Origin of the sequence: Prauserella muralis, from assembly GCF_003202285.1 — a bacterium.
Lineage (GTDB): Bacteria > Actinomycetota > Actinomycetes > Mycobacteriales > Pseudonocardiaceae > Prauserella_B > Prauserella_B muralis.
Genome location: NZ_MASW01000006.1, coordinates 667524 through 851361, shown reverse-complemented (window position 1 = coordinate 851361; position 183838 = coordinate 667524). Strand labels below are relative to the sequence as shown.

General features: G+C 70.6%; 168 protein-coding genes, 2 tRNA genes and 1 riboswitch (1 of these 171 running past the window's edge). Of the genes, 109 read left to right on the top strand and 61 right to left on the bottom strand.

Annotation, left to right across the window (positions count from 1 at the left end; genetic code table 11):
- The first annotated feature begins 45 nt into the window (after positions 1 to 45).
- The 9 genes from BAY60_RS29540 (at position 46) to BAY60_RS29500 (ending at position 11704) form a co-directional block, all read left to right on the top strand.
- Positions 46 to 2277: a DEAD/DEAH box helicase gene (locus tag BAY60_RS29540; protein ID WP_112284598.1), complete on the top strand. Its 2232-nt coding sequence runs from the start codon at positions 46 to 48 to the stop codon at positions 2275 to 2277.
- 57 nt (positions 2278 to 2334) lie between these two features.
- Positions 2335 to 3515, top strand: a protein-coding gene (locus tag BAY60_RS29535) for an IS3 family transposase (RefSeq protein WP_112284597.1) whose coding sequence is annotated in 2 segments (ribosomal slippage) — positions 2335 to 2619 and positions 2622 to 3515 — 1179 coding nt in all. Because the reading frame shifts where the segments join, the coding sequence is not laid out codon by codon here.
- 119 nt (positions 3516 to 3634) lie between these two features.
- Positions 3635 to 3967, top strand: coding sequence for a hypothetical protein (locus tag BAY60_RS29530; protein ID WP_146771103.1), 333 nt, complete (start codon positions 3635 to 3637; stop codon positions 3965 to 3967).
- A 222-nt stretch (positions 3968 to 4189) separates the two neighbouring features.
- Positions 4190 to 5533, top strand: coding sequence for a hypothetical protein (locus BAY60_RS29525; RefSeq protein ID WP_051172183.1), 1344 nt, complete (start codon positions 4190 to 4192; stop codon positions 5531 to 5533).
- A 76-nt stretch (positions 5534 to 5609) separates the two neighbouring features.
- Positions 5610 to 7691 (top strand): KAP family P-loop NTPase fold protein, encoded by a 2082-nt coding sequence (locus tag BAY60_RS29520; protein WP_083715517.1) that lies wholly within the window; start codon positions 5610 to 5612, stop codon positions 7689 to 7691.
- 125 nt (positions 7692 to 7816) lie between these two features.
- Positions 7817 to 8428 carry a hypothetical protein gene (locus BAY60_RS29515; RefSeq protein WP_206078057.1) on the top strand — a complete coding sequence of 204 codons (612 nt, stop codon included), beginning with the start codon at positions 7817 to 7819 and terminating at the stop codon, positions 8426 to 8428.
- On the top strand, positions 8425 to 9795 hold the full coding sequence (gene qatC / locus BAY60_RS29510) for a Qat anti-phage system QueC-like protein QatC (protein ID WP_043832456.1): 1371 nt from the start codon (positions 8425 to 8427) through the stop codon (positions 9793 to 9795). The genes BAY60_RS29515 and qatC overlap by 4 nt, the downstream gene beginning before the upstream one ends.
- Positions 9792 to 10550, top strand: coding sequence for a TatD family hydrolase (locus BAY60_RS29505; RefSeq protein ID WP_043832458.1), 759 nt, complete (start codon positions 9792 to 9794; stop codon positions 10548 to 10550). The genes qatC and BAY60_RS29505 overlap by 4 nt, the downstream gene beginning before the upstream one ends.
- A gap of 50 nt (positions 10551 to 10600) precedes the next feature.
- Positions 10601 to 11704, top strand: coding sequence for an AbiJ-related protein (locus BAY60_RS29500; RefSeq protein WP_043832460.1), 1104 nt, complete (start codon positions 10601 to 10603; stop codon positions 11702 to 11704).
- Between the two features lie 192 nt (positions 11705 to 11896).
- Here BAY60_RS29500 and BAY60_RS29495 read toward each other — a convergent pair whose 3' ends face one another.
- The 3 genes from BAY60_RS29495 to BAY60_RS29485 are packed head-to-tail and all read right to left on the bottom strand — an operon-like array spanning position 11897 to position 14015.
- Positions 11897 to 12865 (bottom strand): PDDEXK family nuclease, encoded by a 969-nt coding sequence (locus BAY60_RS29495; protein WP_146771102.1) that lies wholly within the window; start codon positions 12863 to 12865, stop codon positions 11897 to 11899.
- A gap of 35 nt (positions 12866 to 12900) precedes the next feature.
- Positions 12901 to 13713, bottom strand: a complete 813-nt coding sequence (locus BAY60_RS29490) for an MATE family efflux transporter (protein ID WP_072029907.1) — start codon at positions 13711 to 13713, stop codon at positions 12901 to 12903.
- On the bottom strand, positions 13710 to 14015 hold the full coding sequence (locus BAY60_RS29485; RefSeq protein ID WP_162473052.1) for a hypothetical protein: 306 nt from the start codon (positions 14013 to 14015) through the stop codon (positions 13710 to 13712). The genes BAY60_RS29490 and BAY60_RS29485 overlap by 4 nt, the downstream gene beginning before the upstream one ends.
- Positions 14016 to 14278: 263 nt before the next feature.
- On the opposite strand from BAY60_RS29485, the gene BAY60_RS37385 reads away from it, so the two are divergent.
- The 5 genes from BAY60_RS37385 (at position 14279) to BAY60_RS29465 (ending at position 18684) form a co-directional block, all read left to right on the top strand.
- On the top strand, positions 14279 to 14437 hold the full coding sequence (locus BAY60_RS37385) for a hypothetical protein (RefSeq protein ID WP_170160593.1): 159 nt from the start codon (positions 14279 to 14281) through the stop codon (positions 14435 to 14437).
- A 97-nt stretch (positions 14438 to 14534) separates the two neighbouring features.
- Complete coding sequence (locus BAY60_RS29480) at positions 14535 to 14882, top strand: type I restriction-modification system subunit M N-terminal domain-containing protein (protein WP_112284594.1); 348 nt, start codon at positions 14535 to 14537, stop codon at positions 14880 to 14882.
- 121 nt (positions 14883 to 15003) lie between these two features.
- Positions 15004 to 17139 carry a DEAD/DEAH box helicase gene (locus BAY60_RS29475; protein WP_245992860.1) on the top strand — a complete coding sequence of 712 codons (2136 nt, stop codon included), beginning with the start codon at positions 15004 to 15006 and terminating at the stop codon, positions 17137 to 17139.
- Positions 17136 to 18038 carry a restriction endonuclease gene (locus tag BAY60_RS29470; protein WP_112284592.1) on the top strand — a complete coding sequence of 301 codons (903 nt, stop codon included), beginning with the start codon at positions 17136 to 17138 and terminating at the stop codon, positions 18036 to 18038. Before BAY60_RS29475 ends, BAY60_RS29470 begins: the two co-directional genes overlap by 4 nt.
- Positions 18031 to 18684 carry a DUF3800 domain-containing protein gene (locus tag BAY60_RS29465; protein WP_112284591.1) on the top strand — a complete coding sequence of 218 codons (654 nt, stop codon included), beginning with the start codon at positions 18031 to 18033 and terminating at the stop codon, positions 18682 to 18684. The genes BAY60_RS29470 and BAY60_RS29465 overlap by 8 nt, the downstream gene beginning before the upstream one ends.
- A gap of 716 nt (positions 18685 to 19400) precedes the next feature.
- On the opposite strand, the gene BAY60_RS29455 is transcribed toward BAY60_RS29465, so the two are convergent.
- From BAY60_RS29455 to BAY60_RS29445, 3 genes are all read right to left on the bottom strand, one after another.
- Complete coding sequence (locus tag BAY60_RS29455; RefSeq protein WP_112284589.1) at positions 19401 to 20876, bottom strand: HNH endonuclease signature motif containing protein; 1476 nt, start codon at positions 20874 to 20876, stop codon at positions 19401 to 19403.
- 343 nt (positions 20877 to 21219) lie between these two features.
- Positions 21220 to 21708: a GNAT family N-acetyltransferase gene (locus BAY60_RS29450; RefSeq protein WP_211330492.1), complete on the bottom strand. Its 489-nt coding sequence runs from the start codon at positions 21706 to 21708 to the stop codon at positions 21220 to 21222.
- A 106-nt stretch (positions 21709 to 21814) separates the two neighbouring features.
- Positions 21815 to 22807, bottom strand: coding sequence for a PaaX family transcriptional regulator (locus BAY60_RS29445; RefSeq protein ID WP_112284588.1), 993 nt, complete (start codon positions 22805 to 22807; stop codon positions 21815 to 21817).
- 239 nt (positions 22808 to 23046) lie between these two features.
- Here BAY60_RS29445 and BAY60_RS29440 point away from each other — a divergent pair, with 239 nt between their 5' ends.
- From BAY60_RS29440 to BAY60_RS29405, 8 genes are all read left to right on the top strand, one after another.
- The gene (locus BAY60_RS29440; RefSeq protein ID WP_170160592.1) at positions 23047 to 23961 is read left to right on the top strand and encodes a transporter substrate-binding domain-containing protein; all 915 of its coding nucleotides are present in this window, start codon (positions 23047 to 23049) and stop codon (positions 23959 to 23961) included.
- Between the two features lie 27 nt (positions 23962 to 23988).
- Positions 23989 to 24909: an amino acid ABC transporter permease gene (locus BAY60_RS29435; protein WP_112284587.1), complete on the top strand. Its 921-nt coding sequence runs from the start codon at positions 23989 to 23991 to the stop codon at positions 24907 to 24909.
- Positions 24893 to 25711: an amino acid ABC transporter ATP-binding protein gene (locus BAY60_RS29430; protein WP_112284586.1), complete on the top strand. Its 819-nt coding sequence runs from the start codon at positions 24893 to 24895 to the stop codon at positions 25709 to 25711. Before BAY60_RS29435 ends, BAY60_RS29430 begins: the two co-directional genes overlap by 17 nt.
- A complete protein-coding gene (locus BAY60_RS29425; protein ID WP_112284585.1) occupies positions 25708 to 26847 on the top strand; it encodes a CapA family protein in 1140 nt (379 codons plus the stop codon). Before BAY60_RS29430 ends, BAY60_RS29425 begins: the two co-directional genes overlap by 4 nt.
- Positions 26844 to 28082, top strand: coding sequence for a CaiB/BaiF CoA transferase family protein (locus BAY60_RS29420; protein ID WP_112284584.1), 1239 nt, complete (start codon positions 26844 to 26846; stop codon positions 28080 to 28082). Before BAY60_RS29425 ends, BAY60_RS29420 begins: the two co-directional genes overlap by 4 nt.
- A gap of 62 nt (positions 28083 to 28144) precedes the next feature.
- Entirely contained in the window at positions 28145 to 29269 is a 1125-nt protein-coding gene (locus BAY60_RS29415) for a 2-hydroxyacyl-CoA dehydratase family protein (RefSeq protein ID WP_245992859.1), read from the top strand.
- Positions 29266 to 30516: a 2-hydroxyacyl-CoA dehydratase family protein gene (locus tag BAY60_RS29410; protein WP_112284583.1), complete on the top strand. Its 1251-nt coding sequence runs from the start codon at positions 29266 to 29268 to the stop codon at positions 30514 to 30516. Before BAY60_RS29415 ends, BAY60_RS29410 begins: the two co-directional genes overlap by 4 nt.
- Positions 30517 to 30526: 10 nt before the next feature.
- Complete coding sequence (locus BAY60_RS29405; protein ID WP_112284582.1) at positions 30527 to 32008, top strand: MDR family MFS transporter; 1482 nt, start codon at positions 30527 to 30529, stop codon at positions 32006 to 32008.
- A 60-nt stretch (positions 32009 to 32068) separates the two neighbouring features.
- Here the strand turns inward: BAY60_RS29405 and BAY60_RS29400 are convergent, their stop codons facing one another.
- On the bottom strand, positions 32069 to 33472 hold the full coding sequence (locus BAY60_RS29400) for a DUF6351 family protein (RefSeq protein WP_245992858.1): 1404 nt from the start codon (positions 33470 to 33472) through the stop codon (positions 32069 to 32071).
- 20 nt (positions 33473 to 33492) lie between these two features.
- On the bottom strand, positions 33493 to 34923 hold the full coding sequence (locus tag BAY60_RS29395; RefSeq protein WP_146771101.1) for an alpha/beta fold hydrolase: 1431 nt from the start codon (positions 34921 to 34923) through the stop codon (positions 33493 to 33495).
- Positions 34924 to 35108: 185 nt separating this feature from the next.
- Here BAY60_RS29395 and BAY60_RS29390 point away from each other — a divergent pair, with 185 nt between their 5' ends.
- The 15 genes from BAY60_RS29390 (at position 35109) to BAY60_RS29320 (ending at position 51934) form a co-directional block, all read left to right on the top strand.
- Positions 35109 to 36104 carry a phosphate/phosphite/phosphonate ABC transporter substrate-binding protein gene (locus tag BAY60_RS29390; RefSeq protein ID WP_112284580.1) on the top strand — a complete coding sequence of 332 codons (996 nt, stop codon included), beginning with the start codon at positions 35109 to 35111 and terminating at the stop codon, positions 36102 to 36104.
- A gap of 9 nt (positions 36105 to 36113) precedes the next feature.
- Positions 36114 to 36953, top strand: a complete 840-nt coding sequence (locus BAY60_RS29385) for an MBL fold metallo-hydrolase (RefSeq protein ID WP_112284579.1) — start codon at positions 36114 to 36116, stop codon at positions 36951 to 36953.
- Positions 36954 to 36964: 11 nt separating this feature from the next.
- Positions 36965 to 37768 (top strand): phosphonate ABC transporter ATP-binding protein, encoded by an 804-nt coding sequence (phnC, locus tag BAY60_RS29380; RefSeq protein ID WP_245992857.1) that lies wholly within the window; start codon positions 36965 to 36967, stop codon positions 37766 to 37768.
- Positions 37761 to 39428: a phosphonate ABC transporter, permease protein PhnE gene (phnE, locus tag BAY60_RS29375; RefSeq protein WP_112284578.1), complete on the top strand. Its 1668-nt coding sequence runs from the start codon at positions 37761 to 37763 to the stop codon at positions 39426 to 39428. Before phnC ends, phnE begins: the two co-directional genes overlap by 8 nt.
- 193 nt (positions 39429 to 39621) lie before the next feature.
- Positions 39622 to 40638, top strand: coding sequence for a PaaX family transcriptional regulator (locus BAY60_RS29370; RefSeq protein ID WP_112284577.1), 1017 nt, complete (start codon positions 39622 to 39624; stop codon positions 40636 to 40638).
- A gap of 144 nt (positions 40639 to 40782) precedes the next feature.
- Positions 40783 to 41922 (top strand): ABC transporter ATP-binding protein, encoded by a 1140-nt coding sequence (locus BAY60_RS29365; RefSeq protein WP_112284576.1) that lies wholly within the window; start codon positions 40783 to 40785, stop codon positions 41920 to 41922.
- Positions 41919 to 43709, top strand: a complete 1791-nt coding sequence (locus BAY60_RS29360) for an ABC transporter permease (RefSeq protein WP_112284575.1) — start codon at positions 41919 to 41921, stop codon at positions 43707 to 43709. The genes BAY60_RS29365 and BAY60_RS29360 overlap by 4 nt, the downstream gene beginning before the upstream one ends.
- 65 nt (positions 43710 to 43774) lie before the next feature.
- Complete coding sequence (locus BAY60_RS29355) at positions 43775 to 44806, top strand: ABC transporter substrate-binding protein (RefSeq protein WP_112284574.1); 1032 nt, start codon at positions 43775 to 43777, stop codon at positions 44804 to 44806.
- Between the two features lie 50 nt (positions 44807 to 44856).
- Entirely contained in the window at positions 44857 to 46092 is a 1236-nt protein-coding gene (locus tag BAY60_RS29350) for a cytochrome P450 (RefSeq protein WP_112284573.1), read from the top strand.
- Complete coding sequence (locus tag BAY60_RS29345) at positions 46089 to 47288, top strand: cytochrome P450 (RefSeq protein WP_245992856.1); 1200 nt, start codon at positions 46089 to 46091, stop codon at positions 47286 to 47288. The genes BAY60_RS29350 and BAY60_RS29345 overlap by 4 nt, the downstream gene beginning before the upstream one ends.
- A 175-nt stretch (positions 47289 to 47463) precedes the next feature.
- Complete coding sequence (locus tag BAY60_RS29340) at positions 47464 to 48099, top strand: GntR family transcriptional regulator (RefSeq protein WP_170160591.1); 636 nt, start codon at positions 47464 to 47466, stop codon at positions 48097 to 48099.
- Between the two features lie 86 nt (positions 48100 to 48185).
- Positions 48186 to 49517 (top strand): MFS transporter, encoded by a 1332-nt coding sequence (locus tag BAY60_RS29335; RefSeq protein WP_112284571.1) that lies wholly within the window; start codon positions 48186 to 48188, stop codon positions 49515 to 49517.
- A gap of 53 nt (positions 49518 to 49570) precedes the next feature.
- Positions 49571 to 50263, top strand: a complete 693-nt coding sequence (locus BAY60_RS29330) for an HAD family hydrolase (protein WP_112284570.1) — start codon at positions 49571 to 49573, stop codon at positions 50261 to 50263.
- 64 nt (positions 50264 to 50327) lie between these two features.
- Positions 50328 to 51509, top strand: coding sequence for a pyridoxal phosphate-dependent aminotransferase (locus BAY60_RS29325; protein ID WP_112284569.1), 1182 nt, complete (start codon positions 50328 to 50330; stop codon positions 51507 to 51509).
- On the top strand, positions 51506 to 51934 hold the full coding sequence (locus BAY60_RS29320; RefSeq protein ID WP_112284568.1) for a RidA family protein: 429 nt from the start codon (positions 51506 to 51508) through the stop codon (positions 51932 to 51934). Before BAY60_RS29325 ends, BAY60_RS29320 begins: the two co-directional genes overlap by 4 nt.
- A gap of 101 nt (positions 51935 to 52035) precedes the next feature.
- Here the strand turns inward: BAY60_RS29320 and BAY60_RS29315 are convergent, their stop codons facing one another.
- Together BAY60_RS29315 and BAY60_RS29310 are read right to left on the bottom strand one after the other, a co-directional pair.
- Complete coding sequence (locus tag BAY60_RS29315) at positions 52036 to 52308, bottom strand: GlsB/YeaQ/YmgE family stress response membrane protein (protein ID WP_112284567.1); 273 nt, start codon at positions 52306 to 52308, stop codon at positions 52036 to 52038.
- 37 nt (positions 52309 to 52345) lie between these two features.
- Positions 52346 to 53080 (bottom strand): TetR/AcrR family transcriptional regulator, encoded by a 735-nt coding sequence (locus tag BAY60_RS29310; RefSeq protein ID WP_245992855.1) that lies wholly within the window; start codon positions 53078 to 53080, stop codon positions 52346 to 52348.
- Between the two features lie 61 nt (positions 53081 to 53141).
- Between BAY60_RS29310 and BAY60_RS29305 the strand changes: the two genes are divergently transcribed.
- Both BAY60_RS29305 and BAY60_RS29300 read left to right on the top strand, forming a co-directional pair.
- The gene (locus tag BAY60_RS29305) at positions 53142 to 54473 is read left to right on the top strand and encodes a flavin-containing monooxygenase (RefSeq protein ID WP_112284565.1); all 1332 of its coding nucleotides are present in this window, start codon (positions 53142 to 53144) and stop codon (positions 54471 to 54473) included.
- Positions 54470 to 55630: a serine hydrolase domain-containing protein gene (locus BAY60_RS29300; protein WP_112284564.1), complete on the top strand. Its 1161-nt coding sequence runs from the start codon at positions 54470 to 54472 to the stop codon at positions 55628 to 55630. Before BAY60_RS29305 ends, BAY60_RS29300 begins: the two co-directional genes overlap by 4 nt.
- Here the strand turns inward: BAY60_RS29300 and BAY60_RS29295 are convergent.
- The 6 genes from BAY60_RS29295 to BAY60_RS29270 are packed head-to-tail and all read right to left on the bottom strand — an operon-like array spanning position 55620 to position 61671.
- A complete protein-coding gene (locus BAY60_RS29295) occupies positions 55620 to 56252 on the bottom strand; it encodes a mannitol dehydrogenase family protein (protein ID WP_170160551.1) in 633 nt (210 codons plus the stop codon). The genes BAY60_RS29300 and BAY60_RS29295 overlap by 11 nt on opposite strands.
- Positions 56225 to 57097 carry a mannitol dehydrogenase family protein gene (locus BAY60_RS38645; RefSeq protein ID WP_112284563.1) on the bottom strand — a complete coding sequence of 291 codons (873 nt, stop codon included), beginning with the start codon at positions 57095 to 57097 and terminating at the stop codon, positions 56225 to 56227. Before BAY60_RS38645 ends, BAY60_RS29295 begins: the two co-directional genes overlap by 28 nt.
- On the bottom strand, positions 57085 to 58032 hold the full coding sequence (locus BAY60_RS29285; protein WP_112284562.1) for a PfkB family carbohydrate kinase: 948 nt from the start codon (positions 58030 to 58032) through the stop codon (positions 57085 to 57087). The genes BAY60_RS38645 and BAY60_RS29285 overlap by 13 nt, the downstream gene beginning before the upstream one ends.
- Positions 58033 to 58037: 5 nt before the next feature.
- A complete protein-coding gene (manD, locus tag BAY60_RS29280; RefSeq protein WP_112284561.1) occupies positions 58038 to 59246 on the bottom strand; it encodes a D-mannonate dehydratase ManD in 1209 nt (402 codons plus the stop codon).
- Positions 59243 to 60271 (bottom strand): alcohol dehydrogenase catalytic domain-containing protein, encoded by a 1029-nt coding sequence (locus tag BAY60_RS29275; RefSeq protein ID WP_112284560.1) that lies wholly within the window; start codon positions 60269 to 60271, stop codon positions 59243 to 59245. Before BAY60_RS29275 ends, manD begins: the two co-directional genes overlap by 4 nt.
- A complete protein-coding gene (locus tag BAY60_RS29270; protein ID WP_112284559.1) occupies positions 60268 to 61671 on the bottom strand; it encodes an Nramp family divalent metal transporter in 1404 nt (467 codons plus the stop codon). The genes BAY60_RS29275 and BAY60_RS29270 overlap by 4 nt, the downstream gene beginning before the upstream one ends.
- A 78-nt stretch (positions 61672 to 61749) precedes the next feature.
- Here BAY60_RS29270 and BAY60_RS29265 point away from each other — a divergent pair, with 78 nt between their 5' ends.
- A complete protein-coding gene (locus BAY60_RS29265; RefSeq protein ID WP_112284558.1) occupies positions 61750 to 62469 on the top strand; it encodes a GntR family transcriptional regulator in 720 nt (239 codons plus the stop codon).
- A 77-nt stretch (positions 62470 to 62546) separates the two neighbouring features.
- On the opposite strand, the gene BAY60_RS29260 is transcribed toward BAY60_RS29265, so the two are convergent.
- Positions 62547 to 62993 carry an Lrp/AsnC family transcriptional regulator gene (locus tag BAY60_RS29260; RefSeq protein WP_211330491.1) on the bottom strand — a complete coding sequence of 149 codons (447 nt, stop codon included), beginning with the start codon at positions 62991 to 62993 and terminating at the stop codon, positions 62547 to 62549.
- A 135-nt stretch (positions 62994 to 63128) separates the two neighbouring features.
- On the opposite strand from BAY60_RS29260, the gene BAY60_RS29255 reads away from it, so the two are divergent.
- The 8 genes from BAY60_RS29255 (at position 63129) to galK (ending at position 70851) form a co-directional block, all read left to right on the top strand.
- On the top strand, positions 63129 to 64016 hold the full coding sequence (locus BAY60_RS29255) for a tryptophan 2,3-dioxygenase (RefSeq protein WP_245992854.1): 888 nt from the start codon (positions 63129 to 63131) through the stop codon (positions 64014 to 64016).
- Entirely contained in the window at positions 64016 to 65260 is a 1245-nt protein-coding gene (kynU, locus tag BAY60_RS29250) for a kynureninase (protein WP_112284557.1), read from the top strand. The genes BAY60_RS29255 and kynU overlap by 1 nt, the downstream gene beginning before the upstream one ends.
- Positions 65209 to 66570: an FAD-dependent oxidoreductase gene (locus BAY60_RS29245; RefSeq protein WP_342769795.1), complete on the top strand. Its 1362-nt coding sequence runs from the start codon at positions 65209 to 65211 to the stop codon at positions 66568 to 66570. Before kynU ends, BAY60_RS29245 begins: the two co-directional genes overlap by 52 nt.
- Before the next feature lie 6 nt (positions 66571 to 66576).
- Entirely contained in the window at positions 66577 to 67029 is a 453-nt protein-coding gene (locus BAY60_RS29240) for a RidA family protein (RefSeq protein WP_245992853.1), read from the top strand.
- Positions 67029 to 67751 carry an alpha/beta hydrolase gene (locus BAY60_RS29235; RefSeq protein WP_112284554.1) on the top strand — a complete coding sequence of 241 codons (723 nt, stop codon included), beginning with the start codon at positions 67029 to 67031 and terminating at the stop codon, positions 67749 to 67751. Before BAY60_RS29240 ends, BAY60_RS29235 begins: the two co-directional genes overlap by 1 nt.
- Positions 67748 to 68530: a 2-keto-4-pentenoate hydratase gene (locus BAY60_RS29230; protein WP_112284553.1), complete on the top strand. Its 783-nt coding sequence runs from the start codon at positions 67748 to 67750 to the stop codon at positions 68528 to 68530. Before BAY60_RS29235 ends, BAY60_RS29230 begins: the two co-directional genes overlap by 4 nt.
- A 372-nt stretch (positions 68531 to 68902) precedes the next feature.
- Entirely contained in the window at positions 68903 to 69718 is an 816-nt protein-coding gene (locus BAY60_RS29225; RefSeq protein ID WP_112284552.1) for a DeoR/GlpR family DNA-binding transcription regulator, read from the top strand.
- The gene (gene galK / locus BAY60_RS29220) at positions 69715 to 70851 is read left to right on the top strand and encodes a galactokinase (RefSeq protein WP_112284551.1); all 1137 of its coding nucleotides are present in this window, start codon (positions 69715 to 69717) and stop codon (positions 70849 to 70851) included. The genes BAY60_RS29225 and galK overlap by 4 nt, the downstream gene beginning before the upstream one ends.
- A 5-nt stretch (positions 70852 to 70856) precedes the next feature.
- Here galK and BAY60_RS29215 read toward each other — a convergent pair whose 3' ends face one another.
- From BAY60_RS29215 to BAY60_RS29190, 6 genes are all read right to left on the bottom strand, one after another.
- Positions 70857 to 71858 (bottom strand): ABC transporter permease, encoded by a 1002-nt coding sequence (locus BAY60_RS29215; RefSeq protein WP_112284550.1) that lies wholly within the window; start codon positions 71856 to 71858, stop codon positions 70857 to 70859.
- Complete coding sequence (locus BAY60_RS29210; RefSeq protein ID WP_112284549.1) at positions 71855 to 72850, bottom strand: ABC transporter permease; 996 nt, start codon at positions 72848 to 72850, stop codon at positions 71855 to 71857. The genes BAY60_RS29215 and BAY60_RS29210 overlap by 4 nt, the downstream gene beginning before the upstream one ends.
- Complete coding sequence (locus BAY60_RS29205; RefSeq protein WP_112284548.1) at positions 72843 to 74366, bottom strand: sugar ABC transporter ATP-binding protein; 1524 nt, start codon at positions 74364 to 74366, stop codon at positions 72843 to 72845. Before BAY60_RS29205 ends, BAY60_RS29210 begins: the two co-directional genes overlap by 8 nt.
- A gap of 15 nt (positions 74367 to 74381) precedes the next feature.
- On the bottom strand, positions 74382 to 75467 hold the full coding sequence (locus tag BAY60_RS29200) for an ABC transporter substrate-binding protein (RefSeq protein WP_112284547.1): 1086 nt from the start codon (positions 75465 to 75467) through the stop codon (positions 74382 to 74384).
- A 101-nt stretch (positions 75468 to 75568) separates the two neighbouring features.
- Positions 75569 to 78631, bottom strand: a complete 3063-nt coding sequence (locus tag BAY60_RS29195) for an MGH1-like glycoside hydrolase domain-containing protein (protein WP_112284546.1) — start codon at positions 78629 to 78631, stop codon at positions 75569 to 75571.
- Positions 78632 to 78705: 74 nt separating this feature from the next.
- Positions 78706 to 81246, bottom strand: coding sequence for a LamG-like jellyroll fold domain-containing protein (locus BAY60_RS29190; RefSeq protein WP_425466493.1), 2541 nt, complete (start codon positions 81244 to 81246; stop codon positions 78706 to 78708).
- Between the two features lie 356 nt (positions 81247 to 81602).
- On the opposite strand from BAY60_RS29190, the gene galT reads away from it, so the two are divergent.
- On the top strand, positions 81603 to 82679 hold the full coding sequence (gene galT / locus BAY60_RS29185; protein ID WP_112284544.1) for a galactose-1-phosphate uridylyltransferase: 1077 nt from the start codon (positions 81603 to 81605) through the stop codon (positions 82677 to 82679).
- On the opposite strand, the gene BAY60_RS29180 is transcribed toward galT, so the two are convergent.
- The gene (locus BAY60_RS29180) at positions 82680 to 83258 is read right to left on the bottom strand and encodes a cysteine dioxygenase family protein (protein WP_112284543.1); all 579 of its coding nucleotides are present in this window, start codon (positions 83256 to 83258) and stop codon (positions 82680 to 82682) included. It lies immediately after the preceding gene.
- A 13-nt stretch (positions 83259 to 83271) separates the two neighbouring features.
- A complete protein-coding gene (locus BAY60_RS29175) occupies positions 83272 to 83910 on the bottom strand; it encodes a dihydrofolate reductase family protein (protein WP_112284542.1) in 639 nt (212 codons plus the stop codon).
- Positions 83911 to 84146: 236 nt separating this feature from the next.
- Here BAY60_RS29175 and BAY60_RS29170 point away from each other — a divergent pair, with 236 nt between their 5' ends.
- The 3 genes from BAY60_RS29170 (at position 84147) to BAY60_RS29160 (ending at position 86558) form a co-directional block, all read left to right on the top strand.
- Positions 84147 to 84704, top strand: a complete 558-nt coding sequence (locus BAY60_RS29170) for an NUDIX hydrolase (protein WP_112284541.1) — start codon at positions 84147 to 84149, stop codon at positions 84702 to 84704.
- Between the two features lie 15 nt (positions 84705 to 84719).
- Positions 84720 to 85190 carry a GNAT family N-acetyltransferase gene (locus tag BAY60_RS29165; protein ID WP_112284689.1) on the top strand — a complete coding sequence of 157 codons (471 nt, stop codon included), beginning with the start codon at positions 84720 to 84722 and terminating at the stop codon, positions 85188 to 85190.
- Between the two features lie 105 nt (positions 85191 to 85295).
- Complete coding sequence (locus BAY60_RS29160) at positions 85296 to 86558, top strand: DUF2786 domain-containing protein (protein WP_112284540.1); 1263 nt, start codon at positions 85296 to 85298, stop codon at positions 86556 to 86558.
- A gap of 83 nt (positions 86559 to 86641) precedes the next feature.
- Here BAY60_RS29160 and BAY60_RS29155 read toward each other — a convergent pair whose 3' ends face one another.
- A complete protein-coding gene (locus BAY60_RS29155; protein ID WP_112284539.1) occupies positions 86642 to 87670 on the bottom strand; it encodes a tryptophan--tRNA ligase in 1029 nt (342 codons plus the stop codon).
- 93 nt (positions 87671 to 87763) lie between these two features.
- Here BAY60_RS29155 and BAY60_RS29150 point away from each other — a divergent pair, with 93 nt between their 5' ends.
- Positions 87764 to 89167: an aminotransferase class V-fold PLP-dependent enzyme gene (locus BAY60_RS29150; protein ID WP_112284688.1), complete on the top strand. Its 1404-nt coding sequence runs from the start codon at positions 87764 to 87766 to the stop codon at positions 89165 to 89167.
- An 18-nt stretch (positions 89168 to 89185) separates the two neighbouring features.
- Here the strand turns inward: BAY60_RS29150 and BAY60_RS29145 are convergent, their stop codons facing one another.
- From BAY60_RS29145 to BAY60_RS29135, 3 genes are all read right to left on the bottom strand, one after another.
- Positions 89186 to 89752 (bottom strand): TetR/AcrR family transcriptional regulator, encoded by a 567-nt coding sequence (locus BAY60_RS29145; protein ID WP_112284538.1) that lies wholly within the window; start codon positions 89750 to 89752, stop codon positions 89186 to 89188.
- Complete coding sequence (locus BAY60_RS29140) at positions 89725 to 90537, bottom strand: SGNH/GDSL hydrolase family protein (RefSeq protein ID WP_112284537.1); 813 nt, start codon at positions 90535 to 90537, stop codon at positions 89725 to 89727. The genes BAY60_RS29145 and BAY60_RS29140 overlap by 28 nt, the downstream gene beginning before the upstream one ends.
- Before the next feature lie 75 nt (positions 90538 to 90612).
- The gene (locus BAY60_RS29135) at positions 90613 to 92100 is read right to left on the bottom strand and encodes a helix-turn-helix domain-containing protein (protein ID WP_112284536.1); all 1488 of its coding nucleotides are present in this window, start codon (positions 92098 to 92100) and stop codon (positions 90613 to 90615) included.
- A 97-nt stretch (positions 92101 to 92197) separates the two neighbouring features.
- Between BAY60_RS29135 and adh the strand changes: the two genes are divergently transcribed.
- Together adh and BAY60_RS29125 are read left to right on the top strand one after the other, a co-directional pair.
- Positions 92198 to 93721: an aldehyde dehydrogenase gene (adh, locus tag BAY60_RS29130; protein WP_112284535.1), complete on the top strand. Its 1524-nt coding sequence runs from the start codon at positions 92198 to 92200 to the stop codon at positions 93719 to 93721.
- A gap of 11 nt (positions 93722 to 93732) precedes the next feature.
- Positions 93733 to 94077, top strand: a complete 345-nt coding sequence (locus BAY60_RS29125; RefSeq protein WP_112284687.1) for a DUF779 domain-containing protein — start codon at positions 93733 to 93735, stop codon at positions 94075 to 94077.
- 156 nt (positions 94078 to 94233) lie between these two features.
- On the opposite strand, the gene BAY60_RS29120 is transcribed toward BAY60_RS29125, so the two are convergent.
- Together BAY60_RS29120 and BAY60_RS29115 are read right to left on the bottom strand one after the other, a co-directional pair.
- Positions 94234 to 95775 (bottom strand): beta-N-acetylhexosaminidase, encoded by a 1542-nt coding sequence (locus BAY60_RS29120; protein WP_112284686.1) that lies wholly within the window; start codon positions 95773 to 95775, stop codon positions 94234 to 94236.
- A gap of 129 nt (positions 95776 to 95904) precedes the next feature.
- A complete protein-coding gene (locus BAY60_RS29115) occupies positions 95905 to 97782 on the bottom strand; it encodes a propionyl-CoA synthetase (protein ID WP_112284534.1) in 1878 nt (625 codons plus the stop codon).
- Positions 97783 to 97945: 163 nt separating this feature from the next.
- On the opposite strand from BAY60_RS29115, the gene BAY60_RS29110 reads away from it, so the two are divergent.
- On the top strand, positions 97946 to 99664 hold the full coding sequence (locus BAY60_RS29110; protein WP_112284533.1) for a serine/threonine-protein kinase: 1719 nt from the start codon (positions 97946 to 97948) through the stop codon (positions 99662 to 99664).
- A gap of 105 nt (positions 99665 to 99769) precedes the next feature.
- Here the strand turns inward: BAY60_RS29110 and BAY60_RS29105 are convergent, their stop codons facing one another.
- Complete coding sequence (locus tag BAY60_RS29105; protein ID WP_112284532.1) at positions 99770 to 101329, bottom strand: dolichyl-phosphate-mannose--protein mannosyltransferase; 1560 nt, start codon at positions 101327 to 101329, stop codon at positions 99770 to 99772.
- 74 nt (positions 101330 to 101403) lie between these two features.
- Here BAY60_RS29105 and rsmI point away from each other — a divergent pair, with 74 nt between their 5' ends.
- Complete coding sequence (gene rsmI, locus BAY60_RS29100; protein ID WP_112284531.1) at positions 101404 to 102228, top strand: 16S rRNA (cytidine(1402)-2'-O)-methyltransferase; 825 nt, start codon at positions 101404 to 101406, stop codon at positions 102226 to 102228.
- Between the two features lie 15 nt (positions 102229 to 102243).
- Here rsmI and BAY60_RS29095 read toward each other — a convergent pair whose 3' ends face one another.
- Positions 102244 to 103536, bottom strand: coding sequence for an aminodeoxychorismate synthase component I (locus BAY60_RS29095; RefSeq protein WP_112284685.1), 1293 nt, complete (start codon positions 103534 to 103536; stop codon positions 102244 to 102246).
- A gap of 34 nt (positions 103537 to 103570) precedes the next feature.
- On the opposite strand from BAY60_RS29095, the gene BAY60_RS29090 reads away from it, so the two are divergent.
- Entirely contained in the window at positions 103571 to 104587 is a 1017-nt protein-coding gene (locus tag BAY60_RS29090; RefSeq protein WP_112284530.1) for a glycoside hydrolase family 183 protein, read from the top strand.
- On the opposite strand, the gene BAY60_RS29085 is transcribed toward BAY60_RS29090, so the two are convergent.
- Positions 104562 to 105155: a GH25 family lysozyme gene (locus BAY60_RS29085; RefSeq protein WP_112284529.1), complete on the bottom strand. Its 594-nt coding sequence runs from the start codon at positions 105153 to 105155 to the stop codon at positions 104562 to 104564. The genes BAY60_RS29090 and BAY60_RS29085 overlap by 26 nt on opposite strands.
- A gap of 221 nt (positions 105156 to 105376) precedes the next feature.
- Between BAY60_RS29085 and metG the strand changes: the two genes are divergently transcribed.
- The 5 genes from metG (at position 105377) to BAY60_RS29060 (ending at position 111921) form a co-directional block, all read left to right on the top strand.
- Positions 105377 to 107170, top strand: coding sequence for a methionine--tRNA ligase (gene metG, locus BAY60_RS29080; protein ID WP_112284528.1), 1794 nt, complete (start codon positions 105377 to 105379; stop codon positions 107168 to 107170).
- Positions 107160 to 107987 carry a TatD family hydrolase gene (locus BAY60_RS29075; RefSeq protein WP_112284527.1) on the top strand — a complete coding sequence of 276 codons (828 nt, stop codon included), beginning with the start codon at positions 107160 to 107162 and terminating at the stop codon, positions 107985 to 107987. The genes metG and BAY60_RS29075 overlap by 11 nt, the downstream gene beginning before the upstream one ends.
- Before the next feature lie 321 nt (positions 107988 to 108308).
- Positions 108309 to 109697, top strand: a complete 1389-nt coding sequence (locus BAY60_RS29070; RefSeq protein ID WP_112284684.1) for a resuscitation-promoting factor — start codon at positions 108309 to 108311, stop codon at positions 109695 to 109697.
- A 33-nt stretch (positions 109698 to 109730) separates the two neighbouring features.
- Complete coding sequence (gene rsmA / locus BAY60_RS29065; RefSeq protein ID WP_112284526.1) at positions 109731 to 110579, top strand: 16S rRNA (adenine(1518)-N(6)/adenine(1519)-N(6))-dimethyltransferase RsmA; 849 nt, start codon at positions 109731 to 109733, stop codon at positions 110577 to 110579.
- A 52-nt stretch (positions 110580 to 110631) separates the two neighbouring features.
- Positions 110632 to 110725: riboswitch (SAM riboswitch) on the top strand.
- A 191-nt stretch (positions 110726 to 110916) separates the two neighbouring features.
- A complete protein-coding gene (locus tag BAY60_RS29060; RefSeq protein ID WP_112284525.1) occupies positions 110917 to 111921 on the top strand; it encodes a methionine ABC transporter ATP-binding protein in 1005 nt (334 codons plus the stop codon).
- 105 nt (positions 111922 to 112026) lie between these two features.
- On the opposite strand, the gene BAY60_RS29055 is transcribed toward BAY60_RS29060, so the two are convergent.
- Complete coding sequence (locus BAY60_RS29055; RefSeq protein ID WP_112284524.1) at positions 112027 to 113463, bottom strand: MFS transporter; 1437 nt, start codon at positions 113461 to 113463, stop codon at positions 112027 to 112029.
- A gap of 153 nt (positions 113464 to 113616) precedes the next feature.
- Here BAY60_RS29055 and BAY60_RS29050 point away from each other — a divergent pair, with 153 nt between their 5' ends.
- Genes BAY60_RS29050 through BAY60_RS29035 form a run of 4 tightly spaced genes read left to right on the top strand, consistent with a single transcriptional unit; the run spans position 113617 to position 118699 of the window.
- Complete coding sequence (locus BAY60_RS29050; RefSeq protein ID WP_211330490.1) at positions 113617 to 114168, top strand: TetR/AcrR family transcriptional regulator; 552 nt, start codon at positions 113617 to 113619, stop codon at positions 114166 to 114168.
- Between the two features lie 23 nt (positions 114169 to 114191).
- Positions 114192 to 115160, top strand: a complete 969-nt coding sequence (locus BAY60_RS29045; RefSeq protein ID WP_112284522.1) for a 4-(cytidine 5'-diphospho)-2-C-methyl-D-erythritol kinase — start codon at positions 114192 to 114194, stop codon at positions 115158 to 115160.
- 27 nt (positions 115161 to 115187) lie between these two features.
- Positions 115188 to 116987, top strand: a complete 1800-nt coding sequence (locus tag BAY60_RS29040) for an ATP-binding cassette domain-containing protein (protein WP_112284521.1) — start codon at positions 115188 to 115190, stop codon at positions 116985 to 116987.
- A gap of 32 nt (positions 116988 to 117019) precedes the next feature.
- Positions 117020 to 118699 carry a fatty acyl-AMP ligase gene (locus BAY60_RS29035; protein WP_112284520.1) on the top strand — a complete coding sequence of 560 codons (1680 nt, stop codon included), beginning with the start codon at positions 117020 to 117022 and terminating at the stop codon, positions 118697 to 118699.
- Between the two features lie 118 nt (positions 118700 to 118817).
- Here BAY60_RS29035 and BAY60_RS29030 read toward each other — a convergent pair whose 3' ends face one another.
- From BAY60_RS29030 to BAY60_RS28995, 8 genes are all read right to left on the bottom strand, one after another.
- Complete coding sequence (locus BAY60_RS29030) at positions 118818 to 119165, bottom strand: DivIVA domain-containing protein (RefSeq protein WP_112284519.1); 348 nt, start codon at positions 119163 to 119165, stop codon at positions 118818 to 118820.
- Complete coding sequence (locus BAY60_RS29025) at positions 119162 to 119506, bottom strand: DivIVA domain-containing protein (protein ID WP_112284518.1); 345 nt, start codon at positions 119504 to 119506, stop codon at positions 119162 to 119164. The genes BAY60_RS29030 and BAY60_RS29025 overlap by 4 nt, the downstream gene beginning before the upstream one ends.
- A 119-nt stretch (positions 119507 to 119625) precedes the next feature.
- Positions 119626 to 120219, bottom strand: a complete 594-nt coding sequence (gene pth, locus BAY60_RS29020; RefSeq protein ID WP_112284517.1) for an aminoacyl-tRNA hydrolase — start codon at positions 120217 to 120219, stop codon at positions 119626 to 119628.
- Positions 120220 to 120230: 11 nt separating this feature from the next.
- Positions 120231 to 120881 (bottom strand): 50S ribosomal protein L25/general stress protein Ctc, encoded by a 651-nt coding sequence (locus tag BAY60_RS29015; RefSeq protein WP_112284516.1) that lies wholly within the window; start codon positions 120879 to 120881, stop codon positions 120231 to 120233.
- A gap of 246 nt (positions 120882 to 121127) precedes the next feature.
- Positions 121128 to 122108: a ribose-phosphate diphosphokinase gene (locus tag BAY60_RS29010; protein WP_112284515.1), complete on the bottom strand. Its 981-nt coding sequence runs from the start codon at positions 122106 to 122108 to the stop codon at positions 121128 to 121130.
- Entirely contained in the window at positions 122105 to 123574 is a 1470-nt protein-coding gene (glmU, locus tag BAY60_RS29005; protein ID WP_112284514.1) for a bifunctional UDP-N-acetylglucosamine diphosphorylase/glucosamine-1-phosphate N-acetyltransferase GlmU, read from the bottom strand. The genes BAY60_RS29010 and glmU overlap by 4 nt, the downstream gene beginning before the upstream one ends.
- Before the next feature lie 99 nt (positions 123575 to 123673).
- Complete coding sequence (locus BAY60_RS29000) at positions 123674 to 125365, bottom strand: GGDEF domain-containing protein (protein ID WP_112284513.1); 1692 nt, start codon at positions 125363 to 125365, stop codon at positions 123674 to 123676.
- A 121-nt stretch (positions 125366 to 125486) separates the two neighbouring features.
- Positions 125487 to 125558 (bottom strand) — tRNA-Gln (locus tag BAY60_RS28995).
- 130 nt (positions 125559 to 125688) lie between these two features.
- Between BAY60_RS28995 and BAY60_RS28990 the strand changes: the two genes are divergently transcribed.
- The gene (locus tag BAY60_RS28990; protein WP_112284512.1) at positions 125689 to 126651 is read left to right on the top strand and encodes an acyl-CoA desaturase; all 963 of its coding nucleotides are present in this window, start codon (positions 125689 to 125691) and stop codon (positions 126649 to 126651) included.
- Positions 126652 to 126755: 104 nt separating this feature from the next.
- Entirely contained in the window at positions 126756 to 127349 is a 594-nt protein-coding gene (locus BAY60_RS28985; RefSeq protein WP_170160604.1) for a TetR/AcrR family transcriptional regulator, read from the top strand.
- A 13-nt stretch (positions 127350 to 127362) separates the two neighbouring features.
- Here BAY60_RS28985 and BAY60_RS28980 read toward each other — a convergent pair whose 3' ends face one another.
- Positions 127363 to 128514: an FAD-dependent oxidoreductase gene (locus BAY60_RS28980; RefSeq protein ID WP_112284511.1), complete on the bottom strand. Its 1152-nt coding sequence runs from the start codon at positions 128512 to 128514 to the stop codon at positions 127363 to 127365.
- 111 nt (positions 128515 to 128625) lie between these two features.
- Between BAY60_RS28980 and BAY60_RS28975 the strand changes: the two genes are divergently transcribed.
- Positions 128626 to 129258, top strand: a complete 633-nt coding sequence (locus BAY60_RS28975) for a TetR/AcrR family transcriptional regulator (protein WP_112284510.1) — start codon at positions 128626 to 128628, stop codon at positions 129256 to 129258.
- A gap of 35 nt (positions 129259 to 129293) precedes the next feature.
- Here the strand turns inward: BAY60_RS28975 and BAY60_RS28970 are convergent, their stop codons facing one another.
- The 4 genes from BAY60_RS28970 to BAY60_RS28955 form a co-directional block, all read right to left on the bottom strand.
- Positions 129294 to 130148, bottom strand: a complete 855-nt coding sequence (locus BAY60_RS28970) for a cytochrome c biogenesis CcdA family protein (protein ID WP_112284509.1) — start codon at positions 130146 to 130148, stop codon at positions 129294 to 129296.
- Between the two features lie 2 nt (positions 130149 to 130150).
- Positions 130151 to 130765 carry a protein disulfide oxidoreductase gene (locus BAY60_RS28965; protein WP_112284508.1) on the bottom strand — a complete coding sequence of 205 codons (615 nt, stop codon included), beginning with the start codon at positions 130763 to 130765 and terminating at the stop codon, positions 130151 to 130153.
- Between the two features lie 85 nt (positions 130766 to 130850).
- Positions 130851 to 131417 (bottom strand): hypothetical protein, encoded by a 567-nt coding sequence (locus BAY60_RS28960; protein ID WP_112284507.1) that lies wholly within the window; start codon positions 131415 to 131417, stop codon positions 130851 to 130853.
- A gap of 56 nt (positions 131418 to 131473) precedes the next feature.
- Positions 131474 to 132685 carry a PQQ-dependent sugar dehydrogenase gene (locus BAY60_RS28955; RefSeq protein WP_112284506.1) on the bottom strand — a complete coding sequence of 404 codons (1212 nt, stop codon included), beginning with the start codon at positions 132683 to 132685 and terminating at the stop codon, positions 131474 to 131476.
- 141 nt (positions 132686 to 132826) lie between these two features.
- Here BAY60_RS28955 and mfd point away from each other — a divergent pair, with 141 nt between their 5' ends.
- The 4 genes from mfd (at position 132827) to BAY60_RS28935 (ending at position 139167) form a co-directional block, all read left to right on the top strand.
- Complete coding sequence (gene mfd / locus BAY60_RS28950; RefSeq protein WP_112284682.1) at positions 132827 to 136390, top strand: transcription-repair coupling factor; 3564 nt, start codon at positions 132827 to 132829, stop codon at positions 136388 to 136390.
- A 72-nt stretch (positions 136391 to 136462) separates the two neighbouring features.
- On the top strand, positions 136463 to 137416 hold the full coding sequence (locus tag BAY60_RS28945) for a SurA N-terminal domain-containing protein (protein WP_112284505.1): 954 nt from the start codon (positions 136463 to 136465) through the stop codon (positions 137414 to 137416).
- On the top strand, positions 137413 to 138369 hold the full coding sequence (locus BAY60_RS28940; protein ID WP_112284504.1) for a nucleoside triphosphate pyrophosphohydrolase: 957 nt from the start codon (positions 137413 to 137415) through the stop codon (positions 138367 to 138369). Before BAY60_RS28945 ends, BAY60_RS28940 begins: the two co-directional genes overlap by 4 nt.
- 63 nt (positions 138370 to 138432) lie before the next feature.
- A complete protein-coding gene (locus BAY60_RS28935) occupies positions 138433 to 139167 on the top strand; it encodes a lysozyme family protein (RefSeq protein WP_112284681.1) in 735 nt (244 codons plus the stop codon).
- A 138-nt stretch (positions 139168 to 139305) separates the two neighbouring features.
- On the opposite strand, the gene BAY60_RS28930 is transcribed toward BAY60_RS28935, so the two are convergent.
- A complete protein-coding gene (locus BAY60_RS28930) occupies positions 139306 to 139707 on the bottom strand; it encodes a tetratricopeptide repeat protein (protein WP_112284503.1) in 402 nt (133 codons plus the stop codon).
- Between the two features lie 454 nt (positions 139708 to 140161).
- Here BAY60_RS28930 and BAY60_RS28925 point away from each other — a divergent pair, with 454 nt between their 5' ends.
- From BAY60_RS28925 to BAY60_RS28880, 10 genes are all read left to right on the top strand, one after another.
- Complete coding sequence (locus BAY60_RS28925) at positions 140162 to 140866, top strand: hypothetical protein (protein WP_245992851.1); 705 nt, start codon at positions 140162 to 140164, stop codon at positions 140864 to 140866.
- Positions 140867 to 140880: 14 nt separating this feature from the next.
- Positions 140881 to 141339 carry a VOC family protein gene (locus tag BAY60_RS28920; RefSeq protein WP_245992850.1) on the top strand — a complete coding sequence of 153 codons (459 nt, stop codon included), beginning with the start codon at positions 140881 to 140883 and terminating at the stop codon, positions 141337 to 141339.
- 98 nt (positions 141340 to 141437) lie between these two features.
- Positions 141438 to 142724 (top strand): phosphopyruvate hydratase, encoded by a 1287-nt coding sequence (gene eno, locus BAY60_RS28915; protein ID WP_112284502.1) that lies wholly within the window; start codon positions 141438 to 141440, stop codon positions 142722 to 142724.
- Between the two features lie 8 nt (positions 142725 to 142732).
- On the top strand, positions 142733 to 143257 hold the full coding sequence (locus BAY60_RS28910; protein ID WP_112284501.1) for an FtsB family cell division protein: 525 nt from the start codon (positions 142733 to 142735) through the stop codon (positions 143255 to 143257).
- Positions 143250 to 143756, top strand: a complete 507-nt coding sequence (locus BAY60_RS28905) for a DUF501 domain-containing protein (protein WP_112284679.1) — start codon at positions 143250 to 143252, stop codon at positions 143754 to 143756. The genes BAY60_RS28910 and BAY60_RS28905 overlap by 8 nt, the downstream gene beginning before the upstream one ends.
- A 127-nt stretch (positions 143757 to 143883) precedes the next feature.
- Positions 143884 to 145194, top strand: a complete 1311-nt coding sequence (locus BAY60_RS28900; protein WP_245992849.1) for a lytic murein transglycosylase — start codon at positions 143884 to 143886, stop codon at positions 145192 to 145194.
- A gap of 24 nt (positions 145195 to 145218) precedes the next feature.
- Entirely contained in the window at positions 145219 to 146172 is a 954-nt protein-coding gene (locus BAY60_RS28895) for a Ppx/GppA phosphatase family protein (RefSeq protein ID WP_112284499.1), read from the top strand.
- Positions 146173 to 146284: 112 nt separating this feature from the next.
- Positions 146285 to 147988 (top strand): S8 family serine peptidase, encoded by a 1704-nt coding sequence (locus BAY60_RS28890; protein WP_112284498.1) that lies wholly within the window; start codon positions 146285 to 146287, stop codon positions 147986 to 147988.
- Positions 147989 to 148112: 124 nt separating this feature from the next.
- A complete protein-coding gene (locus tag BAY60_RS28885) occupies positions 148113 to 148499 on the top strand; it encodes a DoxX family protein (RefSeq protein WP_112284497.1) in 387 nt (128 codons plus the stop codon).
- A 30-nt stretch (positions 148500 to 148529) separates the two neighbouring features.
- Entirely contained in the window at positions 148530 to 149426 is an 897-nt protein-coding gene (locus BAY60_RS28880) for an RNA polymerase sigma-70 factor (RefSeq protein ID WP_112284496.1), read from the top strand.
- A 7-nt stretch (positions 149427 to 149433) separates the two neighbouring features.
- Here the strand turns inward: BAY60_RS28880 and BAY60_RS28875 are convergent, their stop codons facing one another.
- Entirely contained in the window at positions 149434 to 150921 is a 1488-nt protein-coding gene (locus BAY60_RS28875; protein ID WP_112284495.1) for a S10 family peptidase, read from the bottom strand.
- A gap of 32 nt (positions 150922 to 150953) precedes the next feature.
- Between BAY60_RS28875 and BAY60_RS28870 the strand changes: the two genes are divergently transcribed.
- From BAY60_RS28870 to BAY60_RS37640, 7 genes are all read left to right on the top strand, one after another.
- Positions 150954 to 151661: a uracil-DNA glycosylase gene (locus BAY60_RS28870; protein WP_112284494.1), complete on the top strand. Its 708-nt coding sequence runs from the start codon at positions 150954 to 150956 to the stop codon at positions 151659 to 151661.
- Between the two features lie 84 nt (positions 151662 to 151745).
- Positions 151746 to 153068: an NAD(P)/FAD-dependent oxidoreductase gene (locus tag BAY60_RS28865; RefSeq protein ID WP_112284493.1), complete on the top strand. Its 1323-nt coding sequence runs from the start codon at positions 151746 to 151748 to the stop codon at positions 153066 to 153068.
- 27 nt (positions 153069 to 153095) lie between these two features.
- Positions 153096 to 153169, top strand: a tRNA-Leu gene (locus BAY60_RS28860).
- Between the two features lie 178 nt (positions 153170 to 153347).
- Positions 153348 to 153449 (top strand): hypothetical protein, encoded by a 102-nt coding sequence (locus tag BAY60_RS28855; protein ID WP_342769793.1) that lies wholly within the window; start codon positions 153348 to 153350, stop codon positions 153447 to 153449.
- Between the two features lie 88 nt (positions 153450 to 153537).
- Positions 153538 to 153864 carry a DUF6247 family protein gene (locus BAY60_RS28850; protein WP_112284491.1) on the top strand — a complete coding sequence of 109 codons (327 nt, stop codon included), beginning with the start codon at positions 153538 to 153540 and terminating at the stop codon, positions 153862 to 153864.
- Positions 153865 to 153917: 53 nt separating this feature from the next.
- Entirely contained in the window at positions 153918 to 154130 is a 213-nt protein-coding gene (locus BAY60_RS28845) for a hypothetical protein (protein WP_245992848.1), read from the top strand.
- 663 nt (positions 154131 to 154793) lie between these two features.
- Complete coding sequence (locus BAY60_RS37640) at positions 154794 to 155144, top strand: hypothetical protein (RefSeq protein ID WP_211330489.1); 351 nt, start codon at positions 154794 to 154796, stop codon at positions 155142 to 155144.
- A gap of 38 nt (positions 155145 to 155182) precedes the next feature.
- Here BAY60_RS37640 and BAY60_RS28830 read toward each other — a convergent pair whose 3' ends face one another.
- Positions 155183 to 155863: a hypothetical protein gene (locus BAY60_RS28830; protein WP_245992847.1), complete on the bottom strand. Its 681-nt coding sequence runs from the start codon at positions 155861 to 155863 to the stop codon at positions 155183 to 155185.
- A gap of 103 nt (positions 155864 to 155966) precedes the next feature.
- Positions 155967 to 156824: a helix-turn-helix domain-containing GNAT family N-acetyltransferase gene (locus BAY60_RS28825; RefSeq protein ID WP_112284490.1), complete on the bottom strand. Its 858-nt coding sequence runs from the start codon at positions 156822 to 156824 to the stop codon at positions 155967 to 155969.
- Between the two features lie 99 nt (positions 156825 to 156923).
- On the opposite strand from BAY60_RS28825, the gene BAY60_RS28820 reads away from it, so the two are divergent.
- The 5 genes from BAY60_RS28820 to BAY60_RS28805 are packed head-to-tail and all read left to right on the top strand — an operon-like array spanning position 156924 to position 162007.
- Positions 156924 to 158255, top strand: a complete 1332-nt coding sequence (locus tag BAY60_RS28820) for an FAD-dependent oxidoreductase (protein WP_112284489.1) — start codon at positions 156924 to 156926, stop codon at positions 158253 to 158255.
- Positions 158255 to 159475 carry an MFS transporter gene (locus BAY60_RS28815; RefSeq protein WP_112284488.1) on the top strand — a complete coding sequence of 407 codons (1221 nt, stop codon included), beginning with the start codon at positions 158255 to 158257 and terminating at the stop codon, positions 159473 to 159475. The genes BAY60_RS28820 and BAY60_RS28815 overlap by 1 nt, the downstream gene beginning before the upstream one ends.
- Positions 159472 to 160536: a flavin-containing monooxygenase gene (locus tag BAY60_RS28810; RefSeq protein ID WP_112284487.1), complete on the top strand. Its 1065-nt coding sequence runs from the start codon at positions 159472 to 159474 to the stop codon at positions 160534 to 160536. The genes BAY60_RS28815 and BAY60_RS28810 overlap by 4 nt, the downstream gene beginning before the upstream one ends.
- A gap of 44 nt (positions 160537 to 160580) precedes the next feature.
- A complete protein-coding gene (locus tag BAY60_RS36875; RefSeq protein ID WP_146771100.1) occupies positions 160581 to 160973 on the top strand; it encodes a hypothetical protein in 393 nt (130 codons plus the stop codon).
- Positions 160970 to 162007: a fatty acid desaturase family protein gene (locus tag BAY60_RS28805; protein ID WP_112284486.1), complete on the top strand. Its 1038-nt coding sequence runs from the start codon at positions 160970 to 160972 to the stop codon at positions 162005 to 162007. The genes BAY60_RS36875 and BAY60_RS28805 overlap by 4 nt, the downstream gene beginning before the upstream one ends.
- A 259-nt stretch (positions 162008 to 162266) precedes the next feature.
- Here the strand turns inward: BAY60_RS28805 and BAY60_RS28800 are convergent, their stop codons facing one another.
- Entirely contained in the window at positions 162267 to 162779 is a 513-nt protein-coding gene (locus BAY60_RS28800) for a DoxX family protein (protein ID WP_112284485.1), read from the bottom strand.
- A gap of 93 nt (positions 162780 to 162872) precedes the next feature.
- Here BAY60_RS28800 and BAY60_RS28795 point away from each other — a divergent pair, with 93 nt between their 5' ends.
- The 4 genes from BAY60_RS28795 (at position 162873) to BAY60_RS28780 (ending at position 165246) form a co-directional block, all read left to right on the top strand.
- Entirely contained in the window at positions 162873 to 163445 is a 573-nt protein-coding gene (locus BAY60_RS28795; RefSeq protein WP_112284484.1) for a TetR/AcrR family transcriptional regulator, read from the top strand.
- Positions 163446 to 163546: 101 nt separating this feature from the next.
- On the top strand, positions 163547 to 163957 hold the full coding sequence (locus BAY60_RS28790; protein ID WP_112284483.1) for a four-helix bundle copper-binding protein: 411 nt from the start codon (positions 163547 to 163549) through the stop codon (positions 163955 to 163957).
- 105 nt (positions 163958 to 164062) lie between these two features.
- Entirely contained in the window at positions 164063 to 164467 is a 405-nt protein-coding gene (locus BAY60_RS28785; RefSeq protein WP_112284482.1) for an arsenate reductase ArsC, read from the top strand.
- Between the two features lie 20 nt (positions 164468 to 164487).
- Positions 164488 to 165246, top strand: a complete 759-nt coding sequence (locus BAY60_RS28780) for an SDR family NAD(P)-dependent oxidoreductase (protein ID WP_112284481.1) — start codon at positions 164488 to 164490, stop codon at positions 165244 to 165246.
- A gap of 183 nt (positions 165247 to 165429) precedes the next feature.
- Here BAY60_RS28780 and BAY60_RS28775 read toward each other — a convergent pair whose 3' ends face one another.
- Both BAY60_RS28775 and BAY60_RS28770 read right to left on the bottom strand, forming a co-directional pair.
- Positions 165430 to 166380 (bottom strand): LysR family transcriptional regulator, encoded by a 951-nt coding sequence (locus tag BAY60_RS28775; protein WP_170160589.1) that lies wholly within the window; start codon positions 166378 to 166380, stop codon positions 165430 to 165432.
- A gap of 85 nt (positions 166381 to 166465) precedes the next feature.
- The gene (locus tag BAY60_RS28770) at positions 166466 to 166831 is read right to left on the bottom strand and encodes an STAS domain-containing protein (protein WP_112284479.1); all 366 of its coding nucleotides are present in this window, start codon (positions 166829 to 166831) and stop codon (positions 166466 to 166468) included.
- A 153-nt stretch (positions 166832 to 166984) separates the two neighbouring features.
- Here BAY60_RS28770 and BAY60_RS28765 point away from each other — a divergent pair, with 153 nt between their 5' ends.
- The 6 genes from BAY60_RS28765 (at position 166985) to BAY60_RS28740 (ending at position 172073) form a co-directional block, all read left to right on the top strand.
- Complete coding sequence (locus BAY60_RS28765; protein ID WP_245992844.1) at positions 166985 to 167845, top strand: STAS domain-containing protein; 861 nt, start codon at positions 166985 to 166987, stop codon at positions 167843 to 167845.
- A 5-nt stretch (positions 167846 to 167850) separates the two neighbouring features.
- Complete coding sequence (locus BAY60_RS28760) at positions 167851 to 168213, top strand: STAS domain-containing protein (protein WP_112284477.1); 363 nt, start codon at positions 167851 to 167853, stop codon at positions 168211 to 168213.
- Positions 168210 to 168632, top strand: a complete 423-nt coding sequence (locus BAY60_RS28755; RefSeq protein ID WP_112284476.1) for an anti-sigma regulatory factor — start codon at positions 168210 to 168212, stop codon at positions 168630 to 168632. The genes BAY60_RS28760 and BAY60_RS28755 overlap by 4 nt, the downstream gene beginning before the upstream one ends.
- Positions 168632 to 169630 (top strand): ATP-binding protein, encoded by a 999-nt coding sequence (locus BAY60_RS28750; RefSeq protein WP_112284475.1) that lies wholly within the window; start codon positions 168632 to 168634, stop codon positions 169628 to 169630. Before BAY60_RS28755 ends, BAY60_RS28750 begins: the two co-directional genes overlap by 1 nt.
- Positions 169627 to 171003, top strand: coding sequence for a PP2C family protein-serine/threonine phosphatase (locus tag BAY60_RS28745; protein ID WP_112284474.1), 1377 nt, complete (start codon positions 169627 to 169629; stop codon positions 171001 to 171003). Before BAY60_RS28750 ends, BAY60_RS28745 begins: the two co-directional genes overlap by 4 nt.
- Before the next feature lie 77 nt (positions 171004 to 171080).
- Positions 171081 to 172073, top strand: coding sequence for an ABC transporter substrate-binding protein (locus BAY60_RS28740; RefSeq protein ID WP_112284473.1), 993 nt, complete (start codon positions 171081 to 171083; stop codon positions 172071 to 172073).
- 6 nt (positions 172074 to 172079) lie between these two features.
- Here the strand turns inward: BAY60_RS28740 and BAY60_RS28735 are convergent, their stop codons facing one another.
- The 4 genes from BAY60_RS28735 to BAY60_RS28720 all read right to left on the bottom strand — a co-directional run bounded on the left by BAY60_RS28735 (position 172080) and on the right by BAY60_RS28720 (position 177453).
- On the bottom strand, positions 172080 to 173105 hold the full coding sequence (locus tag BAY60_RS28735; RefSeq protein ID WP_245992843.1) for a coiled-coil domain-containing protein: 1026 nt from the start codon (positions 173103 to 173105) through the stop codon (positions 172080 to 172082).
- A gap of 119 nt (positions 173106 to 173224) precedes the next feature.
- Positions 173225 to 175219, bottom strand: coding sequence for an SDR family oxidoreductase (locus tag BAY60_RS28730; RefSeq protein ID WP_112284472.1), 1995 nt, complete (start codon positions 175217 to 175219; stop codon positions 173225 to 173227).
- 78 nt (positions 175220 to 175297) lie between these two features.
- On the bottom strand, positions 175298 to 176047 hold the full coding sequence (locus BAY60_RS28725; protein ID WP_112284471.1) for a class F sortase: 750 nt from the start codon (positions 176045 to 176047) through the stop codon (positions 175298 to 175300).
- On the bottom strand, positions 176044 to 177453 hold the full coding sequence (locus BAY60_RS28720) for an MSCRAMM family protein (RefSeq protein ID WP_112284470.1): 1410 nt from the start codon (positions 177451 to 177453) through the stop codon (positions 176044 to 176046). The genes BAY60_RS28725 and BAY60_RS28720 overlap by 4 nt, the downstream gene beginning before the upstream one ends.
- 261 nt (positions 177454 to 177714) lie before the next feature.
- On the opposite strand from BAY60_RS28720, the gene BAY60_RS28715 reads away from it, so the two are divergent.
- Complete coding sequence (locus BAY60_RS28715) at positions 177715 to 178533, top strand: Bax inhibitor-1/YccA family protein (protein ID WP_112284469.1); 819 nt, start codon at positions 177715 to 177717, stop codon at positions 178531 to 178533.
- 82 nt (positions 178534 to 178615) lie between these two features.
- A complete protein-coding gene (locus BAY60_RS28710) occupies positions 178616 to 179338 on the top strand; it encodes an LppU/SCO3897 family protein (protein ID WP_211330488.1) in 723 nt (240 codons plus the stop codon).
- A gap of 145 nt (positions 179339 to 179483) precedes the next feature.
- Here BAY60_RS28710 and BAY60_RS28705 read toward each other — a convergent pair whose 3' ends face one another.
- Both BAY60_RS28705 and BAY60_RS28700 read right to left on the bottom strand, forming a co-directional pair.
- On the bottom strand, positions 179484 to 180704 hold the full coding sequence (locus BAY60_RS28705) for an acetyl-CoA C-acetyltransferase (RefSeq protein ID WP_112284468.1): 1221 nt from the start codon (positions 180702 to 180704) through the stop codon (positions 179484 to 179486).
- Between the two features lie 125 nt (positions 180705 to 180829).
- A complete protein-coding gene (locus BAY60_RS28700) occupies positions 180830 to 182686 on the bottom strand; it encodes a bifunctional metallophosphatase/5'-nucleotidase (RefSeq protein WP_425466492.1) in 1857 nt (618 codons plus the stop codon).
- Positions 182687 to 182807: 121 nt separating this feature from the next.
- Between BAY60_RS28700 and BAY60_RS28695 the strand changes: the two genes are divergently transcribed.
- Positions 182808 to 183838, top strand: partial view of a cystathionine beta-synthase gene (locus BAY60_RS28695; RefSeq protein WP_112284467.1) — the 5' portion only. Its footprint extends 340 nt past the window's final position; only the first 1031 of its 1371 coding nucleotides appear in the window; the start codon lies at positions 182808 to 182810; its stop codon lies off the right edge, out of view.

Here is a 183838-nt window from a genome sequence, read left to right as displayed (position 1 = left end):
CTAACCCTGTGGCCACCCCAAAGAGAACTGCTTGCGCGGCCAGGAATGAACCCTTTGGATCCAGCGACGCGCCGCTTGCTCTTGTCAGTACCCACCAGCGCCGGGAAAACGTTGCTCGCGCAGCTGATCATCTGCACGCACGTCGCGACACAGCCAGGTGGAGTCTGTTACGTCACCCCCTTGCGCAGTCTTGGGCGAGAGATGCGGAAGGCGCTGTCGGGGCGACTCCGAGTGCTCAACCGTGAGTTGAGTGAAGACAGCGACCTCTTCGACATACTGTCCTTCTCGCAAGACTCCACTGACGTTGAGGTCACGACACCCGAACGACTGATGCACCTGCTGCGTCACGACGCCGACGCTGTGATGCAACGCTTCTCCTTGTTCGTCATCGACGAAGCACACCTACTGGCGCAACCGGGCAGAGGATTCACCGTCGAAGGACTGCTTGCCTACCTCATGGCGGAGGCCGACAACCCGCGGATCGTGCTTCTCTCCGGTGTACTCGGGAATGCTGCCTCGCTCGCGTCCTGGCTCGACGCGGAGCGCCCGGAAGTACTGTTCACGTCCGCATGGCGGGGGCCGCGCCGTCTCCATGCCCTACTCAACACTCAGCCGGTCTGGGAAGCCGCAGTGCGGAGTCCTCGCAAGTCGGCGCAGTGGCCAACGCGAGTTACCGTGCCGCAGGTGGCACAGTTGCGACTACGTCCCGCCGAGGCGGGGCCAGTTACAAAACTGACGACGCGTCCTGAAGAGCCACTCGGAAATTTGGTCCTTAAGGAAGATTCCGGCGGCAAGCTCACCAAGGACAGCGGAGGCACGCCGGCTTACAAGATCTTCGCCGCCGCAGCGTCGATACTGACGCATGCGGGCAGTCTGTTGATGATCGTCTCGTCGCGGACTATGGCCCGTGACGCCGCCAAAGCATTGGCAGGCTACCTACCGCCACGTGAACCCACGCGCGAGCTTGTCGAGTTCCTTCGCGAGCGGCTGGGTGACCAGCATCCGCTCATTGCCTGCGCCGAGCACGGCGTCGCGTACCACCATGCCGGCCTGCCTGTAGACGTCCTTGACGCGATCGAGGAAGCAGTCCGGACTGAGATCGTGCTGGCGATCGTTTCTACAAGCACGCTGACCGACGGGGTAAACCTGCCGGTTCGAACGGTCGTGATCGCCGAAACCCGATTCGAAGGTCAGTACCCTGGAGCCCAACTCGGAGCCGCACGGCTCATGAACGCCATCGGGCGAGCTGGACGAGCCGGCCGTGAGTCCGAAGGCTGGATCGTGCTTGCGCTGCAAAAGCAGTCCGAGCTCAAGGACTTCGACGAGCTCCGCCCGAATGACGAGGCGCTCGAAGCCCGCTCCACTCTCTTGGCAGAGGAGTCGCTGACAGCTCTGGCTGACGCCGAAGAGCTCATCGCCACTACGGCTGACGCCGTCTTTCAGCTTGCGCCGGACACGGTCGTGTCTGACTTCGTGTCGTATACGTGGTTTGTCCTGACGACGCTGCAGCCATTGTGGACGCTCTTCGACGACCCCATACAGATGGACATCGTCCTCGGTAAACTACTTGCATTTCAGCAGATGGACCCGGCGCTTCGGCAACGTTGGCTGCGGCTGGCCGAGCAGGTTCGAGCCACCTATGAACGTACAAGCCCGGCACAGCGGCGGCGTTGGACAGCTGCCGGGACTTCGCTCGGTACAGCGGCACGGCTAGATGCGATTGCCGGTCAGGTAGTTGATGCCGTTGCCACGCGGGAAGGCGAGCTTCGCCAACTAGGTGCGGCTATCCCTGATGAAGCTTGGTACTGGCCGCTCAACGACACCATTCTTCTTCTAGCGGAACAACAAGTACTCGCGCGACTGCTGGCGCAACCGGAGGCCGACAACTGCTGGAAGTTCTGGTCGACGAGAGCTAAGGGAGACAAGAACCTAATCGACGTGTCCATTGTGGATGGATTGACAGGGTGGATAAACGGCCTTGACGTTCCCGCTCTTGCCGAACGGATTCTTCCCGGCCTGGCCGTCGAGTGGCAGTTGGAGCAGACTGTTGACGCCATCAGCTCAACATTTGAACATTACCTGGCTTGGACTGTCGGGGTGCTCATTGAGCAGGCCAACGCTGGCCTTGAGGAGGCTGGCCTCGTAAGCCGCCTTCGACCAGACACTGCGTGGTGTATCCGACACGGCGTCAACACGCCGCATGCCCTGGCGTTGCTCAATGAAGGAGTCCGTTCTCGTCGACTGGCACATGTCATTGGGAGCGAGGGGGGCTGCTGAAGGGATCTGTGACATCTGAGATCGCTTGCTGATGTGCAGGCGTGGAAGGATGTTGCTGTGCCCAAGCCCTATCCCCGTGAGTTCCGTGAGGACGTCGTCCGGGTTGCCCGAAACCGCGAGTCGGGTGTGACGATCGAGCAGGTCGCGAACGACTTCGGAGTCCATGCGATGACGTTGCAGAAGTGGCTGCGTCAGGCCGGCGTCGAAGGCGGCGTGAAGCCAGGCGTCACCACGGATGCAGCGCGGGAGCTGCGGGAACTCAAGCGTCGCAATCGGCTGTTGGAGCAGGAGAACGAGGTCTTACGCCGCGCGGCGGCGTATTTGTCGCAGGGCAATCTGCCGGGAAAAGGCTCTACCCGCTCGTGAAGGAGTTGGCTGCCGCCGGTGCCCGGGTCCGGGTGCCGGTGGCGGTGTCGTGTCGGGTGTTGAAACTCCACCGCCAGCACTACTACGCCTGGCTGGCCTGCCCGGTGAGCGGTGCCGAGCTGGCCGAGGCGTATCTGGCGAACGCGCTCTTCGACGCCCACCGTGACGATCCCGAGTTCGGGTATCGACTGCTGTTCGACGAGGTCACCGCAGCCGGCCACGAGGTGTCTGACCGCACGGTGTGGAAGATCTGCTCGGCCAACCAGTGGTGGTGCGTGTTCGGTAAGAAACGGCGTGGCAGAAAGGCCCGTGCCGGCGCGCCCGTGCACGAGGATCTCGTGTGTCGAGAGTTCACCGCCGATGAGCCGAACCGCCTGTGGTTGACCGACATCTCCGAACACCCGACGAGCGAGGGTAAGCTCTACATCTGCGCGGTCAAGGACGTGTGGTCCAACCGGATCGTGGGCTACTCCATCGCTGAGCGCATGACCTCCCAGCTGGCCGTTGACGCGCTCCAGTCTGCCGTCGCCCGACGGGGCGGCAACGTCGTCGGCTGCACGCTGCACTCCGACAGAGGCGGTCAGTTCCGTTCACGCAAGCTGCAACAATCGTTGTGGCGGCACCACATGCGCGGATCCATGGGCCACGTCGGCGCGGCCGGTGACAACGCCGCCATGGAGAGCTTCTTCAGCCTCCTCCAGCGCAACGTACTCGATCGCCGCCGCTGGGACACCCGGGAAGAACTCCGGATCGCGATCGTGACCTGGATCGAGCGCACCTACCACCGCCGACGCCGCCAAGCCCGACTCGGCCGTTTGACCCCCATCGAGTACGAAACCATCATGAGCCAGGTCGCCACAACCGCGGCCTAAACCGCTGTCACAGAATCATTCAGCAGCCCCAGGCGCAGCGCCAAGGTGTCGAGGTAGAAGATGTCCGGTCCTGGCTCGCAGGCATGCACATCCGAGGCTGGCGGAGCACATTTGACGCCGTGGCGCGCGAGGTGCTCGATCTCTTGCAGTTCATCCGAGCTCGCCGGAACAATGTGCTGCGATCTCTGCTGGAGACAGGACGCGCCCAGGTCACGCTTCGCAGTGAGCTTACAATTTCCCACCAGACGCCAGAGATCGTCTACATTTCGACAACGACTGACGCGCCCTCCGAACTACAGATCGTCAGCGAGTCTGGCCTAGCTGTCGCAGTTGTCGATGTCGATCTACATGCAGATGTCGACGCTGTCCTGGCAAGCGGGCTCGACATCGTCATAACCATGCAAGGCCACGACCTAAACTTTACGGCTCCTGAGATCGTCGCACCCGACTAGCGGGTGAGGAGGCCGATCGTTGACTCTCGCGTCGAACATCATCCCTGGCGGGGGACATCCGGCGTGTCACCCGCAAATTGGCTTGGGACGCTGGTCCGTTCGTGGCATCCTGACCGGCTCGCGTCTGACAGGTCCTCGGCGGGCAGGACGTGACGGGTTGGGATCAGGTTGATGCAGTCATGTCAGAGGCCGCCGGTTCGAGCGGCTGTGGCCTCAGTGCTTGTGGCCGCGCTCGGCGACCTCGCGGAACGCGACGGTGCCCCGAAGGTCGACAAGATGCCCGATCTTCGGAACTGGTGGCGCTACGGCCAAGAGTCCTTTGTCGCGTTACGACCCACTGCCTGGTACATGCCCGAGCGCGTCACCAAGGTCAACTGGTTGGACACGTTCGCTGAGATGGTCGCCGTCCGCGAAGCGATCGACGCTGACCCGATCCTGGGCACCCGCGTCGACACGATGGTCGGGGTTGAGTTCTCGCTCCAACAGCGCAGACTGGACTGGCTACTGATCGAGCACCTGCTCGAACCGATGATCGTCACCACTCGTACCTACGAGTTCGACGAGGCGGCATTCGATCTGCACTACAACCGGCTCGAAGCCGGCCTGCTGGCCGACACTGTCCGACTCGTCGAGTTCATCCCGCTCAACGGCTTTGTGTCGAGCATGGACGAAATCGCCCTGCCCGGCGGCGTGGTCCTGCGCCCGATGACTGACCGGCAGATGAGCCGGGCCATCCAGGTGCTCGCAGCGCCGGCCGAGTTCAGCGGCGGCCCCAACAGCGTGCAGGTCTCACGTTTCCACCAGTGGGCCGTGACCAGGGAACAGAGCTACCCGGTCACGTCGTACAAACAGGGGATGCCCGAACATCCGCGGCCCCCTGCCTTTCCCAGCCTGGAGGAGCCTGTTCAGAGGCTGGTCACCGCGCTGCATGTGGTGTGTGGAGGATCGGTGGTGGCCACGCGTCCGATCCTCCTGCAGCACGACGACGACTTCCCTCGGGACATCGAGGGCAGCGCTACTCTCCCCGCAGTCGGTCTCGCCGACGTCAACCGGCCGACCTTGCTCCTGACCGAGGAACACGTCGACGCTGTGCGCAGGGTGTACGAGGCGCTCGCAGCCCCAGCGGTCGCGCGGGATCGCTCGTTGCAGGTCTCCCTCCGGCGGTTCGTCTTCGCCGGCTCGAAGTCCCTGCCCGAGGATCGACTCATCGACCTCAACATCTGCTCCGAGGCACTGTTCATCAAGCGCGGCAAGATCAAAGGAGGACAGAAGGGAGCACCCGCGGCGGAGGCGGCCGGACAGCTGCTGGCCGGTGACCCGGTGCTCGGGGTCGAGCGAACGGAGATCGAGAGGTTCTTCAAGGAGGCGTACCGGTTGCGGAATGCGGAGATCCACGGTGACCACCCTGTCCAGAAGAGGATGACGCTCCTCGGCGGAGCGAAGAGCGAAGACCTCGCCCGCTTCATTGAGGACCTTGCTCGCCTGCTGGGCCGTGCGATTCAGCTCGTGCTCGCCGAGCTCACTCGGCCACAGCCAGACCGCAACATGCTGATCACGCCTCGGTAACTGACGGTAACAGTACGTGGTCTGCGGCGACACGTCTGTCAAATGACCATCGACGCTGATCGCCGATCTATCCTCGATGTTCGCCTTCGGTCAGCGGCCACCGAGGAGCGGATGCCTCAAGTTGCCGCGTCGGACGGAGCGGGCGATGTGGGCGGACAACGAAACCGAGGTTGATCTTCTCGGCTTCGACTTCCTGGTGGACACCCTGTTCGTGGCGCTCACCGAGCCGCGGCTGCTCCCACTGACGGTGGGCCTGCTCGGGGACTGGGGCTCCGGGAAGAGCAGCCTGATGCGGATCACCCGGCAGGAGCTGCTGAAGATCCGGGACGACGACGAGTCACCGTCACGGTACGTGTGCGTCGAGTTCAGCCCTTGGCAGTACGAGGACTACGACGACGTCAAGGTCGCGCTGATGACGACCGTGCTCGACGCGATCGGCGCACGAGCCGGTCGTGATCAGCAGGAACAGGTGACCAGGCTCCGCAGGTTCGCCCAGGGCCTCGGCCGATGGGGGCGCAGGGGCGGACGGGTCGCAGTGTCTACCGCCCAGGCCGCGGCACCTCTCGCGCTTCTGGCGATAGATCCGAGCATGGCTCCGCAGGTCCTGGACGTGACGAAGGCGGGGGTGAATGCGGCTGCGAGCGAGGCGAACAAGCTGCTGGAAGACCCCAAGGCCAAGCAGGCCGTCTCGGGCAACGGCACGGCTGAGGCAATCACGGACGCTGGGCGGTTCCGGGCGGAGTTCGCGAAGGTCGTCTCGACGTTGGAAGCCGTAGACGCCGTGGTGGTGTTCATCGACGACCTCGACCGGTGCCTGCCCGAGACCGTGGTGGACACCTTCGAGGCGATCCGGCTGTTCCTCAACACGCCCAAGACCGCCTACGTCCTGGCAGCCAACCAGGCGGTCGTGGAGTCCGCGATCGACTCGCGCTACCCGCAGCTGCGGCGCCCCGACGGCGCCGGGATCGGTGCCGACTACCTGGAGAAGATGCTGCAGCTCAAGGTAGCCATCCCGCCGCTGTCCGCGCCGGAGGCCGACACCTACGTCAACCTGCTGCTGGCTGAACTGCGCCTCGACGACGAGCAGTTCGCCAAGGTCCTCGCCGAGACCCGCCGTCGCCGCGAAGCGGGCAATCTGCAGGTGGCGTTCAACGTCGGTATGGCCGGAGCGGTCCTCGGCAACGTGCCGCCCGACCTGGTGCGCGACCTGAACTGGGCGGCGAGCATCGCCGAGGTACTCGGGGGCGGACTGCGCGGGAACCCGAGGCAGCTCAAGCGGTTCCTCAACAACCTGCTGCTCAAGCACCGCAGCGCGCTGCGCCGGAAGATCACCCTCGACCTGCCTGTGCTGGCCAAACTCATGGTCCTGGAGGAACAACACTTCAGCGACTTCCAGCGCCTGTTCGACTGGCAACTCACCGCGCCTGGCCCCATCTCGGAACTCGCGGCTGCGGAGTCTATCGCGCGGGGTGGATCGACCACCGCCGAACCGGACGGCGATGGGGACATATCGCGGCCAGATGAGGGCGAGACCGCCGACGAGTCTTCGGGTGCTCGCCGTTCACCCGCCTCCAAGCGGGGGCGGACGGCTGCCCAACAGCCGCAGGTAACCGAAGAGGTGCGGGCGTGGGTGGACAAACCGCACGTGCGTGCGTGGCTGCGGTTGGAGCCTCCGCTCGGCGAGGTAGACCTGGGGCCGTACTTCACCTACTCCCGTGACAAGCTCGCCTTCGGCGTCGCGGTCACGCGGCTGCCTCCGCACCTGCAGGAGCTGTTCACCAGGGCGCAGGCTGAGGTCGCTGGTGTGCGGCGGCTTGCGTGTGACGAGATCGGAAAGCTGCCTGGCGACGAGCGTGTCCAGCTCGTGGAGGCGTTGGTGGAAGTGCTGACGCGTCGACCGGGCGGCCCGGCCTTCCTCGCAGCGCTCGAACTCGCCGAACGAGCGCCCGACACCCTGTCAGCCATCTGCGACGCCTTGATGCGGATCCCACCCGAGGCCATCCCGCGGGGGCAGGCCGGGAACGCCGTCCGTCGCCTCCCTGCCGACAACCCGACGGTCTCCGCCCTGCTCGACCGGTGGGAAAACAGCGACGCCCCCGGCCTGAAGAGTGTGATCAACACCGCGCGTCAAGCTCAACGACGCAGCGGCCGGCACTGATGGGTACCTCGGCTGATCGAACCGCGGGCAGCGGCGGAGCGTGGACTCCGCTTAAACACGCGACCGCGTCCTATGTGCGCGGGCTTACCTCCGGATCTCCGAGCACCCGCACGTATGCCCAGCGGGTGCTCGCTCGCCACGTTCCCGTGTTGGGTGGAGCTGGCGGCGCTGCGGCCGGTGCCCGTGCCGGACGTAGCGGCGTCCAGCGCCTCGGCGCCTTGCTCGCTGGAGTCGGCGGAACCGGGCTTGAAAACACGCTGACCTCGCTGGGACTGGCTACTCTCGTCGGCCGGACCCGGTTCGACGTGCTCGACGAACTGATCACCTTCATCGCCGGAGACGGCGATGACCTGGACTCCCAAGCCGCCCGCGACGCCGCGTGCGACGTGCTGGACGAGGTCTTCGGCGACGCCGATACGTGGACCGAGTTGACCGACACCGCCGAGATGGCCGTCTCGCGGGAGAACCTGCCCACCCTGCTGGAAACGTTCCTCGCCCAGTACGTCTACAACAGGGTTCCCGTCATCGCCGAACGTCTCAGCCGCATCACCGACCCGCACGCCGTGCGCCAAGCCGACGAGGAAATGCGCCAAATCATCCAGGTCCTGGTCTCACTACGCATCCCCGACGACCCCTTCACGGTCGACTGGGCCGGCCCGGAGGGACGCCAGATCGCCGAGGACACCGTCCGCATGACCTACGAGGCCCTGCAGGGGCTGGACGGAGACGCACAGTGACCACCTACCTGGTGCGCACGGATCTCACCGCCCCGGTGACCGAACCCGACGACGTCCGGCTGCTGGATTGGGCTCCTGGGCGGATTGCGGCCACCATCCAAACTGGCGACGCTGGCCCCGAGTTCTTCACGGGCTGGCGACCACCGCGTGCCGCCGCCGACCTCCTGCTGCTGGGCGCGGCCGTGTACTGCGCCGACAAAACCACCCGACGACGCGGCACGCCGGACTCCTGGACCAGGGACATCACCCTCCGGCTCCCCGTCGAGGCCACCGCTGTCTGGCGAAACGCCGATTTCGACGCCGCCCTGCGGTTTCTGACCGGCGATCACTGGGAGACCCAGCCCTACAACTCCAGCCGGCATCCCCTCGCCGGTGTGGCCAGCGTCCCCCTCGCCGAGCGGCCGATCGGACTCGGCGTCGACGGCGTGTGCCTGTTCTCCGGCGGCCTCGACTCACTGTGCGGCGTCATCGATCTCCTCGAAGAGGACCCCGAACGACGGCTGTGCCTGCTGTCCCACCACGAAGGCGGACAAGCATCCACCGCGCAACAACTTCTGCTCGACGAACTCGGCGAACACTACGGCGCCGAACGCATCCGCTCCCGGCGCCTCTACCTACGTCCCGCACCCCCGAACAACCACCAGGCCCGACCTCTGCCCCGGCCACGCGAGAACACCACCCGGTCCCGATCCCTGCTCTTCCTGTCCGCTGCCTTGGCCCTCGCCGCCGCCGAAGGACCGGCCGTGCCGGTATATGTGCCCGAAAACGGCTTCATCGGGATCAACGTGCCGCTCACCCGAGCTCGTGTCGGCAGCGCGAGCACCCGCACGACACACCCACACTTCATGCACCTACTCGCCACGGCCAGCGCCGCAATCGGCGTATCGAACCGCGTGATCAACCCGTACCGCCTGCGCACCAAGGGCGAGATGCTCGCCGAATCCCGCAACGCCGCTCTCCTGCGGCGCCTAGCCCCGCTGAGCGTCTCCTGCTCCCACCCCGAGACCGCCCGCTACGTCGGCCGCAAGCAAGGCAACTGCGGATACTGCTTCCCCTGCCTGATCCGCCGCGCTTCGCTGGCACACGTCGGATGGGACGACGACGAGTACGCCTACAACGTGTTCGCCGAGGACGACTCCACGATCCTCCTCAACCGCCGCAGCCGCCGCGGAGCCGATCTGCGCGCCGTAATCGCCGGAGCGTTCGCGGATCGACCGGATCGCGACGTCCTACGCAACGGCCCGCTTCCACAAGGCGAACGCGCCGCCTTCACCGGGGTCTGGCGACGTGGACTCGCCGAGCTCCGTACCTGGCTCGCCAGCGGAGCCCGCGGCCCACTGGCCGAGCTGGTGGAGTCTCGATCGTGACCACCGCGGTGCTGACCGACACCCACTGCCATATCGACGCCTACGACAACCCGCTCGCCGTACTGGATGACGCCCGCGCCGCAGGCGTGCACGTGATCGCGGTGACCGAGGACCCCGGCAAGTACCGCCTGCTGCGCACCCGTCTCGGCCGACGCGACGGCGTCGATGTCGCACTGGGCTTCCACCCTCTTCGCGCAGGAGCAGCATCCCCTCACGATCTAGCCCGATTTCTCCGGCTCCTGCCGCAGGCCACGTGGATCGGCGAGATCGGACTCGACTTCTCTCGCGCCGGAGTCGCAACCCGCAAGCAACAGCTTCGCGTGTTCGAGGCCATCTTGGCGGACCCACAGGTGCGAACTCGACCTGTCACCGTCCACAGCCGGGGCGCCGAGCGGGAGACCATCGCCCGACTCGCGCAAGCGCACGTGCCAGCAATCCTGCACTGGTACACCGGACCACTGGCCGCCGTCGACGATGCACTCAATGCAGGGCTCTGGTTCTCGATCAACCCGGCGATGGTCCGGTCGAAGAAAGCCGTGCCGCTGCTCCAACGGCTTCCGCCGGAACGCGTACTGCTGGAAACCGACGGCCCCTTCGCCCGCTCCGGAAGCCGCCCAGCCGTTCCTTCCGATCTGCTCGGAACGCTCGATCACCTGGCACAGCTTTGGGCCATGACGACCGGTGAGGCGCGGAAGGCGGTCGCGAACAACGAACAGCGACTTCGCTGCACCGCCAGCGAGCCGCCGCCAGCCTGACTGACGACCTACTCACCGCCTGCAGCCGACGCCCAGGAGGCACCATCGCCATGACGAGCCGCATCACCGACGTCACCCGGCGACGCCTCATCGAGGGTCTCGCCACCACGGCCTGGTACGGCGTGCTCAACGAAGTCGAGTTCCTCGGGCGCCTCTACGACCTCGACACGCTGCCCACCACAGATTCCCGGTCCACGCAGTTCCCCACGGCGCGCGAGGACATCATCCAGCACTGCATCGCCAACCTGGACTGGCCCGACGACTGGATCTTTTACGACGAGCGGTTCGGCTTAGCGGACAACGACGATGCGCTCCTGCGATTCCTGGCCGAAATGCTGCACCCAGCGGTCCGGACGAACCTGACCGAAGTCGAGCAGCTACACGACTTCCTCAACCAGACACTGGTTCACGACGGCTACGAGATCGTCCAGATCGACGCCATCAGCGGTGCACCCGTCTTCGCCGGCCGCAGGATCGGCGCTGGTGTGCCCGGCTCGATGAAGAACCTGATCTTCGCCGCCGACGGTCCCAAACCGGAGATCGTGTTCACCGATGCGCTCAACAACGACGTCCTGGTGATCAAGAACGAACAGTTCTGCCTCATCTACGACCGGCCGCTGGCGGCGCATGGCCTCACCTGGGCCGACCTGACCAGCTGGTGGGCTGAGCACGAAGGGCTGACAGCGGAACCTGTACGGGAAGTCTCGCGCAGCCTGTACCGGCGGCTCGACCGCTCACTTGGCGACAACGACGCGGAGCGGCGGATCCTGCGCACGTACGCTGAGCGCTACGTCCGGCTTGGCGATGACATCCCGGCCCTGCTCCCACAGGTGTACCTCCACTACGACCCGTACACCCGAGCACACCACGTTCCAGGTGCGGCGCCCTTGCCCCGCCAGCGCATGGACTTCCTGCTGCTCCTGCCGCATCGAATCCGCATCGTGATCGAGTGCGACGGGCGGCAGCACTACGCCGACGAGGCTGGGCGCGCTGACTCCCAGCGGTACGCTGAGATGGTCGCCGAGGACCGTGAGCTACGACTGCGCGGCTACGAGGTCTACCGCTTCGGCGGCGCCGAGCTCATTGATGGCTCGGCCACGGACAAACGGCTTGCCGCGTTCTTCGACCGGCTCGCCGAGCGTTACTCCACCTGACACGTCCCTTTTGGCCGGGATGACAACCTCGCCGCACCGCCACGCGAGCCTCGGATGATGCCGTACAAGCCGTACGGCTTGTAGTCGCAATCCTTCGATCTTAGTCATCGCTCGCACAAGGTGGGGGCCCTGACTGAGTCGTGTCGTACGGGACGTGCATCCTGCCGTACGTGGGCATTCTGCTGCTGATCCTCACCTTGTCTGGAAGAGCCACCGGTCTAGCTCTTCCCGCAGCAGCTCCTTCAGGGCAGCGGGCTCGTCTGTGTGATGAGCACCGATTCGGATGGTATGCACGCCACAGCGATCCCAGTGCCTGTCACGGTCGGCGTCGTCGGCCTTCCGCGTGGTGCCGTAGTGGTGCGGTCCATCGACCTCGATCACTACAGCGCGGCCGTTGCCTAGAACGATGAAGTCCGGGGTGCGCACGCCGGCGTCGCGCAGCTTGGCCGCTGGCAGCGGCATCATGGCGATGGCTCGGTGCCGGGAGCACGCCCGTTGAAGTTCGACGAGCAACTCATAGACCACGATCTCGGCTCGACTACCGAACGTTAACCCGTCAGACACCGGGTAGCCGCCATTCGCTCGCTCCCGCCGGGCCTGGTTGCCTGGCAGCGCAACCGGTGGCTGCTCGGCTTGTGCCCGCCAATCAGCGGCCACCTCCGGCAGCGGCGGTACCGTCGGTTCAACGACGACTCCGAACACATCCTGTCGGCCGTGTTGTCGCAGCACTGGCTCCAGTTTGCTCCAGATACGGTCGACAATCTCGCTGGTGAACTCCGGAACCAACGACGGTGCCACTTCGAACACGGCCTCGTAGGTATCCGACCGCCAGTTGTCGCCGGGCGCCGGGTGGAAGTACCCGCCGTCACGACGCAGAGTCAGCTTGGCCCCCTGCACGAGGCGCTGTGCCAACTCGTCACCAGCCTCACCAAGTAGGTGATGCGTCTGCCCGAGCACCAGGTCGAGTTCCTCAACCGCGTCGTCATCAAGACTCACGCTCTTCAGCCTTTCACTCAGGCACGTCGACCGGAGACAGCAGGTCAGGATTGGCAGCCGCACCCGCAGCGCCGCAGCAGGCGTTGACGCCGCAGCGCACACGTCGGCCGCGTCGCTGTCCGCGGCAGCCGCGAGCCATTTCGGCACCGCCCTGACCTCGTTCAACGCCGCGACCGCTCACGATGTCGTAAACGTGTACGTCAGGCGGCAACAGGCTCGCCCCGCTCTGCGTCTTGCGGAACGCTGCTCAGGCGCTGATCGCCCTCGATCCGCGCCTGAAACTCGGAACGCACGGCCTTGACCAGCCGCCGCGCCTGAGTCGCACCTATGCCCAACTGAACACGAAGCGTGTCCGCCGAAATTGGCTTCTGGTGCGCGGCACGATGCGCAGCGTCTGCTTCCCGAGCCAACGACAAGAGCTTCTCCGGCGAACGCTTCTGCCGCGTCAGGCCGGGCCCATCCCGGTCAGCTACCTCGTCCTCGTTGCTATCGCTGCCAGCCGGGCTGGCTCCAGGTTTCTCCCGCACGAGTACCTCCGGCTGCTCTTCAGCAACCGCACCGCGTGTGGCCGTCGAAGCACTGCATTCACCGATTGCCTGTAGGAAGCTCGGGCCTACTTCAGCCCAGCCGATCAAGAGGAGCGGCCCGACGGCGTCGAAGGCTGCTTTTCCGTACTCACCTGCCACTACTGGGTCGGCCACGTTCAACGCCAACGTGACCACGCTCGCGAAGATCAGGAGTCGACGAGCCGGCCGCAGTACCTCCGCCGACGCGCCAGCGAGTGCCAGATGCCGGGTACCCAGCAGCAGACCAAGGATCGACAGATCGACCGCGGGTGCGACGAGCGGCGCGACCCAGACTGGGACTCCGAGCCGGAGGGCGAGGTTGAGGACGTTGCCGAAGCCGAAGAGGAAGGTGAGACCGACGACGACGCCCATGATCACGGTGACGGCCTTCACGACGGTGGCCGCGTCCGAACCTGATCGAACTGACATAGCTGCGGGCCGGGTCATCGAAGATCACCTGCTTCGACGCGCGGACGTCCATGGCTGTCTCTCGTGGGGATGCCGCGTTCACGCAGCTTGTTCAGCACGGTGGTGTGGTTGACGCCCAGGTGTTCGCCGACTCGTGCCAGGGACCAGCCGAGGTTGTAGAGGTGGATGGCGTGGTCGACCTGGTCGGGGGACAGTCCGCGGCGGCGCATCGGTACGCCGTGCCGGTGGAGGATGTTGCTGACCGTTCGTCGTTCGATGCCGAACCGGTCACCGAGTTCGTACACTGTCGCGCCGGACTGATAGCCCGCGATCAACTCCACGACTTGATCGGCACCGAGTTGTCGGGCACGCCGGGGCCGATCGCGCTCGATCGACGGCGGCTCGGGCGTATCGAGGCTGGGAAGCTTCTCACGGAGCTCTTCCAGGGCTCTGACCTGGTCTTTTATGTTCGAGTAAGGTCCCCTAACCTCCACCCTAGGGGCCTTGCGAGAACATTGGGCCGAATCAATGCCTCGAGTAGGGCCTCAAGTCCGTTACTCATAGTAGGGCCGTCTTCCCAGCGGGAGGCGGTCCTATTGCTGTCATGGGTGCGAGACGTGCCGTCCTTTATGTGATGCCGGTCACCCTGGATATGGTGCAATCGGGCAAACGGCTGCTTGAGCTGGTGGCCGGTGATCTTCTCGTCTTCGATGTAGGCGGCCTCGAAGAGGGCTTGGTTCAGCAGGCGGCGCTGAATATGTAACGACGGCCGTTCGAGTGAAGAAAGATCACAGCTTCGTCAAATCCGGACGTTCCCGGAAACATGATGTAGCCCACCAACGACGAAGCGAAAGATGCCCATGAGCACGACGCACACCCGCCTGGCCGCCTCCATCTTGGCGGTCGCCGACCTGCTGCGCGGCGACTACGAGGAGTCCGAGTACGGCAAGGTGATCCTGCCCTCCACAGTGTTGCGACGGCTGGACTGTGTCCTGGCTCCGACCAAGGCCGCCGTGCTCGCGTGTAAGGCTGAGCTGGCTGAACGAGGCATCCAGAACGAGCGGATGCTGAAGACGGTGTCGAAGGTGGACTTCTACAACACCTCGGAGCTGGACTTCGTCTTCGCGGTGCGGGACCAGGACTACGTCGGATGCAACGTCCGGTCCTACATCGGGGCGTTCTCCGAGAACGCCGGCGTTCGGGTGTAGCCACCGTGGGGATCGAGAGGAGACGGCGATGACAGGGGTCCACCCTCCACCACCGGCGAGGGCTGGGGCGCCGCAGAGGCCAACAAAACCTGCCGAGCTCGCGCGCCATCTGATCGCTCACGTGCAGGACCTGGCCGCGCGGGGAGCGCGGCTGCTGCAGGTTCCGCACGCCCTGCGGCAGAGCGCGCAGCAGCAGACCACCATGCTCTCGGACGAACAGGTTCTCGCCGAGCTGCGCAGGCGCCCGGTGGGGGATCTTCGCAGCCTCATGGAAGGGCGCGCTCGGCTCGGCAATCTCGAAAACGCCGGCTACAAGACCGTCGCCCACGTCTACCAGGCGCATCCCGCACAGTTGCTGCGCGTGGCCGGCGTCGGCAGTCACACCGCGCAGGAGGCCGTTGCCGCCGCGCACAAGCTCGCACGGCAGCTCGCTAAGGAATCCCGTGTCCGCCTCGACCCGGTCGGCAAACCCGTCGGCCACACCCAATTGCTCGCCACCCTGGCCGCTGCCCGGCACGCCGACAGCGCCGCCTCCGCGCTGCGTGGTCCGATCCAACAGATCCAAGCCCAGACCGCGCCGCTGCTCCCGGAAGTCGAACGCGCCACCAGTAAATGGCGGATGGCCTTCGCCGGGCGGCGGAAAAAGGACACCCTCGCTGCGCTCGGCAAGCTCCAGGCGATCCTCGACGACCCGAACGTTGTCGCACTGCAGAACAGCATCTACAGTGCCGAACAAGCCACCGACCCGCGCAACTACCAGCCAGAGCAGCTCTGGCACGGCTACACGGTCGATGCTGCCGCGTTCAACGCTCTGTTGTCGACGGTCGGCGGCGCCGGCCATACCGAAGACCGGGAGGCGGCCGAAGGCTTCATCGGGCCCGAACTCCGCCAGAAGATCTCGGCCGAGCCACTCGACACCAGGCTGTTGAACGCGACGCTGCGCGAGTACCAGGCATTCGGCGCCAAGTACGCTATTCATCAGCAGCGCTCGATCCTCGGCGACGAGATGGGGCTGGGCAAGACGGTCGAGGCACTCGCCGTGTTCGCGCACATGGCGACCAAAGGGCAGCACCGGTTCATGGTGATCTGCCCGGCGAGCGTTCAGATCAACTGGATGAAGGAAATCGAGCGGCACACCGATCTTGCCGCGCACCTCCTGCACGGCCGCGACCGCGAATCTGCGGGCAAAGGCTGGCTCCGTACCGGCGGTGTCGCCGTCACCACTTTCACCACGGTGGGCTCGCTCCAGTGTCTCGAGGACGCCGAGATCGCGATGCTCGTGGTCGACGAGGCCCACTACGTCAAAAATCCCGACGCGAAACGGTCCCAGGCCGTCGCCGAGGTGCTCGATCGTTCCCAGCGCGCCCTGTTTCTCACCGGCACGCCGATGGAGAACCGGGTCGAGGAGTTCCGCAACCTCGTTGCCTACCTTCAGCCGTGGCTGGCCGCGCGCATCGACCCGGCGGATGCCATCGCGGGCGCCAAGGCGTTTCGCCGTGCCGTCGCTCCAGTTTACCTGCGTCGCAACCAGGAAGACGTGCTCACCGAACTCCCCGACAAGATCGAGGTCGAGGACTGGGTCCAGCTTTCCTTGACGGACGAGGAAGCCTACCGCAAGGCGGTGAAAGCAAAGAACCTCATGTGGATGCGCCGGGCCGCGTTCGACTCACCGGACTCGGCCAAGCTGGAACGTATCCGCGAGATCGTCGACGAAGCGGTGGAGGACGGTCGCAAGGTCATCGTGTTCTCCTACTTCCTCGACGTCCTTGGCGCGATCCAGAGGACTTTGGGCGAGATCGCCATGGGCCCGTTGACCGGCTCCGTGCCGCCGGCGATGCGGCAGCAGTTCGTGGACCACTTCACCCAGCGTCAGGGCAGCGCCGTGCTGCTGTCCCAGATCGAAGCGGGCGGCGTCGGGCTGAACGTGCAGGCCGCATCGGTTGTGGTCATCGCCGAGCCGCAATGGAAGCCGAGCATCGAGGAGCAGGCCATCGCCCGGGCCTACCGGATGGGGCAGATCCATACCGTGCAGGTCCACCGTATCCTGGCCAAAGGCAGCGTCGACGAGCGAATCCGGGAGATCCAGGAGCACAAGCAGCTGCTGTTCAACGAGTTCGCGCGCAAGAGCGACGCCAAGGACGCCGACGCCCGCTCGGTTGACACCTCGGAGCACCGGCCAGCCGTCCTCGACGATGAATCCGTGCCTACCGAGCGCAGGGTCATTCTGGCCGAGCAATACCGTCTGGGGGTGCGATGACGGTGCCGCAATGGCATGAACTCATGGCTCCGATCATGCGGCAGCTCACCGACGTCCGGGCGCGGCGTTGGCGTGAGTTGCGAGATGGCTGTGTTATCGCGTTCGGCCTGACTGATGCGGATTGCAGGGAGAAGATCGCGAGTGGACAGGCCAGGCTCGACAACCGCGTGCAATGGGCGACGTCGCATATGTCCCAAGTGGGACTCATCGAAGGGCCCCGCCGCGGTTTCGCCCAGCTGACCCGCCGAGGGTACGAGGTGCTCGATGAGCGCGGGGATGAGATCACACCCGACTATCTGCTTCGGTTCGCCGAGTACCGGGACTTCAGAAGCCGGACCCGCGCCCAGAGTACCGTCCACGCCGCCTCGCCGATGGCGACAGATGCGGAGACGCCGCTGGAGAACATCGCCGACGCTGTCGCCGAGGCCACCTCAGCGTTGCATGGGGAACTGCTCAAACGGATCATCGAACAGCCACCGGAGTTCCTCGAGAAGCTTGCCTTGACGCTGCTCAACGCGATGGGTTATGGAGACGCGGCGGGCAGCGAGCATCGTGGCCGCTCCGGTGGCGGCGGCATCGACGGCGCCATCCGGCAAGACGCGCTGGGGCTTAACACCGTCTACCTCCAGGCAAAGCGGTATACCGATGTCGCTGTCGGCAGGCCCGACATGCAGAAGTTCGTCGGCGCGCTGACCGGCGTCGGCGCAGATCGCGGCGTGTTCGTGACCACCAGCCAGTTCAACCAGGAAGCACGGGCGTACGTGGAACGCATTCCCAATCGGATCGTGCTGATCGACGGTCAGCGCCTGGCGGAACTGATGGTTCAGCACGACATCGGCGTCCAGGTGAAGGACACCTTTGTCCTCAAACGCGTCGACGAGGACTTCTTCGATGAGTGAGATCTACATGTACGCCGACGAAACCGGCGACCTCGACATGAGCGGTTCTCCCGGCTCCAGCACCTACTTCGGGTTCGGAACGGCCGTCTTCACGCGAGACCACGGTCAAGAACTGTGGGAAGGTCTCCAGCTGAGGTGTCATCTCGAGCGGCGCGGTGTGAAACTCCCGAAAGGCCTCCACGCGAAGAACGACTCGCCGGCGACGCGCGGTGAGGTCTTTGAACTCATCCATCGGCAAGCGCCGCGGCTGGATACGACCTTTCTGTACAAGCGCAACGCCTACGACTCGATCAAGGAGAAGGGGTCCGCATACCTTTACAAGGTCGCGTGGTACCTGCACTTCAAGGAGATCGCTCGGCGGGTGACCAAGCCCGGTGACACGCTGTACGTCATCGCGGGTTCGTTGCAGACGCACAACAAGCGCGACGCGATTCGCCATGCGCTCGAAGACGTCTGTAACCAGGTCGCGCATCGCCGGACCATTGTTCCGTGCATTTGGGACGCCCAGACATCGTGGGGAATCCAGGTCGCCGACTACGTACTGTGGGCGGTGCAGCGCGTGCTGGAAGGGCGCAAGTGTTCCTGGTACGAACCGTGCGTCGAGCCCACACTGAAGACGAGGTTCCTACCGTGGGGGCAAGCGTGATCGAAGGCAGGAAAGAAGCCGGCTATCTCGGTCTCCCGAGAAGTGGTCCCCTGGACCTCTTGTCACCGGCTTGTACGGCCAGACTACGAACAACTGTGCGATCTGTCAAGTTGAGACGGGGAATGAGCCCGCGATGACCGCGCATCACGAGGTCCGTTTCGAGGGCGCCATCGAAGCTGTCCTGCTGGAGTCGGGCTGGCACCAGGGCTAGCGGGGCACCCAGAACGACACCTAGGAGAAACTCCGTGCCTACTACGGTACCGACACCGACGAGGCGCAACGGCTGATCGCATGGAGGGTCGCCCAGGAGCTCGACACGCGCGGTGCCCTTGATGTGCTCTGGCACGGGGGCAAAGACCGTGGTCACCTGATCAGGCTCGCCAACGTCAGCCCCGCGCACACCCTCGCCGAGGACGTGCTCGTCCAGTACCGCCAGAACCGCCTGTCGGTCACCAGGCAACTCACCTACTCCGACAGTGACCGGGGCAAGAACTTGACCTCGCGCTGTTCCTCATGGGTGCACCGGTCTTCGTGCATCCCTGGGACGTGACGACGGGGCCACCGGTGTACAGGATGCGCTGGCTACCGGCGCGCTGCTCGGCGGACTGTTCGCAGCCGGCTTCGGGACCGCCTGCGCGGTGTGGTTCGGCGTCCGGGTCTCGAACGAGCGCCTCGATCGGACGATCAACAGCGCCACAGGTCCCTGTGCAGGTCTGCTAGGGCGCGGGGAGTGGGGTGGCGTGGTGGTGTCGTCGCAGGATGGCTTCGAGGGTGCTGGCGCCCCTGCGGTGTCGGTGGTGTCGGTGATGCTGTGGTCGTCGGTCCGGTGGCCCGGGTAGCCGTATCTTCGGTTTGGGTTGTCCGGGTGTCCACAGCGGACTCTGCGGACGGTGGTGGCTCGGGGTTGGGGCCTGGGGTTCGAGGATGGTGTCGGCGGGTTTGGCGTAGGTTCTGCCGGTGGGGGTGGTGACCAGGCTCAACCGGCTGCGCGGCGTGATCTGGACGTTCCAGCCGGGGTGGTCGCGCAGGTAGTGGTGGTGTTCGCAGCGGGGTGCGAGGTTGCCGGGGCTGGTGGGTCCGCCCCGGTGGTGTTCGTGTTGGTGGTCGAGGTCGCTGCGGGTGGCGGGGCGGTGGCAGCCGGGGTGGACGCATTCGCGGTCGCGGGCGCGGATCAGCGCCGCCAGTGCCGCGTTCGGCCGCCGGTGGTGGGCGCCGACCCCGGTGACCACCCCGTGTTCGTCGGTGATGACCTTGCGCAGCACGCTGGCCGGGTTGGTCAGCATCTCCCGGGCGATCGCCGCGGGGATGGGGCCGTAGCCGTCGAGGTGGCAGCCGTGTTCGGTCATCGTCAATGCCGTGGTGACCGGCAGGTGCAGCGACACCATCGCCGCCGCCGCGGGCACCGTCGCGCCGGGGTGCTGGCCGAGCAGCAACGCCGCGGTCACGTCCGCCCGGAGTTGTTCGAGGGTGCGGGTGTCGCCGTGGTTGCGTTGCTGGCGGGCCAGGGCGTCCACCCGCGAGTAGGCGCTGGCGGCGACCTCCGCCGGGAGCCAGGCCGTCAGGGTGGACATGCCCTCCTCACCGGGGATCAGCTCCAGGTTGCGCTGCTCGCGGGCCTGCCGCGCCCGGGCCAGGACACCCTCGGGGTCGAGGGTGTCCACCAGCCGCCGCGCGGCCCGCACCACCCTGGCCGGATCGGCCAGATCGACCTTGCCGCCCCGCACCTTCGCACACAGTCGGGCATCGATCTCCGCGGCCACGGCGTCGCTGACTGGTGTGGTCACCTCCGCGATGCGCCCGGCGGTGTAGCCCTCGAACTCCCCGCCCCGCAGCAGCGCGAGGACCCCGGGCAGCCGCCGCAGACCCTGCGCCCGCGCGAGGCGCTGCTGCGCCTGCCGCCGGGAGACCCGCAACTCCAGCGCCACCTCATCGGCGACATACCGGTCCCCGCCGCGCAACGTGTCCAGCCGGGCCAGGGCTTCGGCCTCGAGCGCGTCGGCCTCCGCGCGCCGCCGCCGCGCCGCGGCCAGCACCTCCACACACTCCTCAGCAGCCGCGCGACCCGGGTTGCGGGTGAACGCGGCCAGCAGCTCACTGTCGCGCAGCCGCACCACGTCCCGCACACCGCGCGCGGCCGCCCGGGGCAGGAACAGGGTCCCCGCCTCGCTGGTGCGTCTCACGAACTCGGCCACACCACCACCCTACCGCTATTCGAACACACGTTCGATCACACGATCAGGTAGATCCACGGCGCGAACCCTCCACATCAGACCACTGGTGTCGCCACCCGCCGGTGCGCGAGGGCGATGCTGTTGTCCGGCGCCGGTCCGGACCCTGCAAGGAGCCAACAATGGCCGCCGGCGGCATCGAGGCCGTTGCCCGCCGCGTGCTCGAGGAGGTCTGCCCGCGAACGACGAAGCCGCCCTGGCCTCGCTGATCAGCGACCAGTTCGTCAGGCCACGGGCGTTGGCATGGACAACGGCCGCCACTCCCGCCTGATCAGTCCGAACACCCACGTGTCGGACACCTCGCCGTTCACGACGCATTGTTCCCGCAGAGTCCCTTCCCGCACGAATCCGATCTCTTCAGGACCCGGGCTGATGCCACGTTGCGCGTATCGGTCTCGGCCTGAACTCGATTCAGGCCCAGTGTGTCGAATGCCCACCGCAGCAAGGCGTGCGCGGCTTCTGTCGCGTAGCCATGGCCCCACATCGCCTCGTCGAGGCAGTAGCCCAAGGACGCGCTGCGGTGGTCGGGGACCCATTTGCTCAGACTGCACCAGCCGACGAACGTCCCGTCAGAAGCACGGTCGATGGCCACGCGCGCCCCGGTGCCCTCGTTCGCCATCTTCCGGCACCTGGTGATGAAGCGCTCGGCGCGGGCCCGCTCGGTCCACGGTGGCGAGTCCCAGTAGCGCATGACGAGGGTGTTGCTGTGCAACGCGAAGAGGAGGTCCGCGTCGGCGTCGGTGAAGGGTCGCAGTCGCAGGCGAGCGGTGCGTAGTCGGGGAGTGGCCAGGGTCATGCGCGCCATCGTGCCTCATCGTGGGACGCGCAGAACACCGAATACCCGAGCAGCGGCACGTGCTCCTCGCGGTACCAGCGTGCCGGTGATCGCATGGATATGCGGCTTACGACCGACTGGCCTCCTCGAGCCTGCGGGCCTCGGCGGCCTGCTCGAACGGCGTGTCCCCGTGCGGCCTGCGGTCGCCCAGTTCGGCGTAGAGCTTCGCGACGGTCGCCGAGTCGTGGTGCGTGACGAGGTCGGCGAGCTCCGGTGCGACCGTGCCGATGATCTGCCGGAACCGCTCCTCGGCCAGTGGGCCCAGCAGGTCGTAGATCCGCACGAAGACCTGCTGGGCGCGGGGCCGGTGCCAGTCCGGCGGCAGTAGCTGAGCCGGCAGGTCGGGATCGATCTCCGGAAACCGGCGCCAGTCCACCCGCAGCTCGGTCCGCATGCGCAGCGCCTGGGCCGGATCGATGAGCCCGGCATCCAGGTTGCTCAGCAGCGGCTCGTAGCGGTCGGCGAACGTCCGGTACTCCTCGTTCAGACCGGCGACGTCGAACGCCGATCGCGGGCAGCCCTGCTCACCGCCTCCGGGGACCTCGACACAACGCAACACCGTCGCGGTGTCCAGCCCGAGCTCCGCCAGCGTCTCGCGAGCCTGCTCGCCGCGGTCGTGCGGGCAGACCCAGAAGCCGTCGTACAGCGCGGCGAACCCGAGCAGCCGCAGCCGGGACCGCAGGGCGGTGCGCACGCCGCGTGCCTGTTCCGGCACGGAGAAGCCGACCACCGTCCACCAGCCGTCCCATTCCGGCGCGTTCGCCCCGAAGCTCAGCATCCGGTGGGTCCGCTCGATGACCACCTCCGACGTCCTTGGCGGGATGCCGTACGCCGTGGTGCGGCCATGACGCGAGACGACCAGCAGCCCGCGCCCGGCGAGCCGGCGCATGGCGGCTCGCGCGCCGTCGGTCGTCACGTCGAAGTCGGCGAGCAGCCGGACGAGAGCCGTCGCCGGGATGTGCTCATCGCGCCAGTACCAGAAGTCACCCAGCAACGACGTCAGCAACAGCTGTGGCTCCGGGCCGGTCTGCGACCTCGGCAGGGCCCCCGTTGTCGTCATCGCCCATCCCCACCTCGTCGGTTCCGGCGGCGTTCCCGGCAAGCGTACGACGGACGCGGCCGCTCGCCGATGCACACCGGGACGGCGGCGGCGTCCGGACCACGGGCTTGCTATAAGCGACACTTTGTGCGACGCTCGTCGTCATCATAGACAGTACAGCTTCCGTGCGGCGACGCGGGGGTTTCAGCTCACACCACGTCCACGCCTGGCACAGACCCAATGCAGGGAGAAACATCGCCATGCGCCACTCATTCGGTCCCCGATTTCTGCTTGTCCTGACAGCCACGGTCGGCCTGGCCCTCGCCGGTTGCGGCTCGACGTCCGGAGACGACGAGGGTTCCGGCAACGCACCGGCCGCTTCGGCCCCGGCGCTGCACGACGCGCTTCCCGAGTCCATCAGGGAGTCGAAGGTGCTGACCTTCGCGGGCGACTCGCATCCGCCTTACCGGACCGTCGGCCAGGACGGCAAGACGATCACCGGGATCGACAAGGACTTTCAGGAGGCGCTGGGCAAGGTGCTCGGCGTCCGAACCGAGATCGCCATCGTGGACAACCTGCCCGCCGCACTGCAGGGCATGCTCAGCAACCGGTACGACGCGTTCAACGGCCCGGTTAAGGCCACGGCCGAACGCGAGAACCAGTTCGACACGGTCACCTGGATGACCACCCGCACCTCCTACGTGCTGCCCCGGAAAGCGGCGGCCGGAGTCGAGGACGCCGGCGATCTGTGCGGTACGAAGGTGGCCGTCACGAAGGCCAGCATCAGCGCGGAGCAACTGGCCCACCTCTCCGACTACTGCGCGCAACGGGGCGAGGACAAGGTGACGCCGATCGAACTGGACGACACCAACGCGACGGTGCTCGCCGTCCAGTCCGGACGTGCGCACGCCGCGGCCACCACGCAGGCCTCCGCGATCGACATCGTGAAGCAGCAGAAGGATCTCACCTACGTGACCCAGACGGAGGAGCAGGGCGCGACCAAGGACAACCTCGCGCTGTTCGTCCCGAAGACGAGCGGACTCGGCCCGGTGATGCACAAGGCATTCCAGGAGCTGTTCGAGAACGGCGACTACGCCAGGATCATGGAGAAATGGGGTCTCACCGACGTGATGGTGGAGAAGCCCCTTCTGAACGTCGCCACCAGCGAGCGCTGAGGCGCGAGGAAACCGGCAGACAGACTCATGACAACGCTCATCGCGCCTCCGGCCGATACCGAGGATGTCGCGACCGCGCGGCGACCCGTTCGCGTGTGGCGGTGGGCGGCCGGCATCGTGCTGGCCGTGCTGACCGCGCAGATCGGGTGGTTCCTGGTCAACAACGACCGCTTCGAGTGGGACGTCGTCGCGCAGTACGTCTTCGATCCCACGGTGCTGTCCGGCCTCGGAACCACCGTGATGCTCGCCGTCGTCGCCATGATCATCGCCTGCGTGGTCGGTGGCCTGCTCGCCACCGCGCAGGTGAGCGACTTCGCGCCCCTACGCTGGGCGGCGACCGTCTACGTGGGAATCTTCCGTGGCATTCCGCCTCTGGTGCAGCTGCTGTTCTGGTTCAACCTTGCCTACCTGCTGCCCCAGATCTCCATCGGAATCCCGTTCGGACCCGAGTTCGCCTCCTGGGACTCGAACGAGGTGATCACTCCCCTCACCGCGGCCATCGTCGGCCTCTCGCTGGTGGAGTCCGCGTACATGGCCGAGATCATCAGGGCCGGCATCCTCGGCGTCGACCACGGGCAGCGGGATGCCGCGCGGGCGATGGGTTTCACCCCGACGCAGACCTTCGTCCGGGTTGTGCTCCCGCAGGCCATGCGGATGATCATCCCCCCGACCGGAAGCCAGTTCATCACCGTGCTCAAGGGGACGGCACTGGTCTCCGTGATCGCGATGGCCGACCTGCTGCACTCCGTGCAGGTCATCTACAACCGCACCTACCAGATCATCCCGCTGCTCATCGTGGCCTGCCTGTGGTACCTCGCCGTCGTCACCGTCCTCACCGCGGGTCAGCGGTGGCTCGAACGACGCTTCTCCCGCGGGCACGCGCCCGTTTCCCGGAACCGCAGGCGATCGACCATTTCGGACGGAGGGACGCATGGCAGCGACAGGTGAGGCCGCCAAGCCCATCCTGCGTGTCGCGGGAGTGCGCAAGGCGTTCGACGGCAAGACCGCGCTCGCGGACGTCAGCCTCGACGTGCACGAGGGCGAGGTCGTCGTCGTGCTGGGCCCGTCCGGGTCGGGGAAGTCGACGCTGATCCGCTGTGTGCACCAGCTCGACGCGATCGACGGCGGAGCCATCTACCTCGACGGTGAGCTGCTCGGCTACGAGCGGCGCCGAGGAGGCCTGCGGGCACTCGGCGAGCGGAGAGTCGCCGTCCAGCGGCGCCGGATGAGCATGGTCTTCCAGCAGTTCAATCTGATCCCGCACTTCACGGTGCTGCGCAACGTCACGGAGGCGCCCCGCAGGGCACACGACCGTCCCCGTGCCGACGCCGAACAGGATGCGCTCGAACTGCTGGACCGGGTCGGCCTGCGCGAGCGGGCGCACGACTATCCCCGGCAGCTCTCCGGCGGCCAGCAGCAGCGGGTGGCGATCGCCCGCGCCGTCGCCACCCGCCCCCGCATCCTGCTTTTCGACGAACCGACAAGCGCACTCGACCCCGAGCTCGTCGGTGACGTGCTCGCGGTCATGCGTGGCCTCGCGGCCGAGGGCATGACGATGATCGTGGTGACCCACGAGATGGCCTTCGCGCGAGAGGTCGCCGACCGGTGCGTGTTCATGGAAGCCGGCCGGGTCGTCGAATCCGGCCCCCCGGACGAGCTGTTCACCAACCCGAGAACCGAGCGGCTGCGCTCGTTCCTCTCCCGGCACAACGCCACGTCGCACGAATCCACTCTGGAGACGACCTCGTGATCACCATCGCCTCGGTCGGCGACCTCATCCTGGACGAGCCGGACCCCGCGTCGCTGCTGGCCCCCGCGGCACCGCTGCTGCGCGAGGCGGACGTCACGGTCGGCCACGTCGAGGTGCCGCACTCCACCGCGACCGGACAGGCAAGCACCGACGTGCCCGCGCCGCCCGCGGACCCGGCTGCGCTCACCGCGCTGCGCGAGGCCGGGTTCGACGTGGCGACTCTGGCGGGCAACCACATCTACGACGCGGGCGGGATCGGGGTCGTCGACACCGTGCGGCACGCCCGTGAGGCCGGGCTGGTTCCGGTCGGCGCGGGTGCCGACCTCGCCGAGGCGAGGGAACCCGCGATCGTCGAGCGGGGCGGTCTCCGGGTCGGGGTGCTCTCGTACAACTGTGTCGGGCCGCGCGAGTCGTGGGCGACGTCCGGCAAGCCGGGCTGCGCCTACGTGCACGTGCTCACCCACTACGAGCTCGACCACGCCAGCCCTGGCGGACCTCCGAAGGTCTACACCTTTGCCGACCCGGACAGCCTGGAGGCGATGGCCGACGACGTGCGACGGCTGCGCGCCGACGTGGACGTCGTGCTGGTGTCGCTCCACAAGGGAATCGGGCACACCCCGGCCGCTGTCGCGATGTACGAGCGGCCGGTGGCGCGCGCCGCCGTCGACGCCGGTGCGGACGCCGTGTTCAGCCACCACGCGCACATCATGCGCGGCATCGAGACCTACCGGGGCAGGCCGATCTTCCACGGCCTCGGCAACTTCGCCACGGCGACCAGGGCGCTCACGCCCGGCGACGGAACCGCGAACGCCGAACGCGACGCGTGGGCACGGCGGCGCAAGGAGCTGTTCGGCTTCGAACCCGATCCCCGGATGCCCTACTACCCGTTTCACCCGGAAAGCCGCAACACGGCGATCGCGTGGTGCCGGTTCGACGAGAGCGGCCTTCGCGAAGCCGGGTTCGTGCCCTGCCGGATCGACGATGCGGCACGGCCCGTTCCGTGCGGTGACACCGAGGACGCCCAGCGGGTGACCGACTACATCGACCACATCACCCGCACCGCCGGCCTGAACGGCCGGTTCGCCCCCGACGGCGCGCACGTGACGATCGACCTGAGCAGCGAAAGGACACCATGACCGACCAGCCTCTCGCCGGGCGCACGATCATCGACCTCACCACCGCGCTCGCGGGCCCCTACGCGACGCTGTTGCTGGCAGGGCTCGGCGCCACCGTGATCAAGGTCGAGAACCCGGCCACCGGCGGGGAGACCGCGCGCAACAACGCTCCGTACGTGGGCAAGCAGGGGCTCTCCCTGCAGCGCAGGGACCCGGACGACATGTCGGTGTCGATGCTGGTGCGGGGACGCAACAAGCTCAGCGTCACGCTGAACCTCAAGGATCCCCTTGCCCGGCCGGTCTTCGCCGACCTCGTCCGGGACGCCGATGCCGTGGTCGAGAACTACAGCCCCGGCGTCACCGAACGGCTCGGCATCGACTACGCCACGGTCAGGGAGATCAACCCGAGGATCGTGTACACCTCGATCAGCGGTTTCGGCAGCCAGGGCGGCCGGGGCTCCGGCAAGGCGATGGACTCGATCGTCCAGGCGCTGAGCGGGGTGATGATGACCGCGGGCGAGCCGGGCGACGACCCGGTCCGCTTCGGACTTCCGGTCGGTGACCTGATGGCGCCGCTGTTCGCGGTCATCGGCACCCTGTCCGCGCTCATGCAGGCCGACCACACCGGTGAGGGCCAGCATGTCGACGTCTCGATGCTCGGAGCGCTGACGTCGCTGGTGGCGTGCGAGCCGTTCGAGGCGCTGGACGCGGTGGGAATCCCGCAGCGGACGGGATCGATGGTGCCCCGGCTCGCGCCGTTCGGCATCCTGCCCGCCGCCGACGGTCACGTGGCACTCTGCGCCCCGACCGACGCTTTCGCGCACGGCACGCTGCGCGCGATCGGCCGGCCCGAGCTGATCGACGACGACCGCTTCGCCAGCCGCGACCAGCGGGTGCGCCACGCGGACGAGCTGCACGAGGTGATCCGGGCGTGGTGCGCCGGCCGTCCGGTCGCCGAGGTGGTGGAGGTGCTCACCGAGCATGGCGTGCCCGCCGCCGAGGTCCGGGAGCCCAGGGAGGCGGTGCGCGACCCGCTGGTCCGCGACCGCGAGGAGGTCGTGCCCATCGCGCATCCGCGGTACGGCACCGCCACGGAGCTGACGGCGACCGGCATGCCGATCCGCTTCTCCGCGGCCAAGGCCGGGTTCGACCGGCCGGCACCGGCGCTCGGCGAGCACAACGACCACGTGTACCGGGAGCGGCTGGGCTACAGCGAGCGGCAGATCGCCGAGCTCAGCACGCATTCCGTCATCTGAGGGCAGGTGTGGGGACCAGGCGGACCGCCTGGGGCCCACGGAGCGGGCCCGGAAGGAGAAGTATGTCGACAAGCGCGCTCGCCGAGTTGACGGCGCACGCCACCGACCGCATGGCTGAGGCCAGGCGCTGGCGTGCGGCCGGACGGCAGGTCGTGGGCTATGTCGGTGCGGACACCCCCGTCGAGCTGCTGACCGCGGCCGGGATGCTGCCGGTCCGGCTGGGCGGCGCCCCGGACGGTGACAGCCGCGAAGGCGACCGCTACCTGGGCCGGGGGCTCGACCCCGCCGCGCGTTCCCTTCTGTCGCGCCTGCTGGCCGGCGACTACGGGCACCTCGACGGGCTGGTCGTGTCGCGGGACTGCGAGGCGTCCTCCCGGTTGTTCTACGCGCTGCGCGAGCTGCGCCGGATCGAGCCGTCGGTCGGCCTGCCGCCCGTTCACCTCGTCGACGTCCTGCACCTTCCGCACCACACCACCACCCGGTACGTGCAGGCCATGCTGCGCCAGCTGCGGGGAACCCTGGAGGCGTGGGCCGGGCACGAGATCACCGACGACGAGGTCGGCGCGGCCATCGGTGCGCACGACCGCCTGCGCACCCGGCTCGCCGAGCTCGCCGAGGCACGGCGCGCACGGCCTGCCCGGCTGACCGGAACACGGATGCTGTCGGTGCTCGCCGCCACCCAGACGCTGCCCGTCGAGCGCGCGACCGAGCTGGTCGAGAAGCTGCTCGCGGAGGTGCCTTCGCTGCGCGAGGTGCACGGGAGACGCACGTTTCTCACCGGCAGCGGCCACGACACCGTCGACGTGTACTCCGCGCTGGAGGCAGCGGGCCTGCTCATCGTCGGTGAGGACCACGACTGGGGCGAGCTGCCCCAGCGGCACCGGGTGGGCGCGCCGACCGAACTCGCGCTCGCCGAGCGCTATCAGCACAACGGGCCCACCGCGCCGAGGGCATCCATCCGGGACAGGGCCGCGCACACCGCGACGGCCGCCCGTGCCTGTGCCGCCGAGGTCCTGCTGTCCTATGTGCGCGTTCACGACGATGCCCCGCCGTGGGACTTCCCCGCGCAGCGGGCGACCACGGGGCTGCCCGCGGCGCTGCTGGAGCGGCAGCCGTACGGCGCGCTCACCGAGGACGCGATGAAGACCGTCGCGATGCTGCGGGACGGCCAGGAGGTGCGAGCGTGAGCGAACGGCTGGCGTCCGCCCGCGCGGCGACCGCCCACCAGCGGGAGTGGTTCGCCGATCTGCGCGCCGGACGGTCCGATGGCGGGCACTTCGCCTTCGTCAACGCCGACGCGCCCCACGAGATCCTGCGCACGATGGGGATTCCCTACGTCGTCAACCAGTGGTGGGCATCCATCCTGACGGCGAAGGGACGCACCCAGGACTGCCTCGCGTTGCTGCGCGAGCGCGGTTACCCGGACTACATCGAGCAGTACAGCGCGATCGCGCTGGCGGCGCTGTTCGACCCGGATCCCGGCTCGGCGCCGTGGGGCGGTCTGCCGCGACCCTCGATCGTCATCGGCGAGACGTCGGGGGATGCGTCGCGCAAGATCTTCGATGTCTGGAGCGAGCAGCCGGACATCACGTTCTATCCCATGGAAAGCGCCGCGGCGAATGACGTTCCGGTGCGCTGGTGGGAGCTGATGCCACGCCGCTGGGAGGAGGCCGTCGGCACCGACCGGCTCGATCTGATGGTCGGCGAGCTGCGCGGCCTGATCCGGTTTCTCGAGCTGACCACGGGAAGGCCGTTCCGCGAGACCCGCTTCCGCGAGGTCATGGCACTGGCCAACGAGCAGCAGGAGTGGAACCGGCGCAGCCGGGATCTCATCGCGCGCGCCCGACCGTGCCCGCTCGCGGTCACCGACAGCATTCCCAGCGTCATGGTTCCACAGTGGCACCGGGGCACCACGTGGGCGCGCGACGCCGCACGCGCGTTCCACGACGAGGTGGCCGAGCGGGTGTCGGCGGGTGCCTCGGTCTGCGCCGACGAGCGGGCACGGCTGATGTGGATCGGCCGGGGACTCTGGTTCGACCTCGACTTCTACCGGCGGTTCCAGGACAGCCACGGCGCGGTGTTCGTGTGGTCGATGTACCTCGCGATCGCCGCGGACGGCTACCTGCGGTACGGCGACGATCCGCTGCGCGCGCTGGCCGCACGGTTCGCGGCCTTCTCCGACCAGCTCTACACCCCGCCGTGGTCGGCCGAGTGGTATGTCAAGGAGGCCCGGCAGCACGGCGTCGACGGTGTGGTGCACCTGGTCTCGGACGACCCGCGCGGAAGCTACTTCACCACCCGCGCGCTGGAGGCGGCCGGGATTCCGGTGCTCGAACTGCACGCGGACAATGTGGACTCCCGGGAAACCGACGAAGCCAGCATCACCCGCACGGTCGCGGAGTGGCTCGATCACGTCGTGCTCCCCGGTGACTGAACCTCCTTCGATGACCGCCGTGCTCTCCGGAGCGCTGGTGGCGTTGTTCGTCGGCTCGCTGACCAACACCATCGTCGGCATCGCCCTGCCGACCATCGCCGGTGAGCTCGGCGGGCAGGACCGACTCGCGTGGGTCGCGAGCGCGGCCCTGCTGACGATGACCGTCTCCACCCCGCTGTGGGGCAAGGGAGCCGACCGCCGAGGGCCGAAGCCGCTGCTGCTCGTCGCGCTCGGTGTGTTCGTCGCCGGGTCGCTCGTCGCCGGGTTCGCGCCGTCGATGGGAGTGCTCATCGCCGGCCGCGGGCTGCAGGGCGCCGGTGCCGGGGGCATCCTCGCGCTGACCAACACATTGGTGGCCGGGCTGGTTCCCGCGCGCGACCGCGGGCGCTACACGAGCTGGTTCGGCCTCTCGTTCGGGGTGTCGTCGGTGGCGGGGCCGCTGGTCGGCGGGTTGGTCGTGGGCGTTCCGTGGCTGGGCTGGCGCTGGTGCTTCCTGGGCGTCGTGCCGCTGACCCTGCTGGCGGCGGTGCTGGTGCGGCGAGCCCCGAACCGGACTCGGGGCAGGCCCAGCGGCCAGGTCGACCTCGTGGGAGGGACGCTGTTCGCCGCGGCGGCCACCGGCCTGGTGGTGCTGCTGTCGGCCGGTGGCCGCGCCTGGCCGTGGCTCTCGACGACGACCGTCGCGTTCGGCTCCGGCGTGCTGGTGATCGGCGCGCTGGCTCTGCTTCGCGAACGCAGGGCGCCGGACCCGATGCTGCCGCCCCGGCTGTTCCGGAGTCCCACGTTCACCGTGGCGTGCGCGAGCAGCTTCCTGCTCGGCGCCATCATGTTCGGCGGCATCATCTACCTGCCGCAGTACCTGCAGGTGGTGCGCGGGTACGGCGCCACCACGGCCGGGCTGCTCATGCTGCCGCAGATCGGCACGATGATCGTGGCGTCGATGCTGTCCGGGCATCTGGTGGCACGCACGGGCCGGTGGAAGGTCTTTCCCGTGGCGGGATGCGGGTCGCTGGTGGCGGGCCTGCTCGTGCTGTGCCTGCTGGACACCGGCACCCCGCAGTGGTGGCTGGCCGCCGGGATGGCCCTGCTCGGCGCGGGTACGGGGCTGACCCAGCAGGTTCTCGTGCTCGTCGCGCAGAACTCCGTCGGTGCGGCCGACCTCGGCGTGGCCAGCTCGGCCGCGACCTTCAGCCGCACGTTGGGCGGGGCCGTCGGTGTCGCGGCCTTCGGCGCCATGATCACCGGCCGGCTGCACTCCGACCTCCCGTCGGCGCTCGCCTCGGCCGGGCTCGCCGCCGACGACGCCGCGCTGCGGACGCTGCTCGGCACCCCCGAGCGGATCGCGGCGCTGCCCGGCTCGCTCGCCGAGGCGGTGCGCACCGCCTACACCGCCGGGCTCGGCTCGGTCTTCCTCGTCGCGCTGCCGCTGGCGTTGCTGGCCCTCGTTTCGCTGCTGTGCACCCGCGAAACCCCGCTGAGCACGCAACATTGAGGCCTGTGGATGCGGGGTGCGTCCCCAGCTACCCCGCATCCACAGGTGACTCGGTGAGGCTCAGGCGCCGAAGTACGGGCGGTTGAACCTCGCCGGACGGTACGGCAGGTAGCGGCCCTGCTCCGCCCCCGGCGCCGACTCGGCGAGGCTGTTCAGCGTCGCCGGCGTCGTCATGCCGTCCCAGTGGCCCGTCCGCAACCGGTGCATGATCGCGGCGATCGCGGCCTCGCGCTCTCCCGTGCTGAACGTGCAGTGCCCGGCCGTGCGCACGTACGACTGCCGCAGCAGCGCGCCGTTGCCCGACGCGCGGACCACCGATTCGTACGCCTGTTGCTGGGCGACCGTGGAGATCTGGTCGCCGATCGGGTTCACGGTGAGCACGGGAATCCGGATGTCCCCGGTGAAGACCCCCGTCCGTTCCAGGTACTCCACCGCACCTGGGTCCGCCGCGATCCGTGACGTGCCCGCCAGCGTGCGCAGGTCGGCGCGCAGGTCCAGCCCCGCGCGGCGATAGAGCTCGCCGACGGCCCTCCGCTGCCGCGGTTCGGCGGCGGCCAGCTGCTCGGCGTAGTCGACGCCGGTGTTCCACGACGGGTTTCCCCCGGCGAGCCGTTCGATGGTGTGCCTGCTGCTCATCGCCTGGCCGATGTAGGGCAGGGCGCCGCCGGACAGGGCAAGGTACATGCCTTCCTGCAGGGCGGCAGTGTCACCGGGATCCGGCATCGGGGTCGGCGTGCCGCTCGCCGTGTGCCCCCACGACGGCAGCTGGCCGATGGCCGCGGCCAGTGCGATCCGCGCCCGGCCCTCCGGGGTGGTCTGTGCCCGCGCGAGTGACGACTGCCAGGCCTGCCGCGCGCCCTCGATGTCGGCGGGAATGCCGGTCACCGGCAGGTCGGAGCCGGGGAACAGCAGTGTCTTGAGCGTGAAGACGGTGTCCAGCTTCTGGTTCCACTGGCCGACGGCGCCCCCGAGCCCGCCGCAGAAGGGCACCGCGGCGTCGAACGACTCCGGATGCCGCTGTGCGGTGAGTGCCGAGATCATGCCGCCCATGGACGACCCGGAAGCGATGGCCCAGCGTGGTTCGCCGAACGCCGCGACGAACCGCTCCAGTGCGGCAGCCTGGTTTCCGGCGGCGGCCGTGAGCCGCCATCCGGTCACGGTCCGGGTGGTGCCGCCCATCGCGAAGCCGCGGTCCAGCATCCTGGCGATGTACGGATCGTCGAGCGGGCGTCCTGCGAAGTCGAGGTCCACGAGCACGGCGCCGTTCCAGCCGGAGGGCACCACGAACCGGTAGGGTGTCGAGTCCGGCAGGGACCCTTCCACACAGGATGTCCCCGCGGGTACCTCGACGAGGCACGGCCGTGGGTTCCCGGCGGGTTCGTCGGCCACCGCGGGTGCGGCGCCGGCCAGACAGGCCAGCGCGGTGAGTGCCGCGACGGCACCGTGGATCACTGATCTGCGCATGCGTTTCCTTCCGAGGAGGTTCACCGGCTGCTCTGCTGCCGGTCACCGGTGAGCGCGGGCGAGTGCGGCCGCAGGAACTCGTGCGGGCGCAGCGGGACGAACATCGCGGTGCCCAGCTCCGGATTCCGCGAGGCGAGCCGGGCGGCGAGCCGGTTCAGCGAGACCGCCGTGGGGTGCTTCCACGTGCCGGTGCGGACCCGGTCCTCGAGGGTCAGCAGCGCGGAGACGAGTTCGGCCGGGGTGTAGGCGCAGTGTCCCGGCCGGTCGACGAAGGCCTGCCGGAGCAACCGCCGGTCACCGGCTCGCTGGACCGCATCGGCGTAGGCACGTGCCTGCGTGACGGTCGGATAGTTGTCGCCCCGCTCGTGCACGGTGAGCACCGGAACGCCCAGCCGTCCGGTGGGGGTGACGTTGCGTTCCAGGTAGGCGACGGGCTCCCCGCTCGCCGCGATCCGGGGTGCCCGGTCCAGCCGCCGCAGGTCGGCGTCGAGATCCAGTCCGGCGTGCTCGTACCGTGCGCGTACCTGACGAAGCCGCCCCGAGTGTCGCAACTGGACGGTGTAGTCGACGCCGGTGTTCCACGAGAAGTTCCCGCCCGCCCGCTGTTCGAGTGGGTAACGCGGGGAGAACACCGTCGGCATGAACGCCGCGTACTGCTGAGCCTGCTGGCCCGCCCAGTCGTGCCTTGACGGCTCGGCAGTACCGGGAACCGACCACGTCGACACCTGGGCGAACGCCGCGGCCAGCGCGATCCGCGCCCGCCCTTCGGCCGTGCGCTGCGCGCTGTCGAGAATCCGCCTGGCGGTCGTGGTCGTCCGGGTCTCCTCGGCGGCCGAGGCGAAGCCGGTCAGCCGCACCGAAGGTTCGCCGGGGGCAAGCAGGGTGCGGAAGGCGAACGCCGCGTCGAGCGACTGGTTGAGCATGGCGACCGGCCCGGCGACCGAGGCGCAGTAGGGCAGCGCACCGTCCACGACGTCCGGCCGACTCTCGGCGAGGCCTGCCGTGACCGCCCCGCCCATCGAGGCGCCCCACGCGAGCGTGACCTCGGGCTCGCCGGCGATCCGGCGGAAGGTGGCCATGGTCTGCGGTACCGCCCGCAACGTCTCCTCGACCGCCCAGCCGTCCCCGAAGGGGCGGGTCCCGGCGAGCGCGTACCCGTTGTCGAGCAACCACGTCCGGGCGGCCGGGTTGCCACCGAGTTCAGCGGGGCGTCCCTCGGTCCCGGCGCCCTGACCGTAGCCCGGGCTGAAGGTGAGCACGGTGCCGTTCCAGTGCCGCGGTACTTCGATGGCGTACGTCGCGCCGCCGGGATGTGTACCGCGCACGCTCACCGGGCCGGTGGGCCCGGACCCGGCCGCGGCGGCCGCGTTCGGCGCGAGCGCCGCGGTGCAGGCGAGGATGGCGAGAGCCCCTGCCCTTCTCGCCCACTGTCGCCGACGACGAGAACCCATGGTCACACTCCACACTGAGCGATCCGGCGCTGGCGCCGAGGTCGATACGAGGCGAATCGTGTACGGACGTCGTCCATCTGACGAGTAATGACGTTGGGCAGATACTGTACGCCCGTTGCGGATGTGTTGACAATGCCCGTTTACCTGCATACTTTACCCGGCAACGCGCAGCAAAGGAGTTGCCGATGTTCCGGAAGAGATCCCCGAAAATGCTCGCCGTTGGCGTGACGGCCGTCCTCGCGGCCGCCTGCGGTGCCGGTCCCGGCGCCGACCCCGGAGGTGCCGCCGCGGACGGCGGAGGCGCGGACAAGCTCGTCTTCGCCGCGATCCCGTCGGAGCAGTCGGAACATCTCGAGGCCTCCTTCGAGCCGATCCTGTCCGCGCTGGAGAAGGAACTCGGGGTTCCGATCGAGTTCCAGGCGGTCACCAGCAACGCGGCCGTCGTCGAGGCGCAGGTCGCGCAGCGCGTGGACATCGCGGTCTACGGCGCGTTCAGCTACTACCTGGCGCGCAGCCGCGCCGACGTCGAGCCGATCGCGGCTCCGGTGGACACCCCCGGCGGCGAGGCGGGCGCGACCTCCTACGGCGTCGTGCGTGGCGACGACCGCGACATCAACTCGCTCGAGGACGTCAAGGGCAAGAACATCTGCTTCACCGACCCCGGTTCGACCACGGGGTACCTGCAACCGCTCGCGTCCCTGCGGCAGGCCGGCGTCGACCCCGAACGCGCGGCCACCGTGGTGTACTCCGGCGGGCACGACACGTCCGTGGCCTCACTGCTGGCGGGTGACTGTGACATCGCGTTCGTCGGCGAGGTGTTCATCGACCAGCTCCTGCCCGAACGAGGTCTGCTGAAGCCCGGCCAGGTCAGGAAAGTCTGGACCTCACCGCTGATCCCGGCGCCACCGATCGTCGTCGGCACCTGGCTGCCCGAGCAGACCCGCGAGCGGATACAGCGCACCGTGACGGCCCACACGGCGGCCGAGATGGCGCAGCAGGGCTTCTGCGAGGGTGCCGAGATCGAGGGGCCCGAGCTCTGGGGCGACAAGCAGGGTGTGCGGGCGTGCACCATGGGCGCCTCCAACGCGTGGAAGTTCGTCGAAGCGTCCGATCAGGACTATCGGACGATCGCGCGGATCTGTGAGGTGACGAAGGCCGACGTCTGTACCGAGGGGGAGTGAGCGAGCCGTATGCGCATCGTTCTGCTCGGCACGAAGGCGGGGCCGCGGATCACCACGGCCCGGATGGGGCCCGGTCAGGTCGTCATCGCGGGGGAGACGACGGTGCTCGTCGACTGCGCGGAAGGAACCTGCCACCAGCTGCTGCGCGCCGGGTTCGACCCCGCGGCCATCGACGCCATCCTGCTGACTCACCACCACAGCGACCACAACGGCGCCTACGGGAACGTGATCATGTCCGGCTGGGCCAACGGCAGAACCGGCCGCCTGGCCACCTACGGGCCGCCGCCGCTCGCGGAGATGACCCGCGCGGTGTTTGCGCTCAACCGGGTCGACATCGACACCCGCGTCGAGGACGAGGGGCGCGTGGACATCCGCGACCTCGTCGACTGTCACGAGATCCGCTCAGCCGGGCACGTGGCGAGCTTCGGCGAGCTGACCGTGACCGCCGCGCTGGTGAACCATCCGCCGTTCGAGCACGCGTTCGCGTACCGCTTCGACCACGCTGGGTCCTCCGTCGTCGTCTCCGGTGACACGGCGCCGTGCGCGGCGCTGGTGGAGCTGGCCCGCGGCGCCGACCTGCTCGTGCACGAAACCCACAATCCGGACTGGGTCGGCGATCGCCGGGGCAACTTCGATCCCGAGCGCATGCGCCGGCATCAGCTCGGCTCACACACGCCGGTGACGGAGGTGGGCGGGATCGCGGCGAATGCGGGGGTGCGCACGCTGGTGCTGAGTCATCTCAGCCCCTCCGACGGAACGGTCGCCGACAGCGCGTGGAGCGACATCGTGCGCAGGGACTTCGACGGCGACGTCGTCGTCGGTCACGACCTGCTGGCCATCGACGTATGAGGACGGATGCGGTGCGAGGTCGACGGAGCGCCATCCCCACGGCCGCCGAGGAGCCCGGCCGGTACGCGGTCGAGATGAGAGGCGTCCACAAGGCGTTCGGCGCCGTCACCGTGCTCGACGACGTCGACCTCGCGGTCCGGCGCGGTGAGTTCGTCGGCCTGGTCGGCCCTTCGGGTGCGGGCAAGTCCACGCTGCTCCGGCTCGTCAACGGGATGCACACGGTCGAACGCGGAAGCGTACGCACGCTCGGGACCGACCCGGCCACGTGCTCGCGACGCGGTCTGCGCGCGTTGCGGACCAAGGTCGGCTTCGCCTTCCAGCAGTTCGGGCTCGTGGGCCGGTTGAGCGCGATGGAGAACGTGCTGATGGGCGCGCTCGCCACCCTGCGCTGGCCGCGCTACGGGGTGATGAGCTATCCGCGCGCGCTGCGCGTGGCGGCGCTGGAGAACCTGGACCGCGTCGGCATGGCCGACCAGCGCTTCCAGCGCTGCGACACTCTCTCCGGTGGCCAGCAACAGCGGGTCGCGGTGGCCAGAACCCTGATGCAGGGCCCCCAGCTGATCCTGGCCGACGAGCCGGTCGCCTCCCTCGACCCGGCGTCGAGTGCCCTGGTGCTGGACATTCTCCGGCGCATCAGCAGGGAGGACGACATCTCCGTCCTCTGCAGCCTGCACCAGGTCGAGCTGGCGCTCGCCAACGCCGACCGCATCGTGGCGCTGCGTGCGGGCCGTGTGGTGCTCGACGAGGCGGCGGACACGCTCACGGCCGACCGGCTGCGCACGGTCTACGGCACCGGGGACGGGACCGATGGCTGACGGCGGTCCGGCACCGGCGCCGCCCCGGCCCCGAGCCGTCCTCGAACCCGGCAGGCTGCGCCCGCCGGTGCGGCCTGCGAGCCTGGCGGTCGGTGCGCTGCCGGTGGCCGGCGTGGTGCTCACCGGGGTCGCCTTCTGGTGGATCGGCGTCTCCGTCCCCTCGCTGCTGGCCGGACTCGGCGACACGCTCGCGCTGCTGCGGCGGATGCTGCCTCCCGACCTGCCTCCGGCTCCCGGCCTCCTCTCCGCGGTCGTCGAGACACTGCTCATCGCCGTCGCGGGCACCGGCATCGCGACCCTGGTCTCGCTGCCGCTGGCCTTCGCCGCCTCCCGGTCGCATGGCAGCGCGCGCCTGGTCCGCGGGGTGGCCCGGCTGGTGATCGTGCTGACGCGCGTCGTGCCGACGCTGGTGTTCGCGATCCTCTTCGTCCGCGTCTTCGGTCTGGGCCCGCTGGCGGGCGGGCTGGCGGTGGCCGTGCACTCGGTCGGGATGATCGCGAAGCTGGCGACGGACGTCATCGACGAGGCCGACCCCCTGCCCGCCGAGGCCGTCCGTGCCTGCGGCGCACGCCGGTGGCACGTCGCGGTCTCCACCGTGGTGCCGCGCGTCCTGCCCTCGCTGGTCTCCATCGTGCTGTACCGGCTGGACATCAACATCCGTGCTTCGGCGGTGCTCGGGCTGGTCGGCGCCGGTGGCATCGGCGTGGCACTGCAGACGGCGCTCGGCGGCCTCGACTACGACCGGGCGGCGGGCATCATCGGTGTCATCATCGCGCTGATCCTGGTGTTGGAGGTGCTGTCGGTCGCCACCCGCAAGCGGGTCGGCGCGGCGGTACCGGACCGGACCACGAAGGGGCACGTTCTGCCCGTCAGTGCCGGAGCTCGGCACGACGTCGGGTGGGACCGCGGCCGGATCCTGCGGTTCGCCGCGGTGGCGGCGACGGTCGTGCTGTTCGTCGTGTCCGTGTGGTCGCTGGAGCCCGCGCCGCAACGGCTGCTCGACGCCTGGCCGAACCTGCGGCAGCTGCTGACGGGCATGTGGCCGCCTGCCTTCTCCTCGGACATCGTCCTGGGTGTGCTGGAAAGCCTGCTGATGGCGATCGCGGCCGCGGTCGTCGGCTCCGCGGGCGGTCTCGTCCTCGCCCTCCTGACGGCACGCGGCATCGCGCCGTGGCGCCCGCTCGCCACGGCGGCGCGGGCGCTGGTCGTCGTGCTCAGAGGCGTGCCGGACCTCGTGTACGCGCTGCTGTTCGTCGCGGCGCTCGGTCTCGGCCCGTTCGCCGGCCTGCTCGCGCTGTGGATCTCCTGCACGGCGCTGGCGGCGAAATTCTTCACCGACTCACTCGAGGAGCTCGACGCCGTCCCGCGCCAGGCTCTGGAGTCGGTCGGCGCGACCCGCCCGCAGGTGTTTCTCGGCGCGACCTGGCCGCAGTTCGTTCCCGCGTTCACCGGGAACGGCCTGTTCGTTGTCGACCTCGCGCTGCGGGAGTCGATCGTGCTGGGCATCGTGGGCGCGGGCGGGATCGGCTACCTGATGCAGGAGTCCGTCGCCACCCTCAGCTACGACGTGACCAGCGCGATCGTCATCGTCATCGCCGTGGTGGTCTACGGGATCGAGACGATCGCGCAGGCCGCGCGACGGCAGCTGCTCGGTCGGTGACCGGGTGGTCACCGGCCTGCTTCGACGACACATCCTGGACGGTCGTCGCATAATGTGACTCCTGTTGCGGCGGCTCGGGGCTGAGCGGAGGGCGGGTCTTGGCGACGGGATCGGGTGCGGTCCGGCAGCGGCCCAGTAAGGTTGGTCCGCCCGACCCGGCACCGGCGCCCACTGCGAAGGACCAGAACCGAGGATGACATCGACCCCGCCAGCACGCCGCCAGGGCGGCGTGCGGCCGCAGGAGGTGCTGCGGTCCCTGCTGGGGGACTTCTGGTACTGGCGCGAGGAGTGCATCCCGTCGGCCGCGCTGGTCGACCTGCTCGCCGAGTTCGGCATCACGCCTGCCGGAGCGCGCACCGCGATGCGCAGGCAGGCTGCTCGGGGACTGCTCATCGTGGAGCGCAGGGGACGCACCACGGCATACGGCATCCCGCCACGGTCGGTGGCGGTGATCGTCGAGAACATCCACCGAATGCTGACCTTCGGCGCCTCGGCGCCCGAGTGGGACGGCATGTGGACGGTCGTCACGTTCTCGGTCCCCGAGCAGGACAGGGGCCTGCGGACGGCCCTGCGGGCGCGGCTGCGGGTGCTCGGCTTCGCCGCTCTCTACGACGGTGTCTGGGTGTCGCCGCACGACCAGGCGGCGACCGCGAGCCGGATGCTCAACGAGCTCGGCCTGCTCACCGCCACCGTGCTGCGGTCGACCGAGGTGCGGCACGATCCCAGGGCACGCGGGCTGCACGAGGCGTTCGATCTGAACCCGCTGGCGCGCGACTACCGCGACTTCGCCGACCGGTACGAGCCCACGCTGGAGCAGGCCAACGCGGGCCGGATCGGCCCCGCCGACGCGCTGCGCATCCGCACCGTCATGGGTGCCGAGTGGCGTGCTCTGGTCCGCTCCGATCCGGACCTTCCTGCCGGGCTGCTGCCCCCCGACTGGGAGCGGCCGAGGGCACAGCGGCTTTTCGTGGACATCTACGACCGGCTCGGACCGGTCGCCGAGCTGCGTTTCCGGCAGCTGCTCGCGCGCACCGATCCGGAACTGGCCGAGCTGGCGACCCGGCACGACCTGGAGAGCATCACCCGGCAGATGCGGTCGCTCGGCGCTCGGCCGCAGGGCGACACCCCGTTCGAGCGCGCCACCGAGGCACACCGGCTCAGTGAGGCCGAAGCCGCGAACCACACACGGAGCGTGCGCCACCGCTCCTGAGCGGTCCTCCGGAGTGCATCCCGGCGGAAGACTGACGGCTAATAGGCGTCAGATTATTGACGACCGACTCCGTTTCGGCGATATTGAGACGGCCACGCTGGTTGGCACCGCTCTGGCCCGCCGACTTCAGGGAGGGACCGGGACATGGACGTCCTGCCCACGAGCGAGAGCGCGGACCCGGTCGTCCGGGTCGAGCACCTCGCCAAACGGTTCCGTCGCCGCGATGGCTCCACGGTGGACGCGATCGACGACGTCTCGTTCGACGTCCAGGCGGGCGACCTGGTCGTCCTCCTCGGGCCCAGCGGGTGCGGCAAGACCACGTTGCTGCGCAGCATCGCAGGCCTGGAGACGCCGGACGACGGGGTGATCAGTTTCGGTGACCGCGTGCAGTTCTCCCCGGCCGAGGGGATCAACGTCCCACCGGAGCGGCGCGGGGTCAGCATGGTGTTCCAGTCCTACGCGCTGTGGCCGCACATGACGGCCTTCCGCAACGTCGCGTACCCGCTGGAGAGCCGCGGGCCCGGCAGGCGGAACAAGGCGGAGACCGCGAAGCGGGTTCGCCGGGCGCTCGGCCTCGTCGGCATCCCCGAACTGGAGCAGCAGTACGCCGCGCAGATGAGCGGCGGCCAGCAGCAGCGCGTCGCGCTCGCCCGCGCGCTGGTGAGCAACGACGCGCTGGTGCTCTTCGACGAGCCGCTGTCCAACGTGGACGCCAAGGTACGCGAGCAGCTGCGCGTCGAGCTGCTCTCGTTGCAGCGCGAACTGGGCTTCGCCGCGATCTTCGTGACCCACGACCAGTCGGAGGCGATGCAACTCGGTACCCGGATCGCCGTGCTGAACAAGGGAAGAATCGTGCAGTTGGCCTCGCCGCTGGAGGTCTACACGAAACCCGCCAACCAGTACGTCGCCAAGTTCGTCGGCACGATGAACGAGGTCCTCGGGACCGTGACCGCGACCAAGGGCGAGACCGCCGAGGTGAAGACGGACCTCGGTGTGCTGACCGGAAGGATCGGTGGCGGCGTCGACATCGGTGACCACGTGGCCGCGATGTGGCGCCCGGAGAGCGCGACGCTCTCCACCGACGAGCCGGTCGCCGCGAACCGGCTGGCCGGCAGGGTGAAGGCTTCGCTGTTTCTCGGTGCCGCGACCGAGCAGGTGATCACAGTGGACGGCCGCGAGGTACGGGTGCAGGTGCCCGGCGCCGCCGTGCTGCCGGGTGGCTCCGACGTCTGGATCGAGATCTCCGAGGCCGACCTGCTCGTGCTGCCTGCGGAGGACGCATGAGTGCGCCCGCGACCGCACAGCCGCCACCGCCCGCCGCGCCCGGCCCGCCGCGTCCTGCTCGCCGGGGGCGCCGCCGGTTGCGCCCGGCCCGTCCCTTCGAGGCGGTCAGCCTGCTGATCGGCGTCGCGCTGATAGCCGTCGTCATGGTGCCGCTGGTGCGGGTGCTCATCGGCATGTTCTGGGTGGACGGACAGTTCACCGTGCGCCCGATCACCCGGACGCTGTCCCTGCCGGGGCTCGGTGACCTCCTGCGCAACACGGTCATCGTCGTGCTCGCCAGCAGCGCGGTCGCCCTGGTCATCGGGGTCGCTCTGGCGTGGCTCAACGAACGGACCAACGCGCGGATGGGCCTGCTGACCGATTCGCTGCCGCTGCTGCCGTTCCTGCTGCCGCCGGTCGCGGGCGCGGTCGGCTGGGTGATGCTGCTCTCGCCCGAGTCCGGGTTGCTCAACAGCTGGATCCGGGACGCGCTCGGGCTGGTCGGAATCCGGGCCGACAGCGGGCCGTTCGACATCCACAGCTGGTATGGCCTCGTCATGGTCTACGCGTTCTACGCCGTGCCGTTCGTGTTCATGAACGCCACGGCCGGGTTCCGCAACCTGGACTCCTCGTTGGAAGAGGCCTCGCGGCTCGGTGGTGCGGGACTGGGCCGCACCCTGCGCAAGGTCACGTTGCCGCTGGTGGCGCCCAGCCTCGGCGCCGGTCTCCTGCTGTGTGTCTGGTTCGGTGCCGGGATGTACTCGCTTCCGGCGATCGTCGGCACCCCGGCCGGGATCGAGGTGCTCTCGGTCCGGATCGTCGAGCTGCTCACCTTCAGCTACCCGCCGGACACGGAGGTCGCGGTCGGCCTCAGCGGCTTCGTCGTCCTGTTCGTCGGTGTCGCCTACTGGCTGCAGCTGCGGATCCTGCGCCGAGGCAGGTATGCCGTGCAGTCCGGTAAGGGCGGCGCCGCGCGCAGGATCGACCTCGGCGCCTGGAAATGGCCCGCCAGGGTGGTGATCCTCGGCTACGTGCTCGTGTCGACGGTACTGCCGATCGTCTCACTCGTCCTGGTGGCGCTCAACGGTTACTGGACTCCCGACATCGGCTGGGGCTCACTCAGCCTCGACGCGCTGCGCCAGGCCGTCTTCGACGACCCCATCACCAGTACGGCGCTCGCCAACAGCCTCGGTCTCGGCGTCGTCGGCGGGCTGGTCGGGATCCTCGCGGCGGCGGCGGTGGCCCTCTACGTCGCCCGCCACCGCAGCGCCCTGTCGTCCACCGTGGACGCCGGCATCAAGCTTCCCGCCGCCGTGTCCAACATGGTGATCGCGGTCGGGATCCTGCTGCTGTTCGGCGGCGAGCCGTTCCTGCTCTCCGGAACACTGGCGATCCTGCTGATCGGCTACCTCGCGCTGTACCTGCCGCAGGCCTCCATCGCGGCCGACGCCGCGGTCGCCGGGGTCGGCGACGAACTTCCGGAGGCCTCGGCGGTGTCCGGTGCCACACCGTTTCGCACGTTCCGGAAGGTCTACCTGCCGTTGATGGTTCCCGGCCTCGTCGCGGGCTGGGCGCTGTTGTTCATCCGCATGGTCGGCGACCTCACCGCCTCGGCCATCCTCGCCGGAACCGGAAACCCGGTGGTCGGCTTCCGCATTCTCGAGGTGTTCACCAGCGGCTCCTACGCCCTGCTGGCCGCGCTGTCCACCGTGCTGGTCGTGATCACCGCACTCGTGCTCGTCGCTGTCCTCGCGTACACCCGTCGCGCGTCACGCCATGGCGTGCGAGCCAGCGTCGGAGGCGTGTGACCGACGTGCGAGGACGCAGCACCGCCCCCACCCGACCTCACCCACGACGATGTGGAGGAAACCGCATGAAGTCCATCGCCAGAACGGTCACCGCACTCGGTGCCGCCGCCTCGATCGCGCTCGGCCTCGCCGCGTGCGGCGGTTCGCCGGCGGACTCCGCAACGGCCGACGTGACCGACCCCGAGCTCAAGGCGCTCGTCACCGCGGCACAGGAAGAAGGCACCGTCGTGTTGTACGGGGTCCCGGACGAGAAGGTGCTGCGATCCGTCGCGGACAGGTTCACCGAGCTGTACGGGGTCGAGGTGCAACCGGTGCGGCTGGTGTCCGCGGACCTGGCCCAGCGGTTCTCCTCCGAGGCCTCGTCGGGTGCGCCCGCCAGTGACCTGATCCTGATGACGCACTCCCCGTTCTACGCCGACGCACTGCAGAAGAAGTGGCTGACGCCGGTGTCCTCGGCGGGAATCCCGGACTACCCCGGTGACTACCCCGCCGACTACCTGCTCTCCGACGGAGACGTCCCCGTGGTCAGCCTCGTTCCCACCAGTGCCGTGTACAACACCGACAAGGTGAGCGCGCCGCCGGAGTCCTGGCAGGACTACGCGGACCCGAAGTACCGGGGTCAACTCGCCGTCGCCGACCCGGCGACGTCGCCTGCCAACCTGTCGTTCTGGCAGCTCATGCGCGACACCTACGGCGACGACTTCCTGCGCGGAGTGGCCGCGAACGAGCCGACCTGGCACAACAGCGCCGTGCCGGGAACGCAGGCGGTCGCGGCGGGCGAGGACGCACTGGGCCATCCCGGTGTCGAGGCGATCGTGCGCAACCTGACCGAATCCGGCGCGCCGGTCAAGACGGTCGTTCCCGGCCCCACCACCGGTCCGGAGATCGCGCTGGGACTGACCGCGGGTTCCGAGCATCCCAACGCCGCCAAGCTGTTCGCCCACTTCGTCCTCTCCAAGGAGGGCAGCACGTTGCTGGCCGAAGTGTCCGGAGCGGGCTCGCCGTACGGCACCGGGCTGCCGGACGGATTCGAACGTCCCCAGCCGGTCTCGGCCCAGCAGGAGAAGCAGATCAAGCAGCTGCTCGGTTCGCCGTGAGCGAGGACCGTTCGCTACAAGAGCCCGCCTTTCCATCGAGGAGTGAGCCAATGACGCCGCCGGAAGCCCACCAGAGTGCCGACCGCGAGCTGGGGGACGACTTCGATCCGAAGGCCCCCGAGACGTTCACCAGCGCGCATGCGCTCTACGCGGAACTGCGCGAGCGGTGCCCCGTGGCGCACAGCAACGCCTACGACGGCGGTTTCTGGGCGCTGTTCCGTTACGCCGACGTCCACAGGGTGCTCCGGGAACCCGCGATGTTCACGACGTCCGTCCGCAACACGGTGCCCAAGTTCGCGTTCACGGGCAGGCGACCTCCGCTGCATCTCGACCCGCCCGAGCACACCGCATACCGGAGGGTGATCAACCGGTTCTTCACCCCGACGAAGATGCGCGCGCTGCACCCCACGGTCCGGCAGCTGGCCGTCGAGCAGCTCAGTCCGCTGATCGAGGCCGGAGCGGGCGACATCACCGTCGACTATGCGCACAAGTTCCCCGCGATGGTGTTCGCCGAGTTCTTCAACCTGCCGCGGGAGCTGTCGGCGCTGATCAAGGAGATCAGTGCCGCCTACGTCGCCGCGATCACCGCGGTGGACGACGAGACCGTCAAGCGCCTCTCCGGTCGCCTGTACGAGATCGCGCAGCAGGTCATCGACGAGCGCAAGACCCAGCGGATGGACCCCGACAGCGACCTCACGACCGCCCTGCTGCAGGCCACCCACGACGGCGAGCCGCTGCCACCCGAGATGGTGCTCGGCTGCGTGCGCCAGCTGCTCGTCACGGGCATGGTCGCGCCGAGCGTGTTCATCGGCAACATGTTCGTGCACCTCAGCCAGGACCGTGAGCTCGCGGCGACCCTGCGGTCGGACCCCGGCCGGATTCCCGCCGCGGTCGAGGAGTTCCTCCGGCTCTACGGTCCCTACCGGGGGATGGCCCGCACCGCGCGCGAGGACGTGGTCTTCGGCGACAGGCTCATCAAGGCGGGTGAGCCGATCGCGCTCGTGTACACCTCGGCCAACCGGGATTCGGAGGTCTTCCCCGACGGCGAGACGTTCGTCCTCGACCGGCCCAACATCGGCGAGCACATCGCCTTCGGCGGCGGCGTGCACAGCTGTCCCGGCGCGCCCCTGGCCAGGATGATGATGGTGGTCACGCTCGAGGAGGCCCTCGCACGCACGGCCGACTTCGAGGTCAGCGGCCCGATCGAGATGGCCAAGTGGGCGGAGTGGGGAACCAACTCGGTGCCGATGCGGTTCGTGCCTGCCCGCGTCGAGGGGCGCCGGTGACCGCGGCGGAGCAGGGCGCCGACGACTTCGATCCCACCGGGAATCCCGCGCCCGCCGAGGTGTACGCGATGTACGCGCGGCTGCGACGAGAGTGTCCCGTCGCCTGGAGTGACAGCTACGGAGGGCACTGGGCGCTCAGCCGGTACGCCGACATCCGGGCCGCCGCGAGCGACCCGCGGACGTTCATCTCCTCCGTGCGTGCCGTCGTGCCCAGCGATCCCCGCGGTCTGCGCAGGCCACCGCTGAACCTGGACGCGCCCGCGCACACCCCGTACCGCAGGGCATTGGACCGGACCCTGCAGCGGCGGCGGGTCGCGGGACTGGAGCCCGCGCTGGCCAGGCACGCCGAGCGCGAGCTCGCCCCCATGCTCGACCGCGGCGGCGGGGACATCGCTCAGGAGTACGGCGCGCGCTTCCCCGCCTGGGTCACCGTGGAGTGGCTCAATCTGTCCCCCGAGACGGCGCCTGTGCTCGCCGAGAACGCGGCCCGCTGGGTCAACGCCTGGCGGACCGAGGACCACGCGGCGGTCAACCGGCACAGCGAGCGGATGTACCAGATCGCCCGCGAGCTCGTGGCCGCGCGGGAAAGCGAACCGTTGCCGGTGTCGGAGGACCCGGCGAGCTCACTGCTCGCCGAGCGGCACGACGGCGAGCCGCTCGACCGCGAGCAGATCGTGGGCGCGCTGCGCCAGTCGCTCGTGGTGGGCATGGTCGCGCCGCCGATCGTGCTCGGCTCGATCTGCGTGCATCTCTCCGGGGATCCCGCGCTGCAGGATCGGCTGCGGCAACGGCCGGAGCTGCTGCCGGATGCGCTCGAGGAGTTCCTCCGGCTGTACACCCCGTACCGGGGGTTCGCGAGGACGGTGGCGCACGAGGTGACCCTGCACGGCAGAACGATCCGGCCCGGGGAGCCGGTCACGCTGCCCTATGCCTCGGCCAACCGGGACGAGAGCGTGTTCGCCGACCCGGACACGTTCCGGATGGGGCGCGAGAACATCAGGGAACACCTCGCCTTCGGCCGGGGCAGGCACCGCTGCGCGGGCATGCCGCTGGCCAGGCTGGGCCTGCTGGTGTCGCTGCGCACGCTGCTGGCGCGGACCCGGCACGTCGAGGTGGACGGCGAGATCGAGGGAGCACGGATGCCGGAGGTGGGAGCGGTCTCGGTCCCGGTGCGGCTGGTGCCTGCCCGGCCCTGAGCATCCGACGCGATCGAGGAATCGATCGCCGCCGCGCGGGCGAGCGCGGTGATGAGCCGCCGCCCCGAGGCGCAACGACCAACCGGCGTCGTTGTTGACGGCGAACTGGAGCCTGGCTACAGTTCATTGTTAACAACGAAGGGCGGGTGGTCGACCTATGCGGACCGCGAGTCGCATGCGGCTTCAGGACGATGTCCTGGCGGTGCTACGCGACGCCATCCTCGGTGGGCAGTTCGCGCCGGGTGAGCGGCTGAGTGAGGTGGCGCTGGCCGATCAGCTCGAGGTCAGCAGGGGGCCGGTACGTGTGGCCCTCGCCCAGCTCGCTCACGAAGGAATCGTCACGATCGAACCCCATAAGGGGGCGAGCGTGCCGCTGATGTCCAGGGAGGACGTCGAGGAGATTTACACCCTTCGGCTCGCCCTGGAAACCCTCGCTGCACGGCGAGCCGTACACCGGTCCAAGGCGGCGGATCATGAAGCCTTGTCCGCTGCCATGACGGTGATCCGTGATGCACTGGCCAGCGGTGACCGAAGGGCGATCGCCGATGCGGATCTCCAGTTTCACGATGCGTTCTATCAAGCTGCCCATCATCGACGGCTCCACGCCTCATGGCGCGCCATTCGTTCGCAGGTCTCCCTGCTCCTCTACTCCCGCAACACGGTGGCCGTGACGACCAAGGAGGTCATTGTCGACGAGCATGACCACCTGGCGCGGCTACTGCGGGAGCGCGACGAGGAAAGCCTTGTCTCGGCCGTGACCGAGCACATCAAGGGTTCCTACGAGCGACTTCTCGAGCGGTACGACCGATGACCTGCGGCCCTGTGGTGCGCTGACCGTCTCCACCGCGGCTTCTTCGAGCTCGACCTGAATCCTCTGCACAGATTAGGTTGTTAACAATGAACAGTAACCCGCATCAAAGGCGAGCGGGCCTAGCCAGCCTCATCGGCACCACGATCGAGTGGTACGACTTCCAGATCTACGGCCTCAGCGCGGCAGTCGTCTTCAATGACGTCTTCTTCCCCGAGGCGAGCTCGGTCGCGGGTACGCTGGCCTCCTTCGGCGTCTTCGCGCTGGGTTTTGTCGCACGTCCTGTCGGTGGGCTGATCTTCGGGCATTTCGGCGATCGGATCGGCCGCCGCAATGTCCTGCTGACGACGCTTCTGCTCATGGGGATCACGACCTTCGCTGTCGGCCTCATTCCCTCGTATGCATCCATCGGAGTCGTCGCGCCGATCCTGCTGATCGTCATGCGCCTGTTGGGAGGCGTCGGTCTCGGCGGAGAGTGGGGTGGCGCTGTCCTGCTCAGCGTGGAGCATGCGCCTGACGGCAAGCGCGGCTTCTACGGCAGTCTGCCTCAGGTTGGTTCGCCGGCCGGCCTGTTGCTGGCCACCTCCGTTTTCACCCTGACCACTACTCTGACGGGAGACCAGTTCGGTACCTGGGGATGGCGCATCCCGTTCCTGCTCAGCGCCGCGCTCGTGGTCGTCGGCCTGGTCATTCGGGCGACCATCCCCGAGACACCGGTCTTCGAGGAGCAGAAGAAGGCGAATGTCACGCCCTCGATGCCGCTTGCCACGCTGTTGAGGACACAGCCGAAGACTGTCTTGCTCAGCATCGGTTCCTTTGCTGTGACCAGCGGCGGTTACTACGTCTACGCCACGTACATGGTGGCGCACGGGACGAACGATCTCGGGGTCGCCAAGACCACCATGACGATCAGCGGCATGGTGTTCGCCTCGTGTGCGATCATCGGGACCTTCCTCGCCTCCACCGTGTCCGATCGCCTGGGACGTCGGCCGGTGTTCATCACGGTGGCGGCATTCACCATCGCCTACGCGTTCCCCTTGTTCGCGCTCGTCGCCACCCGTGAGGAGCTGCTCATCTGGATGGCGCTCGGCATCGGCGGGTTGGCCAATGGTTCCCTTTACGGACTCATGGGCTCCCTTACCGCGGAAATCTTCCGGCCCGAGGTGCGCTACACCGGTGCTTCAATTGGCCAGCAGGTATCGGCCGCGCTCGTCGGCGGTACCACCCCACTGATCGTGACAGCGATGGTTGCTGAGGTCGGCCAGTCCTGGCCGGCTCCGGCGTGGCTGGCCGGACTGGCGGCCATCAGCCTCGTCTCGGTTGTTCTGCTACCCGAAACGTCCCGCAGGAGCCTGTCTTTCACCGCGGCTGAGGAAAAGACCGCCGGCAAGCCCAAGGCCAATTCAGGCGACTTGGCGTGACCGCGGCGTCTGATCGCACCCGCTCATTCAACTTCTCGAGGGAGAGTAGATCGATGACATTCACCGACCCCACGCCTGAGCTGTTGACCTTCGACACCTACGGCACACTGATCGACTGGGACACCGCGCTGCGAAACTATGTGGCCGACCTCGTCGCGGCCAAGGAGATTCCGGTCTCGCCCGCCGATTTCTACGAGACCTGGTATTACCAGCACGCTCTTCCGATGCTCGCCGGGCCCTTCAAGCTCTATCGGCAGCTCTTGAAGGACAGCCTGCAGGACGCGTTGCGCTCGCACTCCGCAGAGGTGGCTCCGGACGATGGGGACGATTTCGGGGATGCCATGGCCGAGGCCGATCCATTTCCGGACACGCTGGAATTTCTCCACAGGGTCGCGCCACATTTCCGGCTCGGCACCATCAGCAACAGTCAGGACGACATCATCAGTCACGCCGTGAAGCGCATGGACAACGTCTTCGAGTTGGTCATCACGGCCGAGACCACGCATGCCTACAAGCCGGCTCCCGCGTTGTTCGAGCTCATCCTGGCGCGAGCTGGTGTCGCGGCACGCAACACCGTGCACATCGCCCAGTCCCAATACGTCGACCTGCCTCGCAGCGTCCCGATGGGCATGCGGACCATCTGGGTCAACCGGAACGCGCAGACCTTGAATCCGGGAGTGCCCGAGCCTCATGCGGTGGTGCCCGATCTGCGCGGCGTTCCGCAACTGCTCGGCGTAGCTGGCTGAGCCAGTCAGAGCAGGGTTTGACCACACCGGACGAGCATTCACAACGAGAACCAAGGACTCCCACGTGACAGTCAATGATCGGTTCGCTGCGCTAGGGATCGACAATGCGCCCGGCCAGCAGGCCCCAGTCCAGAAAACAGGCGAGAGGGTGATGGATTTCTCACATGGCGACGTTGATGCCTTTCCGCCCGCTTCAGGGGCCATCGAAGCCGTCAACGAGGCGTACCTCGCCGGTTCCGGGCGAGCTTATTCCCCGTATCGAGGACACGGCGACCTGCTGAACGAGGTCGCCGACAAGCTCGCCGGATTCACCGGTGCTCCGGTCGACCCGGCGAACGGTCTCATGATCACGCCGGGCACGCAGGGTGGACTGTTCCTCGCGCTCTCCGCGATCGTCGAGCCGGGCGACAAGGTCGCGATCGTTGAACCGGACTACTTCGCCAACCGCAAGATCATTGCCTTCCTTGGGGGACGGATCGTGCCGGTGGCGCTCGATTACGAGGATGTGTCTGCGCCGGCCACCGTGGACGTGGAACGGATCGAGGACGCTGCCCGATCGGGCACCAAACTGCTCGTGTTCTCGAACCCGAACAACCCCACTGGCGTGGTCTACACCCAGGACCAGATTCGAGCGATCGTCTCCATCGCGCAAATGCATGGGATGTTCGTCGTTGTCGACCAGCTCTACTCGCGGCTCATCTACCCAGGACAGTCCTTCACGCATCTGCGCGCAAGCGGCATCGATCCGGCGAACTGCCTGACGCTCATGGGTCCATCGAAGACGGAGTCGCTCAGCGGATTCCGCACCGGCGTCGCGATGGGACCGGCACCGATCCTCGACAGGATGGAGCAGATCCTGGCGATCCACTCGCTGCGAACCGCCGGCTACAACCAGGCTGTCCTGACGACCTGGTTCAACGAGCCGGAGGGCTGGCTCGAGCAACGTGTCGAGGAGCACCAGGACCTCAGGAACGATCTCGTTTCGCTCTTCCGGTCCGTCGACGGCGTTGCCGTTCGACCGACGGAGGGAGGCAGCTACCTGTTTCCGAAGTTGCCGGAAATGGGCATTCCTGCCGGGGCGTTCTGCGAGTCACTCCGCCTCGAAGACAGCATCGTTGTCACACCGGGGGCCGAATTCAGTCCCCATCACGCAGCAAGTATTCGGCTGAACTTCTCCCAAGACCGTCATCGTGCCGTCGCTGCGGTCGAGAGCATCGTTCAACGCATCGAGGAGCGCACGCGGTGACCCTCGCTCCACCACCTCAAGGCGAGTACGTCCCCGGCGCACGACACGGCCAGCTGATCACCACGGCGGGCATGACTTCCCGTGTGCGGGGAGTCGCTCAGCTAGTCGGCACCATCGGCGCGGAGCTGACCAAGGAAGACGGCCTGCGCGCGGTGCGGGTCGCCGCCGAGAACGCCGCCGATGCCGTCGCCGGCCTCCTCAGGCCGGGAGAGACCGTCTCCCAGTGTCTGCGCCTGACGGTCTACCTGGTTTGTGCTCCCGGCTTCACCGAACACTCAGCAATGGCCGACGCCGCCTCGGCCTATCTGCGGCAACGCTGGGGCGCAGCCGCGCTTGGCCCGCGCACAGCCATCGGCGTGGCCAACCTGCCGGGTGGGCAGCCGGCCGAGGTCGAAGTCACTGCCATCGCCCGGCGATACCGGTGAGGCGGTCTCAACAGCACCCGGAGCCGCCCCCGGTGCGACGCGACGACAGCCGGCTCGGTCCTCGCAAGGGTGCCCAGCGCGCCGTGACGGCGGCGTCGCGCTCAGCGGTCCCGTCGGCCCGGTGACCCGATGACCACCCGATAGATCGCCAGGATGATCATGGAGCCGAGGATGGCAAGGCCCCAGGTGCGGGCTTCGAAGAAGCGGCCGAGGTCCACATCGAACAGTGTCCTGCCGATCCAGCCGCCGAGCAGCGCGCCGCCCACGCCCAGCAGGATCGTCAGGATGCAGCCGCCCGGATCACGGCCGGGCATGAGCATCTTCGCGATGGCGCCCGCGAGCAGGCCCAGCATGATCCAGCCCAGGAAACCCATGGGCACCACCCTAGACGTCGAGGTGCGAAAACCCCGGTCAACGCTCCGGTGCCGGTCGGTGCTCAGGCGGCAGCAGGGCCGGGAACCAGATGTCGCTGAGCACCTCGGCCGCGTCGTCGGCTGACGAGTCGATGGTGCCCTGCACAGCCCAGCGGGTGAAGAACCGCTCCAGCTGGCTGACCAGCAGCTCGATCCGCAGGCGCGCCTCGTCCTGGCGATCGGGGCCCCAGCGCGCCAGGTAACGGGGCATCGCCGCGGGCAGTTCCGACACCGCCCGCTTGGCGATCTGCCTGAACTCCGGTTCGAGCGCCACCGCCTCGTCCCACGCGGGCAGGATCGCCTGGTTGTCCTCGAACCACGCCACGGCGCGCCGCATCCAGCGGGCGAACTCGGCGCGGGAACCCGACTCCAGCACCGCGTCGAGGTCCGCGTACACCGTCACGGCGCGCTGTTCCATCGTCTCCGCGCCGATCCGCTGCAGGATGTCCGGCTTGCCGGAGAAGTGCAGGTAGAAGGTGGCGCGGCCGCAGCCGACCGCCGAGACGATGTCGTCGATCGTGACCGCCGCGTAGCCGCGCTCGACGAACAGGGTCTTGGCGCATTCGAGCAGGCTGCGGCGGGTCTGCTGCTTCTGGTGGTCCCGCAGGGTGGGCCGCCGGGTGGTCCCCGTGCTGCCCGCGCGCTCGTTCACCCCGTACCTCCGCTCGGGCTCGGCCGTCCGCGTCCCGGATCGTACCTCTCCGCCCCACTCGTCGACGTACGACTCACTCACTAGACAGTGTGTCGGTGAATATGCGACAGTGACCCACGTCACGGCATGCGAGGAGGCGTTCGTGAGTTCACTTCCGTCCGTCTGCATCATCGGCGCCGGCTGCTCCGGCTTCACCACGGCGAAGCGGCTGAAGGACCACGGCATTCCCTACGACTGTTTCGAGGAATCCGACGACGTCGGCGGCAACTGGTACTTCGGCAACTCGAACGGGCGCTCGGCCTGCTACGAGTCACTGCACATCGACACGTCGACCACCCGGCTGCAGTTCGAGGACTACCCGGCGGGGGAGGACTGGCCGCACTTTCCCCACCACTCGCTGATCCACCGCTACTTCCGCGACTACGTGGACCACTTCGGACTGCGGGGCTCGATCACCTTCAACACCGCCGTCGAACACGCCGCGCGCGAGGCCGACGGCACGTGGCGGGTCACCCTCTCGGGTGGCGCGCGCCGCACCTACGACGCGCTCGTGGTCGCCAACGGACACCACTGGAACCCGCGCTGGCCCGAGTATCCCGGCACGTTCGACGGCACGATGCTGCACAGCCACTCCTACCGCAGCCCGTTCGACCCCGTCGACATGCGCGGCAAGCGCGTCGTCGTCGTGGGCATGGGCAACTCCGGGCTCGACATCGCCTCCGAGTTGTCGCACCGCTCGCTCGCCGAGCACGTCTGGGTCTCCGCGCGCCGCGGCGTCTGGGTGCTCTCGAAGTACCGCGGCGGCCAGCCCGCCGACAAGATGATGATGCCGCCCTGGATGCCGAAGAAGATCGGGCTCGCGCTGGCCCGCAGGGCCATCAAGAAGACCCTCGGCAACATGGAGGACTACGGGTTGCCGAAGCCCGACCACGAGCCACTGTCGGCACATCCCTCGGTGAGCGCGGACTTCCTCGTCAAGGCGGGCTCCGGCGATCTCACGTGCGTGCCCGAGATCGCCCGGCTCGACGGCGACGCCGTCGTCTGCGTGGACGGCACCCGGATCGAGGCCGACGTGATCGTGTGCGCGACCGGCTACCGGATCTCCTTCCCGTTCTTCGACGACCCGGAGCTGCTGCCGGACGAGCGGCACCGGTTCCCGTTGTTCAAACGGATGCTCAAGCCCGGGGTGGACAACCTGTACTTCGCGGGCCTCGCCCAGGCGTCGCCGACCATCGTCAACCTCGCCGAACAGCAGAGCAAGCTCATCGCCGAGCACCTGACCGGCCGCTACGCACTGCCCAGTGTGGAGGCGATGCACGCGGCCATCCGCCGGGACGAGGACAAGCACCTCGGCCAGTACTACAACGCGCCGCGGCACACCATTCAGGTCGACTTCGCCCGCTACGTCCGGGACCTGCACAGGGAGATCGAGGCGGGCCGCAAGCGCGCCGCGGCGAAGGCGCCCGTCCGGTGAGCGGCGCACACGGTGTGTGTGCCGCCCGGTTCGCCCCTGTGCGCGACCTGCTGGAGCGGCGGCTGCGCGACGGCGACGAGGTGGGCGCCTCCGTCTGCGTGATCGAGGACGGCGAGCCGGTGGTGGATCTGTGGGGCGGCGTCGCCGACCCGGCCACCGGCGCCGCCTGGACCAGCGACACCCTGGTCAACACCTACTCGCTGACCAAGACGATGACCGCGCTCGTCGCGCTCGCGCTCGTCGACCGGGGCGTGCTCGACCCGGACGCGCCCGTCGCGCGGTACTGGCCCGAGTTCGGCGCGGCGGGCAAGGGCGACGTGCTGGTGCGGCACGTCCTGGGCCACACCTCCGGAGTCTGCGGGTGGGAGCGAACCGTCAGCCTGGACGACGTCTGCGACACCGAAGCCGCGGCGGCACTGCTCGCCGCCCAGGAGCCGTGGTGGACACCCGGCGACGGCTCCGGCTACCAGGCCGTCACCCACGGCCACCTGGTCGGCGAGATCGCGCGCCGGGTCACCGGCCGCTCGCTGGGCACCCTGCTGCGCGAGGAGTTCACCGGCCCCGCCGGTGCGGACTTCTGGCTCGGCGCGCCCGCGAGCGTCGACTCCCGGGTCGCCGCGCTGGTCCCTCCGGCGACGTCCGGCATCGACTACTCCGCACTCGACCCGGCCGGGGCCGCCGTGCGCACGCTGACCAACCCCGTCATCCGGCCCGCCGACACGAGAACCCGGACGTTCCTGGCAGCCGAGCTGGGCGCGCTGAACGGGCAGGGCAACGCCCGCTCGGTGGCCCGCGTGCAGTCGATCGTCTCCCACGGCGGGACCCTCGACGGCACGCGCTACCTGTCGCCGTCGGCCATCGAACGCGTCTTCGCCGTGCAGTCGGACGGCGTGGACCGGGTGCTGGGCGCCCACCTGCGCTTCGGACTCGGCTACGCGCTGCCGAGCCCGCGCACGGTCCCGGCGATCCCGCAGGGCCGGATCTGCTGGTGGAGCGGATTCGGCGGCTCGATCGTGGTCAACGACCTCGACCGGCGCCTGACCTTCGCCTACGTGATGAACGGCATGGCACCCGGGCTCATCGGCGCGCCCAACGCCAGCGCCTACGTCGAGGCCGTCTACTCCTGTCTGGACACAGTGGACGGCGCTACCCGCTGACCAGCCGCGCGGTGGCCAAGGCGTCGCCTCGGCCGAGCTCGGCGTACCACTGCTCGACGAGGCCGGTGAAGCGGCTGTCGTCGAGCAGGGCCGGGGCCACACCGGCGGCCTCCAGCGCGGGCCGCACGGCGGCGACGCCGGTGCGGCCCGCCGCCGCGGCCCGCATCGCCGGGGTCGCCGGATCGGCCAGATCGAGCGGTGTCCCGTCGTCGGCCCTGCCCACGACCGCCCACCGCAGCCACGCGGCGATGGCCAGTGTCGCCACCGCCGGGCTGCCGGCGGTGGGCGAGCCGAGTGTGTCGGCGACGGTGCCGAGCAGCCGGGGCCCGATCTTGAGCGAGCCGTCCGAGGCCACCTGCCGGGTGGTGTGCCGCAGTGCGGGGTTGGCGAACCGGTCCAGCACCGTGTCCGTGTACTGCTCGTGGTCCACGCCCTCAGCCGGCGGCAGTGTCGGCCGGACCTCCCACCGGGCCAGGTGGCGCGCGGCGGCCCCCAGCTCCGGTACGGCGGCGGCCTCGGCGATGGTGGTCAGCCCGGCGAGCCCGCCGACGTAGGCCAGCAGCGAGTGGCACGCGTTGAGCGTGCGCAGCTTCGTCAGCTCGTACGGCCGCGCGTCGGGCACCAGCAGCGCCCCTGCCCGCTCCCACCGGGGCCGGGGCGAACGGAAGTCGTCCTCGACGATCCACTGCCCGAACGGCTCGGCCACCACCGCCGCGTCGTCGCGCAGGCCCAGCGCGGCCTCGATGTCGGCGAGGTCGGCCTCCGTGGTGGCCGGGACGATCCGGCGACCATGGTGGAGGGAAACGCGACGTGCTCGTCGATCCAGGCGGCTGTGGCGTCGCCGCCGCGCAGCAGCGTGCAGAAGTCGAGCACGGCCCGGCGCAGCAGGCCGCCGTTGTCGGTGAGGTTGTCGCAGCAGAGGACCGTGAGCGGTGCCGCGTCGCGTGCCTGCCGCCTGTGCAGCCCTTGCACCAGCCTGCCGACGACCGTGCGTGGCGGTGCCCCGGCGGCGTCGTCGCGGACATCCGGATCGGTGAGGTCGAGACCACGCTGAGCCGGGTCGAGCCGGTAGGCCTTCTCGGTGACCGTGAGGGTCACGACCGACACGGCCGGATCGGCGAGCCGGTCGAGCACGGCGTCGGCCTCGGAGGGGCCGTCCAGCACCTCGCGCACCGTGGTGACGACCCGGTACCCGCTCTCCGAGCGTCCACGCGTGGCGACGGTGTACAGCCCGTCCTGCGGCGCGAGCCGGTCGCGGACCGCCGGGCCACGCTGGGTCACCGCGCTGACCGCCCAGCCGGTCTCCCCGGTGGCCAGCATCGCGTCCTCGGTGAACACCGCCTGGTGCGCGCGATGGAACCCGCCGATGCCCAGGTGCACGATCCCGATGCCGAGACCGCGCGGGTCGAGTCCACTGTGCACCGAATGGGGCAGGTGGCCCAGCGTCCGAAGGCTCAGCCTGCGCATGCCAGCCCATCCAGCAGCGCACTTGTCCGCGCCAGGGCGGGGATCGCGCCCGTGCCGCCGCGCCCGCCGACCGACAGCGCGGCGGCCGCGAGACCCAGCCCGACCGCTGTCGTGAGCGCATCGCCGAGGGCGAGCCGCGCGGTGACGGTTCCCGCGAACACGTCACCCGCGCCGGTCTGGTCCACCACGCGGGGCGCGGGCAGGGCCGGAAGCCGGTGGGCGGTGTCGCCGTCGTCGAGCAGGACGCCGTCGGCGCCGCACGTGACGGCCACGGCCGCGGCGCCCCATGAACGGAGCAGGCGCGCCGCCGCCTCGGGGCCGGCGCCGCCGAGCAGTGCCGACGTCTCCGCCGGATACGACGGCGTCACGAGCGCTGCCCGCCTGCTGACGGTGCGCAGGGTCGCGGCGGCCGTGGCCGCATCCGCCAGGGCTGGCCGGTGGTTCGGGTCGTAGACGAACGCCGCGGCGTGCTCGGCGGCGTAGTGCACGGCCTGCCTCGCGGTGTCCGAAAGGGCGGCGGTGATGCCGCTGGTCAGCACGCAGCGGGAGCGGCCCACGTCCGCCCGCCGGACGTCGTCCGGTCCGAGGCCACTCGCGGCGCTGCCGCGGCGGAGGTAGGTGAACGCCCGCGAGCCGCTGGGATCGGTTCGCATCACGTAGCAGCCGTTGGGCGCTCCGGTGCGGGTGATGAGCGCCGTGTCGACCCCGAGTTCGGCGACCCGCGCGACGATGCCCTCGCCGACGTCGTCGTCGCCGACCCTGGTGAGCAGCCCGACCCGCGCCCCGGCCGCGGCGGCGGCCGCCGCGGCGTTGAGGGCGTCGCCCGAGTAGCCCAGCTCGGCGGCGGCGCCATGCCGGAAGTCGGCCTCGGTGGAGACCTCCAGCAGCACCTCGCCGACGACGATGACGTCGTAGTCCGTGTGGTTCGTGGTCATCGCGCTCACCAGTCGTGCATCGAGCCGTCGTGCAGCCGCGCGACGGGCAGGTAGGCGGGTTCGTAGGGGTACTCCGCGGCGGCGTCCTCGTCGATGTCGACGCCGAGACCCGGCTCCTCGCCGGGGTACAGGTACCCGCCGGAGAACCGGTAGCCGTGCGGGAACACCCGGTCGGTGTCCGCGGTGTGCGGCATGTACTCCTGGATGCCGAAGTTCGGGATCGCGGTGTCCACGTGGAGTGCGGCCGCGAGGCATACGGGGGAGAGGTCGGTGGCGCCGTGCGAACCGGAGCGCACGCCGTACAGCTCGGCGAGCGCGAGGATGCGCCGCAGGTGGGTGATGCCGCCCGCGTGCGTGACGGTGGCGCGGATGTAGTCGATGAGCCGCTCGGTGATGAGCTGCTGACAGTCGAAGATCGAGTTGAACACCTCGCCCGTCGCGATCGGCGTGGTCGTGTGCTGCCGGACCAGCCGGAACGCGCTCTGGTCCTCGGCGGGCGTGGGGTCCTCCAGACAGAACAGGCGGTAGGGCTCCACGGCCTTGCCCAGCCCGGCGGCCTCGATCGGGGTGAGGCGGTGGTGCACGTCGTGCAGCAGGTGGAAGTCGAAGCCGTACTTGTCCCGTACCGCGGCGAACAGCGTGGGCGCGTGCGCCAGGTAGTCCGCTGTGGACCACAGGGTCTCCTCCGGCAGTCCCGACGACGCGGGCTCGTAGCGGTCGCCGTCGCTGCCGATGCCGTAGGTGCCCTGCGTGCCCGGCACGGCGGTCTGTGCGCGGACGGCGCGGTAGCCCCGGTCCAGGAACCGCCCCACGTCGGCGACCGTCTCGTCGATGGTGGCGCCCTGCGCGTGGCCGTAGACGAGGATCCGGTCGCGGCTGCGCCCGCCGAGCAGCTCGTACAGCGGCACCCCCGCGGCCTTCGCCTTGATGTCCCACAGCGCCGTGTCGATGCCCGCGATCGCCGTCATCGTGACCGGCCCCCTGCGCCAGTACGCGCCGCGGTACAGGTACTGCCACGTGTCCTCGATCCGGCGGGCGTCCCGCCCGAGGAGCAGCGGCCGCACGTGCTCGGTGAGGTATGTGGCCACGGCCAGTTCACGGCCGTTGAGCGTGGCGTCGCCGACGCCCGTCAGGCCGTCCTCGGTGGTGATCTTCACCGTGACGAAGTTGCGTCCCGGCGAGGTGACGATCACCTTCACCTCGGCGATTCTCATGCTTGCTCCCCCTGAATGGTGCAGTCGATGGTCGTCTTCAGTCCCGCGCCGCTCGCCGCGTGCCGGAAGGCTTCGTCGGCGTCCTCGAGCGGAAAGTTCGTGCCCGCCAGTGCGGTGAGGTTCACGGCGCCGCGCCGTACCAGTTCGACGGCGGGCGGGAAGCTCGCCGCGTACCGGAACGTGCCGACGAGGTCCACCTCGTAGCGCTGGACGAGACCGAGCGGTGCCGGGACGTCGCCCGCTCGCAGGGTGCCGACGAGCACGGCCCTGCCTCCGGGCTCGACGGCCGCCAGCAACCCCGGCAGGGCGGCCGCCGCACCGGAGCACTCGATGCCGCGAGCCACGCGCACCCCGCCGAGGTCACCGGGGTGCACCGCGCGGGATGCTCCCAGTTCGCGGGCGACGGCGAGCCGATCCTCGTCCATATCGGACACGACAATCTCGCTCACGCCCCACGCCCGCGCCACCTGGGTGACGAGCAGGCCCACCGGCCCGGCCCCGGTGACGAGCAGGGACTGACCGGCTTCGACGTGTGCACGCCGCAGTGCGTGCACGGCGACGGCCAGCGGTTCCAGCAGCGGTACGGCGTGCGGTGGCAGGGGGTCGGGTGCGCGATGCAGCTGGGTGGCCGGCACGGCGACGTACTCCGCGAGCCCGCCGTCGGTCGGCGGGGAGCCGAGGCACCTGCCGTGCGGGCAGAGGTTGTACCGCCCGCCGATGCAGGCGGGGCACGTCCGGCACGGCACGGCGGGCTCGACCACCACCCGGGCACCGGACAGGTCGTCCGGAACACCGGCGCCCAGCGCGGTGACCGTGCCGCCGATCTCGTGCCCGAGCACGGCGGGCGCGCGCAGTTCGTTGGTGCCGTTGCGGCCGTCGAGGTAGTAGTGCAGGTCCGACCCGCACAGCCCCACCGACTCCACGGCGACGAGTGCCTCGCCCGCCCCCGGCCGGGGCACCGGCCGGGGCTCGATCCGCAGATCCTTCGCGGCGTGCAGGACGGCGGCGCGCATCGTGGTGCTCATTCGACCGACACTCCGAACGCGCCGAGTGCCGTGTAGATGCCGAGACCGGCGATGAGCACACTGCTGACCAGCAGGGCCACCGAGAACCACGAGCTGCCCCGCAGGTCCGGATCGACCTCCTTCCTGCGCAGGTACCAGGCGGCGACGGTGACGGCGATCAGGAACAGCCCGCCGACGAAACCACCGGTCTGGATCATGAACACCGGTGAGGTGAAGTACAGGTACGCCGCACCCCAGGCGATGGGGAAGAGCACCGTGAACACCTTCATCCAGCGTTGCCGCCGCTCCGCGTCCCGCCATTCGAAGCCACCGCAGAGCGACACGGCGTTGGCGGCGACCCTGGCCCAGCCGGGCAGCGCGGCCCACAGCGTGGAACCCAGCACGGCGACCGCGCCCACGAGGTAGCCGACGCTGGCCCACTCGCCGAGGGTGTCGGTGTAGGTGCGGGACAGCGTGGTGATCATCTCGTTGCCCTCGGGAACGAGTCCGGCCGGATTCAACACGGCGGCGCCCATGATGAAGAACGCGAGCGTGCCGATGGTGTAGACGGCCCAGGACAGCGCGGCGTCGCGGTACATGACCCTGATCCAGCCCTTCGCGCGGCGCTTCCACTCGTCGCTGCCGTCGTTGGGCCCGACCCAGCGCGCGTAGCCCTTCTCGATGCACCAGTAGGTGTAGTAGGTGATCTCGTCCGAGGTGACGCCGGTGAGCCCGAACATCGCGATCGCGGCCCCGATCGCGCCCGCGGGAAGGGCGAAGCGCATCCCGTCGCCGAGGTCGCCGAGCCCGTAGCCGATGTCGGTGGCGGGCAGGCCGAACGCGATCGCGCACGTGATGAGGACGAACAGCACGGTCAGTGCCACCGCGCCCAACTCGATGAGCGAGTAGCGATTGGAGTACAGCGACACGATGGCGCCGATCACCACCACCGTGGTCCAGATGGCCAGTGAGGTGAACTCCAGCGGTCCGGAGCCGATCGGGAAGAGGATGCTCAGCGCCGCGGCCAGACCGCCGACCACGCCGCCGACCTGCAGCACCTTCACGACCGCCATGACGATCCACAACAGACTGACCCAGCCGAGCCTGCCGATGCGGGGCGGCACCTTGTTGTAGCCCTCGAGCGCGGTCTGTCCCGTGACGATCGCCCACCGGGCCAGCTCCACCTGCACGGCCACCTTGACGAGCGTGCTGAACACGACCAGCCACAGCAGCACGAACCCGGCCTCGGCGCCCAGTGCGGTGGTGGCGATCAGCTCACCGGAGCCCACGATGGAGGCGCTGAGCACCAGGCCTGGGCCGAGGAAGCGGAGCGACGCCCGCCAGCCTTTGGGTGGTTCCTTCACATCATCGGCGGTCAGGACGTAGGGGTCCTTGCTCGCCGCCGCTGTCTTCGTGCTCACCACGGCCTCCTTTGCCCGTTAGGCTACTAGTATATTAGTAGTGACATGCAACCACGCTAGTCAATAGGATCGTGCGGTATGAGCGTCCGAGCCGGAACCCGCGGCACCACCACCGCGCGCGACGTGGTGGTGGCCGAGCTGCGCCGCCGCATCCTGGATCTGACCCTCGAACCCGGTGTCTCCCTGGGAGAGAACGACATCGCCGCCGAGCTGGGCGTCAGCCGCACGCCGGTGCGTGAGGCACTCATCCTGCTCGCCAACGAGGGGCTGGTCGAGATCTATCCGCAGGTCGGCACGTTCGTCTCGCGGATCGACATGGCCGCGGTCGCCGACGCGCAGTTCATCCGCGAGGCACTGGAGACCGCGTCGCTTCGGGAGCTGGCCGCGAACGTCGGGCAGCCGCAGCTCGCGCGCCTGCGGGCCGTGCTCGACCGGCAGCGGGCCGCCGTCACGGCGGGCGACGTCGACCAGTTCTTCGAGCTCGACGAGGAGCTGCACCGCAGCATGCTGGAGCTGGCGGGGCACGGGGCTGCCTGGACGACGGTCAGCGCGGCCAAGGGCCACCTCGACCGCGCGCGTCGCGCGTGCCTCCCGGTGGCCGACACGCTCGACCGGATGCTGGAGCAGCACGTCGACATCGTCGAACGACTCGCCTGGCCGGATCCCTGCAGCGCCGAGGATGCCCTGCGCGCGCACCTGCGGCAGGTGTTCAGCGACATCGACGTCGTCAAGGCCCGCTCTCCCCAGTTCTTCGCCACCGGACCGAGCCGCCCGACTCGGCGAGCCCGGCTCGCCTAGGTCGCCGTCGCCGAGCCCCAGGGCGCCTTGGGTTCCTGGTAGGTGCCCGAGGGCGCCGTCGGCTCGCGGCGGGCGGGTCAGCCGGGGCCGGTGACCGGCCGGTGGGCGAGCGGGGTGGACAGCACCATCGTGCTGGACGGCTGGCCGTACGGGGCCAGGCGGTCGATGAGGCGCTCGAACGCGGTCATCGACTCGGTCGCCACCTTGAGCACGCTGCACGCGTCGCCGGTGATGCGGTGGAGCTCCCGCAGCTCGGGCCACTCGAGCAGGCCCGGGTCGCGCAGCACGCAGTGTGAGCCGTAGCAGGACATCCGGATGAACGCGATCACCGGACGGCCCGCGCGGGCCAGGTCCACCTGCGCGTGGTAACCGGTGATGACTCCGGCCTCCTCCATCCGGCGCACTCGCTCGGCCACCGCGGGCGGCGAGAGGTGCACCCGCCGCGACAGTTCGCTGAACGACAGCCGCGCGTTGGCCTGCAACTCCGCCAGCAACGCCCAGTCCATCTCGTCCACGAGGTCCATCCGATCATGAGGTGAAAGCGGTTCATCGCCTTTGAATCCGCGACGAAGCCGACGATAGACCTTCGAATCGGTATTCAGGTCGCACGTCCGGGTTGCGAGCATGGACAACGCCAGTCGAGCGAGAGAGGCAGACCCGTGCAGCGCACCTCCCAGAACCCGGCCGTGCGGCCCTCCACCGAATCCGAGCGCGCACACCGGGCCACGGCCAACGGCGGCGACCCGACGCTGGAGTTCCGGCGGGTTCCGTACGACGACTACGTGCACGCGAGCACGCTGCACGGGTTGCAGCGCACGTTGAGCGACGACCCCGGTGAGATGTCGTTTCTGGTGATCAGTCAGGTGATGGAGCTCTATTTCGGACTGGTCGATTTCGAGCTGGGCACGGCTCAGGACCGGCTGCACGCTGACGACGTGTGGGGGTCGCTGTTGCCGTTGCGCCGGGCGGCGCTGCATCTGGAGGGGATGAACGCGGGGTGGCAGAGCCTGCGCTGGATGACGCCGGGGGACTTCAACCGCTTCCGGGATCTGCTGGGTGAGGGGTCGGGGTTTCAGTCGGCGATGTACCGGCGGTTGGAGTTCCGGCTCGGGTTGAAGACCGCGTCGCTGGTGCGGCCGTTTCGCCACCAGCCCGACGTCCACGCCCGGTTGGAGGCGGCGCTCGGGTCGCCGAGCGTGTGGGACGAGGTCATCGGCGTGCTCGCCCGCCACGGACACCCCATCCCGGACTCCGTGCTGGTCCGGGACCGCACCGTGGCGCACGAGCCGCATCCGGCGGTGGAGGCGGCGTGGGTGGAGGTCTACCGCGAGCCGGGACCGGGCAACCACCTCAGGATGCTCGGGGAAGCCCTCACCGAGGTGGCCGAGGAGTTCGGTGATTGGCGCTACCGTCATCTGCAGGCGGTGGCCCGGTCGATGGGTGCGCGGGTGGGCACCGGCGGGTCGAGCGGGCTGACCTGGTTGCGGCGCAGTATGGAGCGACCGGTGTTTGCGGAGTTGTTCTCGGCGAGGACGGTGATGGACTGATGGACACGACCGAGGCCGGGGCGCGGGAGCTGGACCGGGCCGATCCGGGGTACCGGGACCGGTTCGCCATCCCGCCCGCTGAGGGCGGCCCGTATCCGGAGACGGCGTACTTCGCGGGTAACTCGCTGGGGCTGCAGCCGCTGGCGGTGCGGCAGGAGCTGCTGGAGGAGCTCGACGACTGGGCTCGGCTGGGCGTGGAGGGGCATCTGGAGGCGCGGCGGCCGTGGCTGCCCTATCACGCGCTGCTGGCCGAGACCGCGGCGCGGCTGGTGGGGGCGCTGCCCAGTGAGACGGTGGTGATGAACTCGCTGACGGTGAACCTGCACCTGCTGATGGTGTCGTTCTACCGGCCCGCGGGCAGGCGCACGCGCATCGTCATCGAGGACTCCGCGTTTCCCTCCGACAGCTACGCGGTGCGCAGCCAGGCCCGCTTCCACGGCCTGGACCCGGACACAACGGTGGTGCGGCTGGGCACCGGGCAGGTGCTGGACTACCTCGCCCGGGAGGGCGACACGGTGGCGCTGGTGCTGCTAGGCGGGGTCAACTACCTCACCGGGGAGCTGCTGGACGTCCCGGCCATCACCGCCGCCGCGCACGCGGCCGGGGCGGTGGCAGGCTGGGATCTGGCGCACGCGGCCGGCAACGTGCCGCTGCACCTGCATGAGTGGGGCGCGGACTTCGCCGCCTGGTGCTCCTACAAGTACCTCAACGCCGGGCCCGGCGCGGTGGCCGGGGTGTTCGTGCACCAACGCCACCACGGCGATCCGAGCCTGCCCCGGTTCGAGGGCTGGTGGAGCACCGAGGAGGCCACCAGGTTCGCCATGGAGCCGGTGTCGCGCCCACCCTCCACGGTGGAGGCATGGCAGGTGTCCAACCCCCCGATCCTGGCGATGAGCCCGGTCCGCACCTCGCTGCGGATCTTCGACACCATCGGCATGGACACCCTGCGCGCCCGTAGCCTGCGCCTCACCGGCTACCTGGAAGCCCTGCTCGACCAGACCCTCGCCGACCGGGCGGTCACCGTGCTCACCCCGCGCGACCCGCAGCGGCGCGGCTGCCAGCTGTCGCTGCGCGTCGACGACGCCGGGCAGGTGGCCCGGCGGCTGCGTGCCGACCATGGCGTGTGCGCCGACGTGCGCAACCCCGACGTGGTGCGGCTGGCGCCGGTACCGCTGTACTCGACCTACCACGACTGCTGGCGGGCCGCGACCGCACTCGCCACCGTGATCGGAGACCGCTCATGACCCGGATCGCCGTGGTCGGCGGAGGCCTCGCCGGATGCCTGCTCGCCTGCGTGCTCGCCCAACGCGGTGAAGAGGTCGTCGTCTACGAGCGGCGCCCCGACCCCCGCACCGGCACCGCCGAACGCGGACGCTCGATCAACCTCGCCCTCTCCGAGCGCGGGCTCAACGCCCTGCGCCGGGTCGGACTGGAACAACAGGTGCTCACCGACGGGCTGCCCATGCGGGGCCGGATGATCCACCCCGTGACCGGGCCGCTGGACTTCCAGCCCTACAGCGCCGACGGCGAACGCGCGATCAACTCCATCAGCCGCGGCGCGCTGAACAACGTGCTCCTCGACGCCGCCGAGAAGTCCCCGACCGTGCAGCTGCGGTTCGAGCACCGGCTCGTCGAACTGGACCCGGAGACCGGCGCGCTGGTGTTCGAGACACCGCGGGGCCGGGTGCATGCCGAGGCGGGCGTGGTCTTCGGGACCGACGGTGCCGGCTCGGCCGTGCGCGGAGAGCTGGTGCGGCACGGCGTGACCTCCGAGACCCTCGACTTCCTCGACTACGGCTACAAGGAACTGAGCATCCCGCCCCGGGACGGCGACTTCGCCCTCGAACCCCGGGCGCTGCACATCTGGCCGCGTGGCCGGTCGATGATGATCGCGCTGCCCAACCCCGACCGGTCGTTCACCTGCACCCTGTTCTGGCCCAACAGCGGCACCAGCGCCTTCGCGTCGCTGTCCAGCCCCGCCGCCGTCGAACGGTTCTTCGCCGAGCACTACCCCGACGTGCCACCGCTGGCCCCCGGCCTCGTCGACGACTACCAGCACAACCCCGTCGGCCTGCTCGGCACCGTCCGCTGCGCGCCCTGGCACTCCGGCCGCGTCTGCCTGCTCGGCGACGCCGCCCACGCCATCGTCCCCTTCTACGGACAAGGCGCCAACTGCGCCTTCGAAGACGTCACCGTGCTCGAACGGTGCCTGGACAACACCGGCGGCGACTGGACACGCGCCCTGCGCCTGTTCGAGGACTCCCGCCGCGACGACACCGAAGCCATCGCCCGCATGGCCCTGGCCAACTTCATCGAAATGCGCGACAAGGTCGCCTCGCCGGCCTTCCGGCTCGGCAGACATCTCGAACACACCCTCGAGCGCCTCCTGCCCGGCCGGTACGTCTCCCGCTACGAACTCGTGTCGTTCTCTACCGTGCCCTACGCCGAGGTCCAGCGCCGGGTCCGCAGGCAACACGGCCTGCTCACCGCCGCCGGGATCGGGCTCTCCGCGGCGCTCGCGGGCGGCCTCGCGGGGCTGCGCGGGCGGCGGTGAGCAGGCGTGACCCGGCACCACGACGAAAGGACGACGATGGACCAGGCGAGGACGGTGGCCGGCAAGGCGAAGCCGCGGGGCAGGTTCCCCCACGTCAGGGTGTCCGGCGGGTTCGCGTACGTGTCCGGCACGAGCAGCCGCCTTCCGGACAACACGATCGCGGGCGCGAGCGTCGACGAGATGGGCACCACCACCCTCGACATCCGGGTGCAGACCCGGGCGGTGCTCACCAACATCCGCGACATCCTCGCCGAGGTGGGCGCCGACCTGAGCGACCTGGTCTCGGTGACCGCGTACCTGGTGTCCATGAACGACTTCGGCGGCTACAACGAGGTCTACGGCGAGTTCTTCGACGAGAACGGCCCCGCCCGCACCACGGTCGCCGTGCACCAGCTGCCGCATCCCCATTTGCTGATCGAGATCTCCGGCGTCGCGCGGATTCCGGGAGAGCGGACCTGATGGACCGCTCGATCCTCAGCCGTCCCGCCCCGGAGCCGGACACCACGGTGCGCTACGGCGCCGCCCCCGAGCATGTCGCCGACGCGTGGCTGCCCGCGACGACCGGGAAGCCCCTGGTGGTGTTCGTGCACGGCGGGTTCTGGCGGGCCTCGTACGACCGCACGCACACGCGCCCGCTGTGCGCCGCGCTGCGGGCCGCGGGCTGGGCGGTGGCGGCGATCGAGTACCGCCGGGATGCCGGACGGCCCGACCACTACACCGACGACGTGCGGGCCGCCCTCTCCGAGGTGCCCGGCCGCCTGCCCGGCGAGGGGATCGTGCTCGCGGGGCACTCCGCGGGCGGGCAGCTCGCCCTGTGGGCCGCGTCGGCGTGCGCGCCACCCGGTCTGGCGGGCACGCTGGGCCTCGCGCCGGTCGCGGACCTGCTGGCCGCCGACGAGGAGCACCTCGGTGGTGGAGCGGTGCGCGACTTCCTCGGCGGCTCCGCCACCACGCGGCCCGACCTGGACCCGGTGCGGATGAAGCCGCCCGCGAGCCCGGTGGTGCTCGTGCACGGGGCCGACGACACCGGTGTGCCGCCCGCGCAGAGCCGGTCCTATGTGGAGGCCCACCCGGACGCGCGGCTCGTGCTGCTGCCGGGAATGGCGCATTTCGAACTGATCGACCCGGACAGCCCGGCCTGGCCGAGCGTCCTCGCCGAGCTGGAAGGACTCGCCCCATGACCGAATGGACCGTCGAGCACGCCGCCACCGTGCTGCTGGACGCCGAACGCCACCGGGCCGATCGCGGGCCCGTCACCGACGAGTGGCCGTCGCTCGACCTGGAGACCGCCTACGCGGTCCAGCAGGAGCTCGTGCGGCGCAAGACCGCCGACGGCGAGACGGTCGTCGGCGTGAAGCTCGGCCTCACCTCGCGGGCGAAGCAGCAGCGGATGAACATCGACTCACCGCTGACCGCCTGGCTCACCGACCGGATGGCCCTGCCGGTGGGCGCGCCCCTCGACGTGTCGACGCTGATCCATCCGCGGGTCGAGCCCGAGATCGTGTTCGTGCTCGGGCAGCGGCTTTCCGGGCCCGGCGTCACCGCGGCGAAGGCGATGGCGGCGGTGTCCCACGTCTACGCCGGACTGGAGGTCATCGACAGCCGTTACAACGACTTCCGGTTCACCCTGCCGGACGTGGTGGCCGACAACGCCTCGTCGGCGCGGTTCGTCGTCGGCGGCACCGCCCGCAGACCGGAGGAGCTGGACCTCGGACTGGAGGCCTGCCTGTTCACGGTCGACGGCACCGTGGTGGCGACGGCCACCGGCGCGGCGGTGCAGGGCCATCCCGGTGAGGCGCTGGCCCTGGCCGCCAACACCCTCGCCCGCCGCGGCGTCGCGCTCGAACCCGGCTGGCTCGTGCTCACCGGCGGCCTCACCGACGCGGTCACGGTCCGGCCCGGCACCCGGGTCGCCGCGGAGTTCACGCACCTCGGCGAGGTGCCGCTCAGCTGCGTCTGAGCAGGCACAGCGCAGCCGGGCGGGCGCTGTGGCTTCGGCGGCCCGGATCTCCCGAGCCCGGCGACAACGTACCGGGCGCAAACCCCGGTGTGTTCGAATATGTTGAACTGGGTGTCCTGTCGAGCGAATCAGGCATCGGAGTTGGGATCGATCGAACGGCTTCGGACACGTCGCGACACGACTCAGCCGGACGGCAGGTTCCCAGGCCTGAGCCAGTCCGCACCGACGGGTCGGCAATACCGTACTCGACGCCGGGCGGCTCAAAGTTCAACATTTCCCCAGGTGTTCACCCTCGATTCGGGTGCGATAATGTGCGATCCTTTCCGTCAGGTCGCACGCGGTGGTGCGTGCCCGAGAGGAGGACGACGGCTGATGCTGGCCAGCCAACGGCGGTCCCGGATTCTGGAAGAGATCCGCAGGACCGGTGCCGTGCGGGTGAGCGCGCTGGTCGAGCGCCTCGGCGTCTCGGACATGACCATCCGCCGCGACCTCGAGGTCCTCGCCCAGGAAGGTGAGCTGCGCAAGGTGCACGGCGGCGCCGTGCTGCCGGGCGGGCGCAGCACCGAGGAACCGGGCTTCGCCGCCAAGTCCAACCGGCAGAACGCCGAGAAGCAGGCGATCGCGGCCGAGGCGCTGCGCATGGTGGAGCCCGGCATGGCCGTCGGCATGTCGGGCGGCACCACGACATGGACCTTCGCCCGCCTGCTGCGCGACGTGCCCGACATCACGGTGGTGACCAACTCCGTGCAGGTGGCCGACCTGTTCTCCCGCGAGCCACGCTCCGACCAGACCGTCGTGCTCACCGGCGGCATCCGTACCCCGTCCGAGGCGCTGGTCGGCCCGTTCGCGGTGTCGGCGATCCGGTCGGTCAACCTCGACATCATGTTCATGGGCGTGCACGGCATGGACCTGCGCAACGGCTTCACCACGCCGAACCTGGTCGAGGCCGAGACCGACCGCGCGTTCGTCGAGGCGTCCCGGCGGTTCGTGGTGCTCGCCGACCACACCAAGTACGGCGTACTCGGCATCAGCACCATCGCCCCGCTCGACGCCGCCGACGTGCTCATCACCGACTCGGGACTGGTCGAGGAGCACAGGGCGAGCCTGCGCGAACGGGTCGGCGAGCTGGTCCTGGTGGAGGCCGCCGGCGGGGAGCAGTCGGATGAGCCGGGCAGCTCCCGCGCATGAGCACCGGCCAGTTCACCGCGGCGTTCGGCGGCGCTCCCGACGGGGTGTGGGCCGCGCCGGGACGCGTCAACGTGATCGGCGAGCACACCGACTACAACGACGGCTTCGTCCTGCCGATGGCGCTGCCACAGGGCGTCACGGCGGCCGCCGCGCGCCGTGCCGGTACGCGGGTGCGGGTGGTCTCGCGCCAGGAACCCGGCACGCCCGTGACCTTCGACGTCGAGGTGGAGCCCGGCGCGGTCACCGGCTGGGCCGCCTACGTCGCGGGCGTGGTGTGGAGCCTGCGCACGGCAGGCTTCGACGTCGGTGGGCTGGACCTCGCCGTCGACGGGGACGTGCCCGCCGGAGCGGGACTGTCCTCCTCGGCCGCGCTGGAATGCGCCGTCGCCGCCGCGTTGTCGGACCTGTTCGGTCTCCGGCTCGGTCCCAGCGCGCTCGCCAGGGCCGCGCAGCGCGCCGAGAACGACTTCGTCGGCATGCCGTGCGGGATCATGGACCAGATGGCGTCGATGGCCAGCCGCGAGGGGCACCTGCTGTTTCTGGACACTCGCTCGCTGACCACCGAGCACGTGCCGTTCGACCTCGCGGCGCATGGGCACGCGCTGCTGGTGATCGACACCCGCGCCCCCCACCGGCTCGTCGACGGCGAGTACGCCGATCGCCGCCACACGTGCGAGAAGGCGGCCGCGGCGCTGGGAGCCGCCGCGCTGAGGGACATCCCGGCGGCGTCGCTGGCCGGGACACTGTCCAGACTGGACGACGAGACGCAGCGGCGGCGCGTGCGGCACATCGTCACGGAGAACGAGCGTGTGCTGGAGGTGGTGCGCCTGCTGCGGGACGGTGACGTGACGGCGGTCGGCCCCCTGCTTACCGCCTCGCACGTCTCCCTGCGCGACGACTACCAGGTGACGGTGGAGGAACTGGACGTCGCCGTCGACGCCGCGCTGGAGTCCGGTGCCTACGGGGCCCGCATGACCGGTGGCGGGTTCGGCGGCTGCGTGATCGCGCTGCTGCCCGCCGGACGGGTGGACACCGTGCTGGCCGCCGTCCGCCGGGAGTTCGCCGCACGCGGGTTCGCCGAGCCGCGGGGCTTCGTGGCCACCCCGTCGCGCGGCGCCCACCGCGTGCGCTGACCGGGTCATTCCCGCTGCACGGTCGCCAGCCAGCGCTGCAGGGTCACCACGACGAGCAGGATCGTGCCGCTGATCACGGCCTGCCAGTTGGAGTCGAGCGAACCGATCTGGTTGATGACGTTGCGGATCACCTGCAGCAGCAGCACGCCGACGAGCGAGCCGAGCACGGTGCCCGCGCCGCCGGTGAGCAGCGTGCCGCCGAGCACGACGGCCGCGATCACCTCCAGTTCGGTGCCGACGCCGAGGATGGTGACCCCGGAGGACGTGTAGGACGCCATGAGCAGACCGCCGAACCCGGCCAGCATCCCCGAGGCGGTGTAGGCGATCACCTTGGTGCGCAGCACGGCGAGGCCCATCAGGTCCGCGGCGTCCTCCTGGCCACCGATGGCGAGCACCGTCGAGCCGTACGACGTGCGGTGCAGCACAAGCCCGCCCGCGGCGAAGGCGACGGCCACGATCCACACGGGGTAACCGATCCCGAGGAACGAGCCCTGCGCCAGCTCGCGGAACGCCGAGCCGGGCGGCACCTTGTAGGTGGTGGCGCCCTCGTCGCTGATGAGCAGCAACAGCCCGCGCGCGAACAGCAGCCCGGCGAGCGTGACGATGAACGGCGGCAGCCCGCCGCGGGCGATCACCAGCCCCTGGACGAGGCCGATGAGCCCGCAGACACCCAGCGGCAGCAGCAGTGCCACCCACGTGCCGTGGCCCGCGCCCCACGCCGCCAGCACGCCGCCGAGCGCGAACACCGACCCCACGGACAGGTCGATGCCGCCCGACATGATGACGAAGGTCATGCCGAGCGCGACGACCGCCAGGAACGAGGCCTGCAGCGCGATGTTCTCCAGGTTTCCCGCGGTGCCGAAGGAGTCGAACGTGAACGTCGCGACCAGCACTACCAGTGCGAGGATCACGAGCGCGCCCTGCCGCTGCGCGAGCCGCGCGAGCCGGGCCCGGCCGGAGGCCCCGCTCCGGCCGCGCGGGCGGGGGGACTCGAGTGCCGTCGTCATCGTCTCGCCTTCTTCCGCCCGAGTTGCACGTAGACCGCAGCCACGACGATCACCGCCTGCGCGATCTGCGCTGTGGAGTCGGGGATGTCGTGGAAGATGAGCGTCGCCGTGATGAGCTGGAGCAGCAGCGCGCCCGCGACGGTGCCCGCGATCCGCACCTGGCCCCCGGACAGCGGCGTGCCACCCAGCACCACCGCCGTGATGGCCGACAGCTCCATCAGCAGCCCGAGTTTGGTGGGGTCGCTGGCCTGGGAGCGAGCGGCGAGCAGCACCCCGGCCAGCGCGGCCAGGAGTCCACACAGGACGTAGGTGGTGACGAGCACGCGCCGCACCGGCAGGCCGGCCAGCTCCGCGGCGCGCTTGTTGCCGCCGATGGCCACGAGCCTGCGCCCGTAGGTCGAGCGGCGGACGAGGAACCACGCGCCCGCCGCCACGGCGGCCGCGATCAGCACCACGTAGGGGATGCCGAGCACGCTGCCCGAGCCGAGTTCGACGATGCCGGGGTCGCGGATGCTCTTGATCTCGCCGCCGAACAGGTTCGCCAGTCCCCGGCCGGCCACCATGATGCCCAGCGTCGCGATGATCGGCTGCACCCCGACCCTTCCGACGAGCGTGCCGGCGAGCAGGCCGCTGATCGCCCCCGCGAGCACGGCGACCAGCACGGCGACGAGCGTGCCGTACCCGATGTAGAGCGGGATCAGCGCCGCGGCGATGGCCATCACCGCGCCGACGGAGAGGTCGATGCCCTCCGTGCCGATCACCAGCGCCATCCCGATGGCGACGATGAGCACGGGCACCACCTGGATGAGCTGCAGCCGCAGCGTGCCCTCGCTGACGAAGTTGTCCGTGAACACGACGTTGATCGCCAGCAGCAGCACCAGCGCCACGTACACGCCGTTGCGCCGGATCCAGTCCGCGTCGATGCGCCGCGGCCGCGTCCGCCGTTTCGGGGGCGTCTCCGCCGGGGTTCGCATGGCCAGCCTCTCACTCATCGCCGCCCTCCTCCTCGGCCGCCGCACCGGCGAGCGCCGCGAGCAGGGCGGCACTGGTCTTGCGGTCCTCGGACAGCTCCCCGGAGACGGCGCCGTCGCGGAGCACGACGACGCGGTCGGCGCCCTCCACGAGCTCGTCCATCTCGCTGGAGATCAGCACGACGGCCAGCCCCTGCTCGGCGAGCTCGTCGATGAGCGCCTGCACCTCGGCCTTGGCGCCGACGTCGATGCCGCGCGTCGGCTCGTCCAGCAGGAACACCTTCGGCTCGGTGCACAGCCACCGCGCGATCAGCACCTTCTGCTGGTTGCCGCCCGAGAGCTCCCGTACCTTCTGCTGCGGGCTCGCGGCCTTGATGCGCAGCCGCCGGACGAACGTCTCCACCAGCGCGTCGATGCGCTTCTCCGCGACGAGCCCGCCCCGGGAGAACCGAGGCAGCACCGCCAGCGCGATGTTGTCGCGCACCGAGAGGTCGGCGATGATGCCTTCGGCCTTGCGGTCCTCCGACAGCAGCGCGACCCCGGCCCGCAGCGCGTGCGGAACGGAGTTGGGCCGCACCGGCCGTCCGCCGACGTGCACCGAACCCGACCGCACGGGCAGCGCCCCGTACACGGCCTTGACGGTCTCGCTGCGCCCGGAGCCGAGCAGGCCGCCCAGCCCGAGCACCTCACCGGGCCGCACGGCGAGGTCCACGCCGTGCAGCCGGTTGCGGACCTGGAGGCCGTGCGCGGTGAGCACCGGCTCCTGGTCGCGCCGGTGCGTGTCGCCGAACTCGGTGGCCCCCTCGCGGGCGACCTCGGCGACCTCCCTGCCGAGCATGTGCGCGATCAGGCCGAGCCGGTCGAGCTCGGCCATCGATCCGCTGTGGACCCGCCTGCCGTCGCGCAGCACGGTGACGCGGTCGCACAGCTGCCACAGCTCGTCGAGGCGGTGCGAGACGAACACCAGCCCCACACCGCGCGCCGCGAGCGTGCGCGCGACGTCGAACAGTGTCGCGACCTCCTTGGCCTCCAGCGACGAGGTCGGCTCGTCCATGATCACCACGCGGCTGTCCACCGACACCGCCCTGGCCAGCGCCACCATCTGCTGGATGCCAAGCCCGAGCGTCCCGAGGTCCGCGGTGACGTCGATGTCGATGCCGAGCGAGCCCACCAGCTCGGCGGCCCTGCGGTTCATCGCGGCCACGTCGACGAGCCCGAGCCGCGTCCTCGGCTCGCGCCCGAGGAAGATGTTGCGCGCCACCGAGAGCAGGGGGACGAGGTTGACCTCCTGGTAGATCGTGGAGATCCCGGCCCGCTGGGCGTCCGCGGGCCGGTGGAACGAGACCTCCCTGCCGTCGAAGCGGATCGTGCCCTCATCCGGCCGGTACACCCCGGTCAGCACCTTGATCAGGGTGGACTTGCCCGCGCCGTTCTCCCCGACCAGGGCGTGGATCTCACCCTGGGCCAGGGAGAAGTCGACACCCCGCAGCGCGTGCACGCCGCCGAACGACTTGGTGACGCCCTCGGTCTCCAGCATCGCCGCTTCCGCCCTCTAGAAGGCGTTGCCGAGGTTGGCCTCGGCGTTGTCCCGGTTGTACTCGTCGTCGGAGATGATGACGTTCTCCGGGATGGCCTCACCCGCGTAGAACTTCTCCGCGGTCTCGAACGCCAGCGGCCCGAAGCGCGGGTTGGACTCGATCACCGCGTTGATCTGGCCGTCGACGATCGCCTGCACGGCGTTGCGGGTGCCGTCGATCGAGACGATCTTGATGTCCTCGCCGGGCTGCTTGCCCGCGGCCTGCACGGCGGTGACGGCGCCGAGCGCCATCTCGTCGTTGTGCGCGTAGATCGCCGTGATGTCCGGGTTGGACTGCAGCAGCTGCTCGGCGACGGCCTGGCCCTCGTCGCGCGCGAAGTTGGCGGTCTGCTCCGCCACGATCTCCAGACCCGGGTACTGCGCCTTCACCTGGTCCTTGAAGCCGGCGTTGCGGTCCTCCGTGACGTTGTTGCCCGACGAGCCGAGCAGGATCGCGACCTTCGCCTCGCCGCCCGTGGACTCGTTGAGCGCGTCGGCCGCGCGCTTGCCCTGCTCGTAGAAGTCGGAGCCGAGGAAGGCCAGGTAGTCGTCGCAGTGGGTGTTGGTCACCTTGCGGTCGATGGTCAGGACCGGGACGCCCTTCTGCTTGGCGGCGGCCAGTGCCGGGTCGAGCCCGTCGGAGTTGACCGGGGCCACGATGAGGAAGTCGGCGCCCTGGTTCAGCATGTTCTGGATGTCGGCGATCTGCTTGGGCAGCTCGTTGTTGGCGTTGGTGACGAGCAGCTTCTTGACCCCGGTCTCCTTGGCCGCCTCGCGGATCGACTTGGTCTCGGCGGCCCGGAAGGCCGCGGTGTCCGGTTCGGACTGGGAGAAGCCCACGACGGCCTCGGAGAGGTCGAGCTTCTCGGCGCCGTAGTCCTGCATGGTGCAGCCCTCGCCGCTGCTCTCCTTCACCACCTGGCCGTCGCCGCCGCTGTTGCCGCCCGCGCCGGCGGGCTGCTCGGAGGTGCCGGGATTGGTGCAGCCGGCGAGAGCCGCGCCGAGGACCGCCGCGGAGCACGCGACAAGACGCCAGGTACGCGGAAATGTCGTTCTCTTCATGGGAACTCCTTTGGTCACCGGCCCCCCGGCGACGCTAATCAAACAGAAATGAACAGATTCGCGCAAGATTTCGTGTGGTCAAGAAACGGCAACGAACGAACTCAGCCGGGCCGCTCCAGCACGGTCACGCGGTCCAGAGCCACCTCCCCGCCGGTCAGGCGCAGGCCGAAGCTCGGAGCCCACGTGGCCACCTGCTCCGCTGGAACGGCGGTGCCGAACGGCGCCGATCTCAGGCGCTGCCAGCGGCCGTTGTGCTCGACCCACGTGGTGAGCACCCCGTCGCTGAACACGGCGGCGAAACGATCACCCTCGGCCCAGCGCAAGGAGGTGCAGCACCCGCCCGTCGCGGAGTCCCCGTAGCCCTGGCCCGCCACCCGGACGTCGACCCCCGAGGTGCCGAAATGGTTGTTGTACCAGCCCAGGACGAGATCATCTGGCCCGTCGGATCGCCCGAAGAACATGCTGTCCTCCGGTGCCGCGCCGCCGAACGACCTGGGTTCGAGCAACACCGCGAGATCGCCTCCCGATGTCCGCGCGGGAGCCCCGAGCACGGCCGCCGACTGCGCCTGCGCCGAGGCGATCAACGCGCCACCGGTGACCCGTAGCGAAGGAGCGGGCTCGCCGAACGGGGTGTCGACGCGGTACGCACCGAGGGAGTCGCCGCCGAAGTGGTCGTCCCACACGGTGCGGGTGAATTCACCCGGATCGAACACCGTTTCCGCCCGCACCACGTGACCCGTGCTGCGTGGGCTGCCGGAGCTCGTGACCGACTCCGCAAGCAGCCGCAGCGGCAGCCTGCTGCCCGGGGCCAGCCCGGCGGGCACGTGCACCCGCCATCGCATTTCGTACGGCCTGCCCGGACGGACGGTCCGCTCGCCCGTGGCGGTCAGTGGTTCGGCCGACCAGCCGCGTGGAACGAGCAGGTGCGGTCGCACGGCCACCGGCCGCGTGCTGCGGACCGACGTCAGGACCTCGGTCGTCGCGCCGGGTCGCACGCGTAACACCGGTTCGCCGCCGGTGTCGATCCGCGCCGTCAGCCGGGCGTCCTCGGGCCGCCAGGCCTGCAGGGTGGTGATGCCGACCGCGCCGCCGTCGTGTCGCACGGGCCGCACCCGCAGGGCGTCCGTGGTGACCGGTGGATCGATCAGCACCCGGTTGAGCCTGCCGCGCTCGGGCAGGTTCGGGGCGCGTTCCTGCCCTGGCACGGTCGCCCACGCGCCGTCCGGCGTGCGGTAGTCGAGGGCGTAGGAGTCGGGTGTGCGCACCCCGCCTCCGTCGTCGTAGAAGGAGATCCGCACGTCGGAGACGCGCGTGGCCACCCCGAGGTCGACGGCGAGCCAGTCGGAGGCGTTCGGGCTGCCGTAGGACGTCCAGCGGCTCGAGGGGACGTCGAGGTGAAAGTCCTGCCCGTCGATGGCGTCGGCGGGCCTGTCGCCGTGCCAGGTGTGCGATGCCTCGGCGGACGGGAATCCGGTCTCGGTGACGTTGGCGAGGTCGTCGGTGAGCGGCACCGCCTGCGCGTGGTCCTTGCGCGGCACCGAGGGCACCGGCACCTCCACGGGGCCGAGTCGCTGCTGCCGGTGCACGAGCCTGCCGTCGAGCCACACCGAAAGGCCAGCACCCGCACCGTAGGCGCTGCCGTCGCGGTCCCACAGCACCGTCAGGTTGCGCCCGTGGTAGGGCACGTTCTCAGCGGCGAAGTGGTCCCAGCTCCTCGGTGCGAGCGGGGCGATGCGTACGCTCTCGCCCCGCTGGGGCCGGATGCCGATCAGCCCGGACAGCACCAGGTCGTTGAACGTCGAGTGGTTGTAGTCCTCGCTGTGCCCCCGGCTGTCGTAGAGCCAGCGGTCCTCGTCGGGGTGGTGCGCCTCGGCGACGTAGGGCCGACCGTTCTTGCGCTGGGTCAGCGCGTAGCCCCGCAGCAGCTCATAGTAGTCTTGGCGATCTACATAGGACTGTCGTGGGTAGTCGATGAGCAGGTTGGCCAGCGCGGTGAGCGTCTGGCTCGTGGCGTACGGCCAGCTCGGCCCCGACCAGCGGCAGCAGCCCCGCTCCGCCTCGTGCATGAACCAGGGGCTGCGCCGCTCGACGGTGGTCGGCCCGAACGGCGCCGCGAAGCCCCGCGGATCGGTGAGCTGTGCCCACGCCGCCGCGTTGTCCGCGGGCGCCATGTGGAAATACCACGGGACGAAGCCGATCTGCTCACGATCGGCGACCGGTGCGAGGTCCGGATTGCCGTCGCGCATCACGTGCTTGTAGAAGTCGTCGGTCTCGTCCCACAGCAGGCGTTCCTGGTTGCGCCGCAGGGACTCCGCCGCCCGCTCGTACCGGCGTGCCGCCGCGAGGTCGCCCGGCTCGCCGCGCTGGCGAAGCAGCCGCGCGAGGGCGCGGGCGTCGCCGAACTGGTAGGCGTTGAGCGTCGGCCGGAAACCCTCCCCACCGTGGTAGGGATCGTCGCTCTGGTAGGAGCTCGCCGTGTACTCCATCGCGTCCCACACGGGAACCTGCCAGTACAGGCCCAGCTCGGCGTTGAACTGCGGCGACCAGCCCTCCCACTGGCGGCGCAGCTCGGGCAGCCGGTCGGTCGCGAAGTCCCATCGCCCGTCCACCGCGGCCCTGGCCACGGTGGCGTCGGCGGCCCAGAACGAGTACTGGTGCGCCCAGTCCGTGGTGTTCTCGTTGAGGCCGTCCGTGGCGGGCTTCGGTCCGGAGCCACTGCCGCGTAGCCAGTAGTCGAGGTAGTCGTCGAGGTAACGGGTGTCGCGCAGCCAGCGGCCCTCGTAGACGTGGTGGCCTGCGGCAGCGGAGATCGCGCCGCCCGGGGCGGAGTAGCCAACCGGGCCGAGGAACTCCGACGCGATCCAGCCGTCGTCGGGCCCGGTGTACTTGAGCGCCTCCTTGAACACGCGCCATCGGTAGTAGTAGGTGTCCTCGATCTCCTGGTCCGGCAGGTCGACGAAGCCGATGTTGGCCTCGTACCACTCCGGCTCGACGAATCCGTCCACTGCGGACTCGTGGTCGAGGAAGGACGTGCCCTCGCCCACGACGGGGTAGAGGGGCGGCGCCTGCGGTGAGGTCTCCGCGGCCGGGGACGTACCCGCGGCCGGGCCCGCCAGCAGAGCCAGAGTGATCGCGACCGTGACCGCGCGTCGACAAGTGCGCATGGCTGCTCCATTGCTGCCGGGAGGGGAAAGGTGGCTGGGGCGGAGCGTCGAGCCGGCTCCGCCCCAGCCGGACCTCACTCGCCGGAGGAGGCGAGTGCGGCCACCTCCTCGTCGGAGAGGGCCCGGTCGAAGATGCGGACGTCGTCCACGTCGCCGCGGAGGTAGTCCACCTTGCCGCCGTTGTACTGGCCACGGCCGATCACGGTGTTGCCGGTGGAGCCGTCGGCGGAGCAGGCGCTCCTGGTGTCGACCTTCTCGCCGTCGACGAACAGCTCCAGCGTGCCCGCCTGCGCGTCACGCACGCCGGTCAGGTGGTACCAGCGGCCGACCTCGGGCTTGGTCGGCGACAGTGCGCGCAGGCCGACGAAGCTCATCGCCCACCGCTGGTCCTGGCCGGAGTACTGCAGGAAGAACGCGCTGTGCTGGCCGGTGTCCTGACTGACGATCGTCTGGAACGCCCCGCCTGCCTCGTCGAGCTTCGCCCACGCCGAGACGGTGTAGCTGCCCGCCGTGTTCACCAGGCTCCGCCCGGTGTCGGCCTCCCCGGCCCCGGCGAACGAGAGGCCGCCGCCGTGGACCCCCTGCGCCCACTCGGTGCCGCTGAGGGTGGCGTCGGCGTCGCCGACCGAGTCCGTCGCCGTGGTGCCCGTGCCCTCGTTGAACTTGTAGGCGTGCACCCCGGCCAGTCCGGGCGTGCCCGGGTCCGGTGCGGGGCCGTCGTCGCCGCTGCCGTCGGCGTTGCGGATGATCGCCTCGTTGACGGCGCGCACCTGGCCGAAGTCCATCTTCTTCACCTGGCGGTCGTAGGTGAAGAAACCGTTGACCTCGTGCTCGACGTCGGTGATCTGCGTGTAGATCGCACCGCTGATCGCGCACCGCTTCGCCACGTCCAGCACCTGGCGCTGGTTGTCGACGTAGGCGGCGGTGAGACTCTCCTTGTCGGGCAGCATCCGGTACGCGTGTCCCTCGCCGAACCACATGTGGCCGGCGACCTCGAGCCCGTAGCCGCCGTGCTCGCCGTCGATGGACACGCGGGAGCCGTCCGGCATCGGCTGGGCGGGGCCCGGGTAGGCGTGCCAGTCGATCACGTCGCCCTTGCCCGAGTCGCCGAGCGAGTCACAGCAGTTGACGCCGCTGTGGGCGTTGACGAGCCGGGTGGGGTCCTGCTGCTTGATCTCGCCTGCGATGCGGCCGGTCGCCTCACGGGACCACTCGCCCCAACCCTCGTTGAACGGCACCCAGCCGATGACCGAGGTCCAGTTCTTCTTTTCCTCGACCAGTTCGTGCAACTCGGTCTCGAACTGCTGCTGGGCGGCCACCGGCGGGCGGCCACCGGTCCGCATGGACGGCATGTCCTGCCACACCAGCAGGCCGAGCCGGTCGGCGTGGTAGTACCAGCGGTCGGGTTCGGTCTTGATGTGCTTGCGCACCGTGTTGAAGCCGAGCTCCTTGTGCTGTTCGAGGTCGAACCGCAGGGCCTCGTCGGTCGGTGCGGTGTAGATGCCGTCCGGCCAGTAACCCTGGTCCAGGGTGGACATCAGGAACAGCACCTTGCCGTTGAGCGTGATCCGCTTGCGGCCGTCTGCGCCCTCGGCGGTGCCGATCTCGCGCATGCCGAAGTAGGACGACACGCGGTCGACCGGGCGCCACTGCCGCTTGAGCACCACGTCGAGGTCGTAGAGGAACGGGGAGTCGGGCGACCACAGCTTGGCCCTGGGCACCGGAAGCGTCATCGGCTCCCCGGGGGTGCCGGTGGTGCGGCTGACGACGCGCCTGCCGTCGGAGACGACGGCCTCGACGGTCATGCCCGCGGTGTTGCCCTCGGTGTTGACGGTGAGGTTCAGCGTGGACGTGTCGATGTCGGGCACCATGTCGAGCGTGTCGACATGTCGGCTCGCGACCGGCTCCATCCAGACGGTCTGCCAGATGCCCGAGGCGCCCTCGTAGAAGATGCCGCGGTCGGGTACCCGGCGCTGCTTGCCGACGGGTTGCCAGGTGGCGTCGGTGCGGTCCTCGACGCCGACGATGATCTCCTGCTCGCCGTGGCGCCTCAGTGCGTCGGTGACGTCGGCCGAGAACGCGCCGTAGCCGCCGGTGTGGCGGGCGACCTCCCGGCCGTTGACGTAGACCACGGCCTTGTAGTCGACCGCGCCGAAGTTGATCTTCAGTCGGTTGCCGTTGCCGACCTGCCAGTGGCGGGGGACCTCGAACGTGCGGCGGTACCACATGTGGTCCTCGTGCCGCTGGATGCCGGACAGAGCCGACTCGGTGGGGTAGGGAACGAGGATCCGTTCGGCGAGCGTGTCGCCGAACGGCGGCGCCTCGCCCTCGGTGGCGCCCGCGAACTCCCACACGCCGTTGAGGTTGCGCCAGGCGTCACGGGTCAGCTGGGGTCTGGGGTACTCCGGCAACGCGTTGCCCGGTGACACGTCGGCCGTCCACGGCGTGGCCAGCCGGGGTTCGCCCATCTCCCAGCCGGCGCCGTCGGTCTGGGCGGTGGCCGGTGAGGTGATCCCGGCGGCGAGCGCCGCGGAGAGCATCGTCGTGACGGCCAGGGCCGCGAGTGAACGGGCACCGCTTCCGCGTCGTCGAGTCAGTGGTGCGAGTGACAGCACAGTCGAACACCCTTCTCGGGGGGACCCCGCCAGCGTCTCGCTGGCGGTACTGCACCGGCAGCCCGTGGTTCACACGGATTCAACACCGGCGTGAAGCATTTCACACACCGCGTGTGGGTATGTCAACACTTGCACCCAAACTTCCCCAGTTGCGAACAGTGCCGATCTATCCCTGCCGCTATCCCGGGCGCCTTCGCGCCGGATTCGCCGGAATGTCGCCGCGGCCCTTGATCGGCCGAACGGACTAATGCGGCTGGTCATCGACGAAGTGAACGGCCGTCTGTTGATTTTTGTTTCAACGTGGTTGAATGCGGAATCCCCAGACACCCGCGCGGCGCACGAGGGAACGGTGACCGGTGAAACGGACGACGACGACGCTGGCCGACGGACGCGAACTGCTGTACTTCACCGCGGACGACGGCGGCGTCCCCGACCTGCACGACCCGCGGCGGCTGCCCATGGTGAGCACCACGTCGCAGCTGCGGCTCGACCCGCTGCTCGACGAGTGGGTGATGATGGCCGCACACCGGCAGAACCGCACCCACCTTCCGCCCGAACAGGACTGTCCACTGTGTCCGTCCAGTGAGGGGAGATGGACCGAAATTCCCGCTCCGGCCTACTCGGTCGCGATCTTCGAGAACCGGCAGCCGAGCCTGTCGATGGGCGCCCGGCCGCCGGAAGGGGACCTGCGTCATCCGCTCGTCCCCGTGCGGGCGGGCCTCGGCCGCTGCGAGGTCGTGTGTTTCACCAGCGACCACCACGCGCGCTTCGCCGACCTGTCGGCCGAGCAGGCCCGGCTCGTCGTGGACGCGTGGGCGGACCGCACCGAGGAACTGGCGGCGCTCGACGGCGTGAAGCAGGTGTTCTGCTTCGAGAACCGGGGGCCGGAGATCGGCGTGACACTCGCGCACCCGCACGGGCAGATCTACGCCTACCCGTTCGTCACGCCGCGGACGCGGCGGATGCGCGAGGTGGCCCTGCGCTACCGCGGGCGCACCGGCCGCGACCTGCACGCCGATGTGGTCGCCGCCGAGCGTTCGGCGGGCCTGCGGCTGCTGGCGGAGACGGCGCACTGGGTGGCGTTCGTGCCCGCGGCCGCGCGCTGGCCGGTGGAGGTGCACCTGTACCCGCTGCGGCGGGTGAAGACGATCCCGGAGCTGACCGACGCCGAGCGCGACGACTTCGCGACGGTGTACCTGGACGTGCTGCGCCGCTGCGATCGGCTCTACGACGCGCCACTGCCGTACGTCTCCGCGTGGCACCAGGGCCCCGTCTCCGACCCCGAGGACCTCGGCTACCTGCACCTGCAACTGTTCTCCGTGCGCAGGGCCGCCGACAAGCTCAAGTACCTCGCCGGGTCGGAGTCGGGCATGAACGCCTTCGTCACCGACGTGCTGCCCGAGGATGTCGCCCGGCGCCTGCGCGAGGCGTGATCAGCTCCGGGCGCCGGCGTCCGGGACGTCCCAGCCGGAGACGAGCCACCGGACCTCGCCGGTCGCCGGGTCGTACAGCCGCCGCCGCATGGTGCCGATGTTGCCGCCGTAGACATGGATCCCGACGGTGGGCGCGTCGCCGACGGCCGTGACGGCGTGGACGTCGTCGTCGGTGGTGCAGCACACGGTGACCTCGCCGCGCTGCCACACTTGCTCGCCGGCCGGTGTGAGGGGTCTGCCCGGCCCGCCGGCGGGTTTGAGATAGCGGGTCTCGCGTTCGGCACCCGAGTGGATCCCGACGACGCCCCACGTCTCGTGTCCGTGCACCGGCGTGCGCTGACCTGGGCTCCACACGACGGAGACCAGGCACCAGCTGTCGCCGGGCGCGATGTGGAGCGGGTAGTTGACGTGGTGCTCCTTCGACGGCCGGGTGGCCTCGGGAGGGAGCCGGTAGCCGCCTGCCAGCAGCGCGGACAGCAACGCCGCGACCTGCTTGGTGATCTCGTGCTCGTCGTCGGTGGTGCCGACCACCCGGTCCACGTCGTCGATGAAGCCGCGCAGTGTGCCGTCGGGTGTCATGGTGGGTCTCCCGTCAGGCTTCGGTCGTCGTCGAGGGCCGCACGTGATAGAGCAGATGCGTGACCGTGCTCGCGGCCCGGGACTCCACCTGCTCGAGGTTGAGCGGAGGGACGCCGTCGAACAGCCGGGTGCCCGCGCCGAGCGTCATCGGCACGATGTGCAGCCGCAGCTCGTCGATCAGGCCGGCGGCGAGATACTGGTTGACAGTGGTCGCTCCACCGTGGATGGAGATGTCGCCATCCCCAGCCGCTTCTCGCGCGCGCTCGAACGCGGCGTCGATCCCGTCGGTGACGAAGTAGAAGGTGGTGCCGCCCTCCATCGGCTGCGGGTCGCGCGGGTGGTGGGTGAGCACGAAGACGGGGCCGTGGTACGGCGGGTTGTCGCCCCACCAGCCCTTCCACTGCCGATCCCACTCACCACGCACCGGACCGAACATGTTGCGGCCCATGATGAATGCCTTGGCCGTCATCATGCGGCCGAACTCGTCCGGGTGCACCTCGGGGCCTTCGGCGAACCACGCGTGCAGCTTGTCACCCCAGCCGTCGCCACCGTCGTCGCCGAACGGGCGCTGCTCGGTCTGGTTGAGCCCGGCCGCGTACCCGTCGAGCGTGATCGTGAGGTCGCAGGTCACCTTGCCCACGCGTGCGGTCATCTCTGTCCTCCTCGCGGGCGGCCTGCCGTCACCGTCCCGGTGAGCTCCGTGTCGAGCATCAGCATGAACCGCGCGTGGCGGGACGTCTAACGCCATGTCCCGAAACTTGTACTGATGGCCCCTAATCGATGCTCGGCCTTGGCGAGCCGAAGGGCACCGTGGGTACACATCAGGTACCCGCGGGCACCTTGGGCGCAACCGACGACGATCGCGGTGGCTGTGGCTACCCTTGCCGGATGATCGAAGCCAGCCCGCCGGTCGCCGACCTGCTTACCGGCTACCAGCCCGCCGACACCACCGAGGCCGCCGACGTGGCGCGGATCCGCGAGGTGCTGGCAGCCGAAACCGACCCGTGGTCGCAGTCGCTGCCCCTGCACGTCACGGCCTCGGCCGTCATCGTGCATCCGCCGACCAGGCGAGTGCTGCTGCGCTGGCACGCGCGTCAGCGGGCGTGGCTGCAGGTCGGCGGCCACGGCGATCCCGGCGAGACCGCTCCGCTCGACGTGGCGTTGCGTGAGGGCAGGGAGGAGACCGGGCTGCCGGATCTGGCTCCGTGGCCCGACGGGCGCCTGGTGCACGCCGTGATCGTGCCGGTGCCCGCCAAAGGCGACGATCCCGCGCACGAGCACGCCGACCTGCGGTTCGTGCTCGCCACCGGAGAACCGGACGCCGCACGTCCGGAGAAGCCGGACGCGCCGCTGCGCTGGCTGACCATGGGCGAGGCGTGGGAGGCGACCACGGAGGACAACCTCCGCGAGACCCTGTCCCGGGTCGAGCGCCTCGCGTTCGGCTGAAGGGTGTCGTCCTTCGTGAAGACGTCGATTCGACCGGTGCGCGACAGCGATCTGGCCGTGTTCTGGACGCACCTGAGCAACAGCACGGCCAAGGACATGGCGGCGGTGACCCGCCCGTATCACGACGACCGAGAAGCCTTCGACATGCACTGGGCCAAGGTGCTTTCCGATCCGGCAGTCCTGGTGCGCACGGTGTTGGCCGATGACGTGGTGGCAGGCCATGCCGCCGTCTACGGCCCGCCGGACGAACGTGAGGTCACCTACTGGATCGATGTGGCGTTCTGGGGGCGCGGTGTCGCCACTGCCGCGCTGGCCGCCCTGATCGAGCTGGTGGGTACGCGGCCGCTGTACGCCCACGCGGTCGCGGACAACGTCGGCTCGATCCGTGTGCTGGAGAAATGTGGGTTCGTCGTCACCGGTCACGGACGGACCTTCGCGCGGGCCCGCGGGGAGGAGGTCGACGAGGTCGTTCTGACCCTGACCTGAAGGCCACGGCACGCGGCCCGGGGGCCTCGAGGGGCCGCACGGGCCATCCGGTTTGTCGGTGCCCGTCGCTACGGTCGGCGGGCACCGAGTCACCGGGGGGATGACATGAGCACTCGTGGCCCGAACGGCACGCCCGCCGAGCTGCTGGCGGGGTCGCTGGTCGCCGCTGCCCGCGCGCACGCACGTGGCCACCGCACCGCTGCGGCGGCCTGCGCGGCCGAGCTCGGGCGGGGCCGGTTCGCAGGCAGGCCGCGCACCGTGGGCGTTGCGGCGGGAATCGCGCTGGGCACGCTGGTCGGCGAGCTGTGGGAGGCCGGCTGGCTACCGGAGGACCTCTGGCAGGCGATCCGCAGACGGGCGGGCCCGGAGCAGGTGAGCCTGCTGGTGGACACCATCGCGGCGGACACGGCGCGGCACGCGGTGGCCGCCGTCCCGCAGCGCTGGCTGGCGCAGGTACGGGGGCTGGAGGCGGCGGTCTGGTGGGAGCACGACCGGCCCCACCTGCCGCAGTGGGCACACCGCGCGGGCGTCAGCCTGGAACACGCCGTGCTCGTCGCCATCGGCCTGCTGTCGGAGCTGGTGCTGCTGCCGTCCTTGCCGCGGATCCTGTCGCCGCCGGGCACCGGGCAGCCGGTGCCGTCCGCCACCGGGGCGGCCGGGGTGGACCCGAAGATCCTGGCGCGGGTCCGCGCCCTGCTGGCCAAGGCGGAGTCGACGTCGTTCCCCGAGGAGGCGGACGCCCTGTCGGCGAAGGCGCAGGAACTGATGAACCGGCACGCGTTCGAACGGGCGCTGCTCGACGCCGGCCCGCACGCGGGCCGTCCGGCGACCTCCACCCGGGTGTGGCTGGACAGTCCATACGTGGACGCGAAATCGCATCTGGTGGCGGCCATCGCGAAGGCCAACCGGTGCCGCTCGGTGTTCTACTCCGGGCTCGGTTTCGTCGCCCTGGTCGGGGAGGAGCTCGACCTGGAGATCACCGAGCTGCTGGCCACGTCGCTGCTCGTGCAGGCGACGCGGGCGATGGTGGCGGAGGGCGGCCGCGGCACGCGTACCGCGGCGTCGCGGACCCGTTCGTTCCGCCGCGCGTTCCTCGTTTCCTACGCCGTGCGGATCGGGGAACGGCTCACCGAGGCCGCCGAGCAGGCCCGGGAACCGGTCGCCGACCCGCGGTTGCTGCCCGTGCTCGCCGCCCGCTCACAGGCGGTGGAGGAGACGTTCGAGGCGATGTTCGGCCACGTGGTACGCAAGTCCACGTCGGTGAGCAACGGTGAGGGATGGCAGGCGGGCAGGGCGGCCGCCGACCGCGCCGAGCTCGCCGTGCGGCGGCGGGAGCTCGGCATGGGCGCCCCCGTCACCGATCGGTGAGGCGGTTGCGGGTGCCGTGCCGGGCCTGCCCGCGGTGAACCGGCCGGACAGTCAGCACCTGCCGAGCCGCCACGGAGGCGGCGTCACCTCGCGATGCCGATGGCCTTGCGCACCGACGACAGCACCCGGCTCGCTCGCGCGCGAGCCCGCTCGGCGCCGTCGGCCAGGAAGCTGTCCAGCTCGCTGCCCGGCCGCATCAGCTCGTCGTAGCGCTCCCGCAGCGGCGCCAGTTCCGTGTTGAGCACCTCGAACAGCACGTTCTTCAGCTCGCCCCAGCCCATGCCGCCTTCCTCGAGACGCTTGCGGGTGTCGGCGACGAGGCCGGACGCCGACGGCGGAGCGAACGACTCCAGAATCAGAAACGGCGCCGAGCTGTCCGGATCCTTCGGCGCCTCCACCGGCGTGCTGTCGGTGGGGATGCGCCGCACCAGCTTCTTCAGCTGGTTCTCCTGCAGGAACAGCGGGATCGTGTTGTCGTAGGACTTGCTCATCTTCCGGCCGTCGAGGCCGGGCAGCGTGTGCCCGGTCTCGCCCGGCGGGATGATCGCCTGCGGGATCTTGAACTCGTACGACCTGCCGTACAGGTGGTTGAAGCTGCCCGCGATGTCGGCGGCGTACTCCACGTGCTGCACCTGGTCCCTGCCGACGGGCACCACGTCGGACTCCATGATCAGGATGTCCACCGCCATGAGGATCGGGTAGTTGAACAGCCCCATGTTCACGCCGGCGTCCGGGTCCTCGCCCGCCTCCAGGTTGCGGTCCCTCGCCGCCTTGTAGGCGTGCGCCCTGTTCATCAGCCCCTTGCCGGTGATGCAGGACAGTGCCCAGGTCAGCTCGAAGATCTCCGGCACGTCCGACTGGACGTAGAAGGTGGTGCGCTTCGGGTCGAGGCCCGCGGCCATCCAGGTCGCGGCCACCGAGCGCGAGTAGTGGCGCAGCAGCTCGGGGTCGCGCACCGTCGTGAGCGCGTGGTAGTCGGCGATGAAGTACAGCGAGTCGTACTCCTCAGCCAGCTGCAGCGCCGGGCGGATCGCGCCGACCAGGTTACCCAGGTGCGGGTCGCCGGTCGGTTTGATGCCGGTCAAGGAGACCTTGGCTACGGGCTGTGACATGCCCGCCATCCTACTGACCAGGACTTTGGCGGCGGCGCGAAGGTGAGCCCGGGCTCGTCGTACAGCGGCTACGCTGCCGCAATGGCCGACCACATGTCACCGGAGGAGTTCCGTAAGCACGGTAAGCAGGTAATCGACTGGATCGCCGATTACCTCGCCTCGGTCGAGTCCCATCCCGTGCGCTCACCGGTGGGGCCTGGTGACATCCGGCGTGCGCTGCCCTCCCATCCACCCGAACACGGCGAGCCGTTCGAGCACACGCTGGCCGACCTGGACCGCGTTCTGTTGCCCGGCATCACGCACTGGCAGCACCCGCGCTTCTTCGCGTACTTCCCGGCCAACGCCAGCGGCCCCGCCATCCTCGGTGACCTGCTCTCCTCGGGTCTCGGGGTGCAGGGCATGCTGTGGGCGACCAGCCCGGCGGCCACGGAGCTGGAGACGGTGGTCGTCGACTGGCTCGCCGAACTCTTGGACCTGCCCCGGCGGTTTCGCACCGACGAGGCGGGCGGCGGCGTCATCCAGGACTCGGCGTCCAGCGCGAGCCTCGTGGCCCTGCTCGCGGCGCGGCAGAGAGCCGGCGCGGGACGGCACACCCTGTACGTGTCGTCGCAGACGCACTCGTCGCTGGAGCGGGCAGGCCGCATCGCCGGCCTCGGCGCGGGCGACGTGCGCGCGGTCGAGGTCGACCCGGACACGCTGGCGATGGATCCGGACCGGTTGGCCGCGCTCCTCGAACGCGACCGGGCCGACGGTGCCGTGCCCACGCTGGTGTGCGCGACGATCGGCACGACCGCCACCACCGCGATCGACCCGGTGGCACGCATCGGCGAGGTGTGCCGGCAGCACGGCGTGTGGCTGCACGTCGACGCCGCCTACGCCGGGGTGGCGGCGGTGTGCCCCGAGCTGCGCTGGATCAACGACGGCGTCGCCGCATACGCCGACTCCTACGTCACCAACCCGCACAAGTGGCTGCTCACCAACTTCGACTGCAGCGTGCTGTGGCTGGCCGACCGCGCCCCGCTGATCGACGCGCTGTCGGCTCTGCCCGAGTACCTGCGCAACCCGGCGACCAGCTCCGGCGAGGTGATCGACTACCGCGACTGGCAGCTCCCGCTCGGCCGCCGGTTCCGGGCGCTGAAGCTGTGGGCGGTGCTGCGCTGGTACGGCGCGGAGGGCCTGCGAGCCCACATCCGTGACGGGATCGCGCTCGCCGACGAGTTCGCCGATCTGGTCGCCGCCGACCCGCGGTTCGAGGTCAGCGACCACCATCCGTTCGGGCTGGTCTGCTTCCGGCCGCGGTATCCGGAGCTGTCCACCGAGGACGCCAACGCGGCGACCATGGCACTGGTGGAGCGCCTCAACGACTCGGGCGAGCTGTACCTGACGCACGCGGTGGTCGGCGGGCGCACGGTGCTGCGGCTGGCCGTCGGTGGCCCGGCCACCCAGCGCCGCCACGTGCACCAGGCGTGGGAGGCCATCCGCGCGGCGGTGTCGTGACTCGGTGAAAGCCCGGACTCAGCGCAGGTAGGTCTCCAGCGTCACCCGCAGCACCGCGTCGATCTCGTCCGGCTTGAGCGCGCGGCCCAGCTCGCCCCACAGCCACAGCTCGGCCAGCCCGTGCAGTGCCGACCACAGCGACGCGGCCAGCAGTCGCGAGTCGGTGCCGGTGCGCCAGCCCTGCTCCTCCTGCGCCCCGCGCACCAGCTCGCAGAAGCCGGTGAAGAGGGCGTCGCTGGTGCCCGCCAGCTCCGGGGCGTGGGCGTCGATGAGATCGTGCCGGAACATCAGCTCGAACATCGCCGGGTTGCCCAGCGCGAAGTCGAGGTAGGCCAGGCACGCCGCCCGCAGCCGCTCGGCGGCGGTCGCGCCGGCCGAGGTCTCCCCGCGCCTGCGCAGCTCGGCGAAGCCCGTCGAGGCCACGGCCGACAGCAGTTCGGTGCGCCCGGCGAAGTGCCGCAGCGGAGCGCCGTGCGACACGCCCGCTTCCCTGGCGATGCGCCGCAGCGTCACCGCCTCCACACCCTCGTCCGCGAGCAGCGCCGTCGCGCTGGCGATCAGATGCTGCCGGGGATCGCTGCCCATGGATCCCGCTCGTCGCTGAGCACGGGAAGCAGGTCGGGACGCTTCGGCAGGTACCCGTCGCCCGACGAGCGCCCGGTGAGGAAGTTCGTCACCCGCGTTCTGGCCGACGGCAGCACCGCGCTCCACATCCAGCGCGCGTGGGCGAGCAGGTTGGGCTCGGCGGGGCTGCCGGGCAGCGGCTCCAGCCAGCTCCCGTCGTACGGCACGCCCAGCGTGCGCAGCAGGTGGGCGGCCACCCTGCGATGCCCGTGCTCGCCGAGGTGCAGCCGGTCGGGCCCGAAGTAGCGCAGGTCCTGCGCGGCCTCGTCGGGCCACAGGTCCACCAGCACCGCCCCGTAGTCCGCGGCCGCGGTGCGGATGGCGTCGTTGAGCGCGTCGATGCGCTCGCGCATGCGCCGCAGCCCCGGCATCCGCCCGGAGATGTCGCTGAGCGTGAACACCACGACGGTCGGGGCGGCGTCACAGAGCAGCCGCACGGCCGCGCGCACCCGTTTGGTCACGGTCTCGGTGCTGTACGCCCGCGTAATCATGATGTCGTTGCCGCCACCGAACAGGGCCACCAGGTCGGGGCGCAGGTCGATCGCCGTCGGGATCTGCTCCACGACGATCTGGTCGAGCCGACGCCCGCGTACGCCCAGGTTGGCATAGCGCAGCCCGGGCTCGTCGCGGGCCAGGTGGCTCGCCACGAGGTCGGCCCAGCCGCGGTACACCTGCCTGCCCGGGTAGGGGTCGTCGAGCCCCTCGGTGCAGCTGTCCCCGAGCGCCACGAAGCGTTGGTAACCCATTCAACTCTCCGACATCTGCCGTTCATCTCACTCGGCATGTGTAGCAAAGAGTTGTAGACGCTGTCTACGTCGCGGTCAGGAGTCGAGACGCGCCTGATGCGTGACCGCGACCGCGCGGCGGGGATCGCCGGACGGCAGCGCGGCGCACAGCGCGGCCACCACCTCGGCGTCGTCGGCGCCGCACGAGGTGTCCCAGAACTGCCACAGCGCGTCGGCGTCGCCACTGTCCAGGGCCACCCTGCGCACGAGCGCGGTCAGCGACTCCCGCTCGTCCAGGATGGCGGGGGCCTCGGAGTGCGGCAGCAACGGGCCGTCGAACGCCGTCGCCGCCTCGCGTGCCCGGCCCGCCCGCAGCGCGGCCCGCACTCGCAGGAAATCGGCCTCGACCTCGGCGCCCAGCCGGTAGGGCCGCGTCTGCACGACGGCGGGACCGAGCTGGCTGCGCAGCCGGTGGATCTCCGCGCGCACCGTCACCGGGTTGCCGGCCTCGCCGTAGAGCTGCAACGCCAGCCGCTCGGCGCTCAGCCCGTCGGGATGCAGGGCGAGCAGGGTGAGGATCTCGGCGTGCCGCAGGGTGATCGGCGCGTCCCGGCCGTCCACGGTGGCCAGCGGCTCGCCGTCGCCGAGGAACTCCAGCGCCAGCCTCGGCTTCCGTGCCGCCTGCGTCGCACCGCCGCTGCGCAGACGCAGCAGAAAACCCTCGGGCAACGGTTCGAGGCTGCCCAGCCTGCCGTCGGGAAGCGCGACCGTGCCCGAGGGCCTCCGTACGTCCACAGTGGAGGGCAGCGGGCCGCAGGACTCGGTGGCGAGCACCCGCCCGCTGGCCGAGAGCAGCGCGCCCGGCTCGCCGCGCAGCGCCTCCAGATGCGGCATGTTGGCGCGCCGCAGCCGCTCGTCGCGGGCCGCCAGTTCGGCCCGCAGGTGGCCTTCCGCGAGCCCGGCCGTCGCGGACACGAGCGCCAGCATCGCCGGGTGCACGGTGCGCAACGGGCCGCTCACGTCGATGACCCCGAGCAGCGCCCCGGTGTCCGGATCGCGCAGCGGGGCCGCCGCGCAGGTCCACGTGTGATAGGTGCGCACCAGATGTTCGGCCGAGTAGATCTGCACCGGCTCACCGGTGGCCAGTGCCGTGCCCATCGCGTTGGTGCCGATGGCGTCCTCGGACCAGCGGGTGCCCTCCGTGAGGTGCACGCGGTCGGCGCGGCGGCACACCGCGCTCGCCCCCTCCCGCCAGAGGATGTGGCCGTCGGCGTCGGTGACGATCATGATGTGCTCGGCGTCGTCGGCGATGCTCACCAGCGTCTGGCGCAGGATCGGCAGCACCGAGGCCAGGGGATGGTCCTCCCGCCTGCCCCGCAGCTCGGCGTCGTCGTAGACCAGCGGCGGCGGGGTGCTGTCCGGGTCGACCCGGGCGGCGAGCGAGCGATGCCACGACTCGGACACCAGTGGCCGGGGCGAGCGGGGCGCCGGTGCCCCGGAGAGCACCGCCTCGTGGACGTGCCGAAGCAGCCGCGCGTACGACTCGGGGTCGCGCAGCAGGTCGGGCGCTGGCCGCTCCGCCATTCCGGAAAGGCTAGTGATGGCGCTCGCGGGCCTGCAACGTCCGTGCAACGTTGCCGCTCCTACGGTCGCCGCGTCCGTCGCTGGCAAAGGAGCAGGCATGACGAAATACGCGGCACCCAACACCGCAGGCAGCGTTGTCGACTACGCGGCGCGCTACGACCACTTCATCGGCGGCGAGTACGTACCCCCGGCCTCGGGGCGCTACTTCGAGAACCCCACGCCGGTGACCGGCAGGGCGTTCACCGAGATCGCACGGGGCACGGCCGACGACGTGGAGCGGGCACTCGACGCCGCCGAGGGGGCCGCGCCCGCGTGGGGCCGGACCTCCGCGGACGAGCGCGCCGGTGTGCTGCTGAAGATCGCCGACCGCATGGAGGCCAACCTCGAACGGCTCGCGGTGGCCGAGAGCTGGGAGAACGGCAAGCCGGTTCGCGAGACGCTGGCCGCCGACATCCCGCTGGCCATCGACCACTTCCGGTACTTCGCCGGCGCGCTGCGGGCGCAGGAGGGCGGCATCTCGCAGATCGACGAGCACACGGTCGCCTACCACTTCCCGGAGCCGCTGGGCGTGGTCGGGCAGATCATCCCGTGGAACTTCCCGCTGCTGATGGCCACGTGGAAGCTCGCGCCCGCGCTGGCGGCGGGCAACGCGGTGGTGCTCAAGCCCGCCGAGCAGACGCCCGCGTCGATCCACGTCCTGCTGTCGATCATCGGCGACCTGCTGCCCGCCGGTGTGCTCAACGTCGTGAACGGCTTCGGTGTGGAGGCCGGCAAGCCGCTGGCTGCCAGCCCGCGCGTGCGCAAGGTGGCGTTCACCGGCGAGACCACCACCGGGCGGCTCATCCTGCAGTACGCGAGCGAGAACATCATCCCGGTGACGCTGGAGCTGGGCGGCAAGAGCCCGAACATCTTCTTCGACGACGTGGCCGCCGCCGACGACGCGTTCTACGACAAGGCGCTGGAGGGCTTCGCGCTGTTCGCGCTGAACCAGGGCGAGGTGTGCACGTGCCCGTCGCGGGCGCTGGTGCAGCAGGGCATCTACGACCGGTTCGTCGGCGACGCCGTCGAGCGCACGCGCCGGATCAAGCAGGGACACCCGCTGGACACCGAGACCCAGATCGGCGCGCAGGCGTCCAACGACCAGCTGGAGAAGATCCTCTCCTACATCGACATCGGCAAGCAGGAAGGCGCGCGGGTGCTCACCGGCGGCTCGCGTGTCGACCTCGGCGGTGAGCTGTCCGGCGGCTACTACGTCGAGCCGACGATCTTCGAGGGCGACAACAAGATGAGGATCTTCCAGGAGGAGATCTTCGGCCCCGTGGTGTCGGTGACGCGCTTCGCCGACTACGACGACGCCATCAAGATCGCCAACGACACGCTGTACGGGCTGGGAGCCGGGGTCTGGTCCCGCGACGGCAACGCCGCCTACCGGGCGGGCCGCGACATCCAGGCGGGCCGGGTGTGGGTGAACAACTACCACGCCTACCCCGCGCACGCGGCGTTCGGCGGGTACAAGGCCTCGGGCATCGGGCGCGAGACGCACAAGATGATGCTCGACCACTACCAGCAGACGAAGAACCTCCTGGTCAGCTACTCCGACCAGGCGCTGGGCTTCTTCTGATGGCCTCCGGCGTGACCGAGCGGGTCGCGCTCACGGGCGCCGCCGCGGCGTTGCTGCGGCGGCTGGCCCGTGAGCACGGCCCGGTGATGTTCCACCAGTCCGGCGGCTGCTGCGACGGCAGTGCGCCGATGTGTTACCCGCGTGACGAGTTCCGCATCGGCGCCACGGACGTCCACCTCGGGGACCTCGTCGTGGAGGGCATCGACGACGTTCCCGTGTGGATGTCCGGGCCCCAGTTCGAGTACTGGAAACACACACACCTGACCATCGACGTGGTGGAGGGCCGGGGCAGCGGCTTCTCCCTGGAGGCTCCGGAAGGGGTCCGGTTCCTCATCCGGTCCCGCCTCCTCGAGTAGCCGCCCGGCAAGCTCCCCAATGCGGCATTGGTGGCGTTGAATCGGCGCAGCGGCGCGGAGCGCCTCCGTCTGGGTGGTGGTGGGAGACGGGCGGGCGCTACGAATGCCGCATTGGGGAAGTTGAGCGCTACGAATGTGGCATTGGGGAGCTTTGGGCTAGCCCGGCCAGGCGATCTGCGGGCTGCGGTAGAAGTTCACCTCCCGCAGTTGCCAGCGCGGGCCCTGCTCGGCGAGCCGCTGCGAGAACGAGCCCCAGTCGTGGGTCGCGCGTGGCGACCAGCCGAGCTCCGCGAGCGCGGGCAGGCGCGGGAACGCCATGAACTCGATGTCGTCGAGCGTGCGCAGTGTCTCCGACCACAGTGGAGCCTCGACGCCGAGTACGGACTCCTCGCCGACGCCGTCCAGGTGGTTGCCCGGGTCCCACTCGTAGGCGTCGCGCACCTCGATGAACCCGGCCCACTGCAGGCCGAGCGGGGTGTTCGCGTCGTACTTCATGTCGAGATAGGCCTTGTTGGCCGGCGACATGAGGATCTTGCTGCCGCGGGCCGCCGCCTCGGCGACGTCGGCGTTCTGGGTGGTGGTGCCCCAGTACTGCGGCACGGTCGAGGCAGGCGGGTCCACCTTGGCGACCTCGTTCCACCCGAACGGCCGCTTGCCGTACTTGTACACCAGCGGCAGCACGCGGTTCATGAACGTCGCGTAGTCCTCGTCGGTGGTGGCGTGTGCCTCGTCGCCGCCGATGTGCAGGTACGGCCCTGGCGTCATCGCCGCCAGCTCGCGGATCACGTCCTCGACGAAGGTGTAGGTGATCTCGGAGTCGATGCACAGCGAGCTGTAGCCCACCTCGATGTCGGTGCGCGGGGGCACGGCGACGCCGTCACAGTTGAGCTCCGCGTACACCGACTGCGCGGCGTTGGTGTGCCCCGGCATGTCGATCTCGGGCACGACGGTGATGTAGCGCTCGGCCGCGTAGCGCACCAGGTCGGTGTAGTCGGCCTTGGTGAGGTAGCCGCCGCCCTCGCCGTCGACACCGGTGCCAGGGCCGCCGCCCTCGGGCGCGAGCCGGGGCCAGCTGTCGATCTGGATCCGCCAGCCCTGGTCGTCGCTCAGGTGCAGGTGCAGGTGGTTGATCTTGTACTGGGCGAGCTCGTCGACGTAGGCCTTGATCTCGTCCGGGGTGTGGAAGTGCCGGGCGAGGTCGAGCATCGCGCCGCGGTAGCCGAAGCGCGGGTAGTCGACGATGCGGCCGCCCGGCACCGTCCACGCGCGGCGCTGGACGCGGTCGGCCTCGATGTCGGCGGGCAGCAGCTGGCGCAGGGTCTGCACGCCGGCGAACAGCCCGGCTGGGGTGTTGGCGCGGATGGTGACGCCGCTGCGGGCCACGTCGAGCTGGTAGCCCTCCGTGCCGGTGCGTGGCGCGGCCTTGCCCAGCAGCAGGGAGATGCCGGGCAGGTGCTGACGCCGGGCGGGCACCACCGGCAGGGGGTAGCCGGTGGCGGGCCGCAGGGTCCGCGCGAGGTAGTGGCCGATCCGCGTCGCATCCTTCGAGTGGGGCTGCGTGCGGATCTGGGTGAACGGGGTGAGCCGGAAGTCGGCCTTCGGGTTGGCCTTCACCTCCGCCGGTGCGGGTATCACGTCGCTCAGCTGTCTGGCGGCGGTGACGGGCCCGGCGGTGGCCGGGAGCCCGGTCAGCAGCATCGCCGCCGCCGCCAGCAGGCAGACGAACGTCCTCCGTTGACGCACGGAGCACCTCCATCGGATGGGGAGCAGGGTGCGTAAAGGTATAGACCACTAACGTGGTCTGGACATCCGCCGAACGGGGTAGACTCACTCCCCGCGCAGGATCGGGCGCAGCGCCGTGAGCACGTTCGGGTCCTCGATCGTCGAGGGCACCGGCTCGTCCCGGCCGTCGGCGATCCCGCGCATCGTCTTGCGCAGGATCTTGCCCGACCGCGTCTTCGGCAGCGCGTCCACCACCGAGACGTCCCGGAACGCCGCCACCGGGCCGATGTCGGCACGCACGGCGGCCACCAGCTCCTCCCGCAGTTGTTCCTCGGCGATGTCCGCGCCTGCCTTGAGCACCACGAAGCCACGCGGCAGCTGCCCCTTCAGCGGGTCCTTCACCCCGATGACCGCGCACTCGGCCACCGCGGGGTGCGCGGCGAGCACGGCCTCCATCGAGCCGGTGGACAGCCGGTGCCCTGCCACGTTGATCACGTCGTCGGTGCGGCCCATGACGAACAGGTAGCCGTCGGCGTCGCGGTAGCCGGAGTCGCCGGTCAGGTAGTACCCCTCGTAGCGGGACAGGTAGGCCTCGACATAGCGCTCGTCGTCGCCCCACAGGGTCGGCAACGCCCCCGGCGGCAGCGGCAGCCTGATGGCGATGGCGCCCTCCTGCCCCGCGGGCACCTCCTGGCCCGACTGACCGAGGATCCGCACGTCCCAGCCGGGCACCGGCATCGTGGCCGAGCCCGGCTTCGCGGGCAGCGGCTCCAGCCCGCGCGGGTTCGCCGCGATGGGCCAGCCCGTCTCGGTCTGCCACCAGTGGTCCACCACCGGAACGCCCAGCCTGTCGTGTGCCCAGTGGTAGGTCTCCGGGTCCAGCCGCTCACCGGCGAGGAACAGTGTGCCGAACGCCGACAGGTCGTACCTGCCGATCTCGGCGCCCTCCGGGTCGAGCCGCTTGATCGCCCGCAGCGCGGTCGGCGCCGTGAACAGCGCCTTGGCCCTGTGCTCGGAGAGCACCCGCCAGAACGCCCCCGCGTCCGGCGTGCCCACCGGCTTGCCCTCGTAGAGCACGGTCGTGGCCCCGATCAGCAGCGGGCCGTAGACGATGTAGGAGTGGCCGACGACCCAGCCGACGTCCGAGGCCGTCCACCACACGTCGCCGGGGCCGATGTCGTAGACCGCGCCCATCGACCACGCCAGTGCCACGGCGTGCCCGCCGGTGTCGCGCACGACGCCCTTCGGCTTCCCCGTGGTGCCGGAGGTGTAGAGGATGTAGAGCGGGTCGGTGGCCGCCACCGGCACCGGGTCGGCGGCCGGTGCGCCCGCCATCAGCTCCGCCCAGTCGACGTCGCGGCCGCCCAGGTCGGCGCGGTGGGCGTCGCGCTGCAGGACGACGACGCGGTCCGGCTGGTGTTCGGTGGTCTCCAGCGCCGCTTCGATGATGGGCTTGTACTCGACGATCCGGTTGGGCTCGATGCCGCACGAGGCGGCGACGATGACCTTCGGCTTGGCATCCTCGACCCGCGCGGCCAGCTCCTTCGGCGCGAAGCCGCCGAACACCACCGAGTGGATGGCCCCGATGCGCGCGCAGCCGAGCATCGCGACGACGGCCTCCGGCACCATCGGCATGTAGATGATCACCCGGTCGCCCTTGCCGACGCCGAGCGAGGCCAGCGCGCCCGCGAAGCGCGCCACCTCGTCACGCAGTTCGGCATAGGTGTAGCGGCGCTGCGAGCCGGTGACCGGCGAGTCCCAGACGAGCGCGGCCTGCTCGCCCCTGCCCTGCTCGACGTGCCGGTCGAGCGCGTTGTAGGCGGTGTTGAGCTCGCCGTCGGGGAACCAGCGGTAGAACGGGGCGCGGGAGGCGTCCAGTGCGGTGGTGGGCCTGCGCGTCCAGGCGATGGCCTTCGCGGCGTCCAGCCAGAAGCCGTCGGGGTCGTCCAGGCTGCGCCGGTAGCTGTCGGCGTAGGCGCCCATCGTGCTGCCTCCTCCGCGTCGAGGTCAGGTGCTGATGCAGACCGTAGAACGACCAGCGCGTGGTGCACCAGGTGAACCACGGCCCCACCACCCGCGTCCCCAGTAGAGGCACTCGACATACTCTGGAGCGGTCGGTGCCGAGAACGCGGCGAAGGAGCGAGGGGTGGAGTCGATCGCTAGCTCGTTGCTTTCGCTGGCGCACGCGCTGTTCCAGCCGGGGTTCTGTCCTGGCGACTGGGTGTGGGCGACGAGCATGGCAGGGGCGCTGATCGGGCTGGTGCCCGTGGCGGGCATGGTGCTGGTCGCTATCGTGCGCAAGTTCACGGGCAACCGCTACCACGGTCCCGCGCTGTTCACCATCGGTGGCCTCGGCCTGGTGTTCGTGCTGTTGCTGCCGCTGCTGCTCACCACGGGCGTGTCGAGCGTCTACCGCGCCGTCTTCGCGGGCGGCACCGGTGGGCTGTCCGGCGCCGAGCGCGCCACGCTCGGCCAGGAGTTCTGCTTCGTCGGCGTGCAGGCCGAGTACCTGGGCGGCGGGCAGAACATCTACGAGACGCTGTTCTACCCGGGCGGCAGCGTGCTGGCGTACGGCTACTACCTCGGCGCTCTGGTGGGGCTGCCGATCCTGGCCCTGCTGGCGGTGATGCTGCTCGGCCGCGTCGCGCTGCGCCGGGGCCCGAAGTGGCCCGGCCGCCTGTTGTGGGTTCCGTTCGTCGCGTTCGTCCTGTTCTCCGTGGGTGTGGAGGCCAACACCGCCGTGCACCTGTGGCTGGGTTTCCTGCCCGCCACCGTGCTGGGTGTGATCCCGGTGGCACTGGTCGGGCCGCCGAGCTGGTCGACGATCCAGAAGTCGGACCGGCCGCCGGAGCCGCGCAGGCCGGAGCCGCCGCGCCAGCCGCCGCCGTACGTGCCGCCCGCCGAGCAGCAGCCGCCACCGCCTCCGCCCCCGAAGCAGTACCCGCCCACCTCGGTCGCACCGTCGCAGGACGCGGCCGCCCTGGCCGCGGCGCCCGGTCCTGTCCCGGTGCCGCCCGGCTCGGGCGAGGCGGGCAGCGGCCGGTTCCGGCGGCTGCGCAGGCTCGGCCACGGCGGTTTCGGCACCGTGTGGGAGGCGCAGGACACCCAGCTCGGCCGCACGGTGGCGCTGAAGATCGCGCACGCGCCCGACCGGGACACCGAGGCGCGGATGGAGCGGGAGGCACGGGCACTGGCCGCGCTGACCCATCCGAACTGCGTGCGGGTGTACGACCTGGTGGAGGAGCCCGACGGCCTGGCACTGGTGATGGAGTACTTGCACGGCCAGGCACTGGCCGAGGCCGTGGACACCGGCGGGCCGCTCGATGACGTCTCCGCGGGCAGGCTGTGGGCGACGATGGCGAGCGCGCTGTCCGCCGCGCACGACAAGGGTGTGCTGCACCGCGACGTCAAGCCGTCGAACATCATCGTCGACCCCGAGGGCCTTCCGCACCTGATCGACTTCGGCATCGCGCGCAGCAGGGGCGACTCGAAGCTGACGGCCACCGGCATGATGATCGGCACCCCCGACTACGTGGCGCCCGAGACGGCGGGCGGGGCGCCCGCCAGCCCGGCGTCGGACGCGTGGCAGCTCGCCGCGACGGTGAGCTACGCCCTGTCCGGCTACCCACCGCGGGGGACCCGGGAGACGCCGATGGCGGCGCTGATGGCGGCGGCCAGGGCCGAGCCGCCGTCGCGGCTGCCCCGGCAGAGCGTGCACGCACGGCTGCTGATGGCCTCGCTCGACCCGCAGCCGCGCAACCGGCCGACACTGCGTGCCGTGTGCCGCGAGGTGGAGGGCTGGCTGGCCAGGGCAGGCCAGTCCGCCGACGGCCCCGTCACCAAGGTCGTCCCCCGCGCCCGCTGACCCCGCGAAGACGGGAGCAAGGGACATTTACTCTCGTTTTGTGGGAGTAAAGGTCCCTTGCTCCCACAGCTGGCGGGGTTGGAGGGGCTGGTGGGGTGCCTTCGGTCAGCGCCAGGACGGCAGCCACAGTTCGGCCTGCCAGTGCTGGTTGGTGATCGGATCGCCGTTGAGGATCGGCCACAGCCACACGAAGTTGGCCACCACGAGCCCGGTGTAGAGGGCCACGACGAGCAGACCGGTGCCGCGTCGCTCCAGCCCTCTGCGGGCCGCGCCGAGCAACTGGCCCAGGGCCAGCGTCAGCCCGAGCACCAAGAACGGCGCCATCGGGGTGGCGTAGAAGAAGTACATCTGCCGGTCGAGGTTGACGAACCAGGGCAGCAGGCCCGCACCGTAGCCGACGAGCACCGCCGCGTAGCGCCAGTCGGCGCGGAAGATCGAGCGCCACAGCGCCCAGGCCAGCATCGGCAGCGCCAGCCACCACAGGGCGGGCGTGCCGACGAGCATCGTCGCCTGGACACACTCCGGCTCGCCGCAGCCGGAGACCTCCGGCCCCGACTCGTAGGCGTAGAGCATCGGGCGCAGGCCCATCGGCCACGTCCAGGGCTTCGACTCCCACGGGTGCGGGTCACCGGACGGCGTCGACAGGCTCTCGTGGAACTCCAGCACGTTCAGCGTGTACAGCACCAGCGAGCGCAGCGCCGCGGGCACGAAGCCGAAGGGGCCGTCACCCACCTGCTGCAGCTCGACGTAGTGCCGGTCGGTGGCGGTCTCGCTGGCGAACCACGCCCACCAGCTGGACAGGTAGACGAGCACCGCGATCACGCCGACGCCCCACAACGCGGGCGCGAGGTCGCGCCGCAGCATCCCGGCCCAGGGCCTCGGCACACCGGCCGTCCGCCGCGCCATCGCGTCGAACACCAGGCACAGCAGCCCGAAGGCGAGCACCCAGTACATGCCCGACCACTTGACCGCGGTGGCCAGGCCCAGCAGCACGCCGGTGCCGAACCGCCACCAGCGGAAGCCGAGCCGCGGGCCGAACGGCGACTCGTCGGCCCAGCCCTGCCGGACCGCGACGGCGAGCCGCTCGCGCACCTGATCGCGGTCGCGGAGCAGGGTGGCGAACGCGGCCAGCACGAACAGGGCCAGGAAGATGTCGAGCATCCCCATCCGCGACTGCAGGTGCAGCACACCGTCGCAGATCACGAGGATGCCCGCGATGGCGCCGAGCAGCGTGGAGCGGGTGAGCCGCCGGGCGATGCGGATCGTGAGCACGATGATCAGCGCGCCCGCGACGGCGGCGGAGAACCGCCAGCCCCAGGCGTTGTAGCCGAACAGCCACTCGCCGACGGCGATGAGCTGCTTGGCCAGCGGCGGGTGCACCACCAGCTCGTAGCCGTAGTTGTCCTCGTAGCCGCCATTGCGCAGCATCTGCCACGCCTGCGGCACGTAGTGCTTCTCGTCGAAGACCGGGGTGCCCTTGTCGGTGGGGGTGCCCAGGTTCTGCAGTCGCACCGCGGCGCCGATGACGCCGAGCACGACCGTGACCAGCAGCGCGCGCAGGCGATCGCCCGGCATCGGCGTGCCGAGCAGCGCGGCCTCCCGGTCGGTCGGTGGCTGCCGCGCCCGGCCCGCCTCCCGCTCCGAGCGGCTGAGGAGTGCGGTCACGCTGGCAGATCCTACGGTCCGCCGTGTGGCAAACGGGTGGGGCGCCGCTCTGGGCCGCCGCCTAGTCTCAGGGGGTGCCTCTCGTACTGGCGGCGACGCCGCTCGGCGACTCCCGCGACGCCTCGCCACGTCTTGCCCAGGTGCTCGGTGACGCCGACGTCATCGCGGCCGAGGACACGCGCAGGCTCCGTGCCCTGGCGACCACGCTGGGCGTGACCACGGCAGGCCGGGTCGTCAGCTTCTACGAGGACGTCGAGGAGTCGCGGCTGCCCCGGCTGCTCGACGCGCTGCGCGCGGGCGAGACGGTGGTGCTCGTGACCGACGCCGGGATGCCCAGCGTGTCCGACCCCGGCTACCGGCTGGTCGCCGCCTGCGCGGCCGAGGACCTCCCGGTGACGTGCGTGCCGGGCCCTTCGGCGGTGACGACGGCGCTGGCGGTGTCCGGGCTGCCGCCGGACCGGTTCTGCTTCGAGGGCTTCGTGCCACGCAAGGCCGGGGAGAAGGCGCGGTGGCTGCGCTCGCTCGCCGACGAGCCGCGCACCACGGTGTTCTTCGAGTCGCCGCACCGGCTGGCCGCCACGCTGGCCGAGGCGTCGGACGTCCTGGGGGCGGGCCGCAGGGCGGTGGTGTGCCGGGAGCTGACGAAGACCTACGAGGAGGTCCGCAGGGGCACGCTCGCCGAGCTGGCGACCTGGGCCAAGGAGGGAGTGCGCGGCGAGGTCACGGTGGTGCTGGCCGGTGCCGCGCCCCGCGAGGTGAGCATCGCCGACCTGGTGGACGAGGTCGCCGAGCGGGTCGCCGCGGGCGAGCGGCTCAAGGCCGCCGCAGGCGAGGTCGCCACCGCCGCGGGCGTGTCGAAGAAGGAGCTCTACGACGCGGTGCTCGCCGCCCGCCGCTGAGCGCGGCGGCCGAGGTCACGCGCCGGGTGGCTCCCGCAGCAGCCGCTCCAGTGGTGCCGCCTTGTGCAGGGCCTCCTGCCACTCGGCGGCGGCGTCGGAGTCGGCGGTGATGCCGCCACCGACGCCCAGCTCCACCGTGCCGCCGTGCAGCTCGAAGGTGCGGATCGCCACGCTCAGCTCCAGGCCCGCGACCGGCGACGCCAGCCCGAGCGCTCCCGTGTACACCCCGCGCGGCGCGCCCTCCAGCTCCGCGATGAGGTCGAGCGCGCGGAGCTTGGGCGCTCCGGTCACCGAACCGGGCGGAAACGTCGCCCGCAGCAGGTCGGCGTCGTCGCGGCCGGGGGCCAGCGTGCCCTCCACCGTCGAGTCCAGGTGCCACACCCCGGGCGCGGCCCGCACGGCCAGCAGCTCCGGCACCCGCACGCTGCCCGTCTCGCACACCCGCCCGAGGTCGTTGCGGACCAGGTCGGTGATCATCACGTTCTCCGCCACGTCCTTCACCGACTCGCGCAGCCGCCGCGCCAGGTGGTCGTCGCCCGCGTCACGCCGCGGCAGCGTGCCCTTGATGGGCGTCGATCGCACCCGCCTGCCCGTCCGGGACAGGAACAGCTCCGGCGACATCGACACCAGCGCGCCCCAGTCACCGGCCAGGTAGGCACCGCGCGCGGGCCCGAGCCTGCGCACCCCCTCCGCGAACAACGTGCCCGGCTCACCGGCGAACCGGCCGGAGAACCGCGCGCAGATGTTGGCCTGGAACAGCTCACCGGCCTCGATGGCATGCACACACGCCTTCACCGCCGCGTGGTGCTCGCTCGGCAGCGGCCGGGCGAGCTCGGCGGCGGGCCACGCAGGCACGGCGCGCTCCTCGCCGAGCACCGCGCCCAGTTCGGCGGCCAGCGCGACGGGCTCGGGTTCGCCGTCCGGCACCAGTGCCTCGAACCACCAGTCGCCGTCGGCGTCGAGCCGCAGCACGTGGTCGGCCCACCCCCAGGCGGCGGAGGGCAGCGCGGCACCGCGCCCGGACGGATCGGTCAGGTCGTAGGACAGGTAGCCGAACCAGCCGCCGCCGACCGCCCCCGGCGCCGCGTTCCGCACCTCCGGCTGCCGGGCGGGCACCGCGAACGCCTCCCCGGCGTCCGGTACGGGGGTCACCGGCACGCTCGGCGCCAGCACGGCCCGCGAGCCGAACCACGTACCGCACAACGCGGCAGGTGGGGCCAGGCCGAGCCGCCGTGCGCGCCGGTCGAGGGCGAGCAGCACCCGCTCGGGTGCCGGACCCGAGCGCAGGAAGCGGCGCGCCAGTCGCATACCGGACATTCTCGCGGCGACTACCGTCGGGTCGATGGTGCACGTGATGGACACGACACGGGTGGCGAAGGTGACCGGCCCCGGCTCGGCCAACGACACGGGCGAGCGCTTCGGCGTGCTCGGCACCGATCTCGGCATCATGTGGGACGGCGGAGACGGCAGGGTGTTCGTGCTGTTCGGCGACACCTACGGCGAGGGCTGGTGCGGCAACGGCGCGGGCCCGGGCACCGCCGACTGGCGCCGCAACGTGCTGGCCTTCTCCACCGACCGTGACCTCGCCGATGGCCTGACGCTCGACGGCGTGGTGGAGCGGCCGGGCGGCGGGGCCTGCCAGGTGATCCCGTCGGGCCGAGCGCGGGAGATCACCGTGATCCCCAACGGCGGTATCGCCGTCGACGGCAGGCACTACGTCCACTACATGTCGGTGCGCCGGTGGGGCCCGCCCGGCACGTGGCGCACCAACCACGCCGGCATCGCGGTGTCGGCAGACGGCGGCCGCACGTGGGAGAAGCCGCGCGCGGCCCGCTGGCCGAACCGCTGGCGGCACGACAACCGCTTCCAGATCGGCGCGTTCACCCGCTCCGGTGAGCACGTCTACCTGTTCGGCACCACCAACGGCCGCCGGGGCGACGCCTACCTGGCTCGCGTGCTGCCGTCCGGGCTGCTGCGCAGGAGCGCCTACGAGTACTGGGACGGCACCGGCTGGGCGGGCAGCGAGCGCGCCGCGGCGCCGGTGTTCGAGGGCCCGGTCGGGGAGATGTCGGTGGCCTACCACCGCCACCTCGGGTGCTGGCTCCTGATGCACCTCGACGAGCACCGCAAGGGCATCGTCCTGCGCAGCGCGCCGCGGCTCACCGGGCCGTGGACGTGGGGCGAGGTCGTGGTGTCCGGCAGGGAGCATCCCGCTGTCTACGGCGGGTTCCTGCACCCGTGGTCGCTCGACGGGCCCGACCTCTACTACCTGGTCTCGCAGTGGGGCCCGTACAACGTGTTCCTCACCCGGAGCACGCTGGCCCCGGACGCGGCTACAGCAGAACGTCCGCCAGAGTGAACGGGTACACCAGCGCGTCGGCGCCACCGCGCGGGGCGGGACCGTGCTGGTGCAGGCCCAGCCGCGCGTGGAACCAGCCCGGCCGTCCCGGAATGCCGTTGTGCCGCACGAGCCACAGCACCACCTCGCTGTCCGCCCACTTGTCGGGGCGGAACCGGTGCACCCAGTCCTCGTAGCCCGCGTACACGAGCACGCGGCGCGTCCCGGAGGCGTGCCGCAGCGCCTTGATCCACGACTTGATGAACCGGTCGTCCACGCCCGCCGCGCCCACGTCCAGCGCGGGCGCGAGCGCACCCGGCGCGAACGCGCCCAGCGGCATTCCCGTGCGCACCAGATGTTTGGCCTGCTCCTGCGCCGCTCCCGGCCGGGCGTAGTGGCGGATCCCGGCGTGCACCCCGGCCTGGAACGCCGCGGTGAGCTGGCGGGCCGCGGTGGAGTCGAACCAGTTGATGCTCTCGGTGACGGTGATGGAGGCGAAGTGCACCGAGTGGGCCCTGAGGTTCGCCCAGTCGTCGATCGTTTCGTGCAGGGACAGGTTGATCCCGCGCGCGTCGCCGTGCTCCGTCATTGCTGGAGGCTAACTCGTTGTCGCTGATCAGCGGGGTTGGAAACGCGGTTCCAGCCCTGCCGATCGCGGGCTCACGCGTTCTCGCGACGGCACGTGCGCACACCCCACGGCAGTGCGAGCCGGCAGGCCACCTCCGGCCGGGACCCTCGGCGCCTTCGGACACCGCCCGGCCTCCTCCCTCGCGGACAGTTCCCACGACGCCATCCGTAGGCTAGACAGGCATGAGCACCCCTGTGTTGACAGCGGTGGCCTGGCCCTACGCCAACGGGCCCCGCCACATCGGCCACGTCTCCGGCTTCGGCGTCCCCTCCGACGTCTTCTCCCGTTACCAGCGCATGGCCGGCAACCAGGTGCTCATGGTGTCCGGCACCGACGAGCACGGCACGCCCATCCTGGTCCAGGCCGACAAGGAGGGCCTCTCGCCGCAGGAGACCGCCGACAAGTACACCCGCCAGATCGGCGAGGACCTGCGCGGCCTCGGCCTGTCCTACGACCTGTTCACCCGCACCACCACCGGCAACCACGCCCACGTGGTCCAGGAGATCTTCCTCGCGCTGCACCGCAACGGCTACGTGGTGCCGCGGACCACCACCGGCGCGGTCAGCCCGTCGACAGGACGCACGCTGCCCGACCGCTACATCGAGGGCACCTGCCCCATCTGCGGCTACGACGGCGCGCGCGGCGACCAGTGCGACAACTGCGGCAACCAGCTCGACGCCGCCGAGCTCATCAACCCGCGCTCGCGGATCAACGGCGAGACGCCGAAGTTCGTCGAGACCGAGCACCTGTTCCTCGACCTGCCCGCCTTCACCGAGACGCTCGGCAAGTGGCTCGCCACCAAGACCGACTGGCGGCCCAACGTCCTCAACTTCACCAGGAACCTGGTGGACGACATGCGGCCCCGGCCCATCACCCGCGACCTCGACTGGGGCGTGAAGGTCCCCCTGGACGGGTGGCGCGACCAGCCGCTCAAGCGTTTCTACGTGTGGTTCGACGCGGTGATCGGCTACTTCTCCGCCAGCGTCGAGTGGGCGCGCCGCTCCGGCGACCCGGACGCGTGGCGGCAGTGGTGGACCAACCCGGACGCCCGCTCCTACTACTTCATGGGCAAGGACAACATCACCTTCCACGCCCAGCTGTGGCCCGCCTTCCTGCTCGGCCACAACGGCCAGGGCGACAAGGGCGGTGAGCCCGGCCCCTACGGCACGCTCGACCTGCCCGGCGAGATCGTGTCCAGCGAGTTCCTCACCATGAGCGGCTCGAAGTTCTCCACCTCGCGCGGCACGGTGATCTACGTCAACGACTTCCTGCGCGACTTCGGCCCCGACACGCTGCGGTACTTCATCAGCGTCGCCGGGCCCGAGACCAACGACACGGACTTCACCTGGGACGAGTTCGTGCGCAGGACCAACTTCGAGCTCGCCAACGAGTGGGGCAACCTGGTCAACCGCTCCATCTCGATGGCGCACAAGAACAACGGCGGCGTGCCCGAGCCACGGGCGCCCAGGCAGGCAGACGAGGAGCTGAAGGCGCTGGCCAAGGCCGCGTTCGACACCGTGGGCGGGCACCTGCAGCGCTCCCGGTTCAAGCAGGCCGCCTCGGAGGCCATGCGGGTGGTGTCGGCGGCCAACAAGTACCTGTCGGACCAGGAGCCGTGGAAGCTCAGGGACGATCCGGAACGCCGTGACGCGGTGCTGCACACGGCCCTGCAGGTGGTCTCGGACGCCAACACGCTGCTGACACCGTTCCTGCCCCACGCGGCGCAGCAGGTGCACGAGGCACTCGGCGGCACGGGCGTGTGGGCGGCGCAGCCGGACCTGCACGAGGTGGACGACCTCGACATCGCCGGCCGCACCAACCCGATCCTGACCGGCGACTACGCCTCGGAGCAGGCCCGCTGGACGTCCGTGCCGATCGAGGTGGGCCGTCCGCTGGCCAAGCCGTCGCCGCTGTTCGCCAAGCTCGACCCGAAGCTGGCGGAGACGGGTCCGGAGTGGGCTCCCATTGAGGGCTGAGCGCCCGCCGGTGCCGGAGCGCCTTCCGGCACCGGCGATCGACTCGCACACTCACCTGGACGCGTGTGGCGCGGCCACGGCCGCCGACGTGACGGCCATTCTGGACCGTGCCGAGTCGGCGGGCATCGCGCGCGTGGTGACGGTCGCCGACGACCTCGCCGCCGCGCGATGGGCCGCGCAGGCATCCACATGGGACGACCGTGTCTACGCTGCCGTGGCGATCCATCCCACGCGCACCAAGGAATTCGGTGACGCCGAGCGATCCGAAGTGGAGCGGCTCGTCACCGGCGAGCGCGTGGTGGCGGTAGGCGAGACCGGTTTGGACTACTACTGGGACTACTCGCCGCCCGAGGCGCAGCAGGAGGCGTTTCGCTGGCACATCGACCTCGCCAAGCGTGCCGGGCTGCCACTGATGATCCACGACCGGGAGGCCCACGAGGACGTCCTGCGCGTGCTTGACGAGGAGGGCCCGCCGGAGACCGTGGTGTTCCACTGCTTTTCCGGTGACGCCGAGATGGCGCGGCGCTGCGTCGCCGCCGGGTACGTGCTCTCCTTCGCGGGCACGGTGACGTTTCGCAACGCCAGGGCACTGCACGAGGCGGCCAGGCTCGTACCGGCCGAGCAGTTTCTCGTCGAAACGGACGCGCCCTTCCTCACGCCGCACCCGTACCGGGGGAGGCCGAACGAGCCGTACTGCGCGGCGTATACGGTGAGAGGCCTTGCCGACCTACGGGAGGAACGGATTGAAGACGTCGCCGATGCGGTGCGCCGCAACGCCGAACGTGTGTTCCGACTCCCGAGCGTCACATCGGGTTGAACGCATTGCGACATCCGTGGAAGGCAATAGTTCAACCGGTGGAGTGATGAAGCTCACGACACTCCGCCCGGTGTTTGCACGGCCACGCGACCTTCGTTATTGTCCCGTGACCGTGCTGGGTGGTGGCTCGCAGCGAGCTGCCACCCGGTCTGGCCCACAGTCACGTCGGTGTACGTCGGGGCACGCCCTGCGGGGTGTGAGGGACGGCGCTGACTGCGGGAGTCCTGGCCTTACGCGAAAGGGATCGACCCTGTGACTGGAAGCTACGGGCGCGCTGACGCGGGTCTCGACGGCTCCGCGAGACCCGGCGGATCGACAGCCCTGCTCGAGTGGCCGCGGGACCTCGACGATCTCGAGTTCTCCCCGGATCCACACGTCACCCCGGACGACGTCCGCACCGCGCTCGGCCCCGATGCCGACAGCCTGATGTCCGAGGCGGACATCGATGTCGACGAGCTGATCCGGCTCATCAACGCCGAGACCACGATGCTCCCGCCGGTGGTGCTGCCGGACGAGGCGAGCGCGGACCGCGTCGGCAAGACCGCCGCCGTTCGCGAGGAGCCGGAGGACGGCCTCGCCAGCGCGGTCACGACGTGGAAGAAGCGCTTCCTGCGCGGCACGGCGCTCGCCGTGCTCATCACGCTGACCGGTGGCGGCGCGGCGGCGCTCGCGATGAACAAGAGCGTCACGGTCGACGTCGACGGCCAGCTGCAGACGGTCCGCAGCTTCGGCGACACGGTCGGCGAGGTGCTGCAGGACGCCGGCATCACGGTCGGCGCCCACGACGCCCTCTCCCCGTCCCCGCACGCCGCGGTCGGCGACGGCGGGGTCATCACGCTGGAGCGTGGCCGCCACCTCAACGTGGTCGTCGACGGTCAGCAGCGCGACTCCTGGGTCCGCGCCACCACCGTGGGCGAGGCGCTCACCCAGCTCGGCCTCGACGAGCTGAACCAGAAGGGCACCTGGTTCTCCACGCCGGTCACCGGCGAGGTGCCCCTCGAGGGCATGACCCTCGAGATCAAGACGCTCAAGCACATCACGCTCTACGACGGCGGCAACGAGCCCCGCGAGCTGACCACCAACGCGGTCACCGCCGAGGAGCTGCTCAAGGAGCTCAACCTCACGCTCGGCCCCGAGGACGCCATCGAGGGCGGCGCGCAGTTCAAGCTGCTCGACGGCGCCGAGGTGCGCATCAGCCGCACCGGCGTCTCGGTGATCAACGTGACCGAGACGATCGAGCCCCCCGTCAAGGAGATCGAGGACCCGGAGCTCGAGCAGGGCACCGAGATCGTCGAGGACGAGGGCAAGCCCGGCGAGAAGATCGTCACCTACCGGGTCACGAAGAAGAACGGCGAGGAGGTCTCCCGCGAGGAGCTGTCCTCGAAGATCGTCAAGAAGGCCAAGGCCAAGGTCGTCCGTGTGGGCACCAAGGAGCCCGAGGTCCCGGCGATCAGCGACGGCGCGGTGTGGGACGCGCTCGCCATGTGCGAGTCGACCGGCAACTGGGCGATCAACACCGGCAACGGCTACTACGGCGGTCTCCAGTTCGACAAGCAGACCTGGGACGCCTACGGCGGCGACCAGTACGCCGCGTACCCGCACGAGGCCAGCCGCGAGGAGCAGATCGCGATCGCCACGAAGGTGCGCGACGCCCGTGGCGGGAGCTACAGCGCCTGGCCGAGCTGCCAGCAGCAGCTGGGCCTGCCGTAACGAGCCACCGTCCGTCCGCCGTAGGCTGAGCCGGTGACCGAAACACCGGGCCTGCTCGGCCCCGCCGAGATCCGCGGGCTCGCCGCTGATCTCGGCGTCCGGCCGACGAAGAAGCTCGGCCAGAACTTCGTTCACGACGCCAACACGGTGCGGCGGATCGTGGAGCTGGCCGAGGTCGGCCCGGGCGATGTCGTGCTGGAAGTGGGGCCGGGGCTGGGTTCGCTCACCCTCGGGCTGCTCGGCTCCGGTTCCACCGTGGTCGCGGTCGAGATCGATCCGGCGCTCGCCGCCCGCCTGCCCGGCACGGTGCGGGCACATGCCCCGGCGTCGGCGGGCAGGCTCACCGTGCTGGAGGCCGACGCGCTGCGGCTGCGCGCTGGGGACCTGCCCGAGCCGCCCACGGCGCTCGTGGCCAACCTGCCGTACAACGTCGCCGTCCCCGTCGTGCTGCACCTGCTCGCCGAGCTGCCGTCGCTGAGCCGGGGCCTGGTCATGGTCCAGACCGAGGTCGCCGACCGCATGGCGGCCTCGCCCGGCAGCCGCGTCTACGGGGTGCCCAGCGTGAAGCTCGCCTGGTACGGCAGGGCCCGCAAGGTCGCCGCCGTGCCGCGGTCGGTGTTCTGGCCGGTGCCCAACGTCGACTCCTCGCTCGTGGCGTTCCAGCGCGGCGAGCCACCGGCCGGCGCCGATCGCGACGTCGTGTTCACGCTGGTCGACGCGGCCTTCTCGCAGCGCCGCAAGACCTTGCGCGCGGCGCTCGCTTCGTGGGCCGGCTCGGCCGAACGCGCCGAGCGGCTGCTGCGGGCCGCGGGCATCGACCCGCGCACCCGCGGCGAACAGCTCACCGTGGCCGAGTTCGCCGCTCTTGCGGCAAAGGTGTGATCTCGACCCGGCGGCTTGCGTTCCGGTCACGAAGTCGGGTGTACTTTGTGGGTATCCATCCCGAGCGACCGAGAGACCTGGCTCGTCGACGTCGCAGCAACCTCCCGCCGGATGCGGGCAGGTGCTAACGCCAGGACCGATGGAGGACCTGTGTACCGGACACGACTGCTCACCAGGCGCCGAGTCGTCGATCAAGGCCGTCGCACCGTCTGTGCGTGTCGCCGCTCCACCGCGCTCGCCTGATCGCCTCGTCTTCGTCCTCATCGCCTTTCCCTGACCGCAGCGCCCGTCCACGCCGGACGGTCCGTCGCTGTGCTCGAGCAGCCTTGGAGCTTTCGTGATCACCGTCGAAAACGTCAGCAAGACCTTCCCCAGTACCGGCGCGCCCGTGGTGGCGTTGCGTGACGTCAACCTCGACGTCGGCGCGGGCGCGGTGTATGGCGTCATCGGCTCCGCGGGGGCCGGCAAGTCCACGCTGGCGCGGTGCGTCGCGCTGCAGGAGCGGCCCGACCGGGGCGCCGTGCGGTTCGACGGCGTCAACATGGCGACCCTGGAGGGCCGCAAGCTGCGGGACGCGCGCAGGCAACTCGCCGTCGTCGACCCCCGGCTGCAGCCGGAGCGGACCGTGGCGGGCAACGTCGCGGCACCGCTGGAGCGGCTCGGCATGGAGGGGCCGCAGCGGCGCGACCAGGTGGGCACGCTGCTCGACCTGGTGGGCCTGACGAGGGCCGCGGCGCAGCTGCCGGACGAGCTGAGCGTGGGCCAGCGGCGCCGGGTCGCCGTCGCCAGGGCACTCGCGGCGCGGCCCGCGGTCGTGCTCGCCGACGACCCGACGCACGAGGTGGACACCGAGGAAGCGGGTTCCGTGCTCGCGGTGCTCGACCGGGCGCGCGCCGAGCTGGGTGCCACGGTGCTGCTGACCACGCCGGACCCGGCCGTGGCGCGCCGGGTCTGCGACGACGTGACGCTGCTGGAGCGCGGCTCGGTGGTGGAGAGCGGCAACGTCCTCGGCCTGCTCGGCAAGCCCGGCAGCCGGATCGCGGCCGAGCTGCTGCCCGCCGTCGAGATGTCGCGGGCCGACCTGGCGCAGTACGACCGCGCGGTCGACGTGGTGCTGATCGGCTTCGCCGCCGTCGGCGCGCTGCTGCCCGAGGCCGCGGCGCGCTTCGACGTGGAGCTGTCCACCATCGGCGGGGGCCTGACCCGCTTCGGCGACACGCCCGTCGCCCGCTTCCGGCTCGGTGTGCGCGGCCAGCGGGCCGATGCCGCCCTCGCCTGGATCGCCGAGCGCGGCGCCACCGTCACCCACACTCTCTACGGCCTGCGCAACGTCGCCGCCTGACGCCAGCGACGGGTCACCCAGGTGCCGCCCCGCCAGGCCGTGAGCGAGGGACCTTTACTCCCACAAAACGAGAGTAAAGGTCCCTCGCTCTCGTTTCGGGTGTGACTACTGGGGCTGGGGAGACACCTGGGGATGCCGGCGGAAAAGGGCGGCGATCACGAGGGCGCCCACGGTGAGCACGCCGGCGGCCCAGCCGCTGGCCGTGGCGTAGCCGTGAGCAGTGGCCGCGGCGCCGCCCAGCGCCGTGGAGGCGGTGGCCGACGTGGCGATGGTGTTCAGCGTCGCCGTGCCCACCGAGGCACCCACCTGCTGCGACGTCGTGACGAACGCCGACGCCACCCCCGCGTCGCGCGCCGCGACGCCGTTCGTCGCCGTGTTGACCACCGTGGGCATCACCAGCCCCCCGCCCGCGCCGAGCAGCAACTCGGCCGGCAGGAGCAGACCCAGGTACGAGCTGGACGCCTCCAGCTGCGTGAGCAGGAGCATGCCGGCCACGAGCAGGGCCAGCCCGCCGAGCAGCAGTGGCCTCGGGCCGGTCCGCGGCGCCAGCCTCGTCGTGAGCTGTGTCGAGGCCAGCACGTTGCCCGCGACGAACGGCAGGAACGCCACACCCGCGAGCAGCGGCCCGTAACCCATGATCACCTGCATCTGGTACGTCAGGAACAGAAACATCCCGAACATTCCGAACGCCGTGATGCCGACGCCGAGGAACGCCGCACCGCGCGCCCTGTCGGTGACGACGCTCAGCGGCAGCAGCGGCCCCCTGGCCCGCGCCTGCCGCAACCCGAACGCCGCGAGCAGCACGACCGCCGCACCGAGCAGCCCGAGCACGAGCCCCGAGCCGAAGCCCGACTCCGCCGCCTCGGACAGCGCGTAGACCAGCGCGACGATCCCGCCGCCGCCGAGTGCTGCGCTGGCCCAGTCCAGCGGCGTGTCCCTGTGCTTTTCGACGTTCGGTAGCACGAACGCGCCGAGCACGGCCGCCACCGCCGCGATGGGCAGGTTGATGTAGAGGCACCAGCGCCAGTCGAGGTACTCGGCCAGCGCGCCGCCCGCCAGCAGCCCGAGCGCGGCGCCGGACATCATGATCACGGTGAAGATGCCGAACACCCTGGCCCGCTCGCGCGGCTCCTGGAAGGTGACGGTCAGCAGCGAGATGGTGGACGGCGCCAGCAGCGCGGCGAACACGCCCTGCCCTGCCCGCGCGGCGATGAGCATCTCGGTGCCGGTGGCCGCGCCGCCGATGGCGGAGGCGAGCGCGAAGCCGATGGTGCCCGCGATCAGCGTGTTCTTGCGGCCGAGCCGGTCGGCGAGCCGGCCGCCGAGCAGCAGCAGGCCACCGAAGGCCACGGTGTAGGCGGTGATGGCCCACTGCCGCGCGGCGTCGGACATGCCGAGCTCCCGCTGCGCGGACGGCAGTGCGATGTTCATGATCGTCATGTCGACGATGACCAGCAGCTGTGCCAGTCCGACGGCGGCCAGTGCCCACCATCTGCGCCGGTCCGCACCGGTGCTGACCGGGGCGGGAGCGGTCGTTGTCATGGTCACCCCTTGTGAGACTGTGTGGAGACCCGGATGGCCGGGTACGCTCGAGAGACGAGACTTACTTGTCGGCCGACTAGTTAGTTCGACAACGAACGTAAGCGATAACTAGCCGGGCGTCAAGTAAGTTCGCGCGGGATTCCAGGAGGCACGGTGGGGCGGCGCAGCGACACCAGAGAGCGCATCCAGCACGTGGCGCTCGAACTGTTCGTCGAGCACGGCTACGAGAACACCTCGCTACGGGAGATCGCCGAGCGGCTGGACGTGACCAAGGCCGCGCTCTACTACCACTTCCGCACCAAAGAGGACATCGTCCACAGCCTCATCGCCGACCTGGTGACCGCGCTGGACGAACTGCTCGACTGGGGCAGGCAGCGGCCGAGCACCGTCGAGACGCGGCAGGAGCTGCTTCGCCGGTTCTCCGCGCTGGTCGCCGACCGGTTCGAACCGGTGATGCACTTCATCCAGCAGAACATCCCCGCGGTGAAGAAGCTCGGCGTGATGCACCCGCTCGGCGAGAAGCTGCGCGAGCTGTTCGCGCTGCTCTGCGCCGACGTCGACGACCCGGAGGCCGCCCTGCGCACCCGGCTCGCGCTCGTCGCCCTGGTGCTGGGCCTCAACCCGATCTTCGGCGGGGCGCAGGCCACGCCGCCGCCCGACGTGGCCCTCGACGTCGCATTGGAGCTGGTCGCACCACGCGGCTGAACGCGGCAAGTACGCTGGACGCCGTGCTTGCCGTCGTACCGCCACCCGTGACCGTGAGGGTGCCGTCGAAGATCAACCTGCATCTTTCGGTCGGTGACGCGCGCGACGACGGCTACCACGACCTCACGACGATCTTCCAGGCGCTGTCGCTCACCGACGAGGTGACCGTCGCCGCCACGGAGGAACCCGGCCTCGAGGTGCACGGCGAGGGCGCCAAGTCGGTGCCGACCAGCGAGGACAACCTCGCGTGGCGGGCCGTCCAGGCGCTGGCCGAGCACGTCGGCCGCTCCGGCGACGAGAACAAGGTCCACATCGTCCTGCGCAAGGGCATCCCGGTGGCGGGAGGGCTCGCGGGCGGCAGCGCCGACGCGGCGGCCACGCTCGTCGGCCTCAGCGCACTGTGGAGGCTCGACATCAGCCGCGACGAGCTCGCCGGGATCGCGGCCACGCTCGGCAGCGACGTGCCGTTCGCCCTCTACGGCGGCACGGCACTCGGCACCGGCCGCGGCGAGCAGCTGGTGCCCGTGCTCTCCCGGCACGTGTTCCACTGGGTGCTGGCCTTCGACCAGCGGGGCCTGTCGACGCCCCGCGTCTACGGCGAGCTCGACCGCCTGCGGGCCGACGGCGACCCGCCCCGCGTCGGGTCGCACGATCCCGTCGTCGAGGCGCTGGCCTCCGGAGACCCGCGCCAGCTCGCCCTGCTGCTCGGCAACGACCTGCAGGCCGCGGCCGTGTCGCTGCGGCCAGGGCTGCGCCGCACCCTGCGTGCGGGCGTCAACGCGGGCGCGCTCGCCGGCACGGTGTCCGGCTCCGGCCCCACCTGTGCGTTCCTGTGCGAGGACGCCGAGTCCGCGCTCGAGGTGGCCGCCGAGCTGGCGGGCGCGGGCGTGTGCCGCACGGTGCGAGTCGCGCACGGTCCGGTGCCCGGCGCCCGCGTGGTGGGGGGAGAGGACGCGCCGCGGCCGACCACGCCGCCCCAAGTGCACGCATAAGCCTGTTCGGAAGGAAAACCCACACGGATGGCCAACCTGGTCAACCTCGAGTCCGTCAGCAAGTCCCACGGGGAACGCCTGCTGCTCGACGCCGTCTCGCTCGGCGTCGGGGAAGGTGAGCGCATCGGAGTCGTCGGCCTCAACGGCGGCGGCAAGACCACGCTGCTCGAAGTGCTCTCCGGGATCGAGCCCCCCGACTCGGGACGGGTGAGCCGCGTGCGCGACCTGCGGATGCGGGTGGTCACCCAGCGCACCGCGCTGCCGGAGGGCAGCACCGTGCGCGAGGCCGTGCTCTCCGGCTACGCCGCCGAGCACGAGTGGGCCGCCGACGCGCGCGTGCGCTCCATTGTGGAGGGTCTCGGGCTGACAGCCATCGGCCTGGAGACTCCCACCGCATCGCTCTCCGGCGGGGAGCGGCGGCGGATCGCGCTGGCCACCGCGCTCGTGGCCGAGCTGGATCTCGTGGTGCTCGACGAGCCCACCAACCACCTCGACGTGGAGGGCGTGCGCTGGCTGGCCGAGCATTTGCTGGCCCGCAAGATCGCGCTCGTCGTCGTCACCCACGACCGGTGGTTCCTCGACACCGTCTGCGGCCGTACCTGGGAGGTCGTGGGCGGCGGCGTCGAGCAGTACGAGGGCGGCTACGCCGACTGGGTGTTCGCGCGTGCCGAGCGCGCCCGGCTCGCCGCCGCGGTGGAGGAGAAGCGGCGCAACCTCGCCCGCAAGGAGCTGGCCTGGCTCCAGCGCGGGGCGAAGGCCCGCACGTCCAAGCCGCGGTTCCGCGTCGAGGCCGCCGAGGCCCTGATCTCCGACGTGCCCGCACCCCGTGACTCCGTCGAGCTGCTGTCCTTCGCCAAGCGTCGCCTCGGCAAGACCGTGCTGGAGCTGGAGGACGCGTCGCTGTCGGCGGGGGAGCGCACGCTGCTCGACCACGCCACGTGGCGCCTGGGCCCCGGCGACCGGATCGGGCTCGTCGGCGTCAACGGCTCGGGCAAGACCACCCTGCTGCGGCTGCTGGCCGGAGAGACCGAACCGGAGACGGGACGCCGCATCGAGGGCAAGACCGTGCGGCTCGCGCACCTGCGTCAGGAACTCGACGATCTGCCGGGGGACCTGCGCGTCCTGCAGGCCGTCGAGGCGGTGGCGAGCCGGGTGACGCTCGGCAAGCAGGAGCTGAGCGCCTCCCAGCTCGCCGAGAAGCTCGGCTTCCCGCCCTCGCGGCAGTGGACGCCCGTCGAGGACCTCTCCGGCGGCGAGCGGCGGCGCCTGCAGCTGGTGCGGCTGCTGATGAGCGAGCCGAACGTGCTGCTGCTCGACGAGCCCACCAACGACCTGGACATCGACACCCTGCAGCAGCTGGAGGACCTGCTCGACTCGTGGGCGGGCACGCTCGTGGTCGTCTCGCACGACCGCTACCTCGTCGAGCGCGTGTGCGACAGCGTGGTGGCCCTCTTCGGCGACGGCCGCATCACCCACCTGCCCGGCGGCATCGACGAGTACCTGCGGCGCAGGGACAGCCTGTCCGACCGCCAGGATCGGTCGGTCCTCTCGCCGCAGCCCCAGCCGCAGGCGCAGGGTGACGGCAGGCCGAAGCCGTCGGCGGCGGAGTGGCGGGCGGCGGCCAAGGAGCTGTCCCGCGTGGAGCGCAAGCTCGACGCCGTGCAGAAACGGGAGGCGCGGCTGCACGACGCGCTCGCCGCCGCGGCGACCGAGCCGGACCGGTTGATGGAGCTCAACACCGAGCTCAAGGCGGTGCTCGCCGAGAAGGACCAGCTGGAGCAGCAGTGGCTGGAGACCTCGGAGACGCTGGAGGCACTGCAGCCCTGATCGTCTCCGGCGGACCGGCTAGGGTTCCTGCCATGAGTCGGTTCGTGGAGACGATGGTCGCCACCGCGAACGCGGGTGGTCGGCAGCGTGGCATGGTCACGGGAGAGCCCAAGGAGCCGGTCCGCCGGACGTGGGCGGAGGTGCACGAGCGCGCGAGGCGCATCGCGGGCGGTCTCTCCGGAGGCGGGCTCGCGCCGGGCAGCGCGGTCGCCGTCCTCGCCGCCGCGCCGGAGCTGATCGCACCGACCGTGCAGGGCACCTGGCTCGCCGGCGGCAGCGTCACGATGCTTCACCAGCCGACGCAGCGCACCGATCTGGCGCAGTGGGCGAACGACACGATCCGTGTGCTGGAGATGATCGGCTCCGAGCTGGTGCTGCTCGGCGAGCCGTTCGACCAGCTCGCGCCCGTGCTCACCGAGCACGACATCCGCTACCGCTCCATCGAGGAGCTCCTGGGTTCCGAGCCGCTCGCCGAGCCGGTGGGCGTCGGCGAGGACGACCTGGCGCTGCTGCAGCTCACCAGCGGCTCCACCGCCGAGCCGAAGGCCGTGCGCATCACCCACGGCAACCTCTACTCCAACATGAAGGCGATGGTCGACCGGGCCGAGCTGGACCCGGCCGTCGACGTGATGGTGTCGTGGCTGCCGACGTTCCACGACATGGGCATGGTGGGCTTTCTGACGCTGCCCATGACCTTCGGCGTCGACCTGGTCAAGATCACGCCCGTCGAGTTCCTCAGCGGGCCGCTCGTCTGGCCGGAACTCATCAGCCGCTACCGCGGCACCGTCACCGCCGCGCCCAACTTCGCCTACGCGATCGTCGGCCGCAGGCTCGCCAGGGTGGACGACGACGCCTACGACCTGTCCCCGCTGCGCATCGCCCTCAACGGCGCGGAGCCGATCGACCCGACGGCCGTGCGGACGTTCACCGACGCGGGCGCCCGCTTCGGCATGCCCGCCGAGTGCGTGTTCCCCGCCTACGGCCTCGCCGAGGCCACGCTCGCCGTGTCGTTCGCGCCGCTGTTCACCGGGCTTACCGTCGACGTGGTGGAGGCCGCTCCGCTGGAGGCCGAGAACCGCGCCGTGCCGGTGCCGGAGGGAGACCCGCGCCGCGGCACCGACGACGTGCGCGGCTTCGCCGTGCTCGGGCCGACGCTGGACGGCCTCGAGGCAGAGATCGTCGACGAGCACGGCCGCGTGCGCGGCAACCGGGAGGTCGGGGAGATCCGGCTGCGCGGCGAGGCCGTCTCGCCCGGTTACCTCACCGTCAACGGCCCGGCGCCCACCCAGGACGCCGACGGCTGGTTCGCCACCGGCGACCTCGGCTACCTCATCGACGGGCAGATCGTCATCTGCGGTCGCAGCAAGGACGTCATCATCCTCGGCGGGCGCAACGTGTACCCGACCGACATCGAGCGGGCCGCCGCGTCCGTCGAGGGCGTCCGCGCGGGCAACGCCGTCGCCGTGCGCATCGACGCCGGGACGCGGCGGGAACGCTTTGCCGTCGTCCTGGAGTCCAAGCTGGCCGGTGACGCCGACGCCGAGCGTGAGCTGTCGCGGCAGGTCGCCGCCCGCGTCCGGGACGCGGTGGACGCCCGGCCGTATGCGGTGGTGGTGCTGCCGCCGGGCAGCCTGCCGAAGACACCGTCGGGCAAGGTGCAGCGCGCCGCCACCGGTGAGCGGTTCAAGCAGCAGATCGACGCCAGCGCCTAGGACTGCCCGGTTCCGGTCCGCACGCTGCCGCCGAGCCGACGGTGCCCTTGGGCACGGATGGTGTACCGAAGGTGCCCTTGGGCTCGGTGATGGGCGCTCGTCGGCTGCGGTCGGGTGTTCAGCGGCGCACGCGGCGCCACAGGGGCCTGCGTGCGTGGCTGTGCTCCAGGGCGGGAGCGATGTAGGGGCCCGCGGGAGCCACCGTCCGGGCACGCGCGGCGAGCGTGGCCTCGACGGTCCGCAGGAACGCGTCGACGGAGGCCTGGTCGTAGCCCGCGCGCTTGCCCAGCGGAGCCAGCGCGAACGTCACCTGGTGTACCTCGGCGGCGGTGATGTCGTCCTCGCCGTCGAGGGTGGCGGCGACGCGGTCGAGAAAGTCGTCGACCTGGACCTCGTTGTAGCCCCGGGTGCCGAACGGCGCGAGCGGGAACCGGATGTTGTGCACGTCCTCGGACGTCACGCTCATCTGCTGTCCCTCGCGTGCTCGATGCTCGTGGTCTCGGGCGAGCGATCCCGCGCCTCGGGCACGCGGTGCGCGTCGCGGCGCACACCGGTCCTGCTGATGAGCAGCTCCTCGATCTCGTCGAGGAACTCGTCCACCTGCCGTTCGTCGTAGCCCCGCCTGCCGATCAGCGGGCGCCCGAACTGAACGTGGTGCACCTCCGCCGCGGTGAGATCGTCGCGGCCCTCCAGGGTGGAGGCGATCCTGGCCAGGAACTCGTCGACCTCGGGCTTGGCGTAGCCCCGGCGCCCGATCGGCGCGTTGTCGAACTCGATGCGAGCGACGTCCTCAGCGGTGTACGACATGCTTTCCGTCCTAGCCGCAGGCCCGGGCAGCGGGGAACCCCCGCGCCGGATCGTCGACTCGAACAGGTGCAGGAGAGAACGCCTGTGGGTGAGTGCTCAGGCACGCACAGTGAAAACGATCAGGCCGCGTGGTAGGTGTTCTGCGCGGCGGCGAGCCCGCGGCCCACCAGGTCCTCGACAGCGTCGGCGCAGCGGTCGACGTGGAGATCCAGCTCGCGCTTCTCGGTCGTGGAGAAGTCCTTGAGCACGAAGTCGGCGGGATCCATCCGGCCGGGCGGGCGGCCGACCCCGAACCGCACCCGGTAGTAGTCGCGCGTGCCCAGCGACTTGGTGAGGGACCGGAGGCCGTTGTGGCCGTTGTCCCCGCCGCCGAACTTGAGCCGCAGCCCGCCGTACGGCACGTCCAGCTCGTCGTGGACCACCACGATCCCGCCGGGGTCCACCTTGTAGAACCGGGCGGTGCCCGCGACGGGCCCGCCCGAGAGGTTCATGAACGACCGGGGCTTGGCGAGCACGACCCTGCGATCGCCGAGGCGCCCTTCGAGCACCTCGGCGCCGCCCTTGTGTGCCTTGAACTTCCCGCCGATCCGGCGGGCCAGCTCGTCGAGCACCATGAACCCCACGTTGTGCCGGTTCGCGGCATACCGTGGCCCCGGGTTGCCGAGGCCGACGAGCAGCACCTGCCCGCCGGCCCCAGGGAGGTCGTGCTCCACCCCGAAGTCCTTTACTCCTCGGCCGCTTCCTCGGTCTCCGGCTTGTCCTCGACCACGCCGGCACCCTCGGTGTCGACGTCGGCCTCCATGGCCGCCTCGGACGGCGCCTCGTTGACGCCGACCACCATGGACTCGGGGTCGGTCGTCAGCGTGGCACCGGAGGGCAGCGGGACCTGCGAGGCGAGGATCTGGGTGCCGGCCTCGGCGCCGTCGATCGAGACCTCGACCTGCTCGGGAATGTGCAGGGCCTCGACCTCGACCTGGATCGTGTCCAGCTCCTGGTGGACCAGGGTGCCCGGGCCCGAGGTACCGGTCAGCACCACCGGCACGTCCACGGTGACCTTCTCGCCACGGTGCACGACCAGCAGGTCGACGTGCTCGATGTAGTTCTTGAGCGGGTGCACCGTGATGGTCTTGGTCAGAGCCAGCTCGGTGGCCTTCTCGGCCTTGGACTCGGCACCCGCCACGTCGAGGGTCAGCACGGCGTTCTGGCCGTTGTCCCTGATGACGCGCGCGAAATCGATCGCGGGCAGGGCCAGGTGCCGCGGGTCGACGCCGTGGCCGTAGAGCACCGCCGGAATCTTGCCTGCGCGGCGCGCGCGGCGCGCGGCGCCTTTGCCGAACTCGGTGCGGGGTTCGACCGTGAGACGTACCTCGGACACGGGGATGCACTCCTTGGGGTGGGGTCACTCGCGTTGCTTGTGGCTGTCCGGCGGCGAGTTCCACGACGTGCGCGCACACGGGTGGCCGCTCAAGCCGCCGCGTCGATCACGTCGGGTCCGGGTCTGACACCGGCCCGCCTCGCCGAGACAACCTGCACAGTTTAATCGAGGCCGATCAGCGCGATCACCGGGGTGCGTGATCGGCGCCGGGCGCGGGCCGCGAGCACCCGCGCCCGGGCGCGACGACTACGCGCTGCCGTCGAAAAGGCTCGTCACCGAGCCGTCCTCGAAGACCTCCTGGATCGCGCGGGCCAGCAGCGGCGCGATCGAGAGCACGGTGAGGCCGGGGAAGCGCTTCTCCTCCGGGATGGGCAGCGTGTTGGTGACGATCACCTCGCGGGCCTTGCTGCCGGACAGCCGCTCGGTGGCCGGGTCGGACAGGATGCCGTGGGTGGAGGCGATCACCACGTCGGAGGCGCCTTCCTGCAGCAGCGCGTCGGCGGCCTTGGTGATGGTGCCGCCGGTGTCGATCATGTCGTCGATCAGCACGCACAGCCGGTTGCGCACGTGGCCCACGACGCGGTTGGCGACGGCCTGGTTCGGCTTGTCGGGGTCGCGCGTCTTGTGGATGAACGCGATCGGCCGGTCGCCGAGCTGCTGGGCCCACTTCTCCGCGAGCCGCACGCGGCCGGAGTCCGGGGAGACGACGGTGATGTCGGCGTCGCCGTAGGTCTGCCTGATGTGGTCGGCGAGCACGGTCTGGGCGAGCAGGTGGTCGACGGGTCCGTCGAAGAAGCCCTGGATCTGTGCCGTGTGCAGGTCGACCGTCATGATCCGGTCGGCGCCCGCCGTCTTGAACAGGTCCGCGATGAGCCGCGCGGAGATCGGCTCGCGGCCCTTGTGCTTCTTGTCCTGCCGCGAGTACGGGTAGAAGGGCATGATCGCGGTGATGCGCTTCGCGCTCGCGCGCTTGAGCGCGTCCACCATGATGAGCTGCTCCATCACCCACTCGTTGATCGGCGGGGAGAAGCTCTGGATCACGAACGCGTCAGTCCCGCGCACCGACTCCTCGAAGCGCACGTAGATCTCGCCGTTGGCGAACGTGTGCACGGTCTGCGGGGTGATCGTCACGTTGAGGTGCTTCGCGACCTCTTCCGCGAGTTCCACGTGCGAACGTCCGGAGAAGAGCATCAGGTTCTTCTTCGGCGTGCCGGACTTCGGGCTCATTCTGGCGACTCCCCGTCGGTATCGTTCTCCTGCTGTGCGGCGAGTGCCCTTTCCGCTGCCTCCGCCGCCGGGGTGCCGGGCCTGCGGCGCGGCACCCAGCCTTCGATGTTCCGTTGTGGTGAGCCCGAGACCGCCAGCGCACCGGGCGGCACGTCGCGGCGGATCACGGTGCCGGCGCCACTGTACGCGCCGTCGCCCACCTCCACGGGCGCCACGAACATGGTGTCCGAGCCGGTCCGGACGTAGGAGCCGATCGTCGTGTGGTGCTTGCTCACACCGTCGTAGTTGACGAACACGCTCGAGGCGCCGATGTTGCTGTATTCCCCAATAGTCGCATTGCCGACGTAGGTCAGATGCGGCACCTTGGTTCCGCGCCCGATTTCTGCCTGTTTGGTCTCCACGAACGTGCCGATTTTCCCGCTTTCGCCGAGCCGCGTTCCGGGCCGCAGGTAGGCGAACGGTCCCACGCTGGCGCCGTCGCCGATCACCGACTCGCTGCCGTGTGTACGCACCACAGCGGCGTGCTCACCCACCGTGACGTCGGTGAGTGTCGTGTCCGGGCCGATCCGCGAACCCTCGCCGACGCTGGTGGCCCCGTGCAGCTGCACGCCGGGCTCGAGGACGACGTCCCTGGCGAGCGTGACGCCCGCGTCGAGCCACGTCGACGCCGGGTCCACCACGGTCACCCCTTCCAGCTGCCAGTTCCGCACGATCCTGCGGTTGAGCTCCGCGCCGAGCGCGGACAGCTGCACACGGTCGTTGACGCCCTCGGTCAGCCACGGGTCCTCGACCACCAGCGCGCCGATGCGCCTGCCGTCGCCGCGCGCGATGCCGAGCACGTCGGTGAGGTACAGCTCGCCCTGGGCGTTGTCGGTGGACAGTCGCGAAAGGCCGTCGGCGAGCACCGTCGCGTCGAACGCGTAGACCCCGGAGTTGATCTCGTCGATCGCCCGCTGCTGAGGGCTCGCGTCCTTCTGCTCGACGATGCCCGTCACCTCGCCCCGGTCGTCGCGCAGGATGCGGCCGTACCCGGAGGGATCGGCCACGCGCGCGGTCAGCACCGTCACCGCGTTGCCTGCCCGTTGGTGCTCGGCCAGCAGGGTGCCGAGCGTGCCGGTGTCGAGCAGCGGCACGTCGCCGTAGGTGACGAGCACGGTGCCGGGCCCCTGCGGCAGTTCCGGCACGGCGCACGACACGGCGTGCCCCGTGCCGCGCTGCTCGGCCTGCACGGCGGTGACGACCGGCCTGCCGAGTGCCTTGCCGACGAGGCCGAGGTGGTCGGTCACCGCCTCCCTGCCGTGGCCGACCACCACCACGAGCCGTTCCGGGTCGAGCCCCGCCGCGGCACGCACGGCGTGCTCCACCAGCGGACGGCCGGCGATCGGGTGCAACACCTTGGGCGTTGCCGAACGCATGCGGGTGCCCTCACCCGCGGCGAGAATCACGGTGCTCAGCGGGCCGGTCACGGCACTCCTCAATCCAGACGGTCTGCTCGTCCTGCGGTTCTGGCGCGCAGCCGGACGGGCGGCTCGCACCGCGCGCCGGGCGCTGTCCGGGCCACGATCCTACGGGTGGCTCGCGGCGTCCGGCGTGGGGTCGGTTACCGGTGCCTGCTCGTCGGCGTCCACCCCGTCGGCCGCCGAGGCCGGTGAGGTCGCGATCTGGTTGCCGCCCCTGCGCTTCGCCTGGTACATCGCCGCGTCGGCGCGGGAGAGCACCTCCTCGGCGCGCTCCTGCGGGCGCAGGGAGACCAGGCCCACGGACAGTGTCACGCCGTGTGAGAGGTGGTGCGGCAGCGACGCCACCGCCTTCACCGAGCGGTTCAGCGCCTGGGTCGCCGCCGACAGCGGGGCCCCGGGCAGCAGCACGATGAACTCGTCGCCGCCGTAGCGGGCCACGATGTCGTCGCCGCGCAGCGCGTCCCGGAGCGTGCTGGCCACGACCCGCAGCACGTCGTCGCCCTCGGCATGGGAGTGCTGGTCGTTGACGTCCTTGAAGCCGTCGAGGTCCACCAGCGCCACCGCGAGCGGCTGGGCCAGCGTCGAGGCGGCCAGTGTGCGCAGCCGCTCGTCGAGCGCGCGCCGGTTGGGCAGCCCGGTGAGCGGGTCCTGCAGTGCCTGCTGGGTGATCGCGCCGTGCTCGGCGGACAGCCGCTCGTGCTCCCGGCGCGTGTTGAGCGTGGCGATCTGCGACTCGCGCAGCGACCACAGCTCGTCCTCCAGCGTCTCGGCGTACTCGGCGAGCAGCGAGTGCCTGCCGCTCTCGCCGGTACCGTCGTCGCTGAGCCGGGCCAGCTCGCGGACGAGGTTGAGCCGCATCGACGGCTGCGAGTTGTCCTCGGCCTGGGTGTTGCGGACGGTGAACAGCACCTCCAGCGCCTCGTCGACGCGGCCCTCGGTCTCCAGGCAGCGGGCCAGCGCGATGGAGACCAGGATGTTCTCGTGCGGATAGCCCTGCGCGCCGTGCAGGCTGCGCAGCCGGTCGACGTGGGCGGTGCTCGGCGCGGCGAAGGCGAGTGACGCGGCGAGCACCCCGACCTGGTCGACGGCGGGCACACCCGCCTCCCTGGGAAACAGCGACTCCGCGAATGGCGCCTCGACGGCGATGGCCATGGACGCGGCCGTGCGGAACTTCTCCCTGGCCTCGTCGTGGCGGCCGATGCGTTCCAGCCGCAGCCCCCAGCCGAGCAGCATCTTGACCCGGTTCATCAGCTGCAGGGTGATCTCGTGCGGCCCCGCGCTGTCCCGGATGGCCTGGTGGGCGCGGGCGATGACCTCCTCGGCCGCCTCGTACACGCCCAGCTGGTTGAGCACGATCCAGCAGTCGTTGAGCGCCGAGGACAGCAGCCGGTCCGAGGCCCTGCGGCCCAGTGGCACGCCGGGGCTCGGCGCGTCGTCGAGGATGGCCAGCGCCCTGGCGATCTCGGTGAGCGCCGCGTCCTCCTGCAGGCCGAGCACGAGCCGCCTGCCGCGCAGGGCGTGCGCGTCGGCCCGCAGCAGCGCCAGGCCGTGGCGCTTGGTGTGGGCGAGCATCTCGTCGAGCAGCTGCTCGGCCTCCTCGGCGAGGCCGCGGGTGACGAGCCTGGCCAGGGCCGTTGCGCGCAGCATCTGGGCGACGAGCACCGGCTCGCCTCGCCGCTGGGTCTCCTCCAGCAGGCCGTCGAGGGTGGCGATGACGCGGAGTTGCTCGGCATGGTCGGCGCGCTGCACCGCGGCGATGAGCTCGCGCGCACGCCCGAGCAGCCAGGCGTCGGACATGTCGCCCAACGCCGGGCGCCGGGAGTCTTCCGCGTCAAGACCCTCGCCGTGCAGCCGCCTCACACCCCCTAGTCGGCGCGTCCGGGCCGCTGTTTCGCCTGGTCCGCCCGGTCACGAAACGCTCCGCCGCCAGGACTCGAACCTGGACTGTCAGAACCAAAATCTGAAGTGCTGCCAATTACACTACGGCGGATCGCGCCTGGTCAGGATAGCCAGTTCCAGATTGGGTACTCGTGCGGGGGCAAACCCTGCTGTACCGTAACTTACGGCATCGTAGGTAAGGCGACCCTTGCTAGGTCCGTTCGTGGAAAGAAGTGAAGTGCATGACGGCGACCCTCGAAGACTCCGAAGAACACACAGCTCCCGCCGCCAAAGGACCCAAGCCGATCCTCGACGGCAAGCGCGGCGCAGGCGTCCAGGCCTCGGTGTACTTCGGCGTCATCGCGCCGCTGGCCGCGCTCGTCGCGGCCGTTCCCTTCGCCTGGGGCTGGGGACTCACCTGGGTGGACGTCACGTTGTTCGTGGTCTTCTATGCCATCTCCGGCCTGGGCATCACCGTGGCCTACCACCGCCACTTCACGCACGGCTCGTTCAAGGCCAAGCGGTGGCTGCGCGTGGCGATGGCCATCGCGGGCAGCCTGGCCGTGCAGGGTCCGCTGATCACGTGGGTTGCCGACCACCGTCGGCACCACGCCTTCTCCGACCGTGAGGGCGACCCGCATTCGCCGTGGCTGTTCGGCACCTCGCCGCTGGCCATCGCCAAGGGCTTCTGGCACGCCCACATGGGCTGGCTGTTCGAGCGGGACAAGAGCAACGCGGAGCGGTTCGCTCCCGACCTGCTCAAGGACAAGGCGCTGAGCAGGGTGGACCAGCTGTTCTGGCTGTGGACGCTGCTCTCGCTGGTGCTGCCCGCGCTCATCGGCGGCCTCGTCACCTGGTCGCTGTGGGGCGCGGTGACCGCGTTCTTCTGGGCCGGGCTGGTGCGCGTCTGCGTGCTGCACCACGTGACCTGGTCGGTCAACTCCATCTGCCACATGATCGGGGAGCGGCCGTTCACCGCCCGTGACCGCTCGGCCAACTTCTGGCCGCTGGCGATCATGTCCTTCGGCGAGTCCTGGCACAACCTGCACCACGCCGACCCGACGTCGGCGCGGCACGGCGTGCGGCGCGGCCAGATCGACATCTCCGCCCGCGTGATCTGGCTGTTCGAGAAGCTCGGCTGGGCACACAACGTGCGCTGGCCGACCCCGACCCGGCTCGAGAAGCTGGCGGTCCACACCGGGTAGCCGCCCGCGCCGGGTAATACAGTTGCCCGGTGGCAGCTCGACGGCGGGCACGACGTGACGCCGCCACCGGGGCGCAGGAGAACGCCCCGGTGGCGCGCGTGCGCATGACCGGAACCGAACGCAGACAGCAACTGCTCAGCGTGGCGCGCGCCCTGTTCGCGGAGAAGGGCTTCGACGGCGCCTCGATCGAGGAGATCGCTCACCGGGCCAACGTGTCGAAGCCCGTGGTCTACGAGCATTTCGGCGGCAAGGAGGGCATCTACGCCGTCGTCGTGGACAGGGAGACCCAGGCGCTGCTCGACCGCATGGTGTCCACTTTGCACGGTGGGCATCCGCGCGCGATGCTGGAGCAGGCGGCGATCGCGCTGCTCAGCTATGTCGAGGACTCGCACGACGGCTTCCGCATCCTCGTGCGCGACTCGCCGGTCGCCAGCTCCACCGGCACGTTCTCCACGCTGCTCAACGACATCGCCAGCCAGGTGGAGCACATCCTGGCCCAGCAGTTCTCCTCGCGCGGCTACGACGACAAGCTCGCGGCGCTCTACGCGCAGGCGCTGGTCGGCATGGTCGCGCTCACCGGGCAGTGGTGGCTCGACGCGCGCAAGCCCAAGCGTGACGAGGTGGCCGCCCACCTGGTGAATCTCGCCTGGAACGGCCTCTCCCACCTGGAGCACAAGCCGAAACTGCGGCTGAACTGAGGAGCCGACGGTTTCAGGTGGCCTTGGCGAACATCTGCCCGGCCATCCGGAGTGAGCCCTCGATGGCGGCGAGACCACGCGGGAGCATCACCGACTCGTACGCGGCGACCGCGGTGGCGCACGATTGGTTGCCGCGCACCGCCGACAGCAGTTCCCCGGACAGCGTCGCGGCATCCTGCAGGGCGGTGTTGGCGCCGACGCCTCCGGTCGGTGGCATCGTGTGGATGGCATCGCCCAGCAGCGTGACCGGACCGGAACTCCACGCGTCGACGCGGTCGCCGGCCCGGATGGCGATCGGAAAGAACGATTCGGCGTCGGCATGGTCGAACAGCGCCCGGACGGCCGGATGCCAGTCCGCCGTGGCCTCCACCGCGATCCGCTGCAGATCCCGTGGCGGAAGAGCGAACAGCGTCTCGTCGGGCGTGCCGAGCCGCTGGGACGGCGCGACGAACGTGGTCATCAGGTAGTCCGACACGCCTTCGGGCCGAGAACGGAACCGCACTGTCGCGAACCCGGCGCCGTATCCCTTCTCGTCGGCGACCCAGCAGAAGCCGCGGTTGAAGTCGTCCGGGATCAGCGGGTCGGTCGTGTCGTCGATCGGCATTCGCCCGTAGATGCACCGCAGTCCCAGATCGCGAGTCCTGACGTGCGGGAGCAGTTGCCTGCGTACCGCCGAACCGGCTCCGTCCGCTCCCACGAGAAGGTCCCCCTCGTCGTGGCCGCCTTCTGCGAACTCCACGCGGACGCGGCCCGAATCGGTGATCTGGTATCCGGTCAGTGTCCTGGCGAAGCAGACCGTCTCGGCAAGGCCGGTGAGCAGCCCCTGCCGGAGCGTGTCGCGGTCGACGTGGGTCATCTCGTCGGTGCTGACTCCCGGGAACGTCTGGGCCATCACCCGGTCCAGCTGGGAGGTGTAGGTGGCGACAAGATCGCCGTTGACTCCGCTGGTGCTGCGGATCCGGTCGAGGACATGGGCGGGCAGGCAGCGCCGCAGCGCGGCGTTGCCGTGGGGGTCGATGTGGATTCGGTAGCCCTGGTTGCGCGTGCTCGGCGTGGGGTCCCGCTCGTACACGGCGACGTCGACACCGCCGTGGCGGAGCGCCTGTGCGAGCGCCAACCCGCCGATGCCTGCGCCGGCGATGATGATCCGTGGTCGTTCTGGCATGGCATGTCCCTCTCCTGGGGGCGACTCGATCGCCCAGCCGTATCAAGCATGTGAATGCCTTTATCAAACATCTGTATGAGTAGCTTTGTCAAGCAGATGTATACTGGTTGCGTGCCATCGTCGAGCCCTCGCAGGTCGCCCAAGCCGCAGGAGCGGCAACGCGACCCCGAACGCACCCGGCAGCGGATCCTCGATGCGGCGGCGGCCGAGTTCGGCGCGCACGGCTACGCGGGAGCCCGGGTCCGGGCCATCGCCGCCAGGGCGGGGGTCAATCAGCAGCTGGTGTCGTATTACTTCGACGGCAAAAAAGGTCTGTATCAGGCCATGACTCAGCAGTGGCAACAGCGCCGCGCCGAACTGGCGCCGCCAGGTACGCCGATGCCTGAACAGCTGCGCCGCTATGCCCTTGAAGTGTTGCGCGACCCGGAGGGCGTCCGCATGTTCGCCTGGAGCGGCCTCGACTACACCGGCCCGGACGACGACCCCGATCGGGCCGCGCGGACTCAGCTGCTCAGCACCAGCGTCGACGAGCTGCGTGCGCTCCAGAGATCCGGCCGGCTTCCCGCCGAGGTGGACCCGGCCTGCCTGCTCGTCATGCTGATGGCCGCGACCATGGCGACCACAACACTGCCGCACGTCATCGAAAGCGTCTGCGGTACCGATCCCAGATCGCCCGAATTCGTCGAGCACTTCGCCGATCAGGCGGCCGTCCTCGCCCGGCTGATCGGGCTCGAACCCGCCTGACCTCGTTCGTCAGGCCGGCAGAGCGCAGAGCGTGGTCACCGGCGCGCGCGGGAGCGCACTCTGGCCAGCGTGACACCTGCCGCGAGCAGCACGCCCAGTGCCGCCAGCAGCGGCACCGCGCCGATCGTGTCCACCCAGGACGCCAGCGTGGACTGCACGGTGCGGGCGGCGTCCACGACCGGATCGGCCGCCGAGCCGCCGCCGTGGAAGAGCCGCAGTTCGTAGACCCCGTAGTAGCCGATGTAGAGCCCGACGAGCACGAGCAGGGCACCGCCGATGCGGTTGACGTGCGGCAACAGCCTGCGGAAGCCGCCCGTCACCGCCGTGCTGGCCAGCGCCACGGCGACGGCGAGCACTCCGACCACCAGGGTCATCCCGGCTCCGTACGCCAGGTACGCTGCGATGCCCTCGACCACCGACCCGCTGCGGAAGGTCGTGCTCGTCACCGCCAGGAACGGCGCGACGGTGCACGACAGCGACGCCAGCGCGTAGGCGAATCCGTATCCGACCATGGAGCCGAGCCGCGCCGTCGGGGCTCCGCGCGTGGGCTTGGGCACCAGCAGCGTCAGCTCCCGGCCCGCCAGCATCCAGGCGCCGAGCCCGACCATCGCCACGCCGACGACGATCGTCACGGCGGGCAGGTACTGCTGCGCCGAGGAGGCCAGCGGCGAGATCACCAGCCCGAACGCGCCGAACACGGTGAGGAAGCCGAGCGCCATCGCCGCCGTGGCGGCCAGCGCCCGGCCCAGCGCCGCGGGCCTGCCGCGCTGGTGCCCGCCCTCCCCGGCGACCACCAGCGTCAGGTAGGCGGGCAGCATCGCGAAGCCGCAGGGGTTCACGGAGGCGACCATCCCCGCGGCCAGCGCGAAGCCGAGCGTGTCCAGGTCCACGCTCAGGCACCGGCCAGTTCGGCGACCCGCCGGGCGAGCTCGTCCTCGGGCAGCTGCTGCTTGACGACCTCGACCGTGCCGTCGGCGCTGACGAACGCGTACGCGGGCTGGTAGGTGACGCCGAAGCGCTGCCACAGCTCGCCGCCGCTGTCGTTGAGGTGCGGGAACCCGCCGACGCCGTAGTCGCGCACGAAGTCCCGCATGGGGCCCGCGTCGTCCTGGGAGGCGACGCCGACGAACGTCACCGAGCCCTGGTGCGCCTTCGCGGTGCTCGCCAGCGACGGCGCCTCGGCCCGGCAGTTCGGGCACCATGGCGCCCAGAACCACAGCACGGCGGGCTTGCCCGCGAGGCTCTCGCCGGAGAACGGCTTGCCGTCGAGGGTGGTGGCGCTGAACCGCAGCTCATCGGGCACCGGCGGGGCGGGCCGGGACGCCGAGCCGGATGTCTCCGGCGAGGACGGCGCAGACGTCTCCGCCTGCGAGGTGGCCGAGGCGGGCGCCGTGCCGCTCGTCGCGGGTGCGCCGGAGTCCGGCTGCCGCGAGCCGCAGGCGGCGACCGTGGCCGCGAGCGTGACGGCGCCGAGCAGCACACCGAGCGAACGGGCGCGCGAAGACATGTGGTGACCTCCCCTGGGTTGGTTGCCGATGCGCTCATCCTGTGACACGACGGCGCCGAACGGGACGCCCCGGAGGATTACGGACCTATGACGTCACCCGTTGTCCGAGGTGGACGACGCCGTGGGCCAGCACGAGCTTGAGCAGCAACACGGCGGGCAGCCATGCCAGGCCGGGCGGCGCGGCGACCAGCGGCGCGGCCAGCACGCCGCAGGTGGTCACCGCCATCGCCAGCGGGCGCTGCCACCGCGGGTCCGCCCTGTGCGCCACGACAGCGCCCGCGAGCGCCCAGCAGTACCAGAGCGGGCCCCACCACCAGGCGCCGCCGGGAAACACCAGCCCGGCGACAACCGGCTGCACGTGCGCCGCCGTCAGCCCCACCGGGTGGTGGACGAAGCGCTGCAGCGCGTTGCCCGCGAACGGCAGTGGGGAGTGGTAGAAGCGCTGCGTGCTGTCCAGCGCGTTGGCCACGACACCGCCGGCCAGGTCGTAGACGAGCACCACACCGACGAGCCACTGCCACCACGCCCAGCCGAGGTCGCGGCCCGCGAGCGCCAGCGCGGCGACCCCGGCCAGCGCGACGGCGTGCGCCAGTCCCTTCTCGCGCGGGCTCGCCCCGCTCTCGAACAGCCAGCTCGGCCTGCCCCCTGCCACGGCATCCCCCTTGTTTTGGACACTTGCCCAAATTGTCACCGGGGATGGTGGCGGGGTCAAGAACCGGCAGGCGTGACGCGCAGCAACTTGTCGTCGGAGCCCTCGGACGTGGTGATGTAGAGCGCGCCGTCCGGGCCGGTGCGCACGCCCCGCAGCCGGCCGTAGGTGTCGTTGAGCTCCGTGGGCCGCGCGATGCTCGCCACCTCGGTGCCCGCCTCGTTGAGTTCGAACAGCACCACCTTCTGGCCGCGCAGTGCCACCACGGCGAGCCTGCCGTCGAGCGCACCCCACTGCTCGCCGGACAGGAAGGCCGCGCCCGACGGCGCCTCCGTCAGCGTCTCCCCGGAAGTCCACAGTGGACGTACGGCGTCCGGGAACCGTTCCAGGTCGGTCATCGGCACGTCCTCGTCGTAGAAGTCCACGGTGCCGCCCCGCGACGGGTCCCAGCCGTAGTTGCCGCCCGGCCGGATCCGGTTCATCTCGTCGAAGCCGGTGGGTCCGTGCTCGGTGGTGAACACCTGGTCCGTTCCCGGCCGCACCGCGACGCCCTGCACGTTGCGGTGGCCGTAGGTGTAGACGCGGCGCTCGTTCGGGTCCTGGGAGGACGCGAACGGGTTGTCCGGAAGGCCCTCGCCGGTGTCGAGGTCGATGCGCAGCACCTTGCCGCCGAGGCTGCGGCGGTTCTGCGGGATCGCCGGGTCCTCGGCGATGTCTCCGGTGCCCACGAGCAGCGCGCCGTCGGGGGCGATCGTGGGGCGGCAGCCGGAGTGCCTGCCGCTTTCGTTGATCGGCAGCCCGGTGAGCAGGTCCTCCACCTTGGTGGCGCTGCGGTTGTCCTGCGCCAGGCGCCACGTCACCAGCCGCACGTCCACGGCCTGCCCGCCCTCCTGGTGGGTCTGGCAGGTGGTGAACTCGCGGGACTGCGCGAAGTCGGGGTGGATCACCAGGCCCATCAGCCCGCCCTCGCCCGTGACGTACACGTCGGAGAGGTCGGCGGTGACCTCGGTGACGGTGCCGTCCTCGATGAGCTGGAACCGCGCGGGCCGTTCGGTCACCAGGATCTCGCCGCCGGGCAGGAACCCGAGGTCCCAGCCGTGCTCGAGGCCGCCCGCGACCTCCTCCACCTGCAGCGAGGTGTTCGTGGTGTCCGACCGCGGCGAGGGTGACTCGGACTCGGGTTGTGCGGGCGGCGGGTCCTGCCCGGCGCAGGCGGTGGCGAGAACAGCGAGGGCCGCGAACCCGGCAATCCCGATCTTTCGTGCGCGCATGGGGGGAGTCTGCCGCGTCCCGGGTTGCTTCGCTGTGTGCCCCGGCGGCTGCGTACCCTGGACGAGGAGTGCCCCTGCGCAGCTTCGAGTCCCAGGCAGGGGTCTGTCCTCAGGTGAGGGGTATCCGTGAGCAACGCCTTGTTGGCCGGGCTGCTGTCCGCGGTCCTGCCTGATCCCGCGCTGCGGGGAGTCGTCGACCGCGCGGGAGCGCCGCTGCTGGACCTGGACGGCGCGCCCGCCACCAGGCCGCTCGTGATCGCCGCACTGGCGGCGGAGCAGGGCGCGGACCGGCCCGTGCTCGCCGTGACGGCCACCGGACGCGAGGCAGAGGAGCTGACGACGGCGCTCGGCAGCCTGCTCGGTGAGGACGTGGTGGCCGACTTCCCGTCGTGGGAGACGCTGCCGCACGAGCGGCTGTCGCCGAGGGCGGACACGGTCGGCAAGCGGCTCGCCGTGCTGCACCGGCTGGCGCAACCCGGCCACGGCGGGCTGCGCGTGGTGGTCGCCACCGTGCGCAGCCTCATCCAGCCGATGGCGCCAGGGCTGGGCGGGCTGGACCCCGTGGAGCTGCGAGTCGGCGAGGAGAGCGAGTTCGAGGGCGTGCTCGACCGGCTCGTCGAGCTGGCCTACGCCCGCGTCGACATGGTGGAGAAGCGCGGCGAGTTCGCCGTGCGGGGCGGCATCCTCGACGTGTTCGCGCCCACCGACGAGCACCCGCACCGGATCGAGTTCTGGGGCGACGAGGTCAGCGAGATCCGCGCGTTTGCGGTGGCCGACCAGCGCTCGCTGCCCGGCGAGATCGACGCCGTCACGGCGCCGCCGTGCAGGGAGCTGCTGCTCACCGCCGACGTGAAGGCGAGGGCGGCCAAGCTCGCGGAGGCCCACGCCTCCGACGCGCACCTGGCGGAGATGCTCACCAAGCTCGCCGACGGCATCCCCGTGGAGGGCATGGAGGCGCTCATCCCCGTGCTGTGCGAGGGCGAGCTGGAACTGCTCACCGACGCCATGCCCGAGGGCACGCACGTGCTGCTCGCCGACCCGGAGAAGATCCGCGCCCGCGCCGCCGACCTCGTGCGCACCGGGCAGGAGTTCCTCGAGGCCTCCTGGATGAGTGCCGCCGAAGGAGGCCGGGCGCCGATCGACCTCGGCGCGTCGGCCTACCGCGGTCTCGCCGAGGTGCGTTCCCACGCCAGCGACACCGGCCGCGCCTGGTGGACGCTGAGCCAGCTGACCAGCGAGGACGACGCCTACCACGTCGCCATCGACGGCGCGCCCGCCTACCGGGGGGAGCTGGAGCGGGTGAGCACCGACCTGCGCGCGCACACCGCGTCCGGCGGCGCGGCCGTCGTCGTGGTCGCGGGCGCGGGCACCGCGAAGCGTGCCGTGGAACAGCTTTCGGCCGCCGAGGTGCCGACGGCGCTGTCGGAGGGCGGGCTTGCCGACCCGCCGAAGACCGGCGTGGTGACGGTGACCTGCGGCGGCCTCGCGGACGGCTTCGTCGCGCCGCAGTCGGCGCTGGTGGTGCTCAGCGAGGCCGACATCACGGGCCGCGGTGCCACCACCGGCCGTTCGACACGCGACCTGAACACCAAGATGCCCTCCCGGCGCCGCAACGCCGTCGACCCGATCGCCCTCAAGTCCGGTGACTATGTCGTGCACGACCAGCACGGCATCGGCCGGTTCGTGGAGATGGTGCAGCGCACGATCGGCGGCGCCACCCGCGAGTACCTGGTGCTGGAGTACGCGCCGTCGAAGCGCGGCCACCCCGGCGACCGGCTGTTCGTGCCGACCGACCAGCTCGACGAGGTGTCGCGCTATGTGGGCGGCGAGCTGCCGACGCTGAACAAGCTCGGCGGCTCCGACTGGAAGAACACCAAGGCCAAGGCACGCAAGGCGGTCAAGGAGATCGCCGCCGAGCTGGTGCAGCTCTACGCGGCGAGGCAGGCCGCGCCGGGGCACGCCTTCGGTGAGGACACGCCGTGGCAGCGCGAGCTGGAGGACGCCTTCCCTTTCGTCGAGACCGCCGATCAGCTCGGCGCCATCGACGAGGTCAAGGCCGACATGCAGCGCGGCGTGCCGATGGACAGGGTCATCTGCGGCGACGTCGGCTACGGCAAGACCGAGATCGCGGTGCGGGCGGCGTTCAAGGCTGTGCAGGACGGGAAGCAGGTGGTGGTGCTGGTGCCGACCACCCTGCTCGCCCAGCAGCACCTCAACACATTCACCGAGCGGATGCGGTCGTTCCCGGTGACCATCAAGGGCCTGTCCCGGTTCACCGACCCGCAGGAGGCGGAGCAGACCATCGCCGGACTCGCCGCCGGTGAGGTCGACATCGTCATCGGCACGCACCGGCTGCTGCAGACCGGCATCCGGTACAAGGACCTTGGCCTGGTGATCGTCGACGAGGAGCAGCGTTTCGGCGTCGAGCACAAGGAGCACATCAAGGCGCTGCGCACGCACGTGGACGTGCTGACGATGTCGGCGACGCCCATCCCGCGCACGCTGGAGATGAGCATGGCCGGGATCAGGGAGATGTCGACCATCCTGACCCCGCCGGAGGACCGGCACCCGATCCTGACCTACGTCGGCGCCTACGACGACAAGCAGGTCGCCGCCGCGATCCGCAGGGAGCTGCTGCGCGATGGCCAGGTGTTCTATGTGCACAACCGCGTCTCCTCCATCGAGAAGGCGGCGCGGCGGCTGCGTGAGCTGGTGCCCGAGGCGCGCATCGTCACCGCACACGGGCAGATGAACGAGCACCGGCTGGAGCAGATCATCCAGGGCTTCTGGCAGCGCGAGTTCGACGTGCTGGTGTGCACCACGATCGTCGAGACCGGGCTGGACATCTCCAACGCCAACACGCTGATCGTCGAGCGCGGCGACCTCCTCGGCCTGGCGCAGCTGCACCAGCTCCGCGGCCGCGTGGGCCGCGGGCGCGAGCGCGGCTACGCGTACTTCCTGTACCCGCCGGAGGCGCCACTCACCGAGACCGCGCACGACCGGCTCGCCACGATCGCCCAGAACACCGAGCTGGGCGCGGGCATGGCCGTCGCGATGAAGGACCTGGAGATCCGCGGCGCGGGCAACATCCTCGGCGCCGAGCAGTCCGGGCACATCGCCGGGGTCGGCTTCGACCTGTACGTGCGCCTCGTCGGCGAGGCGGTGGACGTCTTCCGCAGGCAGGCCGGTGCGGGCGGCGGCGAGCCAGGCGAGGACGAGACGCCCACCGAGGTCAGGGTGGACCTGCCCGTCGACGCGCACATCCCGCACGACTACGTGCCCGGCGAACGGCTGCGGCTGGAGGCCTACCGCAAGATCGCGGCGGCTCCGGACAAGGCGGGCCTGGACGCGGTGCTGGACGAGCTGGTCGACCGCTACGGCCAGCCGCCCGCGCCGGTGCGGCGGCTGCTGGAGGTGGCGGCGTTCCGGCAGGTGTGCCGCGACGCCGGGGTCACGGAGGTCACCGTGCAGGGCAACACGATCCGGCTCACGCCGCTGCCGCTGGCCGACTCGCAGCTGGTGCGGCTCAAGCGGCTGTACCCGAAGGCGGTGTACAAGGCGGTGACCAGCACCGTGTCGGTGCCGAAGCCGACCGAAGGCCCGGCGGGCGGGCGGATCGGCGCGCCGCCGCTGCGCGACGAGGCGCTGCTGGAGTGGTGCACGAAGCTGATCACGTCGCTGACGAGGCAACCGGCCGCCGTCTGACGTGCCTGCCGGCACACGCTTGGACCCCACGGCATTGCGATCGGTGTCGCCCAGTATGAGAAGGTACGCGCTGTGACCCGGATCATCCGACGCCCCGCTACGTTGCTCATCGCCCTGATCGCAGGACTCGTGCTCGCCGGTTGCGGGTCGGGGCCGAGTCAGGTCAACGCCGCCGCCCTCGTCGGCGATCGCACGATCCCGCTCGGCGACGTGCAGCAGGAGGTCCAGTGGCTGCTGGACAACGCGCCCGCCGCACAGCAGGCCAAGCAGCAGGGCAAGTTCGCCGAGCGGGCCCGCGAGGTGGTCCGCAGCCGGGTCGTGCACGAACTGCTGAGCGTGGCCGCGCAGCGGGAGAAGCTCAGCGCCGACCGGAGCGAGGTCGACAAGCTGATCAGCAGCGCGGGCGGCACCGAGGGCATCGCCCGCGAGCTCGGCATCGCGCCCGAGCGCGTGCGGCAGGTCGCCACCGACGAGGTGCTGCTGCCCAAGCTCGGGCAGCGCTACGCCGACCGGCTCTCGGTGCACTACGTCGGTGCCGCGGTGGTCAAGGAGAGTCCCGGCTCGACGGCCAAGGACCAGGCACGTGAACTCGGCCGCGCCATCGCCAACGACCCGGACAACGCCGCCGCCGTGATCCGCGAGGCGGGCCACAAGGTGGTCGACGAGCGCACCTCGCTCGCCGACGCACTGAGCAACCAGCCCGAGTTCGGCATCAGCGCCGTGTTCGGCGCGCCCGAGGGCTCCGTCGTGGTGATCCAGCCCAGCCAGGAGCAGACCGGGTGGCTGGTCGCGCTGATCAAGGACCGGTCGCTGAGCCCGGCGACGCAGAGCCAGTCCAGCGCGCAGCAGCTCGACTCCCGGGCGCTCTACTGGGCCGGGTACCGGCAGCTGCAGCCGATCGCCGACGAGCTCGGCGTCAAGATCAACCCGCGCTACGGCGTGTGGGACGACACGAGCGTGGCGGTCGTGGCGAGCGAGGACGAGGTGGCCGGCTACCAGCTGCAGTCCCGTACCGTGCAGCCATGACCTGGTTTCCCGCCACGGTGGTGCTCGTCTCGCCCGCACTACCGGCGGTGCTTCCTGCCGCGGCGTGGCGTGCGCTGCGCGGCGCCGAGCAGGTCTACGCGGCGACGGACGTGCCGGAGGCCACGCGCGTGGCGCTGGACGTCAAGACCGCCCCATCGCCGGAGGAGCTGACCGGGCAGCGCGGCGTGGTGCTGGTGGCCGCCAGTCCCGCCGAGCCCGGCGCCGCCGCGCTGATCGCCGCGGGCGCCACCGTGGTCGATGCGCCGGTGCCGCCGCTCGTGCGGGCGGCCGAGGTGATGGACCGGCTGCGCTCGCCGGGCGGGTGCCCGTGGGACGCCGCCCAGACCCACGAGTCGCTGCGGCAGTACCTCGTGGAGGAGACCTACGAGCTGCTCGACGCCATCGAGGGCGGCGACCGCGCCGCGATGCGCGAGGAACTCGGTGACGTGCTGCTGCAGGTGTTGTTCCACGCGCGTGTGGCGGCCGAGCACGCCGACGAGCCGTTCGACATCGACGCTGTCGCCGACGACCTGGTCACCAAGCTCGTCGGCAGGCACCCGCACGTGTTCACCGACGCCGAGCGCGTGCACACCGCCGAGCACCAGCAGGTGCGGTGGGAGGAGCTCAAGCAGGCGGAGAAGCAACGCGAGTCCATCATGGACGGTGTCGCGATGGGTCAGCCCGCGGTGGCGCTGGCGGGCAAGCTCGGGCAGCGCACCGGGCGGTCGGGCGTGCCGTTCGACCTCCTGCCTCCTGGCAACACCGAGGGCGAGAAGCTGTTCCGCATCGCGGCGGCGGCCCGCAGGGCGGGGGTCGATCCGGAAGGGGCGCTGCGCTCGGTGGCCAAGGCGTTCGCCGAGCAGGTGCGTACCGCCGAACGGTCGGCGAGGGCGGCGGGCTTCGAACCGGCGACCCTCGACGCCGACGGCTGGCGCCGCTTCTGGCCCACGTAACCTGAACGGGTGATCACCACGCCGCGCCCGTACGTCGGCAGGCTCGTGCTCACCCTGCTCATCGTGGCCACCGGCCTGACGCTGATCTTCACGATCGGCATGAACCGGGGCGACGAGGGCTCCGCGGCCCCGATCCCGGTTCCCGACCGGAGGCCGCAGCCGCATGCCGCCGTGCCCCGTGCCGCTGTCGCGGCGCCTGTGGACCGGCCGGCCGCGTCCGACCAGGCCGAACTGGACGCCTGGTCCGAGCGGGTGGCCGCCAGCACCGGAGTGCCCGCCAGGGCGCTCGCCGCATACGGCAGGGCCGAGATGTGGATGCGCGGCGAGCGGCCCGGGTGCCACCTGTCGTGGGGGACCCTGGCCGGGATCGGCAGGGTCGAGTCGCACCACGGCACGCTCGACGGCAACGGCCTCCGCGGCGACGGCACGCCGCACCGGCCGATCATCGGCGTGCCGCTGGACGGCTCTCCCGGGGTGCGCAGGATCGCCGACACCGACGGCGGGCGGCTCGACGGCGACCGCAGGTGGGACCGCGCCGTCGGCCCCATGCAGTTCCTGCCGAGCACGTGGCAGCGCTGGGGTGGCAGGGCGGTGCGCGACGGCGCGCGGCCCGACCCGCAGAACATCGACGACGCGGCACTGGCCGCCGCCCGCTACCTGTGCTGGAACGGCCGTGACCTGCGCACGCCGGTGGGCTGGTGGGACGCCGTGCTCACCTACAACAACTCGGTGGACTACGCCCGCGATGTGTTCAGCGGAGCCGCCGCCTACGCCGACGCCACCCGCCCCCGCCGCTGACCCCGCCCAAGCTCCCCAATGCGGCATTCGCTCCACTGGATGGAGCGAATGCCGCATTCGCTCCACTGAGTGGAACAAATGTGGCATTGGGGAGCTTGCCCGGCACCGGCACCCGGGCGGCGGGTGGGTACGGAAGTCTCAGTGGTTACCGAGGGCCAGGCGGGCGGTGACCTGGCCGATGGCGTCCTGGTACTCGGGAACCGGGTTCATCGCCGAGGCCATCCGTAGTTGAGCCAGCGCCTCGACCAGACGGCCGAGGCGCTGCAGTGTCCTTCCGAGGACGAAGCGTGCGTAGTGGTCGGACGGATCCAGCTCGACCACCTTGGTCAGCGCCCGTTCAGCACGGTTGAGCTGCGCGGAGTGGAAGTACGCGCGCCCGGCGAGCAGCTGCACGCTCGGCTTGTCCGGCTCGGCCTCCAGCACCGGCTGCAGGACCTTCAGCGCGTCCAGCGGGCGCCGGCGCACCAGCACCTCTGCTTGACGGAAGGCCCGGAACCGGGCCTCGCCCGATGGCTCCGAAGGTGGCATCTCGTCAACCATGGTCCTTTCGACGGTACCGCCGAGACATCCGATTCTCGACCCCGTGATGGTTTCGAGTCGGTCATGATCCGCTTTCCGGTGCTAACGGGACGGCACCGGGTCTCGATCAAGGGGCGTTCTCGATCACCCCGATGGAGGTCCCCGGTGCGGCCCGATCCGTTCGACCATCCCGACCTGCGCGATCCCGGCTGGAGGAAGGCCGCCGAACGCCGGGCACGCCGCGAGGCGCGCAAGGTCCGCCGCGGACAGGGGCCATCTGGGGCAACCGGCCACGCAAGCGTTTCCGGCACGCCAGGACCGTGCTGGTCGTCGCGGTGATCCTCGGTGTCGCCGCAGGCGGCATCCACCTGATCGGCGAGCGCAGGGACGCCCAGCCGCCCGGCACCTACGCCGACCGGCCCGCCGCCGACCCGATCGACACGACGCGGCCGTTTCTCGACACCCCCGCCCGGTCGTGGGCGGCGGCGCCGACGGCAACGTGCTGCCCGAACCCGCGCCGGTCGCCGGGTTCACGGCCGAGGAGGTCGCGCGGGCCCAGCGCCAGGTCAAGGCCATGCTCGTGGCGTCGCGGCTGGCCCCGGCGATGCTCGAGCGCGGCGACGCCGGTGCCTTCGTGCGCCTGTTCGCGCCGAGCGGGCGAGCGCACCTGCGTACGGAGTTGCGCCGCGAGCCGTGGCCGGTGTCGCTGGCCACCCGCATCGCGCCCGGCTCCCGGTTGCTGCCCGTCGCGCCGAAGGTCCGGGGCACGATGCGGGCCGAGCCCGGCGACCGGCAGGGCGAGCTGCGCATCCGCACCAACTACGTGTTCGCCTACGCCTTCGACGTCGACGACCCCTCGCGGGCGCGGGCGCCGCTCGACCTGGTCACCATGCTGCGCGCCGACGTGTCGTTCGTGCTGGCCCGCGGCGACCGCTGGCGCAAGGCCGACCAGGGCTTCCACTTCGACGGCAGCGACTCGTTCGTCTACTCGATGGCCTGCGGGCCGCTGCGCGACGAGGGCCTGCTCGCCCCGGCCTACCTCGACCAGCGGACGGGACCGCCGTCCGACCGCCGACCGCCGACCGCCGGAGTACTTCGACCACACCCTTCCGATCCCGCACGAGGACTCCTGTGGAGCCCGCGAGGCGGGGTGAGTTCACCGCGGCACGGCGCGATGTGATGGACTTGCCGGTCATGAGCGACGAAGACCCGAGGTACCTCGGCCTCGCGCCGTACCTGTACTACACCGATGCCACCGAGGCGGTGGAGTGGCTGACGCGCGTCTTCGGCTTCGGGGAGAAGGTGCGCTACGTCGACGCTGCCGGTGAGGTGTTCCAGGCGACCGTCATCGCGGGCGACGCCGAGATCCAGCTCACCGCCGTCGGCTCCGACTACTGGGAGGCCAAGGGCGTCGACGGGCCGGTCGGCCAGCTCAACGTCGTCTACGTCGACGACGTCGATGCCCAGTACGAGCGCGTGTGCGAAGCGGTCGGCGACACCGTCGAGGTGGCGCCGCCGCAGAACCAGCCCTACGGCGCCCGGCTGTTCACGGTGCAGGACATCGGCGGCAACAGCTGGGCCTTCTGGCAGCGCGTTTCCGACACCGTCGAGCTGCCTGCCGGGTGGCAGGAGATCCGCGCCGAGGATCGCTGAGGATCAGAGCACACCACCGTGTGCCTCCGACGAACGCCCGCGGCCTACGACTACGCTGGGTGCCGTCGTCGCTGGCACAACCGGGTGAGGAGCAACGCGTGGCGGTTATCGAGCAGGTGGGCGCGAGGGAGATCCTCGACTCTCGTGGCAACCCGACCGTGGAAGTGGAGGTGGCCCTCGACGACGGCACGCTGGCGCGGGCCGCCGTTCCGTCGGGCGCGTCCACCGGCGAGCACGAGGCCGTGGAACTGCGTGACGGGGACGCGGGCCGCTACGGCGGCAAGGGCGTCGAGCGCGCGGTCGCGGCGGTGCTCGACGAGATCGGGCCGGACCTGACCGGGGTCGACGCCGTCGACCAGCGCATCGTCGACCAGAAGCTGCTGGATCTCGACGGCACGCCGGACAAGTCCCGGCTCGGCGCCAACGCGATCCTCGGCGTGTCGCTGGCCGTCGCGAAGGCGGCCGCCGACTCGGCGGAGCTGGAGCTGTTCCGCTACCTCGGCGGGCCGAACGCGCACGTGCTGCCCGTGCCGATGCTCAACATCCTCAACGGCGGGGCGCACGCCGACACCGACGTCGACATCCAGGAGTTCATGATCGCGCCGATCGGCGCGGAGTCGTTCCGCGAGGCCCTTCGCTGGGGCGCGGAGGTGTACCACTCGCTGAAGTCGGTGCTCAAGGGCCGCGGCCTGTCCACCGGTCTCGGTGACGAGGGCGGGTTCGCGCCGAGCCTGTCGAACAACCGGGAGGCGCTCGACATCATCCTCGCCGCCATCGAGAAGGCGGGCTACCAGCCGGGCCGGGACATCGCGCTCGCGCTCGACGTGGCCGCCACGGAGTTCTTCTCCGACGGCGCCTACACGTTCGAGGGCTCCAAGCGCAGCGCCGAGCAGCTCGCCGGCTACTACACCGAGCTGCTCGACAACTACCCGCTGGTGTCGATCGAGGACCCGCTGTCCGAGGACGACTGGGACGGCTGGGTGCGGCTGACCTCCGAGGTCGGCGAGCGCGTGCAGCTGGTGGGCGACGACCTGTTCGTCACCAACCCCGACCGGCTCGAGGAGGGCATCTCCCGGCGCGCGGCCAACGCGCTGCTGGTGAAGGTCAACCAGATCGGCACGCTGTCGGAGACGCTCGACGCGGTGACGCTGGCCACCTCCTACGGCTACAAGTGCATGATGAGCCACCGTTCCGGCGAGACGGAGGACACCACCATCGCCGACCTGGCCGTGGCCACCGGCGTCGGCCAGATCAAGACCGGCGCGCCTGCCCGCAGTGAGCGGGTGGCCAAGTACAACCAGCTGCTCCGGATCGAGGAGACCCTCGGCGACGCCGCGCGCTACGCGGGCGATCTCGCCTTCCCGAGATTCTCCCCGGAGGGCTGAGAACAGCCGTGGCCGAGCGGGGCAGGGCGCGCAGCAGGCGGAGCGGGGGACGGGCGCAGAGCTCGTCCCCGCGCCGCCCGCAGCGCGCGCGCCGGGAGGACCGCCGTTCGCGCCTGCGGCGGGGGCTCAGCGCAACGAGGGCGTCGAGCGCCGCGAAGGTGCTCGGCCTTTCCACCACGCGACGTGCGGCACTCGTGGCGATCGTGGTGTGCGCGCTGGCGTTCACACTCGCCGTCCCGTTGCGCACCTACCTGTCCCAGCGCGCCGACGTCGCCGAGCAGGAGGCGCGGCAGGCCCAGCTGGAGCGGCAGGTGGACCAGCTGGAGCAGCGCAAGGCCGACCTGGCCGATCCCGCGCAGGTGGAGGCCGAGGCGCGGCGCAGGCTTCGCTACGTCATGCCGGGCGAGACGCCGTACATGGTGCAGCTGCCCGAGGACAAGAAGGCCGCCGAGCAGCGGGCGCACGGCGAGCCCGCGCGGCCCGAGGGCGCCTGGTACCAAGAGCTCTGGGATAGCGTGAACAATGGTGAGTAGGACCGAGTTCGAACCCGTCACCGAGGCCGACCGCGAGCTCATCGCGGCGCAGCTCGGCAGGCCGCCGAGGGCGCTGCGGGCCGTGGCGGCGCGCTGCCCGAGCGGGCATCCTTCGGTGGTGCAGACCAGTCCCCGGCTGGAGGACGGCACGCCGTTTCCGACGCTGTACTACCTGACGTGCCCGGCGCTCGCCTCGCTCGTGGGCAGGCTGGAGGCCTCCGGCGTGATGCGGGAGATGACCGAGCGGCTCGGTCAGGACCCGGAACTGGCCGCGGCCTACCAGCGGGCGCACGAGTCGTATCTCGCCGAGCGCGACGCCATCGAGCCGCTCGGACACCAGGTGACCGCGGGCGGCATGCCGGGCAGGGTCAAGTGTCTGCACGTCCATCTCGCCCACACCCTGGCTCGCGGCACCGGTGTGAACCCGTTCGGCGACGAAACCCTCGAACTCGTGCGCCAGAACGGCTGGCCTGCCGGGGAATGCGCCGCACGGGATTAGTGCAACCGGAGCAATCCACGGAAGAATTCACCTGTGGATAGTGAAATGTCCACCGCCCGTGAGGCAGGCTGTCCGACATAGTCTCTGGACGGCAACGACACGGCACGCGGGCTGGGAGGACTTGGTAGTGGGGGTAATCCGGACGGCCGGCGGCTTCCGAAGGCTCAGCCCGCAGCAGCGGATCGTCGTCATACTGACCTGTGGCACGCTCGCGGTGGTGCCCGCCGCCGCGCTCGCCGATCGCACGAGCGGCTGGGAGACCTCGGCCGCGGCCGTCGAGAAGAACGTCGACGGCTCGCTCGGCCTGGAAGGCGGCCACCTGCCCGGATCCGGCGCGCTGTCGGTCGACGGAAGCCTGCCGAACCAGCCGAACCCGCAGGACCTGCTGGTGTACGAGCCGCCGGAGCCTGGGCCGCAGGGCATCCCGAGCACGGCGCTCAAGGCGTACCGCAACGCCGCGCGGACCGTGGGCGCCGAGTACCCGGGCTGCCACATCGACTGGGCGCTGATCGCCAGCATCGGCCGCATCGAGTCCAACCACGCACGCGGCGGGTACGTCGATGCCAAGGGCAACACCCTGGAGCCGATCCTCGGGCCGGTGCTCAACGGCGTCGGCCCGGTGGCCGCCATCGCCGACACCGACGGCGGGCGCCACGACGGCGACCGCGTGTGGGACCGCGCGGTGGGGCCCACGCAGTTCATCCCCGCCACCTGGGCCCGCTACGGCGCCGACGGCAACGGCGACGGCGTCCGCGACCCGAACAACATCTTCGACTCCACCGTCGCCACCGCTCGTTACCTGTGCTCGGGTGGCCTGGACCTCGCCAAGGAGGACCAGCTGCGCGCGGCGTTGTACCGGTACAACAACTCCGACGCCTACGTGGAGACCGTGATCCGCTGGGCGAAGGCCTACCGGGGCGGCGTGTCCGAGGTGCCCGACAGCAAGGTGCCCCTCGCGGTGCCCGACGTCGTCAAGGTGGAGGCACCGTCACTGCCCGAGCACAACGCCAGCACCGGATCGGGCGGCGGCACCGGCACGGCGCCGAGGTCGGCGTCGAAGATTCCCACCTCGCCGTCGGGGGAGCCCACCGCGCCGCAGCTGCCCGGCCAGTCGACGAAGCCCCCGGCGTCTCCGACCCAGCCCACGTCGCCGGACGAGGAACCGCCGGACGACAGCACCCCGCCGCCCGACGACGGCACCACCACGCCGCCGCCCGATGAGCAGTGCGAGGACCCGGACCAGACCCAGGACCCGGAGCAGACCGAGGCCCCGGAGCCGAGCCCGGACGCCGAGCAGGACACCGGCACCACCACCACCCCGCCGGAGACCTGCGAGACGGAGGAGGACCCGGCCGACGGCGACCAGCAGCAGGAGCCCTCCGGCACCACCCAGCCCACGACCACCACGTCGGGCACCACCGCGAGCACGGAGCCGTAGCACCCCACGGGCTAGGGTGGCGACATGCCTCGGGTAGCCGCCATCGACTGTGGAACCAACTCCATCCGCCTGCTCGTCGCCGAGCTGACGCATCGCCACGACGGCACCGTCGACCTGCGCGACCTGCACCGGGAGATGCGTGTCGTGCGGCTCGGCCAGGACGTCGACGCCACGGGAAGGCTGGCTCCCGAGGCGCTCGAGCGCACGCGGGAGGCACTCGCCGCGTACACGATCGCCGCGCGGCGCAAGGGCGTGGAGAAGGTGCGCATGGTCGCCACCTCGGCCACCCGCGACGCGAGCAACCGCGACGACTTCTTCGCCATGACCCGCGACGTTCTCGGAGTGGAGGCCGAGGTGATCACCGGCGACGAGGAGGCGAGGCTGTCGTTCACCGGCGCGGTGGGCGAGCAGGATCCCGACGACGGCCCGTTTCTCGTCGTGGACGTGGGCGGCGGCTCCACGGAGCTGGTGCTGGGCACCTGGGACGGCCGCCGCGCCGACGTCCTCGCCGCCCGTTCCGTCGACATCGGCTGCGTGCGGATCACCGAGCGCACACTGCGCTCGGACCCGCCGACCGGCCCCGAGATCGCCGCCGCGCGGACGCTGGCCGCCGATGTGCTGGCCGACGCCTTCGCCTCCGTCGACGTCTCGAAGGCCGCCACCTGGATCGGGGTGGCGGGCACCGTGACGACCCTCTCGGCGGTGGCGCAGGAGCTGCCGGAGTACGACTCCGAGCGCACGCACCTGTCCCGGCTCAGCCGCGCGGAGATCGAGCGCATCACCGGCGAGCTGCTGGGAGCCGACCACGCGACGCGGGCGGCCAATCCCGTGATCCACCCCGGCCGGGTCGACGTCATCGGTGGCGGGGCGCTGATCGTGGACGCGCTCGCGGCCGAACTGGCCTCCCGCGGCGGACCGTCCGACCTCGTCGTCAGCGAGCACGACATCCTGGACGGCATCGCTCTGTCGCTGGCCTGAACACCTCACTTTCGTAGGTATTTCCCACCGCGGACGTCGGCCGCCGGTTAGGTTTTTCTCACTCGCGCTCGAGGAAGGAAACCGAGTGAGGAAACCGAAACGTGTCGCGGCGATGCTCACCGCACCGCTGCTCGGCGGCCTGCTGACCATGGCCGCCCCGGCCGCCGCCGCACAGCCGGAGCTGTCCGGTCCGGCAACGGAGTACACCGTGCTCGCCGCCGAGGGACAGCCGGTCGCGGCGGCCGTGGAGGCGGTGCGCGACGCGGGCGGCACCGTCCGCACCGTGAACCGGGCGGTCGGGCTCATCACCGCGACCGCGCCCGCGAACGGCTTCGCGGCCCGGCTCGCCGACGACGCCGCCGTGGACGGCGCGGGCAGGGCCCGGCCGATCGGTGCGGCGCCACAGCAGCGCAGGGCCGTGTCCGACGATGCCGTGGAGCGGGAGAACCGTCATGTGCCCGGCACCTCCCGGCGGCCGGCGGCGAAGGCCGGGCCGGCCGGCGGCGATCCGCTCGACGAGCACCTGTGGGGCCTCAAGTCGGTCCGGTCCGACCTGGCGCGCACCGTGCAGCCGGGCGACCGGCGGGTCACCGTCGGCGTGATCGACACCGGGGTCGACGGCTCGCATCCGGACATCAAGCCGAACTTCGACGCGGCGCTGTCGCGCAACTTCGTGCGCGACATCCCGGCCGACCCGAACGGCAACGAGGTGGACGGGCCGTGCGAGTTCCGCGGTTGCGTCGACCCGGCCGACCACGACGGCAACGGGCACGGAACGCACGTGGCGGGCACCATCGCGGCGGCGGCGAACGGCACCGGCATCTCCGGCGTCGCCCCGAACGTCCGCCTGGTGAACCTGCGGGCGGGCCAGGACTCCGGCTACTTCTTCCTGCAGCCCTCCGTCGACGCCATCACCTACGCGGCCGACCACGGCATCGACGTCATCAACATGTCGTTCTACATCGACCCGTGGCTCTACAACTGCGTGGCGAACGAGGCCGACTCCGCCGAGCAGCAGCAGGCGCAGCGGATCACGATCGCGGCCGTCCACCGGGCCCTGTCCTACGCGCACCGCAAGGGCGTGACTCAGGTGGTGGCGCTGGGCAACCAGCACACCGACCTCGGGGCGCCGCAGCCCGACTCGGGCAGCCCCAACTACCCGGCGGGCAACGAGCACGAGCGCACGATCGACAACGACACGTGCCTTTCGCTGCCGACGGAGGGCGCGCACACGATCGCGGTGTCGGCGTTCGGGCCGTCGCAGGCCAAGGCCGACTACTCCAACTACGGCGAGGAGCAGATCTCGGTCTCCGCACCGGGCGGCTTCTACCGGGACTTCTTCGGCACGGACTGGTTCCGCACCAACGAGAACATGATCCTGTCGGCCTATCCGCGCAACATCGCCGTCGCGGAGGGCAATGTGGACGCCAAGGGCCGGATCACCCCGCAGGGCAGGGAGCTGGGCGTCCTGAGGGCCAGTGCGGCCGACGGCACGGTGGGCTACTACCAGTACCTGCAGGGCACGTCGATGGCCGCACCACACGCGAGCGGTGTCGCGGCGCTGATCGTGTCGCAGTACGGCGGGCAGCGGCTCGGGGACTTCGGCATGAGCCCGGACGCCGTGGAGCGGGTCCTGCTCGGCACAGCGGCCGAGATCGCGTGCCCGGTCCCGGCCACCGTCGACTACCTCGACGAGGGCCGCGACGAGTCGTTCACCGCGACCTGCACGGGCACCGAGGAGTTCAACGGCTTCTACGGTCACGGCGCGGTGGATGCCTACGCCGCGGTCACCGCGGGCCGCCAGTCCCGCGGCTGAGGTGTGCAGAGCGACCCGTTACCGGCGTGCGGCCGGTAACGGGTCATTCTGCGTCACAGGCTGTCACGCCGACCGAGTCCGCGGTGTCTTGGGGCCGACCCTTTCGTCAACGACAAGGAGCCTCATGAACCTCGCACTCTGGATCGCCGCCGGGCTGCTCGCCGCCGTGGCCCTGCTCAGCGGCTTCAACAAGACGTTCGTGCCGCAGCGGAAGCTGGCCGCCATCCACGGCGGAGCGTGGACCGGGGACGTCAGCGTCGTCTTCCTCAAGACCCTCGGGATCGTCGAACTGCTGGCCGCGGCCGGCCTGGTCCTGCCCGCTGTGGTCGACATCGCGCCGGTGCTGGTGCCGGTGACCGCCATCTGCTGGATCGCGCTGATGATCGGCGCGATCATCACCCACGTGCGCTACCGCGACGGCGCGCTGTTCGTGGGGCTGAACCTGACCTACCTGGCCCTCGCCGCCTTCATCGCGTGGGGCCGGTTCGGTCCGGAGCCGTTCGCGGCCTGACGCGGCGAGACGAGGAGAGGAACCCCGAGAATGGGCGAGGGTGTCACGGACCCGGCGACCGAGGCTTTCGTCGCGCACCGCAACCTGCTCTTCACGGTCGCCTACGAGATGCTCGGGTCGGCCGCCGACGCCGAGGACGTGCTCCAGGAGACCTGGCTGCGGTGGGTCAGAGTCGACCTGGCGCAGGTGCGCGACCAGCGTGCCTACCTGGTCCGGATCACGACCCGGCAGGCGCTCAACCGGCTGCGCACCATGCGGCGCCGCAAGGAGGCCTACGTGGGGCCGTGGCTGCCCGAGCCGGTGCTGACCACACCGGACGTGGCCGAGGACGTCGAGCTCGCCGAGAGCGTGTCGATGGCGCTGATGCTCGTGCTGGAGACGTTGTCGCCGACCGAGCGTGCCGTGTTCGTCCTGCGCGAGGCGTTCGGCCTGACCTACGACGAGATCGCGGACGCCGTCGACAAGAGCCCCGTGACCGTGCGCCAGATCGCGCTGCGCGCCCGCAGGCACGTCGAGGCGCGCAGGCGGCGCACGGTGGTCTCGGCGAGCCAGACCCGGGCGGCGCTGGAGTCGTTCCAGCGCGCGGTGGAGACCCGGGACCTGCAGGGGCTGCTCGACGTGCTCGCCCCCGAGGTGGTGCTCGTCAGCGACGGCGGCGGCGTGAAGCAGGCGGCGTTGCGGCCGGTGGCCGGCGCCGAGAAGGTGGGCAGGCTGCTCTTCGGCGGGCTCGGCAGGCTCGAGGACCCGCTGACCGGTGAGGTCACCGTGGTCAACGGCCATCCTGCCCTCGTCGTGCGCCTCGGCGGCGAACTCGACGGGATCATGGCGATCCGCGTCGAGAACGCCCGCATCACCGGCATCTACTACGTGCGCAACCCGGAGAAGCTCACCCACGTCGAGTCCGAGACGCCGCTGACCTTGCGCTGAGTGCCGCTCAGCGGTTGGCCGCGGACCGGACGAAGGCCGCCAGATCCCTGGACTGCTGCACCCGCGACGGTTCGTGGACGTACATCATGTGGCCCGCCGGGTAGTAGGCGGTCTCCACATTGGACCGAAGGTCGTCCGGGATGCGCAGCTGCGCCAGCACGTGTTCGGCCGCGTAGTACGGCGTCGCGCCGTCGTAGTGGCCGAGCGCCACGTGCAGCCGCAGATGGGGGTTGGCGCGCATCGCGGCGCTGAGACCGTCCACCACGGACACCGAGCGGCCCTCGAAGTCGGAGTACGACCACGCGCGGTTGACATCGAGCGAGAGGATCTCGTACGGCAGGTCGTTGGAGTACTCCAGCTCGGAACGCACGTAGTGGTTGAAGCCCGCCGAGTACGCGCCGATGATGCGCGAGATCGAGGCGTCGTCGCTCATGTGCTCCCGGCCGCCGTCCGGCTCCCACGTGGTGAACCGGCCGTCCATGCGGCCGGTGGTGAGGCCCTCGTCCCTCAGCAGCTCCGTGAAGAAGCGGACGTGCTCGATGCGCAGGTTCACCCGGTCTACATAGGACTCCGAAAGCCCGGTGAGTCCGGCGAGCCTGCTCACCAGGTCGGTTCGTTCGTCGGCGGAGAGCCGGGCGCCGCGCTGCAGCGCCCACGGCAGGTCGCGCGCGGCGAACTCCTCCGCCTCGGCGAGTACGTCCTCCAGCGCGCGGTCGCCGTGCTTGCCGTGGTAGTGCGCGATGGCGGCGTACGTCGGCACGTACAGGGAGTAGGGCAGGTCGTTGCCCTCGTGGAAGACGATCGTGCCCATGTCGAGCACCGACGAGATCAGCAGCAGCCCGTTGAGGTAGAGGCCGTGCCGCTCCTGCAGGTGCGACGCCAGCGCCGCGGCCCGCAGGGTGCCGTACGACTCGCCGGCGACGAACTTGGGCGACATCCACCGCTCGTTGCGGGAGGTCCACAGGCGGATCACCTCGCCGACCGACTCCACGTCGGGCGTGAACCCGTGGTAGTCCTTCGGTTTCTCCCCGTTGGCGGCGCGCGAGTACCCGGTGGAGACCGGGTCGATGAACACGAGATCGCTGTGCGCGAGCAGCGTCTCCGGGTTGTCGGCGAGCCGGTACGGGGGCGGCTCCGGGGCGTCGACGTCGCCCGAGACGATGCGGCGCGGCCCGAGCAGCCCCATGTGCAGCCAGATGCTCGACGAGCCGGGGCCGCCGTTGAAGGCGAAGGTCACCGGTCGTGTCGTCGGGTCGGCGCCGTCGAGCGTGTAGGCGGTGACGAACACCTCGGCCTTGGGCCTGTGACCCTCGAACTTGCCGTCGGTGAGGACCTCCTTGCGCAGCACGATCCGCCCGGTCTGGGCCGTGTAGGCCAGCTTGCGGCGCTTGACCGTGAGCGTGTGCTGGGTGGTGACCAGGTCGTCGGTGGGCTCCGGCGCGGACTCCGCCTTGCCGGTGGGCTCGGCGGCGTCGTTGTTCGTGGTCTCGGGCATGGCTCCAACCTAGATCACGGCACAATGGAGTTGTGGCGACAGCACCGAAGTCGCTCGCGGCGCTCGACGCGGCCGTGAGCGAGTGCCGCGCCTGTCCCCGCCTGGTGCGGTGGCGGGAGCAGGTGGCGAGGACCAAGCGCGCCGCCTACGCGGGCGAGCAGTACTGGGGCAGGCCGGTGCCCGGCTTCGGGCCCGCCGACGCCTCGCTGGCCCTGGTCGGGCTCGCGCCTGCCGCGCACGGCGGCAACCGCACCGGCCGGATGTTCACGGGCGACCGCTCGGGCGACGTGCTGTTCCAGGCCCTCTACGACGTGGGGCTGGCCTCGCAGCCCACGGCGGTGCACCGCGACGACGGCCTGACCCTGCGCGGTACGCGCGTCACCGCGCCGGTGCACTGCGCGCCCCCCGACAACAAGCCGACCCCTGCCGAGCGTGACACGTGCCGCCCGTGGCTGGCCCGCGAGCTGGAGCTGCTCCGCCCGACGCTGCGTGCCGTGGTGGTTCTGGGCGGGTTCGGCTGGCAGGCGCTGCTGCCGGTGCTCGCCGAGGCGGGGTGGGAGGTGCCGCGCCCGCGCCCGCGTTTCGGTCACGGCGCGCACGTGCGCCTGGAAGGGCCGTCCGAGCTGCACCTGCTCGGGTGCTACCACGTGTCGCAGCAGAACACCTTCACGGGCAGGTTGACGCCTGCCATGGTGCGTGAGGTGCTCGCGAGAGGAGCATCACTCGCGGGGCTCGACTGAATCGTTTGCGTAAACGTGGCGACGCTGGTCACAGCCAGGTAGGGTCCGCGAGCATTCCCCGGGGACCGGTGCGACCATGGAGTCATGGCAGTCAAGTCGGAACCGACGCGGATCCTGGTCCTCGGTGGCGGATACGTCGGCTTGTACACGGCGCTGGGACTCCAGAAGAAGCTCCGCGCCAACGAGGCCTCCGTGACCATCGTCGATCCTCAGCCGCACATGACCTACCAGCCGTTCCTCCCCGAGGCGGCTGCCGGGGCCATCGAGCCCCGGCACGTGGTGGTGCCGCTGCGCCGGGTGCTCCGACGCTGCCACGTGCTCACCGCGCGCGTCACCAAGATCGAGAACGAGCGCAAGACCGTCACGGTCGAGGCGGCCGACGGCCACATCGAGCAGCTCAACTACGACGTGCTCGTGGTGGCGCTCGGCTCGGTCGCGCGGATCCTGCCGATCCCCGGCCTCGCCGAGGAGGGCATCGCCTTCAAGACCATCGGCGAGGCGATCTACCTGCGCAATCACGTGCTGACGAAGCTGGACGAGGCCGCCAGCACGCTCGACCCCGAGCTGCGCAAGCGTTTGCTCACCTTCACCGTTGTCGGCGGTGGCTTCGCGGGCATCGAGGCGCTCGCCGAGCTGGAGGACATGACGCGCTTCGCGACCCGCTACTACGAGAACATCCAGCCGGAGGACATCCGGTGGGTGCTCGTCGAGGCCGCGGGCCGGATCCTGCCCGAGGTGCGCGAGACGCTGGGCGTCTGGACGGCCGAGCAGCTCGAGAAGCGCGGCATCGAGGTCTACCTGTCGACGGCGGCCAAGTCGTTCGAGAACGGGCATGTCGTGCTCTCCGACGGCACCGAGTTCGACAGCGACACGATCATCTGGACGGCGGGCGTGAAGGCCAACCCGGTGCTGGCCAACTCGGACCTGCCGGTCGACAAGCGTGGCAGGCTCCAGGCGACCGCGGGCCTGCAGGTGGTCGGCCAGCCGAACGTGTGGACGGCGGGCGACATCGCGGCCGTGCCGGACCTCTCGCGGACCGAGGAGGACCCGACGGCGACCTGCCCGCCGAACGCCCAGCACGCGGTGCGGCAGGCGCGCCACCTGGCGAAGAACATCATCCGGGTGCTCCGGGGCGGTCAGCCGGTGGACTACTACCACAGGAACGTCGGCTCGGTGGCCAGCCTCGGCCTGCACAAGGGTGTCGCGGACACGTTCAACATCAAGGTCAAGGGCTTCGCGGCCTGGGTGATGCACCGCGCCTACCACGTCAAGGCCATGCCGACCTTCAACCGCAAGGTCCGGATCCTGCTCGACTGGGCGCTGGGTGGCCTGCTCCGCCGCGAGGTCGTCTCGCTGGGCCAGATCAACAACCCGAAGGAAGAGTTCGCCCGGGCTTCTCGGTCCTGACGGCCACGGGGGCATAAGCTGCACGGTGCCCCCGTAGCCCAATCGGCAGAGGCAGTCGACTTAAAATCGATCAAGTGCGGGTTCGAGTCCCGTCGGGGGCACTATCCGCACTGGTCAGCGACCTGGGGCAGGGCATCCGAGATCATTTCCCCGGTTTATCCCCGGAATTCGAATCGCCCGCCATTTTCGAGCGACTCCAGCGCCGACGCTGCCCGAGGCGACGCGCCCCCGCGCCCCATGTAGACGTCCTGGGTCAGGGAACTTGCGGCCATCTGCGGCGTGGCACGTGTGACGGTTCGGCGAGCCGTGATGGCGCTGCGCGACGAGGGTCCTGTGACAGTCACCCACGGTCGCGGAACGTTCGTCACCAAGCGACGGTGAATCGGCGTCCGACGCCAGCAGCCGCGTTTCGTCCTTCATGCGTGTCCAGAACGACCTGTGCCGGTTCGTCGCGGGTTATCGTGTAGGCATGACTGCGGCGGCCTCGCACCACGGCAGGAACCCGGACCGGGCGCGATTCGACTTGCCCCGGGACATCCGGGCTGCCCTGCTGCCCGAGGAAGTTCCCGCGTTCGAGGCTGCGTATCAGCAGGCGTTACGGGACGCGTCGGAGACGGTGAGCCTGGAAGTGCTGCAGTCGACGTTGGCGAACTGGCGGCGCATCGCCCAGATGACGCAGGCCGACCCGGCCGCGCACCGTCGGATGCTCCAGCAGGCCGAGCGGACCCGCCGCACCGGCGAACCGCCCGAGGGTGCCGTCGAGTGGAATCAGCTACGGGCCGAGCTGGGCGTCTGACCTTCCGGTGGCCTACCGCATAGTGACGGACCCACAAGTCCGTTCCCAGATCCGTGCCCTTCCAGCGGACGTGCTGCCTGCTGGCCGACGCAATGGGTGTCCTCGAGCTCACGCCGTGGAACGGCCGCCCGTACAACGAGGCCGACCCGGACGGCTGGATGCGGCAACTCGATTTCGCGAACGGCCGTGGGTTCGTCACCTATCTTGTCCTTGACGATCAGGACCGGGTGGACGTGCTGAATGTGACCTGGCTCGGGCGCGAATAAGGTCAACGGATCGCAAGAACAAAGCCGCTTACGCTCACTCGGCGACGAGGCGAGAGGCACCGAGTTTCCCCCGGAACTCAGTGCGATACGTCCCGAGGCGTTGATAGAGGACAGGCATAAGCTTCTGCTAAGGATGCAGGTAGTGCGGGATGACAGCAGGCGTCAGCAACGTTCGATGATCACCGATCGGAAATCGATCGAGTGCGGGTCGAGTCCCGTCGGGGCACCATCCGCACTGGTCGGAGACCTTATCTGTGGGGAACCAAGATCGAGTGCCCCACTAGCTCGGTGACCCTCACAAGACGTCCTCTAGTGTGGCGCCCTCCGAGGCCGCGCCGCTATCGGCCGGCATGGCGCGGCGCTCACCTCTGGCAGCCACGCGACAGGCCGGCGGCTGCACCGAGGACCGCAGCTCAAGAAGGCGAGAACGTCCTCGCCGGACAGGCAAGTCTTCGAGGTGGCGGGGTCGAGCGCGGCGGTTGCGTCCGTGTGCGACCGAGCGGCATCTCGCCGACCTCCTGGAGGGTTATCACGCCGTGCCAAAGGGCAGCCGGGCAGGCACGCGGTGGCTGAGTGAAATGTGCGCTCGTAGATCCGGTGTACCCGTGCGACGTCTCGTGTCTCCAGCCGTGCAGGTCCCGACGCTCGGACCTGCCGCACATCGTGTGGTGGATCGAACGTGGCCACCATCGCCGCCACGTCTCGTCCGTCGCGGGCTGCGTCAAGAAACGGCGATGGCCGACCCTCGATCGTGCCGGGCGAACTGAACCAGAAACGCCCGGCCTCAACGAGGAACCACATCGTGGCCAGAGCGGGTCTGCCCGCTCGCTGGTGCGCTCGAATTCGGCGATCACGTCGGCCAGCATTTCCCCCTTCGGCGACGACGAAGCTGCCTTCGCCAGGGATGGCGTTGCCATCGCATTCGACTGCGTCCAGACCGAGCAGAACATGCTGGAACCAGCGGCGTTCGGCGATGGCGGCGTGCTTGATCGGCCCGATCGGCGTGGTCAGTGACGCCATCGGGGTTCGTGGCGAGGCGGGCCCTCCCGCGGTCACCGTCGTCGTGGCGGCGGAAATGCCACCGCGATCTCGGTCGCCGCGTCCAGGACGGCGCCGTCAGGGTGGCCGGTGACCGGCTCGGCCTCGGCGATCACGGTTGTGGCTCCGCGGCGCTCGGAGTGATAGTGCAGGCCGGTGAACTCGACTCCGGCCACGCCGAGCGCCGCGGCCCGGCGGGGCGTGACGTTTCCCGTGCCGTCCGTGTCGGCGAGATCCTTGAGGCGTTGTGCGTGATCCCGGTTGGCCATGCGCACCCAGGCGATCGCCACGACGATCGTGTTGCCGTGGCCGTCTCCGATGACGAGCAACCGTCGCTTCAACGACCGGCACGGGGTGCGCAGGAAGAACTGTTGCACCTCGCCGTAGGAATGCATGGCACAGTTCGCCGCCTGCTCGCCCCAGCGTTCGAGCCTGCGCCAGCCGAGCCGGCTCCAGGCGCGCTTGGCGCGTCCCTGACGGGCCTCCGCTCGGGCGCTGCTGGTCTTCGCGCGCAGAGCCTGGCCGGCTGCCGCGTCGAGGGCAGCCCCCGTGGTCCCTGCTGAGCCGGCGCCTCCCAGGCCGCCGCCTGCCGCGAGCCCGCCTGCGAGTATGGCCGCGGCCACGACTGCTCCGCCGCCCTTCTTCGGGGTGATCGGATACTTGCTGCCATCCGGCCGGCTGCGAATCACGGGCACGGCAGAACCTCCTCCCTGGGTCTTGCCGAGGGCCGATTCTGGCGCGCCGCTGAGCGGCCGACATCCGAATGCGGCCGAACCACCCGAACAGACCAGGCCCCGGTCAGCCGCAGGTGGGCCGCGCGACGGCGTCGGTGCGGCGTTCGAGCAGGATGGTGTCGTGCCACGTGCCGTCGCGCTGGGCGATGCGTTCGCGGACGCCGACGGTGCGGTAGCCGGCGGAGTGGTGCAGCCCGATGCTGGCGCGGTTCTCGGTGAACACCGAGGTCTGCAGCGTCCAGAGCCCGGCGTCGTCGGCCTCCACGACCTGCTTGCGGATGAGCGCCTTGCCGACCCCGCGGCCACGGTAGTGCTCGGCGACGTAGATCGAGCTCTCGGCCACCCCGGCATAGCAGGCGCGCGCCGAAACGGGGCTCAGCGCGGTCCAGCCGACGACCTCGCCGTCGAGGACGGCGACCCATCGGTGTCCGGGCAGCCATTGCGCGTCGAGGGTGCCGCGGCTGGGCACGGCGGTCTCGAAGGTGGCGATCCCGGTGGCGATGCCCTCGCCGTAGATCCGCCGCACGGCGGGCCAGTCACCGGGCCGCAGCTCCCGGATGTGCACGTCCGACGGGGTGTCCTCCGGGCAGCAGGGACGCGGCGCCAGCAGTCCCATCACCGCGTCGGCAGCGTGCGGCAGGCCGGTGCAGCAGTTCTCGTTGATCCACACCCGGGTGGTCGTGCCCTCCCTGTGCAGACGAAGAAACCCCACGTCAGCAAGCTTGCGGACGTGGTGTGAGCAGGTGGACTGGCTGATGCCGAGCTGCTCGGTCAGTGCGCCGACGGTGATGCCGCCCGGGCTGACGGCCACGGCGTGCAGCAGCCGCACCCGCGTGGGCTCGGCCAGGCAGGCGAACCACTCGGCGTAGGTGGCGGCCTCCTGGTCGGGCAGCAGCAATGGCTGCGGAGCGGTCGTCGTCATGCCCGCATTATCGACACCGATCGATGGTTGCGTCAATCGATGCCGGTCGATACAGTCTCGCCCAAGTCAATCGATGGCAGTCGATGAAGGGTGAGACTCATGAGTGAGTTGCCGGTGGCCGTCGTGGGGGCCGGTCCGGTGGGCCTGGCCGCCGCGGCCGAGTTGGCCGAGCGCGGGATCGAGCCGGTGGTGCTGGAACGCGCCACGCAGGCCGGAGCGGCGGTGGCGCAGTGGCACCACGTGCGGCTGTTCTCGCCGTGGTCGGAGCTGGTGGCCCCGGCCGCGCGGCGGCTGCTCGAGGCGACCGGGTGGCAGCCGCCCGTGGCCGAGACGTACCCGACCGGGCGGCAGTGGGCGGAGGAGTACCTGCGTCCGCTGGCGGCGGCTCTCGGGTCCCGCGTGCGGTTCGGCGCCGAGGTCGCCGGCGTGGCCCGGCGCGGCCGGGACCGGGTGGTGGACGCGGGTCGGGACAGCGAGCCGCTGGTCGTCCACATCAGACACTCCAGCGGCGCCGAGGAGCGGTTGGCCGCCCGCGCGCTCATCGACGCTTCGGGCACGTGGGGTTCGCCCAATCCCGTCGGCGGCGATGGCCTGCCCGCACTCGGCGAGCGGGCGGCGGCCGACCGCATCACCTACCGCGTCCCGGACCTGACCGACGACAGGACGCGCGCCCCCTACGCGGGCAGGCACGTGGCCGTGGCCGGCAGCGGGCACTCGGCACTGACGGCGCTGGTCGCGCTCACCGGCCTCGCGGACACGGGAACGCGGGTGAGCTGGGTGCTGCGCCGCGGGAAGGTCGGCGACGCCTTCGGCGGCGGTGACGCCGACCAGCTGCCCGCGCGCGGGGCGCTCGGGCAGCGGGCGAAAGACGCCGTGGCCGCGGGCCACGTACGGGTGGTCACCGGCTTTCGTACCGAGGCCGTCGAGCGGGAGCCCGGCGGGCGGCTGGCCCTGGTGTCCGACCACGGCGAGCGCCTCGGCGAGATCGACGAGGTGGTGGCGCTCACCGGGTTCCGGCCGGACCTGTCGTGGCTGTCGGAACTGCGGCTCGACCTCGACGTGACGTTGCAGGCACCGGTCAGCCTGGCACCGCTGATCGATCCGAACGTGCACTCGTGCGGCACCGTGTACCCGCACGGCGTGCGCGAGCTGTCGCACCCGGAGCCCGGGGTGTTCCTCGCCGGGATGAAGAGCTATGGCAGGGCGCCGACCTTCCTGGCGATGACCGGCTACGAGCAGGTACGCAGCATCGCCGCGCAGCTCGCGGGCGACCAGGCCGCCGCGGAGCGGGTGGAACTGGTGCTGCCCGAGACCGGGGTGTGCGGCGGCGCAGGGCTGTTCGACGAGCCGGACGGTGCGGCGGCAGGCGGCTGCTGCGGCGGCGGCGAGCCGGAGGTGCTCGGCCTGGCGGCCCCGTCGGCCCAGCGCTGATGGCGCTGCCCCCGGCAGCGCCGGTGGCGTCGCTGACCGAGGCCGGGCTGCGGCGGGTGCTGGCCACCCTGTGCGTCACCGAGATCACCAGCTGGGGCGTGCTGTATTACGCGTTCCCGGTACTGGCCTCGGACATCAGCGCGGACACCGGCTGGTCGCTGGCGTCGCTGACGGCGGCGTTCTCGGCGGGCCAGCTGGTGGCGGCGCTGGTGGGCATCCCGGTGGGGCGGATTCTCGACCGGCGCGGCCCGCGCGCCGTGATGACCGCCGGGTCGGTCTTGGCGGCGCCCGCGCTGCTGGCCGTCGCCGCCGCGCAGAACCTGGCGTGGTTCTTCGCCGCGTGGATGCTGGCAGGCGTCGCCATGGGGGCCGTGCTCTACCCGCCCGCGTTCGCGGCCCTGACCCGCTGGTACGGGCCACGCCGCGTGCGGGCGCTGACGCTGCTGACGCTCGCGGCCGGGCTCGCCAGCACCGTGTTCGCGCCCGTGACGGCCGCCCTCGCGGCCCACCTGCACTGGCGCGCGGTCTACGTCGTGCTCGCGATCGTGCTGGCGGCCGTCACGCTGCCGGGGCATGCCTGGGGCCTGCGTGGTCCCTGGCCGCCTCCCGAAACCCGCGGCGACAGGGTCGCCGGTCAGACGCCGGGTCACGTCGCCCGCAGCCGCCCGTTCGCCGCCCTCGTCGCGGCGTTCGCGCTGACGGCGCTCGCCACCTATGCGGTGGTGATCAACCTGGTACCCCTGCTCGCCGAGCGAGGGGTCGGTGCGGGAACGGCGGCCGTGGCGCTCGGCCTCGGCGGGCTCGGCCAGGTGCTCGGCCGTCTCGGCTACGCGCCGCTGGCCCGGCGACTGGGCGTGCGGGCCCGGACCGTACTGGTCCTGGCCGCGGTCGCGGTCACCACCGCCCTGCTCGGCGTGCTGACGTCGGTGGCGGCGCTGATTACGGCGGCCGTCGTCGCGGGCATGGCCCGCGGCATTCTCACCCTGCTGCAGGCCACGGCCGTCACCGACCGCTGGGGCGCCACCCACTACGGCCGGCTTACCGGCATCCTTTCCGCCCCGCTCACCGTCACCGTCGCACTGGCCCCGTGGGCCGGTGCGAGCCTCGCCGCCGCGCTCGGCGGCTACTCACCGATGTTTCTCGTGCTCGCCGCCTTCGCACTGGGAGGCTCCGCGCTCGGGCTGGCCAGCACACCACCCGCACCCGAGAGGACACCATGAACGACGTCATCGTGATCGGCGGCGGCCAGTCCGGGATCGCCGCAGCCCGCGCGGCCCGGAACCGGGGCCTCACCCCGCTGGTCCTGGAAGCGGGGCCCGAGCCGGCGGGCTCGTGGCCGCGCTACTACGACAGCCTCACCCTCTTCTCTCCCGCGGGCTACAGCGGCCCGCCCCACGCGCCGTTCCCCGGCGATCCCGAGCGCTATCCCACCCGGGACGAGGTCGCCGACCACCTGCGCGGTCAGGCCGCGAGCCTGGACGTCGAGATCCGCACCGGCACGCGCGTCGTCGCCGTGACCGCCGACCAGGCGGGCGGGTTCACCGTCCGCACCGCCGACGGCCAGACGTTGCCCACGGCAGGCGTCGTGGCCGCCAGCGGCTCCTTCGGCAACCCGCACCGGCCGGAGCTGCCCGGCCACGCGGGCTTCACCGGCGAGGTGCTGCACGCGGCGGACTACCGCAACCCCAAGCCCTTCGCGGGGCAGCGCGTCGTGATCGTCGGCGCGGGAAACTCGGCGGTGCAGATCGGCTACGAGCTGGCCGACGTCGCCGACGTCACGCTCGCCACCCGCGGCCCGATCGGGTTCGTGCCGCAGCGGCACGACGGGCAGGACCTGCACTACTGGCTGCGGCGCACCGGCTTCGACGACCTGCCGCCGGAATGGCTGGCTCGCCTGGTCACCGCCACGCTGGTGCTGGACACCGGCGACTACCGCCGTGCCTTCGACAGCGGCCGCCTCGACCGGCGGCCGGTGTTCACCGGCTTCGACGGCGACCATGTCGTCTGGCCGGACGGCACGCGCGAGCGGGTGGACACGGTGCTGTTCGCCACCGGGTACCGGCCGCACCTGGACTACCTCGAACCGCTCGGTGCGCTCGCGGACGGCCTCCCCCTGCACTCCGGAGGGCTTTCCGCGACTCACCCCGGCCTGGTCTACGTCGGGCTGGAGTTCCAGCGCTCGTTCGCGTCCAACACCCTGCGTGGCGTGCACCGGGACGCCGAGTACGTCACCGCGGCGCTGGCCGCGCACGTCGGCAAGGCAGGCGCTCTGGTGGCCTGAGCGCACCGCCGATCCGCCGAAATGCACCGGCGGAGGGCGGGGACGTGTACCGTGAGGAGCAGCAGGCGCTCCGTTTCGTAGCCGAGCGCTTCGGACGACGTCGATTCATGGCCGACGTCGAGCTGGGCGACCTGCCCCGTATCTGTCAGCGCGAACGGGTCTCGCGACATCGTGCGAGTGATCGAGTTCGCCCACCCGGCCCGTTTCCCGCGCCATTTTTCGACCAGCCGGTCGCCATTGCGGTTGCCGCCGAAGGAGCTTTCATGCCCACCAACGACCCCTGCTCGTCCCCGGCCGGATCGACCGTCGCGCCGGTGGTCTTCAGCCACCCGGTCACGCAGTCTCCCGCCAGTGAGCCCACGGCCGCCAGCGACCGGGCACGGCAGGTCCGCTTTTCCGCGGCGCCGTCCGGCCTCAGTACCGGACCGCGGCGATGAGCGGCTCCGCCGCCACGGCGACGACGACAACCGGCGGTGAGTACGCGGCCCTGCTGGGCGAGGTGCGGGCCGCCGGGCTGCTCCGCCGTCGCTACGGCTACTACGCGTGGAAGATCGCCGGCAACCTGGCCGTGCTGGCCGGGGCCTGGGTCGCGTTCGCCTTCCTCGGCGACAGCTGGTGGCAGCTCATGATCGCCGCGGTGCTGGCGGTCGTGTTCGCGCAACTGGCGTTCATCGGCCACGACGCAGGGCACAAGCAGATCTTCCGCACGCGCCGTCCCAACGACATCCTGGGCACCGTGCACGGTGGACTGGTCGGCATGAGCTATCGCTGGTGGATCAGCGGGCACAACCGGCACCACGCCAATCCCAACCACGAGGACCACGATCCCGACCTCGACATCCCCGCGCTGGCCTTCACCAGCCGGCAGGCGCGGATCAAGTCCGGGTTCCTGCGCTGGATGGCCAAGCACCAGGCCGTGCTGTTCTTCCCGTTGCTGACGCTCGAAGGGCTGAACCTGCACGTGTCCGGGATCCGGGCCATCTGGCGGGGCGAGACGAAGGCACGCAGGCTGGAAGGTGCGCTGCTGACCGCCCACGTCGTGGTGTATCTGGCCGCGGTCTTCCTGGTGCTCTCGCCTGGGCTCGCGGTGCTGTTCGTCGTGATCCACCAGGCCCTGTGGGGTGTCTACATGGGATGCTCGTTCGCCCCCAACCACAAGGGGATGCCGACGATGACGGGCCAGCCGCTCGACTTCCTGCGCAGGCAGGTGCTGACGTCGCGCAACGTGCGCGGCGGGCGGCTCACCGACTTCGCGCTGGGCGGGTTGAACTACCAGATCGAGCACCATCTGTTCCCGAACATGCCGAGGCCGCACCTGCGGCATGCCCAGCCGATCGTCCGGCGATTCTGCGCCGAGCACGGCATCTCCTACAGCCAGACCAGTCTCGTCCGGTCCTACCGCCACGTGCTGGAGCACCTGCACGAGATGGGCGCGCCGCTGCGTGCGGCCGACCGGGCCCGCACCGCGTAGGCCGGCGAGTCCCGGCCCGCTGCCGAGCCGAGCCGAGCGAGCCGAAGGGCACCTTGGGTACCTGATGCGTACCCAAGGTCACCTTCGGCTCGCTGGCGTTGGTGGTGCCGTGCCGGGTGGGTTGGTGGGTGTCGGTGTGCACGTGGCCGTCGCCGGTGTGCGCGTCGCCGGTGCCGGTGCCGAGCCGAAGGGCACCTTGGGTACCTGATGCGTACCCAAGGTGCCCTTCGGCTCGCTGGCGGTGCCAGGCCGGAGCCCGTCAGCGGGGGCCGGTGTGCGCCGGTGACGGGTCCGCGTCCGCTGGCAGGGGCTGGGCTTCGCGGCGGCGGGAGCGCACGGCGTGCACCACCACCGCGAGCGTCGCGGCCAGGAAGATGACCTGCTGTGCCGTACGGGGCCACAGCTGGTCGTCCCACGCCGTCAGCAGCCCGGACTGCGCCGCGTAGACGTTGGCCGGGAACATCGCGACGAGCAGCAGGCTCAGCCCGCCCGCCGCCCACGGCGCCGTCCGGTGCCACAGCAACCCCACCACGCCGGCCAGCTCCAGCACCCCGGTCACGGTCACCAGCAACTCGGGGGCGGGCAGCGCCGGAGGCACCATGTCGATCAAGGTGCCGCGCATCCCGACGAAGTGCGAGACACCGGTGGCGGTGAACATCGCCGCGATGCCGCCGCGCACCGCCACCGGCCACGGCCGCAACCGCCGCACGCCCATGGCGCCCGCCGCCAGCAATCCCAGCGTGACGAGCACGAGTATCAGCAGCACAGACATGGGATCCCCTCCCCGCAACGTCAACTTGACACTGACAAGATTGCCGGACGGACGTCATCTTGTCAATGTCTAGATTGCCGCTAGGCTGGTGTCATGCCGAGCCGCCGATATCACCACGGCGACCTCCGCCGCGCCGTGCTCGACGCGGCCGTCGAGGTCATCACCGAGGCGGGCCCCGCGGGCGTCAGCCTGCGCGAACTGGCCCGCAGGGCAGGGGTCTCGCACGCGGGGCCCATCCATCACTTCGGCGACAAGGCCGGCGTGCTCACGGCGCTGGCGGCCGAGGGTTACGACCTGCTGGCCGGCTCGCTGACCGAGGTCCGGGACCGCACCGGCGAGTTCGTGGAGGTCGGAGTGGCCTACGTGCGCTTCGCCATCGCGCACCGCGCGCATTTCGAGGTGATGTTCCGCCCGGACCTCTATCACGCCGACGACCCGGCCGTGGTCGCCGCGAGCACGCGCGCGTCCGAGGTGCTCACCGGCGGCGTCGCCACCGTGGCCGATCGAACCGGGGATGCCGACCTCGCGGTCGCGGGCGTTGCCGCGTGGTCGATCGTGCACGGCTTCGCCACGCTGTGCCTGACCGGCGCGCTGTCACCCCGCTTCGCCGACGACCCGGAGACGACGGCGCGGGCGGTCGCGGGCATGCTCTTCCGGCGTCGGTGACGACCGTCCACACTGGTCACTCGGACGTCAGAGGGTTTCCTTGCACCTTGCCGGGTACACCGTCGGAGGACAGTACGCATACCCAGGGAAAGGCAACGCTCATGCCGGTGGCCGAGATGACCCGTACCTACCCCGCCGACCTCGGTGGCATCGACCGCGACGCGCTCGTGCGCTGCATCGAGGCGTGCCTTGCCTGCGCCCAGGCGTGCACGGCCTGCGCGGACGCCTGCCTTTCGGAGGCCGACGACCAGTTGCCGATGCTGCGCAAGTGCATCCGTTCCAACGCCGACTGCGCGGACGTCTGCGAGACGACCGCGCGCATCCTGTCCCGGCACACCGGCTACGACGCCAACCTCACGCAAGCCGTGCTGGAGGCGTGCGCCACCGTGTGCCGCTCCTGCGGCGACGAGTGCGAGCAGCATGCCGGCAGGCACGAACACTGCCGGGTCTGTGCCGAGGCGTGCCGGGACTGTGAACAGGCCTGCCGTGAGCTGATCGGCTCCCTCGGCTAGGCCATACGTCAGGGGGCACTGATATCACTCGTTGGTGATATATTGCGGGCGGTGGCGCGTCGCCGCACCACCGCCGTCAGCATCCGGCGCCTTCGAGGAGATCCCGTGCCCGACACACCCGAGGTCCTGTTCGTCTGCGTGCACAACGCAGGCAGGTCGCAGCTGGCGGCCGCGCTGCTCCAGCACTACGCGCTGGGCCGGATCGCCGTGCGTTCCGCGGGGTCCGAACCGGCGGAGAAGGTGAATCCCGCCGCCGCGCAGGCACTCGCCGAGTGGGGCCTCGACATCACCGCCGAGGTGCCGACGAAACTGTCCACAGCGGACGTGGAGGCAGCCGACGTGGTGATCACGATGGGTTGCGGCGACACGTGCCCGGTCTTTCCCGGCAAGCGGTACCTGGACTGGCAGCTCGACGACCCGGCGGGCCGCTCCGTGGAGCACGTGCGGCCGATCCGCGACGACATCGACCGGCGGGTGCGCGCGCTCGTCAGCGACCTGCTCGACGGCTGAGCGCGACGCCGGGGGCCATCATGGAGAACCGAACGTCGCACGCCGGGGTCGCGCTGGTCACCGGGGCCTCGCGAGGGCTGGGCGCGGCCATCGCCCGCGCACTCGCCAGGGATGGCGTGCCGGTGGCGATCAACTTCGCGCGCAACAAGGCGGCGGCCGACGCGCTGCGCGAGGAGATCGCCGGAGCCGGAGGCAGGGCGGAGGTGTTCCCCGCCGACATCACCGATGAGGCCGCCGTCGCCGAGCTGTGCCGCAGGGTCACCGCGTCACTTGGCGAGATCGACATCCTGGTGCTCAACGCCACCGGCCCGCAGCCGCTGCTCGACCTGGAGGAACTCGACTGGCGCGCCGTGCTCGACCAGCTGGAGTTCTTCGTCAAGAGCCCGTTGCTGCTCGCCAAGCAGGTGGTGCCGGGCATGAAGCGACGCGGGTACGGCCGGATCGTGCACGTCGGTTCGGAGGTGGTGGAGCTGGGCGTGCCGCACTCCAGCGCCTACGTGGCGGCCAAGGGTGCCCAGCTCGGGCTCATGCGCTCGTGGGCGCGCGAACTCGCCGGTCACGGGATCACCGTCAACCTCGTGGCCCCTGGCTGGATTCCGACGGAGCGGCACGACGGCGTCTCCGCCGACGAGGTGGATCGCTATGCCGCGGGGGTGCCGCTGGGTCATCTGGGCGTGCCGATGGACGTCGGTGAGGCCGTGGCCTTCCTCGCCTCCGGCAGGGCGGGGTTCATCACCGGTCAGCGGCTGGCGGTCAACGGTGGAAACACCCTGAGCTGAGCGGTGCGGACGGGTCTGGCGGGCCGGCAGCCGCACCCCCAGCCGGGCGACTGCCGACCCGAGACCGATCGCGGTTCCGGTCTGCGCAGGATGTCGCCCAGATCGGTTGCCGCAGTGGCCCGAGTCTGCCCGGCCGGGTGACACGCGATCAATGCGCGATCGCTAATGCGACCATTAGTTCGGCTAATAAACGCTGGTCCTGGCAATGGTGGCGGCCGTACGGGCGAACGCTCGGATGGTCGCGTTCTCGGCCGTCGCCGACCATACCGGCACCAGCGCCATCGGGGGCATGTCCCGGATCGGCACCACGGCCAGCCCGGGATACGGGACGTTGTCCAGCAGGGTCGCCACCGTCAGGTGCAGCCCATGGCCGCGGGCCACGAGCGTTCCCACGTCGTCGGCGGTGAGTTCGGGCCGGTGGGTGAGCCCCACGACGTCCTGCTCGGTGAGGGTGAGCTTGCGCCCGCTCGGCGTGACGCGCGGGGTCCACAACTCCTGCTGCAGCTGCGGTGCCGTGTGCGCGGGGTTGATGAGCACGTAGTCGACGAGGTCGTCGAGTTCCACCGACTCATGAGCGGTGAGCGGATGGTCCTCAGGGACGAGCACGGCCCTCGGCACGCGGGCCAGCACGGGGCCGACCACGAGCCTGCGGTGCTCCACGGCCCGGCCGTCGCCGCCCGGTGACCAGCACAGCACCACGTCGGTCTCCCCGTTCACCAGCGGCGGCTCCGGGTCGAGGCTGTGGCGCATCTGCAGGGTGTGCAGGTACACCCTGCACTCCGGGTGGCTTCGCTCGAAGGCCAGCGCCATCCGGGCCGCCAGCCCGTTGCCGATGCTCGGCAGGTAGCCGATGCGCAGCTGGCCGGTGATGTCGCGCGCCGCGGCCCGGCAGTCCCGCAGCGTGCGGATCAGCTCGTCGTAGCCCCGGCGCGCGCCGGTGAGGAACCGGACACCGAGCGGCGTGAGCGAGACCTGCCGGTTGCTGCGGTCGAACAGGGCGCCGCCGATCTCGCTCTCCAGCGCGCGGATGGTCTGGCTCACGCGGCCCTGGGTGATGTGCAGCCGCAGCGCGGCGCGGCCGAAGTGCAGTTCCTCGGCCAGCGTCAGGAAGACCTCGACCTCCCGGAGCTCCACGTGCTCACCCGCCTTCGACACACCGTCCGTGGTCCTACCAGATCCGAGCGGCCGGCGGAGGCGCACACGTCCCCGGTCCGCCGCGCTAGGACGTCCCGGGCTCGTCCGCCGGTTCCACCTCGAACAACGGCAGCAACCCCGCGATCTGCAGGACCCGCCGGGCGAAGCGGTCCACGTTGACCAGCCGGATCGTGCCGCCCCGCTGCGACACCGCCTCGTGGGCGCGGACCAGCGCGCTGATGCACGCCGAATCGAAGAAGGACAGGTGCGTGAAGTCGACCACCAGCCCTTGGGCGCCCCCTTCGATCAGCTCGTCCAGCGCCGCCGCCAGCTGGGGGGCCACGTCGTGATCGATCTCGCCGCTCAGCGCGACCAGTCCCCGGGTTCCGGCCAGTTCCGTCCGCACCGTCGGGCCTGCGGCCGTGACCGGGCGGGATTCGCCGTCGTGCATCGTCTCGATTTCTCCTGTCACCACCACGTGTCTCGGGGCACCGTTTGTGCCGGCTCTCGGGCTCAGCCATGCTGTGCCCTAAGTTTGCCAGCAGGCAACGAGTTCCTCAGCGCGAGGAAAGTCATGCGGAGACCCGGACCGGGAGGCGCGAGCGTGATCGCAGGCACCAACCAAACTGTTCGAGACGGCCTGACGGAGTTTCTCAAGATCCGCAGGGGCGACATCGAACGCGCCTGGGCCGCGACGCCGGTGTTCACGAGCAAGCGCCCCGCCGACGCCGCCGAGGAGTGCGCGGAGCTGCTTTCCGGGATCCGGCAGGTGATCGAGACCGGCACCGAGGAGGATCCCTCGGCGGACGGCTTCTCGGCGGTGCGCACGGTGCTCGGTTCGCTCGCGTCGCGGTCGGCGGGTGGCCCCTCGGGCAGCGACCGGCCGGACGTCACCGTGCTGAAGGCCCCGCTGCTGCGGTTGTGGGGTGAGCAGGGCCACGACGAGGACGTCACCAACGCCGGGGCCCTTGCGCTCTCGACGGCCATCAACACCCTGCGCATCGCGGTGCTGGAGATCGAGCTGTCGGCGGGCGCCGACACCATCCTCTCGCAGCGGCAGCAGCTGACCGAGCTGTCCACCCCGGTGATCAAGCTGTGGGACGGCATCCTGGCCATACCGCTGATCGGCACGCTGGACAGCAGCAGGGGCCAGGCCGCCACCGAGGCGCTGCTGCAGCAGATCGTCGCCCAGCAGGCGCGGGTGGCCATCCTCGACATCACGGGCGTGACGGCCGTCGACACGCTGGTGGCGCAGCATCTGCTGAAGACGGCGATGGCGGCGAGGCTGATGGGCGCCGAATGCGTCATCAGCGGCATCCGGCCGCAGATCGCCCAGACGATGGTGCAGCTGGGCATCGATCTCGGCGAGGTCGCGACCAGGGCCACGCTGGCCGACGCGTTCAGCCACGCCCTGCGCAAGATCGGGATGGCCATCACCCGCTCCGACAACGAGCCGGGGAGGTAGTCGCGATGAGCGCGACCTCCGTCATCGAAATGGGAGACGTGCTCCTGGTCACCGTGCAGGGTGAACTGACCGATCACGACGCGGTCGCGCTGCAGCAGGACCTGGCGGCCAACGTCGCCGAGCGGAGTTCCCGGGGCGTGCTCATCGACGTCTCCGGGATGGAGATCGTCGACTCGTTCCTGGCCAGGACCCTGCACGACATCGCGGCCGCGACGGAGCTGCTCGCGGCCAAGACCGTGATCGTCGGCATGCGTCCGGAAGTGGCCATCACGCTCGTCGAACTCGGGTTGACTCTTCCGGGCCTGGCCACGGCCCTGACCGTGGCGGACGGCCTGGCCGAGTTCGGCGACGGCGTGAGGCCGCTATGACGAGTGTCGTCACCCTGCACGAGCTGCGCATCCGCGAGGAGATCGACATCGTCCATGTGCGGCAGACCGTTCGCGAGGTCGCCGTGTCCGTCGGCTTCTCCCTGGTGGAGCAGACGAAGCTGGTGACAGCGGCCAGCGAGCTGGCGCGCAACACGCTCAAGCACGGCAGGGGCGGCACCGCGCAGGTGGAGCTCGAGAAGCACGACGGGAGCACCGTGGTGCGGCTCGTCTTCAGGGACGAGGGCCCCGGCATCCCGGACACCGAACTCGCGCTCACCGACGGCTACAGCAGCGCGGGCGGGCTCGGGCTCGGGCTCTCCGGCGCCCGCAGGCTCGCCGACGAGTTCGACCTGCACACCACGCCCGGCGAGGGCACGACCGTCTCCGTGGGCTTCCGGGCGGGCAGGGCGGCGACCTGATGACGCCGACCTCGCTGACAGTGACCGAACCCGTGCACGTCGGCGTGGCCCGCACCATCACGGCCTCGGCGGCCAGGGCCGCCGGCCTGCCCGACCGGATCGCCGACCGCGTCGTCATCGCCGCCTCCGAGCTGGCGAGCAACCTGGTCAAGTACGGCGCCGAGGGGCTGTTCACCGTGTTCCGGAGCCCCAGCACGCTCGATCTGCTCGCCACCGACCGCGGGCAGGGCATCCGCGACGTCGAGCAGAGCATGCGGGACGGCTACTCGACGCACGGCTCGCTGGGCACCGGCCTCGGCGCCGTCCGCCGGATGGCCGACGTGTTCGACCTGTACTCGGTGCCGGGTGCGGGCACCACCGCGCTCGCGCGCTGGCGGATCACCGGGGCCGACCCGCTCGGCGTGACCCTCGGGACGGCGCTGGTGTCGGCGCCGGGGGAGACGCTCAGCGGCGACGCCTGCACGGTGCTGCGCCACGGCGGCATCACCACGGCCGTCGTCGTCGACGGGCTCGGGCACGGCCGGGACGCGGCGACCGCGGCGGCCGCCGCGATCGCCAGGGTCGCGGCCGATCCGGCCGCGGCGCCGGACGCCCTGTTCTCCTCGCTGGACGCCGACCTCGCCAGGACCCGCGGCGCTGCCGTCGCCGTCGCCCAGTTCGACATCGTCGAGGGCACGCTGCGCTACCAGGGCGTCGGCAACATCACGGCGCGGCTGTACCCGGCGGGAGGCAAGCACGAGAGCCTCGTGTCGGCTCCGGGCATCGTCGGTCGCAGGCAGCTGCGCGGGCGCCGGACCTTCCCCTCGGTCCGACCGTGGCAGCAGGGCAGCTGGCTGATCATGCACACTGACGGGGTGTCCGAGCGATGGGATGCGGCGAGCTGGCCGGACGTCTTCGACCATGATCCCGCCATCGTCGCGGGCTGGCTGCTGGGGCAGTACTGCCGGCGCCGCGACGATGCTTGCGTGCTGGCCATCGCCGGAGGTGACCCGTTGTGAACCGGGACCCGAAGCCCAAGGACGACCTCACCACGGAGGTGCGGCGGATCCTTCATGGCCGGGACCTGCCTCCCGAGGCCTGGCCCGAGGTCGCGGCTTCGCTGGACAGTGAGGGCGAGCGGCGCCCGCTCGCCAGGGTGCTGCGGGCGCTGACCGACGTGGTGCTCGAGCACGAACGCGAGCTGCGCTGGCACCAGTCGGAGCTCGAGCAGACCAACGCCGGCCTGCTGGCGCTGCACGCCGAGATCGACCGGCAGCGGCGGCGGACGGCGTTCCTCGACGACGTCAGCCGCGCGGCGGCCACCTCGCTCGACGGCGCCGAGCTGCTGGACGAGGTGGCCGCGCTGCTGCGGGACAACGAGTTCGCCGACCGCATTCTGGGCTGGCTCGCCGCGGGCGACGACCTGGCCTGTCCGGCCGAGCCCCGGCTGAGACCGGACGCCACGACCCGCGCGGCCCGCGACACGCGGCAGGCGGTCACCGACGGCGCCCACCGGGTGAGCCTGCCGCTGGTCACCGGCCCGCACGTGCTCGGTGTGCTCGACCTGCACCGCGACACCGCCGAGTTCACCGAGGACGACGTCAACCTGGCCAAGGGCGTCGCCAACCGGGCCGCCATCGGCGTGCGCAACGCCAAGGAGTACGAGCGCGAGCACGAGCTCGCCCAGCGGCTGCAGCTGGCGATGCTGCCCACGCTGACCCCCTACGAGGGCCTTGAGGTCGTCGCCAGGTACCGCTCCGCGACCAGGGGTGTGCACGTCGGCGGCGACTGGTACGACGCGGTGGCGCGTCCGGACGGCACCGTGGTGCTCACCGTCGGCGACGTCACCGGCCACGGTCTCGACGCCGCCCTGGTGATGGGAAAACTGCAGAACGCCCTGCGCGCCTACGCGCTCGAGGGCCACGGGCCCGCCTCCGCGCTGCGCCTGGTGCACCAGGTGCTGCGCGGCTGGCAGACCGACCTGTTCGCCACCGCGATCGTCGCCGAGGTCGAGACCGCGACGGGCGTGTTGCGCTGGGCCAGCGCCGGGCACCCGCCACCGTTGCTGCAGGAGAGCTCCGGCGCGGTGAGCTTCCTGGAGGCCGCCCACGCGCCGATGCTGGGCGTCGGCGTCGACCCGCACATTCCCGAGCACGAGCGCAAGCTGGAGGCGGGCTCGTCGATCGCCTTCTACACCGACGGGCTGATCGAGCGGCGGTCCAGTGACCTCGACGCCGGCATGGAGCGGCTCGCGACGGCCTGCCGGACGTGCGGTCTGCCGGAGCTCGACGCGCGCGCCGAGCACGTGCTGCACGAACTGCTGGGCAACACCGACCACGACGACGACGTGTGCCTGCTGCTGTGCCGGTGGGCGGGCGAGGCGGGGCGCTGACGCGCGGGCGGTCGGCCACGGCCGGGCTTCGTCACACTCGCTTTCCGGCCAAATTAGGGTTGGCTAAGTTAACCCGCATGGCTTCGACACTCTCCCGTCGCACCGTGCTCGGCGGCCTGGCGCTCACCGCCACGGGGCTGCTCGCCGCGTGCGGTGGCGGCTCCCGGCAGGCGACGTCCGGCTCCGGCGCCTGGTCCTTCACCGACGACACCGGCAGGACCGCCGAACTCGACCGCAGGCCCACCCGCATCGCCGGGCTCAACGACGCCATCGCGTCCCTGTGGAACTACGGCGTGGTGCCCGTCGCGTCCTTCGGCTACACGGCGCTGGAGGACGACGTGAACTTCGAGGGCAGGGACGTCTCCAAGGTCACGCAGGTGGGCCGGACCTACGGCGAGATCGACGTCGAGGCGCTCGCCGCGCAGCAGCCCGACCTGATCCTCACACACGCCTACCCGGTGGACAGCTCCGGGAAGCTGGATGCCGCCAAGCCGCTGTACGGCTTCAAGGACCTCAAGCAGCAGGAGACGGTCGCCGCCATCGCGCCCATCGTGGCGCTGGCGATGCGCGGCTCCGCCACCGGCGTCGTCGCCCGGACCGCCGAGTTCGCCTCCGCGGTGGGCGTCTCGCGCGCCACCCTGGACGGGCACAGGAAGGACTACGATGCGGCCCGGCAGCGGCTGCGCAAGGCCACCGGGTCCGGGCTCACCGCGATGGCCGTCGCCGCCTACCCCGCCGAGGGCGTGCACATCGCCAAGGCCGTCGACGACCCGGCGCTGCGCAGCTACACCGAGCTGGGCCTGAAGTACCCGGACCCCGGCGGCGACGCCTACTACTGGCAGCAGGTCAGCTGGGAGAACATCGGCGAGCACCGCACCGACGTGGTGCTCTACTCGCTGCGCGCCATGACCGGCAAGGAGCTGCTCGAACAGCCGACGTTCGCCCGGTTGCCCGCGGCCGCGGCAGGGCAGGTGTTCCCGTGGGAGTTCAGCGCGATGGACTACGTCGCCCAGGCGCGCACCATCGACCGGCTCGCGGCCAACCTGGAGAAGTCGCGCAAGGTCACCTGACGCGGGTCACGACGAGGAGGTGTGCTCCGCCGAGTACGCCTTCTGCCGGTCGCCGGGGCTGGGGCGCGGCTTGCCCTCGCGCCCGGCGGCCGTGCCCTGGCCGTCCGGCTTGCCCTGCTTCGCCGAGGCGGGAACGTCGGCCAGCTCGTCGTCCTCGTCCTGCACCGGCACCAGCGCCGACTCGCCCTCCCTGAGCACCTCGTCGGCCTCGCGCAGCCGCGCCCTGGCCTCCTCGCGGATCTTGGTGAGGCGCTCCACCGTGGTGTTGGCCTCCGTGGTGCGCCGCTGCGCGTCCTGCCTGGCCTGCTCGACCAGCTCCTTCGCCTTCGCCGTGGCCTCGTCAACCAGGCGCTTGGCTTCCGCCGTGGCCTCCGCGATGCGCCGTTCCGCGGCGTTCTTGCTCGCGGTCTTCTGGTCGGCGATGTGCTTGTCCAGAGCGTTGCGCTCGGCGGTCATCTTCGCGTCGAACTCGCGCTCGATCGTGCGCCGCCGCTGCTCGGCCTCCGCGTCGAGACGCTCCCTGCGCCGCACGGCGTCGGTGGTCATCTTCTCCACCTCGGCCTTCGTCGCGGCCAGCGCCTCCTGGTGCTCCCGCTGCAGCTGCTCGGCGTGGGTGTCCAGTGTCTCCAGCAGCTTCATGTACCGCTCGTGCAGCTTGTTGGACACCTCGCTGCTCTCGGCCCAGTTCTTCTCCGCGGCCTCCTGCGCGCGCGTCACGATCTCCTCGGCGCGCGTGTTGGCGAGGTGCACGGTGCGCTGCATCCGCTCGTCGAGATCCTCGATGCGCTCCGGGGGCTTCTTCAGCTCCTCCACGCGGTTCTGCAGCTTGCCGATCTCCCTGCGGGCGTTCTCCAGCTCGCGCGACATCGTGCTCGCCTGCGCCATCGACGCGTCGCGGTCGGCCACCACGCGGCGCAGCTGTGCCTCGAGATGATCGAGGTACTGCAGCACCTGGTTGCGGTCGAATCCGTGCCACGCCTGGGCGAACTCCCGCCGCAGCGGCAGCAGGCGGTTGTCTTGCTCGGAAGCCATGCCCCGACCGTACCCGCGTACGCGGTGTCGTCGCCGTCAGGCAGGCCGAAGGGCCGGGTGGCGTGTGTCCACCTCAGATTTCGTGTTGTCGCCGCACAAGCCGATTACCGACTGTGGACTCACCAGTGGAAGCCACGGGTGAGCTTCACCAGTGCGGCGGCGGCCCTGGACAGGTGCCGTTCGCCCTTGCCGATGTTCAGCCTGCCGGTGCCACCCGCCGCCGTGGAGTCGGGGAAGATCCGGTAGCCCTCGTAGGCGATCGCGTCGACCAGACCAGGCGCGAGCGCGTACGCGGCCTGGATCAGGTAGCCCTCCGGCGAGCCCATGTGCTTGGGCCGGTTCTTCAGCGCCCGCACGACCATGTCCGCCGCCTGTTCCGGCGATTTCGTCGGGAATGCGTCGTAGATCTTGGTCGGGCGGATCATCGGCGTGCGCACGAGCGGCATGTGGATCGTGGTGAACGTGATGCCGTCGCCGTGGGTCTCCGTGGCCACGATCTTGCTGAAGTAGTCGAGCGCGGCCTTCGACGCCACATAGGCCGAGAAGCGCGGCGCGATGCCCTGCACGCCGATCGAGGAGACGTTGACGATGTGGCCGAACTTGCGCTCGGTCATGTGCGGCATCAGCGCCAGGATCAGCCGCACGGCGCCGAAGTAGTTGATGGCCATGGCGCGCTCGAAGTCGTGGAAGCGGTCGTAGGACAGCCTCACGGACCGGCGGATCGAGCGCCCCGCGTTGTTCACCAGCATGTCCACGCGCCCGTGGTCGGCCAGCATCGCGTCGACGGCCTTGCGCACCGACTCCTCGTCGGTCAGGTCCGCCGGGTACACCGATGCCTGGCCTCCCGCGGCGACGATCTCGTCGCGCACCTCCTCCAGCTCGTGCCTGCGGCGGGCGACCAGTAGGGGCACGCCGCCCTCCGCGGCGACCCTGAGCGCGGTGGCCCTGCCGATGCCGGAGGAGGCGCCGGTGATGACGATCCGGCGCCCGTCCAGCTCCCCGCGAGGACCGTGCTCGCGGGCGCGGAACGGGTCGAGGTGCTCACGCCAGTACCGCCACAGCACCGGCGCGTAGCGCTCCAGTGGCGGCACGTCGATGCCGGAGCGGGCCAGCACCCTGCGCGTGGCCGCGGACGAGAACACGGCGGGGAAGGTCAGCGTGGTCAGCAGCACCGGCGGGATGCCGAGGCGGGACAGCACCGCGTCGCGCGCGATGCTCACCCCCGGCACGTGCTCGCTGAGCTTGGCCAGGCCGACGAGTCCCCGGGACAGCCGCTCGTCGAGCTCCACGTCGATGGTCGGGGCGCCCGCGGCCTTCGCGAACGCGTTGTACACCGAGGCGACCGGCTGGGGCTCGGGGTTGACCAGGTGGAAGGCGCGCCCGTCCAGTCCCTCCGTGCCGACCAGCTCCAGCAGGGCCTTGGCCACGTAGTCGACCGGCACGATGTTGGTGTCGCCGATGTCGGGCCCCACGACCGGCAGGTTCGGCAGCCCCGCGAGCCTGCTGATGGCGCTGAACAGGTAGTACGGCCCGTCGATCTTGTCCATCTCGCCGGTCTCGGAGTGGCCGACGACGACGGCGGGCCGGTACACCCGCCACGGCACGTCCTGCTGCTCGCGGACGAGGCGCTCGGCCTCGAACTTCGTGCGGTGGTACGGCGTGACCAGCCGCTGGCCCGCGTCGAACATGTCCTCGGTGAACACGCCCGCGTAGTCGCCGGCCACCGCCACCGACGACACGTGGTGCAGGCATCCGACGCCCAGGTCGGCGGCCAGCTCGATGACGTGCCGGGTCCCGTCGACGTTGGCCCTGATGCTGGCCTCGTCGTCGGCGGTGAGGTCGTAGAGCGCGGCGAGGTGCACCATGTGGTCGACGGTGCCGCGCAGGTCCTCCCGGGTCTGCGCGTCCACGCCGAGCCCTTCGGCGGAGAGGTCGCCGAGCACGAGCATGACCTTCTCCGGATGGGGCCACTGCCGCACCAGCTCGGCCAGCCGGTCGCGGGAGGTCTCCCGGACGAGCAGGACCACCCGCTCGGTGTCGTCCCGGTCCAGCAGCAGCTGCGTGAAGTGGCGGCCGATCAGCCCGGTCGCGCCTGTCACGAGGTACGTCGCCATTGCCTGCCCTTTCGCCGCGGAACGTCGCCGAGGAAACAACGCGCATTGTCGCAGCCGGTTCCGGCCCTTGCGAGGCGATCAGGCGGGTTCGGCGACCACGACCCGGTTGTCGGCGTAGCCGGTGGTTCCCCCGAGCCACTGCCCTCCACACGTCACGAGCACGATGCGGTGTGGCCCGCTCTGGCTGAACAGCTCGGGAGCCCTCGCGGGCAGCTCGTCCTTGTGCAGGGTGACGATCTGCGCCACTGCGTAGCGCCACACCGTGCCCGCGGCGTCGGTGACCGTGATCCGCTCGCCGATGCGCACGTTCCACAGCTCCGCGAACGGGCCGGTGCGGCCGTTCCAGTTGACGTGACCCGCGAACACGCCGGCGCCGCTGGGCGCGCCGAGCCCGGCGCCCCACCAGGTGGCCTCGCCGAGGCGCTCCGGCACGGGAAGCACGGCGCCCGGCCCCACCTCCTGCCGCACGAGCCGCGCGGTGCCGCCGTCCGGCAGCGCGAGGGTGCCGGGCCGCCTGCCGCTCGACACCGGCTCGTCGCGTGACCGTGGCTCGGCGGCGGGCGGCGGGGCCGGTGGCCGCGGCCGGGTGCTGGTGGCGCGGTCCTGCCGCGGCGCCGGGCTCGTCGCGGTGGGCGCTTCCTCGGGCTCGCCGGTGCCCGCGGGCGCCGCCCGCGTGGTCGTCGCCGGCTGCGCGCTGCCCGCCACGGCCACCGTCGGTGCCGGGACGAGCAGGACGCCCAGCACGACGAGCTCCGCGGCGAGCACGCTGCCGATGCCCAGCAGGTAGGCCGTGACCCACCCGCGCCGTCCGTGCCTGGAGTGCGTCATGAGCGGTGGTGGTGGCGCCTTCTCACCAGCCAGCCTGCGAGCCCGGCGGCGGCGACCGCGAGCACGCCCATGCCGGCGAGCGCCTCCGTGGGCGCGCTCCAGGTGGTGGCGCTCTGCGCGACGCGGTCCGGCTCCCCGGCGGGAATGGTGCGCGGCACCTCGTTGGGGACGTTGGCGACCGTCAGCACGAGCGTCTCGCCCGGCCGCACCGTGCCGCAGGCCGACGGCGGGTCGGCCGGGTCGAACGCGTCGTCGTAGCCGCTGGGCGGGCTCACCTCCACGACGCAGATCTCCTGCGGGGTGCGCAGGTTGTCCACGGTGGCCGTGCCGTCCCGGCCCTCGGTGGTGACGACGGCGGGCTTGCCGTCCTCGCCGACGAGGGGCTGGTCGTCCTGGCCGAGCGCGGGCGAGGTCCTGTCCTTCGCGGTGAGCCGCAGCGGCACACCGGCGATGCCGTCACCGGTGTCGGCGTCGACCTTGGCGACCCGCACGGTGCCGGGCGCGGTGCGGGCGGTGCCGGTGGCCTCGGTGACCAGTTCCTGCTCGCCACCGGTGGAGACCACGCGCTGGGTGTCGGCGGTGACCGGGTCCTGCACGTACGGCCGTTCGGCGGGGGCGGACAGCGTGCCGGTGACCTTCGGGCGCTCGCCGGTGGCGGTCACCCGCAGCGTGGCGGTGCCGTCGTCGCCGGTGGTCACGGTCTGTTCGCCGTCGAGTTCGGCGTCGGCGACCGCGAGCGTGACCGGCACGCCGGGCACACCCTCGCCCTCGGCGTTGAGCACCGTGAGGGTCCAGTCGGCCGGGCTGCCGATGATCTGCTCCTGTTCGGGAGCGGTCAGCGTCGCCGTCCACGGGCCCCGGTTGGCCTCGGCGTCGGCGCGCAGCCGCTGCACGGCCTGCCTGGCGCCCTGCGGCAGCTTGCCGAACTGGAAGTCGACGTCGTAGCCGATCTCGGTGAACGGCTTGCCCGGGTCCAGGTCGGCGGGGGTGCGGGGTGCCGCGGTCCACGAGTGCAGCAGGTGCGCCAGCGCGGCGGCCTCGTCGGGGTTCTTCGTGTCGCCGTAGCGCAGCAGCAGGTACGAGATGTTGGCGGCGACGTCGGCAGGCAGCCTGCCACCCCACTTGGTCAGCAGCTCGTCGCCGGGCTTGTACGCCTCGCCGCTGTCCGGGGCCTTGAGCGCGAACGACACGCAGAACACCTGCTTGCCGCCGACGACATAGGAGCCCACCCAGTCGTGGTCGCGGTCCCGGTCGCCCCAGGACTGGCCTGGCGACGTGCGATGGCCGATGCCCTCTCTGACCTCGGCCGACGCGGCAGGCGCGAGGGCGACCACCGACACCGTGCCGAGCAGGAACGCCGCCAGCAGCCGCAGGGCCGTCGCCAGGCGTGTCGTGCGTCTCACCATTACCCCCTTGATCGTGGACACCCCGACACGCGTTCGGTCAAGATCCCGGCACGCCAGGTGAGAATGGCGGGAGAAGGGTGACCAGGGCAATCGGCCAGGCGGTGGATGTCCGATGCGGCCATCCGGGACCTCGCCGCTTACGGTGGGTGCACGCCCTTCGCGGCCGATGTGGGTAAAGTCGGCTTTACTGACCCACGGGAACCGACCGGCACGCGCGGTCGTTAAACCCCATGCAAGTGCCAGGAGATCCAGGAGGATCAGGTGCGAACCTCTAGCAACCCCGCGTTCCGCAACCTTCCGCGGGGCGCCTCGGCGTACGGGCAGTACGCGGGCTTCAACCAGCCCCAGGGCGGGGTGCCGGGCACCGGCGTGCCGCAGGCGCCCGCCGGCGCCGCCGACCGCCCGATGACCGTTGACGACGTCGTGATGAAGACCGGGGCGAGCCTCGGTGTCACGCTGCTCGTCGGTGTCGTCACCGCGATCTGGGCGCAGGCGCAGGTCGCGGCCGACTCGATGGGCGCCGTCACCGGCGCGATGATCGTCGGCATGCTGGTCGGCCTGGTGCTGGCCCTCATCATCAGCTTCAAGCAGATCGCCAGCGGTCCGATGACGCTCGCCTACGCGGCCGCCGAGGGCGTGTTCCTCGGTGCCATCACCGGCGTCTTCGAGCTGATCTACCCGGGCATCGCGCTGCAGGCGGTGCTGGGCACGGCCGCGGTGTTCGTCGTGATGCTCGTGGTCTACAAGACGGGCGCGGTGAAGGTCACGCCGAAGCTCCGCAAGTGGATCATCGGTGCCCTGGGCGGCGCGCTGATCCTGATGCTGGCCAACCTCGTGCTCGGCCTGTTCGGCGTCAACATGGGCCTGCGCGACGGCGGCACGCTCGCCATCATCTTCAGCCTCGTGGTCATCGGCATCGCCGCGTTCAGCTTCCTGCTGGACTTCGACATGGCCGACCGGATGATCCGGGAAGGTGTGCCCGCCAAGTACTCCTGGTACGTGGCGTTCGGCCTCATGGTCACGCTGGTCTGGCTGTACCTGGAGATCCTGCGGCTGCTGTCGTACCTGCAAAGCGAGTAACTCGCGTACTCCTGGACGAAGGGCGCCCGGCACCGACCGGGCGCCCTTCGTCGTGTTTGTCGCGCGGTGCTAGGTTTCTGCCGTGACGGTGCCGCCCTATCCCGGCCAGCCTGGAGCCGGTCCGCCGAACCCGTACGCGCCACCGCCGTCCGGCCAGCCGCCCGCGTTCGGCCAGCCGCCTGGCCACCCGCCGCCGGGCCCGTACGGGCAACCTGCCTTCGGTCACCCGCCATACGGGCAGCCGCCGTACGGTCCCGGGGCTTTCCCGCCCCCGCCGGAGCCGCCGAGGAAACGCAGGCTGTGGCTCAAGATCGGTGCGCCCGTCGCCGCGGGCATCGTGTTTCTCCTCGTCGCCGCGGGCATCGCCGGGTGGCTGAACTCCGGCGGGACGGCACAGGAAGGCGAGTGCCTCGACGTGCCGGAGTTCTCCGCCAACGCCGAGGAACAGCCGCGCAAGGTCGCCTGTGACGATCCGAAGGCCACCGTGAAGGTGGCCGTCCGGGTGGAGGGCGAGAACGGTCGCTGCCCGGAGGGCGACTACGACCAGATCTCCTACGACGGTGGCGACACGTTGTGCCTCATGCTCAACGCCAAGGACGGCGACTGCTTCGCCAACGTCAGTTCCGCGACCAAGGGCTACGAGCGCGTGGAGTGCACCGACCCGAGCGCCGAGATCAGGACGGTGAAGATCGTCCCCGGCTCGGGAGACCCCCAGCAGGTGTGTTCCGGCACCGACGCGGTGGACGCCGTCGTCTACTCCCGCCCCGCCACGGTCATCTGTCTCTCCCAGCCGCGGACCGTGTAGGCAGCGCCTTCTGTCCTGTCGCGCCGTCGCCGCGTGACCGGGAGTCTCGAATTCCTCAGTGGACGGAAAAATGCCCGGCCGGGACCGTTTCCGGTTCCCGGCCGGGCATTCGGCGTCGTTGGACAGGTGCGAGGACGGTGGTGGCTCAGCTCAGCCGCTCGAGCACCATCGCCATGCCCTGACCGCCGCCGACGCACATCGTCTCGAGACCGAACTGCTTGTCGTGGTGCTGCAGGGAGTTGATGAGCGTCGACGTGATGCGCGCTCCGGTCATGCCGAACGGGTGGCCGACGGCGATCGCGCCACCGTTGACGTTGAGCCGCTCGATGTCGATGCCCAGATCGCGGTACGACGGGATGACCTGCGCGGCGAACGCCTCGTTGATCTCCACCAGGTCGATGTCGTTGATGGTCAGGCCCGCGCGGTTGAGCGCCTGCTTGGACGCCTCGACGGGGCCGTAGCCCATGATCTCGGGCGAGAGCCCGGACACGCCGGTGGACACGATCCGCGCCAGCGGCGTGATGCCGAGCTCCCTGGCCTTCGTGTCGCTCATGACCACGAGCGCGGCGGCGCCGTCGTTGAGCGGGCAGCAGTTGGCCGCCGTGACGCGGCCGTCGGGCCGGAACACCGGCTTGAGCTCGGCGACGGCCTCCATCGTGACGCCCGCCCTCGGGCCGTCGTCCTTGCTCACCACGGTGCCGTCCGGCAGCGTCACGGGCGTGATGTCCTTGGCCCAGAAGCCGTCGGCGATGGCCTTCTCGGCGAGGTTCTGCGAGCGCACTCCGAAGGAGTCCATCTCCTCCCGCGAGACGCCCTTGAGCCGCGCCAGGTTCTCGGCGGTCTGTCCCATGGCGATGTAGACATCGGGCAGCTTGCCCGACTCGCGCGGGTCGGCCCAGGTGTCGGAGCCCTCCTCGGCCGTCTTCGCAGTGCGCTCCTCGGCCTCGGCGAACAGCGGGTTGTGCGTGTCGGGCCACGAGTCCGAGCTGCCCTTGGTGAACCGGGACACCGTCTCCACGCCCGCGGAGATGAAGACGTCACCCTCACCTGCCCTGATGGCGTGCAGGGCCATCCGGGTGGTCTGCAGGCTCGAGGAGCAGTACCGGGTGATGGTGCAGCCGGGCAGGTGGTCGTAGCCGAGCTGGACGGCGACGACGCGGCCCATGTTGAAGCCCGACTCGCCGCCGGGCAGGCCGCAGCCGAGCATCAGGTCGTCGATCTCGGTGGGTTCGAGCTGGGGCACCTTGTCCAGCGCCGCACGCACCATCTGGGTGGCGAGGTCGTCGGGCCGCATATCCACCAGCGACCCCTTGCCTGCCCTGCCGATGGGCGAGCGTGCGACGGAGACGATCACGGCTTCGGGCATGGTGGACACTCCTTCGGGTCGGCTAAGCGGGTGCTTAGGTACATCCTGCCCTTCAGGGGCCACAAGGCAACCCGTAGGTGCCGCCGAACACACTCGAAGGCACCTACGGGCCGCTGGTCAGCGCACTACAGCGCCGTGATCCGGCCGGTCCCGCCCACGGGGTAGCGCTCGGCGGTCACGGTGCCGCCGAGGCCGTCGGCCAGGTACTGCTGCAACGCCTGCTGGTAGGTCATGCCGACCGGCGTGAACGACAGGTCCCCGAACGGGTAGCCGTCGCCACCCCGCGCGGAGAAGTCGTTGGTCGCCACGGAGATCGGTGGCCCCTCGACCACCTGGCCGTCCGACACCACCACCGTGCCGTCGTCGAGCCGCACGTCCCGGACGCGTTCACCAGGCGTGACGACCGTGTTGGTGCCCTCCTCGACCACCTGCGCCTGCCTGGCCGGGTCATAGGTGAACGAGACGCCGGAGACCTGCATGAACGCGCCCGCCGCGCCCGGTGCCGCCGCGACGCCCCGCTCCAGCAGCTGCCGGAACGTGGCCCTGGGCACCTCGGGCACCACGGCCACGAAGTTCGAGAACGGCGCGATCTCGTAGGTGTCGAGCGCCGTGACCTCACCCGCGGGTAGCACCGAGTCATTGCGCACGCCGCCGCCGTTCTGGATGCCCACCTGCGGCGGGGTGACACCGTACTCGGCCGCCTGCCGCGTGCCTGCCCAGCGCAGGCTGTCGGCCACCAGGTTGCCGAGGTTGGTCTCCCGTGAGCGGATGTCGGCCCGGACGCCGTTGAGCGGCACCTCGCTCGTGGCCACCACCGTCTCGGCCAGAGTCTCCAGGTGTTCGGCGACCGGCTTCTCCACCTGGGCACGCACGCCGGGATCGCCCGCGACGGCGTCCGGGCCGACGCCGGACACCCGCACCGGGCCGGTCCGCGCCTCGTCGACGCCGATCACCTCACCGCGGCGGTCGAAGTTCAGCACCAGCCTGCCGATGTACTTGTAGTCGCCGGTGGTGGTGACGACCGGGACGGTCCTGCCCGTGGCGTCGTCGGCGTACAGCGGGAAGCCCCGCTCGGCCACGTCGCCGGGGATCAGCCGGTCGCCGGGCCCCGCGAGGATCTCGCCGCCGCCCGCGCCGACCACCGCGTCGACGCCGGAAAGGTGCGGCACGAGCGCCAACTCGTTGTCGATGTCCTGCAAGTGGCTCACGAGCACGACCTTGTCGATCCCGCGCCGCGCGAAGTCGCCCGCGAGGCCGTTGGCGATCTCGGCCAGCTCGCCGCTGACCCGCACCCCGCGCGGGCTGGAGATCGCGGGCAGCTCCGGGGTGGTCAGGCCGATCAGGCCGATCCGCTCCCCGCGCGTGCGCAGCACCTTGCTGGACACGATCGTCCCGTCGTCGGCGTGGGCGTCGAGCACCGGCTCGCCGGAGAAGTCGAGGTTGGCGCTGACGAACTCGAGCGAGCCGCCCATGCTCTCCAGGAACTGGGCGAACACGTCGGGGCCGAAGTCGAACTCGTGGTTGCCGATGGCGCTCGCGTCGTAGCCGATCTCGCGCACGGCCAGCGCGTCGTAGAACGGCACCCCGCGCTCCAGGCTCGCGGAGAACTCCGGCCCCGCCAGGAAGTTGTCGCCGCCGGACAGAGTGATCTCTCCGCGCCGCACCGCCTGGCCGGGTTCCGGCCTGCCGGTGGTGGCCTCGGTACGCAGCGTGTCCATCAGCGTCTTCACCCGGGACGGGCTGCCGTAGGGGTGGGGACCACCGTCGAGGATCGGTCCCTCGTCGGTGCCGTCGCCGGCGACGCCGAGCAGCGCCGACTCCATGTCGTTGGTGAACAGCACGCTCAGCGTGAACGCGGGCGCGGGGGTGTGCTGGTTCGCGGACGCCGGCCCGGTGCTCGTGGTGACGAGCAGCGCGGCGGCGAGGGCGGTGGCGACCGTGGTGAATACGGCTCGCAACTGGTGTGTCCGCACGGGTCTCAACAGGGCTCCTCGGAGGTCACTCGAACGTATGACCCCGATGAGCTAAGCACAGGGGTCCTATTCGGACAATCCGTCACGGAGGGCCGCTGTGCGGAGCGGGTGCACTGTTTACGCTGAGGGCATGGATTACGCCGAACACGTCATCGACCTCGTGGGCAACACCCCGTTGGTCAGGCTCAACGCGCTCGCCGAAGGCGTCAGCCCACTCGTGCTGGCCAAGGTCGAGTACCTCAACCCGGGCGGCAGCGTGAAGGACCGCATCGCGCTGCGGATGGTCGAGGCCGCCGAGGCCTCGGGTGAACTGCGGCCCGGCGGGACGATCGTCGAGCCCACCTCCGGCAACACCGGGGTGGGGCTGGCCATGGTCGCCCAGCGCAAGGGCTACAAGTGCGTGTTCGTGTGCCCCGACAAGGTCAGCGAGGACAAGCGCAACGTGCTGAAGGCCTACGGCGCCGAGGTCGTGGTGTGCCCGACGGCCGTGCCGCCGGACCATCCGGAGTCGTACTACAGCGTGTCCGACCGGCTCGTCGGCGAGATCGAGGGCGCCTGGAAGCCCAACCAGTACGCCAACAGGGAGAACCCGGCCAGCCACTACCACACCACCGGCCCGGAGATCTGGCAGCAGACCGACGGCCGCGTCACCCACTTCGTGGCGGGGGTCGGCACCGGCGGCACGATCTCGGGCACCGGCCGTTACCTCAAGGAGGTCTCCGACGGGCGGGTGCGCATCGTCGGCGCCGACCCCGAGGGCTCGGTGTACTCCGGCGGCACCGGACGCCCCTACCTGGTGGAGGGCGTCGGCGAGGACTTCTGGCCGGACACCTACGACCGGCAGGTCGCCGACGAGATCATCGCCGTCTCCGACGCCACGTCGTTCCAGATCACCCGTCGGCTGGCGAGCGAGGAAGGCCTGCTGGTCGGTGGGTCGTGTGGCATGGCCGTCGCCGCGGCGCTGGAGCTCGCGGGCCGGTGCGGCCCGGACGACGTGATCGTGGTGCTGCTGCCCGACGGCGGCCGCGGCTACCTGGGCAAGGTGTTCAACGACTCCTGGATGGCGTCCTACGGGTTCCTGCCGCCCGACTCCACCGGGGCGACCGTGGGCGACGTGCTGCGCCGCAAGGACGGCAGGCTGCCCGCCCTCGTGCACACGCA

Bases quoted from the DNA above. Each gene is read 5' to 3' on its own strand.
- BAY60_RS29385 (WP_112284579.1), top strand. From the start codon at position 36,114: ATGCGCATCGTTCTGCTCGGCACGAAGGCGGGGCCGCGGATCACCACG.
- BAY60_RS28790 (WP_112284483.1), top strand. From the start codon at position 163,547: ATGCCGGTGGCCGAGATGACCCGTACCTACCCCGCCGACCTCGGTGGC.
- BAY60_RS28810 (WP_112284487.1), top strand. From the start codon at position 159,472: ATGAACGACGTCATCGTGATCGGCGGCGGCCAGTCCGGGATCGCCGCA.
- BAY60_RS29390 (WP_112284580.1), top strand. From the start codon at position 35,109: ATGTTCCGGAAGAGATCCCCGAAAATGCTCGCCGTTGGCGTGACGGCC.
- BAY60_RS29085 (WP_112284529.1), bottom strand. From the start codon at position 105,155: ATGACGGAGCACGGCGACGCGCGCGGGATCAACCTGTCCCTGCACGAA.
- BAY60_RS29355 (WP_112284574.1), top strand. From the start codon at position 43,775: ATGAAGTCCATCGCCAGAACGGTCACCGCACTCGGTGCCGCCGCCTCG.
- BAY60_RS28815 (WP_112284488.1), top strand. From the start codon at position 158,255: ATGGCGCTGCCCCCGGCAGCGCCGGTGGCGTCGCTGACCGAGGCCGGG.
- BAY60_RS29285 (WP_112284562.1), bottom strand. From the start codon at position 58,032: ATGACCACGAACCACACGGACTACGACGTCATCGTCGTCGGCGAGGTG.
- BAY60_RS37385 (WP_170160593.1), top strand. From the start codon at position 14,279: ATGGGTGCGAGACGTGCCGTCCTTTATGTGATGCCGGTCACCCTGGAT.
- BAY60_RS29040 (WP_112284521.1), top strand. From the start codon at position 115,188: ATGGCCAACCTGGTCAACCTCGAGTCCGTCAGCAAGTCCCACGGGGAA.
- BAY60_RS29205 (WP_112284548.1), bottom strand. From the start codon at position 74,366: ATGCTGGAGACCGAGGGCGTCACCAAGTCGTTCGGCGGCGTGCACGCG.
- BAY60_RS28705 (WP_112284468.1), bottom strand. From the start codon at position 180,704: ATGCCCGAAGCCGTGATCGTCTCCGTCGCACGCTCGCCCATCGGCAGG.
- BAY60_RS29405 (WP_112284582.1), top strand. From the start codon at position 30,527: ATGACCGCCGTGCTCTCCGGAGCGCTGGTGGCGTTGTTCGTCGGCTCG.
- BAY60_RS28865 (WP_112284493.1), top strand. From the start codon at position 151,746: ATGGCAGTCAAGTCGGAACCGACGCGGATCCTGGTCCTCGGTGGCGGA.
- BAY60_RS28980 (WP_112284511.1), bottom strand. From the start codon at position 128,514: ATGCCAGAACGACCACGGATCATCATCGCCGGCGCAGGCATCGGCGGG.
- BAY60_RS28890 (WP_112284498.1), top strand. From the start codon at position 146,285: ATGCTCACCGCACCGCTGCTCGGCGGCCTGCTGACCATGGCCGCCCCG.
- BAY60_RS29235 (WP_112284554.1), top strand. From the start codon at position 67,029: ATGGACCGCTCGATCCTCAGCCGTCCCGCCCCGGAGCCGGACACCACG.
- BAY60_RS29540 (WP_112284598.1), top strand. From the start codon at position 46: ATGAACCCTTTGGATCCAGCGACGCGCCGCTTGCTCTTGTCAGTACCC.
- BAY60_RS28795 (WP_112284484.1), top strand. From the start codon at position 162,873: ATGCCGAGCCGCCGATATCACCACGGCGACCTCCGCCGCGCCGTGCTC.
- BAY60_RS29160 (WP_112284540.1), top strand. From the start codon at position 85,296: ATGAGCACTCGTGGCCCGAACGGCACGCCCGCCGAGCTGCTGGCGGGG.
- BAY60_RS28885 (WP_112284497.1), top strand. From the start codon at position 148,113: ATGAACCTCGCACTCTGGATCGCCGCCGGGCTGCTCGCCGCCGTGGCC.
- BAY60_RS29490 (WP_072029907.1), bottom strand. From the start codon at position 13,713: ATGACCCGGCCCGCAGCTATGTCAGTTCGATCAGGTTCGGACGCGGCC.
- BAY60_RS29275 (WP_112284560.1), bottom strand. From the start codon at position 60,271: ATGAGCACCACGATGCGCGCCGCCGTCCTGCACGCCGCGAAGGATCTG.
- BAY60_RS29445 (WP_112284588.1), bottom strand. From the start codon at position 22,807: ATGACGACAACGGGGGCCCTGCCGAGGTCGCAGACCGGCCCGGAGCCA.
- BAY60_RS29415 (WP_245992859.1), top strand. From the start codon at position 28,145: ATGTCGACAAGCGCGCTCGCCGAGTTGACGGCGCACGCCACCGACCGC.
- BAY60_RS28920 (WP_245992850.1), top strand. From the start codon at position 140,881: ATGAGCGACGAAGACCCGAGGTACCTCGGCCTCGCGCCGTACCTGTAC.
- BAY60_RS29115 (WP_112284534.1), bottom strand. From the start codon at position 97,782: ATGGGCGCCTACGCCGACAGCTACCGGCGCAGCCTGGACGACCCCGAC.
- BAY60_RS28930 (WP_112284503.1), bottom strand. From the start codon at position 139,707: ATGGTTGACGAGATGCCACCTTCGGAGCCATCGGGCGAGGCCCGGTTC.
- BAY60_RS29215 (WP_112284550.1), bottom strand. From the start codon at position 71,858: ATGACGACGGCACTCGAGTCCCCCCGCCCGCGCGGCCGGAGCGGGGCC.
- BAY60_RS29395 (WP_146771101.1), bottom strand. From the start codon at position 34,923: ATGGGTTCTCGTCGTCGGCGACAGTGGGCGAGAAGGGCAGGGGCTCTC.
- BAY60_RS29210 (WP_112284549.1), bottom strand. From the start codon at position 72,850: ATGAGTGAGAGGCTGGCCATGCGAACCCCGGCGGAGACGCCCCCGAAA.
- BAY60_RS29155 (WP_112284539.1), bottom strand. From the start codon at position 87,670: ATGTCACAGCCCGTAGCCAAGGTCTCCTTGACCGGCATCAAACCGACC.
- BAY60_RS29465 (WP_112284591.1), top strand. From the start codon at position 18,031: ATGAGTGAGATCTACATGTACGCCGACGAAACCGGCGACCTCGACATG.
- BAY60_RS29335 (WP_112284571.1), top strand. From the start codon at position 48,186: ATGAACAGTAACCCGCATCAAAGGCGAGCGGGCCTAGCCAGCCTCATC.
- BAY60_RS28805 (WP_112284486.1), top strand. From the start codon at position 160,970: ATGAGCGGCTCCGCCGCCACGGCGACGACGACAACCGGCGGTGAGTAC.
- BAY60_RS29135 (WP_112284536.1), bottom strand. From the start codon at position 92,100: ATGGCGGAGCGGCCAGCGCCCGACCTGCTGCGCGACCCCGAGTCGTAC.
- BAY60_RS28740 (WP_112284473.1), top strand. From the start codon at position 171,081: ATGGCTTCGACACTCTCCCGTCGCACCGTGCTCGGCGGCCTGGCGCTC.
- BAY60_RS29370 (WP_112284577.1), top strand. From the start codon at position 39,622: ATGACATCGACCCCGCCAGCACGCCGCCAGGGCGGCGTGCGGCCGCAG.
- BAY60_RS28750 (WP_112284475.1), top strand. From the start codon at position 168,632: ATGACGCCGACCTCGCTGACAGTGACCGAACCCGTGCACGTCGGCGTG.
- BAY60_RS29340 (WP_170160591.1), top strand. From the start codon at position 47,464: ATGCGGCTTCAGGACGATGTCCTGGCGGTGCTACGCGACGCCATCCTC.
- kynU (WP_112284557.1), top strand. From the start codon at position 64,016: ATGGACACGACCGAGGCCGGGGCGCGGGAGCTGGACCGGGCCGATCCG.
- BAY60_RS28820 (WP_112284489.1), top strand. From the start codon at position 156,924: ATGAGTGAGTTGCCGGTGGCCGTCGTGGGGGCCGGTCCGGTGGGCCTG.
- BAY60_RS29055 (WP_112284524.1), bottom strand. From the start codon at position 113,463: ATGACAACGACCGCTCCCGCCCCGGTCAGCACCGGTGCGGACCGGCGC.
- BAY60_RS29520 (WP_083715517.1), top strand. From the start codon at position 5,610: ATGTTCGCCTTCGGTCAGCGGCCACCGAGGAGCGGATGCCTCAAGTTG.
- BAY60_RS28725 (WP_112284471.1), bottom strand. From the start codon at position 176,047: ATGACGCACTCCAGGCACGGACGGCGCGGGTGGGTCACGGCCTACCTG.
- BAY60_RS29200 (WP_112284547.1), bottom strand. From the start codon at position 75,467: ATGAAGAGAACGACATTTCCGCGTACCTGGCGTCTTGTCGCGTGCTCC.
- BAY60_RS29170 (WP_112284541.1), top strand. From the start codon at position 84,147: ATGATCGAAGCCAGCCCGCCGGTCGCCGACCTGCTTACCGGCTACCAG.
- metG (WP_112284528.1), top strand. From the start codon at position 105,377: ATGAGCACCCCTGTGTTGACAGCGGTGGCCTGGCCCTACGCCAACGGG.
- BAY60_RS28800 (WP_112284485.1), bottom strand. From the start codon at position 162,779: ATGTCTGTGCTGCTGATACTCGTGCTCGTCACGCTGGGATTGCTGGCG.
- BAY60_RS29025 (WP_112284518.1), bottom strand. From the start codon at position 119,506: ATGTCGTACACCGCTGAGGACGTCGCTCGCATCGAGTTCGACAACGCG.
- BAY60_RS28825 (WP_112284490.1), bottom strand. From the start codon at position 156,824: ATGACGACGACCGCTCCGCAGCCATTGCTGCTGCCCGACCAGGAGGCC.
- BAY60_RS29090 (WP_112284530.1), top strand. From the start codon at position 103,571: ATGGTGCACGTGATGGACACGACACGGGTGGCGAAGGTGACCGGCCCC.
- BAY60_RS28755 (WP_112284476.1), top strand. From the start codon at position 168,210: ATGACGAGTGTCGTCACCCTGCACGAGCTGCGCATCCGCGAGGAGATC.
- BAY60_RS29140 (WP_112284537.1), bottom strand. From the start codon at position 90,537: ATGGGTTACCAACGCTTCGTGGCGCTCGGGGACAGCTGCACCGAGGGG.
- BAY60_RS29095 (WP_112284685.1), bottom strand. From the start codon at position 103,536: ATGCGACTGGCGCGCCGCTTCCTGCGCTCGGGTCCGGCACCCGAGCGG.
- BAY60_RS29010 (WP_112284515.1), bottom strand. From the start codon at position 122,108: ATGAGCCCGAAGTCCGGCACGCCGAAGAAGAACCTGATGCTCTTCTCC.
- BAY60_RS29265 (WP_112284558.1), top strand. From the start codon at position 61,750: ATGAGCGTCCGAGCCGGAACCCGCGGCACCACCACCGCGCGCGACGTG.
- galK (WP_112284551.1), top strand. From the start codon at position 69,715: ATGAGCACCGGCCAGTTCACCGCGGCGTTCGGCGGCGCTCCCGACGGG.
- BAY60_RS29180 (WP_112284543.1), bottom strand. From the start codon at position 83,258: ATGACACCCGACGGCACACTGCGCGGCTTCATCGACGACGTGGACCGG.
- phnE (WP_112284578.1), top strand. From the start codon at position 37,761: ATGGCTGACGGCGGTCCGGCACCGGCGCCGCCCCGGCCCCGAGCCGTC.
- BAY60_RS29030 (WP_112284519.1), bottom strand. From the start codon at position 119,165: ATGAGCGTGACGTCCGAGGACGTGCACAACATCCGGTTCCCGCTCGCG.
- BAY60_RS38645 (WP_112284563.1), bottom strand. From the start codon at position 57,097: ATGCGCAGGCTGAGCCTTCGGACGCTGGGCCACCTGCCCCATTCGGTG.
- BAY60_RS29470 (WP_112284592.1), top strand. From the start codon at position 17,136: ATGACGGTGCCGCAATGGCATGAACTCATGGCTCCGATCATGCGGCAG.
- BAY60_RS29315 (WP_112284567.1), bottom strand. From the start codon at position 52,308: ATGGGTTTCCTGGGCTGGATCATGCTGGGCCTGCTCGCGGGCGCCATC.
- BAY60_RS29400 (WP_245992858.1), bottom strand. From the start codon at position 33,472: ATGCGCAGATCAGTGATCCACGGTGCCGTCGCGGCACTCACCGCGCTG.
- BAY60_RS29120 (WP_112284686.1), bottom strand. From the start codon at position 95,775: ATGCTGCTGACCGGGCTCCCGGCCACCGCCGGGCCCGTCACCGCCGCC.
- BAY60_RS28895 (WP_112284499.1), top strand. From the start codon at position 145,219: ATGCCTCGGGTAGCCGCCATCGACTGTGGAACCAACTCCATCCGCCTG.
- BAY60_RS29330 (WP_112284570.1), top strand. From the start codon at position 49,571: ATGACATTCACCGACCCCACGCCTGAGCTGTTGACCTTCGACACCTAC.
- BAY60_RS29230 (WP_112284553.1), top strand. From the start codon at position 67,748: ATGACCGAATGGACCGTCGAGCACGCCGCCACCGTGCTGCTGGACGCC.
- BAY60_RS28735 (WP_245992843.1), bottom strand. From the start codon at position 173,105: ATGGCTTCCGAGCAAGACAACCGCCTGCTGCCGCTGCGGCGGGAGTTC.
- BAY60_RS28965 (WP_112284508.1), bottom strand. From the start codon at position 130,765: ATGTCTTCGCGCGCCCGTTCGCTCGGTGTGCTGCTCGGCGCCGTCACG.
- BAY60_RS29000 (WP_112284513.1), bottom strand. From the start codon at position 125,365: ATGTCCGACGCCTGGCTGCTCGGGCGTGCGCGCGAGCTCATCGCCGCG.
- BAY60_RS29350 (WP_112284573.1), top strand. From the start codon at position 44,857: ATGACGCCGCCGGAAGCCCACCAGAGTGCCGACCGCGAGCTGGGGGAC.
- BAY60_RS28730 (WP_112284472.1), bottom strand. From the start codon at position 175,219: ATGGCGACGTACCTCGTGACAGGCGCGACCGGGCTGATCGGCCGCCAC.
- BAY60_RS28780 (WP_112284481.1), top strand. From the start codon at position 164,488: ATGGAGAACCGAACGTCGCACGCCGGGGTCGCGCTGGTCACCGGGGCC.
- BAY60_RS29175 (WP_112284542.1), bottom strand. From the start codon at position 83,910: ATGACCGCACGCGTGGGCAAGGTGACCTGCGACCTCACGATCACGCTC.
- BAY60_RS29435 (WP_112284587.1), top strand. From the start codon at position 23,989: ATGACAACGCTCATCGCGCCTCCGGCCGATACCGAGGATGTCGCGACC.
- BAY60_RS29450 (WP_211330492.1), bottom strand. From the start codon at position 21,708: ATGACCCTGGCCACTCCCCGACTACGCACCGCTCGCCTGCGACTGCGA.
- BAY60_RS28940 (WP_112284504.1), top strand. From the start codon at position 137,413: ATGACCTGGTTTCCCGCCACGGTGGTGCTCGTCTCGCCCGCACTACCG.
- BAY60_RS28880 (WP_112284496.1), top strand. From the start codon at position 148,530: ATGGGCGAGGGTGTCACGGACCCGGCGACCGAGGCTTTCGTCGCGCAC.
- adh (WP_112284535.1), top strand. From the start codon at position 92,198: ATGACGAAATACGCGGCACCCAACACCGCAGGCAGCGTTGTCGACTAC.
- BAY60_RS29480 (WP_112284594.1), top strand. From the start codon at position 14,535: ATGAGCACGACGCACACCCGCCTGGCCGCCTCCATCTTGGCGGTCGCC.
- BAY60_RS28875 (WP_112284495.1), bottom strand. From the start codon at position 150,921: ATGCCCGAGACCACGAACAACGACGCCGCCGAGCCCACCGGCAAGGCG.
- BAY60_RS28770 (WP_112284479.1), bottom strand. From the start codon at position 166,831: ATGCACGACGGCGAATCCCGCCCGGTCACGGCCGCAGGCCCGACGGTG.
- BAY60_RS28955 (WP_112284506.1), bottom strand. From the start codon at position 132,685: ATGCGCGCACGAAAGATCGGGATTGCCGGGTTCGCGGCCCTCGCTGTT.
- BAY60_RS29440 (WP_170160592.1), top strand. From the start codon at position 23,047: ATGCGCCACTCATTCGGTCCCCGATTTCTGCTTGTCCTGACAGCCACG.
- BAY60_RS29500 (WP_043832460.1), top strand. From the start codon at position 10,601: ATGACGAGCCGCATCACCGACGTCACCCGGCGACGCCTCATCGAGGGT.
- BAY60_RS29150 (WP_112284688.1), top strand. From the start codon at position 87,764: ATGTCACCGGAGGAGTTCCGTAAGCACGGTAAGCAGGTAATCGACTGG.
- BAY60_RS29430 (WP_112284586.1), top strand. From the start codon at position 24,893: ATGGCAGCGACAGGTGAGGCCGCCAAGCCCATCCTGCGTGTCGCGGGA.
- BAY60_RS29225 (WP_112284552.1), top strand. From the start codon at position 68,903: ATGCTGGCCAGCCAACGGCGGTCCCGGATTCTGGAAGAGATCCGCAGG.
- BAY60_RS29145 (WP_112284538.1), bottom strand. From the start codon at position 89,752: ATGGGCAGCGATCCCCGGCAGCATCTGATCGCCAGCGCGACGGCGCTG.
- BAY60_RS28760 (WP_112284477.1), top strand. From the start codon at position 167,851: ATGAGCGCGACCTCCGTCATCGAAATGGGAGACGTGCTCCTGGTCACC.
- BAY60_RS28985 (WP_170160604.1), top strand. From the start codon at position 126,756: ATGACCGGAACCGAACGCAGACAGCAACTGCTCAGCGTGGCGCGCGCC.
- manD (WP_112284561.1), bottom strand. From the start codon at position 59,246: ATGAGAATCGCCGAGGTGAAGGTGATCGTCACCTCGCCGGGACGCAAC.
- BAY60_RS29260 (WP_211330491.1), bottom strand. From the start codon at position 62,993: ATGGACCTCGTGGACGAGATGGACTGGGCGTTGCTGGCGGAGTTGCAG.
- BAY60_RS29360 (WP_112284575.1), top strand. From the start codon at position 41,919: ATGAGTGCGCCCGCGACCGCACAGCCGCCACCGCCCGCCGCGCCCGGC.
- BAY60_RS29035 (WP_112284520.1), top strand. From the start codon at position 117,020: ATGAGTCGGTTCGTGGAGACGATGGTCGCCACCGCGAACGCGGGTGGT.
- BAY60_RS28850 (WP_112284491.1), top strand. From the start codon at position 153,538: ATGACTGCGGCGGCCTCGCACCACGGCAGGAACCCGGACCGGGCGCGA.
- BAY60_RS29365 (WP_112284576.1), top strand. From the start codon at position 40,783: ATGGACGTCCTGCCCACGAGCGAGAGCGCGGACCCGGTCGTCCGGGTC.
- BAY60_RS29195 (WP_112284546.1), bottom strand. From the start codon at position 78,631: ATGCGCACTTGTCGACGCGCGGTCACGGTCGCGATCACTCTGGCTCTG.
- BAY60_RS28720 (WP_112284470.1), bottom strand. From the start codon at position 177,453: ATGGTGAGACGCACGACACGCCTGGCGACGGCCCTGCGGCTGCTGGCG.
- BAY60_RS28990 (WP_112284512.1), top strand. From the start codon at position 125,689: ATGACGGCGACCCTCGAAGACTCCGAAGAACACACAGCTCCCGCCGCC.
- BAY60_RS29420 (WP_112284584.1), top strand. From the start codon at position 26,844: ATGACCGACCAGCCTCTCGCCGGGCGCACGATCATCGACCTCACCACC.